The sequence below is a fragment of the Halorubrum sp. 48-1-W genome (assembly GCF_003287355.1).
Taxonomy (GTDB): Archaea; Halobacteriota; Halobacteria; order Halobacteriales; family Haloferacaceae; genus Halorubrum.
The window spans coordinates 1-173,635 of the sequence record NZ_QMIM01000010.1 but is presented as its reverse complement, the minus strand read 5'-3'; the positions used below and the strand labels follow the sequence as shown (position 1 = coordinate 173,635).

Here is a 173,635-nt window from a genome sequence, read left to right as displayed (position 1 = left end):
CACTTCCTTTGATTTGACGGCCTATCCCGCCGCCTTACATCGATTCACCAGAGCCGTTGAGTTCGAAGTACGTCTGTTCGGTTGCCGTCTCGCCACCGGCCAGATCCGGAACGATCCCGAGGGCGTCGAACAGCAGTTCCATGAGGAAGCCGGTGAACGCCATCGTCACGAAGAAGACGCCGAGGATGTACAGCATGACCTTCCAGCCGTAGTACTTCCGGTAGACGTTCAATACGGGGATCGTGATGAGGTCGGCGTAGACGAACGCGATGACGCCCGCGAAGCTGACACCACCGCCCCACAGCGCGACGGCAAACGGGACGTTACCCATGCTGCCGACGAAACTGAGGACGGCGACGGTGACTCCCATGATAGCGTTCTCGGCCGTTACGAGCAGGCCGTCACCCTGGATGAACAAGGTGTTCCAGACCCACTGGGGGACGAAGACGATGACGAACCCGGAGATGAGAAACCCCGCAATGACGTCTTTCCAGATCATCGACCACTCCTTGCGGTACTGGTTCCCGAGCTTATACCAGCCACCCCACGACAGTAGCTCCTCGCGCCACCCGCCGCGACTCGACGCCTCCTGGCGGTAGGTCTCCATACAGCCCTCCGAACAGAATTTGAGCGTCTCACCGCCATCGGTCGTGAGCGTGTACTCGTCTTTTCCCTCCATCCCGCAGGTGGGGTCTTCGGTGACGCCCGATGCGTGATCGCGCTCGTTGAGCGTTTCCCGAACTTCGCTAAACAGGTTCTCGGGGAGCGTCAGGTGAACGATGACGGCCATAACGGCGATAAGAATGAGGCCACCGAGCAACTCCGCGAGAAGGAATTCCCACCCTAACAGGATCAGTATCATCAGCCCGAGTTCGACGATGAGGTTCGTCGATGCGAACATGAACGCGAGGAAGTTCACCGCGTGGGCACCCTTCTTGAACAAGCCTTTCCCGATGGCGACGGCCCCGAAACTACAGCCACTACTCGCTGCTCCGAACACAGTCGCCTTGGTAAGCCCCGTTAGATCGCCTTCACCCAGCTCCTGTGCCATCCGTTCCTTCGAGACGTAGACCTGGACGAGACTCGTGATCGTGAGGCCCATGATGATCGCCCACGCCGCTGTCCAGAGGAACCCGACCCCGATGCGGAGGGATTCGAGGATACCATCAACTATCGTCGCCTGCATAGTTAGATCATCGTAGGCATCAGCTATTGCAATTGTTCTTAGAGAACCCCGATTTCGAGCTATCAAAACCATGGAAACAAAAGTACTGTCCGGGTCACGATCTCGAAAACAGAGTGGAAACCGGTCTCATTACGAGCAGATTGATGTGCCCACTGTCGTGATTTATTCCGTTTGTAGATACGATTCGAAACCGGCTACATCGAACGGCTACGAGCCACAATACGAAGACGGAAAGGCACCACGTCACGGCTTCGATCCGTTGCTGAACCGCTATCTTCGCATGATCCAGTCCGGTGAGTCGGCGTGATAGCGTGAAGTCTACCAGAATGAGAGTGGATTCGAACGCAGAACTGGTGTCGATCCGAGATATCGAAAGTATTTGCGGGATAGATCACAGGAAGGGAAGGCACAATCGCATTGAATAGGGAACCCGTATTGAGTACTGGAGACGGATCTTACGGAGGAAACCATGCCTGACAAACCAGACGATACACGACTCGTCACGATCGTTCTCGTTATCATCGGCGCGTTCGTCCTCTTCCCGATGTTCTTCATGGGCTTCGGGATGATGGGAGTCGGCCCGATGATGGGTGGTACGTGGGGTGGCCATATGTGGGGCGACGGAACGATGCCTGGCTGGATGTTCGTCGTCGGCATCGTGATACAGCTCCTGTTCCTCGCCGCCCTCCTCGGTGGTGGATACCTCATCTATCGCGCGATTACGGGGGATGCGAGTAACTCGGACCACGCGCTCGAAGAACTCCGGATCGCCTACGCCCGCGGAGAGTTGACCGACGAGGAATACGAACAGCGACGCGAAACACTCGACCGAGATACCTGATCACGACCGGACAACGTTGAAGAATGGCTGGCTTCTCCGATCACCGTCAACAGTCGACCCGCCCGCGACTTCCAGCATGGCTTGACCGATACACGACGCTGGGATTATACGGACTCCTTGTCGGGACGGGATTCTGTCTGATCGCGTTCCTCACGAATCCCGTTCCCGATCCCTCGTTTCCGTGGGCGACGCTTCCCGAGTCACTGCGGCTGCCGATCGTACAGCCCCGAATCGATCACTGGCCGGTGACCTACACCATTGGCATCTGGCTGTGGGTCTTTTGCTTTCCCGCGCTCTTCCTCGCTGGATATCGGCGATACGGCGACGGGAATCGTGGGGCAGCGGTGTGGCTCGTCGGGTTGCCGACCGTCACGATGCTGGGCTGGACTACGTACTGCCGGTTCTTCTGGCCGAAACTCCACCCACCCACCTGGAACGCCCCGGCCTACACGTTCGTTTGCTGGCTGTACTGCTCCTCGTACAACGCGCTCTGGAGTAATCTCGGCTATCTGATCGCGTTCGTCGGCGTCGTCGCGACGATTCTAGCTGTACGACGCCGACACGGAGCTGGATACGTCCTGGTCGGGTTCGGTCTCTTCGCACTTCCCCTCGGATTGCCAGCTGTCTATGCGGGTTCCCGTTGGGCGAAGTGAGTGGCGAGCGTACGTACGGTAGGAGAAAGAGAGAATCAGATACATTCGCTCAGTCCCGAAGTCGTGCTCCTAACTGCCCGACGTTACGTTTTAGGAACGTTAGCGAGTATCCGTCCGACTGAAATCGAGTTCTCAAGTCCTCAGAGGTCATCTAGTTCTACTCGGTCTGATACGGGCGGATCGTCCGATACTCGTCACTGGAGTCCGTGCTCGACGGGAGACAGTTTCGGCAACGCTTCTGAGGAGCGTACGATCGGTTCCTGAGCGGCCATGGCTGCCTATACCCATCCAATTCATCGATCACACCCGTTATTGAGTTCTGTTTCTTACTAACACACAACATGCTCGATTCACCGTTGGTCGATACTCGAGACTCGGTTCAGGTTACAGGACCATGTGTGAGCCGGCGCTCTATCCTCACGCGAATTGGAGCCGTGGCTGGAACCGCAGTTACCGTCTCACTTGCCGGCTGCTCGTCGTCAGGGGCCGACCACGCGTCGTACTGGTCGGAGAGCCGCCAACTGGACATCGACTACGATGCCGTACTGACGGCCGCCCGTGACACCGGATATACGGTCGACGAACCGTACTACGTTGGCACGAAGGACGCCCGTGGGGTACACCCCGCCGGAGTCGCCGATTTCGATGACCGATTCGGGCCGGAGTATCGGGTGTTCGGGTTCACGTTCTTCCCCGCCGAGTACGTCTTCGTGGAGGTCTGGCTCACCGATGAGACACCGACGGTCACACTTATCGACGACCGCGGCTTCGACGAGTTCCCCGTCGAATCGGTACCACCCGAAGCGTGGTTGATCGACCGCCTCACGCTCGCGTTCGACATCTCCGAGACGACTGCACGTGATCACGTAGCCGATCTCCGTGAACAGGTCGCAGAGGGAACATCGAACCCGTCGATCGATGTGGATGCGTCCGTCTCCTTCCCCCGCGTCTACGAGGCCATCGAGACCGAACGAACGGATGCGTCCGGCTCGGAAACTGGCGGCGACGGCTGGTACAAAGAAACCTCGTATCGGGACGGCACTCGATACGCCACCGTCGACATCATCGTCCAGAGTGCGGAGATCAAGCACGAAGACGGCGACCGAACGTACACGATCGAACTCGATCGGCTCGGTGGGTTGTATGTGACGATCGGACTCCCAGTCGGTGAAGAGATCCCCGAAGACGAATACCGGCAGGTCCTCAGAGATATGTTCGAGGACGTTGGGCTTCCGACCGAAGTCGTTGACGACCTTACGTTCGAGTACGCTGGCTCGATCTGGTGAGTTACTGGTTCTGGTTCACCCTCTCCCGATATCATCCGCCCCAGGAATCGCTCCACGAGCGAGCGAGTCGCGGCCGTAGTACGCAATGAGGGCGACGACAACGAGTAACTGTACCGCCAACTGGACTATCACGACCGTCCCGACTGCGGTTTCGTCGATCACGCCATCGACGACGATCAGATCCGGCGCGAGCGGCAACAATATATCCGCGGTGTTCGCCATTGCGTGTAGCACCATCACGATCAACACGCTGCCAGTCCCGTTGTACGCCCACGCGAGGACGACCGACAAGAGGACGATACCGACGAACCACCCGATCTGGTTGACAAAGGTGAATCCCGAATGCGGGGTGATCGGAATGAGAAAGTACGGAAGATGCCAGCCGGCCCAGACGACGCCAATGATTAGACTCGCCGTCAGCGCACTGTAACGCTCGTTCAGATAGGGCTGGGCGAACCCTCGCCATCCTGGTTCTTCGTTCAAACCCCCGCTGACCGTCAGTCCGAAGATGAACACGATAGCGATCAGAACAGGCGACTGTGTGGGTTGCTCGAGATCAACTGGCCCACCGATCGCTGCGAGGACGACCGCCGTGACGCCGATGATGGCGATCGGGATCCCGAATGCTGCGACCCACCACGACAAGCCGACCCGCCAGCGGACGATTTGACGGGCCCACGCTCGAACGTCGTCGCCCCGCAGCCACGTCACCACCGCGGCGCTTACAGGGGGGCCGAAACTCCCGATGTAGATGAGAATCCATGGAATCCAACTCTCTTGCATAAACGCGGCCGGGGCCGTAATGATCCACGTGTAGGCATACGCACCGACAAAAAATGCTGTAACTGGATGCGTATCTATCCAGAGGATCCGACTGTCTGCCATACACAAACACCAAGGAGAAAAATGATAACTCTATGGGAGATACTACGCCAAGTCGGATAGCCCCGCACGGTCTTAGACGACGAATATCGGTGTTACCTGAACACCGCCGCCATCACACACCGAAGTTACTTTCGTGATCCAACTGGTTTTACGCGTAATGGCTACCTATGAAGCGTTTGACCGGGACGTAGAGGTGAACGGTCGAACGGTACTGACGATCGTCGAGGAAGCGATGGGGAGATTTTCCGACGCGTACCAAAAACGAGCAGTAGAGGCGCTCGCTGTGGAAGGGATTACTGACCCCGATCCCGAGGAGTGGTATCCGCAACAAACCTGGTTGAACGCCTTCGAGACGATCGCTGACGAATTACAGCCGCACGTCCTCGATCGGCTCGGCGAGCAAATTCCAGCAGTCGCCCAGTGGCCGAACGATTTCGATACAGTTCCCGAGGGTCTCCAGTCGATCGACGAAGCCTACCGACGCAACCATCGAGGTGGGGAGATCGGCTCCTATCAGTTCGAACGGACGGCTGACCGAGAAGGAGAACTCACGTGTCACACCCCGTATCCCTGCCCGTTCGACCGGGGACTCGTTCGCGGCGTCGCCAAGAAATACGCGTCCGTCGACGCGTTCGTCTTCATCGAGGAGACGGGAGAAACGTGCCGTCGTGAGGGAGACGATACCTGTGTGTACACCGTGTACTGGTGATCATCGGTCGTAGGATTCGAGCGCGTCCCGGAGTTCTCCAACCGTAAAATCCGAGGCCAGCGCGACGATCTCCTGGAGATCTTCGTACGTCTCTCGGAGTTCTTCGATCCGTTCGGTCTCGGCTCCGCTATCGTCAGGTAGCTGTGCTTCGGCGCGCTGGATCGTCCGGAGTGTCGTCTGTAGCTCCCGTTGAACGTACTGTTGGAACACGTCCTGGAGGATGAACCAGATCTCACGCTCGGCCGTGTATTGTACGCGTCGGCCACCGCCCTCCGAGGACCGACGGCGGATAAGTCCGATCCGTGCCAACGTGCGGGTGACGTTGCTGATCGTCGATTTCGCATAGCCGGTTTCGTCGACGAGTTCCGGGATCGAACGCGGTTCTTCGGAGAAGTACAGTACGCCGTAGATTCGACCTGCGCTCCGACTCAGCCCGTAGACTTCTGCCGATTGCTCCATCGACTCGATGACGCGTTCGCGGGCGACGGCGCGAGGTTCCTCACTCATGGCTACCTATTATCCACACGACGTGATAGCGAGTGGGTTGAATCATATCCCTACCGTGGATTTCGTAAGTATTAAATCGTTTGATTCGTTTGTTCGGAGTAGACCGAACAAATCGAACAACACGATTGTGAGGTGAGAATACCTATGGCAAGCGCCTTCCCACATCAGCCCCCCGTCGACCACGCGCCGCGTGAACGGACGAACGTCGTGGTCGATCGGAACGAACCAACCGACGTACTACAGATCCTTTCCTCCGAAACGGCCCAGGAGATCCTCGTCACACTCAAATCGGAGCCGCGAACGGCATCGGATATCGCCGAATCAGTCGATCAATCGGTACAGACCGTCTCCTACCACCTCAAACGACTGTGCGAGGCGGAGCTAATCACGCCGATCGAGACGTGGTACTCGAAAAAAGGCCGTGAAATGACGGTATACGCACTCGCCACCGAACGACTCGTGGTGAAATTTCACGACGACACGGACTGACCGGTCGTAGTGGTTCCACCGATCGAACCACTTCTATGGCCCCGACTGCCGGGAGCGTCAGGAGGTCGCCGTCGACGGGACGAGGGCCGAAACCGACGGCGGGGAGGTCTACGTCCAGGCGGCAGTCGATCGTGACACGCTCGAAGTGTTACGCCTTCGCCGCTCTCGACCGTGACACGCTCCGACCGTGACACGTTCCGACCGTGACACGCCCCGACCGTGACACGCCCCGACCGTGACACGCCCCGACCGTGACACGCTTAACGGGTCTATGGAGTCCTTCTTGAGTTAGCCTTCCGTCGCATCGACGATGAGTTCCTGTAGCTCGGTTTTCGTCAGTGGCTCGATCGATACTCGATCCCCGGATTCGGTGTAGTATACTGCTGTGCGAACGGGTCGGTCGGGATACAGTTCGGCAACGACGTGATAGTAGACACTCAGCTGTTTCCGATACTCCGGTTCCGCGTGTCGACCCCTATCGGTTTTGAAGTCGATGACGTCGACGCCGTCCGGAGCAATATGGAGCAGGTCGATGACACCGGAGAGCGTAACCCGGCCTCGTTCCGTTTCGATCGGCAGGTAGGCGTCCTCCTCGGGGAAGAGTTCTCCCGGAAGCGAATCGATCATCGACTTCACGTTCTCCTCGTCCGCGTTTCTGGGCTCGACGTCCTCCCCGAGACAATAGCGCTCGGCGAACGAATGTAGCTGGGTACCGAACTCCATCCCTTCACCGCCCTCGACCCCCTCGTAGACGGTCTCGTCCATTATCGAGTGTGGTGAGTAGCTTTGGGGACCGACCCGTTCGGGCAAGCGAACGTCTAATACCGTCCGTGTATCCGGTGAAGCGTCGAACGTCGGGACGTCCGGATCTCCCTGCTCTACCTCGACCGGGAGCTCTCCGAGGAACCTGTTTGGGGTTCCACCGGCAGTAAACAGCACGTGGCTTTCGGCCCGAGTGATCGCCACGTAGAGGAGCCGTCGCTCCTCGTCGTAGTCTCGTGGCAGACACGTGCTGAGGACGTCGGCTTTCCAGTTATCGTAGATATACGCCTGCCCGTGGACGTCGTCGTACGTCGTACAGTGACGGAGCCCGATCGAATCGGAATACATCACTGTGCTGTTTCTCCCGCCCGATGGCGGGAAGCGACCGTCGTTCATGTTCGCGATGAAGACGATGGGGTGTTCGAGCCCCTTCGTGGCGTGTATCGTCCGAACGGTGACCGAATCGTCCCCCGCGCTCGTGTTGACTTCGTGTGTACTCCCGTGTTCGATACCCCGAGCGATGAACCGAATGAGGTCGCCGGTCGTGAGCGTCGTCGTCTCCCGAATCGACCCGATAGTGTGGAGCAACACGTCGGCACGGGGGCCAGTGAAGCCGTACCGTTCGAACACGCGCCTGACGACACCACCGAGAGAGTCGACGGACCCCAGCGAGACACGGAACTTCAGCATGTCGTCGGGATACGACCCGGTTTCGAGGATATGCTTGATCTCGTCGAGCGTGTACCCGGCCCGTTCGAGGATCGGTGCCCAACCACGGTCTCCATCGTATTCGAGAACACGAAGCCACGCGAGGAGCAGTTTGGCCTGATCGGTACGGAAGAGTTCGATACCGCCCTCGTAGGCCATCGGCAGGCCGTGGTCGTCCGCCACCTGCTGAAGTTCCCGACCGAAATCCCGCGTTCGTGTGAGAACTGCGATGTCGCGGTACGCGGGTGACCGACGGGTACCGTCCTCGTCCTCGACGAGATACTCCGGGTTCCCGACGACGTCGTCGATCGCCGTCAACAGGGCTTCGTGTTCCTCTTCGTGCTGGATGGCTCGAATCGTGGAGCCATCGTTGTCGGCGTTCGATTCGAGGTGGACGATACGGTCGCGGACGGCTTCGACGTCGACGGAGTCGTACTTCGCTGCAGGGACGGTCAGACTCTCCTCGGAGAAATCCAGTATGGTCTGTGTGGACCGGTAGTTCTCTTCGAGTTCGATCGTCGAGACCGAGGACGTATCGTACGTCACTCGCGTGTGGTCGCCGTTCAGTTCGGACGCGAACCGTGAGAAACGGCTGCGGAACTCCAGGATGTTCTCGACGGCAGCGTACTGGAACGAGTAGATGCTCTGTTTCCAGTCCCCGACGACACAGATGTTGTTCGTGTCCGCCAGGAGCAAAGCGAGTTTGAATTGGACCTCGCTGGAGTCCTGAAACTCGTCCACCATCACGTACTCGAAGCACAGTTCGCTGCGTAGTTGGTGGTCTTCACACAGCAGCACGAACGCGAACAGCTGGAGGAAGCTGAAATTCAGGTAATTACGCGAGAGCGTAAAGCGGAGGTACTCGAAGTATACGTCGTGGACGAACGCTTTGAGGTTCCCTCGGTCTTCTTCGAATGCGCGTGAGGCGACGTCGTCCGGGACCCGCTTCCCGTCACCTCTGATGTCCGCTTTCGTGGGGGCATCCGGAAGATAGCAGCTGTTCTTCCCGTATCGGTAGAGTTTCGATCGTAACCGGGACTGCTTTCTCCCCCCGTTCCGGGGCTCGTTCATCCGGTCGAACTGGCGTTTGAACGCGGCGTAGTCGCCATCGAGATGTGACTCCCCGTCGCGATACCAGCCGTCAGCAGTTGGGAACACCCCCTTTGCCGCGAGCTGACCGATGAGGTCGAGTAGTTCGCTCGGGTCGACTATCGTCCGCAGGAAGTCACTGTACTCCGGGTGATCGTCGGTAAACTGCTCGAAGAACTCCTGAAACAGCGCCTCCTCGACGACGTCGTCCTCGATGATACGCGTCGAACTCGGGATGTGGTCGTCGATACCCAACAGTTTGGGAGCGTCGAAGCCGTAGTCCTGGAGAATATCTCTACCGAGGCTGTGGAAGGTCTGGATCGGTGCGTCGGCGAGTTCCGCCGTTCCGTAGTCACAGTGAGCGACGATGCGGTCTTTCATCTCTCTCGCCGCGTTCCGCGTAAACGTGATGAGCAGGACGTCCTCCGGTGAGGCGTCCGTCGTCTCGAGGATATGCGCGTAGCGACGCGTGACAGCGAAGGTTTTCCCCGTCCCGGCACCGGCGTCTACGACATACGTGCCATCGATGCTGGTGATGAGCCGCCGTTGTTTCTCGTTCGGTGTCGGTGCTGCCTGGGACCCCGATCGGGACTCCGGACGTGTGTCCGTCATCGGTCACCCTCCAGCAGCAGGTCCCGGTGGTTGACACGACGGTAGTTCGGCTCGTCTACCAGGTCCGCGATGGGGAACCGCTCTTCACCCGCGCGGCGAGTATGTATCTCCGAGAGTCGTTCCGAGACGAACGCCTCGAAGGCGTCGAGGTCGTCCTCGAAGTAGTTGCGATCCCTGATGCGGACGAATTCTCGCATCACCTGCTTGCACCCTTTCTCGACGTATTTGTAGTCTCCAACGACGTCCGCCATGGTGCTCGTGAACGCGGTTCCAAACGCTGAATCGATGAGTTCGTCGGTATCCCGTGTGTCGGGAAACGTCGTCGTCTCGAACACTGCCAGGTAGTCCTCGTACGACGACTTCGAGAGCGTCTTTCGGCACGCGTTCGACCCCTCATCACGGAGTTTTCGGTAGACGTCTTCGCTACGGATGTAGGCGAGATAGGTGGTCGGGTAGTAGTCGACCGTGGTGATCGTGTCAGCTACGTCCGCCTCCCCACGTACGATGTCGTCGACGTTCTCCAGGAAATGGACGAACACGAACTCGAGGCGCTCGTCCGGCTGCCGTGAACGCTGGTGAGTCAGATAGAGCTTCGCCTGGAAATCTGGTGTCGTGGAGATGTCGTCGAGAGTCGAGTCCCTCACCACCGTCATCGCGGATCGCTTCGAGCCGCTCTTGTAATCGACCAGTCGAGTGGGAGACGCGACAAGGTCTATCTTCCCTTTCACACCGATGGCCTCGTTCTCGAACCACCGTTCCGTTACGTCACTCCCGACGGGTTTTCCGAAGTGTTCGGCGAACGTGTTCTCCCCCCGTCTTCTGCTCTCGACAGCGACCGTCTCCGGTGCGTGTTCGTCGAGAAACTCGACGACGTTCCGAACGCCGGCTCGATATCGGGTTCGATGGACGTCCCCGTCTATCCCGCGGATGAACGGCTCCATCTCTCCGAGCATGACGTCCACGATCTCGTCGACGTCGTCAGTCGAGACACGCTCCGGGTGGTGGACGTAGAACTCAGCGAAATCGTGGAAGAGGTTCCCTTCGCGAAAGTAGTCCCTGTCGGGTGAGTCGACGATCCGGTCGAAAAAGTAGTCTCGCGGTGAATTGACGTACGTGCTGAGACTGGACTGGCTGATGGTATCGAGTTCAGTCGTAGCCACGGAGACCGGATCGGCCTCGAACGGCGTTTCCGAGGACGGCTTCGGCGAGGTGTACCGTTCCGTAGAGCGGTCGCTGAATCGAGAGAACGATCCCTCGAGGAGTTCCTCGAAATAGAGACACGGAGCGACGGGGCTGCCACCGACACTGTCTCGAACGAGATACCACTGGGACGTTCCGTTCTGTACCAGTAGCTGAAACTGTGCGAGGTGGCGGTCGAATTCGGTTTGACGGTCCACCCACGGTCGTCGGAGCGGCGTTCTCGTCCAGTCGTCGTCGAGTCCGAGATAGAACACGAGCGGCCGGTCGACGTGCGTCGCGGATTTGGCATCGGCGAGAAGGACACCCTCGTTCTCGCGGTCGATCGGCACCTCGTAGGACTGTAGGTAGAACTCTAGGTCGTCGACCCGCGACTCCGTAATCGTCCGTGAAGCGAGACCGAGCGTTCGTAATTCGTCGTGGAACGCACCCAACCCGTCACTCTCAAGCGTTGACACGTACTCCGAGAGCGCGGTTTCGAACGACCACTCGCCGGCTGTTACGTTGTGACACCACTCGATCAGCCAGTCCGCTCCGGCGACATCGAGCCTGTGGAGACGTTTCTCGTCGTGGTCGACGTCTACGCACAGCCCGACGTGCTGGAGTACCGGCCGGATATCGGAGACGCGGACGTCACTCCCGCGGAACGCGACACGAAGCAGTCGCAGAAACGCCCGATGGTTCGGATCATCGAGAAAACCCGGCCCACCGTAGAACGGAACGTCGGCGGCCTCGAGTGCGGATTCGACGAGGATCGAGAACTCACTGTCCGCATCGAGTACGACGGCAACGTCGTCGGCAGTCCCCTCGGTGACCGCTCCGTGGAGACCGTCGATGATGTCCGCAGCGGTATCGAATACCCGGAACGGTGGCATCTCGAACGTCCGGTCAGTGAACCGGTCGACGGTATCGTACGCCGATGGCAGGATGGACCGTTCGAGCTCCGTCAGTAGCGGATAGCCGACGACGGCGAGGTTCGTCGATTCGTCGACGGTGTAGTCGGTGAGGTGGCGGGAGGTGGTATCGAGATGGCGGACACGCTCGACGGCGCGCTCGACACCCGGAGTGTCGAACTGGTCGAACGAGAGGATGGCGTCCGGGCGGGCGGTGTACTCCCAGCAGTGGAGTATCTCCTCGCCGAGATAGGCCGCCTGTTTCCACGAGAGGTCGGTCTCGTGGAGTAACTCCAGAAAGATCGTTCGCTCTTCGACCTGTTCCCGGCGTCCGGCGGCCACCCTCCGTGGAGTCGTCGCAAAGTTCCCCAGGTGGGGACGGTCTAACTGTCGGTTCAGCGCACTGGCGAGGGGAGCGTCCGGCACCAGAACCAGGTCGTACTCCCTGACGTCCTCATAAAGCGACGGGAGGGACTTCGCCCGTTGAATCGGCATGATACCACACAACTACGCTGTAACGGGTAAGTGTTTACCAGGTACCGCGTCACCGTCGACGACGGCCCTCCCCGTCCACACTGCCGACACATCGCTCACTCGACGGTCCCGCGTCCGCCGGGGAGGCCCCTGCGGGCGTGGAGCGCGCCGAGGACGACGGCAACCGCGAGGACGCCCGTCCCGCCAGCGACGAACGCGGCGTCGAAGCCGACGCGCTCGACCGTGACACCGAGCGCGCCGCTACCGGTAGACTCGAAGAGCAGGGCGATCCCACTGAAGACGGCGTACGCGCTGGCGCGGTTGTCCGCGGGAAGCGAGTCGAGCAGGAACGTATCGGTAGCGGGGAACATCGCGTGAATCACGAAACCGATCGCGACGGTGGCGGCGACGATCGTCACGGCGGATTCGGCGGCGACGAGCCCGAGGAGCGCGCCGGCGAAGGAGACGAGGATCCCGAGGAGGTACGGGATCTGCGGGAGCCGGTCGGCGAGCTGGCCGCCGAACCAGAACGCGGGCAGGCCGGCCGCGAAGACGACGGTGAGGAGGGAGTTCGCGAACCCGGTCGAGAGCCCTTTCGTTCCCGTGAGATACGTGACGTAGAAGTTGAACACGCCCTGCCAGACGAACCCGGGGACAGCCACGACGACGATCACGAGGAGGATGACCCGCCAGTGGGAGAGTGCCGACCGGAAGTCGCGGTCGGCGCCCGCGCCCTCCGGGAGGGGCTCCCGTCGCAGTACGACGAACAGGACGGTGGTGACCGCGAGCGCCGCGACCGCGAGCAGGCGGAAGACGTCGCCCCAGCCGGCGACGAGGAGGACGCCGACCACGACCCCCGGAGCGATCACGGCCGCGAGCTGGCTCGCTGCCCCGTGGATACCGATGGCTCGCCCGCGCCCGCTCGGGAAGAGTTCGGCGACGAGCGGCACCGCCGCCACGAAGTACGCCCCGGAGGCGAGCCCGATGAAGAGCGCGCCGACCTGGAGCGTCCGGATGGTGTCGGCGCTACCGGTGACGGTGGCGGCGGCAGCGAGCGCGAGCCCGGATCCCAACACGACGTAGTGTCTCGGGACCCGCGTGAGGAGGTAGCCGACCGGGATCCGTGGGAGCGCCGACCCCACCCACACCAGCGTCGTGACGGAGCCGACGACCGCGGGGCTCGCGCCGAACTCCGAGCCGATCGTCGGGACGAGCGGCGCGAACGCGACGCGTCCGAGGTTTACGAGGAAGACGAGCCCACAGAGGGTGCCGAACGTCCGTCGGGTCATGTCCCTCGAGACCGGCGGTTCTCGGGGGTGAACGGGCCGGGTAGCGTCGGCGGAACGGCCTCCCGACCGTCACACGCCACAGACGTCGAAGAGGTCGTCCAACGTCTCGATCTCCCAGGTGGGCCAGACGTTGAGTTCCCAGTTGCGGCGGTGTGGCCGGCGGATGAACGCGGAGTCGACGCCGGCGTTTTCCGCGGCCTTCACGTCGGACTCGTTGTCGCCGACGAAGAGCGCCGAGTCGGCGTCCAGATCGCCGAGCGCACGCTCGAGGTAGTGCGGGTTCGGCTTCCGGAGCTGGAGGCTGTGGATCGTGGGCTCCCGGCCGTACGCCGCGCCGAACCCCTCGAAGCCGTCGAAATGCTTGACGAGGAAGTCGACGGTCGCCTGCTGGTTTGAGGAGACGATCCCCATCTTCACGTCGAGTTCCTCGAGCGTGTCGAGGTCGTCGTAAGGGGTCTTCCGGCCCGCGCGGGCCTCCTGTTGTTGGGCTCTCGAGACCACGTCGTCGCGCGTCCGCCAGAACGACCCCGGATCGAGGTCGTACGTCTGACAGACGGTCCCTACGCTGCCGGGGGTCGCGCCGATCGTCATCCGCTCTACGTCGTCGGGGTCGGGGTCGTCGACACCACACTCCTCGAACGCGTCCCGGGTCGCTTCCTGGAGCACGTCGAAGCGCGTGCGGCCGACGAGAACACCGTCGTTGTCGAAGACGACGGTATCGTATCTCATAACGTCAGTCCTCGCCCGATGCTTAAAAACGTTTCACCACGGCTACGAGCGTCGATCGGGCGGCGGCAACGGTCTCCCACCCCGGCTGGGATCGCGACAGCCGGAGTGTGACCCCCGACGACGGACGATCCCCAGCGAAGGACGATCCCCAGCGAAGGACGATCCCCAGCGAAGGACGATCCCCGACGACGGTGGCCTTTTCAATACGTCCCGAGACGGGACGACCACCGTCCATGATAACGATCGATATCGAGGGAACGACGTTCACGGCGGAGCTTCACGAGGACCGGGCGCCCGAGTCGGTCGCGGCGGTCCGCGAGTTCCTGCCGCTGGAATCGGAGCTCATGCACGTGCGCTGGAGCGGCATCGCCACCTGGATCGAGATCGACGAGATAGACCTCCCGGAGATCCCGCGAGAGAACCACACGGTCTACCCGTCGCGTGGCGACCTGCTTTTGTATCCGGGATACCGGAACGAACAGGAGATCCTCCTTCCCTGCGGGCCGACGTGTTTCAAGAGTCCCGCGGGCGAACTCGCCGGCAACCACTTCGCGACGGTCGACGCGACCGCGGAGGAGCTCCGGGAGATCGAACGGGCGACGCTCCGCGACGGCGTCCACGACGTCGAGATCAGGCTGGCCGACTCGTAGCGGGGGCCACGACGCCGGAGCCACGTTCCGTACCCGTCGGAACGATGGCCGACGATCGACCCCGACCCGAAGACACCCCCGATTTTTGTGCCCTCGTGGGGGACGCCCGGGTATGCGTGTCAGCGTCATCGGTGGGAGTTCGGTTCCGCCCGAGACGGCGGCGGTCGCAGAAGAGCTGGGGACCGAACTCGCCGAGCGCGGCCACACCGTCGTCTGCGGCGGCCTCGGCGGCGTGATGGAATCGGTCTGTCGGGGCGCCCGCGAAGCGGGCGGCGAGACGATCGGGATCCTCCCGACCGACCGGCGCGCGGACGCGAACCCGTTCGTCACGACGGCGATCGCCACCGGTCTGGGGCACGCTCGCAACGCCCTCGTCGTGATGAACGGCGACGCAGTGATCGCGGTGAACGGCGGTCCCGGGACCCTCTCGGAGATCGGACTCGCGCTCGCCCACGGACGAGCGGTCGCGGGACTCGACACGCACGACGTCGAAGGGGTCGAGGCGATCGATTCGCCGACGGCCGCGGTCGACTACGTGGAGGGCCGAGTCGCCGACGGACCGGGATGAAACGGAGGGTTCAGCGACCGTCGACGGGGAACCCGTTCCACGACCGGCCGATGACGGAGTACCCGGCGACGGCGAAGTAGAACCCCACGAACGCGCCGGCGATCGTCCCCAGGACCGGGACGACGTTGAGGACGCCGGCGACGACGCTACCGATCAGGAACACGACGAGGGCCGTCCCCCACGCGAGCGCGTACGCCCGGGAGGTCCAGATCGGTTTCAGCGTCCCGACGTCGAAGCCCGCACCGACCGAGCGCGTCCGGGCGAAGTTCGCCAGCGCAGCCGGGAGCAGGTACGCGACGAGCAGTGCGAGAGCGAACCACACCATCCCCCCGACGAGGACGCCGAGCACGCCGAGGCCGGCTACGATCCCCTCGCCGTCACCTGCGCCGATCCCCGCGATGCCGACGAGGACCCCGACGCCGCCGACGAGCAGCGGGACGAAGCCGTAGACGAGCCCGATCACTGCTGCCTTGACTCCCGTGACGGTCAGTTCCCCGAGGTCGTCGAACGTCGGCGGCACCTCGTCGCCGTCGGCGGTTCGGTCGAGCACCCGGACGAAGTATCCCGCGAGGACGAACAGCGGAACGAGGAGGAAGCCGAAGATCGTGAGGAGGCCCCCGATGAGGACGGTCTTCACGACGTCGTCGCTCTCGGCGGGGTACCGGACGGCCGTCTCGATCTCGCCGATCAGTCCGTCGCGCTCGCCGCCGATCGCGGCTCCGCGCTCGTCCGAAACGTCGAGGTCACGTTTTTCTGTTGTCATGAAGTCTCCCAAGAGTGGACGCGGTGTGAGTATATAGATATAGCTGGTCCGACAGTGATCGCCTACCGACCGCGAGTAGCGTCGCTCCGACCGAGGACGAACGCTACGACGCTCGTGACGTACGGGCGCGTTCCCGGAACGGCCGTCCGTGCCAACGAGATGCCGATCCCGGCCAGCGTGCCGACGCCGGCAACGATCCCGCACCGCGAGAGCCATCGCGGCTCGTCGGCGTCGCGTCCCCCGGGATCGATGTCCACGATCCTTGGGGCTTGCTATCTATCACCTAACGATTATCCGTACGGGCCGTTCATATCGAATATGTTCCGTCGTGAGACCCTCCGAGTGGGAGCATCGCTCGGCGTGATCGGTGTCGCAGGGTGCCTCGACCGGGGCGACGGGCCGGAGTTTACCGAGGGGTTCGAAGACGGCCTCGATGCGTGGGAGTCCGCGTCAGCGATCGGCCCGGAAGTCGACATCGAGGACTTCGAGTGGGAAGTCGACGTGTCGGAGACGGAAGCAGTCGAGGGGGAACGCTCGCTCCGCGTGTGGAACGAGGGCGACTACGACGACGGGGTGACGTGGGTCTCCCGTCCGATCCCGGTCGAATCCGGACGGGCGTACGAGATCGAGGCGACGGGGCAGTTCTGGAGCGAATCGGAGTCCTTCAACACGATCCGCCACGCGGTTATGCGGCTCGGCCCCGACCCCGCCGAGGTCGAGGACGATTTCCCCCAGCTGGGCGTCAACTCCACCGACTTCGACGAGACGCCGATCGGCGGGCTACGCGAGCCGCTGTGGCTCGCCGACGGCTGGCGGGAGTACTCGTTCGAGTGGACGACGCCGGAACTGTCGACGGACACGCTGCATTTCGCCGTCGGAACCGCGGTCATCTGGGAGGCCGACGCCACACACTACATCGACGATCTGACGGTTTCTATCGAACCGCGGTGAGCGATTCGTGAACCCCTCCGGGTATCCCGGTTCCTGGTCCCGTTCGCCGTCCGGGCCGTCCCTGCCGTCGTTGTGTCCTCGGTAGCGTCCCCCTCGTCGGCGTGTTGCGTCGTCGACCGATGGCGAGTTCCCATCGGGTAGGACGTGGGTTCAAGTGTCGTGGCCGGGTGGACACGGTATGAACCGTCGCCGTTTGCTCGCGACCGCGGGCGCCGTGTCGCTGGCCGGTTGTACGGGGTTGTTCGGCGACGACGAGAGCAGTCGTCTCGATCTCACCGTACGGAACGACCGTGCCGACGCGATCACGGTCCAGGTCGACGTCGTCGATGACGAGGGCACGACGTACGGGGACGAGTCCGATCGGATCGACGGTGGCGTGGCCCGCGCCTTCGAGGTCGTCGTCGGTCCAGAGGGACGACACGAGGTGACCGTTTCGGGGGACGACTTCCGCGGGCAACTCGCGTGGAACGCGACCACGTGCCGGCTGTTCGACGGGCGGGTCGGTGTGACGGCGGACCTCGTCGAAGTCGCCGGCGAGTGCGTCGATCAGCGGTAGACGGCTGGCGAGACGGTCCAGTCCGTGGTCGTCACCAGGTGTCGTGGAACGTGTCGAACTCGATCTGGTCGAGGGGTCGTTCGCCGATCGCGGCCTCGTACTCGCCGGGCGTCAGCATGGGCTTGTGGAACCGGGGGCCGTCGTCGGTCGTGATCCGCGGACAGCCGGTGTTGACGAACGCGTCCATGTCGAAGTTCCGCAGGCGGTCGGGGGTGACCTCGTCCATCGTGATGAGGTAGGCGTTCTCGTTGTTCTCGACGATCTCCTGTGCCGTTTCCCAGCGGCCCTGACCGATCTTCGTACAGAAGATGACGCCCCACTTCTCGGCGCCCATCGCCTTGTGAACCGAGGCGTACCGCTGTTTCAGGAACTGGTCGTGTTCGGCGATCGACACGGCGTTGTTGACGGGGTCGGCGATGACGACGGTCTTCTCGGGGTGTTCCATCGCCAGTCCGACCGGGTGGAACTTCCCGCCGCCGACGTACAGCACTTGATCCGCCGGGATGTCCGCGGAGGCGTAGTTACAGCCGAGCACCTGTCCCTCCTTCGTGAGCCGATCGTCGCCCCGGCGGGTGTGGACCTCGTAGCCGCGCGCTTCGAGCCAATCGGTCATCTCCTCGAAACGGTTCATGTGCTGGGCAGTCGTCACCAGCCCGACGTCGGGGTCCTCCTCGGGGTCGGGAAGCTCCGCGAGCGACTCCTCCATGATCGGGAAGGGGTCGACGTTCGAGAAGAGCGGCACGTAGACGATGCTGTCGGACTCCTTCATCGGGGTGTGTCCGAAGTGGACGAACACGTCGGTCCGGCGCATCAGATAGGTGTCGAGGTCACACGCGCCGTAACACGGCTGGCCCGACAGCATGAACGTCACGTCGTCGGGGGCGACCTCGCGGAGGTCGTCGGCGACCTTCGGGCCGCGCCGCTTGAGCCCCTCCGGGAACTGGAGGCCGACCTTGCTCGCGTTCCGCTCCTCGATGGCCTCGACGATCCGGTCGAGTTCGTAGTCCCACTCTCGGTCGTGTTTCAACGACATCCCCGTCTTGGTGAGGTCGCCCTCCGTAGACCCGCTCATGTCGATCGGATCGTGGGGCTGGACGGTTAAACCGCGCGTTCGACGGTCGAGGGGTCGGGACCGGATTCGTCCGGTCCGCTACTCGATGTCGCTGCCGCGGAACAGCGTCAGCTCCTCGGCCTCGTAGATGTTGATGAGTTCGTTCACGATCTCGTCGTACTCCTCGTCGTCCAGCCGGAGCGCGTCGAGTCGCTCGACGGTCGACTCGTCGAGGTGTATCTGTGGCATGGGCGAAGCTTCGTCGTCGGGGCTCAAAAACACACGGGCGGTTTCGCGGACGTCGAGAGGGTTCCGTGGACGTCGAGAGGGTTCCGTGGAGCCGTCCGCCGTTCGGTCACTCCCGGTCGGATCGGGCAGAGATCCGGTCCGCGGGGCGCTGTCGGCGGTCCCGAGCGGCGAGCGCCCGACGGGCCGACCGCTGTACGTCGGCTTCGGTGACCCCGTCGCGCTCGAAGACGACCGTCCCGTTGAGGTCGACGACGCCGTCGGGTTCGGGGACGAGATCGAGCACTTCCGTCGTCGAGAGCGGCCGCGGAGCCTGCCGTTCCGTCCCGATCAGCTCCGGAACGGTATCCGCCCACTCGAAGAGCGGATGGTACTCCGTGCCGATTCGCGCGTCAACCGACGGGAGGGACCGCCACGTGACCGCGTGTTCCGTCTCGGAGATCGACCGAACCCGAACGACACCCTGTGTGCCCCCTCGTTCCGGCGTGACCGCGATCGCGGACGGGTCGCCGGCGAGGCGGACACCCGCGACCGCCCGGACCCGTGCGAGCGCGACGCTCGCAGCGAACGGCGTCGCGGTCGCCAACAGCCCGACGAGCGTGCGGACTCGCTCCACGTCGAGCGCGCCGTCGAGAGCGATCGACCCGAACGAGCCGGCTTCCACCGACGCCGAGGCCGGCGTGACGCCTCCGGCGCGCTCGAACACGGTCGTGGTCGGCACGCGATCGAGGGTCGCGACGTCGACGACGCCGTCGGCGCAGGCGACACGGCTCCCGTCGACGGGAAGCGAACACAGCGACAGCCCGACGTTCGGGTCTCCGAGCCGATCGCGAAACTCCTCACAGGTCGGGCGAACGAGGACCTCCCACGCGCCGACGCCGTCGGGCAGTTCGGGTTCCCCCATGGCCCGCTCGAACGCCCGGGCCCGCTCGTCCGAATCGACGAGCAGTGACACGCGCAGGTCGCCTTTCGTCGGTCGGGACCGGTCGAGGAGGTTCTCGTAGGCGGCGACGTCCAGGGCGGCGGTGCCGGACGGGAGCCGAACGTCGTCCGGTCTCGGCGTCCCCTCGGCCACAGCGAGGGTCCGCGAGACCACAGCCGCGGTCGGCGGGAGTACGGCCCCCGTCGGCGAACCGGACCCGCCGGGTCCGCTCCGGTCGCGGAGGGTCCCACGGTCGTCGGCACCCGCCTCCACCGGCGATCCGCGAACCCGGACGGGCGCGAGCAGGTGTGCGAGGTGGCCGAGCAGTTCCATCCCCGACGGGCCGGGCCGGAGGACCGCGGTCGTCGGCCACTCGGGGAGACACGGCTCGACGGTCCCCGGGTCGACCTCGAGGTACTCCATCAGCCGCTCGGCCATCGGCCGGTCGGCCAGGTTCGGCGGGTAAAACGATAGCTTTCCGCCGATACGCTCGTACTCGTATCGCTCGGAGGGGACGTATCCCTCGGTCCGCGCCAGCGAGTCCAAAAGGAGGGCCGTTCCGAGGAGTTCCGAGACCCGCTCCTCGAGCGCAGGGCCCTCGGTCGGCAGCGGTTCGACGTACCCGGACTCGAGCCGGAGCTCCGGCTCCGCGCCGGGGACGACGGTCGCGCCGAGGTAGTACGCCAGCGTCGTGACGCGATAGACGTCGGCGTACGTGGCCGGCACCGCGATCTCGACGCCCGCGTCCGGCGTCTCGAGGTGGCCGGGGATCGAGAGCGTCTCCCCGCGACCGATCCGGGGCGGATACCCGCGGAGGGTGGGCCAGGAGCGCTCCGGCGACGCCTCGGCGATCGAAGAGCCGAGCACCGACACCGCCCGCATGAGCGCCTCCGGGTCGTCGGGGACGGCCATCGTGGCCTCGGGACGGGTGTGAAGCGACCGTCCGCCGACGGTCACGGTCGTCGGCCCGTCGAACTCGATCTCGACGGCCCCGCCGTCGGCCATCCCGGTCGCCGAGACCTCGACATCGACCGCGCGGACGAACGCCTTCGTCGCGCCGACGACGTCGAAACAGTAGGCGCTACGCGGCAGCGTGAGGTCCTCGCTGAGTTCGGCGACGAACTCGCCGCTCGACTCGCGGACGCTCACCGTCGAGTACTTCGGGATCGAGATCGCCTCGGCTTCGAAACTCACCGCCCGGTCGACGGGGAACGCGAACAGGTCGGTGATCGCGGGCCGTGGGTCCGGCGCTCGGTCGAACCGGAGCGGGAGCCGCTCGCCTTCGATCGTGTCGCGGACGTGGAGCGTCTCGCCCGCGGTCTCGAAGGTCACTCGGTTCCCGTCGTCCGAGCCAGTCATCGGACGAGGAAGTCGTGGGGGGTGTATGACGTTGTCGGTCGCAGAAGGTATTCGTGAACCCGCTGTCCGCGGGCGGGCGGAACGCTTTTTCTCGTCGCCCGGCCAGCAGGGCCATGGACGCGTCGGTCGAGACGGCACTCACGGCGGCGTTCCCCGATCGGCGAGTTGTGAACCTCGTCGGCGTCGGTCCCTCCTGGAACGGTGGCAACGAGACCGTCGGCGTCGACTTCGCCGACGGCGACCGTGTCTACCTCAAGGTCGCGATCGCGGGCAGTGGGGGCCGTATCGCCCGCGAACGGGCGGTTCTGGAGTACGTCTCGGCGCGACGGCCGATCCCGGTTCCCAACGTCATTGCCACCGACCCGGACGCGACCGTCCCCTACCTGGCGACCGCGCCCGCCCCGGGCCGGGCGCTCCACGACGTCCTCCGGGAGGCCGACGACGACCGACGGGAGACGTTGCTCCGGTACGTCGGGGCGACGCTCGCGACGCTCCACGCCGAGCGGTTCGAGAGCCACGGGGAGATCGTCGGACGCGGCGGAACGGTCGGGATCGGGGAGGGCGTCGACGAAGCGGTCCACGACGGCGCTTCCGGGCTCGAGATCGAGACGGCCTCGTGGACCGACACGCTGCTCGGGACGATCGAGCGCACCCGCGAGATCGGTACGACCGATCGGCTCGCCCGCCACTTCGACGCCGTGATCGACTGTGTCGAATCGAACCGCGACCGCCTCGACGGCGCGCCCACTGCCCTGCTCCACGGCGATATCGCCCCGCCGAACGCGTTCCTCGCGGAGGGCGATCGGGTAGTCGGCGGCGCCGACGTTGGCTTCCTCGACTGGGAGCTCGCGCACGTCGGCGACCCCGCCCGCGACCTGGTTCGCGCGCGCGACCAGCTCTGTAACGGCTTCGACTACGAGGGCCCGGAGCGGTTCGGCGGGGCGGTGTACGCGGGATACCGCGAGCGTGCCGGCGGGCTCCCCACCGGGTTCGAGACGCGGCGGCCGATCTATCGGGTGGTTCGGATCCTCGGCCGGTCCGGCTTTCTCGACCAGTGGGCGACGTACCTCGACGAACCGATGGAGGACCTCGTCGAGCGGATCGACGTGGAGCTCGAAACGCGGCTCGAAGCGGTCTGAGGGGCGGTCCCGGCTTCCGCCGATCAGTTTCGGTTCCAGGCGGCGTCGTCCGGGTCGATCGTTCGCTCGCCCCCCGCCAGTCCGTCGATCGCCTCGAGGTCCGCGTCGGACAGCTCGAGGTCGAGCGCGGCGAGGTTCTCCGTGACGTGGTCGCCGGTCGCCTTCGGGATCGGGACCACGTCGCGGGCGAGCGCCCACGCCAGCGCGACGACCGCCGGCGAGGCGTCGTTGCGGTCGGCGACCGTCCCGAGCGTCGGGTCGTCGAGCAGGTCCCCGCGCGCGAGCGGCGAGTAGCCGACGAGGTGGTGGTCGAACTCGGCTGCCAACCTGCGGAGTTCCGGCTGCTGGAACCGCGGATGACACTCCACCTGGTGGGCCACGATCGGCGAGTCGAGGAGTTCCCGAGCCTCCCGGAGCAGACCGGGTGTGAAGTTGGAGACGCCGACGTGGTCGGTCACGCCCTCGGCGCGGAGCTCGTCGAAGACCGGGAGGGTCGCCGCCGGGTCGTACGCCTTCGTGGGCCAGTGGACGTACAGCAGGTCGACGCGCTCGAGCCCCAGCCGGTCGAGGCTCTCGTAGGCCGTCTCCCGGGCGTCCCCGGGCGCGAGGTTCCGCGGGTGGACCTTCGTTGCGACGACGACCTCGTCGCGGTCGACGTCGGCGGCGGCGATCCCCTCGCCGACCGCGGCCTCGTTGTCGTACATCTGTGCGGTGTCGACGTGACGGTAGCCGGCTTCGAGCGCCGTCACGACGGTTTCCGTACACTCCACGGGGTCGTCGAGCCCGGAGGTTCCGAGCCCGAGTCCGAGGTCGATCGGTGGCATATCCACACGTCGCTCCGACGGGTGAAAAGCGCACGCCAGCCGGCAGGCAGGCAGGACGCGGCTGTAGTCTACAGATAATCAAGGCGAGTGCCTCGGGGCTTGACCCCGAGGGTGAAGCCGACACGAATGTTTATTAAGCAATATTTCGCACATATGGATAACGACCACGAAGGATATTGAAGACCTCAATATGAAGTGGTCGTCTGGCAGTTTGGAAATGCGGCACCTCTCGAAATCCGCGTCTTTGGCGTGGTGCGACGGGTGCTGTCGGGCGGGGTGGAGCCGCCGACCCTCACGGACGCACCGAGTGTTCGGGTGTTAATTCCAGCCGACCTATCTCGGGAAGGTCGAGGGGAATTAAATTCGCCTGCGACCACACGACTCATGTCGAGGGGTGCGGTCAAAACGGTGAAGCCTCGGGGCTTGTCCCCGAGGTACTTCACTGCGGGGTACCTCGTCCGGAGTCTCAGATCGATCCGCCCACGTCGATCGCGGCGGCGATCCACGGAAACGACGCGAGGAGCGCGTACGCGAACACGCCGAGGAGGATCACGCCGAGCGCGATGCTCCCCACGGACCGACCGAACATCCGCGCGACGGTCTCCAGCTCGCCCCCGTTCGTGACCCGGAACGTCGGGGTTGCCTCGCCGTCGCCGATGTACGTCCGCGCGTCGCCGAGGTCGGCGTTCGACTCGACCGCGGGGAGCTTCTGTCCGATGACGTGAACCCCGTCCCCGGGGTCGATGCGTTTCTCCGTCCGTTTGATGTCGCCCGTCCGGTCACTGTACTCGGTGTCCAACCCGAGGGTCGCGTCTTCGGGAGCGACCGGGATCGAGCCGGTGTCGTCGGAGACCAGAAACGGGACCGTGTCGTCGCCCGAGTCGACGGTCCGCCACTTCGTCTCGTACTCGCCGTCCTCGTTCTTCTCCCGTTCTTTCCGTTTCTTCGAGTAGCTGTACGCGAGACACTCGGCGTCGTCGTACGGCGACCGGAGGGTCTCGGACAACTGCTCGGCGGTCCCCTCGACCTCGATGGTCCCGTCGGCGAGGTGGGCTTCGCCGATCGGGATCGGGTCGTTCGCCCAGACCGCGAGCGTTCGTCTGACCCCGTTTACTCCCCAGACCACGAGGTAGACGCCGAGGATCCCCCCGATACCGGCGAGCGCCATCCCGACCATCCCGTCGGTTATCGGACCGATCACGGTGGACACGGACGATCACTCTCCACTCAGTCGTTCGTGTCAGATAATATATCTTGTGGACGAGTACCAATGAGAAACGACGAATATCCCGTCAGTCCCGCCCCTCGAGGAATCGCGCGATCCGGTCCGTGGCCTCCTTCAACTCGCGCATCGAGGTCGCGTACGACACCCGGAGGTGGCCCTCCCCGCCCGCACCGAAGACCGAGCCGGGAACGACCGCGACACCCTCCGCCTCCAACAGCTCCTCCGCGAACGCCTCGTCGTCGCCGCCGCACTCCGGGAACGCGTAGAACGCCCCCCCGGGCTCGAACGTGGAGAGCCCCATTCCGTTGAACCGCGAGACGACGAGCTGGCGTCGTCGGTTGTACTCGTCGACCATCTCGCGGACCTCGTCGTCACAGCTCCGGAGCGCCTCCAGGCCGGCTACCTGAGCCGTCGTCGGCGCCGAGAGCATCGTGTACTGGTGGATCCGGTTCATCGAATCGATCGCGTCGGCCGGGCCGAGCGCGTACCCGAGCCGGAGCCCCGTCATCGCGTACGCCTTCGAGAAGCCGTTGACGACGACGGTGCGCTCGCGCATCCCCGGCTGGGTCGCGATCGACGCGTGGTCGGCCCCGTAGGTGAGCGCCGAGTAGATCTCGTCGGCGACGACGCGCAGGTCGTGCTCGCGGCAGAACGCCGCCACCTCCGCGAGCTCCGCCTCCGTCATGGTCGCCCCGGTGGGGTTGTTCGGGTAACAGAGCACGAGCAGGTCCGCCTCGTCTGCGCCGGCTGTCGCCAGTCGCTCGGGCGTGAGCGCGAAGTCGTCCGCAGCGAAGGTCGGCACCGACAGCGGCTCGCCGCCGGCGAGCTCGACGCCCGGGGCGTACGAGATGTAGGTCGGCTCGTGGATCGCCACCACGTCGCCGGGGTCGACGAGCGTCCGGAACGCTAGGTCGACCGCCTCGCTCGCGCCCGTCGTCACGAGGACCTCCTCGCCGGGGTCGTACGACTGGTCGTACCCCTCGTGGTGGGCTGTGATCGCCTTGCGGAGCTCCGCGGTCCCGCGGTTGGCGGTGTAGGAGGTTCGCCCGCGTTCGAGCCCGCCGATGGCGGCGTTGCGCGCGGCCCACGGCGCGGAGAAGTCGGGCTCGCCGACACCGAGCGAGATGACGTCGTCGCGCGCCTCCGCCAGCTCGAAGAACTTCCGGATCCCCGACTCGGGGAGTTCGCGGGCTCGGTCGGCCGTTCTCATGGCGAAACGGAGAGCCGGTCGTCGTCGTCGCCGTCGGCGAACCGGACCCCGCCGTCCTTGTACGTCTCCATGATGTAGTGGGTGACCGTCTGGGTGACCTCCGGCATCGGCGCGACCTGCTCGGAGATGAACCGCGAGACGTCCTGCATCGACCCGCCGAGCACCTCGACGGCGAAGTCGTAGTTGCCGGAGACGAGGTGTAACGCGTCGACCGCGGGGAACTTCGCGATCCGGTCCGCGACCTGCTCGTAGCCGGTCTCGCGGTCGAGCTCTACGTTGATCTCGACGAGCGCGCGGATCTTCCCGTCGGTCGTGCGGTCCCAGTCGACGACCGCTTGATAGCCGTGAACCACGCCGTCAGCCTCCAGCGAGGCGATGGCTTCCTCGACGGCCGCTACGTCGAGGCCCGTCTGGGCCGCGATATCCTCGATGTCCTCGCGAGCGTTCCGTGCCAACACGTCGAGTACCTCGCGCTCGGCTTCCATACCGACACGTGACGGGGTGGCGGTTTGAATATGACGACGTGTGTGACTCCCCGGGAGGACGGAGCACGCCGACGGTGCTCCACGGAGACAAGTGGTATACCCCTTGGAAGCGAAGGCCACACACGTATCAGCGACGCGCTCCGTTCCTGACGGGCGTCAGGCAACGGGCCGAGGAACCGTGACGGGACGAGTATTCGGAGGTCCGCACACTGGGCGACGTCCGAGTTTCGTCTGACGACGTCCGAGTTTCGTCTGACGACGTCCGATCATGGCCATCACACACTCACTCGCTCGAAACGTGACGACGAACGCAACGCTTGGGTGGGTCTTCGTGGGTAGCGTGGCCCTGATCGCCGCCGTTAGCCTCCTCATGGCACCGCTGATCGGGGGGGTACTCGCACTGATCGCTGCCGGAATCCTCGCGGTTCCGGCGGTGTGGCGACGGGACTGGCGGGTGATGCTTCCGTGGCCGCTCGGGTCGGTCGTCGTCCTCGGGGTGACCGCGCGGACGCTCGGCGTCGTCCCGGAGATCTCCGGATACGTCGCCATCTCGTCCGTCGCGCTCGCGGCCGTCGTCGAGCTCGACTCGTTCACCGGCGTGGAGATGAGTCGCCGCTTCGCAGTGCTGTTCGCCGTTATGACGACCATCGCCTTCCAGTCGTGGTGGACGGTCGCCGGCTACTATTCGGACCAGTTAGTCGGCACTTCGTTCATCGGCTCACAGGCCGAACTCCAGTGGGACCTCGTCGCCGTTGTGGCTGTCAGCCTCGGTATGGGTCAGCTCTTCATGTGGTACTTCGACCGTATCGAACACGTCGGTTCACGTCATCGGCCGGTCGTCCCGGAGGAAGTGTCGTGACCGTCTCCGAGACTATCGGCCTCTCGGAGCGGAGAGAACGCCTGCTGACCCGACTGCTACAGTTGGTGCTGGTGGGTATCTGCCTCGCCGGACTCGTCACGCTACGCCTCGGGATGGCCGTCGGCGGCGCGTTCAGTCTGGGACTCACGTTGATCCCGGCAGTGATCCGCCGGGAGTACGAGTACACGATGAGTCCCGCGCTGGTCCTGTGGATCACCATCGCCGTCTGTCTCCACAGTGTCGGGGCGCTCGGCCCGTACACGTGGTTCTCCTGGTTCGACAGCGTGACGCACACCGTCTCAGCGATCGTCGTCGCTGGGCTGGGATACGCGACCTTCTACGGGTTCGAGCAGCACTCGGAGGAACTTCACGTCCCGACCACCGTCCGGCCCGTGTTCATCGTCGTGTTCGTCCTCGCCGTCTCCGTCGTCTGGGAACTACTCGAGTTCACGTCGGGACAGCTATCGCAGGCACTCGGTATCAACGCACCGCTGGTCGTCTATGGTGTCGACGACATCGTCACGGACATGGTGTTCAACACGGTCGGCGGGCTGATCGTGGCCGTCGGTGGCTCCGGATACTTCGTCCCGCTTGCGGGGTTCTTCCGGCGCCGGTTCGACTCTCGGAACCCCTGAGTCAACGACAGAGGCGGGGAGACCTGCTCGTAGAGAACTACCCGGATTCGCCGATTCCGCTCGCTCTCACTCCCCCTCGTGGTCGATCGGCGCGCCACACTCGGGACAGGCATCGTCGGCGCGCGAGACGGCGAGGTCACACGCCGGACAGAACCGGCGGTCGCAGGCGGGGTCACCCATGCCCGACCCGAGGCGATCCGGCGGGAAAACCCCGGCACGTCCCGCCGCGAACCCTAACGCCTTTTGAACCCGTGATCGGCGTAGAGGTGTGAGCAACGCCGACAGCCAGTCGCAGTTCTGGGCGCTCTACCTCACCCGGTTCGCCGAAGGGTTCGGCTTCATCACGCTGTTGACGCTCCTGCCGACGTACATCAACACGCTCGACCCGCAGGCGACGACCGTGCTCGGCGTGACGGTCTCGGCCGGGTTCGTCATCGGGATGTACACGACCGGGTTCACGCTGGCACAGACCGTCGCCGTGGTGCCGCTCGCGTGGGCGGGCGACCGGTTCGACAAACGGCGGGTCCTCCTCGTCGTCCTCGCGGTCGGCGCTGTGGTGTACGCGCTGTTTCCGGTCGTCGACTCCTCGGCGTCGTTCGTCCTGATCCGCGCGCTTCAGGGGATCGCGGTCACGGGCGCGTCGCTGATGACGCTCTCGATCGTCGGGCAGATCGCCGACGTGGGCACCCGCGCCGACAAGATCGGGAAGGCGAACGCGGCCTCGTTTTCGGCCTCCATCGTCGGGTCGCTGTCGGCGGGCGCGATCTACGACGCCGTCGGCTTCGGCCCCATCTTCACCGTGATCACCGTCCTCATGGTACTCGCGTGGGTGATAGTGTGGGGCGTCCTCGACGCCGACCCGACCCGCATCGAGGGGTTCCCGTTCGCCGACCTCGCCGTCAACCGAAAGATCGTCTCGATCACGGCGTTCCGCGCACAGTACGCGTTCGCCGTGACAATGGTCCGGACGTGGGTCCCGATCTACGCCGGAACCGCGATGGCCTCCGGCGGGCTCGCGGTGGGCGCGACCGCGGTCGCGGTCACCGTGACGATCGAGAAGGCGACGAACATGGTGGGCCAGCTCTTCACCGGCCGGCTCTCGGACGGGTACGGTCGCTCGCTCTTCGTCTTCGCCGGCGGGGGGGCCTACGGGCTGGTCGCGGTCTGTATCCCCCTCGCGCCGGCTCTCGGCGCGGCCGTCGGCGCCGACGTGACGCTCCCGCTGCTCGGCGAGTTACCGCCCGCGTACCTCCCGCTGGTCGTCTTCTCGGGCCTGCTCGGCGTCGTCGACTCCTTCAGAGAGCCCGCGAGCATGGCGCTCTTCGCGGACGAAGGGACCGACGAGGGCGGCGTCGCCTCCAGTTTCGGCATCCGGGAACTCGTCTGGCGGCCCGGCTCCGTCGCCGGCCCCCTGATCGCGGGGTGGCTGATGGTCGAGGTGAGCATGGCCTCGGTGTTCCTCGTCGGCGGCGCGTTCGCGGTCACGGGCGTCCTCGCGTTCCTCGCGATCCTCGTCCACGACCACGGGCGGGCCGCGCTGACGACGTGGTGAGGTCACGACACGAACGTCCCGATCCCGACGTCGGGGTTCGGGGGTCGTTGACGGTCTCCGGCGATCCTTTCTGAGACTGGAAGGTTCAAACCCGGGAGGCCGGTGTGTCGAGTAGGTGACTCGCTGCGTGCGCTACGTCTTCGTTCCGAAACGGGTGATCACGGACCTCCAGGGTGACGGTCGCGGAAAGGCGCTCGCAGCCGTCGCGTTCGGCTGGTTCCTCTCGATCAGCACCCGGATGATCTACCCGGCGTTGCTCCCGTCCATCCGGTCGACCTACGGGCTCACGCTCACGACGGCCGGCCTCCTCTTGACCGTGTTGTGGGTCGCCTACGGGGTCGGACAGCTCCCGGGTGGGATGCTCGCCGACTGGGCGGGCGAGCGGTCGTTACTCGTCGGGAGCTCCCTTCTCGCAGTCGCGATGCTCGCGCTCGTCGTCGTCGCCGAGTCACAGGTGGTGCTCTTCGCCGGAACCGCGCTCTTCGGGCTCGCCACGGCGACGTACGGCGTCTCCCGGTTCACCGTCCTCAAGGACATCTACCCGGACCGGCTCGGCACGGCGACGGGGGTGACGATGGCCGCGGGCGACGTGGGCAACGCGGTGATGCCGCCGACCGCGGGGCTGCTCGCGGGCGCGGTGGCCTGGCAGTACGGGTTCGGGTTCGTGATCCCGTTCTTCGTCGTCGCGGCGGTCGCGTTGTGGCTCACGGTCCCGTCCGCCACCGGAACCGTCCCGCTCCGAGAGGCGTTCTCGGTCAGCGACCTCGCGCCGCTGTTCCGTCGGCCGGTCGTCCGTCACTCGCTCGTCCTGCTCGTCCTGTGGGCAACGGTGGTCCAGGCGTTCATCGGCTTCTACCCGACGTATCTGATCGACGTGAAGGGGATCCCGTCGACGACGGCGACCCTCCTGTTCGGGTTCTTCTTCGCACTCGGTAGCCTGATCAAGCCGGTCGCGGGGCGGGCGTACGACCGCGTCGGCGTGCGGTCTCCGCTGGCGGTCATGATGGGTGTGACCGCCCTGACGCTCGCCGTGATCCCGTTCGCGAACGGACTCCCGTCGTTCGTCGCGCTCACGGTGCTCGCGAGCGCCATCCTCGGTTACGAGACCGTCGTCATCTCCAACCTGACCGACCGGCTCCCGGACGGATCTCGGGGGACGAATCTCGGCGCGTTGCGCACCATATACGTCATGATCGGGGCGTTGAGTCCCGTGGCCTTCGGCTGGATCGCCGACCGCGGCTACTTCGACGAGGGGTTCATCGGCATCGCAGTGATGAGCCTCCTCGTCGTGGCGTTCGTTCTGGCGTACGTCGACTACTGACGCTTCGAGAGCGCCGCCCGGTAGTGGTAGCCGTCGTCGCCGCGGGCGACGTCGGTAACCGTCCACCCCGTCCCGACCGCGGCCTCCCGCAACCGGTCGGGGCTGAACAGCCGGAGCTGGAGGACGGGATCGCGCTCGCCCTCGTACTCGAAGAACATCACGCGGTGGGCGAGTCCGGGCGTGGGGTCCTCACGGTAGCCGAGGATCTCGGCCGTGGCGGGATGCTCCGGATCGTAACAGTCGACGACGGCCGTCCCGTCGGCGCGGGTCACGAACGCCAGGTCGTCGAGGAACGCCGAGAGCCCCCGCATCGACCCGACGAGCCCGAGGTGGGTCCCGTTCAGCAGGGCGGAGCCGAACCGGTCGCGCTCGAAGTCGGCCCGCAACTCGAACATGTCGCCCGCGCGTGCGTCCGCGACGCCGCGTTCGCGCATCGTCTCCACGAGCGCGGGGCTGGGCTCGACCGCGACCGTCTCGAACCGCTCCTGGAAGTACAGCGCGTGGCGGCCGGTCCCCGCACCCAGATCGAGAAGTGGCCCCTGGAGGTGGGAGACGAGCCAGGCGTTCGTCCCCACCGATGGGTCGAACGGCGCGAAGTAGAACGACTCGATCGGGTGTTCCGTCGTCTCCGCGCCGTCCGAGTGGAGGAGGGGTTCGGTCCGCTCACCGCGGTGGTGATCGCGGATCGCCCGGCCGAAGGCGTCGGGAACGGCGGAGGACGGGTCCGGATCCGAGCCGGAATCGACGTCGCTCATGTCGCAGGGCACGATCCGACTCCGCAAAAAACCCCGTTGAGGGTCGGTACCGCGGGGCGAGCGACGGCTCCGTTCGACTCCACAAACCGGGTGTGCCCGACGATCGTGGCGCCTGGAACACCTTCCAGGGATCCGACGTCCCGCGAGATCGCGTCGCCGTGAGCGGGCCACGCGATCTCCACCAGGTGGGAGACCGTCCATCACGGCGCATCGACCGTCGTCGACCGCACCCTTTTTGTTTTAGGTCTCCCTAAACACAGTCCATGCCAACAGGAGCTCAGTCCCGCAACGAACCCCGTCGCGGGTCCGAACGCGAACCCGAACCGGCCCGAACGCCCGACGTGAACGTCTGTGAGTGTAGCCCCGGGCGGTCGGTGTTCATCGAATCCGGGAACACGGACGGATGGATCGCCGTCGACGCTCTCGTCGACGTCCTCCGATGACCGACCCCGACGCCGCCCCCGAGAGTGACGCCGCCCCCGAGAGTGACGCCGCCCCCGAGAGTGACGCCGCTCCCGAGGCCAACCAGTCGCCGGACGCGGGGGCGGATCCGACACTCATCCGTTCGGGGCGGAACTTCGAACGTGAGTACCGTCTCGACGCGAGCGAGGCGGGGTCGTTCCTGATAGAGATCGGGGAGAAACTCAGGGACGGCGACGAGCTCCGGCTCGCGACCGACGAGTGGGAACTCCCCTTCGCGTTCGGCGAGCCAGTCGAACTCGAGATCGACTTCGAGGGGACGGGGGAGCCGAGCTTGGAGATAGAAGTGGAGATACCCGGACGAACCGACGACAGCGCGCCGGACGTTCGATAAGGTCGGATCGGCGGGTTGCGTCGGGCCGTCGAGTCGCCTCCGTCGGTCGGGTCAGTTCGCCGCGGACTCGACGACGAGGCTGTCGTCCTCGAGGTAGTGTTCGATGTGGTGGGCGTGCTCTTCTATCGTTTCCAGCTGTTCGCGGAGCATCTCGCCGGTGGCGTAGTCGCCGAGCCCGTCCACGAGTTCGATGTGCTGCCGGTAGCTCTCGATGACGTCGCCCATTATCTCCAGGTCGTTCGCGAGGGAGGTACGGACGTCGTAGACGTCCTCGTCTTCCGGCTCCACCGTCGCGTTCTCCGCGAGGGTGGTCATGCTGGCGTGCGGGACGCCGCCGAGCGCCTGGAGTCGTTCGGCCAGCTCGTCGGCGGCCGCCTCGACGTCCTCGTACACCTCCTGGAGGAAGACGTGGACGTCGAGGAACTCCGCACCCTCGACGTTCCAGTGGTGTTTGTGGAGCTGGTGGTAGAGGACGTACGCGTCCGCGAGGTCCGCGTTCAGCGCCTCGATTATCTGTTCGGCCTTCTCGGTTTCGAGCCTGAGGGCGTTCTCCTCGACGGTGCCGGCACGCTGCCGTATCTCTTTTTGCGTACTCATAGCGTCTCCATCTACGACCTCCACCTACTTATATCCAATCGACATGAAACACGTTTTACGGGACCTAAAACTCGATAAACATCGATTTCACCGCACGAATATCGGTCACTCGTGCGGAAATGTACTGATCAGAACATAACTGTCCGTCCGTCTTCAGCTCCGTCCGTCTTCAGCTCCGTCCGTCTTCAGCTCCGTCCGTCTTCGGAGCGTCTCGACCCGCGTCCAGAGCGCGAAAAAAAGCGGTACGACGGTGAGCACGACCGCTCCCGCGGCCGCGACCTGGAGCACGGTGGTCGTGAACCACGGGAGGCCGTCGCGGTACGGGAGCGACGTGTGGGTGACCCCGCCGATCACCGGAACGAAGTAGTCCATCAGCAAGTCGAGGGTGTACCACGCGGTCGCGACCGCGACCGCCCGCACCGGGAAGTCGGTCATTCGGTGGATCGCGAACGCCTGGACCACCATCCCGAGGTGGCTCACGAACAGGAACGCGTACAGCGCGGGTCCCGTGTTAGCGAGGAACGCGGGGTAGAAGACGACGAGCACGTACGGGGTCCACAGCCCGAGTTTGACGTTCCCGAAGAACGCGAGCACTGCGAGAGTGTCGTTTGACCGTCCGACCGCCCACGACGCGAACGCGAGCGCGATGAAGAGCGTCGCACCCGGGCTGTCGGGGACGAACGGCCACATCTCGACGGGGACCAGCCCGAACTGGAACCGGTAGTACCAGAAGCCGAAGGCGGTCCCGAGGAGATTTATCGCGACGATACCCCAGACGAACCGGTAGGCGACGTCCTCCAGCGCTGTGGGTAGCGGCGCGACCCAGCGGGACAACCGGCCGTCCTCCGGGGATCCGCGCTCGGGCGGGTCGCGACCGAGCGAGCCGACGATGTCCATGACCGTGGCTCGGTTCGCGGGGTCAAAGCCGTGGCGGTAGCGAGCGGACGCCCTGTCGGGGAGGGCGCTCGTCCGGGACGAAAAGGGCTATGGGGGCCGGGCCGGAACCCTGGGGCATGCGCCCGCGAACGTTGCTCGCGTTGCTCCTCGTCGTCCCCCTCGCCGACGCGTTGTTCCTCGTCTTCGTCGCGACGCGACTCGGGTGGGCGATGACGGTCGGGCTCGTCGTGTTGACGGCGATCCTCGGGATGTTGCTTTTGCGCGCCGAGGGACGCGCGACCCTCATGCGGGTCCAGCGGAAACTCGCTCGCGGGGAGCCGCCGACCGACGAACTGCTCGACGGCGGGCTCCTCATCGCCGCTGGGGCGTTCCTGCTCACGCCCGGACTGGTCACCGACGCGCTCGGGTTCCTCCTCGCGTTGCCGCTCACGAGGATCCCGATCCGCATAGCGGTCAAGCGGTACGTCGTCGTGCCGTACATCGACCGCGAGACCGGCGGCTTCGCCACGGGGAACGTGTACATCGGCGGCTTCCCTGGCGAGAACGCCGCCGGAGGCGACGGCGGCTTCCCGGGAGACGCCGAGGGCTTCCCCGGCGGCTTTCCGGGTTCGTCCGGGGACGACGGGGACGACCCCTCGGGCGGCGTCGGTGCCTCGGGCGCGGGTGGACGCGGGTCCGCCGACGACCCCGAGGACGTCGTCGACGTGGAGTACACGGTCGAGGACGACGACCCGGAACGCGAGGAGCGCTCCGGGTGAGTCCGGATCCCGTTCGGGTCCCGCGATCCGATCGTAAACCGCCCGACGGCGGCACGCTACTGAAAGGAAACCCTTAAAATCCTACCCACGAAACCACCTGATGCGCTCACCTGGGCCAATAGCTCAGTCAGGTTGAGCGCTCGGCTGATAACCGGGAGGTCCACGGTTCAAATCCGTGTTGGCCCACCTACAGCGTCCACGGTCTCTGGCCGTGGCGTGTTAGGGGCTGTACGCCTCCCCAGCCACCTAACTTCGTTCCTACAGATCTTGAGAGAAAGGTCTATTTCGTGCTGAGTTCAGCCGTAGCCATCACGCAGTTCCCCGCTATCCTTGAATCAGGTTTAGTTGATGATGTGGCTCTGTTGAAATCCTTTGGAACTGATAGGAAACGTTTGCTAAATACAGGGCGCGTATCTCACACAGGTGTTCTGTGAAAGCCACCTGGTCGGATCGGCCACTACTTCGATCAATACAGTCCCTACCCTTAGACCTGTATAATACTTGATCTGATGTTTTCGACGGTCTCGTCGTCCAGTTCGAGTTCGGGGTGTGAACTGTTCGCGTGTTCTTCGGCTTGAGCCATGACCTCTTGTTCAGTCTCAGCTTCAATGGTCGCGCTACATCCGTCTACGGGGCACTCAAGTCTTTGCATAGTCCAACCGCAAGGTATGTGTTACCGCGTTATTGGTATTCACCCTCTAATGGAATATACGCACGTGCTACCGGCCCGACTCCACAACCCCCAATGACAATCGGCGTGCTCGCGACAGGGCGGTACGTTCAACGAATGGGTGGTTCATCCGATTTGCGGGAAGTAAGCGAAGCCGTCGTGCTGACTTCAGCCTCTGTATTCAGCGTAACTGCTGGAATATGTTGCCGATAGAGAGTTTTAACAGAACCGAATTTTTGAATCTATGCGAATCCCGCTTCCTCGAAGGCCTGATTAACGAGTTCAGGCGTCGGCGCGTCGAGATACGGCTCGACCGCCTGGAAGGAGTCCCACCCGCCGACGGTCATGACGACGCGGGGGTTCACCGGTTTCGACGAGGAGCCGCTGGGCGAACCGGCGACGGAGATCGTGGCTCGAGACGTGGCAGAAGTCTTCGTCTCCCGTGTTCTCGGCTGCGCGCTCGGCCGTGCGTTTGACCACGGTCCGGACACCGCTCTCGGAGAGGTCCACGATCGGCTCGCGGCGGCCGACGTCCTCCGTCGAGACGTACCGGTGGATGTCGCCCTCCACGTCGCGGGGGAGGTACGCGTCGCGAGGCTTCCCGCCGTTCCCGGTCGTGTCCTTTCCCTCCGGGACGCGGAGCCGGAAGTGATCCCCGTCCGGGGTACGTTTGACGTGTTTCGGTGCGACCTGTGGGATCTCGAAGGCACGGAGCCCGACGAACCCGCCGAGTTGGATCACCAGGTCGTCGCGGATGCTCCCCGAAGCGCGGCGGAGTTCCTCGAATTCGTCGTCGGTGAGCCAGCACTTGTACTGATCCGGCTTCCCGGTGGACTCTAATCGCATACCACTTTCTCAAAGAAGGTAGCACTTAGTACGGCAGAACCGACGGGGTCACCGGCGTGATCGGGGCGGATTCAGGGGGTTCGTTGACGACTTCTCTATCAAGTCGGCCGTCACCGATGATCGTCGATCCACTCACACCGGGAGTGGAAGTCGTCCGCACCACACTGGTCGACAATCTTTCGCAGAGTGTTCCCACTGATCTCGTGACCTATCGGGACCGTCACATTCCGCACCTCATCCGTCTCCGGGTGGACATATCGCCGCTTCAGATGACTTCCCGTTCGGTCAACTGGCGTGTATCCCATATCTGCCAGTACCGACGCTATCTCCGAACCGCTGAATCGCTGACGAACCACTGTTACGCCGTCTCGTCGGCGTCTTCGAACCACGGCGCGTCGGGAACCCTCACCTCTTCCGACACCGACTCCGGATCCAGGCCCAGTTCCTCCAGATCCTCATCAGTCACGGATTCGCCAGCCTCACCCGTATGAAGAGCGACCGCCTCGTCGAGCATCTCTAGGGCCTCCTCCCGCGTCTTCCCACACGAGGCGACACCAGTCTCTTCATCGATCGCCGACCAGAGTCCCTCCTCTTCTTCGATCAGGTGAATCTCTCGCCCGGTACTCATGTATGTAAATAGATGGCAATTCGGGATAAGCGTTCTGTCGGATACTACCCGGCAAGTGTGCTATAGCGGTTGGAGTGCCCGATTTATATCGTCTCCGATGACAGTGAACGTATGACCACCTATGTCGGAGTCGATTGGGCATCTCGCGGATGGCTCGCAGTCACGATCGACGGCGACGAGTGGACTGTACAAATGCACCCTTCGATACACAGCGTCTGGTTCGAACACGACGACGCCGAGTCGATCCTTATCGATATCCCGATCGGGCTTCCCAAGTCGGAACGACGCGGGTGCGACCGAGGTGCGAAGGAGTTTCTCGGCCCGGCGCGGGCTCGTAGCGTCTTCTGGACGCCGTGCCGTGATGCGGTCGAGAAGAGAACATACGAGGACGCAAAACAGGCGAACATCGATGCTCGCGAGGACAGCCTATCGAGTCAGGCTTGGGGGCTGATCCCTCGGATTCAGGAGGTCGATCGGTTCCTCAGAGATACTGGAGAGGCGCAGGATACGGTATTGGAATCGCATCCAGAGGTGTGCTTCAAAGCGCTTGCGGAGGGAACTCTGTCCTCAAAACACGAAGATGATGGACTCAGCACCCGGCGAGAGCTACTCGGAGATGTCGACAAGAGCGCGAAGGGCGTCTACGACAGATTCGCCGATGAATACATTGAGGGGCAACCAACATGGGCACGGCGCATCGGGAACTCGAACCGCGATGACCTTCTGGACGCGATGGTGCTCGCGCTCACCGGAAAAGTAGGAGACGGTGAATTTGAACGTATTCTCGATCATGCGGAGGCAGATATGGAGTCAATCCCACAGGATAGAGAGGGCCTTCCGATGCAGATCGCTAATGCTGAGTCAGAGTAGGTAGCATTCCACTGACGCCACCTGTGTTCACGGCCCACGACCATCCGGAACCATCCGGAACACTCGGCCATCGGCTTATATACTCACACCGAGACCGACCAAGACGTGATACGCGACGGAGACGTGGTACGCGATGGAGCGGTCTTCGAAGAGAACCACCTTCCAGACCCGATCGTCGAGCGAAACCGGCACATGAACGAGGTGACGGACGCTCTCGAACCCATCCAAGACGGCTTTCGTGCCGAGAACTGCTTTCTGTTCGGGCCCTCCGGCGTCGGGAAGACAACTGTCGCCCGCGCCGCCGTTCGTGAACTCCGTCAGGAGGTCCTCGAGGTGCCGCACGCCTACGTGAACTGCTGGCAGGACTACACGCGGAACGCAGTGCAGATCTCCCGAGATCTCGCTGGCGCCGCGCTCCTCCTCAACGGGGCGCCTCATCGACCGCATCAAGGCCGACCTCCACGGTCCGGGTGTTGTCATCCTCAATGAGGTCGACCAGTTGCGCGAGACGAACGTGCTCTACGACCTCCACGAGATCCGCGGACTCTCGTGGATCGGCATTGCGAACCGCGAGGTCGATCTCTTCGCGGACCTCGACGACCGAATTACCTCCCGAATCAGCGTCGCCTATCGCGTGCGCTTCGACACCTGCAGTGAGGACGCGATCACGGAGATCCTCTCCCGGCGTGCTCGTGAAGGTCTCGGGCCCGGCGCCGTCGACGAGGACGTGCTCGCGCGGATCGCACGCCTCTCCGAAGGAGACGCTCGGCAGGCGATCGCGGCGCTTCGGGTCGGGGCGCGCATGGCCAGCCGAGAGGGGCTCTCAGCGATCCCGGCGCGACTCGTCGAGGACGCCGTCGCCGACGCCGAGCGTGAGGTTCGCCAGAAGACTATCTCGAAGCTGAACACACATCAGCGCGTTCTCTATGAAGTCCTCGAGGAGGAGGACGTACTCATCCAGAAGGAGCTCTACGCGCGGTATCGGGAGGCGCACGACGACCCCGTAACACTGCGGTATCTCCGTAAGAGCCACCTGCCGAAGCTAGAGCACTACAACCTCATCGATATCGAGCAACACGGTGGATCGAAGCGGTACAGTCTTGTCGGGGTTGATGGTTCGGAACCGCAGCCCGAACAGGTCTAACCCTGGGAAGTCAGTGATTGGTATAACACTCGGCTCAAATCTTCCTTACAGCGGAGATTGTCGCGACGAGAGTGAACAGTCCACCGAGTACGAGCGCTATTATCGGGGCGTTGGACGTCTTGTTCTTCAAAAACGCGTCCCCCGGCTGATCTGGGGGTACATATGCGATCGTCTGTGTCCCTTGTTCGTACTGTTCAATGGCTGATTCGGCTTCTGACCGGGTATCATAGCTCTGTTCAATATCTGCTGGATATATTTTCGTCCCAGTATATCCGGTTCCATTGTATGTGTACTCAAACTCGACGACCGGTTCGTAATTCGCGCCCGGGCTTGCGGACGTTCCGCTGTCTGTTTCAATGCTGAGTTCCGTGATGGTCGCATCCACTTCGACCGAATCTCGAACTGCCTCAGTCTGCTGAACATAGTCGTACCCCCCGTAGCTGATGATTGCAATTCCAATAACGATGTACAGCAATGCACCCCCTAAGCTATCAGGGCCATTCACGCTCAAGCCCGAATCGTCGGCCATACTAACAGACACCTCGAAGTCGATTGATCTTCCCTGACAGCCAACCATCTCTGGGGAGTTCAGTTAACTGAGACTGGGCGCATCGCCTGAGTGTTCGGTGGTACTCTTGGAGGGCAGAATACATCGGCAAACGCTCCATTGGCTGACCACTAAAATCTGTATATATCCACGATCTGTGATCTACCATCGTCCGAGTATTTCCACGGAACTACTCATCCGGAACCACATCCGGAACATTCAGAACTCGGAGACAGCGGTCGATTTGCGACCATCCGGAACCATTCGGAACTCCACGGGTCAGGCTAAACCGCGCGTCGGGGCGACCCCGACGTATGCCGACGACCCACGGCGCGACCGGCACCGCGCGCGACGACCGACCGATGACGACTGAGAGACCAACCATGAGCGACGCACACACCCAGCCGACGACCGAGACGAACCGCGACGAGACCGCCTGCGACGGCCCCACCTGGTACGATCTGCTCGGCTTCCAGCGCGACCTCCTCCTGGTCGCTGTCGAAGTCGAGGGCGAGGAACTCCCGAAGGGCCTGACGCTGAAGCGCCGACTCGACGACCGGTACTCCGACCCGATCAACCACGGCCGGCTCTACACCAACCTGAGCGAACTCGAGGAGGAGGGTCTGATCGAGAAGGAAGACTTCGACGGCCGCACCAACGCCTACCGCGTCACGGACCGCGGCCGCGAGCTACTCCCCGGGCATCGCGACGTAATAACGGACTCATTAGCCAAGCTCGAGATTTTCGTGTTCGAGAACGTCGTGCTCGACGGTTAGAGGCGAAAGCCGATGATACACTGACAGGAACACTCGCGTGGGTCGGGTCACTAGTGTCGCGGTGGACCACTGGCTACGGTGTTCGATTATTACCGGTGGTACTGCTCATGTTGACGCTGTTTCTCGGTTTTGCGGGTGTGTATTCCACAACTGAAATGTCTCTCCAAGAAAGTTTGTACTACAGCGCGGTCACGTTTACGACCTCCCCACCAACTTCTCCAGAGCCAGGCGTAATGCGAGTCGTCGCCGGAATCGAGACGTTTCTCGGCACTACGGCGATCATCTTCTTAGGTTACGTACTAGGAAACCGGGAGCGAGTTTGAGGATGGAACTGTGTACAACTCGGTCCTCGGCACGCAATGCCGTTATAAGTCGATTCTCTATCAGGGTGGGAGATGACGGTCGTAGATGTTCCGACGGTGACCCACGGCTTCGACACGGAGGAGGTCTTTCGATCGATCCCACGTGATGATCGCTCGGTAGTCGCCGGCGCGAAGCTTGTAGTACGGGTAGTTCGTGAGGGATTCGAGTCGGTGATCCGTCCATTCGGTCGCTTCGTCGACCTTGTTCATCACCCGGTCGGCAACCTGTGGATCGAGTCCTTCGAGATGCTCGATCGCCTGCTCGGTGTACTCGACCTCCGTCATTCGTCGCTGTCGAGTCCGAGACGTTCCCGCACTTCGTCCGCGTCGTAGGTCTCACCGCGTTCCGCCTGTTCGCGGCTCTTCTCCAAATCCTCCAGCGTCTCCTCCGAAAGCGTTGCTGGGGGGTTCACCCAGTTTCGAAGCGCGTCACGGACCGCCTCGGATTTGCTCGAATACCCGCGGCGTTCCCACTCCTCTTCGATCTGGGTGAGGAGTTTCTCGGGAACTCGAACGTTGATCTTCTCCATCCGATCGTCACCGGGATCCGTGTCGATGCTCATATTCTGTGATACAGCGGTGATACACAAAAGGATTCGGGACAGTTGGAACCCATCCGGAACCGATCGGAACACTGGGGGTTCCGTCTATGTCCCGTCGCCGTCTCGGGGTCAGACGTGCTCCGTGATGAGGAGGTGTTCGAGGACGATCACCTTCCCGACCCGATCGTCGGCCGGAATCGCCACATGAACGAGGTGACGGACGCCCTCGCGCGGATCGCACGCCTCTCCGAAGGATACGCGCGCCGGGCGATCACGGCGCTCCGGGTCGCCGTGCGTATGGCCAGCCAGGAGGGGCTCGCCACGATCCTCGGGCGTCTCGTCGAGGACACGGACGGCCTGCCGAACGCGGAAGAGTGGCTTACGACCGAGATCTAGTGTGAAGGCACACTAAATTTATGAGCAGTGGTCCCATACCCTCGCCTATGAGCCGCGAACGCATCGATTCCGAGAGCAAGGTCTCGGGAAACCAGGCGAACATTCCCGCCCATATCCGACGGGAGCTGGAGATCGACGACGGTGACAGACTCCGCTGGCAGATCGAGGACGACGGCACGCTCCGCGTGCGGGTCGTCCAACAGCGCAGCGGGACGTTCAGCGACTTCGACGGGTACGACGGCCGTCGGGAGACGAACGTCGAGCGCGAGCACGACGCGTGGGGCGTCGATCCCGAGTAGATGCCGCGCGCACTCGTTGACACGACCGTTCTCTTCGCGGCGGCGTATCGCCGCGACAGCGCACACGATGACGCCCTCCCGATCCTCCGAGGGATCGACACCGCCGACCTGCCGGAGGCGGTGATCCTCGATTACGTGCTCGCGGAAACGCTCAACGGCCTGACGGCGCACGCGGGCCACGACGCCGCCGTCGACTTTCTCGACCGGGTGGAGGAGAACACGCGGCTTCACGTCGACTCCCTAACCGCGGACGCGTTCGCGACGGCGAAGGGCCTCTTCCGGCAACACGAGCGCTTCTCGTTCGTTGACGCCTGTATCGTCGCGTACATGCAACTGGAGGGACTCGGCTACCTCTACGCGTTCGACGACGACTTCGACGCTACCGAGGACGTCTACCGCCTCGACGTCGCAACCGATCCGTATCAACCGGAGTGACCGAGACGCGGCCAGGGTCAGCGAGTCGCACGGGAGCACTCACCGCACGAGTACTCCGACGGCGTCGCGAAGGATCGCCTCGACGGCCATCGTAAGGGTAGCCGCCCAGGTGTCGACGTCGTAGGTCTCGCCGAGGATCTTGATCACGGAGGGCGTTGTTCCGGTGTAGTCGTCGACCGTCTCGGGTTCCCTCGATGTCGTCTCTTCCACGAGGTTCTCGTGGCTGGCGTTCTGGAGGAGCTTGTTGATCGTCTCCGCGAACTCCTGGTACGCGCCTTGGAGGAAGCCGAACTTCTCGCTCTGCTTGTCGTACGCGTACTTCTCGGCGACCTCGTGGACGCCGCGCTCGGCCGTGGACAGGTTCTTGTCGGGATTCGGGATCCACATGTCGAGCAGTTCGACGTCCCGGTTGCCTCTGCTGTACTGTCTGAGGGTGTTGTCGATGTTTGTGGACTTGCCGATCTTGATGTCCATGATCTTCAGGCCCGAATACTCCAAGTGAGAAATCCTGATCGCGTAGACGACTTCATTCATGGACAGGTTTTGCGTGAGTAGTCTCTTGAGGTTTCCTGAGAATTTGAGTAGAGATGCGGCTTCACCTGTTCGACTCCTTGTACACTCGGAATTCGGCGTATCCAGAAATGTCCCTCGTAGAATAGTCCTGAAAAGGATATGTTATATAAGAACACATTTCAAAGAGATGGTTCAACAAGAGACCTCCAGGAGTTGAGGAAGCGGAATAAAGAGATCGACCCGATCACGTTTGAAAACCTCTGTAAGAGCGTCGTCGAGGAAGTCGAGGACCCAGACGGAATCGAGACTACACGGAGAAGCAAGGACCACGGGATCGATATACTGGGATACGTTGGTAACGAGTTCTATACTGGTGAATTTCGGATCCAAGTAAAACAGTACAATAGAGAAATCTCTTCGGGAGCGGTTCGTGAATTAGCAGGATCACTTCAGGGCGAAGGAGTCGGGTTCGGAATACTGATCACTACCTCATCGTTTACCAAAGATGCTACCGAGAAGGTCAGTGACACCGAGTTTTCGACGATTAAGCACACGCTCGGGCACGCACTGCGTGGGCCGAGCGTGGTACCGCGAATTTCGTGAGATCGTTCTGATGTGTGCGGTCTACAACATCAAACGAGCCGTGAAATAGTGAAATCAGACGCCGTCTGGCGATTCACCAGAGCCCAATTAGGGGATGTAGATATCGTAGTTAGAGAGATGAATGATCGCCTGAATTCACACGAACTCGGATAGGTTAGTTCCCTCGCCCTCACCTCGTGAAAACGTCCGAGTAACCTCTCCATCAAATTCCTCAACGTCCTCAACAAGTACTTTTGCCTCCGCACCACTACTGATCCGGCGCTGAACCATTCCCTCATATAGATCGCGGAATCTCTCAACAGATATATCAAGATCGAGGACATCTAGAATTAATTCGTCAATTGTCGTTTGTGCGTCGGAATCACCCTCAATAAGTCGGTCCTTCGCTTCAGCGAGTCGTTCCTGTATATCCGGATCTAGTTTACTCACATCTAATACGGGCACTGAAGACACTTCGTAAGTCATGAGTTGTAAGGCACCACCCCCCTCGGCTCGTCCCCACGTTTCTAACAGTGCCTTGTAGATCGTCGAATTAAAAAAGGCAACCATCGCATCGGAGTCAACTGATTGATCAATATTGATACAGTCGATCGCATTCGATGGCATAAGCCGATCCGGGTTTGCGATCGTGTACACCCGTTCGTTGAAGAACTTAGGATGAAGTATCTCTGGGGGTTCCAGAGTACCCAAATCAAACCACACGTCTCGGTTCTCACAGGTTGGCCCAGTGTTGTGTTCCTCACGCTCGCCCCACTCAATATACGCCAGCGCACCCGAGTAGCCGTCTCGTTTAAGCGCATTTTTTATTCTAGTTACTAGATCGGAGTCATCTGCGAGGCCAGCAGTCTCACGCTCTATTTGTTGGACATAATCATGGATATCGAAAAAGTACTTCTGAGTATCTTCAAACCGGACAACGCGTGAATCCACATCACGGATGCTCTTGATCGCCGGCAACAGGAATCGCCTATCTATATCCCAGTTTTGACGGTCCTCTTCGCTCACAAAGAAGAAATCAACTGCACCAGACATCTCTCCGCGTTTTATATCGCCGATATCGTCCAGTGGAACGAGGGCTGGGTGTTCAAGCAGTTCAATAAACTCACTTGGGGCACGGATGTATGGAAGAAGTTTACCCGGTCCGATATCCATCAAATACGATTGATCAACAGCAGTTACGCGGTAAGCCGGCCGGTCACGAATTTCCATGTATGCGCCTTTAGCGGTCTGATAATCAACCGCAACTGTATCAATAATATCATCGGCGTCCATTGACTCTCGAATCCGAATGAACGGAATTGTCGTGTTTTCACGTTCATGCTGATCTTCACACCGTTCAATCATCAGCAGGACGGTATCAACTAGTGCATCCTCAAAGGCCCGTGATGTGAATCCGACGACACCCTCAATTTTGTAATGATCAAATAGGAACTGCTGGAGGGATTCACCGTAGCGTGTGGTCAACCATTTGTTCGGAACGATGAACGCGAGACGCCCACCTAGTTGAAGAAATTGAGTCGCATGTGTGATGAAATACACATAAGCATCAGACTGCGCACTGATCGATTTGGAGCCATCAAGATATGTGGTGTATCCTTCTTTACCGAAAGCTCTGAGATGTGTCCGAAAGTGTTCCTTATTCGGATGTAACTCACCCTGCGGAATATACGGTGGATTACCAACAACAGCATCAAACCTCCCGAGTTCCCCAGACTCCTCAGAACCATCAATTCGGGTGTCAAGAAGACGATCTGTTTCGGGATCAATATTAAAGAAACTATCGTGGAAGACGTGAAGCCGATCCGTTGTTTCTTGAATGTTCTGCGATGAGAGATTTAGTGCTGTCAGATGGAGTGGGAAACGATTGATATCTACTGCTACTAACCCATCAATAAGTTTTTGATGACATATATTTCCGTATAAATCCTTGATAATGTTATAACTCTCTACAGTAAATGTCCCACTCCCACAGGCAGGATCAAGTACACGAGGACGTGTGTCTGAAGGTTGTCCTATACTTTCGTCCGGCCGGGAGATGGCCCACCGAGAAAGCGTTTCAGCGATTCGGGGATGAGTATAGAACTGTCCAAGTTGACGGCGTTCATCAGCTGGGATAAGTTGTTCATAAATTTCGCCCAACAAGTCCTCGTCGAGTTTCGTGATCCGCTCTGACTCGATATTGGCGACGAAATCTTCTAGCATCCTCAATGTTTTTTGATTATCGGGGAACGCGGCAAACAGATCGGATTGATCTTCGAAAACAGGACGGTAGTCTATTTCATCGACGATGGCGTTGAACTGTTGACGCAGGTGACGGGAGAGGTTCTTTGTTGTCGTATGCTCAGTAAGCGGATCGAGGGGGAAACCACTCTCAGTCTCAATAGGAGTCACCATCTCACCGGAATCAGGCTCGTACTCAGCACGAGTTTTTTCTCGAACAACTTCGTAGAACAGTATCCTGTTAGTAAGAAGGTACGCGTACTGCTTCGCGGCTATTTCAAATTGTTCGCTCTCAACAAGTGATTGATAATCGTTTTCTCTAATCCAGTCATCGAAAGCTTGTGAGAACTGCTCGTTTTGTCCGTGTTTTTTCGTTGCTAAAGCCTTGTATGTAGGCCAAACAGAGGAGTGAAAGCTTCGTAGAATACCGACAATCCGATCGCGCTCCTGTTGTGACGGGAGATCTCCTTGTTTGTGTACATGCTCTACTGCGGAGAGGAGTTCATCAACAAAATCCGATATTTGCTTCTGGCGGAGGTCAAAATACAGGAACTCAATGTTAGAAACGTCGATTTCGCCATCATAGTAATAGAAGAAAAAGTCCTTAGAATTACACGTAGCGAAGAATTTGGTACTGAGGTCTTCTGCGTAATCTCGCGCTTGTCGAATAACTTCCCGATCACGTGGGAATACATCGTCACGCTTGACCTCAATAACTAAATCACCATTTAGTGGACTAGGAACATAGATATCAGCAAACCCACTATCAACTGTTTTCTCGGCAACAGGCTCTTCAAAAAGCGTCTCAAATTCACGAATATGGTCCTGTAATCTGGTGAACAGGACGCTACGAAATTCTGCCTCCTGAGCGATATCTTCAGTTGACATACTGGTGCGCTATAGAAGGACTAGTATCAAACCCTCGGGGGTACGTGTGAAATTCCGATTCCTGGGGGACGGGATCCTCCGTCATGATACATACCATGATATGACCTGTACATAACTGCCGTGGAACGTGCTGTTCCATCGTGCTCCGAGCCGGTATCGATGGCGGTGCTCGGATACGGTGTGAAACGGAACGCGACACGTTTCCAACGTGATACCTGTCCGAAAACGACCGGTCCAGAGGTCGTTCGGACGGTATCGACGTCGGTTCGTGCGACGGGAAGCGACACCGTAGCTGTCGATGGGATTCGACATTCGGCTTCGCCTCGCTGGATTATCGTCTCCGAATACTGCTTGGGTACTGGGACAGCTGGTGTCGATCGGATCCGATCAACCGTGAATCGTATTCGCCCTGCTCCCCGTGGATCGTATTCGTCCTGCTACTCACAGGACGAACGAGACGATAGCGAGGACGACGAAGATGATGACGAGCCACTTGGCGATGCTCATGCTCAATCCGGCGACCCCGCTGGCACCTGCGATCCCAGCGACCACTGCCAGGACCAGAAAGAGGATCGCAAGTCCGATGAGGTCTCCTCCGAACTGGAGCGGGATCTGTGTGGTTTGGTCGACGACGGTTCGGGTGAGTTCCATACCGGGCCTCTCGTCGCTACCCCGTTAGTTAGTCGATAAATATTGGGGCACTGGACTGCGCCGTCTCACATTAGGAATGGGTAATCCGGATTTCGGATCCCCATGGCCGAACTCAACCACCCCGCGAGCCTACCGAGTCGATCGGTTTGGAGGTTGTGGATCGAGAGCGGACACCCCTGAGATCAGTGGACAGGGGATTCACGATCCCTAGCTTGGTGGAAACCACGAACCCGGCGGTCATCTCGTGGGTGAACGAGACCGTGGACCGCTACCTCGAACGCTCGCGAGCAGTCGAATGGGGCGAAGTCGCCGATCGGCCCCCGTAACGCCAGTGTGTCCCCTTTCTGACCGGACGAGTGGTGTCCACGGGTGACGAGTGGTGTCCACGGGTGACGAGTGGTGTCCACGGGTGACGAGTGGTGTCCGCGGGCGTCGTGTCGATCCGAACTCGCAGCGATACACCCGATCATCCCTTCCGCGTTTCCACGGACGTCCCGCTGTAGGCGTCACGGGCGAGCGAAACCGCTTGTCGGTTCGGGGACGCGTCCGTTCCGAGTTCATCTAACCAGAATGTATGAGTACCCGCCGGTTCAACTCCGGCCAATGAGGGAGCTGTCGAGCGACGAGATAGACGAGGTGTTGACCCGAAACGGCATTGGCATTCTCGGGTTGACCAGCGACGGTCAGCCGTACACGATCCCCATGTCGTTCGGATACGACGGCGAAAGGATGGCGTTCCCGATGCAGTGGGGGACGGGATACGAAGGACGAAAGGAACGGTACGCCGAGGCCAACGCGAACGCGTCGTTCGCCGTCTACGAGCAGGACCCCGACAGGCCACAGCACTGGCGAAGTATCGTTATGCTCGGGGAGCTGTACGAGGTCGAAGACGAACACGAAGACCGGGCGTTCGCCAGCTTGGCGGCGAACGCCGAGTTCGCGCCGGACCTCGGCGTGTGGGGGGTCCCCTTCGACGAAGTCGAACTTCGGTTGTTCGGACTTGCCGTCGATGAGTGTACTGGCCGAGAGTTCTCCCCTCGACCGTAGCGTGACCTGCGGTCACCGGTTCGGCAGGCCCGGTCACCGGTTCGGCAGGCCCGGTCACCGGTTCGGCAGGCCTAGTCACCGATTCGGCAGGCTGTATCCCACACACGACGACGTATCGGGTCGTACCTTTTGACGGTGTTCGTGGATTTCGGGGACGGCTTCCCCGATGAACACTAACGCACGTCCCGGGCCTCGATCACAACGCGTACTCGTGGTATTCACCCTCACAGGGCGGTCCGCGCTGGCCGAGTATCCGCCGTTCCTGGAGGTCGATGACGAGGCTGGCGTTGGTCTGTCCGTGCTCCACCGTCGGGAGCGATTCGTCGACGTGGCTACAGATGCTCGACGGGCGACCGAAGTGGTCCCGGAGTGCCCCGCGGATCGACGCCGTATCGACTCCGGATCCGTCCGAGTCGCCGGTCCCGGCCGCGTCCGCCGTGAGCAACCGGCGGAGGCGCTCGGCGCGGTAGAGCGTGCTCGGACCGCGCCGCTCGTTGACGCTCTCGACCGCGTCGGTCTCGAAGTGGTTCGAGTGCGTGAGGACGCCCCCGTCCGGATAGATCGGGTTGACGAGTTCGGGAGCCGCCTCGAGGTCGATCAGCTCGCCGTCGGCGTGTCCCACGAGGACGTTCGCGGAGCAGACGCGGTCGGTCTCCAGTATCGGCCGGAGGGCGTCGTCGTACCGCTCGGCGTCGAGCACCTCGCGGAACCGGACGTGGTAGGGTTTCCGGAATTCCTCGGTGCCGTCGCCCCCGGAAATGAGGCCGTTGACCGCGATCCCGATGCCGTGTTCGTTCACGCCGATCTTCCCGCCGACGATGCCCGCCTCCGTCATCGCCAACACGTCGGGTGCGTCCTCCCGACGTAGTTCCATCAGGAAGAGCGTATCGACGATCGGCGCGAGCCAGTCCCAGTTCTGGCCCATGTAGGTCGTCCCGTCGGCGGTCGCCGACGGCATCACCCCGAAGCTCGTACAGCCGTCGACGGTCGGGCTTCGCTCGACTTCCGGAGTCGCGTCGTGTCCGGATCCGGCCTCGGACTCGTCGGCCGCCTCGGTTCGTGCCTTCCACGCCGGATAGATCACCTCCCACCGGACGTTGAGCATCGTCACGTCGGCGAGCGGAACGCCGCTCCCCTCCGCTATGCCGCGCATCTCGGCGGCGTATGCCGGGCTCTCGCGTTCGATGTAGTCGACGTACTCGGCGGCGTGGTCGCGCATCGCGTCGACGTCGACGCCCTCGTGGGCGAACCGCTCGCGATACGTCTCGACGTTGGCGGCCACTTCCTCGGCGAACCGCTCGCCGTGTTCGATCCCGCGTTCGTTGGGTGTGCCTGACAACACCACGCGCTCGAATTCGGCCATGGGTCGAATGCGACCGGAGGGATGATAAAGCTTCGAGTGGCCGGCCGTCGCGGCGATACCGACCCCCACGACTTTGTCCTCGGCGGCCGACGAGCCCGTATGACGACGGAACCCCTCGACCCGGACGACACGTTCGACCTCGGTGACGGACTCGCGGTCTCACGACTCGGGTTCGGTGCGATGCGGCTCACCGGCGAGGACGTCATCGGTACCCCGGCGGACGAGCGGGCGGCGAGGTCGGTCCTCCGACGGGCGGTCGACCTCGGCGTCGACTTCGTCGACACCGCCGACTCCTACGGGCCGGGGGTCAACGAGCGGTTGATCGGCGAGGAACTCGACGCGGGCGACGACGTCGTCGTCGCCTCGAAAGCCGGACTGCTCCGGAACCGCGACGGCGACTGGATCCCCCACGGCGACCCGGACTTCCTCCGAAACCAAGTCCTGTGTAGCCTCGACCGACTCTCGACCGACTCGATCGACCTGTATCAGCTTCATCGCCCCGACCCGGAGGTGCCGTTCGAAGAGTCCGTTCACGCCTTCGCCGAGATGAAGGACGCCGGCCAGATCGACCGCGTCGGCCTCTCGAACGTCTCCGTCGACCAGCTGGAGACCGCACGGGAGGTAGTCGAGATCGCGACGGTCCAGAACCGGTACGACGTGGGCAACCGCGGGGAGGAGGACGTCCTCCGCGCGTGTGAGGGGTACGACATCGGGTTCATCCCGTGGGGCCCGATGTACGCGGTCGAAGAGGGCGGGGTTGCGGAGGTGTTGGAGGCGGTCGCCGACGAACACGACGACACGACGCCCCGACAGGTCGCGCTCGCGTGGTTGCTCGAACGTTCGGACGTGACCCTGCCGATCCCCGGGACGTCGAGCGTCGAGCACCTCGAATCGAACGTCACAGCCTCGCGGTTGGAACTGACCGACGACGACGTGGCGAAACTGGACGGGATCGACCCGCAGAGCTGATCTCGGAAGGGATGACCACCGATACACTCATGGAACTAGCGACATAGATCGTGACATATGAACACGCTTCGAGCGAGTGATCGACATGTCCAGTGAGGGTGACGAGACGGTCAAGACGATCTGCCCGTACTGCGGCGTGGGCTGTGGGATCGGGATCCAGCAGGGCGAGGACCTGGGTGACGTGAACTTCCGGCCGTGGGGCGACGCCCCGGTCAACGAGGGACGGATCTGTATCAAAGGCGGCGCAGCGACGCAGGTGATCGACCACGAGGACCGGCTGACGGAGCCGCTGATCAAAGAAGAGGGCGAGTTCCGCGAGGCGACGTGGGAGGAGGCGTACGACCGGATCGTCTCCGAGATGGAGCGGATCCGGGAGGAGCACGGCCCCGACGGGATGGGCTTTTACGGCTCCTCGAAGACGATGAACGAGGAGAACTACCTCCTCCAGAAGATCGCGCGCCGGTACGGCACCAACAACGTCGACAACTGTACCCGGATGTGCCACGCCTCGACCGTCTGGGCGCTCCGGACCAGCCTCGGAGCGGGCGCGATGACGAACAGTATGGAGGACTTAGAGGAGGCCGCGGACGTCTTCTGGATCCAGGGGGCGAACCCCGGCGAGCAGCACCCGATCGCCAACAGCCAGTACTTCCGGCAGGCGGTCCTGGAGGGCGCGACGGTCATCCAGGTCGACCCCCACGCCAACAAGACCACGCGGTCGTTCGACATCGAGGAGACCGACCGCCACATGCACCTCCAGGTGAACCCCGGCGCGGACATCCCCCTCCTCAACGTCGTCCTCAAGACGGTCCTCGAACGCCACGAGGCGGAGCCCGACGCGGGCTGGATCGACGAGGAGTTCGTCGAGGAGCGGACCGAGGGGTTCGACCACCTCCGGGAGACGCTCGCGGACTTCGACAAGGAGGCAGCCGCGGCGGAGGCGGGCGTCCCGCTCGAGGACATCGAACTCGCGGCCGAGAAGTACGCGATGGCGAACAACGCCGCCATCTTCACCGGGATGGGGATGAGCCAGCACACCTGCGGCGTCGACAACGTCCAGAACGAGATCAACCTCGCGTTGATCACGGGTAACCTCGGTAGGCCCGGGACCGGCGTCAACCCGCTGCGCGGCCAGAACAACGTCCAGGGGACGAGCGACGTGGGAGCGATGCCGAACGTGCTCCCCGGCTACCAGCTCGTCGACGACGACGAGGCCCGCGAATCCGTCGAGGAGGTGTGGGGCTTCGAGGTGCCCGACGAGCCCGGACTCACGAACGTGGAGATCTCCCACGAGGCCGGCAAATCGGTCCACGGGCTCTACGTGATGGGCGAGAACCCGCTGATGAGCGAGCCCGACGGCAACCGGGTCGAAGAGCGGCTGAACTCGCTCGAGTTCATGGTCGCACAGGACATCTTCATGACCGAGACCGCCGAGCTCGCCGACGTCGTCCTCCCGGCGACGACGTGGGCCGAACGCGGGGGGACGGTGACGAACACGGACCGACGCGTCCAGCGGATGCGCGGCGTCGAGAAGGTCCACGAGAACACGAAACACGACCTCGAGATCCTGATGGAGGTCGGGAGCCGCCTCTTCGGCGAGGACGCGTTCCGCTTCGAGGACGTCGAGGCGGTCTTCGAGGAACTCCGTCAGGTGTGTCCGATCTACCACGGGATGACCTACGACGGGCTCGGCGAGGAGGGGCTCCACTGGCCCTGTTACGAGGAGGGCGACGAGGGCGACCAGTTCCTCTACGAGGACTCCTTCGACACCGAGAGCGGGCTCGGACAGATCGAGGGCGTCCGCCATCAGCCACCCGCGGAGGTGCCCGACGAGGAGTACCCGCTCATCCTCACCACCGCGCGGCTGGAGGAACACTACAACACGGGCACGATGAGCCGGCGCTCGCCCACGCTCTTGAAACAACACCCCGAGAACTTCGTCGACGTCCACCCGAACGACGCGGAGCGGTACGGGATCGAGGACGGCGACACGGTCACGCTCCGGTCACGGCGCGGCGAGATCGAGGTGAGAGCGCAGGTAACCGAGGATATCAAGGAGGGCGTCGTCTGGACGACGCCACACTTCGCGGCCGCCTCCGCGAACCGGCTCACGAACGACGTGCTCGACGACCGCGCGAAGATCCCCGAGTACAAGGCCGCCGCCGCCGACATCGCGGTGGCCGTCTCCGACGGCGGCGAGCCGGCGGACGACGACCCCGAACCCGCCGACGACTGACCCGTTTCCCGCGGTTTCGGGAGGGTCCGTTCTTCGGCTGTGCCGGACGGTCCGCCCCTTCACGCGGCCGAAAAACCTCCAACGCTCTCGACCCGTCCCCGTGAGAAACACCTCCAACGCTCTCGACCCGTCCCCGTGAGAAACACCTCCAACGCTCTTGACCCGTCCCCGTGAAGGGCAGGTATGGTGACGACAGACCCCGACGATGGAGCGCCCGAATCCGACCTCGCCATCGCGCGTGCGACCGACACCCGTCCCATCGAGGCGGTCGCTGGCGACCTCGGCTTGACGTCGGACGACATCGACCTGCGGGGTGCGGGTGTCGCGAAACTCACACTGGACGCGGTCCGGTCGGCGACCGCGGACGGGGCCGACGGCACGACCGTCCTCGTGACGGGGATGACGCCGACGCCGAAGGGCGAGGGGAAGACGGTGACGACGGTCGGACTCGGGCAGGCGCTCGCGGCGTCCGGCGAGTCGACGACGGTTGCGCTCCGTGAGCCCTCGCTCGGGCCGGTCTTCGGGATCAAGGGCGGCGCGGCCGGCGGCGGCTACTCGCAGGTGTTGCCGATGGAGGCGATCAACCTCCACTTCACCGGGGACATCCACGCGTTGACGGCCGCACACGACCTGATCTCCGCCGTGCTCGACAACCACCTCCATCAGGGAAACGACCTCGACGTCGACGTGCGACGGGTCGACTGGCCGCGGGCGCTCGATATCAACGACCGCGCGCTCCGCGAGACGGTCGTGGGACTCGGCGGCCCAACGCGCGGCGTCCCCCGTCAAGACGAGTTCGTGATCACCGCAGCCTCCGAGTTGATGGCGGTGCTCGGGCTCGCGACGGACCTGGCGGACCTCAAGACACGGATCGGGCGGATCGTCCTCGCGGAGGACGCCGACGGCGAGCCCGTGACTCCGGCCGACCTCGGCGTCGCCGGTGCGGTCACGGCGCTCCTTCGCGACGCGTTCCGTCCCAACCTCGTTCAGACGGTCGAGGGCGTCCCGGCGCTCGTCCACGGCGGCCCGTTCGCGAACATCGCCCACGGCACGAACACCCTCGTCGCCGACCGCGTCGGCGCGTCGCTCTCGGAGTACCTCGTCACGGAGGCGGGATTCGGCGCGGACCTCGGCGCGGAGAAGTTCGCCCACATCGTCGCCCGCGAGGGGATCGTTCCCGACGTCGCGGTCGTCGTCGCGACGGTCCGCGGAACGAAACGCCACGGGCTGGAGATGTGGCCGGCCGACTTCGACGCGCTCGCCGAGCCGGACGCCGAGGCGGTCCGTGCCGGGGTGGACAACGTCCGCCGTCACGTCGAGATCGTCGAGTCGTTCGGGGTTCCGGCGGTCGTCGCGATCAACGTGTTCCCCGACGACACGGAGGCGGAGCTCGCCGTCCTCGAGGAGGCGCTCGCCGACCGTGGGATCGACGTCGCCCGCTCGACCGCCTACGGCGAGGGCAGTGAGGGGGCGATCGAGTTGGCCGAGCGGGTCCGGGACCTCGCGGGGACCGGGGAGTTCGCGCCGCTGTACGACGTCGACGAGCCGGTCCGCGAGAAGATCTCGACGGTCGCCCGTGACGTGTACGGCGCGGACGGCGTGGAGTACGTCGACGGCGCGAGCGACGACGTCGACCGCCTCGAGGCGTGGGGGTACGGCGACCTCCCGGTGTGTCTCTCGAAGACGCCCTACTCCTTCTCGGACGACGCCTCGTTGACGGGCGTCCCCGAGGGGTGGACGCTCACGGTCCGGGAGGTGACTCCCTCGGCGGGTGCCGGGTTCCTCGTGGTCAAGACGGCGGACGTGATGACGATGCCGGGACTGCCCGCGGAGCCGGCCGCCGAACGGATCGACGTCGACGCCGACGGCGACGTCACCGGACTGTTCTGACGGCTAGTCGAGTTCTCGTTTCTCCTTCGAGACGACTTCCACGTCCGAAACGCGCGTGTCCGGATAGCCGCCATCGGCGTCCTTCTCCACAGCCTTCACCATGTCCCAGACGACGTTGAGTCCGGTCGTGACGCCCTCGAGCGCCTCCATCTCGCAACCGGTCTTGCCCGTCGTCTCCACGGCGACGGTCAGCTCGACGCGGTCGTCGTCGACGACGAACTCGGTGTCGGCGTTCGTGATCGGGATCTGATGGCACATCGGGATCGTCTCCCAGGTGTGTTTCACCGCCCCGATCGCGCCGATCCGCGCGGTCGCGAGCACGTCACCCTTCGCGATCCCGTCGGCGCGGATCGCCTCGACCGTGGACGGCGTGAGCCGGATCTCCCCGCGGGCGACCGCCCGTCGGGCCGTGTCGGGTTTTCCGCCCACGTCCACCATCTGGACGTCGCCGTCGGCGGTCGTGTGGGTCAGTTCGTCGTCGGGATCACTCATCGTACAGCGCGTGCGGGAGCCGGTCGATTAAATCCGTCGCCACGAGCCCGTGTCCGTTCTCCTCCGCGACTGCGTCGCCGGCGAGCCCGTTGACGTACGCGCCCACGGCGGCGGCCTCGAAGGGGCCGGTCCTGGCTGCGAGCGCGCCGACCGTCCCCGCGAGCACGTCGCCCGTCCCGCCGACGGTCATCCCGGGGTTGCCGGTTCTGTTCTGCCGAACCGTCCCGCCGTCGTCGCTCGCGATCACGTCGTACCGGCCCTTCACGAGGAGTGTGTGGCCGACCTCCGCAGCGAACTCCCGGACCAGTTCCGCGCGCTCGTCCGGGTCGGCCGCGGTCTCGCCGCCCATACCGCGGAGCTCACCCTGGTGTGGCGTACAGATCAGCTCCGCGTCGGTGTCGACCTCGGGGACGATCCGGAGCGCGTCGGCGTCGACCACCGCCCGCCCGGAGAATTCGGCGAGGAACCGCCGAACCAGCTCCATCGACGCCGCCGCGTCGCCGAGCCCGGGACCGATCACGACGACGTCCTGGTCGGCAGCGAGTTCCACGATCCGGTCGAGGTGATCCGGAGCGAGGAACTCACCCGGGAGCCCCCGGACGATGAGGTCCGCCGAGTACCCCTGTACCTCGTCGGCGATCGGTACCGGACATGCGACCCTGACGAGGTCTGCGCCGGCCCGGAGCGCGGCCCGCGCGGAGAGCGCCGGCGCGCCGGTGTAGGGACCGCCGCCGACGACGAGGACTTCCCCGTTCTCGCCCTTGTGCGAGTCCGGGTCCCGGCCCAATCCGCGGAGGTCGCCGGGGCCGGTGTACCGCTCCGCCGCGGCCGGGATCCCGATGTCGGCGACGGTCACCTCGACGTCGAGCCGGCCCAGCCCGGGCTTCGTGTCGTGGAAGGTCACGACCCGGTCGGCCTCGACGGCGACCGCCCCCTCCCCGCCGGTCGGCTCGCCCGTGTCGGCGTCGACCCCCGACGGAACGTCGACGGCGATCACGGTCGGGTCGGTCCCGTCCCGCGCCCCTCCCGCCGACGAGAGCGCGTTTATCGACTCGGCCGCGGTCCGCACCGGCTCGCGTAACGCGCCGGCGACGCCGGTGCCGAGCATCGCGTCGACGACGACGTCCGGCGACCCGAAGTCGATCTCGGCGGAGTCGCCGACCGTCTCGGTCGGGATCTCGGCCGTCCGGAGCGCCTCCCAGTTCTCGCGGGCGATCGCGGTCCCGATCGACTCCGGTCGCCCGAGCAGGTGGACCGTCACGTCGCGGTCGGCGAGGAAGCGGACTGCGACGAACGCGTCCCCGCCGTTGTTCCCGCGGCCGCACACGAGCGCGACCTCGTCGTCGGGCTCGCTCGCGGACCGGACTTCCCGGGCGACAGCGTTGCCCGAGGACTCCATCAGCTGTTTCCGCGGGACGCCGAGGGCCGCCGCGTTCGCGTCGACGGCTGCCATCCGATCGCTCGAGAGCATACCGGCGATCCGTGGGTGACGGGCATAACGGTGGTGGCTCCCCGCGTGCGGTGACTTGGGACCTGACGGTCCATAACGATTAATCTCGCCTCGGTTCAACGCCCACCCGGACGGGTTCGAGGCCGAGTTCACGGACAAGCCCCACCCTCAAAACGCCGAAGGCCTTTAGGGTGGGGTAGTTGACTCGCGTGTATGTCATCGACCGATCGTCTACAGCGGTACGTCGCCGCCGAGTACGGCTCCTGTACGGACGAGGAGCTCTCCGAACGGCTCGCGGAACTGGAGGAGCTGAACGAGGGTATCGACGGGTCCGACCTCGAGAGCGACGTCGAACTCCTGTCGGCGCTCGGGAACGAGACGCGGTACGAGATCGTTCGGATGCTCCACACGGCCGACGACGAGCTGTGCGTCTGCGAGCTCTCGCCGCTTTTGGACGTGAGCGAAAGCGCGATCAGCCACGCCCTCTCGAAGCTCACCGACGCCGGGCTCGTCACGCGCCGGAAAGCGGGGAAGTGGCGGATGTATCGCGCCACGCCGCGGGCGAACGCCGTCCTCGCCGCGCTCGACGGCTCGCGGTCGCCCTGAACGAGAAACGCCGGGTCAGAGCAGGCCGACGAAGACGGTGTTGAACGACACGCCGATCGCGATCCCGATCGTCACGACGGTCGTCGCGTAGATCGCGAGCAATCGCCGTTCGAACAGCTTGTTCAGGAGGATCAGGTTCGGGATGCTGATCCCCGCACCGCCGACGACGAACGCGATCACCGTGCCGATCGGGATCCCCGCCTCGGTGAGCGAGTGGGCGATCGGCAACATCCCGCTGATGCTCACGTAGATCGGCGCGCCGGCGAGCGCGGCCAGTGGCGTCGCGAGCGGATTCTCCGGCCCCGCGATCCGCTGGAGGAACTCCGCGGGCACGGCCCCGTGGATCAGCGCGCCGATCGCGATCCCGATCGCGATGTAGGGAAGCGTGTCGCGGAAGAAGGAGAGGGCGCCCCTCCCGGCCGCGGTCACGCGTTCCTTGTGGGTCCGGTTCGTCGCGTCCGTCGCGCACTCACAACAGCCGGACTCAGCGCCGGTCGTCGACGAGGCACCCGGCGCGGGCGCGCCGCCGTCGGTCTCGATCTCGCGGCCCCCGGCCGTGATCCGCACGTCCTTGACGTAGCCGTCGAGGTCGAGCATCCCGATGACCAGCCCCGCGACGATCGCCGCGAGTAGCGCGGTCGTCACGTACGCGACGGTGACGGCGGTCCCGAACAGTCCAAAGAGCAGGAACACGGCGATCCAGTTGACGATCGGCGAGGCGATCAGGAACGAAAACGCCATACCCGTCGGCGCGCCGGCACCCAGCAGACCGGCCAGGACGGGAACGGTGGAACACGAGCAGAACGGCGTCACGGCGCCGAGTCCCGCTGCGAGGACGTTCCCGCTCCCGTGGTCGCGCGATCGAAGCATCTCCTCGACGCGCTCGGGCGGGAGGTACTCCTGTGCGAGGCCGACGAGGAACGACGCGCCGATGAAAAGCGGCGTGAGGACCATCGCGAGGTGGAGGAAGTAGTCCCACGAATCGAGCAATGCCGATTCGGTTCCCGCTGGGATCATCGATCCTCTCCCAGCGCAGCGGCCAGATCGAGCAGTTGGAGGCTCGCCGTGTCCGCGATCCGATAGTACGTCCACTTCCCGTCCTTACGAGTGTTGACGATACCCGCGTCGCGAAGCTTCCGGAGGTGGGACGCGACCGTCGACTGCGGCGCGTCCAGCACGGCCTCCAGTTCGCAGGCACAGAGCTCGCCCTCCCGGAGCGCGTGAACGATCGCGAGCCGCTTTCGGTTGGCCAGCGCCTTGAACGACGACAGCTCCGCCTCGATGGCCGCGTCCTCGGCGCGTCGCGTCGCCGGGAACGGACCGTCACAGCAGGTTCCCTCCTCCGTCCGTCGGAGCGTTCCGCTGGCGGATTCCGAGCCCGCACGGCTTGCCGCGTTCGGGTCGTTCGACATCGCCGGTCAGTCCTCCGTGCGATCGGCACTCCCGTTCGGCGCATCCTCCGCGGGTTCGTCGGCGTCTACCTCCTCGATCTGTATGTCACAGCAACTCTCCTCGTCGTTCGACTCGCCGCCGAGCAATCGGTTGAGTATCGACATACATATCGATATAACCCGATATGACTTAACTCGTTTGGTCGATCGCTCAATCGTCTTTCCGAATTCGAGTAGAGAAACACGTTCGAACGAGAGCGGATCGATGAGAGCGACAGATCTGAACGAAGACGCGCGTCCGACATCCAGCGAGATCGTTCCCAGGGCTCGTCTTTTCGGGCGTTTATCCACCTCATTCTCCGGATCACTACAGCGTGGATCCGGGGACCTCGTCGTTATCGTAGTTCGTTTACACGGACACGTCTACGAACTCGAGCGGATGTCGAACGATACGTCGGAACGGATGACCGGGCATGACACCAAACGAACCGTAAAAAGTAGATGTGTATTGGCGGGCCGCCGGGCGAAGAGAGCAGGTGCCAGCGTGACGGGAGTGCTCCCGCTGGTCCGCGCGATCTCCTTCCAGGGGACGTTCGGCTGGGCCGGCTACGAGACGGGACGGGTCGAGAGCACACGGACCGTCGAACGATGCGGCCTCCTCACACGTGGACGACGACTCGAGTACTCGATCGGTAAGCAGCACCCTTGTATCGACTCGATACGCCTCGAAACGGGCCCATCCTCCGGAGCTGTGGTGTTTCGGACGGACCCACAATTTGGTATCGCAATATATGGTTTATGTGGCGCAGATCGAACAGAGATCATGACATCTGTTGACACGAACCGAACCGACTCCGGAACGGTTAGGGGGCAAGCCGAGACAGGGGGAGACATGACGCGTTCCGACTGGGGCGACTGGCTGCCGCACGCGGTGGCGGAGGCCGACCCCGAGACGGTGTCGCTGTGGTATCTCGGCTGTAACGGGTTCGCGATCAAGGGTCGCGACGGGACCGTCCTCTGGATCGACCCGTACGTGGGCACCGGCGACCCGCCGCGGACGGTGCGGATGATCCCGGTCCCGTTCGACCCCGACGACGTCGACGTCGGGGACGCGGTGCTCGCGACCCACGAACACACCGACCACGTCCACGGGCCCTCACAGGCCCCGATCCTCGCGAACACGGGGTGTGAGTTCGTCGCGCCCGACGACTCGCTGGCCGTCGCCCGCGAGGACGAGCGGTGGACCGAGGAGTGGGCCGTCGACGGCGAGCAGTTCACCGAGGTGACCGAGGGCGACGAACTCCGGATCGGGGAGTTCACGGTCCACGTCGTCGAGACGCACGACCCGGACGCGACCCATCCGGTCGGCTACGTGATCGAGCACCCGACGGGGACCGTGCTCCACGCCGGTGACAGCAAACCCTCGCCGTCGTTCCCGGAACTCGCCGGGGAGTACGACGTCGATCTCGGGATCCTGGCGTTCGGTTCGGTGGGAACGATCCCCGACAAGGAGAGCGGTGAGCCGGTTCGAACCAAGTGGTATAGCGACGAGAACGAGATCGTCGAGGCCGCGAGCGCGCTGGAGCTCGATCGACTCGTCCCCACCCACTGGGACATGTGGAAGGGGCTGACGGCGGACCCGACGGCGCTTCACGAACACGCCCGAAGCTTCGAGTATCCCGAACGGCTGGAGATCGTCGAGATCGGCGACCGGATCGAGCTGTAGCCCGTCGTCTCGCCGGACATTCGGCGCGGAAGTCAGTTATCACCCCTGAGAGGTTGCCCATGGAATTTAAGCCTTTGCTTACGGAGGGTAGCGTATGAACGAACGGACGGCCGAAGCGACGACCGTGGAGGAGGACGGCATCCGGGTCGAGAAGTCCTTCACCGACGACGCGTTCCCGGTACCCGCGGTAACCTTCGATCTCTCTTCCCACCGCGACGACGCGGTTCGAGTTCGGATAGTCGACCGGATTCCGGACGTGTTCCCGATGGATCGGGTGGGATTCCACCCCGACTACGAGAGCGAGAACTGGACGGCGTACAAGGACCACCGGGTGGAGTTCGAACGGGTCCTCGAGCCCGGCGAATCCGTCGAGACGGTCTTCGGGATCCGCGACGACGACCCCGACCTAGATGGATTCCTCGCAACGCCGATCATCGAACACGTCCCCGTCGGCGAGGAGATCGGGGACGTGCTCGGGACCGGCGAGACCGATGCGGTTCGGGAAGTCCTCTCCGGGGACCGCGAGACGCTCCCGGGCATGGAGGAGGAACCCCTCGACGAGCAGGCGGTCGAGCCCGAAGACGGGGCCGAACCAGACGCAGTGGTACCCGAACCCCGGACGGTCGCCGACGGGACGACTGCGGCGGTTACCCCACACGAGACGACCGAAGACGAGGGGACCGACGCCGAAGACGACGAGGCCGAAGCGGAAGAGACCGAAGACGACGAGGCTGAAGCGGAAGAGACCGAAGACGACGAGGCTGAAGCGGAAGAGACCGAAGCGGAAGCGGCCGAAGACGACGATGGAGCGGAGACGACGTCCGCACCCGAAGGAGAAGGCGTCACCACGAGCGCGACAGCTGGCGGGATCGCGGCAGGGCTGGCCGAAGAGATCCGATCCGGGGAGGTCGACGAGGACGACATGGAACTCCTCCGTGCGGAACTCGATCTCGGCGTCCCGCGAAGCGTCGACGTCCGGATCAGTCGACTCCAGTCGAGCGTGTCGGACATCGAGGCGTACGCCGACGCGCTCGCCGAGTTCATCGACGACGAGGGGACCGCCCGCGAAGTCCTCGACGGGCTCGACGCCCGCGTGGACGAGGTGGAGGCCACGGTCGATTCCCTCGATACCCGACTCACGGCCGGCGAACGGGCACACGGCGAGCTCGCGGACGACGTCGAATCGATCGAGGACGACGTCACGACGGTACGCGAGGACGTCGACTCCGCGGAGACGACGGTCGCGGGCCTCGAGGAGACCGTTTCGGCGGTTGAAGCGACCGCTCACGGGCTCGAAGCGACCGTACAGGACGTCGCCGGGGACGTGGCCTCGCTCGAGGCCGACCTCGCCGGACTCGACGACGCGCTCGACGACGTCGGCGACGACGTCGAAACGCTCTACGAGGAGGTCGACGACGCCGCTGCCGGCGTCGAACGGGCCGACGAGCGGATCGACGACGTGGAGGAACGGTTCGGCCGCTTCGAGGAGGAGTTCGACGACCTGTGGGACGACCTCGCGGAGGTCGACTCGCGGCTGACCGACGTCGAGGGACGGCTCGGGGACGACCTCGAGGACGTCGAAGCCGAGCTGGAAGCGATCGACGACCACCTGGAGGAGCTCGAAGCGTTCCGAAAGCGGCTCAACGAGGCGTTCGGCCCGTAGCCGTTCGAAAGCGCAACCCGTTTTAGCCGCGGCGACCCACTCCGGGTAATGACCGACCCGCTCCCGGTCGCCGTTCCACGAAAGGGTCGTCCGCTGGAGGCCGTTCTCGAGCGGATCGCCGACGCCGGGCGAACCGACGAACTCGACGAGCTCGCCGACCGCGTGAGCAACACGCTCCGCTACGAGAAGGCGGTGACGAAGGGGTCCGTCGAGGCGGAGGAGGGACCGTACAACCGGCTCGCGGAGTACTCCGACCCGTCGAAACCGGAGAACCCGGAGTTCACCCTGCTCCGCGACGATCGCGAGGGGAAGCCGCGCCGGATCGTCTTCGACGCGGCGACTGTCACCGTCGGCAACGTCGACCTGAAGCTCGTCGGCCGCGAGGAGCCGTTCCGGGCGCTCCGGACCCACGAGTTCGCGCTCGGGTTCGACTCGGCGGACCTCGTGTTGGAGGAGGTGGTCGGGATCCGGGAGACCGGCCTCGCCGGACTGGCCGACGTCAACGACCGGATCGACCCGGTGGACACGGACGTCCGCGTGGTGAGCGGGCTCGGCGACACGGTGTACCACACGCTGATGGGGCGACCGGACGCGCTCGCGCCCGGCGAGGAGTTGGATCGCGAGTTCCTCGCGGGCTACGAGGGTCCGCTCTGCATCTCGCCGCGATACGAGCGTCTCGTCACCGCGGTGTTGGGGACGGATACGCTCCGTGGCGTCGAATTCGTCTATCCGGACTCCGAGGTCCCCGAGGAGGCGGCGATCGCCGAGACGGGTCTCGGCGTCTATCTCACCGTTACCGGATCGACCGCGCGGGACCACGGACTCGTCCTCGGCGAGCACCTCTTCCCGAGCGAGACGGTCGTGATGCGGAACACCGCGGAGCGGGACCCCGGCCTCGACCGGGCGCTCGCGGTTTTCGACGGCCTGGAGACCGGCTCGGAGATCACCGTCTAACGACGGGACGCATACGAGGTACGGGAGAGGAACGAATAGGCCGACGTCAGTCGGTCCGGAGGTGGTCCTCGACCAGCCCACTGGCGGTCTCGAAGACGGCGTCCGCTCGCTCGGGGTTCCGAGCTTCGGCAGTCACCCGGATCCGTGGCTCCGTTCCGCTCGCACGCACGAGGAACCAGGCGTCCCCGAGTTCGACCCGGACCCCGTCGAGGGTGTTCACGTCGTCGTAGTCGGCCCGGACGGCGGTTGCGACCCGCTCCATGACCGCCGCCTTCTCGGAGACCTCGAAGGTCGTCCGACGGATGGGGTACCGATCGATGCTGTCGACCTGCGCTGCCAGCGGGCCCGCATCGGCGACGAGTTCGACCAGTTTCGCTGCCGCCAGCGGCCCGTCCGGACAGAGCGTGTCCTCGGGGAAGATCCACGCCCCGCTCGGCTCGCCACCGAAGACGACGTCGCCTTCCCTGGCCCGTTCGGCGACGAAGACGTCGCCGACGCGCGTCAGGACGACCTCCGCACCGACGTCCTCGAGCGCGTCCGCCACGAGGAGGCTGGTGTCGACGGGGACCGCGACCCGGTCGCCCTGCTCGATAGCCTCCCGGGCGAAAAGCGCCAACAGGACGTCGCCGGGCACGAACTCCCCGTCGCCGGTGACGGCCATCATACGGTCGGCGTCGCCGTCGTGAGCGATCCCGAGGTCGGCGTCGGTCGCCGCGACCGTCGCAGCGAGCGTCGAACAGTTCTCGGCTGTCGGCTCACTGGGTCGTCCCGGGAACCGTCCGTCCGGCTGGGCGTTGAGCGTCTCGATCGAGCAACCGATCGCCTGGAGCGCCTCGACGCTCACGCCGCCCGCTCCGTTGCCGAGGTCGACCACGACCGATGGGGGATCCGACACCTCGACGGCCCCGGCGATCGCCTCGACGTGGCTCGTTCGTGCGTCCGTCCACGACGACCGCTCGCCGAGGGCGTCCCACGACTGTCTATCGAAATCGCCCGTCCGGATCCGCCCCACGAGACGGTCCTGACCGGATCGGTCGTACGCTTGCCCGGAGGGCTGCCACAGCTTGAGGCCGTTGTCCCGTGGCGGGTTGTGCGAAGCGGTCACCACGACCCCGGCGTCGGCGTCCCGTTCGGCGATCCCGCGGGCGACCGTCGGCGTCGCTTCGACCCCGACGTCGACCACGTCGGTCCCACACTCGGTCAATCCCGCCGACAGCGCGTCGACGAGGGTCGAGCCGCTGGTTCGCGCGTCCCGTCCGACGACGACCCGGTCGGCCTCGCTCGCCAGCGCACGCCCGACCGTGAGCGCGAGGTCGGCGTCGACGTCCGCGCCGACACGTCCCCTGATGCCGCTCGTCCCGAAGTACTCTCGCTCCGTCATCGTCCTCTCATCCGGGAGCGACCCGTATATATCCCGGAGGAGGAACCCCACGACCCCCATCCTCGACATCGTCCACCGAAGTCGCTATCGACCGATCCGCGACTCCCCCGAAACTCGAACCAGCAAAAAATATCGCAACATACGGTATACGAGATCGGTGTCGGACGGCACCACCCCCTCCGATACTCCAGAGAGCGGGTCGGACAGCCGTCCGACCCGGGGAACACGTGGAGCGGTATCCCGTCGCTACCGGCGTCCCGAAGCCCCCGACCGCGAGGGTGGGACACGGATGAGAGGTCACTCACGGGCGCGTATTGGACGGCGAATGTGTTCGTCTTCCCGACCGAGAGAACGGACTGACGGCCGTTGTGAGCGCGTGTCAACCCGACATCCCTCCGAGGCTGGTGGAAGCCGTTCGTTCCGGGAGCGACGCCGAAGCCGTGTCGGTCACGCCTCGATATCGGACCGGTCGTGATATCGCGTCGTTCCCGTCGTTCCAGTATTACGAGAGATCCACGGGGCGACACACACGTGGAGTTGAGGATCGAATCGGTCCCGATCGGGCCGATCCTTGCGGCATATACTAATCCAAACCTTTGGGCCTACGTCAGGTGCTCGAAGATCGACACAAATGGACCTATTGTAGTAATATACCGATATATAGTCCCAGTAAACTCCGTAAGAGTAGGTACAAGTTCTGGTATAAGTGACCTTATCCCGAAATATGGGGTACTTTGAAGTCGGACGGGTGAGAGGTGGCCGGTAGGGATGAGTCAAGACCGCCGTTCGGTGAAGACGTACGTCCCCGCCGAACAGAAGTCGACGTGGCAACGACACGCCGACGAACTCGGGATGTCACAGAGCGAGTTCGTCAGAACGATGGTACAGGCCGGGAGGCGCGGGTTCTCGCTCTCGACCGAGAGTAACCGCGAGCAACCCGATCCTGAGGGGTCGAACCCCGGGGGTAACGACCTCGAAAGGCGGATCGAATCAGCGATCGCGGACGGCCACCGCTCGTGGGACGACCTCGTCGAGGCGGTGTTCGACGGGTTCGAGGAGAGCCTCGAGGAAGCGCTCGACTCGCTCCAGGAACGCGACCGCGTCCGGTACAGCGGACGCGAGGGAGGGTACACGCTCGTCGATGAGTAGCGGCCCGCACACGGTCGAGGATCCCGACGACCCGATCGAATACTTCATCGAGGACCTGACCTATCACGGGAAGTCGGATCGGACGAGGGAATCGTACGAACGGGTCCTCAGGCGATTCGAGGGGGTCCTCGACGAGGGGACGACCCCAGCAACCGCGACTCATCGTGACTGTATGGCGTTCGTCCACTCGTTGCGGGGTGACGTCGCCGACAGCACGGTCGCGACCTACGCGGCGTACCTCCACCGGTTTTACGGCTACATGACCGAGGTCGGCGCGTTCGAGGGGAATCCCATGACGCTCGTGATGGAGGAGATGGACGAGACCGTCGACAAGGACCCCGCCCGGAGGGACGTCCCGATCCCCCGAATGCGTTCGTTCGTGGCGGGGATCACCCACCCGCTCCACCGCGCGGTCGTCTGTACGTTGTTGAAGACGGGAATTCGGGTCGGGGAGCTCTGTAACCTCGACCTCCGCGATCTGTCGGTGACGGACCCGGAACTCGAATCGGCGTACGAACTGGGGACGCGCCCGGCGCTCGCCGAGCGGCCGAACTCGCTGTACGTGACGCCGGACGCGACCGTGGGCGAGGAGTTGAACGGCGAGGCGCGAACCGCTTCCAACAAGCGGAAGCGGGAGACCGTCATCCCCGTCGACGGGGAGCTCCGAACGACGCTGAAGCGGTGGCTCGCGATACGGCCGGACACGACGTCGCCCGCGCTCTTCGTGAACACGACGGACGGGTGGGGAGAGCGACTCGATCCGCAGGCCGTCCGCCACATCGTCGAGCGGTACGCCCGCGACGCGGGCTGGTATCGAACCGGTGGCGGCGCGGGCGAGAACGTCACCCCGCACTACTTCAGACACTTCTTCACGACACACCTCCGTGACAGGACGGGCGACCGCGGCGTCGTCAAGTACCTCCGAGGGGACGTCGCCGACGACGTCATCGACACCTACACCCACAACTGGGGGGACCAGGTGCGGGAGACCTACGAGGCGAACGTGTACCGGCTGTTACGGTAGCCGGAAACGGTCCACTTGGACGTATCCGCTCGATTTCGTCGGACTTCGTCCGTCAAAATTCGTCTCGTACCGAGCATATAAATTGTATGTCGCTATATCAATAGTGGCGCCGTCTCGTTTCCTCATCGAATGTAACGACCCCCCCGGATTCCGGAGGCGAGTACCGTCTGTCGTCGTTTCCGTCGGGTCGTTCCCGCTCCGATCGCTATTTGACGAGCGTCGTCGGAACGTCGGTTTGACGGACGACGGCCTCGGCAACGCTCCCGAGCAGGAGCCGTGAGAGACCCTCGCGACCGTGGGTCCCCATCACGACGTGATCGAACCCCTCCTCCCGGACGTACTCGACCAGCCGTCGGTCCGCCTCACCCAAGAGATACGTCACGGCGACCGGGCGGTCGTCCGCGACGTCGCGGATCGTATCGAACACTCGCCGGGCAGTCTCGTCACCGATCCCGTCCAGCTCCGTCGGATCCGCGCCGTACACCTCCTCCGCGTCGGACGGGAGCATGTCCAGTTCGGGGTACGCGACGTGGACGACCGTCACCCGGGCGTCCGCGAAGAGTTCGAGCGCGTACTCGAGCGATTTGCGGCCCAACGGCGAGTCGTCCATCGCGACGAGGAGTTCCATACCGACACCTTCCGGACGGACCCGTATAGTTCTCACCCGACCCTCCGGCCGACGATCGGGTCCCTATTTAATACTGTTCGACCGAAACGTCGATTGGTGATGTGTGGCCGGTACACGCTGTTCACGCCCGTCGAGGAACTCGAGTCGCGCTTCGGCGTGACGTTCGGGGAGGGTTTCGAGCCCAGCTACAACTGCGCACCCGGCGAGGACCTCCCGGTCGTGACGGCGGAGGACCCGGATCGGGCGACCCAGATGACGTGGGGACTGACCCCGTCGTGGGCCGAGGAACCGTTCGAGTTGATCAACGCACGTGCGGAGACGATCCGAGGCAAGCGGAGCTTCGCGGACGCCTACGAGTCCCGACGGTGTCTCGTTCCCGCCGACGGGTTCTACGAGTGGGTCGACGCCGGTGACGGGTCCGGGAAGCGACCCTACCGTGTCGCCTTCGAGGACGACCGTCCGTTCGCGATGGCCGGCCTGTACGAACGGTGGACCCCTCCGAAGCCCGAGACGACCCAAACCGATCTCGGCGCGTTCGGCCGCGGGACGGACGCGAACGAGCGAGAGAACGGGGACGGCGATCGGACCCGCGAGACGTTCGCCGTCGTGACGACCGAGCCGAACGACCTGGTCGCCGACCTCCACCATCGGATGGCGGTGATCCTCGCGCCGGACGAGGAGGAGCGTTGGCTCCACGGCGATCCGGAGGAGGCGGCGGCGATGATGGACCCGTACCCGGCCGCGGGTATGGAGGCGTATCCGGTCTCGACGCGCGTGAACGCCGCCGGAACCGACGGTGCGGACCTGATCGAGCCGATCGGCGTCGAGTGAGGACGTGGGCGGTGTGACGTCGGCGCCACCGACGGCGGTCAGCGGGGAGACCGACGGCGGTCAGCGGGGATACGGGCCGCGATCGGGGTGAAGACGACCGCCGGCGAGATGGCTGTCGGCGAGGCCGGGTGCGTCGGATCCGAGGGACAAACGGGCGTTTGTTCCTTGCGAGCCTTTACCGCGGTCGCGGCGCGTCTCACCCACATGGACACGAGACGACTGCTGCTCGTCGTGACGGTCGCGGGGCTCGTGGCGCTCGCGGGCTGTTCCGGTGCCGGGACGGGAGGTGCCGGAGGGGGTGCGGACGCCGGCGACGACGCGCCCGAAACGGCGTCCCCCGAGGGCGACGGAGCCGGCGCGTCGAACGGGGACGACGGCGCGACCGAGAGCTCCGACATCGCAACCGAGGACGGCGAGACGGTCACCGCGGTGGCGGAGCGCCGACTGATCCGCACCGGCGACCTCCGGGTCACCGTCGATTCCTTCGCGGAAGCGGACGCCGAGGCGCGAACGGTCGCCGAGGAGTACGGCGGGTTCGTGAGCGAATCGACCCGCGAGACCCACGAGCGGGGCGACGAAGAGTTTACCGGGGGCACACTCACGCTTCGCGTGCCGAGCGAGGAGTTCGACGCCGTGATGGCCGACCTCGAGGCGCTCGGGGACGTCGAGCGGTCGACGACGGAGAGCCGGGACGTCACGGACCGGATCGCCGACCTCGAGGCACGCTTGGAGAACAAGCGAGCCGAACGCGACCGACTCAGGGAACTCTACGAGGGCGCCGACACGACGGAGGACGTGCTGGCGGTCCAGCGGGAACTCGCCGACGTACAGGAGGAGATCGAACGGATGGAGGCCGAACGGGCCGCCCTGGAGGAGCGGGTCGCCCTGTCGACGATCCGGGTCGAACTCCGCGAGGAGCCGCCCGAACCGTCGGCCGTGTCGACGGCGTGGTACGACACCGGCGTGGCGACCGCGTTCCTCGAATCCGTCCGAGGGCTCGGAACGCTCCTTCGGGCCGTCGTCGTCGGTACCGCTTACGCTTTGCCGTATCTCCTCACAGCCGGCGTTCCGCTTCTCGGCGTCGGGTTCGCGATCCGCCGCCGGGTCAGGCGGTCGATGGCGACGTCGGAGCCGGAGGACTGATCCGCCTATGGTCCCGGGGACACGTGGACCTCGATCCCGTCAGGATCGGTGACGGCGAATCCACCCGCGGCGGTCGACTCCGAGACGTCCCCCTCGGGGAGCCGCTCCCGGAGCTCACGACGGCCCTCGTCGTCCGGCACGACGACCTCGAACCAGTCGAGTCCGGGTCCGTCCCCAGCGGGTCCCGTCCGGCGGTTCCAGGTGTTCGCGCCGACGTGGTGGTGGTAGCCGTCCACAGCGACGAACCGCGCGTCGGGGTAGCTCGCCCGCAGGTTGAAACCGAACATCGCTATATAGAACCGCTCGAACGCCTCGAGCGAGGCGACCTCGAGGTGGACGTGACCGACGTCGGTGTCGGCCGGCGCCCGGTCCGCTCCCGTCGAGACCTCAGCGACGCCCTCGAGGTCCAGCGGTTCGGTCACGATGTGGACCCGGCCGTCGTCGGCCTCCGTCCACGTCTCGCGGGGACGGTCACGGTACACTTCCACGCCGTTTCCCTCCGGATCGGCGAGGTACAGCGCCTCGCTCACGTGGTGATCGGACGCGCCGTCCAGTTCCCACCGCTCCCGGATCCGTTCCAGGGCGTCGCCGAGCGCAGTGCGGGACGGGACCCGGAACGCGACGTGGAACAGTCCGGCGTCCGCCCGCCCCCGCTCGGGGGCGTCGGGATCGGCGGTCAGTTCGAGCAGCGGCGTCCCGCCCGCGCCGAGCGTCGCGGTCGTCTCGGTCCGGGCAAGCACCGAGAGCCCGATCACGTCCCGGTAGAAGGCGGTCACCGATTCGAGGTCGCCGACACGGAGCGCGACCCGTCCGACGCGCGTACCGGCGGGGAGCGTCCGGTCGACTGCGATCGGAGAGCCCATGCCCGACGGATGTCGGGCGGACGGATGGGGGTGTCGGTCGGAACGGGTCCCGATCGGGCCGGCCACCCGTCGATCGGTCAGGGTGCGACGACGTCGACGACGGTCTCGTCGTCCACGACGACGTTGTACGCGACCTCGTCGTCGTTCCAGAGCACGAGCCCGTTCTCGACGAAGAGGACCGCGCCGTAGTCGGCCTCGCGAAGCCCGTCGTTGAGGACCGTCTCGCGCGTACAGACGAGGTAGTGGTCCACCGACTGGGAGCCGTCGCCGACGCGATACACCGCGTTGGCCCCGTCGCTGAGGTCGTGGCTGAGCTTCACCGCGAGGAGGTTCACGCGGTCGGTGACGTGTTCCTCGGAGTCGGCCATCCGCGCACAGCGGTCGTCGCTCGCGCGGACGTCGACTCGGCGGGTCCCGTCAGTCCGGAGGATCGAGTAGGCGAACTGGACGTCGACGTTGTGGAACTCGCCCGGTTCGTCGGTCGGCCCACGGTCCGCCGCCTCGTCGAGCCGACGCTGGAACGGCGGGACCGCGAGGTCCCCGCGAACGTCGAAGGACCAACCCAGATCGCTCGGGACCGCGTCTGCCCAGAGCCGGAGGGTCGGCGAGTAGACGTCGACGCCGCTCCCGGGCGTCGTAACCGCCCGCTCGAGTTCACGGAGCCCGATCGCGGTCTCGCGGTCCGCGGGCGCGAGCGCGACGACGCTCCCGTCCCCGGCGAGGACGTCGATCCCGGACTCGAGGACGGTGACCGGGTCGGAAAGCTCCGAGAGGACGTTGCCGAAGAGCACCAGGTCGAACGGCTCCTCGAGAATGGCGTCGCGATCCGGGGAGTCGTCCTCGGCGTCCTCGCTCTCGGAGTTCTCGCCCTCCTCGTCCTCGAGCCCGAACAGCGACTCGGCGGTCGTCCGGTGGACCGTCGACCGGAAGTTCGGTCCGGTCTCCTCGAGCAGTCGGTCGAGCACGTCCGCATTGGCGCTGGGTTCCACCGCGTGGTACTCCACGACCGCGTCATCCGGGAGGTAGTCGTGGAGGCCGAGCGCCGGCCCGCCGACGCCCGCGCCGACGTCGAGGACGCGAAGCGTCCGATCCAGCAGGCCGTTCTCCGCGAGGTCGTCGAGGACGTAGCCGATCACTGCGTAGTAGTCGGGGAGGTGGTACACCGCGTAGCCGAGCGCGACGATCCGGTCGTACCGGACGTCGTTGCCGTAGAGGTAGTCCGCCTTCAGCCGGCGGATCGTCTCGCGGAGCTCGTCACCGGAGTCGCCGACGTGCCAGTTCGCGCCGAACTCGGAGACGAGGAGGTCCTCCAAGGCAAACGCGTATGCCTCGGGGAGCGCGTCCGGGGCCCACCCCGGCGGGCGGATCGGGTCGTCGTCGACGGGGACGAAGCTACCGTCCTCGCGCTCGCGAAGTCGGAGGTCGAACGCCTCCTCGCGGAGCGTCTCGCGAACGACCGCGGGATGTGGCGTTCCCTCGATGTACTCGGTGATCTCCTCGGGGTCGATGGGGCGGACCTGACGCAGGTAGTTGGCGGTGTCGCGGACCGCGGTTCTGTCGATCATGGGTGGGTGTCGGTCGGTTCCGGGACGGCGCGTCAGTCGTGTCGCTCGCGCGGATCGCGCTCGCCCCGGGCGCACTCGTAGAGTTCCGCGAACCGTTCGGCGTCGGCGTCGGCGATCTCGCGGGCAGCCCGGGCGACGTCGTCCGCGCCGTCGAAGGCGCGCTGGATCTCGGCGTACACCCCGGGTGCGCCCTCGGTGACCGTGTCGGCCACGTCGGCGAGCGCCGCGGAGACCGGCGTGTGGAACTCCTCGCGAACCTCCTCGCCGGCGAGTCGCCACGCGAGCACCGCGGCGTGTGCGCCCGACTGGACCGTCTCCATGGCGCGGTCGTGTTCGGCAGTGGTCGTCTCGAATACCTCGTTGCCGCCGGTCTCGATCGCTGCGGAAACCGCCTCGATCGTCGGCCCCGGCTCGTCGACGACGACGGCGACGTTGCCGGGGACCCGCGGCGGCGCGAAGAGCGGGTGGTAGCTCGCGCGCTCGAGCTCGGGCGCGTGCTCGCGCATCGCCGCGATCGCCGCCGTCATCTCGCCGGAGACGTCGAAGATACCCTCATCGGCCCGCGATGCGTACGCCGCGACCGCGTCGGGAACCGCCGACATCGGGACCGCGAGACAGACGACGTCGTGTGTCGTCTCCGCGTCGACCGGGACCGACGTCGCGTCCCGGGAGTCCACGGCGTCGGCCGCCACGTCGGCGTCGCGGTCGGTGAAGGTCACGCTCGCGTCGACGGGCGAGCGCTCGGCTGTGAGGGTGTCCGCCACCCAGCGGCCGATCTCTCCCGCGCCGACGACCAGTAGGTCCATCCGTCGTCCGATGGATGGTGCCGCGAGGGGTAAAAAGGCTCGACTCGAGGCGTCCGGTCCGGTGGGCGTCGGCGAGCGTCGCGATCGGTCAGTCGCCGCCGACGGACGGGGAGGTTCCGACCCGCGGCGCGACCACGCGGACGGCCGGGAGAAGCGCCAGCGCGATGGCGAGTTCGAGCCCGCCGACGGCGAGGAAGGCGGCCCGGTAGCCGAACGTCCCCGTCACACCGCCGCCGACGAGAAAGCCCGTCAGGAACCCGAGCGACCCGAACACGTTGAACGCCCCCATCGCCGCCCCGCGGGCAGTCGGGTCGACGAGGTCGGTGACGAGCGCCATCGTCGCCGGGGCCATGAGCGCGCCGCAGACGCCGACGAGCACCATCGATCCCGCCGCGACCGCGTATATCGGCGCGAGGCCGACGCCGATCGTGACGACGCCGTAGGCGATCGATCCGAACACGACCGGAACGAACCGACCGATCCGGTCCGAGAGCGACCCGAAGGGGGACTGTAAGAGCGCGAACGGGACGAAAAACAGCGCGAGCGTCGCTCCCGCCCCGGTCGCCGAGAGCCCGAAGGTGGCCGGATCCTGGAAGTAGTACACGCCGACCAGCGCGAAGAAGCCGGCGGTCAAGCGATCCACGAAGCCGAACGCGAAGGGAACGAGGAGGCCCGGGGTCCCGCGGACGCGTGCGATCACGCCCGCCATCGTGGGAGCGGGTTCCCCCGAGCCGTCCGGCCCGCGGTCGTCGACGGTCGTCGCGAGCAGTCCCGCGCCCGCGAGCACGACCGCGCCGGCGTAGACGGGGTAGAAGGGCCCGACGTCGGCGAGGGCGCCGCCGACGACGGAGCCGACCGCCGCGCCGAGCCCGATCGCGAGGCCGGCGGCGCCCATGTTCCGGCCGTTTCCGCCGCCGAGATCCATCAGGGTCGTGATCGCGAGCGAGAACGCGCCGATGGTGAGCGACCCGCCGACGACACGGACGAGGAGGACCGTCGAAAAGCCGAGGCCGAGCCCCGGGACCACGGCGAGCGCGACGTAGGAGGCGGCCCCGCCGAGCGCCCCGGCCACTATCAGCGGCACGCGTCGACCGAGCGCGTCGCTCGCGACTCCCCAGACGACGGCGAACGTCACGAACGCCGTGAACTCGGCGACGAGGAACCACATCCCCGCGTCGATGCCGGCGGGCGCGCCGAGTTCGACCACGAGGGCGGGGACGCCGGGGTAGAGGAGGACCTGCGAGATCAACACCGCGAGCACGACCGCGCCGAGCCGGCGACGGTCCCCGCGGTCGTCGCTCGTCATTAGGGGATAAAACGCGTCGAACGGCCAAAAGACCGACGTTCGGGACCGCCCTATCGACCGTCCCGGTACCGGCCGTTCACAACGCCGACTCGATGGCGTCGATTATCGACCCCGACTCGTAGCCGTCGACCGCCTCGCCGTCCACGAAGATCGTCGGCGTTCCGCCCACGCCCATCGATTCGCCCTCGTCGCGGTCGTTCTGTGAAGCCTCCTCGTACGCCGTGAACTGGGCGTCGGCGAGGACCGTACACGGGTCCGCGCCCGCCGTCTCCGCGGCTGAGCCGACTGCCTCGCCGCTGTACTCGCCCTGCGACTCGTAGACGGCCGAGGAGAACGCGAAGTACGCCTCGTCGCCGTCCCGATCGCCGACGCCGCGGGCCGCGCTGGCGACGGGGACCGCCCAGTCCTCGTTCACGGGGATCGGGAAGTCCCAGTGTTCGTAGCGGATCTCGCCCGGCTCGATGAACTCCTCGCGGACGGCCGGGAAGTGCTCGAGCTTGTAGGTCGCACAGTGCGGACAGGTGAAGTCCTCGAAGGCTCGGACGACCACGTCCGCGTCCGGGTCGCCGAGGGTCGGCCGGTACTCGAGGTCCGGGTCGGTCGGCTCCGAGAGGTCACAGTCGTACTCGCCCGTGTCGAGCGTTGCCTCGCCGTCGCTCCCACCGCCCCCGCCGAGACACCCCGTCACGCCGACGACGCCGCCCGCCGTGATGCCGGAGAGCATCGCCCGCCGCGTGTGTTCCATGCCGGCGGCTCGGGGTGGAACGCACTTAACCGCTCCGAGAGCCTCGAACCGGACGTGACACGACCGTCGACGTACGAGCACTCCCGATACCTGGAGGCCAAACGAACCGTCGACGACCGCGCGCTCCACCGTCCGACGCTCGACCGGTTGCGGGAGGCGCTCGCGGACCGCGACGAGCCCCTCCGCGTCGTCGAGGTCGGTTGCGGGACCGGGTCGATGCTCCGGCGACTCCTCGCGTGGGGAGTCCTTCCCGACGAGGTCGTCTACCGCGGGTACGACCTCCGGGAGGGGGCGATAGGCCGGGCGGTCGAGGAACTGGGAGCGTGGACCGACGGGACGGGGTACGCCGACGAGGCGGGATACGCCGTCGAGGAGGTCCGTGACCAAGGAAGGGTTCGCGACGACCTCGACGCGACGCGGACGGTTCGCCTCCACGCTCCCGACGGGACGTCCGTGACCGCGACGTTCGCTGTAGCGGACGCAGTCGAGGTCGCCCGTCGGACCGAGGCCGAGTACGACCTGCTCGTCGGCTGTGCGTTCCTCGACGTCGTCGACCTCGACCGGGCGCTCGACCCGCTCCTCGGGTTCGTCCCGGGCGGCCTCGCGTACTTCCCGATCACCTTCGACGGCGAGACGTTCCTCGCCCCGTCGCTCGACGGGAACGGAACCGTCGACGATGCGACCGAACGGGCCGTCCTCGACGTCTACCACGCGACGATGGACGCGCCGGACCGTCCGGGCGGGAGCAGGACGGGTAGCGAACTGTTCGAGGCGTTGCCCGCCGCCGGGGGCGGGGTCGTCGCCGGCGGCGGCTCGGACTGGCTCGTGACGCCGCCGTATCCGGACGACGAGACGTACTTCCTCCATCACCTCGTCGACGGGATCGAAGGGGCGGTCCGCGAGGTCCTCGTGGATGGTGGAGGCGTGGACGGCTCGTCGGGAGTTACCGTCGAGGAGTCCGCCCCCTGGCTCTCGCCGGAGACGGTCTCGGAGTGGGCCGACGTTCGACACCGCGCGGTCACGGACGGACGGCTGACCTTCGGCGCGCACAACCTGGACGTGCTCGCGCGCGTCGGGTCGGGCGACTCGACCGGATCGGGTGGCCGCTATACGTAGTCCGGCAGCGAGGATCCCCGAGCGGTGAGATAGTATCGTTCACCGTAGCGAATGAGGATACCTTCCTCCGTTATGGGTATTCGAACGAAAACGTGTATGTACATCTTAACTATACGTGTAGGGGTTGAGACCGAATCATGGCGCATAGCCCGGAACACGTCGAAGAGTTCGTTTGCGAGGACTGCCAAGTGATCCATGCGGGGACGCCGGTTCAGAGTTCGTCCGGCGAGCATGCGTTCGAACCACCGGAATCCTGCGGCGCGTGTGGCAGGACGGAGATCGTTCCGATCGAAAATTGGGTCCTCCAGTAGGAATACCCGACCTCGACTGCCGGGTATCTCGGTTCTCCGTCGCCGATCGGTTCCCCTCACCAGTGAGTCCGTTCGGAGGGCAACCTGCTCACGTCCAGTGATCGGCTGGTTCACCCTCGATTTCCACGACCGACCCGAGACCGCCCGTCGAGCCTCCGTTCCGCACCGAGGCTCGGCCCCGAACGCTTTTGCCGGCGTGAGTCGACGCTCGGGTATGAGCGACTGGGACCTCGACTTACGCGACGCCGAAGAGCAGATGGACGAGGCGTTCGCCGACGCCGGCGACGTCGTCCTCGGCGTCCTCGACGGGACGACCGACCCGGAGACGTGGATCCGCAGCGTCGATTACGGCAACACGCTCGTGTTGTCCGTCGAGGGCGACCTCAACCAGCTCGCAGCCGGCTTCGCCCGCGAGATCAAGGACATGGGTGGCGATCTGATGCACTTCAGGGGGTTCCTGATCGTCTCGCCGCCCGGAACGAGCATCGACACGGACCGGCTGAAGTGAACGGGGCGCGGCGGAACGCGTGATGAACTACGGGGCGCGGGAGAACGCGTCGCTACGACGCGTGCGAGGGAACGCGCCGCTACGACGCGTCCGCGAGCCGAGAGAGCGTCTCGCGAGCGTTCTCGACGGCCGTCTCTTTCTTCGCCGGGTACGCCTCGACTTTCGCCCGGACGGTGATCCCGGGACCGAGCCGAACCTCGCCGCGGAACGCCGCCTGTTTGTCCAGCCGCATGAAGAGCGCACAGTTGTCGTCGACGCGTTGGTCGAGCTCGGCGAGCACGCGGTCGAGCTCGGCGAGCTCGGCGATCCGGTCGAGCACGTGGCGCATCCCGTCGGCGCGCTCGATCCGCGCGGAGAGGACGACGATCCTGTCGCCGTGGTGGCCCACGTTCTCGACGCGGTCGAGCTCGGCGTCATCGGGCAAAAGCGAGCGGAGCGCCTGTTCGACGCGCTTCTCGTCCTCGGTCGCGTACGAGAACGCGCGGAGGTCGACGTAGTGGAACGGGACTGCGGGCACGGGCGAAAAACGGGTTACTCCTCGCTCTCGACGGCTTCGAGCGAGTCCTCGGGGACGCCCGTCTCCTGACCGTCCTCGAAGCTCACGGTGTAGGTCGCGTCGCCGAACATCGTCTCCATCACCTGCGTGATCTTCCCGGTCTCGCCGTCGTACTCGCTGTGTTTGTCGTGGAGGACGACCTCGTCTTCCTTCTCGAAGCTCATGGCTCCCGGTTCCGCCGGGACGCTTAAAAGCGCGCGGATCCGTCACGGAGTGCGGTTCCGAGCACGACTCTCACGACAACAGGTACAGCGTGGCCGCGAGCGTCACCGCGAGGACGAGGCCGACGGCGAGGAAGACGAGCACGCTGTCGATCACGAAGGCGGCCGCGACGCCGAGTGCGATCGCGAGAAACGAGACGAGAAGCGCCGGCACGCCGCCCCGTTCCACCGCCCGTTCGATCGCCGTAACGAGCCGGGTCGGCCACGGCTGTGGCGGAGTTTGTTCGGGCGGTTTCGAGAGGCGCTCGTCGACGACTACCTCGTCGGGAGCCACCTCGGGCGGCGGATCGATACGCACGTCGACGTACGCCGTGTTCGAACCGTACCCCGTGACGACCTTCAGCTTCCCGCGGACGGGTTCGTCGACCCGGACAGCCGAGACGTGGACGTGTTTGACCGCCTCGTCCTCGACGTAGTGGTTCCCGTCGGCGATCGACGCCACCCGGTCGAGGTCGTCGTCGAGGTGGAGGTGGACGTGCGTCGATCGGCCGCGGTTCGCGAGCTCTATCGAAAAGGAGGCGGTCGTGGTGAACCGGTCCGGGGCGCTGATCGAGTGGACTTCGTCCCCGTTCAGTTCGACGGCGAGAGTCGGCACGTGTGGTGCCTCACGCCGCGGTCAAAAAAAGATACAGCATGATTCGGACCGGATCGGCCCGATGCGAACGCATTAACTCCTCGCGTTCGTAGCCCTCGGCGACCATGTACGACGATGTCCTGTTGCCGTTCGACGGGAGCGACGGAGCCGTCGACGTTCTCGGGCACGCCGCCGACCTCGCCCGCTTCGTGGACGCGACGGTCCACGTCCTGTTCGTCGCGGACACCACCCGCGACAGCGTCACCGTCATCGAGGGAGAGACCGTCGACGTGCTCGAACGACGGGGCGAACGCGTCGTCTCGGAGGCGACGGCGGCGCTCGAAGCGAGGGGCGTCGATCACGACGCCACGGTCCGACAGGGGAACCCCGCGCCGACGATAGTCGACCACGCCGAACGGGGGGGACACGACCTGATCGTGATGCCGACGCGCGGTCGACGGGGACTCTCCCGACACCTCCTCGGGAGCGTCTCGGAGAAAGTCGTTCGGCACTCGTCCGTCCCGGTTCTCACGGCACGAACCCGGCCCGACGAGCGTCTCGCGTTCCCGTACGAAGGGATCGTGGTCCCGACCGACGGGAGCGTCGGCGGGGACGCCGGGGTCGAACACGGCCTCTCGCTCGCTGTGACTCTCGACGCGACGGTCCACGCGCTGGCCGTCGTCGACGACGCCGACCCGCTGGGCGGGGTCTTCGGCACCGCCACGGGCGAGGACGCGGCGACGGCCGCCGCGAACGCCGCCCTCGACGACCTCGTCGCCGCGGCGGAGGAGTACGGGATCGAACGCGTCGAGCGTCACGTCGACCACGGCGACCCCGTCGAGGCGATCCGGGAGCGAGTCTCCGCGGACGGCGCGGACGCGGTCGTGATGGGTGCGACCGGTGGACACGGTGACGACCGGGTGCTGCTCGGGAGCGTCGCGGAACGGACCGTCAGGACCACGCCGGTGCCGGTGTTCACGATCCGGGATCGAAGGTAGCACGGGAGAACGGGCGATGACGTCGACGTCGCCGGCGACCGACTGGGACGGCTCGAAAAACGGTTCGGAGGGCCGGTTACGCGACAGCCTCCTCCTCGCGCATGTCCGGCGGGAGGAGGTTCGGGATCCCGTCCTCGATCGGGTAGACCTCGCCGCACTCGGTGCACGTGAGCGTTCCCTCGAGGACCTCCCCGTCGCCTTCCTCGTCGACGTCGAGTTCGAGGTCGGCCTTGTCGAGCGGACAACAGATCACGTCCATCAGGGATTCTTTCATGCCGACCGGTTGGCGTGGACCGTTCAAAAAGGATGCGGGTCGGCCGGGTTTCGGACCCGGGGACCGGTCCCGCCGTCGACGACAACGCCTTTGTGTTGCGGTCGCCCGGAACGCGTATGGGGATCCCCGAGGAACGGATCGAGCGGCTGTTCGGGCTCGCCCGGGAGGCGGTCGTCGACGACGAGTACGACCGCGCACGGGAGTACGTGCGGCTGGCGCGACGGATCGCCGAACGGAACCGCTGTGGCGTCCCCCGCGAGTTCGAGCGGAAGACCTGTGACGACTGCGACGTGTACCTCCGGCCAGGGAAGACGAGTCGGGTCCGGCTCGGCCCCGGCCGCGTGGTCGTCCGCTGTCGCGAGTGCGGCGGGACCGGACGATACCCTTACGCCGAGTGAAGACGGGCGGCTCCGACGACCCCGCGGGATCGGCGACGTCGATCGCGAACGGGATCAGCGACGTCGACCGGCGGGTCTCTCGCCGGCCGTGAGCGCCTCGAGGACCGCCACCGTGCCGTCCATGTACGTCGCCTCGAGGACGACGTCGGCCGCCGCGGTCGCAGTCCGGTCGGCGTTGGCGACGGCGTAGGCCGTTCCGGCGGTCTCGAACGTCGACACGTCGTTCTCGCTGTCGCCGACCGTGACGAACGCCGTGGGGTCGATCCCGAGCGAGTCCGCGATCCGCGCGAGCCCCTCACCCTTGTTCACGTCCGGCGACTTGACGTGGAACGCGTAGCCGGTGTCGACGACCTCCACGTCGCCGTCAGCCGCGGCGACCTCGCGCAACAGCGCCTCGTCGGCGTCGGGCGCGACCGCCACCTCAGTCTCGCGCCACCGGTTCACCGTCCCGTCCCCTCCCCACCCCAGGTCGCCACCGCGCTCGAGGAACGCCTCGATCACGGCGCGTGGGGCCGTCGGATCCCCGAGGACGGTCGTCTCGTCGTCGACGTGGACGACCCCGCCGTTCTCGGCGACGACGCGTGCGGGGTGGCCCAGAAAGCCCGCGAGCGCCACCGGGTACGGGAACGCCTTTCCGGTCGCGAGCACTACGGGGGCCTCCCAATCGGGCAACAGCTCGAAGACGCGGGGATCGAGCCGACCGTCGGGCGTCGTCAGCGTCCCGTCGATGTCCAACGCGAGGGGCGGAACCATGTGTCCGGGTCCGGGCGCCGGCGGCAACTGTCTTTTGTTCAGCCGTGAGTCGACCGATCGAACAGTTCGCGGTAGACGAGCGTCGGGAACCGCGGGACGAGCCGGCTCGGCGGTCGTCCCTTGCCGTCGCTCCGTCGCACGGTCACCCGGTCGAGCAGGCCGGCGTCCGCGAGCTCGTAGAGCACGCGACGTACCGTCGACGACGACAGGTCGACGCGCCGTCGGGAGGCGATCGTCTCCGTCGCGGCGCTCACCGAAGATCGCTCCGACTCGGGCAACGTGACGAGTTCGTAGAGGAGCCGTCGCCGGCTCTCCGAGAGCGAGAGGACGCGCCCCAACGCGACGCACGGCTTTGGAACCTCGTCTATCCCCGCGTCGACGTCCTCGGGTCGGATCGTCGAGACGCCCGCCTGCTCGGCGTGTATCGCCGAACCCGCGATCGCGGCGAGCGCGTCGTGGGCGTCGCCGCCAGCCCACTCGCCGATCTCCCGGACCTGGTCGTGAGTGAGCGCCTCGCGGCCGAGCCCTGTCGAACACCGGCTCGTCAGCAGTTCGACGAGCACGTGCCGACGGTACCGCGAGAACGCCACCGACTCGTCGGGGTTCCACTCGATCTCCTCCGGGGGCTCGCGGCCGAGACACACCGGAACGAGGTGTCCGCTCACGTCGGTGAGCCACTCGACGACGGTCGTCGCGCTCGGCGTCTCCGGCTCGTTGGTGTGGTCGACCGCGACCACGACGTCCGGCCCGCGACGGACCGCGTCCCGGAGCGACTCCGCGAGGTCGTCGGTCCCGATGCCGTGGTCGGGAACCGCCTCGTCGCTGACGGTCGCGAGCACGTCGTGATACAGTCGGAACCGGGTCGAGGCCCGTCTGGCGTCGACGTAGACGAACCCGGGGAGCGTCGGCTCGACCGCCCGGGTCGACGTCTGTATCGCCCGCGGCGGGCCGCTGTGGGTCGCGAGACGGGCGAACAACGCGGAGACGACGGCGGACTTGCCGCTACCCTTCGGCCCGTGAACGTAGGTGCTCGGCGGGAGCACACCGGAGAAGGCCGGACTGAACACGTCGAGCAGGCGTTCGAGCGCTGGCCCGCGCCCGATCGGCGTCTCGAGGTGGAACACCGGGGAAACGGCGTCGAAGTCGACGAAGACGCCCGCCCCGGTGTCGTACCCAAGCCGCCGCTCGATCCGGTCGTCGATGTTCACGCTATCTCCTCCTGGATACGCGAATAAAACCGGCACGAACCGTCGCCGGGACTGGCCGTACCGTCGCCGGGACGGGCCGAACCGTCGCCGGGACTGGCCGTACCGTCGCCGGGACGGGCCGTACCGTCGTCGGGACGGGGCGTCTCCCCTGTCTCCCCTACCAGTGGTCCGGCTTGTATCGGTTGATGAGAACCGTGGAGACGACGAAGACGCTCGCGCTCACGAGGCCGGCTATCGCGCCGGCGACGATACGGACGCCGAGTGCCCCCTCGGCCGTCCAGGCGATGAGGAGCGCCACGACGGCCGCGACCACGAGCATGTTTCGCCCGTCGCGTCTCTCGAGTCCCAGCGTGTTCATGCCGACCGCTGGCCCCGCTTCGGGTTAAATCCACCCCGACCACACGCACCGGGCCGACCACACACTTAACTCGGCTGCCCGCCTCCCCGCGAGCATGTCCGAAGGGTCGTTCCACGACTCGGTGATCGCGGCCGACAAGTGGAGCAAGGCGCTCGCGCTGGTCGTCGCGATCATCGCCTTCCTGGCGGTTCGGGAGGTCGTCGTCGACGTCCAAGTCGCCTCGATCGTCGCGGCGACTGCCGGGATCGGGGTTCGGCTGTACGTTCCGTATCACGCCAGCGTTCGAGTTCCGGAGCCGGAGCGGACGCCGTTGGCCGAGCATCCGACCGCCGGAAGCTATCACCACGGTGCGGCCGGGCTCGCGCTGGTCGCCGCCTCGCTGGCGGTGACCGGCGTGTTCGGTCTCGGTCACGGATTCATCACCGCGGTTGGTGTCGGTGTCATGTCCGGAGGTGTCGCGTACATCGTACTTTCGTCGGCGCTTCCGACCGCGTGATTCGGCGGGGCTTCGAGACCACGTGAAAAACCGGCCGTGAACGCTGCGTTCAGACGGCTCCGGGGACCCACACCGCGGACCCCAGGATGCCGGCGATCGAGAGTATCGCGATGAACGTGTGCGTGATCGCGATCGAGGCGGCCGGCGGGTCGACGTGCGTGTCACCGTGCGCGTAGAAGACGCGCTGGAACGCCTCGCCGACGACCGCACCGAGCACGCCGAAGATCCCGGCGATGATCAGCGCCACGATCGGGCTGTATCCCGTCCCGGCCGTAGCGAGGTACGCGGTCGCGGCCGGTAGCGTCATGTGGTGGGTGACCGGGATCCGCTCGACGCCGAGGTTCAAGAACAGCAACGTCGCCGCGCTGATCCCGAACCCGAGGAACGGGCTACCGGTCTGGATCGCGGCGTACGCGGCGGCCAGTCCCGCGGTCAACCCGATCGCCACGACGTGTGACCACTTGTACATGTTCGGCAGCCACGGCTCGACCGCGAGCCGGTCCTCGCTCTCCTTTCCGCCGTCACCCGGCACCTCGCCGGCCTCCCGCGTCTCGCCGCGCTCGAACGGGCCCATGTCCATGAACCCGGCCGCCTTGTCGCTGACGGTGCCGATCACGGAGTAGCCGAACACCGCCCGGTGGAGCAGGGCGCTGGCGACGACGGTGAACGCGATCGGGTCCGTCGGGATCGCGAGGTTCCGAAGGAGCTGTTCGAGCAAGATCCCGAACACGCCGAAGGCCGCCCCGACGGCGAGGATGTCCGGCTTGCTCCCGAGCGCGAAGCCGATGTCCTTCGCGTTGTGGTAGTCGAACCCGGACTCCATCAGACCGTTCTTGGCGGCGTACGCCGACGCGGCCGCACCCCCAGCGAAGGAGATGTGCGGACCGAAGACGGGACCGAAGCCGACGCCGACGCCGACGCCGCTGGCTGCGTCGCCGCCCCAGACGCCGGCGATGACGAGGAAGCCGGTGAAGATGAACGCGGGGAGCGCGCCGAGGGCCGCACCGAACGCACCGCCCGCCGCCGCGCCGAGCCAGATGGTCGGGTCGAGCAGGACGTCGAGGACCGCGTCGATCGAGCCCGCGTTCCAGCCGCTGGCCTGCGCGACGACCCCCATCACGACTGCGGCGTTCATCTACTCGTCCCCCTCGTCGTCCTTCGCCCAGTCGAGGGACTTCTCGACGGCGTCGCCCCAGCGGTCGTACAGCTTGTCGACCGCGGCCTGGTCTTTCTCGGGTGTGAACTCGCGGTCGATCTGCCAGTTGTCGCGGAGCTCGTCGACGGTGTCCCAGTAGCCGACGGCGAGGCCGGCGGCGTACGCGGAGCCGAGCGCGGTCGTCTCGTCGACCTCGGGGCGAGCGATCTCCGTCTGGAGGATGTCGGACTGGAGCTGACAGAGGAAGTTGTTCTTGACCGCGCCGCCGTCGACGCGGAGGCTCGTCGTCTCCACGCCGGAGTCAGCCTCCATCGCCTCCGCCACGTCACGGGTCTGGTAGGCGATAGACTCGAGCGTCGCCCGGACGATGTGCTCCTTGCTCGTACCGCGAGTCATGCCGACGATGGTGCCGCGGGCGCGACCGTCCCAGTGGGGCGCACCGAGCCCCGTGAACGCCGGGACCATGTAGACGCCGTCCGTCGAGTCGACGGACCGTGCGAGCTCCGCGGTCTGGGCGGCGTTGTTGATCAGGTCGACGTCCTCGAGCCACTCGATCGCGGCACCGGTGATGAAGATCGCCCCCTCCAGCGCGTACTGGACGGGCTCGCCGGACATCTGGAAACCGATCGTCGTCAAGAGCCCGTGGTCGGACTCGACGGCGTCGGTTCCCGTGTTCATCAGGTAGAACGACCCGGTTCCGTAGGTGTTCTTCGCGTCGCCCTCGTCGAAGCAGGTCTGGCCGAACAGCGCGGCCTGCTGGTCGCCGAGCGCGCCGGCGACCGGGATCTCCTCGCCGAGGAAGCCGTCGGCGTCCGTGTGTCCGTAGTAGTCCTCGTCCGAGGAGGGACGGACCTCCGGGACCATCTCCTTCGGCACGCCGAACTCCTCTAAGAGCTCGTCGTCCCACTCCAGGTCCCGGATGTTGTACAGCATCGTCCGGGACGCGTTCGTCACGTCCGTGATGTGGTTGCCCGTGAGGTTGTAGATGAGCCACGTGTCGATCGTGCCCATCACGAGCTCGCCGTCGCGGGCACGGTCGCGGAGGTCCCCACCACGTGAGCTCTGCATCTTGAGGGGCTCGGCGTTGTCGAGGATCCACTCGGTCTTGGTCGCGGAGAAGTACGCGTCACACTCCAGTCCAGTCTTCTCGCGGATATCTTCGACTTTACCCGCTTCTTGGATCTCCTCGACGCGGTCCGTCGTCCGGCGGTCCTGCCAGACGAGCGCGTTGTGGACCGGCCTGCCGGAGTCTTTGTCCCACACGATCGTGGTCTCGCGCTGGTTCGTGATCCCGATCGCCTCGAGCTGGCTCGGCTCCAGGCCGGCGCTCGCGAGCCCGTCCTCGACGACCTGCTGAGTGTTCTCCCAGATCTCGATCGGGTCGTGTTCGACCCACCCCGGGTTGGGGTAGATCTGTTCGTGCTGTTCGTAGGCGTTCGCGACGACCTGCCCGCCGTGGTCGAACACCATGAAGCGGGTACCGGTCGTCCCCTGGTCTATCGCACCGACGTACTGTGTCATGTTTTGGATCCCTCCTGCGGCGCTGGTCCGGCCGAAACGACGACGCCACCGTCCGTAAACCCGGTCCGACCCGGGCGCGAACTCGTCATCATCCCCGCCCCGTCCGCGTCGCGTCCGGGCCGCGGACCGGCCCGCAAACCGGGAACGTGGGATCGCTGTCGTCGCCGCCACGGCATATCTTCACGGAAGCTACCGCGCCGTTCGTGAACATAATGTACTACCATAATAATCTTCCTGTTAAAATCCGGGAATCAGTTCGCATGAAAAAGGGTAGTATATAAAACTATCGCAGGATCCGGCGGGAACCGTATATGAATATCCCTGATAGTTATGATCTGTCCCTCCCAGGAGATAAAGTAAAGTGTACCCGGTCCAAGCGCTATGACATGGACGATCAAGTGGACGTCGTCGTCGTCGGTGGGGGGTCGACCGGCTGCGGCGTCATACGGGACCTCGCGCGCCGGGGGCTCGACGCGGTCCTCGTCGAGAAGGGGAACCTCACGCACGGGACGACCGGGCGGATGCACGGGCTCCTCCACAGCGGCGGGCGATACGCCGTCTCCGACCAGAAGAGCGCGCGCGAGTGTATCGAGGAGAACCGGGTGCTACGCGACATCGCCGGCCACTGCGTCGAGGAGACGGGCGGGATGTTCGTCAAGCGTCCCGAGGACTCCGAGGAGTACTTCCAGGAGAAACTCGAGGGGTGTCGCGCGTGCGACATCCCGGCGGAGGTGATCGACGGCGAGGAGGCCCGTCAGCGAGAGCCGTACCTCGCGCGCGACGTCGAGAAGGCCATCGTCGTCCCCGACGGGGCGGTCGACCCCTTCCGGCTCTGTGTCGCCAACGCCGTCGACGCCCGGGAACACGGCGCTCGCGTCGAGACCCACGCGGCGGTGACGGACGTGCTCGTCGAAGACGGCGAGGTGGTCGGCGTCGAGATCGAACACGACAGCGGCCCGGGCAAACGCGTCCACCGCGAGCCGGGGACGACCGAAGAGATCTACGCGCGCTACGTCGTCAACGCGACCGGGGCGTGGGCCGGCCAGATCGGCGAGATGGCCGGTGTCGACGTGGAGGTCCGCCCCTCGAAGGGCGTGATGACCGTGATGAACACCCGGCAGGTCGACACTGTTATCAACCGGTGTCGACCCAAGGGCGACGCCGACATCGTCGTCCCCCACGAGACCGCCTGTATCCTCGGGACGACCGACGAGGAGGTCGACGACCCCGAGGACTACCCCGAGGAGGAGTGGGAGGTCGATCTGATGATCGAGACGCTCTCGGAGCTGGTTCCCGCATTGAAGGACGCCCGGACGCTCCGCTCGTTCTGGGGCGTGCGTCCGTTGTACGAGCCGCCCGGAACCGGCACCGACGACCCCACGGACATCACCCGCGACTACTTCCTGCTCGACCACGCCGTGCGCGACGACCTCCCCGGCATGACGAGCATCGTCGGCGGGAAGCTCACGACCTACCGGATGATGGCCGAGTCGATCACCGACCACGTCTGTGAGAAGCTCGACCACGACGCCGACTGCGACACCGCCGACGTGCCGCTTCCCGGCTCCGAGGACTTCAGCGTCCTGCGCGACTACATGGAGGAGTTCGGGATCCGGTCCCCGATCGGCCGCCGGTCCGCCCAGCGGCTCGGCTCCCGGACCGACGACGTGCTCTCCGGGACCGACCCGAACCCCGTCGTCTGCGAGTGCGAGGGCGTCACCCGCGCGGAGGTCCGGAACGCGATCGACGAGGCGGGCTCGGACCTGAACGCGGTCCGGATCCGAACCCGTGCCTCGATGGGCAACTGCCAGGGCGGCTTCTGTACCCACCGGATCGCGTCGGAGTTGGCACGGGAGTATCCCGGGCCGGTGGTCCGCGACGCGGAGGACGAACTCTATCAGGAGCGCTGGAAGGGCCAGCGACACGCGCTGTGGGGCCGGCAGCTCTCGCAGGCGATGTTGAACCACCTGCTCCACGCCACCACGATGAACCGCGACGGCGACCCGGCGACGACCGACGCCGACGTCGACTTCGGCGCGTTCGATGCGGGCCCCGATCCGGCGACCGAACCCGCCAGCGGATCCGGATCGGACGACTCGCCGGCCGGTGCCACGGCGACGGACGGCGGGCTCGACGCGACCGGGGATCCGGGTGCGACCGCGGGTCCCGACGCGACCGACGGAGGGACCGATGGCGATCGATAGCGAGGTCCTCGTCGTCGGCGGCGGGCTCGCGGGGATAACGGCCGCGATCGCGGCTGCACGCGAGGGGGCGGACGTCCGACTCGTCTCGCACAAGGCGAGCACGCTTCGGCAGGCCTCCGGACTGATCGACGCGCTCGGGTACCTCCCCGCGACCCAGCCGGCGAAGCCGCTACGGGAGGGGCCGCCGACCGCGGGTCGGAACCTCGACCCCGACGAGTGGCCCGACCCCGAGGGGCCGCTCTCCGACCCCTTCGAGGCGATCGATCGGCTCCCGGAGGACCACCCGTACCGGCTCGTCGGCGCGGACGCGCTCCGGGAGGGCCTGGACCTGTTCGACGACCTCGTCGGCGACGCGTACCTGGGCGGGCACACGGACCGGAACGCGCTGGTTCCGACGTTCGGCGGGAGCGTGAAGCCGACGGCACGGTATCCCGAAGCGGCTGCGGCCGCGGTCGCGAGCGACGACCGACCGGCGCTGATCGTGGGGTTCCGCTCGCTCACCGAGTACGACGCGCGGGCGTTCGCGGACCGGTTGCGGGCAGCGGGCGTCCCGTTCGACGTCGCGGGCGTGGAGGTGGAGTTCGCCGAAGCGTTCCGGGCGGACGCCAAGACGACCCGGTTCGCGAAGGCGCTCGACCGCGACGAGGCGATCGACGGGACGCCGGCCCGCGAGGCGCTCGCGAAGGCGGTCGGCCCGCACCTCCACGACGTCGTCGACGACGAGGGCGGCGTCGACCGCGTCGAGCGGGTCGGCTTCCCCGCGTTCCTCGGCGACGACCGCTCGGCGGAGGTCAGATCCGACCTCGCGGACCGGCTCGGCGCGGACGTCTTCGAGGTCCCGATGGGCCCGCCGAGCCTGCCGGGACTGCGGCTCGAGGACCTGCTGTACGACGCGCTCGACGACGCCGGGGTCCGCTTCGAGACGGGGACGCCGGCGGTCGGGTACGAAACCGACGGCGACGGCCGGATCGATCACCTCGTGATGGACCGGAAGGGGTCGAAAGTGCCGTACGGCGCGGAGGCCGTGGTGCTCGCGACCGGCGGGCTGGTCGGGAAGGGGCTCGACTCGGACCGCGGGGGCGTCCGTGAACCGGTCCTCGACCTCCACGTACCCCAGCCGTCGGACCGCTACGAGTGGTTCGTCGACGACGCGTTCGGCGAACAGCCGTACGCGCGGTTCGGGGTACGGCCGGACGACCGGCTCCGCCCGCTCGACGCTGTGGGGGAGATAGCGTACGACAACGTCCGTGTCGCCGGCGGCGTCGTCGGCGGCGCGGACGTGGCACGGGAGAAATCGGCGAGCGGCGTCTCGCTCGCGACCGGCCTCGTGGCCGGTCGGGAGGCTGCACGGGAGGTTCAGCAATGACACGACACACAGGAGACGACGGCGACGAGGCGAGTGGAAGCGACGGTACCGAACGACACGGTGACGCAAGGGACGAACGACACGGTGATACGGCGGACGAACGACACAGTGATACGGCGGACGAACGACACAGTGATACGGCGGACGGAACCCGCTCACGGCCGGGCGTTCCCGACCTCGGCCGCGACGAACGGCCGGCGATATTCGTGCCGGACGACGACGAACCCGAGGCCGAGGCTACCGGAAGCGGGGACGGGGGGGCGAGCGACCCGCGGACCGCGACCGACGGGGGCGTCGAGAGCGCGACCGGCGGTAGCGACTCGACCGACCTCGACCCCGACGCCTACGACCCCATCGACGTGTTCCCCGAGGGTGACCTCGACTTACGCGACGGGGCCGACTCCTGTTACAAGTGTACGTCTTGTGATACGTCGTGTCCGGTCGCGGAGGTCGACGACGAGTTCCCGGGACCGAAGTTCCAGGGGCCCGAGCAGTGGCGGCTCAAGCGAAAGGACGACCACGACATCGACGAGTCGATCACCTCGTGTTCGAACTGCATGCGGTGTGACGACGCGTGTCCCTCCTCGGTACCGCTCTCGCAGATGCACAACGAGGCGCGCGGCCAGTTCGTGGAAGCGCAGATGGAGAAGCTCTCGGTGGAGTACGTCCGCAACCGGATCCTCGCGAACTACCGGACCTCGGCACAGCTGGCGAGCATGGTTCCGCGGCTCTCTTCGTTCGCGATGAACTTCGGGCCCGCCCGCTGGGCGATGGACAAGGTGCTCGGGATCCCCAGAGAACGGGAGTTCCCCGAGTTCGCGACGCAGACGTTCCGCGAGTGGTGGCGCGACCGCGGCGGGGCACAGGTGGAGAACCCGGACAAGCGCGTGGCGTACTTCCACGGCTGTTACTCCAACTACAACACGCCGGAGGTCGGGAAGGCGATGGTGCGGGTCTACGAGCACTTCGGCTACGAGGTGATGGTTCCCCCGCAGAAGTGCTCGGGGACGCCGATGTTCGCGAACGGGATGTTGAAGGACGCGCGCCGCCACGCCGAGACCAACGTCGAGAACCTCGTCGCCGCGATCGGCGACGGCGCGGACGTGATCGCGTCGTGTACCTCCTGTTCGATGTCGCTCCGCCAGGAGTACCCCGAACTGTTCGACATCCACGGGATCGAGGACCTCTCCGAGCACACCTTCGAGGCACTGGAGTACCTGCGGATCCACGAGGACCTGGACGGCGCGCTCGCCGAGAGCGGCGGTCCCGACGACGAACGCGAGTTCGCGTACCACGCGCCGTGTCACGCCCGCAACCAGGGGCTCGCCCGCCAGGCCGTCGAGACGTTCCGCGACGTCGACGGGGTGAAGCTGGAGGACGTCGGCGACTCGTGTTCGGGGATATCGGGCACGTACGGCTGGAAGAGCGAGAAGTACGACAAGTCGATGCAGATCGGCGAGGAGATGTTCGAGCACATGGAGCACGCTGAGGGCGACGTGGGGATGACGGAGTGTCCCACCTGTGCGATGCAGATGGAACACGGCACCGGCTACGAGATCGAGCACCCGCTCCAGTTGCTCGAAGAGACCGTCGTCGCCTGACGGACGTCGTCCGAACCGGTCGTCGAAGGTCCCCCGTCGGCCCTGTCGTCCACCGATTTTCGGTATTGATACCGGGCGACCAACGTTTATGACTCGAAGCGTAGTAGCGCGGATACGGTGACGTTGGGACAGCTCCTCGACCGTTTCGGGGGCACGGATCGATCGATCGTCGTCGTCAACCGGACCGATCCCGAGCCGGTTCGGAACATGCTCGTCGATACGTTCGACGACGCCGTCCACGTGTCCGAGCGGTTCCTCCGAAACGACGGTGGCGAAGCCGCGAACGCGCCGGTCGACGACGTGTTCGTCGATCCGACCGTGCTTCGTGAGAACGACGCGGTTTCGTTCGACGGCGACCGCGCCGACGACGCCGAGAACCTCGTGTTGCTCCTCGACGGCGAGGAGGTCGTCGCCGGCTCGACGCTCGAGGAGCTCGGCGAGACCCTGCTGTTCGTGAACACGGACCTGTACACCACGGGGGCGCGCGGGCTCGACGACCTCCGGTTGCCGCCGGTGATAACCGGGCTCGACGACACGGTCTTCACCCTGCGGGGGTATCCCGAGTCGAACCGACAGAAACTGCTCTTGGTCACCATCTCGCGGTTCATCGAGCGTGCCGCGCTGACGGCCGGCGACGGGACCCTCTACTCGTCGTTCCAGCGGCTCTCCCGGCTCGAGGACGAACTCGGGACGCGTCGCGTCTACGAGCGCGTCGCCGACGGCGGGGTGGACGCGCACCTCTACGGCGTCCCCGACGACCCGCCGGGGGACCTCGAGGCGACGATCCACGCGGGACGAACCACGGACTTCACCGACAGCTGGTTCGTCGTCTTCGAACCGACCGACGGTCCGAAGGTCGTCGACGCGGGGTCCGATCTGGAACGCGGCGCGAACGGCGGCATCGGCCTGCTCGCGGTGGAGACGGAGCCGCGGCTCTGGCGCGGCGTCTGGACGTTCGATCCGGACCGACTGCGGGCCATCCGTCGGTACATCAGGCGGAACCTGTCGACGACGGGCGGTTGACAGACGGACCCGGTCCCTCTCGAACGAACGGTTCGAGGGGAGTGTCCAACCCGTGAGTTCATTACCCCCGGGCGGTGACGGGCGGCCATGTTCGCGGACCGTTCCGACCTGCTCGCCGACGCCGACCCGGTTCGTGGGTACGGTATCGCCGTGACCCCGGGACGGGACGGGCCGCTCGTGTTCGTGGCCGGGTACGGGGAGCCGAACCGGCTGTACGCCCGTGACCACGGGGAGAACGGCCGGAGCGATCGGGACGACGGGGACGGCGGAAGGGAGTATCGCTTCGCCGACACAGCCTGTGGGATCGTCGCCGACGGCGACAGACACGCGATGGGCGTGTGTGCGGCCGACGTCGACGCCGACGGCTGTGAGGAGATCTACGTCCACAACTGCGCCAACAGCGTCGGCGTCGCCGGCGACTCGGACCTCCTCTTGGACCGGCTGGAGGCGGACCGGTACCGCTGGACGGACACGTTCGCGCTCCCCGTCAACGCCGACCGGCTCAACTTCCGCGCGGGCCGGTCGGTCGCCGCGCTCGACCGGTTCGGCACCGGCCGGTACGGCGTCGCCGTCGCCAGCTACGGCGCACCGCTGGCCTTCTACGAACTGGGCGACGACGGCGAGGCATCCGACATGGCAGACGCGGTCGGGCTCGACGTCGAGGACGGCTGTCGCTCGCTGCTTCCCGGCCCGCTCCGATCGCCCGGAACCGACCTGTTCGTCGGCGTCGAACGGGGGGCGAACCGGCTGTTCCGCAACCGGCGGGGTCACTTCGAGCCGGTCGACGGCGGCCCGGCACTCGCGGACCCCGAGGGCGACGCCCGGGGGGTCGCGCTGGTCGACGAGGACGGGACGTTCGCGCTCGCGGTCGGCAACTGGGAGGGTCGGAGCCGGCTGCTCAGGCCCGACGCGTCGGGGGAGTACCGCGACGCCGCCCCGCCGGAACTGTGTGCTGCCGAGAGCGTCCGATCGGTCGTCGCCGCCGACTTCGACAACGACGGGCGACAGGAGCTGTTCTGTAACGGGTTCGGCGAGGCGAGCCGGCTGTTCGAGCGGGTCGATCCGACCGGCGGGAACGCCGACGAGCCCGGGCCGCGCTGGGCCCCCGGCGACGTCGGGACTGCCGCCGAACCGACGGGGTTCGGGACGGGGGCGGTCGCGGCCGACCTCGACGGGGACGGCGTCCTCGAGCTCGTCGTCGTTCACGGCGAGGTGGCCGCCCAGCCGATCTCGGTGTTCGCCGTCCCTGGCGCGGCCGAGAACGGGTGGATCCGCGTCCGTCCGACGACGCCGCAGGGCGCGCCGGCCCGGGGTGCGACCGTGAGGCTCCACGTCGACGGCGGGATCCAACGGCGGGTGATCGACGCCGGCGGCGGCTACCTCTGTCAGACCGAGCCGGTCGCACACTTCGGGCTGGGCGGGGCCGACCCGGAGCGCGTCGTCGTGCGCTGGCCCGACGGCCGCGAGCGGACGATCCGCGACCCGGAACCGAACGTCGAGATCGACGTGGCCCACCCGACCGGAGCCGACGAGTGAGGCGGCTCCGTCGTCCCGCCTCACGACACGCCCGCGATCCCGACCGGCCAGAACTGCCGGGCTTGCCGGGTTCAAGTGTGTACAGCCCGAGGGAGGTCGTATGGTGGACCCGACATCGGACCTCGGCGAGGACGACGATGCGTCCGCGCCGCGGTGTGAGAACTGCGGGGAACCGGCGTTCGGCGTCGGCCGACGGACGGTGACGCGGGTGGAGAACGGGACGGTCGAACGACGCCACTTCTGTGGGGAGGCGTGTCGCGAGGGAGGGAATCGATAGCCGGGAGCGAACAGCGGGTGCGCGGGAGGCTTTTTACTGATGGGGTGGGTACGCTCACGTATGATATCACTCGACGAGGCCGTGACCGCTCGGTTGGAGTCACACGGGGAGCGATTCGAGGTGCTCATCGACCCGGACGCCGCGCTGGCGATGAAACGTGGGGAGTTCGAGGGCGAGTTGGAGGACGTGATCGCCGCCGAGGACGTCTTCGAGAACGCCTCACGTGGCGACCGGCCCGCCGAGGAGGACTTAGAGACCGTCTTCGGGACGACGGATCCCCTGGAGATCATCCCGCAGGTGGTCGACAGAGGAGAGATCCAGATCACTGCCGAGCAGCGCGAGGAGATGCAAGAACGGAAGCACAGAGGGCTCGTCACCACCATCACGCGCAACGCCGTCAACCCACAGATGGACGACTCGCCGCACCCGCCCGAGCGGATCGAGCGCGCGTTGGAGGAGGCGGGTTTCCAGATCGACCCGATGGAACCCGTCGAAAACCAGGTCGACGACGCGCTCGAGGCGCTACGTCCGGTCATCCCGATCCGGTTCGAGGAGGTGACGATGGCGGTTCAACTCCCCCCGGAGTACGCGGGCTCGGGCCAGGCACAGGTCAGGGAGTTCGGCGACCTCGAGCGCGAGGAGTGGCAGAACGACGGCTCGTGGGTCGGCGTGCTCACCTTCCCCGCCGGGTTACAGAACGACCTCTACGAGCTCGTCAACGAAGTGACCTCCGGGGAGGGCGACGCCCGCGTGATCAAGGACAAGGACGAACTGCGGACCCGGTGAGGGAGTCGGTGGCGGCGGCCCCTCGCCGTGGGGCGTCTACTCCAGCAGAACCGTGAACCCCCACCGACCCGACGAGAGCGATTCGGCGTCGGAGGACACGACCGCGACGGTCGTCTCGAACCGGAACTCCCCGACCGGGAGACAGCCGTCCGCCTCGGGGGTCGCGTAGAGGTCGACGACGCGGCTACTCGACGCGCCGGCGTCGACCTCGAACGTCCGGTACTCCTCGGTGACGGCGATACCCTCCGTGAGCCGCCAGCAGTCGGGCTCGGCGGGGTACCAGTCCGCGGGCGGGAGGAGGAGCAGTAGTCCGGAGTCGTCCGTGACGTACTCGAAGTGGACCGCTCGCCCCTCGCCGATCCGGACCCGATCGTCGCCCGTGTTGGTCAGCGTCGTCCGGAGCCGTGGCGGGGACTCGGACGTGGCGGCCTCGCGGACGACGTCGACCGTCGGGTCGATCGGGAGCTCGAGGTCCCCGTCGACGGAGACGACGGTGACCCCGGGACCACCGGTCCCCGGCGGGCGGGTGCCGCCGGAGTCGGTTCCGTTCCCGTCCGGGGGCCCGTCGCCGTCGCCGTCGTCGCGGTTGGACGCGGTGGGTGCGGGGACGGCACAGCCGGCGAGACCGGCGAGGGACGCGGGCCCACAGACGCCCCACAGATAGCCTCGTCTCGTAGGTGACATACGACACACAGGTTTCGAGAGCAAATACGTTGTTCGGGCGGTCGACGACTGCTTCCGGCCTCGCCGATCTCTACCGCATCCGGGAGGTTGATGGGCCGCCACCGCGCCGGATCGGTCATGCATCAGCGAGCCTCGGAGTTCGCGGAGCGCGCACACGATCGGTACGGCGTCGACGTCGAGGTCTTGGAGTTCGACGCGAGCACGAAGACCGCGGCCGCCGCCGCGGAGGCGGTCGGCTGTGAGACGGCGGCGATCGCCTCGACCATCGTCGTCGAGCTGTCCGACAGCGACCGTGATAGCGACGCCGGGGCGCGACGCGTCTCCGGCAATCGGGCTTCGCCGGACGACCTCGTCGCCGCGATCACGAGCGGGGCGAACCGGCTCGATTTGGACGCCGTCGCCGAGCACTTCGGCGCGTCGTCGGCCGTCATGGGCGATCCCGAACGGATCCGCGAGGTGATCGGCTGGAGCATCGGCGGCGTCCCGCCGATCTGTCACGACGAGACGGTTCCGACGGTGATGGACCCGGCGCTCGAGGCGTTCGAGACGGTGTACGGCGCCGCGGGAACGCCGAGCGCGGTGTTCCCGATCGCGCCCGACCGCCTGGCCGACCTGGCGGACGCGACGGTCGTTGACCTGACCGAACCCTGACGGGAGCGTCCCCATCGATCCTGTCGTTTATCGCAGTAGCACGTCGATGGGTAGCATGGCACGAGACCTGCCACCGATGGATCCGGAGCTGTCGGCCACCCTCGAGGAGATCCCCGACGAGTTCCTCCTCGCGAACGTCGTCGACTTCGACGACCTGCCCGCCACGCGCGAGCGAATGACGGAGTTGCTGGAGACGATGCTCGCCGAGATGCCCGATCGTCCCGACGTGGAGTCCGAGGACCTAACGGTTCCCGGGCCGACCGCGGAGCGGGACCTCCCGCTCCGGATCTATCGTCCGGTCGACGCCGGGACCGATACCGACGACCCCCTTCCGTGTCTCTACTGGATCCACGGCGGCGGCATGGTACTGGGAGACCTCGACCAGGACGACCCCACGTGTGAACGGCTCGCCGACGAGGTCGGTTGCGTCGTGGTCTCGGTCGACTACCGACTCGCACCCGAACACCCCTATCCAGCCCCGGTCGACGACTGCTTCGCCGGGCTGGAGTGGGTCACGGCGAACGCCGCGGACCTCGGGGTGGACCCCTCCCGGGTCGCGATCGGCGGGCAGAGCGCCGGCGGGGGGCTGTCGGCGGCTGTGGCGCTCCGCGCGCGAGACGGGGACGGACCCGAGCTGTGTCACCAGCACCTGATCTACCCGATGTTGGACGACCGGAACGACACCGAGTCGAGCCGACAGGTCACCGACGTCGGGATCTGGGACCGCGGGATGAACCTCCGCGCCTGGGAGGCGTATCTCGGCGAGTTGAGCGGCGCGGACGACCTCCCGCCGTACGCCGCGCCCGGGCGGGTCGACGACCTCTCGGGACTGCCGCCGACGTACCTCGACATCGGGACCCACGACGTCTTCCGGGACGAGACGCGCGCGTACGCCGAGCGACTGCTCGGCAACGGCGTCGAAACGGAGTTCCACCTCTGGCCCGGCGCATACCACGCCTACGAGACGTTCGCCCCCGAGGCCCGACTCTCCAGAGAGACGTGGGAGGCGCGCGCGAACGCCCTCGATCGAGCGTTCGACGCGGAGTGACGAGCGTTCCCGTCGGCCGTTGTTAACTCGACGGCCCGTATCCGAACCAAATTATTAAACACGGCTTGTGAAATAATAAGATATTTGTATTAACCGCTCCGATCGGTGAGTATGGACGACACACGCAGGTCCGTGTTACGGCGAAGCGCCGGCCTCCTCGGCGTCGGCACCGTCGGATCCCTCGCCGGCTGTGCCGGTGTGGACGGCGGAGCGGGCACCGACGACGGAGCGGGTGGGAGTGGAGGGGCCGAGGGGCTCGACTCCGGCTACGCGATGTTCTTCCCCCTCTACGACTGGGCGAGCCGGATCGCCGGCGACCACGCGACGTTCACGAACCCGGTGGACGTGGGACAACTGGGACACGGGTGGGAGCCGAGCGGGAACCTCACTGCGGAGGTCGCCTCCAGCGACGCGTTCGTGTACTTCGACAGCCCGGAGTTCACCTGGGCGCAGGACCTCGCGTCGACGCTGGAGTCGGACTACGATGACGTGGCCGTCATCGACGGACTGGGCGGGCTCGACGAGGCGTTGCTCGCGTGGGACCACGGCCAGGAGTCGCACGAGGAGGAAGGACACGACGACGGAGACGACCACGACGAGGAAGAACACGACGACGAGGAAGAACACGACCACGGGGACGAGATCGACCCGCACGTCTGGCTCGATCCGGTCCTCGCGAGGGAGGTAGTCGACACGATCGCGAGCGGGCTAGGCGACGTCGACCCGGACAACGCCGACGACTACGCGGAAAACGCCGAGGCGTACAAGTCGGAGCTCGACGAGGTCGACGAGGCGTTCTCCACGCTGGTCGACGACGCCGATCGGGACGTCGTCGTGCTCGCCGGTCACGACTCCTTCCAGTACCTCTCGGAGCGCTACGGCATCGAGATCCACTCGCCCGTCGGCGTATCGCCGCAGAACGAGCCGAGCGGGAGCGACATCTCCGACACGATCGAGGTCGTCGACGGGAACGGGATCGACGTGGTGTTGTACGACCGCTTCGAGTCGTCGAACCTCGCGGAGACGATCGTCGAGAACAGCGACGCGAGCGAGACGATGGCGGTGACGCCCGTCGGGGGGTCGACCCGGGAGTGGAACGAGGCGGGCTACGGCTACCGTGAACAGATGCTCGAGGTCAACGTCCCCGCCTTCGGACGCGCGCTCGGCGTCGAGTGACGTCCATCGAGCAGTTCGCCGGAGCGAATGGAAGAGCTAAACCTTCGGGGGACCGATCGTCGCCACAGGACGTGGATCCAGTCATCGAACTCGAGGACGTGACGTTCGCGTACGGTGACACCGTCGCCGTGAGAGACGTCTCGATCACCGTCGAGGCGGGCGACTTCCTCGGACTCGTCGGCCCGAACGGCTCCGGGAAGACCACCCTCCTCCACCTCATGTTGGGGCTTCACACCCCCGACGAGGGGACCGTGAGGCTGTTCGACCGGCCGATAGCGGCGGTCGACGACGGGAGCCGGATCGGATACGTCTCCCAGCAGGCGACGAACCGCGGCGGGGCGATGCCGGTCACCGTCCGCGAGTGCGTCACGATGGGGCGGTTCGCCCACGTCGGACACGGCCGGCTCGGGGAGGCCGACCGGACGGCGGTCGAGAACGCGATGGAGACGGTCGGCATCGTGGACCTCGCGGACCGGCTGATGAACGAGCTCTCGGGCGGCCAGCGCCAGCGCGCGTACATCGCCCGGGCGCTCGCGAGCGAGGCGGACCTGCTCGCGCTCGACGAGCCGACCGTCGGCGTCGACGCCGAGTCCCGGGACGCCTTCTACGCGCTCTTGGACCGGCTCAACGACGACGGGATCACGATCGTGTTGATCGAACACGACATCGGCGTCGTCACCGACCGCGCCGACCACGTCGCGTGTATCAACACCGAGCTGTACCACCACGGGGACACCGAGTCGTTCGTCGAGAGCGACGCCCTGGCGGACGCCTACGGCGCGACCGGACAGGTCGTCCACCACCACCACCCATGAGCGGGGAGGAACCGACCACGGCGACCGGGGACGCGACGGGGACGACGGGCGGCCGCCGTCGGACCGTCGAGCTCGCGGGTGTGGCCGTCACGGCCCTCCTCGCCGCCGTGATGATCGGGTTCGTGGTCGTCTACTGGGCACAGGACCTGCCGGTCGCGAGCGACCTCTACGCCGGGTTCCGTTCGGTCGGGCGCGGGATGGACGCCGCGTTCGGGACCAACGTGTTCAGACACCCGTTCATGTGGCAGTCGATGGCGACCGGCGTGCTGATCGGCGTCGTCGCCCCGCTCGTCGGGACCTTCTTAGTCCACCGCGAGATGGCGCTGATCGGCGAGACGCTCGCACACACGGCGTTCGCGGGGGTCGCGCTCGGCTTCCTCGTGAACGCGGTCACCGGGTGGGACGGCCCGCTGCTCCTCGTCGCGTTGGTCGTCGGGATCGTCGGCGCGCTCGGCGTCCAGTGGCTCACGGAGCGGACCGACGCCTACGGCGACGTACCCATCGCGATCATGCTCTCCGGGAGTTTCGCGATCGGGACGCTGATCGTCAGTTACGGACGCGGGCTCACCGGAATCGCCATCGAAGGCTACCTCTTCGGTAGCCTCGGCGTGGTGACCGTCGAGGGCGCGCGGCTGATGGCCGGGCTCTCCGTCGTCGTCGTCTCTGCGGTCGCGGTCACGTACAAACAGCTCCTCTTCATCACCTTCGACGAGCAGGCCGCGCGGGTCGCCCGGTTGAACGTGACGGGATACAACACGCTGCTCGTGGTGTTGACCGCCGTGGTCGTCGTCGGCGCGATGCAGGTGCTCGGCGTCATCCTCGTGGCGGCGATGCTCGTCGTTCCCGTCGCCGCAGCCTCGCAGGTCGCCCGGAGCTTCCGGGAGACGACGTACCTGTCGGTGATATTCGGCCAGCTGTCGGTGATCGGCGGGTTCGCGGTCGCGATCGGCGGGGAACTGCCCTCCGGCGGGTCGATCGTGGTCGTCGCGATCGCGATCTACCTCCTCGCTGTCGCCGTCTCCGGCTTCTCCGTTCGGGCGATCACCACTCACGGGTGAACGACGCCCGCGGGCGCGACCCTCGCGGAAACGACGTTCGAGGGCTCGACGCCCGAGGGAACGACGTCCACGGACGAAGGGCGATTCTCTCCTCGTTCGTGCGCGCGACGAGCACGGTTTCCACAGACCCTTATGTCCCGACCGCGAGTGGTCGGTATGGGAGACACCGAAACCTACACCGTCACCGGCCCCGACGGCGAGGAGGAGTCGTTCGAACTGCCCGCCGGCCTCGTCGACGTGCTGAGCGAACAGGGCGAGCCGTCGACGCGGGTCGTCACGGACGTGATCGTTCAGGCGATGGCCCAGCAGGCACACGTCATCGCCCACCACAGCGAGGGCGGCGTCCCCGACGACATCGCCGAGATGAACGAGACCGCGGAGGAGCTCTTCGAGGAGCGGTTCGGCCAGTCGCTCCAGGACGCGCTCGGGCACTCGCACTAGTCGGCTCGGGCGCTCGCGCGGAGCCGTTCGGACGCGAGACACGGTCGTTCGACGCCGGGGCAAACCGCTTAAACCGACTCGAGACGTAGTATCGACCATGAGTGACACGACGGGTTCACCGGTGTTGATCTTCGACGGTGACTGCCCGTACTGCTCGATCGCGGCGGTCGCGCTCCGTCGACTCGACGACGTCGAGGCGGTGCCGTGGGAGGCGGACCCCGTCGGTCCGTTCCTCGACGCGCAGTTCGGCGCACGGCCGTTCGCGATGGTGCTCGTCGACCCCGGCGAACGGCGCGTGTACGCGGGACGGTCCGATGCCGAGGAGCTCGCCGAGCGAGCTGGAACGCCCGGGATCGTCGGGGGGCTCGTCCGCGACAACTACGACCGGATCGCCGGCGCCGTCGGTGTCCTGTCCGGCCGCGACCGCGACCCCGCCGACTTCCACGACGCCTACGACCTCACCGAGGAGGCTGTCGAACTGGTCGGGACGTTACGACCGGCGGCGAGCGAACCGCCGGAGCCGACGGCGTGAGCCGTGTCGGGGACCGACGGGTCGACGGCAGGTGATCCGGGGGCTGGCGTGGGGGGTGGCACCTACACGCTCCTCGTCGAACTCCCGACGGCGACCACGCTGTCCGTCGGCGCGCTCGGAGAGCATCTGTTCCCCGCCGGCGCGTACGCCTACACGGGGAGCGCACTCGGTCCCGGCGGGTTCTCGCGGGTCCGTCGTCACCGGCGGACTGCGCACAGCGACCACGACGTGCGCCACTGGCACGTCGACTACCTGCTCGGCGAGACGACTGCCCGGATCGACCGCGTCGTCCACGCGCCCGGCGTCGACGCGGAGTGTGCAGTGGCCCGGCGGCTCCCGGCGGGACCGGTCGACGGGTTCGGCGCGTCAGACTGCGGCTGTTCGAGCCACCTCTCGACGGCCGGAACTCTCGACGGGTTGATCGAACGCGTGGTCCGCGCGTACGACGCCGAGGCGACGGCCGTTACCGTCGATCCCGAGGGCTGAGACACCGCTTGACATCCTCCCCGCGCTAAAGCGCGAGGCTTTCTCCTCGATTCTCCGTAAGTCGGTCGCCGTCGGGACGGTCCAGTCCCCTCCCCTAGCTTGGGCCGTCGGTGAGCGCCTCCTCGCGGAGTTCCGCCCCGCGCTCGGAGGAGACGGTGAGGTCGGGGACGTGGGTGGGCTCGCGGTCGTCGTCGATCGCGACGAAGACCATGTACGACTCCGTCGTGAGCTCTTGCGTACCCCGACGGGGGTCCTCACGGAACACGCGCGTCCGGACGTCGATGCTCGTTCGGCCGGCACCGTACACGTAGCCTTTGACGAGTGCGGTGTCGCCGACCGGGATCGGGCGACGGAAGTTCACCTCGTCCATGTGGGCGGTGACGGCGGTCTCGCCGGAGAACCGCATCGCGCACATCGCGCCGACTTCGTCCATCCACTTGAGGACGTTCCCGCCGTGGGCCGTTTCGAGGTTGTTCGCGTGGTTGGGCTGGACCATCCAGCGGTTCTCGAGGTACGTGTCCATCAGGTCGGGCATGTACTCGCCATCGCGGTGCTGTGTGAAACGTCCGGCGGTCGGCCCGTCGACACAGTCGAGGGTCCGCGCGGGGTCACGCGGATCGGTGTACCCGACTCGCGATCACGGACCCTCGCGCTCCCCGTCGCCGAACCGGATCGAGTCCGGGGGCCGTCCCGCCTCGTCTATGACCTCGCCGGAGACGACGATCGGACACTCCACGCGGACGGCGAGCGCCAGCGCGTCCGAGGGCCGAGCGTCGAAGACGAACCGCTCCGGCTCGCCGGACTCGTACCGCTCGGCGTCCACCTTCGCGTAGAACGTCCCGTCGGTGAGGTCGTCGATGCGTACCCGGTCTATCGCGCCGCCGAACTCGGTGAGGATCTCGACGAGGAGGTCGTGGGTCAGCGGCCGGTCGAAGGGCTCCCCCTCGAGGACGGTCCCGATAGACCGCGCCTGGTCGCCGCTGACGAAGATGGGGACGTACTCCTCGCGGACGCTCAGTATCACCGCCGGGACGTCGCCGCCGGGTGCCGAGCCGGCTCCGACTCCGACCACCTCGGCTTCGTGTTCCATACCGATAGATGGACGTACCCGCATGAATAGCTGTCCCCGAGCCGGCAGTTCTCAGGCAGCGTATCCGCTCCGCCGGTACCAGTAGAGCCAGCCGATCGAGAACACGAGCGCGGCGCCGAGGAAGAAGACGACGCCGGGCTCAGAGAGCGCCGCCGCGAGGTCGGCGAGGAGCTCCTCGCCGACGGCCTCCACCGCGTCGACGAACCCTTCGTCCGCCTCCGCGTCCACCTCCGGTTCCGTCGTGGACTCGTCCTGGTCCTCGGTGGCGATGCCGACGTCGCTGCCGTCACCGCCGCCACCGTTGCTCCCGGCGTCGTCGCCGCCCGCGGCTCCACCGGTCGCAGTGGCGTTCGGAGTCGCCGTCGCTGCGAGGCGGTGGACGGCGACCGCGGCGACCGCGAGGAGCGCGTAGCCGCCGAGCAGCCGCGTCAGGGCCGATTTGATCCCTGACGACTGTTCCTCGTCGCCCGCGAACAACACGAGCGGCTCGTCGGCGGGCGCGTACACGTTCATCTCGCGACCCTTCTCCGAGTAGGTCGTGTCGATGACGTCGACGACGTCCGCGTCGGAGAGGTTCGAGAGGTGGTACTGGACGTTCTGGAGGGACGTGTCGAGTTCGTCGGCGAGTTCGGAGGTCGTCGCCGGCCTCTCGTGAAGCTCCGAGAGGACGTTTCGGGCGGTCTCGGAGCCGAGCGCCGAGAGTAGCTCGTCGGCTTCCTCGTCGTCGACGCCGACGACGCGCGGTTCCCGGTCGTCGGGCACTGGGTCCGGCAGGGAGGGCAACAGCCGCGACATACGCGGGTATGCGCGGGGTGTGAATACAAATCTGTTGGGACCGGTCGGCCGATCCGACGCGTCGAAGGGGGGTCGTGACCGCTCGATACCGACTCACATGCCCTAAACGCCGGGACGCAGTACGTCGGGGTGATGACAGAGACGCCCGAGGGACCCGCCGACGCCGCGTCGGCCCCCTCCGAGAGCGCCACCGGTACCCCCGGCGACCGCGAGTCCGGGTCGGTGACGGTCGTCGGCACCGCACACGTCTCGGAGCGCTCCGTCGAGGAGGTCGAGGAGGCGATCGCACGCGAGCGGCCCGACGTCGTCGCGGTCGAACTCGACGAGGGGCGCTACCGACAGCTGCAGGGGGAGACCCCCGACGACCTCGACGCGAGCGACCTGCTTACGGGGAACACGGTCTTCCAGTTCCTCGCCTACTGGATGCTCTCGTACGTCCAGACACAGCTCGGCGAGCGGTTCGACATCGAGCCGGGCGCGGACATGAAAGCCGCCGTCGACGTGGCCGAGCGCCTCGGTATCGACGTCGCCCTGGTCGACCGCGACATCCAGACCACGATCCAGCGGTTCTGGGCGCGGATGACCCTCGTCGAGAAGCTCCGGATGGTCGGCGGGCTCGCGTTCGGGGTCACGGACTCCCGTGTCGTCGGGGTCGTCGCCGGGATCCTGATCGGGGTGATCGCCGGGCCCGCGATCGGCCTCTTCGGCGGATCCTTCGGCGTCACCGAGCCGGTCCTGACGGGCGTGACTGCGGGGATGCTGTCGGCGGTCCTGGTCGCGCTCCTCGTCGACCAGCTCGGGAAGGCCGCCCTCTCGCCGGACGCCCGGCTGTACGCCGCAATCACGGTCGGGCCGCTCGCGGGGGTCGCGGTGGCGGTCTCGGGCGTCGCCGACGGACTCGTGACGACCTATCTCGGCGGGCTCACGGTCCGCGCGATCGGCAGCCTCGGGCTCGGGCTCGCGCTCGGACTGTCGGTCGGCGTCTTCGGCGCGACCCTCCTCGGCCTGTTCGGACGGTTAGGGACGGGAGACGACGCCGAGTACGGCGGGATCGACGACATCGACGTCGAGGAGCTCACGGACACTGACGTGGTGACGATGATGATGGAGGAGTTCCGACAGTTCTCGCCGGGCGGCGCCGAGGCGCTCATCGACGAGCGCGACGCCTTCATCGCCCACCGGCTCGTCGCCCTCCGGGAGGCCGGTCGCGACGTGGTGGCCGTCGTCGGCGCGGGCCACAGGGAGGGGATAGAAGGCTACCTCGCGGCGCCCGAAACGCTGCCGCCGATGGCGGACCTCGTCGGCGAGGAGTCCGGACGGGGGCTCCCCTGGAAGAAGGCGGTCGGCTACGCGATCACGGTCGGGTTCGTCGGCTTCTTCCTCCTGCTCGCGATGGCCGGCGTCCGCAACGGCTTTTTGCTCCGGCTGTTCGGCGCGTGGTTCCTTATCAACGCCGCCTTCGCGTTCGGGTTCGCGAAGCTCGCCGGCGCGCGATGGTCCTCCGCCGGCGTCGGCGGCGCGGTCGCGTGGATGACGTCGATCAACCCACTGCTCGCGCCCGGCTGGTTCACCGGTTACGTCGAGTTGCGCCACCTGACGGTGAACGTCGGCGACATCGGCACGCTCAACGAGCTGTTGGCCGACGAGACGCGCCCGCCCGGAGAGCTCGTCAGGGCGATGCTCGACGTTCCGCTGTTCAAGCTCATCGTGGTGGTCGCGATGACGAACGTCGGTAGCATCGTCGCGAGCTTCCTCTTCGCCGTCTACGTCCTGCCCGCGATGTTCGGCGACATCGGCGGCGTCGAGGAGGTCTCACGGCTGATGATCCGGGGCGCGCGAAACAGCGCCGAGCTACTCCGCGGGCTAGTGGCTCCCTGACGCGTACACATACACATGGCAACGAACTTCACCGGTCGCCGGATCGGCGGCCTCTACTTCAGCGGCACCGAACTCAGAGACCTCCTCGTCGCGTGGCTCGCGCTCGGCGTGGCGTTCACGCTGTTCTTCGCCGGCGGGTCCGCCGGCATCGATCGGATCGTCGCTGCCGGCGTGGTGTTGCCGCTCCTCGTCGGCCTCCTGACGGCGGGCGTCGCGTTCCTCCTCCACGAGATCGCCCACAAGGTCGTCGCCGTCCGCTACGACCAGGTGGCGGAGTTCCGCGCGGACAACGGGATGTTGTTTCTCGCGGTGGCGAGCGCCCTACTCGGGTTCATCTTCGCCGCGCCGGGGGCGGTCCACCACCGCGGACGGCTCACCCCGAGCGAACACGGCCGGATCGCGCTCGCGGGCCCCGTCGTCAACCTGCTTCTCATGGTCGCCTTCGTGCCAGTGTTGTACGCCGGTATCCTCTTCGGCAGCGAGGTCCTTGCGCTGATCGGCGAGCGAGGGGTCGCGATCAACGTCTTCCTCGCAGCGTTCAACCTGGTCCCGTACGGGCCGCTCGACGGGAAGACGGTGATGAACTGGAGCCGGGGCGTCTGGGCGGCCTCGTTCGTCCCGTCGGTCCTCCTCGCGGTGCTTCTCGTGTTCGTGCTCGGCCTCGGCTTCGGCGGGCCGTTCTGAGGGGGACGGGGGTTCCCCCGCTTCGCGGAGGCAAACGGTGTCCTTTTGCTCCGGCGCGCCACGTCACGGGTATGAACGAGGACGGTGACGCCGACGAAGGCCACGACGGCGACGAAGGCCACGACGGCGACGAACTCACGTACGCCGACGCGGGCGTCGACATCGAGGCGAGCGAGGCGGCGACCGCCGCGCTGATCGGGATGGTCGGCGAGGGGGAGGGCGACTACGCCGGCTTGCTCGACATCGGCGACCGCTACCTCGCGCTGGCGACCGACGGCGTCGGGACGAAGCTACTCGTCGCGGAGGCGCTCTCCGACTACTCGACGGTCGGGATCGACTGCATCGCGATGAACGTGAACGACCTCGTCGCCGCCGGCGTCCGTCCGGTTGCGTTCGTCGACTACCTCGCGGTCGACGAGCCGAACGAGACGTTCGCGGAGCAGGTCGGCGAGGGGCTCGCCGTGGGCGCGGAGCGGGCCGACATCGAACTCGTCGGCGGCGAGACCGCGGTGATGCCCGAGGTGGTCCGTGGGCTCGACCTCGCGGGGACCTGTGCCGGGCTCGCGGTGAAGGACGCGGTCTTCGACGGGCGGGCCGAGCCGGGCGACGCGCTCGTCGGCTGGGCGTCCTCGGGGATCCACTCCAACGGGCTGACGCTCGCGCGCGAGGCGGTCACCCGCGAGCACGCGTACGACGACCCCTGTCCCTTCGAGGGGTACGAGGTACTCGGCGAGGCGCTCTTGGAGCCCACCCGGATCTACACCGACCTCCTCGACCCGATGCGCGACCACGGGGTCCGGGGCGCAGCCCACGTCACCGGCGGCGGCTGGACGAACCTGACCCGCCTGGGCGCACACCGCTACGTCGTCGAGGACCCCTTCGACGTCCAGCCAGTCTTCGAGTTCGTCCGATCCGAGGGGAACGTCCCCGACGAGGAGATGTACCGAACGTTCAACATGGGGACCGGGTTCGTCGCCGTGCTCGAATCCGACGCCGCAGAGTCGCTGGCTGTGGCGACCGACGGGCGCGTGGTCGGGCGGGTGGCGGAGGGCGACGGCGAGGACGGGTCCGTCTCGATCCGCGGGCTGGAGCTGTAAGGGCGTTCGGCCCCTCAGCGGGTCTGTACAGTTACGCCGGCGGTCGTGATCGCCTGTCAGTCGGCGTCGCTGTCGTCCTCGTCGCCTCCACCCCGCGCAGTCTCGACGCGGGCTGCCGCCGACTCCAGCGCCTCCGCGAGCGTTCGCGCCTGCGCCGGGGAGAGTTCGATCTCGTCGGCGTGTGCCGGGAGGTCGTCGATCGCCGTGTCGTCGAGTTCGACTTGGAGGTCCACGTGCTCGGGGTCCTCCCGCAGTGCGGTGACGTTCACGACGCCGGGAGCGTCCGCCGCGAAGTCGTGTCCCCTCGAGCGCGCGTCGACGAAGTCGAGGGTCGTGTACGCGTTCACGCGGAGCAGTCGCCTGCTCATGTCGTCCCCCTCGTGGTCGGGTCCCGCATGTCAGTCGTCCGCCGGCGTGGGCGGGGCGTCCTCGAGCGCGTCGTCCTCGGCGTAGGGGTACCAGGTTCGTTTCGTGTTGTGCATCATCGGGTCCTCGTAGTCGGTCTCTTCGGGCTCGACGAGCGCGTCGAGTTCCTCGTCGTCGTGGCGCGCGACGAACGCGCGGAACGACTCACCCGCCTCGCGCTCGTCGGCGAAGTTCTCGAGCAGGTTGGCGATCGCACCGGGGACCTCGTCGACGGGCACGCGCTGGGTGACCCAGCGGGCGAACCCGGGATCCTCACCGAGCCCGCCGCCGAGCCCCACGTCGAGCGCCTCCACCGGCTCGCCGTCCTTCCGGGTCTTCATCCCGCGCAGGCTCACGTCCGCGATCTGCGGCTGCGCACAGGAGGCGGTACACCCCGAGAGGTGGACGTGGAACTCCTCGACGTCCTCGGGGAGTTCGGCGTTCGCCTTGAGCCAGCGGGCGAACCGGACCTGCCGGTTCTTCGTCTCGACGATGGAGAGCGAGCAGAACTCGGTGCCGGTACACGCGACCGAGCCGCGCATGAACGGCGAGGGCGACGGCGAGTAGTGCTCGAGCATCGGCTCGTCGAGGAACTCACCGAGGGCGTCGTCGGGAACGTCGGTGACGATGACGTTCTGCCGCTGGGAGAGCCGCACCTCCCCGGAGCCGTACGCCTCGGCGAGATCGGCGAGGTCGAGGACGTCGGCAGCGCCCATTCGGCCGACGAGCACGTTCAGGCCGACGAAGTTGGCCCCGTCCTTCTGGTCGTGGACGCCGACGAGGTCGTTGCGCTCGCCCTCCCCCGCGTTGTAGGTGTACTCCTCGCGGACGTCGCGGCCGGCGGTCTCGAGTTCGAAGTCGACGTACTCCGCCTGGAGCGTCTCGCGGACCCGCTCGGGACCCCACTCGTCGACGAGGAACTTGATCCGGGCGTTGTAGCGGTCCTCGCGGTCGCCGTTGTCGCGGAAGAGCGCGGAGAGCCCTCCGGCGACGTCGGGCACCCGTTCGGGTGGGACCCAGACGTCAATGTCGCGGGCGAACCGCGGCTCGTTGCGGGCGAGCCCGCCGCCGACGCGGACGTTGAAGCCGACGGAATCCCCCGCCTCGTCGCCGTCATCGTCGATCTCCTTGTAGGCGGGCTCGAACGCGAGGTCGTTGATGTCGCCCTGTCCGGAGCCGTCCGCGGAGCCGGTCACCGACACCTTCCACTTGCGCGGGAGGTTCGCGTGGTCGTCGTTCCCCGTGAACGTCTCGTTGAGCTCGCGGATGACGGGCCAGGCGTCGATCACTTCTTGCCCGTCCTTGCCCGCGACGGGGTTCCCGACGATGTTCCGCCAGGAGTCCCCGCAGGCCTGCTGGGTCGAGAGCCCGTTCTCCTCGAGCTTCTCGAAGATGGCCGGCACGTCCGACAGCTCGATCCAGTGGAGCTGAATCGACTGGCGGGTGGTGAAGTCGGCGTAGGCGTCGCCGAAGATCGGGTTCGTCCCCGGCCCGCGGGCGTACTCGTCGGCGATCTCGCCGACCACCCGGAGCTGACCCGGCTCGAGCACGCCGTTCGGGGTACCGATCCGCATCATGAAGTACCCCTCCTGCCCGTTCCGCTGGTGGTACAACCCCCACCACTTGAAGCGCTCGAACCACGCGTCCCGCTCGTCGTCGGGGATCGAGTCGAACCCCGCCTCGGCGAACTCGAAGAGGTGGTCCCGGATCTCGTTCCCGTAGACCTCGGACTTCCAGTTTTCGACGTCCGTTGGCATCGTATCCCGACGGAGGCCCCCCGGCCACATAGGGGACCCCGTGGAGTCAACGTTGCCCGGTGCCCCCTCGAAGCGGTGAATTCTGCCGAGTTATTCACGGCGTTCCCGACGAATGTGGGACCGGTCGAATTCGACGAACTCGCCGGCCCGAACCCGGCCGACCGGGATCCACCCCGTGATCCCGGTCTCCCCGCATTCGATACACCGCCCGTACACCCTGACCTCCACTCGCGACCCGTCGACGCCGACCGCCTGGAAGGTCTCGACGACGAGGTCGGCCAGGTCACAGCCGCAGAAACCGGGCGCGTCGAGCCGCCAGAGCTCGCTCACGCGGACCTCGCGGTGGTCGTCGACCGATATCCATGCGCCGTCATCGAGCACGCGCAGGCGGGTCGTCACACCCGTCGTTGGACCGGCGCGACCCAGTGGATGTCGGTGCTCGCAAGCCGGGTCGACGTCGGGGACGCCCCGTACCGGAACGATCGCCCGACGTGACCCGATCGGTCGGCGAGCGTACGTCACGGATACCGGACGTCGGTTCCGGTACCCGGGAGTAGTGGTTCGATTTACTCGTGTGGCGTCCCTTATGATCGGCGCGACGGTAGGACGGGTCGATGACCGAGACGACACCCGAAGCCGCGATCGACCGTCACAGCGGCGGCGACGAGGATCGACCGCATCGCCAGCACGCGTCCGCCGACGTCGCGCCCGAACTGTTCGAGTCGGATCGGAACGACGGATCGGCTCGGAGCCACGAACGAACCCGGAGTCACCCATGACTGGGACGGGCGAGTCACGGTCGGTGATCGCCGAGAACGAACGGGAGAACGGGTCGACGGCCGAGGGAACCGCCAACGAGGACGAAGGGACGGACACCACGCCGAGTGAGGCCGCGACGGAGGAGAGCGACCACCTCGCTGACCTGAAGGACGGCGCCGGCTGTACGGAGATCTGGGAACACCTCTCGGAGAACCGCGAGGAGTGACGCCACGGCGACCGAAACGGGAGGCCCGATGACGCCCGAAACGCCGTCTACGACAGGTGGGCGGCGATGTCGGCCTCGGTGATGATCCCGACCGTCTCCCCGCCGTCGGTGACCATCACTGCCTTGTAGTGGTCAAGCAGGTTGCGGATCTCGTCGACGGTCGCGGTCGGCGCGACCGTGGGGAACGACTCGCTCATTACCTCGCTGACCGGGTGGTCCCCGACGTTCTCGCCCGCGTGGACCACGTCTCCCTGGCTGATCGAGCCGACGGGGACGCCGTTCTGGAGGACCGGGAGCTGGGAGTACGCCTCCCGCTCCATCAGCTCGACCGCGTCGCTCACGGCGTCGTCCGGGGCGACGCTGATCACGGTCTCGTTCATCAGGTCGGTCGCACGCACGACCTCCCCTTCGGCCTCCTGGAGGGCGTTCACGATCCGCCGTAGCGTCGAGAGTCGCGGGTCGACGTCGCCCCCCTCGATACGGGCGATGAGCGGCTGTGAGACGCCTGCGGCGTCCGCGAGGGTGCTCTGCGTCAACTCGAGCGACGTCCGTCGTTCGCGCAGGTCCTGTGGCGTCGGAAGCTCCATACGGCTAATAACCTCTGGTTATTAGAAAAGCTTTCGCCGGGCGGGTCGGTCAGCGGGCGTCGCCGTCCGCCTCCTCGTCCTCGTCGGCCTCGGTCTCGATCACCTCGATGACTTCGAGCGGGACGTCCCGAAGCGCGCTGCCGACCTCGCTTTTCGCGATCCGTTCCGCGTGCTCCTCGCTGTCGGCGTTGAAGACGTCGATCTCCAAGAGGAGCCCGACGAGCGCCGTGTTCGCGGCCAGGAAGGCCGCGTCGAACGGCTCCCCGCAGGCGGGACAGCCGGTGACGCCGGGTTCGACCTCGACGTACTGTTTGTCCGTCTCGTTGAGTCGCTTTCCGGCCTCGCTGACCGCGACGCCGATGGCGTCGTCGGTCTCCTCGACGTCACGAACCAACCAGGCAGCTTCCATCGCGACCGCGTAATTGCTCATACGCGTTTCAGGGGCTGGAGGGTTTCGTCTCTTGTGGTTCGTCCGTGCTCGTCCGCCCGGGCGGGCGAAGGTGCGTCGGAGGCCGATCGCGAACCGCGTCGGTCGCCGGCCGCGTCGTCGTCGTTGAGCTACAGTTGGTCGACGATCGCCGCGGTGACCGCCTCCGTCGTCGCGTCCCCGCCGAGGTCGCCGGTGCGGGGGCCGTCGGACAGCACCGACTCGACCGCGGTCCGGACCCGGCCGCCCTCCTCGGCGTAGCCGAGGTACTCGAGGAGCATGGCCGCGGACAGGACCGCAGCCGTCGGGTTCGCGATCCCCTCGCCGGCGATGTCGGGCGCGGTGCCGTGGACCGGCTCGAACAGGGCGTTGTCGTGGCCGACGTTCGCGGAGGGAAGCAGGCCGAGCCCGCCGACGAGCCCGGCGGCCAGATCGGAGAGCACGTCGCCCGCGAGGTTCGGACAAACGACCACGCCGTACCCGCTCGGGTCGAGCGGGAGCTTCGTCGCGAACGCGTCCATCAGCTCCTCATCGGCGTCGACGCCGCGTTCCTCGGCGACGTCGAGTACTTCCCGTCGAAAGCGTCCGTCCGTCTCGCGCATCACGTTCGACTTGTGCGCCACCGTGAACCCGTCGCGGTGGTCCGGTCCGCGGCCGTCCGCGACGAACTCGCAGGCGAACTCGGCGAGCTCGCGCGATGCCGAGGAGGTGACGACGCGCGTCAGCGTGGAGAGGTCCTCGGAGAGCCGGTCCTCGTGGCCGGCGTAGACGCCCTCGGTGTTCTCTCGGAGGAAGACTACGTCCGTCTCCGGACGCAACGCGTCGACGCCGGGGTACGCCCTCGCGGGGCGGACGTTCACGAAGGAGTCGACCGCGTCCCGCAGGGGCAAGATCACGTCCGCGGCGGTCTCGCCCGCCGCACCGAACAGCGTCGCGTCCGCGCCCGCGACCAGTTCGTACGTCTCCGCCGGGAGCGCCTCGCCGGTGGCCTCCTTCACGGCGTCGCCGGCGTCCGCCTCGGCGAACTCGAAGCCGAGGTCGAACGATCCGAGCACCTCCACGGCTGACGGAACGACTTCCTGGCCGATACCGTCGCCCTCGATGACGACGATCTCCTCGGCCATTCAGTCGTCCCCCACGGCTCCCTCGCTCGCGGCGTCGTCGGCCGGCACGTGGTCGTCGGGAACGTACGGCAACGAGCGTGCCGTCGCCTTCACGGCGTCACCGTTCGCGCCCATCAGCGCCGTCGTGTCCCAGACCCCCTCGACGAGCGCCTTTCGCTGGGCTTCGCTGACGTCGGCGTCGACCGTCTCGTCGCCGTACGTCACCGTTTCGGCCTCGACGTCGATGTCGATCTCGGCGTCTGGGTTCTCCTCGACGAAGTCCTGTAACGCCTCGATGGACTCGGTGTCGGCGGTGACCGTCGGGATCCCCAACGCGAGGCAGTTGCCCGCGAAGATCTCCGCGAACGACTCGCCGACGACCGCGTCGATCCCCCAGCGCATCAGCGCCTGCGGGGCGTGCTCGCGCGAGGACCCACAGCCGAAGTTGGCGTTGGCCACGAGGACGTTCGCCCCTTTGTACTTCTCCTCGTTGAACGGGTGGTCCTTCTCGTTGTCCTCGTCGTCGAACCGCTGGTCGAAGAAGGCGAACTGCCCGAGGCCGTCGAAGGTGACGACCTTCATGAACCGCGCCGGGATGATCTGGTCGGTATCGATGTCGTTCCCGCGAACCGGGATCCCGGTCCCGGACACGTGTGTCACCCGCGCTGCGGGCGCCTCGCCGTCCGCGAAGCCGTCGTGGTCGATGTCGGCGTCGCTCACGCGACGGTCACCTCCTTCAGTTCGCGGACGTCGGTGACCTCCCCGGTCACCGCCGCGGCCGCGACCATGATCGGACTCATCAGCACGGTCCGCCCGTCCTTCGACCCCTGTCTGCCGACGAAGTTCCGGTTCGAGGAGGAGGCGCTCGCCTCGTCCCCCTCCAGCTGGTCGTCGTTCATTCCGAGACACATCGAACAGCCGGGGTCACGCCAGTCGAACCCGGCATCCGTGAACACCTCGTCGAGCCCCTCGGCCTCCGCGGCCCGCTGGACGCGCTGGCTACCGGGGACGACCATCGCGCGGACGTCCTCGTCGACCGTTCGACCCTTGACGAACGCCGCAGCCTCCCGCAGGTCCTTCAGACGAGCGTTCGTACACGACCCGAGGAAGGCCACGTCGATCTCGTAGCCCTCCATCGTGTCGCCGGGCTCGACGCGCATGTGCTCCTGCGCTCGCCGGGCGGTGTCCGCCTTGTCGGCGGGCAGGTCGTCCGGGTGTGGGATCTCCTCGGTGATGCCGATCCCCTGGCCGGGCGTCGTGCCCCAGGTGACGACCGGCTCGATCTCGGAGCCGTCGATGGTGACGACGTCGTCGTACTCGGCGTCGTCGTCGGAGGCGATCGACTCCCAGTAGGGCTTCAGCTCCTCGAACTTCTCGGGGTCGTCGGCGAAGGCGTCCGTCCCCTCCAGCCACTCGTAGGTCGTCTCGTCCGGGTTGACGTAGCCCGCACGCGCGCCGCCCTCGATGGACATGTTACAGATGGACATCCGTCCCTCCATGCCGAGGTTCTCGATCGCCTCGCCGGCGTACTCGTACACGTACCCGACGCCGCCGTCGGTCCCGAGCTTCCGGATGATGGTGAGGATGACGTCCTTCGCGGTGACGCCCTCGCCGAGCTCGCCCGTGACCTCGATCTTTCGGACCTTCTGTTTCTCCATGGCGACGCAGCCGGTGGCCAGCACGTCACGGATCTGTGAGGTACCGATCCCGAACGCCAACGCCCCGAACGCGCCGTGCGTCGAGGTGTGTGAGTCGCCACAGACGATCGTCATGCCGGGCTGGGTGAGCCCCTGTTCCGGACCGATGACGTGGACGATCCCCTGGTTGCCGGAGTCGGGATCGGAGAACTCGATCCCGGAGCCCCGGACGTTCTCCTCGAGTTCAGCCATCATGTTCTCGGCGGCCTCGTCCGCGTACGGTCGGTCGCGGTTCCCGGTCGGGACGATGTGATCCACCGTCGCGTGCGTGCGTTTCGGGAAGGCGACTTCGCGGTCGCGCTCCTTCAGCATACCGAACGCCTGCGGGCTCGTCACCTCATGAACGAGGTGGAGGCCGACGAACAGCTGGTCCTGACCGGTCGGCAGCGCCGTCACCTTGTGCCGGTCCCACACCTTGTCGTACAGCGTCCCCTCTCCCATCAGGCCTTCACCTCGGCCGTCTCATCCTCGTCTTCCTCCTCCTGCCAGGCGAACAGGCCGCGCAGCTCCTCGCCGACTTCCTCGATCTCGTGGTTCTTCTCGGCGGTCCGGAGCTGGGTGTAGGAGGGCCGTCCGGCCTGGTTCTCCGCGATCCACTCGCGGGCGAACTGGCCGTTCTGGACCTTCTCTAAGATCTCCTCCATGTTCTCGCGGGCGTGCTCGTCGACGACGACGTCGCCCTGCGTGAGCCCGCCGTACTCGGCCGTGTCGGAGACCGAATCCCACATGCCGCCGAGCCCGTCCTCGTACATCAGGTCGACGATGAGCTTCAGCTCGTTGAGACACTCGAAGTACGCCATCTCCGGGGAGTAACCGGCGTCGACGAGCGTCTCGTAGCCCTGCTTCACGAGCGAGGTGACGCCGCCACAGAGCACCGCCTGCTCGCCGAACAGGTCCGTCTCCGTCTCCTCGCGGAACGTCGTCTCGACGACGCCCGCGCGGGTACAGCCGATCGCGGCCGCGTACGCGAGCCCCTCGTCGTGAGCCTCGCCCGTGGCGTCCTGATAGATCGCCAACAGGCCCGGCGTCCCCTCGTCGTTCTCGTAGTTCCGGCGCACGAGGTGGCCCGGCGACTTCGGCGCGACCATCGTCACGTCGACGTCCTCGGGCGGCTGGATCTGGTTGTAGTGGATGTTGAACCCGTGCGCGAACTGGAGCGTGTCACCCGCCTCCAGGTTCGGCTCGATCGCGTTCTCGTAGACGTCTGGCTGGACGGTGTCGGGCACGAGCACGCTCACGATGTCGGCCTCCGCGACCGCGTCCGCGGGGGTCTCCACGCGGAGCCCGTCGCCTTCGGCAGCCTCACGCGAGGAACTGTCCTCGCGGAGGCCGACGACCACGTCGACCCCGCTGTCGGCGAGGTTCTGTGCGTGCGCGTGGCCCTGCGAGCCGTAGCCGAGGACGGCAACCGTCTTCTGGATGATCGCCTCGCTGTCGGCGTCGTCGTCGTAGTATACTGTCGAATCGAACGTCTGAGTGTCGTCTTCCGTCATTGTGTGTTACTGGGTGGGTGTGGTCGGTTCGCCGGCCGTTCCGGGTTTCTCTCCTGGCGCGGTGGGGATGTTCCCCCGTGCGAGCGCGGTCTGACCGGTACGGGCGATCTCGATGATCCCGAACTGGTCGAACGCGTCGATCGCGTCGTCGATCTTCGACTCGTCGCCGGTGAGCTGCACCGTGATCGTCTCCGGCCCGGCGTCGAGCGCCTCGCCGTCGTACATCTCCGCGATCGCGTGGACTTTGTCCGGCTCCTCGCCGTGGACCTTCAACAGGACGAGTTCGGACGTGACGGCGCTGCCGGAGACTTCGCCCACGGAGATGACAGGTTTCAGCTTCGCCATCTGTTTTTCGATCTGGTCGATCCCCGGGTCGGTCTCCTCGACCACCATCGTGATCCGCGAGTGACCCTCGACCGTCGTCGGCCCGACCGTCAGGCTCTCGATGTTGAACTGTCGCCGGGAGACGAGCCCGGAGACGCGCGCGAGCACGCCGGGTTCGTCCTCGACTAGCGCGGAGATGACCGCGCGCCGCGAGTCGTGCTCCGCCTCCACGACGGGGTCGATCCGGTGGCCCTCGAGGTTGCGGCGGCCCTCGGGCTGTGGACGCTCGTCAGGGGCCGGCCCCGGCATCCTGCCACTGCTCACACCGCTCGTCCGTTCCTGGTCGCTCATAGCTGATCCTCCGCCAGCGCGAACCGGCCGTTCGCTCCGCCGCTCGGCACCATCGGCAACACGTTCTCCTCGGGGTCGACGTGGAAGTCGATCACCGCGGGACCGTCGTACGCGAGCGCCTCCTCGACTGCCGGGGCGACCTCGTCGTAGCCGTCGACGCGGATCCCGAGCGCGCCGAACGCCTCCGCGAGCTTGTCGAACTCCGGCATCCAGTTGTAGTCGGACGCCATGTGTCGCCCCTCGAAGAACGCGTCCTGCCACTGCCGGACCATCCCGATGTACTCGTTGTTGAGCACCGCGAACGTGATGTCGAGGTTCTCCCGGACCGCGACGGACAGCTCCTGCATCGTCATCAAGAAGGAGCCGTCGCCGTCGAAACACACCACATCGCGGTCGGGTTCCCCCATCGTGTCCGCGGCGACGCGCGCGCCGATCGCGGCCGGGACGCCGTACCCCATCGTGCCCAGTCCGTGCGAGGAGACCCACGTTCGGGGCTCCGTGTACGTCCAGAACTGGGAGGCCCACATCTGGTGTTGGCCGACGCCGGTCGTCACGATGGTGTCGTCGTCGGTCGCCTCGTCGAACGCCTCGACGACGAACTGCGGCTTGAGCGGCTCGTCCTCGGGCGTCGCGTACGTCATCGGGTACGTCTCCTTCCACTCTCGACACTGCTCGCGCCACTCGTCCGCCTCGGGCGCCCCGTGGATCGCCTCGAACAGCTGGTCGAGGACGGTCCCGGCGTCGCCGACCAACGGGTAGTCAGCGTACACGTTCTTCGAGATCTCGGCCGGGTCGATGTCGACGTGGACGACCTCGGCCTCCGGCGCGAACGTGTCGATCCCACCCGTCAACCGGTCGTCGAACCGGGTGCCGACCGCGATCAGACAGTCGGTGTGGGTGATCGCCATGTTGGCGTAGCCGGTGCCGTGCATGCCCGCCCACGACAGCGACAGCTCGTCGTCCTCCGGGAACGATCCGATCCCCGGCATGGTCGTCGTCACGGGGATCTCGTAGGTGCGCGCGAACTCCCGTGCGGCCTCGCTGGCCTCCGCTTTGATAACGCCGCCGCCGAACAGACAGAGCGGCCGGTCGGCGTCCTCGATCGCGCGGGCGGCCGCCTCGACCGCGTCCTCGCGAGCGTACGGGTCGGGGTCGGTCCCCGCGGGCGCCTCCGCCGCCTTCGGCGTCTCCTCCGTGTCGTCGAGGGTGACGTCCTTGGGGAGGTCGACGAGCGTCGGGCCGGGCCGGCCGACCGTCGAGAGCGCGAACGCCTCGCCGACCACGTCGCCGACGGAGTCCGCGTCACCCGCGAAGTAGTTGTGTTTCGTTATCGGGCGGGTGACCCCGACCGTGTCGGTCTCCTGGAACGCGTCGTTGCCGACGAACTCCGTCGGCACCTGGCCGGTGAGCGCCAGCATCGCGTCGCTGTCCATGTCCGCGTCGGCGATGCCGGTGACGAGGTTCGTCGCGCCCGGGCCTGACGTGGCCAGACAGAGTCCGGGTTCGCCGGAGACGACGCCGTACGCGTCGGCCGCGTGGGCCGCGCCCTGCTCGTGAGCCATCGTCAGGTGGCGGATCGACGAGCCGTACAGCGCGTCGTAGACGGGCATGATCGCCCCGCCCTGAACGCCGAAGGCGGTCTTCGCGCCGGCGGCTTCGAGGGCGGCGACGACCGACTCCGCACCGGTCGACACCTCGGTCAGTTCGCCGTCTGGTCGGTTCTCCTCGCCGGCCGGCTCCGCAGTGTCCGGGCCGTCCGCGTCGGCCGGACCGGACGCCGGCTCGGCGTCGGGGTCGTCCTCTCGTTGGTGTGCTGCTGAATCGCTCATCGTGTGTGGTGTGTGGGTATCTCTCGGGTTCGAGCGTCGATCGGTACGGACGCGGGGCGCGTCGCCGGGCTACCGTCGAAGGTCGACGGTTCGTCGGCGGTGCGTCCGCGTCCGTCGGTACGTCGGATCGGTGAGGAAGTGGTGTTGTAGGGGATCAGACCCCTACGATGGCTACAGCGACGGCTCCCGACCGGATCCGCCCCGCGCGGGTGGACGATAACCGTCGCATTCGATCCGAACCCACGTGACCCGCCTATAAATTCCTGTCGACGCGCGCGATCGACGCGCCGACCCGTCGACGCGACCCGGGCGTCCGGCGTGGATCCGTCAGGCGTGGACCCGTCAGGCGTGGGCCCGTCGATCGACGGGCCACCGCCGGCCGACGGGCCACCGCCGACCGACAGCTCGCCGCCAGTGCCGTGTCCGGTGGATCGGGTCGGTCCCGTCGGCCCGGGCGAGGCGTTCGGCAGTCGCTGGCGGATCTCAACGACGACGGGGGAGGCCATCAGATCCGGACCTCCTCGCGTTCGATGCCGGCCTCGCGGGCGAACCGCTCGACGTCGCCCGCGGTCACCTGCCGCTTGCCGGAGCCGTACTCCTTTACGCGCTTCGTGATCTCGCGGACCTCCCCGTCGGTGGGGTCGAATCCGGCCTCGACCAGGTGTTTGCGCACGCTGTGGGTGCCCGTGTGTTTGCCGAGCACGAACTCGCGTTCCGCACCGACCATCTCGGGTGTCATCACGCCCGTCTCGAACGTGTCCGCGTTCTCGATCACGCCCGCAGCGTGGATGCCCGATTCGTGGGCGAACGCGTTCCGTCCGGTGATTGGCTTGTTCGCCGGCACCGGGATGTCCGAGGCGTCCTCGACGATCCGGGCCAGCTTCGTGATCTGGGTCGTGTCGATGCCGGTGTCGACGCCGTACACCGACTCGACCGCCATCACGACCTCCTCGTAGGCCGCGTTGCCGGCGCGCTCGCCGATCCCGTTGACCGACACCTGCGCCTGCTCCGCGCCGTTCTCGAAGCCCATGACCGCGTTCGCCGCGGCCATCCCGAAGTCGTCGTGGGTGTGGACGTCGACGCGGGCCTCCGTCGCCTCGACGACCGCCTTCACCGTCTTTCCGAAGCTCGTCGGCATCGCGACGCCGCACGTGTCCGGGATGTTGATCCAGTCGGTGCCGGCCTCGCCCACCGCCTCGACGATCTCCGTCAGGTAGTCGGGGTCGGTCCGCGTGGCGTCCATCGGGGAGAACATGCACTCGACGCCGGCGTCTTTCACCTGCTCGACGGCGTCGATCGCGCGTTCCTTCGCCTCCCTGCGGGTCGCGTGCATGGAGTCCTCGAGTTGGACGTCGCTCGTCGAGACGAACACGTGGACCATCTCGACGCCGGAGTCGAGGGCCGCCTCGATGTCGCCCTCGACGACGCGGGCGAGCCCACAGACGGTCGTGTCCGTCGCAGCGGCGATGTCGCTCACGGCCTCGAACTCTGCCTCGGAGTTCACCGGGAACCCGGCCTCGATGACGTGGGTCCCCATGTCGTCCAGCGTCGCCGCTATCTTGCGTTTCTCGTCGTAGCTGAACGAAGTACGTGGTGACTGTTCTCCGTCTCGTAACGTCGTGTCGAAGATCCGTACAGGACCGATTTCGATGTTAGAAGCTATCGTGCCCTGGAAGAACTCGATCCGCCGGGGTGTCCGACGAAGCCTCCGTGATGTCTGTCATCGACTGACAGCAGAACGTTTGTCTACTTAAGGATTACGTCCCGGATCGGATCCGATCGTTCGATCACTCACTAGCGCGCTCGCGACGAGGAGCGTGAATATCGCACGGAGAGACGGTAGCTACCGGATGATCGAGCGGAGAACGAAATCGAGAGAACTTGAAATCGAGTTACATTCCCATGTCGGCCGCAGCCGCCGGCACGGGGAGGTCGTGAACCCCGACGCCGAGCAGTTCGGCGGCGTGATCGAGCGCCATGTCGAACCCGTAGTACCGCTCCAGTTCGTCGCCGTCCGGCCCCGTCCGGACCTTGAGCATGGCGTATCCCTCGCGGTTCTGTGCGACGGTCGCCGTCCCCCCGTCCGCGGTGAACGTGAGCAGTCGCTCGGCGTCCGTCTCCTCGTAGCGGGCCGTGATGCCGTCGGTCTCGGCGGTCGTCGCTGGGTCCGGTTCGGTGTGATCCGACTCCGTGGTGTCCGTCATACGCGACGTTGATTCCGAATCCAGTCGTATCTGTCGGTCCGGATCAGTCGGTCGCTGGAGCGTGCTCGTAGTATCGGTCGTGTGATCGAGGATACGTCGTTGTTGGCGCGGTGAAGGCGACTTCGGAGACCACCTCCAAAGCCCCAGCCGCGAGGCGGGCGCACGCTCGTTGCGGTCCTCGGTCGCTCGCTGTGCTCGCTCCCTGCGGTCCTTACGTCACCTGCGCCCGCCTCGCGGCTACCCCTTTGAATCCCGCCCCGCCCCGCACCGCCCCGCACCTCACACCTCCCCAGCCTCGTCGACCGGCCTCCGCGTCGCTCCGGCCGGTCGACTCCCTCGTACGGGCTCCTCGTGCCCCTCCGGGGCACTCGGAGGCGCACGCCACCGCACTACAAGTGATGGTTGCTTCGGCTGTACTGACCGACTGGGAACGGAAACGGTCGATTCTTGACTGTTTCAACGAAGCCGTCCGGACCGTTTCGGTTCGGATCGCCTCGACACGCTGCGTTGATCCCCCCCTCACCGCGGGTCCCACCCGTGGAACGACGACCCCGACTCCAACTCGAGGTCGAACGCGCGGATGAGCCCGCCGAGCGCGGCGTACCCCTGCGCGGTGGCGGCGATCCCGACCAGCTCCGCGTCGTCGTACAGCGCCGCGATCGACTCGTGGGTGACGGCGTCGACGTCACCCTCGACGACCGCCCGGACGTACTCCACGAGCGTCCGCTCGTCGCCGTCGAGCGCGCTCAGGTCGCCGGTCCCGATCCCGGCGACGACCGCGTCGTCGATGCCGACGTCGCGCGCAATGTTGACGTGCTGGTGCCACTCGTAGCGGTTGTCTATCGTGGCCGCCGTCGTGAGGATGGTGAGCTCCCGCTCGCGGTCCGAGAGCCCGCTGTCGTGCCACAGCGAGCGCAAGAACGCCCGCATCCCCGCGAGCACCGCCGGGTTGTTGCCGAGCGAGCGGTACACGTTGAGCGGCTTCCCCTGGAGAACCGACTCCAGTAGCTGCTCGTGTTCGTCCGGGACGTCCGACGCCTCGACGTACGGAACGCGTGCCATGCTCCCGGAGCGGACCCGCGACGGGTTAGCTGTACGTGATTCGGCCGCGTTGGCCGCGACTCGACGGGAGTCGACGCCGACGACGTGGCGAACGCCCGCCACCGATGGGAAGCTTAACGGGCGGGACACCCCAAGCGTCGGTAATGGCTACGGAGGTGTCGCGTCGGCGGGCGTGGGTGATCGCCGCGCGACCGCAGACGCTTCCCGCGGCGGCCGCTCCGGTGATCGTCGGCGTCGGGCTCGCGATCGGGGCCGGCGTGTTCGCCCCGCTCCCGGCGCTCGCGGCGTTCGTCGGCGCGGCGCTGATCCAGATCGGGACCAACTTCGCGAACGACTACTACGACGCGATCCAGGGCGCGGACACCGACGACCGCGAGGGGTTCACCCGCGTCGTCGCGAGCGGCCTCATCGAGCCGCCGGAGGTCAAACGCGCGATGTGGCTGACGTTCACAGCCGCGATCGGCGTCGGCACGTACCTCGTCTACGTCGGCGGCGTCCCGATCCTCGTCGTCGGGCTCGCGTCCGTCGCTGCGGGGATCGCCTACACCGGCGGCCCCTACCCGCTGGGATACCACGGGCTCGGCGACGTCTTCGTCTTCGTCTTCTTCGGGCTGATCGCCGTCACAGGGACCTACTACGTCCAGACAGCGGCGTTGCTCGGCGGGGCGTTCCCGCTGTGGGTCCCCGCGGGAACCGTCACCCTCCCGGCCGTCGTCGCCAGCCTGCCAGTGGCCGCGCTCTCGACGAACATCCTCGTCGTCAACAACGTCCGGGACCTGGAGGAGGACGCCGAGACGGGCAAGCGGACCCTCGCCGTCCGGTTCGGCTACCGGTTCTCGCGGGTCCAGTACGTCGGCCTGCTCGCGCTCGCGTACGCGACACCGTTCTGGTTCTACGCGAACGGGACGGGTCTCGCCGTCCTCCTCCCGCTCTCGACGATCCCGCTCGCGGTCGGCGTCGCCCGAACCGTCCTCACCGAGACGTCCGGGGAGGCGCTCAACCCGGCGCTGGAGTCGACGGGGAAACTGCTCGCAGCGTACGCCGTCGCCTTCGCCGTCGGCCTCGCGGTCTGATGCGGCTCCGTCCGTTCTCGCTGGCGCTCGCGAGCCCCCTGCGGACAGCCCGGGCGGAACTGACCGAACGGGCGGGCTTCCTCGTCGGGATCGGGGATGACGGAGGCGACGACGCCGCGCCCGGTGTAGACGGATCGTCCGCCGCCGGGCTCGAGACGGCGCCCGCGACCGGGATCGGCGAGGCGACGCCGCTTCCAGGCTGGACCGAGTCGCCGTCGGCGTGTGAGCGCGCTCTCCGCGAAGCGGCTGCGGAGCCCGGCGGTCCGAGGACTGCCCTCGCCGGTCTCGACGCCGGGGAGACCCCCGCCGCCCGCCACGGGCTCGCGCTCGCGCTCGACGACGCGGCCGCCCGTGAGGTCGGGGAGTCGCTGGCCTCCCGCCTCGCCGACCGGTCCGGGCTCCCGGCACCGGCCGACTCGGTGCCGGTGAACGCCACGATCGGGGACGGCACCCCGGAGGCGACGGCGACCGCCTCGGAGCGCGCGGTCGCGGACGGCTACCGCTGTCTGAAGGTGAAGGCGGGCGCGCGCCCGCTGGACCGGGACCTCGACCGGCTCCGGGCGGTTCGGCGAGCGGTCGGCCCGGCGGTGGACCTCCGCGTCGACGCGAACGGCGCGTGGGACCGCTCCAGCGCGCGTCGGGCGCTCGAGCGCCTGAAACCGCTCGACCCAGCGTACGTCGAACAGCCGCTTCCGGCGACTGACCTCGCCGGGGCTACCGCTCTCCGTGCGGAGAGCGACGTGCCGATCGCGGTCGACGAGTCGCTCACAGAACACTCGATAGCGGAGGTGCTGGCGGCCGACGCGACCGACGTGGTCGTTATCAAGCCGATGGCACTCGGCGGCCCCGACCGTGCGCTCGACGCGGCGGTCCGGGCCCGCGAGGCGGACGTCGAGCCGGTTCTCACGACGACGATCGATCCCGTGGTGGCACGGACCGCGGCCGTCCACGTCGCGAGCGCGGTCCCCGACGTCCTCCCCTGCGGGCTCGCGACCGGCGGATTGCTGGACGAGGACCTCGCGCCGGATCCGTGCCCGGTCGTCGACGGTCGGATGGAGGTGCCCGACGGTCCGGGGATCGCGGGCGACGCGTTCGACGGGGTGGTCTGAGCGGAGGTCGTCGGACGTCTGAGTGAGGGTCGTCGGACGCCTAGTGGAACCCGCGGCCCACGTCGTCCTCGTCGATCAGGTCCTCGAGCTCCGCCGAGAGCAGTTCCTCCGCCTCCTCGAAGGTGTCGCCGAGCTCGTCGAGCTCGTCCGGCCGTCCGTCGAACGCGTAGTCCATGGGGCCGAACGCGGGCGAGTCGATCGCCTCCATCACGTCCTCGAAAAGGTGCTCGGGTTTCGTGGGCGCCTCGGCGTGGACCTTCAGCGTCTCCTCCAACCGGGTGGCCACGTCCGTCGCCTCGCCTTCGTCCTCCGGCGGCGTCCGCAGGGCGAACCGCCCCGGCGAACCCTCGTCGGGTAACAGCGGGTCGAGCTCGTCGTCGACCTTCCGGGCGACCCGGGTGCCCACCCCCCGGAGGTCGCGCGGGTTCTTCGCGTACGTCTTCAGGTGGTAGACGCCGACGCTCGGGTGTCCGAAGTAGAGGTCCTCGCCGAGCCCCCCGCGTCGGGAGCCGGCGACGGCGCGCCAGCCGTCCGGGTCGGTCGAGTCGCTCGCGACGTCCGCGAGAACGTCCTGCCAGTCGCGTACGCGCATGTCGACGGTACCTTACGACGGAGCCCGCATGAGCGTGTCGGTCGCGGCGACCGCCGGCCCGCCTCAGCGCTCGTAGACGGGCTTTCGTTGCTCACGGGAATAGGAGTACGACTCCCACGCGATCAGAAGCGAGCCGCCTATCAGGAAGAGGTACGCGAGCGGTGCGTCGGCCCCGGCGATCAGGTCGACCGACCCCCAGAGCACGAAGACGCCGTACAGGGCGATCCGGAAGCGGGCCGTGTCGTATCCTTCCCGGAACGTCCCCCAGACCACGACCGCTGAAATGTAGAGGCTGACGAGCGCGTCGCCGACGGCCGCCGTTCCCGCGGTCTCGATCCGGAGGTACGCGCTCACCACGGACAGCACAGCCAGCAGGACGACGAACCCGACGACGAGTGGTCGCCCGTATCGGTCGGACAGCGAATCGCTCATGTCCGCCCTCACGCGGCGAGGAGTAAGGAACCCTCGGGTTCGATCCCCCGAACAGCGCCGATCGGTCCACCCGAACAGCGCCGATCGATCCCCCACACCGACAGCGTTTTTCGCCGTCGCCGAGGAGGGTTGCCGTGAACGTTCGGGGACCGATCGTCTCCGTCGGGGAGACGCGGACGGTGTCGACGTCGTACGGCGAGCGCGAACTCCGCGAGGTCCGGGTCCGGCCGGAGCGCGGCGCCGGCGACCCGGTCGACGTGACCCTGTGGGGCGACTGGGCCGAGACCGGCGAGCACGCCGAACCCGGCATGGAACTGCTCGTCGTCGACGCCGAGCGGGACGACTACGGCGGGGAGACGGGATACGCGACGACCGGCGACTCGTGGGTCGTCCTCGAGCCGGACTTCCTCGTCGACGTGACCGGGATCCGGTCGTGGGTCCAGTGCCCGCGGATGTACTACCTCAACAAGCTCTCCGGGATCCCACTCAACTACCCCGTGGTCAAGGGGACGGTCGTCCACGAGGTGTTCGGCGACCTGCTCCGCGGGATGGACCTCGAGGCGTCCGTGACCGACCGCGTCGAGGAAGCGGGGCTCGAACTCGGCCTGCTCGGCTACGAGACCGCGGAGGTCGAAGACGAGGTCCGACGCAACGCCGCCGCCATCGAGGGCTGGCTCGCACAGGGCACGCTGACCGACGAGGACACCTGGCGGTCGGAGTTCACGCTCCTCTCGCCGCGGTTCGGGCTAAAAGGGCGCGCCGACGCGCTGCGACGCGGGACCCCCGTAGAGCTGAAGACGGGCAAGAACACGAACCGGGAGCCGCGGTTCCAGGACAAGGTCCAGGCAGCCTGTTACGCGCTCATGCTCGCCGAGCGCGGCGTCGACCCCGACATCGGGACCCTGTTGTACACCAAGAACACCGCCCTCGACCGCAACGAGGCGTCGGGCGACCTCGCGCCGGCCAAGGAGTTCACCGTCGGCGACGGCCTGTTGAAGTTCGTCGTACGCGAGCGCAACGCGCTCGCGGCGATGGAGTGGCGCGCACTCAACGACCCCGGCGAGCGCCCGACGGTGCCCACCGGCTACGAGGCGGACGCGACCTGTGCCTACTGTTTCGAGCAGGACACCTGTATGGTCGTCTCCGGCCGTCTCGACCAGGAGTCGAAGGCGGGGCAGGTCGGGTCGCCCGTCCCGCAGGAGGAGCGGGACTACTTCGACCGGTTCTACGTCGCCATCGAGGAGGAGCGCCGCGAGACACACGCCGAGTACCGGAAGCTCTGGGATCAGACCCCCGAGGAGCGCGCCGACGACGACCGGGCGCTGATCGACCTCGAACCCCTCTCGCGGACCGAGATCGACGACGGCCGCTGGGAGCTTCGCGCCCGCAAGCCGGGCGACGCGGTCTCGAAGCTCCGCGAGGGCGACGTGGCGCTCGCGAGCGACGGCGACCCCGTCACCGGCCACGCCGAGCTCGGACGGATCCGGGAGTTGGGCGAGGAGGTCGTCGTCGAGACCGACGAGCCGGTCGACCTCCGACGGCTCGACGTCTACCCCTCCGAGATATCGGTGGACCGCATGCTCACCGCCCTCCACGACGCGGTGCTCAAGGGCGACGAGCGACGGAAGGACGTGATCTTCGGCAGACGCGAACCGGCGTTCGTTACTGCCGACGACCCCCCGACCTACATCGACAACAACACAGCCCAGAACGAGGCGGTCGGGCTCGCGGTCGACGCCGAGGACTGCGCGCTGATCCACGGCCCGCCGGGGACGGGCAAGACGTACACCATCGCGCGGACGATCCGCGCGCTCGTCGCCGACGGCAACCGCGTGTTGCTCTCGGCGTTCACGAACCGCGCCGTCGACAACGCCCTGGAGGCGCTCCGCGACCAGGGGTTCGACGATGTGCTACGCGTGGGGTCGGAGACCGGGGTCCGCGCCGACATGCAGGACGTGCGGCTGATCGAGCGCGGCGATCCCAACGAGAAGGCTGTAGAGCTGCGTGACGCGCCCGTCGTGGCGGCCACGACCGCGGCCTGCGGCTCCCGAATCATGCGCGAGTGCGAGTTCGACGTGGCGCTCGTCGACGAGGCCTCACAGCTCACGGAGCCGAGCACCCACGCCGCGATCACGCTCGCGGACCGGTTCGTGCTCGTGGGCGACCACGAGCAGCTTCCCCCGGTCGTGAGAGCGGAAAACGACCTGGCGACCTCGCTCTTCCAGCGGCTCATCGAGCGGTATCCCGACGCGAGCGTGATGCTCGACCGGCAGTACCGGATGAGCCAGCGGATCCAGGCGTTCGCCTCCGCCGAGTTCTACGACGGGGCGCTACGTCCCGCGACCCCCGGCGTGGCCGGCCAGCGGCTAGACGACCTCGGTGTCGACTCCGACGCGCTCGCGCCCGAACTGACCGGCGGGGTGGGGTTCGTCGACCCGGCAGGCGAGCGCGACGGCAACCGTAACGTCCGGGAGGCGGAGCGCGTCGCGGGGATCGTCGACGCCTACCTCGCTGCCGGCGTCGACCCGGACGACGTGGGCGTGATCGCGCCGTTCCGCGCGCAGGTGGCGGAGATCGGTCGCCGAACGGACGTGACCGTCGACACCGTCGACCGGTTCCAGGGCTCCTCGAAGGAGGTGGTCGTGGTCTCGTTCGTCGCGACCGGCGACCTCGACGGGCCGATCTTCGAGGACCACCGCCGGGTGAACGTCGCGCTCACCCGCGCGAAGAAACAGCTAACGCTGGTCGGCGACGCCGAGGCGCTCGCCTCGGACCCCTTCTACGGGCGGATGCTCGAGTGGGCGCGTCGGTGATCGACCGCCGGAGGGACGGTAGACACGACCGTCACAGCACCACAGCGAGCGCGTCCATCGTCTCGTCCACGCGTTCGACGCGCGCGGCGTGGCCCATGTGCCCGACGCGCAACACGTCGTCGGCGAGGTCGCCGAGGCCGGTCGCGACGAGCACGTCGTGCTCCTCGTGGAGTCGGTGTTGGAGTTCCTCGGCCCGCCCGGGAACGTCGAAGGCAGTCACGGTGGGCGACGCGCGCTCGGGGTCGGAAAACGGCTCCAGCCCGAGCTCCGCGCCGCGCTCGCGACAGCGCGCTGCGGCCGCCTCGTGGCGCGCGTAGACGTCGCCGAGCCCCTCGTCGAGGAGGAGCGAGAGCGCCTCCGACAGGGCGACGACGTTCGTCGTGAGGTGGGTGTACGGAAACCCCTCGTCGGTGTCGCGCCACGGGAGGAAGTTCGTGTACAGCGAGTGCGGGTCGCGCGCCTCCATCGCCGTCCACGCGCGGTCGCTGATCGCGGCGGTGGTGAGCCCCGGCGGCGCGCTGAAACACTTCTGGGAGGCCCCCAGACAGACGTCGATCCGCTCCGTCGGGACGGGCGTCCCGCCGAGCGAGGAGACGGCGTCGACGACCGTGAGTACCTCCCGGTCGGTCGCCTCGAGCCGGTCGAGCGCGGCGTCGATGTCGTTCAGCGTCCCCGTGGGCGTCTCACAGTGGACCATCGTCGCGAGGTCGAAGTCTGCGTCGTCGGCCGCGAGCACGGTCTCGAGGTCCTCGAGCGGGAGCGGCTCGTCGTAGGGAGCGTTGACCACGGTCGCCTCGCCGCCGTACGACTCGACGAAGTCGGCGAAGCCGTCGCCGTAGAGCCCGTTCGACAGGCACACCACCTCGGTTCCGGGCTCGACGAGGGAGGCGACTGCGGCCTCCAGGCCCAGGATCCCCTCGCCGCCGGGGACGACGACGTCGTGTGAGTCGACCCCGTCGACCCCGTACACCGTCGACAGCCGGTCGACCAGGTCGTCGTAGATCCTCAAAAAGGCGGGGTCGACGTCGGGGTTGATCAGCTCACGGCTCATCGCGTCGCGGACGGGTTCTGGGACCGCGGTCGGCCCCGGCGTCATGAGCATACGTCGTCACTCGTGGGCGACTTCATAAACGCCCCGGCGGGACGGGACGAGGGTGTGGCGACCGGATCGTATCGCTCCCACGGCGTGGGTCCCGCCGAAAGCCAAAAGCCGGTCGCCGACCGAGTACGCCCATGAACGAGCCCGGTACCGAGGGCGTGCTGTTGGACCAGGAGACGCTCCACGATCGGCTCGAGGACGCCCCCGACTGGCTCGCGGAGCACTACCGCACGTTCCGCGAGTCGATGCTCGGCGAGCGCGACGGGTCGCCGTTCCCCTGCTACTTCGGGATCGAGGTCGAACGCGAGGGCGACTTGTTGTACACAGCGTGCGAGTCCACGAGCGACCCCGCTGTACTCCTCCGGTTCCGCGACGTCCTCCTCGAGTACCTCGAGAGCTATGCGGACCACGCGGACCGCGCGCCACTGGCGGTCTTCTTCGCGCCCTTCGGGGAGGACGCCACGGAGGCCGACTACCACGAGGCGCTCTGGCACGTCCTCGAGTTCCTCCACGTCCACGACCCCGAGCCGTGGCCCGATTCGATTCCGACCGACCCCGACGACCCCCACTGGGAGTTCTGTTTCGGCTGTGAGCCGCTGTTTCCCACCTCGCGCGCCCCCTTCTACGACGACCGGATGAGCCGCTACTCGCCGGTCGGCCTGGAGGTCACCTTCCAGCCGCGCGCGGTCTTCGAGGGGATCACGGCGGACACCGAGGCCGGCGAGCGCGCCCGCGACGCGATCCGTTCACGGATGGAGGCGTACGACGGGGTCTGTCCGCACGCCGACCTCGGCGACTGGGGCGTCGAGGGCGACCGCGAGTGGACGCAGTACCTCTTCCGCGAGGACGACGCGGAGAGCCCCGCGGAGTGCCCGCTCGACCCGACCCGCGAGCACCCGAAGGCACCCGCCGAACTGCTCGAACGCGGCGCGTGGCGGCGCTTCGCCGGCTCGAACACGGACTCGGACGGCGCGGAGGGATCGCCGGCGACCGTTCTGGGGGTCGGCGATGACTGACCGCGTCGGCTCCGGGGAGGCGCACTCGCTCCCCGACGACACCGTCCTGCTCCTCGTCGACTTCCAGACCGGCTTCGACGAACCCGGGTGGGGCGAGCGCAACAACCCCGACGCGGAGGCGGTCACAGCCGACCTGCTCTCGCGCTGGCGCGCCGCCGACCGCCCGATAGCGCACGTCCGCCACGCCTCGACCGAGCCCGAATCGCCGCTCCGGCGCGACGCGCCGGGGTTCGCCTGGAAGGCCGAGACCGCGCCCGCCGACGGCGAGGTGACCTTCGAGAAGTCGGTCAACGGCGCGTTCCTCGGGACCGACCTCGACGACTGGCTACGCGATCGCGGCCACGACACGCTCGTCGTCTGCGGGCTCACCACCGACCACTGCGTCTCGACCACCGTCCGGATGGCTGAGAACCGCGGCTACGACGTGTACCTCGTCGCCGACGCGACCGCGACCCACGAGCGCGAGGCCCCCGACGGGGAGCGGATCGACCCCGAGACGTCCCACCAGGTCGCGCTCGCGCACCTGAACGGGGAGTTCGCGCGAGTGGTCGACGCCGCCGACATCGAGTGACCACAGCCGACCCTGGTGACCTCGGTCGACGTCGGATGACCGCGGCCGACGTCGTCCGGCCGTTCCCCGGCCTCGAAGGACCCGGCCCTCAAAGGACCCGGCCCTCAAAGGTGCTGTAACCCCCGCTCCAGGTCGGCGATCAGGTCGTCCGCGCTCTCCGTGCCGATCGGTGCCCGGATCAGCGAATCCGTGATTCCGGACGCCAGCCGCTCCTCCTCCGGCACGTACGAGGCCGACATGCTCGCCGGATGTTCGATCAGCGACTCGACGCTCCCCAGGCTGACGGCTAGGGTGAAGAGATCGAGCGACTCGACGAACGCCCGCGCCTCTGCAGCCTCGCCGTCGACCTCGAAGGAGACGACGCCGCCGAAGCCGTCCATCTGACGGACGGCGAGGTCGTGTTGGGGGTGGCTCTCGAGACCCGGGTAGTGGACCGCGGTGACCGCCGGGTGGTCCGAGAGGAACTCGGCGACGCGCGTCGCGTTCGTCTCGTGTTGACGCATCCGGAGCGGGAGGGTCTTGCTCCCGCGGAGGACCAGGTAACAGTCGAAGGGGGACAGCATCGCGCCGAGGGCGTACTCCTGGACGAACCGGATCCGCTCGGCGAGGGCGTCGTCGTCCGTCACGACCGCGCCGCCTATCGAGTCGGTGTGCCCGTTGAGGTACTTCGTCGTGCTGTAGACGGACACGTCGGCGCCCAGAGAGAGCGGCCGTTGGAAGTACGGCGTCGCGAAGGTGTTGTCCACGGCCAGCAGGGCGCCGTGCCGGTCGGCGATCCCGGCGATGGCCTCGACGTCGCACAGCTTCAACAGCGGATTCGTCGGCGACTCCATCCAGCACAGCGCCGTCTCGGCGGTGACCGCGTCGGCGACGACGTCCGCGTCGGTCGCGTCGACGTACTCGACGGTCACGTCGAAGTGCTCGGCCAGGTACTCGTCGAAGAGCACCTTCGTTCCGCCGTAGATGCCGTCGAACGCCACGACGTGGTCGCCCGATTCGAGTACGGTCAGACACGTCGTCGCGATGGCGGCCATGCCGGAGGCGAACGTCATCGCGTGGTCCGCACCGCTCAGCGTCGCGACGCGACGGTCGAGGGCTGTGCGGGTCGGGTTCCCAAGTCGGGAGTACTTGTATCCGTGGCTCGGGGCGCCGGCCTCGTCCATCGCGAACGTCGACGACAGGTGGACGGGCGAGACGAGGTCGCCGGTACCGCCCGGCCCGAGGTCCGGTTCCTCGCCCGCGTGGATCGCTTCCGTCTCGAAGTCGTGATCCGCACGCTCCGCGGGGTGGTCCATACGTTCACACCGTGGAGGGGGGTCATATAGCTTCTCCGGCGACGACGGGATCTCGGGCGGGCGACCCGCACGTTTTTCCGCTCGCCGCCCGAGGGTTCGATATGCAACGCGGCCGGCGGAAACCGGACTGGTTGAAGTCGCGTCCCCCTTCCGGGAGCCGGTTCACGGAGATCAAGGAGACGCTCCGCGATCGGGACCTCCACACCGTCTGTGAGGAGGCCAACTGTCCGAACATGGGCGAGTGTTGGTCGGGCCGGAACGGGCCGGGCACGGCGACGTTCATGCTCATGGGACATCGCTGCTCGCGGGGGTGTAACTTCTGTGACGTCGAGACCGGCGGGATGGAGCCGCTGGACCCCGAGGAACCCGAGAACGTCGCGGACGCGGTCGCGGAGATCGGCCTCGAGTACGTCGTCCTCACGTCGGTCGACCGCGACGACCTCGCGGACGGCGGCTCCGCCCACTTCGCGGAGACGATCCGCGCGATCAAACGGCGTGACCCGGGCATACTCGTCGAGACGCTGATCCCCGACTTCGGCGGCGACCCGGACGCGGTCGACCGGATCGTCGACGCCGGCCCCGACGTGATAGCCCACAACGTCGAGACTGTCGAGCGGCTCCAGTGGCCGGTGCGCGACCGCCGGGCGAACTACGAGCAGTCGCTGTCGGTCCTCGACCGGGTCGACCGTGAGTCCGATATCCACACCAAGACGAGCCTCATGCTCGGCGTCGGCGAGTACCACCACGAGGTGTACCGGACGCTCGGCGACCTCCGGGAGGTCGGCGTCGACGTCGTCACCTTCGGGCAGTACCTCCAGCCGTCGCGGTCGCACCTCGACGTCTTCGAGTACGTCCACCCGGACGTCTTCGAGACGTGGCGCGAGGTGGCCGAGACGGAGTTCGACTTCCTCTACAGTGCGTCCGGGCCGATGGTCCGGTCGTCGTACAAGGCCGGCGAGCTGTTCATCGACGCGCTCGTGCGCGAGGGGCGGTCCGCCGAGGACGCCAGACGGCGGGCGCGGGCGGCCGGCGGAGACTGACGGGAGGAGTTGAACGGAACGGGTGTCGGCGGGAGGAGGTCGCCGTCGTCGCGGTCGACGATGGGACCGTTCCCGAGACGAGAGACGTTTCGCGACCGTCAGCTGTGAGCGACGTTCTCGGTTCCGACGTCCGTCGAAACAGCGAATTATTTACCTCTCCATATCGGAGCCAGCGATAGTGAGACGTACACATGGGAACGACTGATCCGTCGATCGTCGACGCAGTGCGGACCCGACCGGGGATCCTCCTCGTCGCTCTGGTCGGCGGGCTGCTCCTCGTCGATCTCGCGGCGAAGCTCGCGGGAGTCACGGTCGGTCCGATCGGCGGGGCCCTTTCCGCGGACCGGCTCGGCTCGAACCTCTGGAACGGGCTCGTGATCGGGCTCGTGATCGGGCTCGCCGGGATCGGACTCTCGATGACGTACAGTATCCTCTCGTTCGCGAACTTCTCGCACGGAGACCTCGTCAGCACGGGGGCGTTCACCGGTTGGGGGGTCGCCTTCCTGATCGCCGGCTTCGGCGACGTGCCGGTCCGCGCGCTGGTGACCGTTCGGGACGCCGGGGACGTGAGCGCCGGTGACATCGGCGCACATATCCTCACGGCGCCGGTGGCGATACTGATCGGTCTCGTCGTCGCCTTCACGGTCACCGCAGTCGTCGCGCTGGCGCTCGATCGTGCCTTCTACAAGCCGATGCGGGACCGCGACGGGATCTCGATCCTCATCGCGTCGATCGGCGCCGCGCTGGTCGTCAGGTACGTCATCCAGTTCGTCTACGGCTCCGACCGACGGGGCGTTACGGCGAGCGTCGACGCGTCGAACCTCGCGTTCGGCCCGCTCGGCCTCTCGATCAACGCCCACGAGTTGACCATCGTCGTCGCGGCCGTCGGGCTCATGCTGGCGATGCACTTCATGCTCCAGCACACGAAGCTCGGCACCGCGATGCGGGCGATGGCGGACAACAAGGACCTCGCGTTGATCACCGGCATTCCGGCCGAGCGCGTCGTCACCGCCACGTGGATCATCGGCGGCGGGCTCGCGGGGGCCTCCGGCTACCTCTACGTGTTGCTCCGGGGGACGATCCAGTTCGACTTCGGCTGGCTGCTCCTCCTCCTCATCTTCGCTGCCGTGATCCTCGGCGGCATCGGGTCGGTGTACGGCGCGATCGCCGGTGGGGTCGTCATCGGGGTCGTGTTCACGACCTCGACGATCTGGATCCCCTCGGACTTCAACGAGGCCGCCGCATTCGCCGTGATGATCACCATGCTCCTGTTGCGTCCAGAGGGCCTGTTCGGAGGTGTGACGACCGCATGAGCGACGACTCGTCCCGTCCGAAAGACACGGAGGCACCCGAGAGCGCGACGACCGCCCTGTTCGAGGCCGCGCGCCGCAGCGACCTCGGGCTTATCCTCGGGACGCTGCTACTCGTCTACCTCGTCGCGGCCCTCCTCACCTTCACTGACGGACTCAACAGCGTCGTCGGCCTGATGCGAACCCTGACGTTCCTCGGGCTGGTGTACGCCCTCTCAGCGCTCGCGCTGAACCTCCAGTGGGGATACGCCGGACTGTTCAACATCGGCGTGGCCGGGTTCATGGCGCTCGGCGTCTACACGATGGGAATCGTCGTCCGATCGCCGGACCCGGCGTTCGGTCCGCCCGGATTCGGGCTCCCGTTGCCGGTCGGCATCGTCGCCGGCATGCTGGTCGCCGCGTTGGTCGGCCTGATCGCGGCGCTCCCGGCACTCCGGCTCAAGGCCGACTACCTCGCGATCGTCACCCTCGGCATCTCGGAGATCGTCCGGCTATTCCTCCAGTCCAGCGCGTTCGACGCGTTCCTCCGGGACACGCTCGGCGTCGGAACCGGCGGCGGCAGCGGGATGGGGATGCCACGGAACCCGGTCCGCGAGCTCTTCCTCGTCGACGGTCAACGCGGTACCCCGACGGCACTCGGCGACCTCGTCTTCGGTGTGTTCGGTGCCGGGGGGCTCGGCATCTCCAACTCGATCCTCATCGACTTGGGGTACATCGTCGTCCTCGCCGGCTTCGTGATCGGGTTCTTCGTGCTTCTCGAACGGCTCGGTCGCTCCCCGTTCGGTCGGACCCTCAAGGCGATCCGCGAGGACGAACTCGTCGCGGATTCGCTCGGGAAGGACGTGAACCTGATCAAGATCAAGGTGTTCGTTATCGGCTGTGCGCTGATGGGGCTGGCGGGGATCCTCTGGTTCGGCAGCCAGGGCAACGTCTCGCCGACGCCGCAGTTCATGCCTCTCTTGACCTTCTACGTGTTCATCGCCGTCATCATCGGCGGGTCGGGGTCGAACGCCGGCGCGGTTCTCGGTGGGATCGTCTTCGCGACGGTGCTGTTCGAGGGGCCGCGACGCGCCGGGGCGACGGTGCGCGACGTCATCGACGCCGAGACGCCGGCCTCGTTCGCCGACGCGGTGGCCACGCTCGACCCGACGGCGTTCCTCGCGTTCGCGACCGACAACATCGCGCCGCTCCAGTTCGTCCTCCTCGGGCTGATACTCGTGTTCATCATCCACCGACGACCCGACGGCATTCTCGGCGACCGGATCGAGACGGCCGCGGCCGTCGACCTCTCCGAACGTCCCAGCGAGGGTGAGGTCGATGAGTAGCGACGTCCCGGACGCGTCCGACGTCGCCGAGGCGGCGGACGCGGCGACGCCCGGCGACGAACCGGAGGCGAACGACAGCGAGGTCGAAAAGGCGGCCAAGCACACGCCGTCAGGCGTTCCGCTCCGCGTCGAGGGGCTCGTCAAGCGGTTCGGCGGCGTCACCGCCGTCGACGGGGCCACCTTCGAGGTCGAACAGGGGTCGTTGACCGGCCTGATCGGTCCGAACGGCGCCGGAAAATCGACGACGTTCGACTGTATCACCGGCGTCCACGAGCCGACGGCGGGAAACGTGTACTTCAAAAGCGAAGACGTCACGGGACTGAAGCCGTACCAAATGGCGCGCAAGGGCCTCGTCCGGACCTTCCAGATCGCCCGCGAGCTGGAGGAGATGACCGTGCTGGAGAACCTGATGCTCGCCCCGAAGGGACAGATCGGCGAGTCGGCGATCCGATCGGTCACGCCGGGTCTCCGGGGCGAGGTGGTCGAACAGGAGAAGGCCATCCGCGAGCGTGCCTGGGAGACGCTCGACTTCTTCGAGATCGACCACCTCGCGAACGAACATGCGGGGAACCTCTCCGGCGGGCAACGGAAGCTCCTCGAGATGGCCCGCGCGCTCATGACCGACCCCGAGATGGTCCTGCTCGACGAGCCGCTGGCGGGCGTCAACCCGACGTTAGAGGAGAAGTTGCTCGATCGGATCCACCGGCTTCGCGCGGACGGGTACACGTTCCTCCTCGTCGAACACGACATGGACGTCATCATGAACAACTGCGAGCACGTCATCGTCATGCATCAGGGAACCGTCCTCGCCGAAGGGACCGGCGAAGAGATACGGAACGACGAACGCGTCATCGAGGCGTACCTGGGGGAGGACATATGAGCGCCGAGGACGCCGGCGAGACGTCGAGTGCCCCCGACGACGCGACACCCGCCGACGGCGACGAAGGGGTCGCGGGAACGTCACACACGCTCGAGGGCGACGCCATCCTCCGGCTTCGCGACCTCGACGCCGGGTACGGCGACCTGCAGATCCTCTCCGATGTCGACCTCGACGTCGGAGAGGGGGAGTACGTCACCGTCGTCGGTCCCAACGGTGCGGGGAAGTCGACGGTAATGAAGACGGTCTTCGGGCTCACGACGTACATGGACGGGGTCGTCGAGTTCGAGGGCCAGCCGATCCAGGGGCTCGCACCCGAGCAGATAATCCGCGAGGGGATCGGGTTCGTCCCCCAGACCGACAACGTGTTCCCCGGCCTGAGCGTGCGCGAGAACCTCGAGATGGGCGCGTACATCCTCGAAAGCGTCCCGGAGGACCGGATCGAGGAGGTCTACGACCGCTTCCCGATCCTCCGGAGGCGGAACGATCAGAAGGCGGGGACGCTCTCCGGCGGCCAGCGCCAGATGGTCGCGATGGGGCGGGCGCTCATGCTCGATCCGGACCTGCTGTTGCTCGACGAGCCGTCGGCGGGGCTCGCGCCCGACCTCGTCGCCGACATGTTCGATCGGATCGACCGGATCAACGAGGGCGGGACCGCGGTCCTGATGGTCGAACAGAACGCGAAGGAGGCGCTACGCCGCTGTGACCGCGGTTACGTGCTCGTTAACGGCGAGAACCGCTACACCGACCGCGGCGACGTACTGCTTACGGACGAAGACGTGCGGAAGGACTTCCTCGGCGGGTAGCTCGGTCGCCTGCGCGTTCGCTCCCGATCAGTTCGGTCGGCGAAACGATCGAACGGAACCTCGGCGACGGACCGTCCGCCGCTGCGAACCGGCTACTCGTTCAGGACGCTCGACCACTGGCTGGTGTACGTCGACTGTGCCGGCTCGAAGGAGACGCGCTCCGTGACCTCTCCGCCGTTCTCCTCGAAGGCAGCCGCGTACTCCTCCTCGAGCGACTGGCCGTAGGCGTCGTTGAGGTACAGCGTCCCGGAGGACTCCGCACCCACCCGATCGCCGCTCGCGAGCTGGGCCATCGCCGGGCCCTGTAGCAGGTCCGACGGGGCGGTCCGGAAGACGTAGTCGTCGTCGTCCAACTCGGTCACGTCCGGACTCGTCGAGGACGGGGAGATGCCGACGACGCCGTTCGGGATGAACACCTGGTCGGCCACCTGGAGGTTCACGTTCGAGGCGGCGGGGCCGACGACGGCGCCGAAGCCAGCGTCGACGAGTGCGTTCGCGCCCGAGATACCCGCCTGCGGGTCGGTCTGTGTGTCTTCGACGCGGGTGTCGACCGTGACGTTGAGCCCGGCGTCGTTGACCTGGGTCGCTGCGAGTAGCGCGCCGTCGCGGATCGGACCGCCGAGCGGACCGAGGTCACCGGTCTCGGGCATCAACACGCCGATGCGTGCCTCGAACTCGTCGACGCCGACCGGGTCTTCGGCCGTCGCGTCCTGGTCCTCGTCAGAGAGTTCGTTACCGAACTCCAGCGTGTCGAGCGTCTCGATCTCGCCGTCCTGGAAGTCCCGCACGTCGTACGCGGCGGTGGCGATGTCCCCGTTGACGTCGAAGTCGACGCTCGAGGACGCCCCGACGTAGTGGACGGGGTCACCGCCAGCGACGGTCTCGACCGCCTCGGGGAGGTCCTCCGGGCCGAACTCGTCGCCACCGGGGTTCGCGACGGTCCGGATCCGGTCGCGGATCGCCGATCCGTCGTTCTCGCCCGCCGCGGTCGCGGCGAGGATCTCGACCGCCATCGCGTCGTAAGCCTGCGCGTTGAACACGGCCGGGGAGGTGTCGTACTCCTCCTCGTACAGGTCGGCGAAGAAGTCCGCACCCGGACCACCCGCCGACGGCGCGGTCCCGATGACGTTGTTCATGTCGTTGTCGACCTCGCCGGGGAGGTCGGTATCGATCAGGCCGTCCGGCACGATTATGTCGAGATCGGGCACATCGTCGGCGAACTCGGAGTAGAAGTCGCGGAACAGCTGGATGCCGGACTCCGGGAACCCCACGACCATCACGGCGTCGGGCGCACCGTCGCCGTCGCTTCCGTCGCCGTCGCCGTCGCCACCCTCGGTGGAGCAGCCGGCGAGCGTCGCGATTCCGGCCGCACCAGCGCCTTTGAGAACGTCACGCCGCTGTATTTTCCGTCTCATTCTGTGACTCACTACCGTACGGGCCTTTATAAGAGTATCCTCGCGGATGAGTACGACGGCAACCGCTTCGTTCGGGAGCGAGACGGTATCGGGTACCGTCCGACGGTCGAGGTCGGCGCGGTCAGTACCCCTGTGCGTTGCCGTCCTTGCGTGGCTCCGTCGCTGCCGAGAGGACGCCGTCGCGGTTCCGGGCGACCTGTGCGCCGCCGAACTGTACCGGCGAGAGCGTCCTCACGTGGTGGTCCTTCCGGACGAGCTTGGCGGCAGTGCCGTCGTCGAAGTGGGGTTCGAGCGCAAGCTCGCCGCTCTCGCGGTACCGCCACCGCGGCTCGTCGAGCGCGCGCTGGAGCGGCATCCCGTAGTCGACCAGGTTCGAGATCACCTGAACGTGCCCCTGTGGCTGCATGTACCCGCCCATCACGCCGAAGGCCGCCCAGTCGTCCTCGTCGAGGCGGACGATCCCGGGGATGAGCGTGTGGAAGGGGCGCTTGCCGGGTTCGAGGCTGTTCGGGTGATCCGGGTCGAGCGAGAACGACGCGCCGCGGTTCTGGAGGGCGATCCCGGTGTCGCCTGCGACGAGCCCGGAGCCGAACCCGGCGAACCGCGAGTTGATGTACGAGACCACGTTGCCCTCCTCGTCGGCCACGGTAAGGAGCACGGTGTCGGCGTCCTCGGCGTTCGCGTCGGGCACCCCGAAGCTCACGTCGTGGTTCGCCGTCTCGCCGACCTCTACAGCGCGCTTCGCAGACCAGCCTTTGGACCCGAGCGGCGGGTGGTCCTCGTACTCGGGATCGGTGATGTAGCGGTGACCGTCGTGGAAGGCGACCTTGAGCGCCTCCGAGAAGTAGTGGACGCGCTCGGCGGAGTCGTAGTCGTACTCGCCCGCGCCCAGCTCCTCGGCGACGTTGAGCGCCTCGAGCGCGATGAGTCCCTGGTTGTTGGGCGGGAGCTCGTACACCTCCGCGCCGTTGTAGGTCGTCGAGACCGGCTCCGGCCACTCGACCTCGAAGTCCGCGAGGTCGTCGACGGTCATGAACCCGCCGTGTGACTGGACCTCCGTCGCGATCGCCTCCGCGATCTCGCCATCGTAGACGACGTCGGCGCCCTCCTCTGCGATCCGCTCCATCGACTCGCCGAGCTTCGGGAGGGTCACCTCCTGGCCCACCGCCGGCGACTCCCCGCCGAAGAGGAAGGCCTCGCGGGCGTTCCCGTCGGTGAACAGCTCCTCGGCCCCCTCCCAGTAGGAAGCGATGACCTCGGAGACCGGGTAGCCCTCGGTCGCGTACCGGATCGCCGGCGCGAGCACGTCGGCGAGGGTCAACCGGCCGAGCTCCTGGACGGTCGCCTCCCACCCCCGCGCCGTGCCGGGGACGGTGACCGTGTGCGGGCCGTAGAAGGGCATCCCGGCCTCCTCGGTGTCGTCGACCGCGTAACCGCCGTCGTCGGGGTAGTACGCGCCGACGTCGTCGGTCTCCCGGAGGGAGGCCTGTACGTTCTCGATCGTGGCGTCGGCCGGCGCGCCGCCGCAGGCGCGCATCGCGCCCACGTCGCCGTCGGCGGTCCGGTACAGCGCGAACACGTCGCCGCCCAGCCCGGTCGAGGTCGGCTCCACGACGTTGAGCGCCGCGGCGGTCGCCACCGCGGCGTCGAAGGCGTTGCCCCCGTTCCGTAGGGTCTCTACTCCCGCCTCGCTCGCGAGCGGCTGGCTCGTCGCGACGACGCCACGCTGGCCGTAGACGGTCGATCGACGCGAAGTGAACCGGTCGAGGTCTGGTTCCATACGAGCAGTTGGCGGAGGACTGGGTTAAATAACTAGCCGAACTGTTCCGGGCGAACCCGACCGGATAGTTTCGGAGTGACCGTTATACCGACGGCCGTCACAGAGGATCGTATGACGTTCTCGATCTGCGTCCAGGAGGAGTCCGACGCCGGTACGGTGTACGGCGTGGCAGTGACGACCGACGCGCCCGCGGTGGGCGCGCTCGCCCCGTACGTCAGCAGTCGCGGTGCCGTCAGCACCCAGGCGTTCGTCAACGTGCGGCTGGGTCGCCGCGGCATCGCGCTCCTCGAGGACGTCCCGCTGGAGCAGGCGCTTTCGGGCGTCCTCGAGCGGGACGATCACAGCGAACTCCGCCAGCTTCACGGCGTCGCCGACGGCGACGTCTTCGCGTACACCGGCGACGAGACCGACTCGTGGTCGGGCGACGAGACGTATCCCGAGGCGGGCGTCACCGTCGCCGGCAACATGCTCGCCGGCCCCGAGGCGCTCCCCGCCGCTGCCGACGCGTTCCTCGCGACCGAGCCCGCCGACGCCGTCGACGCCGGGCTCGTTCCCCGCCTGATCGACGCGCTCGCGGCCGGCGTCGAGGTCGGCGGCGACAAGCGCGGACACAGCTCCGCTGCGGTGTGTGTGTCCGCGCCGAAGACGACCGCGTACCACGACCTCCGCGTCGACCACGCCGACGACCCCATCGCCGAGATCCGTCGGGTGTACGAGACAGCATACGACGCCAGCGACGGCTTCAGCGAGGACTCGAAGGAGCGGATCTTCGACTAGTCCCGCCGTGGCGTCGCGGCCGTGGTGTTCCGCCGCCGCGGCGTCGTGGTGTCCTCCCCCGCGTCGCGGTCGTGGTGTCCAGCCGCGACGTCCGTCTTCCGCGAGGGGCAGATATATGCTTCGTCGCCCCCGTCCGTTCACTCGATCCGTCCATGACGACGTCCGAGTACCTGGAACGGCCGCACGCGGAGGGGTACCTCTCCGTCGACCACAAGGAACTGTACTTTCGCCGGTTCGGCGACGGCGACGACGTCATGCTCGCGCTCCACGGGGGCCCCGGCATGCCCCACGACTACCTCCTCCCGCTCTCGCGACACGGGTCGGACGAGTTGAGCGTCGTGCTGTACGACCAGTTCGGCGTCGGACGGTCGAGTGGGCCCGCCCCCGGCGACTTCGACGGGTACACCGTGGAGGCGTACCGCGAGGAGGTCGAAGCCGTCCGCCGCGAGCTCGAGCCCGACCGGTTCGTCGTGTACGGCCAGTCGTGGGGCGGGATGCTCGCGCTCGAGTACGCGCTCGAGTACGGCGAGCACCTGTCCGGGCTGGTGCTGGCCAACACGCTCGCGGACACCGCGTCCGCGTACCGGTCGATGCGGAGCCGCGCCGAGGACCTCCCGTCGGAACGGCTCGACGTGGTCGAGGAACACGAGGCGAGGCGTGCCTACGACGCGCCCGCGTACCTCGACGCGCTCGACGACGTCTACCGTGCCCACGTCTGTCGGCTCGAGGAGTACCCGCGTGCGGTCGAACACACCCTGGAGAACGTCAACACCGACGTGTACGGGCTGATGTGGGGGCCGAACGAGTACGTCCTGACGGAGACGGCCCGGCTCCGCGGCTGGGACGTGCGTGACGAACTCGGGACGATCGACGTACCGACGCTCGTGCTCACCGGGACACACGACGAGATCGACCCGGAGATCGCTGTGGGGATCGACGACCGGCTCCCCGACTCGCGGTTGGTCGAGTTCGACTCGAGCAGCCACATGCCGTTCTGGGAGCAACCGGAGGAACACTACGGGACGGTCGAGACGTACCTCACGGAACGGCTCGAGTGAGGTGCGTTTATATCGGGCGTCATGCTCCGTGTTCGTATGGACCATCCGGACGACCCTGAGACGGAGTACGGCTTCCTGGCCGAGACGTTGACCGACGCGAACGCCGAGGCGTTCGTCCACGTCGCCGACCGGTTCGACGACGACCTCAGGTACCTCACGCGGTTCTCGGGGCCCGATCGACCGTACGCGTTCGCGTACCACGACGGCGACGCCCTGCTCTTCCCGCCGTCCCTCTTCGACGAACAGGCGGAGCGGGAGTTCCCGGGGGCGACCGTCGTGGGGTACGGCGACCGGTCGGACCCCGACCCGGTCGACGCCGTGCTCGCGGTTCTCGAGGACCGCGAGGTCGAGAGGCCGGTCGCGGTTCCGCCCGCGATCCGCCACGACGCGTACGTCCGACTCTCGAAGGCGGGGTACGAGGTCGTCACGACGAGTGCGGTCGAAAGCGCGCGCGAGCGCAAGACCGAACCGGAGCAACGGTGCCTGGAATCGGTCGAGCGCGCGGCACAACGCGGGCTGGCACGCGCCGAGGCCGTCCTCGCCGAGGCCACCGTCGACGGCGACGTGACACGCTGGAACGGGGACGTGTTGACGACCGAAGTCCTCCGTCGCGAGATCAACGCCGAACTCTCCCGGCAGGGCGTGGACCCGTCCGGGTACTCCGTCATCGGCGCGGGGTCGACGTGTGCCGACCTCCACTTCACGGGAACCGACGAGATACGCCCGGGAGAGTCGGTCCTGATAGACCTCTCGCCGCGGGGTCCACACGGGTACTACGGGGACGTCACGCGGACGTTCACGGTGGGCTCGCCCGACCCGTGGGTCGAGACCGCCTACGACGCGGTCCTCGACGCCAGGGAGGCGGCGATGTCCGTCCTCGACTCGGGGGCCGGCGTCCGCGCGGCTGCGGTTCACGAGGCCGCCTCGGACGTGCTCTCGGACGCCGGATACGGCGTCGGTGACGTCTCGACAGGCTTCTATCACGGCGTCGGCCACGGGATCGGGGTCAGCCTCCACGAGGGACCGGGACTGACCGACGAGCGCGAGCTACGGCCCGGTCACGTGGTGACGGTCGAACCGGGCGTGTACGACCCCGACCGGGGCGGCGTCCGCCTCGAGGACCTCGTCGTGGTCACCCGTGACGGGTTCGAGAACCTCGTCGACTACCCGCTCTCGCTGACGCCGCGAGCCGCCGACTCGTCCTAACTGTCGTCCGCCCCGATCCGCTGAGGCCGTCCGGGCGCCGACGGGTCGAGTCGGTGACAGCGCACGGCGTGATCGCTCGCGTGTCGGTGTTCGGTCGGCGTCCGCCGTTCACACGGCGAGGGGAACGCCTCGGAGACGATCGACCCGGCCTCCTCCTCGTCCCCCTCCACGAGCGCGGTCGCCGCGGACTCGATCGCGTCCCGTTTCCCCTCGGGGAGGTCCGCCGGCGATCCGGGGTAGGCGTCCGCGATCACTTCGTTCGCGACCGCCTCCGTCGTCGCGCGACCGCTCGTCGCCTCGAGGTGCGTCTCGATGTTCTCGACGTCGATTTCCCCCGAGAGCAGTTGGTTCCGGAACCGGAAGGCGAACCGGAACGCCTCCTCGGTGCCGGGCCAATCCTCGGGCGGGATGACGACCGGACATCGCGTGTGGAACCGACACCCACTGGGCGGGTCCATCGGCGACGGCACCACGCCCCGAAGCGTGATCCGGTCGGACCGCTCCTCCGGGTCGATCCGCGGCACCGACGAGAGGAGCGACTGCGTGTAGGGGTGCTGTGGGCTCTCGAACAGTTCGTCCACCGGCGCGGACTCGACGATCTCGCCCAAGTACATTACCAGGACCCGGTCGGCGATGTACCGAACCACGCTGAGGTCGTGGGTGATGAACAGGATCGACAGCCCGAACTCTTCCTGGAACGTGCTGAGGAGGTTGAGTATCTGTGCCTGGACCGAGACGTCCAGGGCGCTCACCGGCTCGTCGGCGATCAGGACCCGCGGTTCCAACGCCAGCGCCCGGGCGATCCCGATCCGCTGTTGTTGGCCCCCGCTGAACTGGTGCGGGTACCGCTCCAAGTAGTCGGGGGAGAGCCCCACCCGGTCGAGCAACGACCGCACGCGCTCCGTCCGGTCCGCGTCGTCCTCGCCGATACCGTGGACCTCTAACGGGGCCTTGATGATGTCACCGACGGTCTGGCGCGGGTTCAACGACGCGAGCGGGTCCTGGAAGATCATCTGGATCTCCTTGCGGTACGGGAGCATCTCCTTGTCGGAGAGGCCGCCGATCTCGGTCCCGTCCAGCCGGACCTCCCCGCCCGTCGGGTCGTGGAGGTTGAGGAGCGTTTTCCCGAGCGTGCTCTTCCCACAGCCGGACTCGCCGACGACCGCGACCGTCTCCTGTCGGCCGAGTTCGAAGTCGACGCCGTCGACGGCCTTCACCTTCGAGGCGGGACCGAGGAGCCGGTCGATCATCCCGTCCGACTGGTCGAAGTACTTCTTCAGTCCGGCCGCTTCGAGCAGTGGGCCGTCGTTCGAGTCTCGGTCCGTTCTCCCCGTTCCGACGTCCGTCGTATCGGTTTCACTCATTCTCGATCACCTCGCCGTCCACCGGCTCACGGCGGATACACGCCGCCTCGTGGCCCTCGCTACCGACGCGTCTGAACGCGGGGTCGACCTCGAAACACTCCTCTTTGGCCTCCGGACACCGCGGCGCGAAGTGGCACGCGTACGGGATGTCGATCGGTTCGGGGACGGTCCCCGGGATGGGTTTCAGCTCGTCTACCGCCGTCTCGACCTGCGGAGTGCTCGCGAGAAGCGCCTGCGTGTACGGGTGCTGTGGGTTCTCGAACAGATCCCGAGCGGTCGCCCGTTCGACCATCTCCCCGGCGTACATGACGTTCACCCTGTCACACGTCTCGGCGACGACCGCCAGGTCGTGCGTGATGAGCAGGATGGAGGTATCGAACACCTCGAGGATGTCGTGTAACTCCTCGAGGATCTGCGCCTGGATCGTCACGTCGAGCGCCGTCGTCGGCTCGTCGGCGATCAAGAGATCGGGCTCACACGAGAGCGCGATCGCGATCATCGCGCGCTGGCGCATCCCGCCGCTGAACTCGTGAGGGTAATCCGTCGCGCGGCTCTCAGGATGCGGTATCTGAACGGACTCGAGCATCTCGATCGCCCGGCGCCACGACTCGCTCGCCTTCGAAGCGCCGATTATCTTTCGTTTCATCTCTGCCGAAAGCGAGACCGATTCCCCGACGTCCTGATGGAGCCGGACGGTCTCCGCGATCTGTTCCCCGACGGTGATCGTCGGGTTGAGGCTGTTCATCGGGTCCTGGAACACCATCGAGATCTCGTTGCCGCGGATCGCCGTCATCTCCGCTTCGGACTTCTCGAGCAGCGGTTCGCCCTTGAACAGTAGCTCGTCCGCGGTGACCTCGCCTGGGTCCTCCACGAGCCGCATCACGCTCTGTGCGAGGACGCTCTTTCCGCTCCCGCTCTCGCCGACGAGCCCGACGATCTCGCCGTTGTCGATGTGTAAGTCGACGCCGTTGACGGCGGTGACCGTCCCGCGCTGTGTCTCGAACTCCGTCCGTAGGTTCCGTATCTCCAGCATCGTCATTTCTCCGAGACCTCCGATTGCTTGACGTCGAAGGCGTCCCGGAGGCTATCGCCGAACATGTTGAACGCCAACACGACGACCATGATCGCCAGGCCGGGGAAGACGCTGATCCACCACGCCTGGTTGATGTACTGCCGCCCCTCCGCGAGCAACAGCCCCCAGGTCGGCGTCGTGGGTTTGACCCCGAGACCGAGGAAGGAGAGCGCCGCCTCTGCGATGATCGCGAGCGGGATCATGAGCGTCATCTGGACGATGATCGGCGCGACGGCGTTGGGGAGGATCTCCTTGGTCATGATCCGCCGGTCGCTCGTCCCGATCGCCCGGGCGGCGAGGACGTACTCCTCCTCACGTATCGACAGCACTTCCCCCCGAACCAGTCGGGCGAAGTCGTCGATGAAGGCGACCCCGATCGCGATCACCACATTGGTCACGCCGAGCCCGCCGAGGAACGCGATCAGCCCCGCAGCGAGGATGATCGAGGGGAACGCCCACTGGAAGTCGACGTACCGCATCAGCAACTCGTCGATCAGGCCGCCGTAATAGCCGGCTATCAACCCGATCGCCGTCCCCACGGTGAACGCGAACGCCACGGTCGTCAGCGCGACCAGAAGCGAGATCCGCGCCCCGAAGACGATCCGGGTGAACAGGTCGTGACCGAACGAGTCCGTCCCGAGCACGTGCCACACGCGGTCCATCTCGCCGTCGCCGTCGACGTCGCTCTCGGAGTAGCTGTTCGGCCCCTGGTTTATCCCGAACGTGTCGTCCTGTTCGTACGGCGCGATCATCGGCGCGAAGATCGCCGTGAAGACGAACAGGAGCACCATCGTCGCGCCGAAGATCGCCTTCTTGTCGGAGAGGAGCTGGTCGCGTATCCGGCGATACACGCCCCTGTTCTCGGTCGAGTCGACCGGCGATTCGTCACGATACCGACGAGCGATCCGTTCCCGCTCGTCGGGGTCGAGCGCGCCCGAGTCCGACCGGCCGGACGTGGTGTGGTCGTTGCTCATGACGCCTCATCTCCGTAGCGGATCCGCGGATCGAGGAACGTGTATATGATGTCGACTGTGAGGTTCATGAATACCATGATCGCCGCGACGAGGAGGATCACCGACTGAGTGACCGGATAGTTGCGGTCGAGGATCGCGTCGACGAGGAGCCGACCGATCCCCTGAATACCGAAGACGAGCTCGACGGTGACGCTCCCGACGAGCACGAGCGCGATCTGGATCCCGGCGACGGTAACCACCGGGATGAGCGCGTTCTGCATCGCGTGTTTGTACAACCTCGTGGTTCGACCGACGCCCTTCGCCTTCGCCGTCTTCATGTACTCCGCATCGAGCACTTCGAGCAGAGACGAGCGGGTCATCCGCATCACGACGGCCGCGTACGGAACGCCGACGGAGATCCCGGGGAGGAGGATCCGACGGAACCACTCGACGATCCCGTCCTCCTGTAACGGGGCGTATCCGACGATCGGGAGGACACCCCACCAGACGCCGAAGACGAGCGCCAATAGGATGCCGATGAAGAACGCCGGCATCGAGAGGCCGAGGAAGGCAGCGACGGTCGCGACGTAGTCTGACCGCTGTCCCTTCCGGGTCGCGCTGATTATTCCGGTCGGGAGCGCGATCCCGAGCCCGACGACGACCCCGATCAGCGCTATCGAGAGCGTCCGCGGGACGGCGCTCGCCATCATCACGCTGATCTGTTCGCCTGAGGTGAGGCTCTGTCCGAGGTCCAGCGTTATCAGGTCGAGCATCCACTCGGCGTACTGGACGTAGAGAGGCTGGTCCAGGCCCAGTTCCGCACGCATCCGGTTTACCGCCTCCTCGGTGGCCTCGGCACCCAACATCGTCCGAACGGGCCCGCCGGGGATGGCCCGCAGGCCGAAGAACACCACGGTCGCCACCAGCCAAACGACGAACAGCGCGTTGAGGACGCGTTTGGCGATGTACTTCTTCATTTAGCGGTCACGGAGCGTCCTATTCATCCAACCACACCGGTTCGAACTTCCGGACGAACGCGGGGATGTGGACGAAGCCCTTCACCTCGTCACGGATCCCACAGACGTCCTCCTGGTGACCGATGAACCCGGAGGCAGCCTCACGGATGAGGATGTCCTCGATCTCCCAGAGCGTTTCACGGCGCTCCTCCTGGTCGATCTGACGGCGCTGTTCGCCGAGGAGGTCGTGGACCTCTTGGTTGCGGTACTGTGCCCAGTTCCAGACGCCGTCCTCGTCGGGTAGCCGGAAGAAGTTCCAGATCGACTCCTCGGGGTCGGGCTTGTCGACGCTCCCGCTGAGCAGGATGTCGAAGTCGCCGTCGAAGTCGAACCGCTCCCAGAACGTCGCGGAGGTCACCTGATCGACTTCGGAATCCAGACCGACCGCGTTCAACTGCTGGTTCAGGACCCGCGAGGCGCGCAGGTTCTCCGGGTTCGCGAGGATGCTGATGGTGGTGTCCATCGCGCCGCCCTCCTCCAACAGCTCCTGTGCTTCCTCGGGTGCGTAGGCCTGGTCGTCCGGTTTCTCGTCGGGCTCTCGCCAGATCCACTCGGGGCTGGGCGAGAAGACGCCGGGGTTCGCGACGCCGTAGTTGAAGTACGCGGACTCGACGAACGCCTCGTTGTCGATGGCCTTCGCGATGCCGAGTCGCGTCTCGACGGCGTCGAACGGCTCGCGAGCGTGGTTGAAGATCACGCCGGCCCACGTGTTCCCGATCGTACTGCTGACACCGGCATCCGGACTGTCCTCAACCTCGTTGATGTTCCCCAACGGGAGGAGGTTCGTGAACTGGATGTCGCCGGACTGGAGGGTGTTCACGACGGTTCCGGGCTCGGGGATCAGACTGACGTCGACGCCGTCGAGGTACGGGAGCGAGTTGCCGTCCTCGTCCTCCCTGAAGTAGTCGTCGAACCCGTCGAGGATTATCTCCGATCCCGTGTCGTGGCTCTCGACCTGGAACGGCCCGGTGCCGACGGGTTCGAGGTTGTACTCTTCGGCACCCATCTCCTCGAACGCGGTCCGGTTCACGATCGTCGCCGCACGCCCCGGACCTGCGGTGAGGAGCGCGAGCGCGGACGCGAGCGGCGCCTCCCAATTCAACGCGACCGTGTAGTCGTCGACGACCTCGACCGCTCCGTCCTCGACTGCGATGAGTTCGTTCTCCAGGTTGTGGGGTGCCTCCCGCTCGATGTTCCGTTCGATCGTGTACTTGACGTCCTCGGCCGTGAAGTGGTCCCCGTTGTGGAACGACACGTCGTCACGGAGGTCGAAAACCATCCTCGTTCCGTCGTCCTCGACGGTCCAGTCCGTCGCCAGGTCGGGAACGATCTCCAGGTTCTCGTTGGCCATGACGAGCCCGTTGAAGATGTTGACCGAGAGCTGGAAGTAGATCCCCGTACTGATGTATGCCGGGTCGAGGTTGCTGATGTCGCCGGTCCACCACGCCGCTTTGAGGCGACCGCCGTACCGGTCCGAGCCGTCGTCGCCGCTCCCGTCGTCGCCGCTCCCGTCGTCGTCGCTCCCGTCGTCGTCGCTCCCGTCGTCGCCGCTCCCGTCGCCGCCACCGCCTCCGGAACAGCCGGCGAGCGCACCCATCCCCGCCGCGCCGAACACCTTCACTGCGGTTCGACGATCGACTTTGGGACCTTCGAGGTCCGCAGGGCTGACGTCGACGTCGGAGATCGATGGACTCGTTGTATTCTTATCTGACATAATTTCTCGTGGCAAACGTCACCATGCGCGTTCGTTGGGTCATTACTAATTTATACCTTCCGTTTATGGTAACTATATTTATCAATATAGAACGGGGAACTACTCGCAGTCATGCGATTATAGAATCACAGAAGTATACGAATTCTGTTATTTTTACATGTTATTTATATTCTATTGCCCGAAACTATTCGGTCCCATCGCTCCATCGTGCGACCGTGTAATGGATCGACACCGCCGGACGGGCGATATCCTCGCAGCGAGGAGCAGGTTATCCCTTCGCTACGGGGAACAAGTTATTCCTTCCCGCGCGCATCCTCCGGACATGCGCGAAGTGACGCTCCGGATCCGCCACAACGGCACCCCCGAATGCGTAGCCAGTGCCCGGTATCCGGAGGTGACTCTCCGGTCCGTCTCCTCCATGACCGGCCGGAGCGCGGAGCGGAAACGGATCATCGAACTCCGGGGACCGGGCGACGATATCGAGGGCTTCCTCGACGTGTTCCGCGAGGCGGACTCGGTTCTCGAAGCCGAGCCGCTCTCGCCGCTCGACGTCTATCCCGTGTACGTGGCGCTCGTCGTCGACGCCGACCGCTGGGACAGCATCGCCGAGCGGCTCTCGGACCTGGGGATCCACTATCGGACTGGGACCACGATCAACGCGGGGATCGAGCGGTGGACGCTGTATCTGGACCCCGACGACGACCTCGCTGGCGTGATCCGGTCGCTGGAGGAGGGAGGTAACGACGTCGAACTCGCCCGCAACGTCGAACTGTCGGAGATCGAACGCCCGCCGGGACTCGATTCCACCGGCTACCTCGAGGACCTCACGCGCCGTCAGCGCGAAGTCCTCACGACCGCGATAGGGATCGGGTACTACGAACACGGCGGCGACGTCGGCCTCGAGGCGATCGCCGACGAACTCGACCTCGGCACCACCACCGTCTGGGAACACCTCTCCCGTGCGGAGGCGAAGGTGATGGCCGGGGTCGTCGACCGACTCGACGTCTGAATCTGGCCGGAGTCGTCGACCGACTCGACGTCTGAACCTGGCCGGGGTCGTCGACCGACTCGACGTCTGGACCCGGTCGACGGCCCCCATACACCGATCGACGCGTTCCGTCGCCACGATCGGCACTTTTCGCCGCTATGTCATTCGTTAATACATAACAAATTTCGTTACATATTTATAGAATCGCAACCATACCATCGGATGGGTTCGAGGTGGTTGACATGGCTCTCCCACGACCAGCCAGCAAGTGGACCGGAGGCATGGACCTGCCAAGCAGACTCTTCGAGCGCGCCGGCAGTAACGACTACGAACTGTACGAGCAGGACGACGAGTTCGTCCTCACGGTCGAGCTCCCAGGGTTCGATCCCGAGGAACTCACCGTCTCGTGGGACGACGGCATGTTGAACATCGCCGGCGAACATGAAGACGAGTTCCGCGACACCCGCCGGACGTACCACCGTCGGTTCCGGTTCCCCAAGACGGTAGCCGAAGACGACATCGAAGCCGGGTACGAGAACGGCGTCCTCACCGTACGGCTCCCGATCGTGTACGACGCTGTGGTGAGCGGCACCGAGATCGAGATCGAGAGCTGACGGGGGCACTCCCCGTCCGACCTGCCGCGTTCTCCTCTTCGGCGTTCGACGCGACCGGGATTCACCCCGTTCGCTGACCGGAACGGACACCGATATACGGGAGGCCGCCGTCCCCACCGACGTGTCCAGGTACCGAGACGTCCTCCTGTTCTTCGTGCTCGCCACCCTGTGGGGCGGCTCGTTCGTCGCCATCGAGGTCGGGCTGGCGTACTACCCGCCCGTGTTGTACGGGGCCTACCGGTTCGACATCGCGGCGCTGGTCCTCGTCACGTACGTCCTCCTGACGGATCGGAACCCGTTTCCACGGACGCGCGGCGACCTCGCCGCGATCGGGCTCAGCGGCGGGTTCAACGTGGCCGCCAACAACTCGCTGCTCTTCACCGGGCAACAGTACACGACGAGCGGGATCGCCGCGATCACCTACAGCCTCGTCCCGATCGTCACCGCGGCCGTCGCGGCGATGTGGATCGGTGAATCGAGCCTCGATCTACGGGGAAGCGTCGGCGTCGTGCTCGCGTTCGTCGGCGTCGGGCTCGTCGCCCAGCCCGACCCGGCGAACCTGACCGGGGGGGTGACGCTCGGGGTGGCGCTCATCTTCGTCGGCGTGATCGCCGTCTCGTTCAGTAGCGTCGGGCTTCGGGTCGTACAGACGACGTTCTCGAGCGTCGCGCTCACCGGCTGGGCGATGCTGTTCGGCGGGCTCCTGATGCACGGGCTCAGCCTCGGACTCGGCGAGGGACAGCGGCTCCCCGCGACGGAGCTCCCGGCGCTCGTCGCGTTGGGCTTCCTCGGTGTGCTCTCCTCGGCCGTGGCGTACACGATCTACTTCACGCTCCTCGACCGGCTCGGCGCGTTCGAGATCAACCTCGTCTCCTACGCCGTCCCCGTGGTCGCGACGGTCGCCGGGGCGGTCCTCCTCGCGGAGCCGGTGACGGCGACAACCGTCGTCGGGTTCGTCGTCATCATCGCCGGCTTCGGGCTGGTCAAACGCCACGCGATCGCCGAGGAGGTGCCGAGGCTCGTCTCGCGGGTCGGCGGGTTCTTCTGACCGAGGACGTCCCTACCGCTCCTCGAGCGACGCGACGTCCGCGAGGATCTCCGCGGCGTGGTCCTCCGGGGAGACGCCCTCGTACGCGAGCGCGATCGTCCCCTCGTCGTCGACCACGTACGTGTTCCGGAAGACGCCGTCGAAGACGTTCCCGAACATCTCCTTTTCACCGTAGGAGTCGTACGCGCTCGCGACCTCGCCGTCCGGATCCGAGAGGAGGTCGAAGGGAAGACCGTAGTCGGCCGCGAAGTCCGCGAGGTCGGCGACGGGGTCGTCGCTGATCCCGAGTACCCGCACGCCGGCGTCCTCGAAGGCGTCCCACTCGTCGCGGAAGCTACACGCCTCGGTGGTACAACCGGGCGTGTCCGCCCGCGGGTAGAAGTAGACGACCGTGTAGGTTGCGTCGGTCCCGGCGAGGGGGACGGGCTCGCCGTGCTGGTTCTCGAGCGTGAACGTCGGGGCGTCGTCGCCGGGGTCGAGCATACCGTCCGTCGAGCCGGTGTCGGCTTATCGGCACCGATCCGGTCCGATCCGACGACGAGATGCCGAGTTGCGTCACGGCGACCGGTCCGCCCCCGTCCGACGACCGACCGGTCCCGCAACCTCTTTGCGGGCCCTCGACGAACCTGACGGTATGAGTCACGGACCCCTCGACGACGACGCGGTCGAGAGCTACCGGGAGGCCGGCGCGGTGCTGGTCGAGGCGATGAACGAGGCCAGAGGGATGGTCGAACCGGGCCGAAGCCAACTCGAGGTCGCCGAGTGGGTGGAGGACTTCGTGCGCGAGGAGGGGGCGGGGCTCGCGTTCCCCGTCAACCTCAGCGTCGACCCCGAGGCGTCCCACGCGACCCCGTCCCGCGACGACGACACCGAGTTCCGCGAGGAGATGGTGTGTCTCGACGTCGGCGTCCACGTCGACGGCTACATCGCCGACGCGGCCGTGACCGTCGACCACACCGGCAACACGGAACTGGTCGAGGCGGCCGAGATGGCGCTGGAGGCCGCGATCGACGAGGCGGGCCCGGGCGTCGAGGTCGGCGTCGTCGGCGAGGCCATCGAGGACGTGATCCGCGGGTACGGCTACACGCCGGTGCTCAACCTCTCGGGACACGGCGTCGAGCGGTACGACGCCCACACCGGGCCGAACGTCCCGAACCGCGGGGTCGACCGCTCCGTCGAGCTCGAACCCGGACAGGCGGTCGCCATCGAGCCGTTCGCGACCGACGGCCGCGGCAAGGTCGGCGAGGGAACCGACGAGGAGATCTACGAGCTGGAACGCGAACGGAGCGTCCGCGACCGGCGGGCGCGACGGGTGCTGGAGGAGATCGCCGAGTTCGACGGCCTCCCCTTCGCCGCCCGGTGGCTCTCGGACGATCGGTCGGAAATGGCGCTCCGACGGCTCAAGCAGGCGAACGTGATCAAGGGGTACCCGGTGTTGAAGGAGGCCGACGACGCGCTCGTGAGCCAGGCGGAACACACGCTCCTGGTCACCGAGGACGGCGTCGAGGTGACGACCGCGGGCATCCACGACTTCGACGGATAGCTACCGAGTCAGAGATACGGGAGGCGTTCCGATGAAAAGGTGGGAGGGAACCCGACGTGAAGCCGGTGGGTCGCTACACCGTCGCGGGAGCCAACCGGTCGACGAGCCCGTCGAAGTCGTCGTCGAAGCTGAGCACCGCGTCGATACCGTGGCCCTCTACGAGGGCGACGGTCATCGCGTCGGTGAAACTGAGGCCATGGTCGGCGTACTGCTCGAAGCGTTCGACCGCTTCGCCGAAGACCGGACGTGACGCGTGCAGGATGTCGATGGCGTCCGGAAAGGGGTCGACGCCACGAACGCGTCGACCGAGTTCGATCGCGTCCGCCATCCGACCGGTACGGCGGTACGTGAGCGTCACCGATTCGTCGTAGACGTAGTCACTCGTCATCACGTGGCCGTAGTCGGCGGATCGGAGAACCTCGGTGAGCGCTTCGGTCGCGACGTCGTGCCGACTCGCGTCGAGGTCGTGATGCGCGTAGAACACCCCGGTATCAACGAAGACGCTCATCCGTATAGGATCTCGTCGATCTCGTCCTCATCGGTCTCGACACCCGAGGAGATCGTGCCCGAATCGAACCGGTCGATCTCGTCCGCGGACAGTGCCTCCGTGCCGTCACGGAAGCTATCGATGAATTCCGTTCGCGACTCGATGGCGGAGTCGACGAGGCGTCCCAGGATCTCCTGCTGGGTGGCCTTCCGTCCCGTCCTAAGCTTGATTTCAGCCTGTAACTCCTCGAGCTTCGACTTCGTTTCCTCGTCCATCCGTACGGCGGTTGCCATATTCGTAGTTGAGTATTTAACAGAGTTAATGTTTCGATTAGATGGGTCGTCGGTGCCGGATCGATCGGGGTCGACACGGATCCGTCCTCGGGGAGCCGACGGAACTCCTACACGATCTTCATCATCCGCGTCTCGAACTTTCCGACGCGCACGCGAACCCAGCCCGATAGTTCGTCGTCGAGGTCCGGGTCGTCGGTGTCGACCCGGAGCACGCGCACGTCGTCGAGTTTCGCCCGGGAGGCGACGACCGTCACGTCGCACTCGCGGATCACCGCGGGCGAGAGCTGTGGGTTCCCGCGCCCGAAGACGAACCCCTGCCCGCCGATGGGCGAGACGACGATCACGTTCTCCTCGCCGAGCGCGTCCAGGATCTCGGACTCCGTCGCGTCGCGGACGACCACCTCGCCGTCGCGCCAGACGTCGACCCCGATGGGCGAGGGCTCGAACCCGAGCTCGGCTTTGATCGCCCCGACGGTCGACCCCGGCCCGAGCACGTAGGTGACCCCCTCCCCCTCGCGCGCCCGGATGTCGTCGGCGACGCCCTCCGCGAGCGACTCGACGGTGCCGCTCGCGGTCTGTTTCGACGACTGGAGGTCCTCGGCGACGGGGACGTGTGCCACCCCGCGGAGTTCGGGGTGAACCTCTCCCTCGCGATAGGCGTCCTCGTCGATGTCCATCACCTCGCGGCGTTCGGTCCGCGAGAACGTCGCTGTAACCTCCGCGGCGTCCTCCGGCGAGACCGCGAACACCGACGAGTACACCTTCACGCCCGCCGGGACGCCGAGCATCGGCGTGTCCGTCCCCTCGAGCGCCGTGGTCACGTCGGCCGCGGTGCCGTCCCCGCCGACGAACAACACGAGGTCGACGCCCGCCTCGAGGAAGGCGGCCACCGCACGGCGGGTGTGTTCGGCGGTCGTCTCTGGCGCGTCGTCGAGCGAGCCGTCGGTCGGCCCCGACGTCACCGACCGGTCCCCGTCGAACGGGTCGACGACCCGGGCGGGCGAAAAGCCCGCCTCGCGGACCACGGACTCGCCCATGGGGTCCGCGACCGTCGAGACCGTCGTCTCGGGCGCGACCGCGGCGAGCCGCTCCATCGCCCGCCCCGCCCGGTCGGGCGCGCGCGGTTCCGCGCCGCGCTCGCGCGCCTCCTCCACTTTCCCGTCGGTTCCCTTCAGCCCGACGCGACCGCCCATTCCGGCGATCGGGTTCATCACGACGCCGACGTGCATACCCGACGTTACGGCGGCGCGCACTTAACGGGTCGTCGACCGCGGGCGGCTTGCCGGGCGGTCGGGTCGTGTCCGGTCGTCGAAGATCAAGCTTTAAGCCGGGACCCGGACAACCTCCGTCCATGATACTGTCCGCCGTTCAGCCCGAGCCGCTCCCGATCGAGGCGACCGCGCTTGCCGTCCTCGCCATCAGCCTGATCGTCACCGCCGTCTGGGTCGCCTACCTCGCACGCTGACCCGGATTCTCGACACCGTTTCCTCACGTCCGCTCCGGTCTCACTCGACCAGTTCCGCGCGGTCCCGAAGCCACGCCGCGGCCCGCTCGGCCTCGGCTGGGTCGTCGGCGGTTATCTTCACCCGCACGTTCTCGCCGGGGTACGATCCGACGCGCACGTCGAAGCGCTCTCTGAGTTCCGAGAACCGGTCGATGAGGGTACTCTCGGGCTCGTCGACGGCGACGACGACGGCGTGGGTCGGGACGCCGTCGAACTCCGTCTCGACCCGCTCGAACATCGCTTTCATCTCCGCAGGGACCCCCGGCAGTACGTAGACGGACTCGACGACAGCGCCGGGTGCGACGCCCGCTTCGTTGGCGAGCGGCCGACAGCCGGCGGGGAGGTGTGTCGTCCCCGCGATGAGGTCCTCGGCGCTGTACCCCCGCTCTTCGAGCCACGCGGCCGCCTCCTCGTTCTCGACGACCTCCCGACCGAAGGCGGCGGCGACCGCCTCCATCGTCACGTCGTCGTGGGTCGGGCCGAGCCCGCCGGTGACGACCACGGCGTCATACTCCGCGTGGTACTCGTTGACGATTCGGGCGATCTCTCCGACCTCGTCCGGGACGACGGTCACCCGCCGAACCGGGACCCCCCGGTCCGCGAGTCGGCCGCAGAGCCAGGTCGCGTTCGTGTTCTCCGTGTCACCGACGAGGAGTTCGTCCCCGACGGTGACGATCGCGGCGTTCATGTCCGATCCCACGCGGTGGCGATTCAAAAGGTCGCCGGGGAGCAGTGGCCGGATCGACGGGGGATCACAGGAAGCCGTCGTCGTCCTCGTCGTCGTACACGCCCAGTCCCATCTCGCTACGGCGCTCGCGGAGCTCCTCGAGCTGGCGTTTGAACCGGAGCGTCCCCACGATCGCGACGAGGATCGCGATCGCGAGGATCCCGCCGAACACGACGAGGTCGGTCTCGCGGTACGCCTGGACGACGATCGACCCCGTGACCTCTTCCCAGACGATCCGGTCGCGATCGCCGACCGTCTCGACCTCGTAGCTCCGCGGCGAAACGTGGCCGACGATCGGGAAGTCGGTGCTGAACCCGGGCGGGAGCGTCACGGCGTAGGAGCCCTCGACGTACGCCAGCGACGTGAACCGACGGGGGGAGCCGTCCCCCGAGAACGCGACCTTCCCGCCGTCCATGTCGTCGGCGAGGCGGACCCACGTCTCGTCCGTCGTCCGATCGACCTCACCGCCGCGGGCACGGAACTCGCTTCCGGTCACCACCTCACCGTCCGGGTACTGGTACCGGAACGCCTCGAACTCCAGCGGCTGGTCGCCGGTGTACGGGGTCTGCCGGTACAGGCGGAGCTCGTCGCGGCCGGAGACGTCGTAGACGACCGTGTACGTCGCGTCCGTCGAGAGGTCGAAGGCCGCGTCACGGTCGGTGTCGAAGTCGTACTCGCGCGGTGGCTCGGCGTCGAGCGTCTCGTTCGTGACCTCGCCGCCGCCGGTCACGTAGCCGAGACAGCCGGCGCTCGCGGCGAGCAACGCGACCAGCGTCACGGCGAGGGCGAAGCGTCGGTTCACGCTCGAGCCACCTCAGACGACACACCGCATCTCCGCCGGGAGATACGAGCCGATGGCGGCCAGCAGTCCCGGCGGGTCGGTTCCCTCGGCACAGACGACGCTCTGTTCTAAGAGCCCCAACCGCTCGACGGTGACGATGTCCTGCGCGTGGCCCGCCCGGTTCACCGTCGCGCGGACCTCCCCCCGGGTCGCGGAGTTGACGTTCAGCCGTCCCGGTCCCCGCTGCCAGTCGTAGAGCCGGTCCCGCTCGGCGTCGGCGAGCCGGTTCGGATCGGCGTCCGGGTCGCCAGGACCGCCGCCGTAGACGAACCGCATCGGGAGGTGCTGGACGAGGCCGAACCGCTCGACGACCTGCTCCGGAGAGCCGACGCCGAGGCCGAGTTCGTCGGCGGGGACGCGAACGTCCTCGCCGGCGTCGAGGACGAACCCGTCGGCGTCCCACGACTCGAGGGTACCGACGTACGTCTCGCCGGCGATGAGCCCCCCGTCGTGGGCGACGACCTCCCCCCACGTCTCCGCGAGGACGTTGCGGGCGACGGTGGCGTCCTCGCCGGTCACGTCCACCTGGACGAACCCGTCGTCGCGGACGCCGACCGTCCAGTCGACGGCGAGTTCGCCCACGTCGTTGCCCACGAGCGAGTTCATCCCGTCGAGCGCGCGGTCGCGAGCGCCGCCCTCGACGTAGCACTTGGTCGCGAGGACGACCATCAGCCGGTCACATCCGCGTTGAGTTCGTCCCGGAGCTCCTCGAGACGCATCGACATCGCCTCGCGGAGCCGGTCGTTCTCCATCGCGTCGAGCGGCGACCCACACTCGGGACACTCGAAGCCGAAGTCCATCGCCTCGCCGAACTCGAAGCGGAGCGAACACACCTCACAGAGGTAGAACTCGTGGGTTCGCTCGTACTCCTCGCGCTCCTCCAAGGCGTCGAGGAGCCGGTACATCTCCTCCTGGAGGTTCTCCGGGATGTTGTCGTAGTGGAACGTCCAGAGGTACGTCAGCCAGCCGGAGTCCTCGTCGCGGACCCGCCGGTAGGTGGCGAGGTCGTTCTCGTAGAGGATGAACAGTGCGCGGCGGACGTCGTTGAGCTCCAACCCGAGCTCCTCGGCCAACTCTTCGTCGGTCACCTCGCCGTCCGGGGGCGCGGCCGCGACCGGCATCCCCGTCGGTCCCACGAGTTCGTGGAGGTACTTCTGGATGACGGGGTCGTTCAACAGGTCCTCAAAAGCCATTACGGAATTATGGCGGCGGAGCGGGGTTAAAAGCTCCGAAAGGGACCACGACCTCGGTCCCGATCTCAGCCCGCTCCGCCAGAGCTATACGCCGCCCAAGTCACGGGGTTCGCGTATGAACTCCGGTCGGATCGAACGGGCGTCCGCGATCGAACGGGCGTCCACAGTCGTCGGCGCGCTCGCGCTCGCGGTCGTCCCGGTCGTCATCGCGGCGGTCCCGATCGTCCCGCTCGCGTGGCTCCTCGACGTCGGCGGCGTCCTCGTCGGACTGGACGTCGGCGGGGTCGTCGTCGGCCTCTTCACAGCCGTCGTTGTCGGGCCCGCGGTCTCGGCCGTGCTCGGGCCGGTCCTTGTCGATCGGCGGATCGATCGGCTCCCCCCTGCCGACCTCGACGACCGCCCCGCGGCGTTCGTCGACTCGCGCGTCGACGCGATAGCGGAGGCGGTCGGGATCGATCCCCCGCCGGTCACGGCCGTCCGGGCCGAGGCGGCCAACGTCGCCGTCGCAGACGGCTACCGGGGGCCGCGGCTCGTCGTCTCCACGCGGCTCCTCTCGTTGCCGGCGGGGGACCGCGACGCCGCGTTGCGTCACGCGTTGGTCCGACTACGCACGCGGGAGGCGGGGTTCACGACCGCGGCTCTGCCCGGCCTCGTCGTCGTCGAGACGGTGACGCTCGTGGCGACCCTGCTCGTCGGCAGGCGGACCGACCGGAACCCCGCCGACCGTCGAGTCAACCGGATCCACGGGTACGAGCCCGACCGCGAACGGATCCCGGCACCCGCGTACGCCGTCGTCGGCCTGCTCGTCTGGATCGTCACGCTCCCGGCGTGGGTCCCGGCGGTCGTCGGCGACCGCCTGTTCGTCGCCGGTCGCCGGCGCGCCGGCGACGTCGCGGTGGCTCGCGTCGGCGAGGCGGAACGCGCCGGGCTCGCGAACGCGGTCGCGTTCGCAGGCGAGGCCGCCGGCGCAGGGGACTGGCCGCCGCTCTTCGACCGGCTCTCGCTCGTCTCGATGGCCGACGACGAGACCGGCCGGGTGCGCGGGACGAGCCGACAGGAGGCGCGGATACGGCTCGCGAGACTGCGGTCGAAACGGACGCTCTAGGGGGCTCGGGAGGTCCCGACTCGTCGATGGCGACAGTAGTCGATCCTCACGGCTCCGCCGGGACGGACAACCGAACGGTCGTTCCACGTCCCTCGCGGGTGGACAGGGAGAGGTCGCCGCCCAACGCGTTCACGACCCAGTACATCATCCAGATCCCGAGCCGGTCAGCGTGCTTCAGCGAGGTCTCACCTCCCTTGAGCACGTACGTCTCATCGTCCGGGATACCGGGCCCGTCGTCGACGATCTCGATCTCGATCCACTGTGACACCGGACGATCGACCCGGATCTCGACCGACGGGTGCGGGTCGTCGTTGTGTTTGATCGCGTTATCGATCCCCTCCTCGATCGCCGTCAACAGTCCGGTTGCGGTCACCTCGAGCGGGTCGTCTGCGGTAACGGACAGGTCGATCCTCGCCTCCGGATACCGTCCCTCGAACGAACTCACGAGCTCAGAGAGCCGGTCGCACAACGCGATCGGGGGACCCGAGGGATCGGTCACGGACAGCGTGTGGTCGGTCTTCCGTACCGCCTCCGCGATCCGCATGAGGTCGTCCGCCGTCTCGGAGATCACCTCGAGCGGCTTCCGATACTCGTCGCCGAGCTCCTCGCGGAGGAGCTCCGCGTACCCGTCGATGAGGTTCATCTTGTTCCGGAGGTTGTGGTCGAGCACCCGGTTCATCACCTCCAGTCTCCGCTCGCGGATCTTCCGGTCGGTGATGTCAGTCTGGAACCCGACGTAGTTCGTGACGGTCCCGTCCTCGCCACGGATCGGCGCGACCGTAAGCCGGTTCCAGAACTTCCGGCCGTTCGCCCGGTAGTTCAGGACGTCCACGGAAACCGGTTCCTCGGCGTCTATCGCCTCCCGGATCGTCGCCCGCGTCTCATCGTCGGTCTCCTCGCCCTGGAGGAACCGGCAGTCCTCGCCGAGCATCTCCGGTCCGTACCCCGTCAGCCGTTCGAACTCGGCGTTCATGTAAACCAGCGGATCGTCCCCCGATCCCGGCTCCGCGAGCGTGATCCCGACCGGCGCCTCGTCTATCGCCCGATCCTTCAATTCGAGTTCCTCGACGGTCTCCGTGAGGAGGCGTTCGCGCTCCGCGAGCCGTCGAGAGGCCTCCCGCCGTTCGACCAGGTTCGTGATTCGGGTCGCCAGTTCGGCGCGTTTCACCGGGAGGTCGATGACGTCGTCTACGCGGTCCCACGCGTTCTCCACGTATCGGTCGCTCCGTTCTTCGGGTATCAACAGGACGAACGGGAGGAAGGCCGGCTCCGCGCGCTCCCGTCTCGACTCGATCGCGTCCGCCGCCCGTCGGAATCCGTCCACGTCGAGGAGACAGCAGTCGTAGACCGACTCGAGCGCCGTCACGTCCGTCGCCGTCTCGATCCGGTACCGGCCGGACAGCGCCGCTTCGAGTAGCTCGCGGTCCCGACCCGGCCGTACGAACAACAGCAGAGTGGACGAGTCCCCTGATTCGGAGGTGCCGTGGCTCGCTCCCGCCTCGACGTCCTCGGAACCCGATCCCATGTCCAATAAAAGGAGCGTCCACATCCACTAAGCATTATCCATTTATATAACCGCCCGCCGAAGGGTCTACGGGATGTCACCACCACTGCCCGAGCGACTCTCAACGGGCGTCGCTGGCCTCGACGAGGTCCTCGCCGGCGGGCTCGTTCCGGAGCGGAGTTACATGATCAGCGGGCGGGCGGGGAGCGGAAAGACGATCCTCGGCTTTCACTTCCTCGCCGAGGGCGTCGAACACGACGAGACGGCCCTCTTCATCAATCTCGAGGAGGACCTCGACGACCTGACGGCGAACGCCACTGCCCTCGGGTTCGACACGGACTCGATCGACTTCCTCGATCTGAGCCCGAGCGCGGCCGTCTTCACCGACGGGCAGTCCTACGAGGTGTTCGCTCCCTCGGAGGTCGAACGGGAGACACTCACGGAGCGGATCGTCGAGGGTGTCACGGCGGTCGACCCGGACCGCGTCGTCGTCGACCCCCTGACGCAGTTGCGGTTCCTGACCGACGACGACTACCAGTTCCGCAAACAGGTCGTCGGATTCATGCGGTTCCTCAAGGAGCGGAACGCGACCGTGCTGTTCACCGTCCAGGACACGTCGTCGATGCCGACCGACGACCTCGAGTTCATCACCGACGGGACGGTCGTGTTGGAAACCGAGCTGTACGGCAAGTCGATTCGGGTGCCGAAGTTCCGCGGGTCCTCCACGCAAGGCGGCGATCACGCCTACCGCATCACCGACAGTGGGATCGAGGTCTATCCGGCCCTCCAGCCGGGCGAGCACGTGGGCGAGTACGACCTCGAGACGGTCTCCTCGGGGATCCCCGAGATCGACGAGCTGCTCGCGGGCGGGATCGAACGTGGGACCGTCAACATCATCAGCGGTCCGACCGGCGCCGGAAAGACGACGCTGTCGACGCAGTTCATGAAGGCGGCCGCCGAGCGGGGGGAGCGCTCGGTCATCTACCTCTTCGAGGAGACGAAAGGGACGTTCCTCACCCGGTCGCGGGCGGTCGACATCCCCGTCGACCGGATGATCGAGAAGGGAACCCTCCAGGTGAACGAGGTGGAGGCGTTGGAACGGTCGCCCCAAGAGTTCGCTCGGATGGTTCGCGAGGAGGTCGAAGGGCGGAACGCCGACATCGTGATGATCGACGGGATCGCGGGGTACCGCCTCACGCTCCGGGGGGAGGACGACACGATGCTCCAGCAGATGCACGCGCTCGGACGCTACCTCAAGAACATGGGTGCCACTGCCATCTTCATCGACGAGACGCGGAACGTCACCGGCGAGTTCCAGGCGACGATGGAGAACGTCAGCTACCTCGCGGACAACATCGTCTTCTTGCGCCACCTGGAGGTACACGGGGAGATGCGGAAGGCGATCGGCGTATTAAAGAAGCGAACCAGCGACTTCGAGCGGACGATCCGCGAGTTCCGGATCACGGAAGACGGGATCACGGTCGGCGAGCCGATGTCGAACCTGCGCGGGATCCTGGGTGGAACGCCGGAGGTCGTCGACCGGCAGTAGGGACGGTGTGACTCCAAAGACGAGTGCTGACTGTCGGAGCCTCGTCGCCCGTTTCGGTCCTGGGTCCGCTCACCGCTCGGAGTGGCCGTCGTCTTCTTCGTCCACGTCTTCGCCCGCACCCTCCGCGTCGACCACGGTCTTTCCGGTCGCTTCGGGCACCACGCGGCGGTCGGCGTCGACCCACTCGCGGTCGAGCTCGTTGCCCTCGAAGAACCGGTCCAGGAAGACGGCGAGGCCGGCGACCTCCGAGTGTGGCTGGTTGGTCACGCCCACGTTGAAGTCGGCCCGCTCGTAGAGCGCCCACGGGACCTTCTCGCCGCCGACGACGACGAGGAGGTCCCGCACGTCGCCGGGTTCCCCGTCACTGCGGACCGCCGTTCGGACCGCCCCCTCGACGTCCTGGATCCGCTCGCCGTACATCGTGAGGTGGACGACGACCCCCCTCCAGTTCCGGACGATCGCCCGCTGGTCCTCCCGGAGCTCGACGCCGAACGGGCCGCCGAACCGGTCCGTGACGCCTCGAACCGTCTCGGCCGACTGGCCCGCGTTGTCCGGAAATATCACCCGGTCCGCGCCGAGCGCTCGCGCGGTCAGGCCCACGTGCGTCGTCATGCGGTCGTCCCGTCCGGGTCGGTGACCGTATCGGAGGACGACGACCTCTCCCGTCCCGGATGTCTCCTCGCCCGTCCCGTTCGTCTCGTTCATACGTCCACCTGCGATGGGAGGGTGTGAGGGACTTTCGATGCCGATTTCCCGACTTTCCGACACCTCCGTCTCCCCAAACCGATCCATCGATGTGGATCGATACGCTCGCCGGGTCACCGAGGTGACCACGTAACTGAAAGATTCATTTGGGAGGCGGCCGCGGATCCGGTATGACGAGCGTCAAGGAGTTCCGCGTCGTCGAGCCCGCGACCCCCGACGACCTCGGTCGTGGTCGGTTCGCGTTCACCGACGCCTATTCCGTGTTCGACTGGGGACGGATGCCGGACGCGATCCCGCGGAAGGGTGCGAGCCTCTGTGTGATGGGCGCGTTCAACTTCGAACGGCTGGCCGACGCTGGGGTCCCCACGCACTACCGTGGCGTCGTCGACCCCGTCACCGTCGAGTCGGGGGACGACCCCGAGGACGCGGTCGTCCCCCTCGCGGAGGCCGGCGCGCCGCCGACGGAGATGGCGATCGAGTTGACCCAGGTCCCGGACCTCTCGTACCGCGGCCCCGAGGCGGGGTACGACTACGACGTCTTCCACGCTGACGGCGGGGAGAACTACCTCGTCCCCCTGGAGGTCGTGTTCCGCAACACGGTCCCCGTGGGGTCCAGCCTCCGAAGCCGGCGCGACCCGTCCGACTTCGGTCTCCCCTTCGAGGAGTGGCCGGCGGAGTCGGTCGACCTCCCCGACCCGGTCGTGGAGTTCTCGACGAAGTACGAGGAGCAGGACCGGTATCTCTCCCGTGCGGAGGCCGACCGGATCGCCGGTCAGGCCGACGTCGACGCGCTCGCAGACCTCGCCCGCGACGTGAACCGGGTCGTCACCGACCGCGCGGAGGCGGCCGGGTTCGTCCACGAGGACGGCAAGATCGAGTGTCTCTACGTCGACGGCGAGCTCCGCGTCGCCGACGTGGTCGGCACCTTCGACGAGAACCGCTTTTCGTACGACGGCCAGCAGGTCTCGAAGGAGGTCGTCCGCCAGTGGTACAAACGCGCCGACCCCGAGTGGGTCACAGCGGTCGGCGAGGCGAAGGCGGCGGTCGCCGACCGCGACACCGCCGACTGGCGCGAGCTGTGCGAGGCGGAACCGATCGACCTCCCCGGGGACGTCCTCGAGGCGGTCTCGGCGATGTACGCCGCCGGCGCGAACGCCTACACCGGGAGCGAGTGGTTCGACGCGCCCCCCGTCGACGAGGCGGTCGCGACCGTCCGGTCGCTGGACGGGTAGGGAGTCGCTCGCCTGGAGGGTCGAAACACGAACAACGACCGGCAAGGATTCCGCAGTGTTCAGGTCGATCGAACTGAATGCCGTCGATCACCGTGCCAACAACTGGTACGTTCCGTCTCTATTGAAATCTGCTACAAGTGATATGTTTTGGCTCGGTCGTAGTTAATACAGGGAAATCACGGATCGCTCAATACAGATGAAGGAACGAACGATCGCGGTGGCGCGCCTCCGAGCGCCCTCCGGGCGCGAGGAGCCCGCGAGGGAGTCGGCCGGCCGGAGCGAAGCGGAGGCCGGGCGACGAGGCTGGGGAGGTGTGAGGTGCGGTGCTGTGCGGGGCGGGGCGGGATTCAAAGGGGCAGTCACGAGGCGGGCGCAGGCGACGTAAGCACCGCAGGGAGCGAGCAACGCGAGCGACTGAGGAGCACAACGAGCGTGCGCCCGCCTCGTGACTGGGGCTTTGGACGCGTTCACCGAAATCGCGCTCGCTACCCTGTAGAACCGAGCGACTGGGGCTTTGGACGTGTTCACCCTGCCAGCAACGATCCCGTTCTACTTACCCCGATCTCGATCGAAACGACCGTACCATTAGCAGTCTTCAGCGACCAGCTGTTTCAACGATAACGTGTTTGATGAATAGGATTTCAACAGCGCCCACGTTCCCCGAACGGAACGCCGTGGCCCTGCGTTCCTACCGGCGGGGACGGTCAGTCGTCCACGGGTTCGGAACCGGCGTCCGCCTCGGCCCCCCGGTCGCCCACGACCCTCAGCCCGTGGCCGACGGCGTAGCCGACGCCGCCGACCGCGACCGCCCCGGCGAGCGCGAGCGCGAGCGGCTCCACGAGAGCGAGGGCGGTTCCGACGGTCCCCCCGCTCCCCGGCCCGACCGTGATCCCGCCGCCGGCGACGAGGCGTATCTCGGGCCCGGAGCGACCGAGAAGGGCCCCCGCGACCGGCCCGTACGCGAGGAGGGCGCTCGGGAGCAGTCCGCCGCCGACCCGCGCGAAGCCCGCGACGCCGACCGCGGCGACGGCCACGCAGGCGACCGCGACGGGCGTCGGAGCGAGCGGCGCGGCGGGGGCGACGGCGTCGACCGCGAGGAACGCGAGCGCGAACCCGGTCGCGCTCCAGACGGCCGCCCGCTCGAAGCCCGCCTCGCCGAGGAGGAGCCGCGAAAGTCGTGTCATTCGGGTCGCGTCGCACCCCGCCCTTCGCGGTCGGGAGTGAGGTTCCCGTGTTCGTCGATCTCGCCAGCGACGATGCGCGTCGAGGAGATCCGCTCGCCGTCGACGGCGGGGACGTGGTCGACGACGACGACCTCCAGGGGGTCGTACCCGCGGGAGTCCCGGATCTCGTTGATCCGCTCTCCACCGTCCTTCGTCTCGGGCGAGACGATCAGCGCGTCGAACTGCGGCTCGACGGCGATCCCGGTCGGCTCCTCGAGCCGTCTGACCGTGAACTCCCGGTCGTACTCCTCGGCGAGGGGGGCGAGTTCGGCCTCGAGGTCGCGCTTCCGTCCCTCGTAGGGACGGACGTACCGCTCGACGTGTCTCGTCTTCGGGGCGAGCTCGTCGGACGTCAGGCCGACGGTCACGTCACCCAGCTCGAACGCCCGTTCGAACAGCTTCCGGTGGCCGTCGTGGACGGGGTCGAACGTGCCGCCGAGCGCGACGTTCATGTCGGTGGGTTGCGCGGGCAGAACTTAAATCATCCCGAACCGACGGCGCCGTCGTCGGATCGGCCGCCGACCGGCTCGGTGGCTCGGTGGCTCGGCGGCTCGGTGACTCGATGGCTCGGTGGCTCGGTTACCGGTCGGCTGTGTCGTCGTGGGACGGGTCGTCCCCGTCGTCCCCGTCCGTCCCCTCGTCCGCGCCGGCGACGGAGATCTGGACCGGTTCGTCGTCGCCCTCGGTCGACTCCCCGCCCAGTCGCCGGTCGAGGTTGAACACGGCGTTGAGTTCGGCCTGGACGTCCCCGACGACGCCACGGACCAGTTCGCTCGGCGCGATCGCCTCGTACTCGTACGGGTTGTTGCCCGCGCCGTCGGCCTCGCGTTTCCCACGCGAGACGGTTCCCTCGTCGTGAAGCTCCGCGAGCGCTTCCCGGACGGTGCTCGGGTAGAGGCCGGTCCCGTCGGCGACCTCGTCGCTGGTGCTTTGTGGGTTCTCGCGGAGATACACGTAGATCCGCGCGCGCGTCTCGGTGTCGAGCAGCCACGCCAGCAGGTCCACGACGTTGTCGTCGAACCCCTTGACCGCCTTGTCGGCTCCCTCGCCGAGCCGCTCGCGCGTCCGTCGAAGCTCCTCTTTGGTCCGTTCCGTGGGCGATCCGTCGTCCCCGGCGTCGCCGATGTCCCCCTCGGCGTCGCCGACGGCGTCTCCGCGTTCGGCGTCGTCGTCCGTGGTCATGTCCGAGACTTCGCTCCGTGCGCGGAAAAGGGTTTCTCGTCGCTTTCGTTCCGACGGAACCGGTCAGGCGTCGTTCAACACGAGGTCCGCACACAGGGCGTCGAGGCCGCCCTCCTCGTGGATCCGCCGCTGTCGGTCGGTCCCGCTCTCGGCGTCGTACACGTCCCGGATCCCCGTCACTCCCAGGCGGTCGCACTCCTCGTCGACGACCTCGCCGAGGGTCACCGTCCCCTCGCCGTCGCGCGTGACGAACGACGCGTCGTGGCCGTGTCGGATCGCGCGCCACTTGTTCTCGTCCAACAGCTCGCGTCGGAGGGTCGGGTCGGACTCCCGATACTCGCCGTCGTCGTACCGCTCCGCGAGGTCGACGACGAGCGCGTGGACGAACTCGACGAACGCGAGCGTCCGTTCGGGGTCGCGCTGGGCGTCCGGCGCGCGCACCTCGACGGTGCCGTGGCCGGTGTGCGGACGGACGTCGAACCAGAGTTCGCCGCGGTCCTCGATGGAGCCCTGCTCGACCATCCGACGCTCGAACCGGTCGAACGCCTCGAACCCGGAGAACGCCGAGGGTACTCCCGTGTTCGGGAGGTTCTCGAATATCTTTGCCCGTGCGGACGCCAACCCGGTGTCGTAGCCGTTCCAGAACGGCGAGTTCGCCGACAGCGCGAGCAACACCGGGCAGTACCAGCGGAGGCGATTCGCGATCCACACCGCCTTGTCCGCGTCGTCGACGCCGACGTGGACGTGGAGGCCGGCGGTCGTGTTCCGGTGTTGGGGGTACTGGATCCGGTCGAGCTGGGAGCGGTACCGCGGCTTCTCCGCGTGGTCCAGCTCGCGCCACTTCGCTGCCGGGTGTAACCCCGCCGCCGCGATCCGGTAGCCGTCCGCGGCGGCGTGATCGACCAGCGCCTCCCGGACCGTCGAGAGCGCCGACCCGGCGTCGGCCGGGTCCTCGATCAGTTCCGTCTGCGCCTCGATCGTACACTTGAACAGCTCGTGGTCGAACCCGTTCGGGACGGTAGCAGGGGGCTTACGGCCGTACACGAGGTCGTCGATCCCGGACGTCGGCCGACCGTCGGCGTCCACGATGTAGAACTCCTCCTCGATGCCGAGCGTCCCCATTCGGTCGAACGCGTCCCGCGAACCGAGTTCCATCACGCCTCCGTTCCGACCGTACAGTCTTATAAGGAGCGGAAGGCGGCACTGTCGTCCCCGATCGGTCCGGTGGGACTGGTTTTCGAGGCGGGACGGGTTTTTGACGAAACGTGTGGCAGACGAAACGTGTGTCACCGGACCGACCGACGAGCCGACAGCTCGACGACGAACGAACGGTGAAAACCGATCCGGCGATGGTAGTGCGGTTCACGGCGACCGCCCCCGGACGGCCTGGAACCCCCGGTGCCGACCCAGTCCTGCAGCCTCGACCACCCGACGACCGCGACTACTCGGCGACCGCGACTACTCGACGACCTCGATCGCGCCGTGCATCCCGTTGGACTCGTGTGGCGTACAGTAGTACAGCTGGATCCCGGCGTCGTCGAATGACTGCTCGAAGGTCTCGCTCTCGTCGTCGACCGCGTCGCCGCTGTCGAAGTCCGACGCGGAACCCTCCGCGGAGGCGACGTTGTGTGCGCCGCCCTCGCCTGTCCACTCCCAGACGACGGTCGTTCCGGCGTCGATCCGGATCGCGGCGGGATCGAACGCGAACCCGACGTCGCCGGCACCCACGTCTACGGCGACCTCGTCCTCGCCGGTGTAATCGAGGAGCGCTCCGTCGTAGAGCCGCGCCTCGTTCTCGGTGAGGTAGTCGTCGATCTCGCTCGGCACGTCGTCGATCGTCTCGGCACCGTCCCCGCCGTCGCCACTGTCACCGCCGCCCGAACAGCCCGCGAGCACGCCAGTGGTCAACGCTGTACCGGTTCCGACGACGTACCGGCGTCTAGACAGTTTTCGTGTCATCGATCGATCGTAGGGTCTACAGACATACAAACCCCTTGATCGCTTTCGGTTGATGGCAACGCTCCGAGTCGGACTATCCGTTCTCACACGAATCAACGTGACAGATCGACTGACAACGGATCGATGGCCCGAAGACCGACAGGCGATCGTGATCGAAACGGACGCTTAAGCGCCGCCGCGTCCTCGGTGACCCCATGCGGGAGGACGACCTGGCGACGCGGATCGTCGATCACTACGAAGCCACCCACGACGACCCCGAGATCCGCCTGGAGGAGCCGTACGACGCGGAGGGTCGACGCGGGGTCGCCGACGTCTACGTTCGGCTTCGCTCCCCGGAGCGGGTCGACCACGTCATCGAACTCAAATCCGATGCCGCCGTGCGCCGCGCCACCGGCGCGAACGAGGTCCTCAGGCAGTACCGCCGGATGGAGCGCTACTTCCACGCTGACGATGCTCATCGGCTCCGCCCGAAACTGGGTCGGGTCGGCCCGGGCGCGCGCTACTGTCTGTTCTTCGCGCCGACGCCGACGTGCGTCTACCACGTCGCGACCCACCGGACGCTGTACGGTTCCGTCGACGGGGCCGGAACCGTCGGCGACGTGCCGACCGCGCGGATCGTCGGCTTCCTCACCGGCCTCGACGGCGACCCCGCCGACCTGGGATACCTCTCGGTCAACGGCGAGGCCCAGTTCGGTTCGCCCGCGTTCCTCGAATCGGTTCCGGACGGGTCACGGCTCGAAGCGAGCCTGCGGGCCGTCGACGACGACCTCGTCGCCTACGGGGACGAGTGAGCCGTCACGGCGCTCGCGACTTCCGATGACCGCCGGTTAGAGGCCGAGCTCCCGGCCGAGTACGACGTGTTGGATCTCGCTCGTCCCCTCGCCGATCTCCATGAGCTTCGCGTCGCGGTAGAACCGTTGGGGGGCGAAGTCGGTGGTGTAGCCGTAGCCGCCGAGCGTCTGGACGGCCTCCTCCGCGACCTCGCGGGCAGTCTCGCTGGCGTCGAGCTTCGCGAGCGCCGACGCGCGGGTGACCGGCTCGCCCGCGTCGTATCTCGTCGCCGCCTTGTGGGTCAACAGCCGCGCGCGCTCGATCTGGCGGTACATGTGGACGACCTTGTCGCGGATCGCGTCGAACTCCGCGATCGGCTTGCCGAACTGCTCGCGCTCGCCGGCGTACTGCTTGGCGGCCTCGTAGGCCCCCTGTGCGAGCCCGACCGACAGCGCGGCGATGGAGATCCGGCCGCCGTCGAGCGTCGCCATCGTCTGCTCCCAGCCGTCGCCCTCCTCGCCGAGCAGGCGATCGGTCGGGAGACGGAGGTCGTCGAACCGGATCTCACAGGTCGGCGAGCAGTTGAGTCCCATCTTCTCCCAGACGGTCGTGACCTCGAAGCCGACGTCGTCGGGATCGACGATGAACGTCGAGATCCCGTCGTAGCCGGCGTCGGGGTCGGTGACCGCCTTCACCAGGACGCTGTTCGCGACGTTGGCGTTCGTGATGAACTGTTTCGTCCCGTTCAGGACGTACTCATCTGCGTCGGGGTCGTACTCGGCTGTCGTCTCCATGCCGGAGGCGTCGGACCCGCTCCCCGGCTCCGTCAGCGCCCACGCACCGATCCCGTCGCCCTCCGCGAGCGGCCGGAGCCACGCCTCCTTCTGTGCGTCGGTGCCGAACGCCTCGATCGGCTTCGCGCCGAGGGAGGTGTGGGCGGCGTACGAGAGGCCGATCCCGCCGGAGACCCTGCCGAGCTCCTCGGTCACCAGCGCGTACATGAGCTGGTCGCCGCCGAGCCCGCCGTACGCCTCGCTCACCGGGACCCCCATTACGTCGAGGTCGGCCAGCGCCGTGAAGGTCTCCTCGGGAAACCGGTGTTCGTCCTCGATCTCCTGGGCGATCGGGCGGATCTCGGACTCACAGAAGTCCCTGACGGTGTCCCGTATCATCCGGTGTTCCGCGGGGGGCTCGAACTCCATGGACCGAGGTTTTCCCGCTGTGAGCATAAACGACACGACGGTCTCGATCGATCGGTTCGGAACGGAGGGGAGGGTCCTGACACGGATCGCTCGCGATCCTTTATCAGTCGCGGACGCGTGGACCGGTACGTATGGAGTTCCGTCGACTCGTCAGGGGGACCGCGAGCTGGCCCGAGCTGGAGGGGGTCGTCCGCGAGTTGGCGGACCGGTACGACCGCGATCAGGTGCGCGTCGAATTCCTCGACGCCGACAACTGGCTGTCGATCCCGTTCGTGATCGACGACGACCTCTTCGTGAAGGTGATCACGCGCCAGAACACGCTCGTCCACACGCTCTTCACCACCGGCCGGAACCTCGGGGCCTTCTCGGCCGGCACCGAGGGCTTCTTCGAGCGCCACGAGACGCCCTACGAGATGGCCCGCCACGAGCTGGAGGCCACCCGAAAGGTCCGGGAGATCGGCGTGAACGCGCCGGAGCCGATCGAGGCGTTCGAGGTGGACGGGTTCGGCGTCCTCGTGTTGGAGTACCTCCCCGAGTTCCGCACGCTCGACGCGATAGACCACGAGCGGGAGCGCGCGCTCGCGCCTGAGCTTTTCGGGACGCTGCGGCGTATCCACGACGCCGGGCTCGCACACGGGGACGTACGCGCGGAGAACGTCCTGGTCCTCGACGGGGAGATCTACGTGATCGACGCGACGAACGTGAGCGAGGACGGCCGGGCGGACGCCCGGTCGTACGACCTCGCGAGCGCGCTCGCCGCGTTGGAGCCGCTCATTGGCGCGTCGGCCGCGATCGACGCGGCGCTTACGAGCTACGACCCCGGAGAGCTACTCGCAGCCAGCCGGTTCCTCGATTTCGTCGCGATCCGCCCGGACCACGACTTCGACACCGCCGAACTCAAAGGCGAGATCGAAAAGCGCGCGACTGCCGACCGGGAGACCAGCGGGGATCCCCGGGCCGAAGCGGACTCCGGGACGGGGATCCCCTCGGAGGCCGATCGCTCGACGTAGCCGTCGAGCCGCGTCGACCGACGTAGACGACCCCGTGTGATCGACGCGGACGACCCGATGTGACCGGCGCGGATCACTCCCCGAGGGACTCCCGTATCGCGTCGGCGACGCCCTCGAGTGGCGGACGCTGTAGTCGACCGGTGGCGACGACCCGCTCGCGCGGGCGACCGACCGGCCGGGGGACCCGCTCGGTCTCGACGAGCCCGGCGTCGATCAGGCGACGCTTGATCCGGGTGAACGTGGAGGGGCTCCCAAGCCCGGCGTCCTCACAGGCGCGTCGGAGGGTACGGTCGTGTACCCCGTGGCGCGCCCCGACGGCGTACGCGCGGGTTCGCGGGCCGACCGGGTGGTCCGCGGACAGGGCCGGGCCCGGATCGAGCAACCGGATCACGTCGCCGGCGACCGCCCCGGAGGATCGCTCCCGGAACGCATCGTACACGCGGCGACGGCTCGGCGTCCGGAGCCGATACGGGTCGGCGTTCGTGACGACCGCCGCGTACCGGTCCCGAAGCCGCGGGTCGTCCCCGACGCGGTACCATCGTACCGCGTCACTGGCCGCCTCGACGAGGACACACCCCGTCGCGTCGCCGGCAAGGATGACGTTCGGCTGCGGCTCCGCCAGCGCCAGGGGTTCGACCGCCTCCGCGGCTGTAAGCCCAGCGAGGCGGGCCGCGTCGCGAAACCCGTTCGTGACCGACTCGAACGCCGTGGGGGTCGCGAGCACGGTGAGCGTGGGCAGGTCCGCCGGGGCTGAGACCGCGTCGGGATCGCGGTCGGCAACGACCCGAAGCGCCCGGAGGTCGGGATCGACGAGGTCCGGGGCAGTCTCGCGATACGCCTCGACGACCGCCGACAGCAAGGCCGGATCCGGGTCGACGAGCAGCGGGTCCGCGAACGATCCGATCGAGAGGGAGCCCTCGGCGGTCGGGATCGACGGACCGAGGGACATGGTCCACCCTTCGCGGCGATCGGATTAAACGCGACGGTGGCGGGCCATCGACCCGCACCGACCCCGAGGGAGGGTGAAGACGTCCCGGATCGGTCACTCAGGGTCGAACTCGAAGCCCAGTGTCGAACCCACCTCCCGCGAACCGGCGGCATGGACGAACGCGACGTGCGGCTGGTGAAGGCGATCTCGGACCTCGGGACCAGTCCGGAGGCGTTCTTCACGGTGGGCGAAACCGACTTCGTCGTCATCGCCCAGCTCTCGTCGTCGGACACCGTCGAACGGCTCATCAGCGAGTTCGAGGCGATAGACGGCGTCGAACGCACCAACTCGACGTCACGATCGGGACCCTCCGCGACGAGTCACGCGCGCCGGCGACGTACGAACTCGACACGCTGATCGAGGAGCTGACGGAGTAGCGCCGTCCGAACTGCGTCATGCGAACGGGGAACGCGAACGTTCCACCCGACCACCACGGGGGAACAGAAAACACAGAACTATCTTCAGGACGGCACCGGTTCCGGTGACCCGTTAACAACGAGTATTTCTAGCGGATACGTGAATGCCTCGAAAATGACAGTAAAGATAGGCCACTACAGCCTCAAAACAACGACTCCAACTCTCCGTCACTATTCATGAGATCCGAGAAGCGATCCCTACTTTCGTCTGTGATCTCACCGATGTTCTCTTGGGCTTCGATCGCGACTTGCTGGAGCTCTTTCACCCGCGGGACGTTTGTTACGCCTCCGAGTAACACGAGTGCTGCGACCGTTCCTTCCCCACGTCGTGGATAGTCACCACCACGGACCTCCATCGATCCGGTCTGTTCTTCGAGCCACTTGCGACCGTGTTCGATCCCCTTCCGGTTGAGATACTCTGACGGTCCAGCGACAATAAGCAACGCCCGCTCAGTACCGTTCACCTCACAGGGCAACGTGAGCCGACCGAGCGTCGCCTTTCTGACGAGGCTTGTGATCCGGTTGGTAGCCTCCGTACTGTCGATCCCAGCATCCGCGTTATCACGAAGCCGCGAGAGCAACCCCTTCCGCTCCGGTTCGTCCACCGCCACATCCGCGTAGCCCAGCGAGGAGATCCCGCCACCCTTGAGCGTGTTAATGATCTCCGAGGAGTCGACCACACTCTCGGCGACATCGCTTCCTTCGGCCACCTCGCCCGCACTGAAGAGCACGCCAAACCGTTGGACTAGTTCTTCATTGATCGCGTCGAACCCTTCTCCAACAGACTCGCCCGAGGTACGCCAGGCGTCGTTATCGAACAGCATGAGGTTGTCCACCTCATCGACGAACGTTTTGAGCGAGCGTGCGGCATTCAAGGTGTAGATCCCACCTTCGTCACTGCCAGGCAGAATGCCCAGCCCATACACGGGTTCAGTGTAGATCCGCTTGAGGTTCTTAGCGATCACGGGCGCCCCGCCCGAACCCGTCCCACCCCCGAGCCCCGCGATCACGAGGAACGCGTCGATCTCGTGAACCGGCACTGAGTCGAGCGCCCCCTGGATCTCGTCGATGTCCTCCTCGGCGATCTCCGCGCCCAGTTCGTTATCCGCACCCACACCGTGGCCCTTCACGCGCGACTGCCCGATCAGGATCCGACGGTCTTCCGAGAGCTGGTCGAGTCCCTGAAGGTCTGCTTTCGCCGTGTTGACGGCGATGGCTCCATGAACGACATCCGCCCCCGTTCGCGCGTCGTAAGTCAAAAATTCGTCGACAACCTTCCCGCCTGCCTGTCCGATCCCGATCAATGCGAGTTTCATGTGAACACACTTCGTGAACATACGCGGGAAAGGTGCTTAAAGCTTGGAATATTGAAACAAACGGAGATACGTGGCGTCTCTGGAGTGAGAGTAGGTCCACGCGACCCATTCGCGGGTTTGAAGCGATATCTACAGAATCACTCAGTATGAAGGATAGTACAGTGGATTCCTATTCTTCAGATACCGTATCGACTGAAACAGCTGGTCGATGAGAACTGCTAGTAGTACGGTTGTTTCGTAAGAGATCGGCTTGATCGGAACGAGATCGTTGCTAGCGGGATGAACACCTCCAAAGCCCCAGTCGCTCGGTTCTACAGAGTAGCGAGGACGATTTCGGTGAACACCTCCAAAGCCCCAGTCGCGAGGCGGGCGCACGCTCGTTGTCGTTCGAAAGGCGCGCATGCGCGCCTTTCGTGAATGACGAGACGCCAAAGGCGTCTCGAACCACGCTCCTCGTCACTCGCTTCGCTCGTTTCTGCGGTGCTTACGTCGTCATCAGAACACAGTGCGTTCTGATTGGCTCACGAGAGCTCTGCTCTCGTGAACGCCTGCGCCCGC

At 66.7% G+C, this 173,635-nt stretch carries 175 protein-coding genes, 1 tRNA gene and 9 pseudogenes; 86 read left to right on the top strand and 99 right to left on the bottom strand.

Translation table 11 applies throughout. The annotated features are described in order from the left end of the window. Nucleotides 1-55 precede the first annotated feature (55 nt). Nucleotides 56-1,186, bottom strand: a pseudogene (locus tag DQW50_RS05655) (permease); the annotation flags it as partial. A 469-nt stretch (nucleotides 1,187-1,655) separates the two neighbouring features. Between DQW50_RS05655 and DQW50_RS05650 the strand changes: the two are divergent. Continuing rightward, nucleotides 1,656-2,027 carry an SHOCT domain-containing protein gene (locus tag DQW50_RS05650; RefSeq protein WP_112078312.1) on the top strand — a complete coding sequence of 124 codons (372 nt, stop codon included), beginning with the start codon at nucleotides 1,656-1,658 and terminating at the stop codon, nucleotides 2,025-2,027. Between the two features lie 23 nt (nucleotides 2,028-2,050). After that, nucleotides 2,051-2,680 carry a hypothetical protein gene (locus DQW50_RS05645; protein WP_112078311.1) on the top strand — a complete coding sequence of 210 codons (630 nt, stop codon included), beginning with the start codon at nucleotides 2,051-2,053 and terminating at the stop codon, nucleotides 2,678-2,680. 147 nt (nucleotides 2,681-2,827) lie between these two features. Here the strand turns inward: DQW50_RS05645 and DQW50_RS05640 are convergent. Further along, nucleotides 2,828-2,962, bottom strand: a pseudogene (locus DQW50_RS05640) (universal stress protein); the annotation flags it as partial. A 152-nt stretch (nucleotides 2,963-3,114) separates the two neighbouring features. Here DQW50_RS05640 and DQW50_RS05635 point away from each other — a divergent pair. Then, nucleotides 3,115-3,966 carry a hypothetical protein gene (locus DQW50_RS05635; RefSeq protein ID WP_112078309.1) on the top strand — a complete coding sequence of 284 codons (852 nt, stop codon included), beginning with the start codon at nucleotides 3,115-3,117 and terminating at the stop codon, nucleotides 3,964-3,966. A gap of 15 nt (nucleotides 3,967-3,981) precedes the next feature. On the opposite strand, the gene DQW50_RS05630 is transcribed toward DQW50_RS05635, so the two are convergent. Further along, on the bottom strand, nucleotides 3,982-4,851 hold the full coding sequence (locus DQW50_RS05630; RefSeq protein WP_198664619.1) for a CPBP family intramembrane glutamic endopeptidase: 870 nt from the start codon (nucleotides 4,849-4,851) through the stop codon (nucleotides 3,982-3,984). Between the two features lie 157 nt (nucleotides 4,852-5,008). Here DQW50_RS05630 and DQW50_RS05625 point away from each other — a divergent pair, with 157 nt between their 5' ends. Next, complete coding sequence (locus DQW50_RS05625; RefSeq protein WP_112078308.1) at nucleotides 5,009-5,560, top strand: hypothetical protein; 552 nt, start codon at nucleotides 5,009-5,011, stop codon at nucleotides 5,558-5,560. Here DQW50_RS05625 and DQW50_RS05620 read toward each other — a convergent pair whose 3' ends face one another. Continuing rightward, nucleotides 5,561-6,067, bottom strand: a complete 507-nt coding sequence (locus DQW50_RS05620) for a GbsR/MarR family transcriptional regulator (RefSeq protein WP_112078307.1) — start codon at nucleotides 6,065-6,067, stop codon at nucleotides 5,561-5,563. Between the two features lie 144 nt (nucleotides 6,068-6,211). Here DQW50_RS05620 and DQW50_RS05615 point away from each other — a divergent pair, with 144 nt between their 5' ends. Beyond that, nucleotides 6,212-6,556 (top strand): transcriptional regulator, encoded by a 345-nt coding sequence (locus tag DQW50_RS05615; RefSeq protein WP_112078306.1) that lies wholly within the window; start codon nucleotides 6,212-6,214, stop codon nucleotides 6,554-6,556. 288 nt (nucleotides 6,557-6,844) lie between these two features. On the opposite strand, the gene DQW50_RS05610 is transcribed toward DQW50_RS05615, so the two are convergent. From DQW50_RS05610 to DQW50_RS05595, 4 genes are all read right to left on the bottom strand, one after another. Next, the gene (locus DQW50_RS05610) at nucleotides 6,845-9,727 is read right to left on the bottom strand and encodes an exodeoxyribonuclease V subunit beta (protein ID WP_112078305.1); all 2,883 of its coding nucleotides are present in this window, start codon (nucleotides 9,725-9,727) and stop codon (nucleotides 6,845-6,847) included. Further along, nucleotides 9,724-12,312 (bottom strand): PD-(D/E)XK nuclease family protein, encoded by a 2,589-nt coding sequence (locus DQW50_RS05605; protein ID WP_112078304.1) that lies wholly within the window; start codon nucleotides 12,310-12,312, stop codon nucleotides 9,724-9,726. The genes DQW50_RS05610 and DQW50_RS05605 overlap by 4 nt, the downstream gene beginning before the upstream one ends. Before the next feature lie 95 nt (nucleotides 12,313-12,407). Beyond that, nucleotides 12,408-13,580, bottom strand: a complete 1,173-nt coding sequence (locus tag DQW50_RS05600; RefSeq protein ID WP_112078303.1) for an MFS transporter — start codon at nucleotides 13,578-13,580, stop codon at nucleotides 12,408-12,410. Nucleotides 13,581-13,649: 69 nt separating this feature from the next. Then, a complete protein-coding gene (locus DQW50_RS05595; protein ID WP_112078302.1) occupies nucleotides 13,650-14,309 on the bottom strand; it encodes an HAD family hydrolase in 660 nt (219 codons plus the stop codon). A gap of 233 nt (nucleotides 14,310-14,542) precedes the next feature. Here DQW50_RS05595 and DQW50_RS05590 point away from each other — a divergent pair, with 233 nt between their 5' ends. Together DQW50_RS05590 and DQW50_RS05585 are read left to right on the top strand one after the other, a co-directional pair. After that, nucleotides 14,543-14,959 (top strand): DUF3830 family protein, encoded by a 417-nt coding sequence (locus DQW50_RS05590; protein WP_112078301.1) that lies wholly within the window; start codon nucleotides 14,543-14,545, stop codon nucleotides 14,957-14,959. A gap of 112 nt (nucleotides 14,960-15,071) precedes the next feature. Next, nucleotides 15,072-15,527 (top strand): TIGR00725 family protein, encoded by a 456-nt coding sequence (locus DQW50_RS05585; RefSeq protein ID WP_112078300.1) that lies wholly within the window; start codon nucleotides 15,072-15,074, stop codon nucleotides 15,525-15,527. Nucleotides 15,528-15,537: 10 nt separating this feature from the next. On the opposite strand, the gene DQW50_RS05580 is transcribed toward DQW50_RS05585, so the two are convergent. Together DQW50_RS05580 and DQW50_RS05575 are read right to left on the bottom strand one after the other, a co-directional pair. Then, complete coding sequence (locus DQW50_RS05580; protein WP_112078299.1) at nucleotides 15,538-16,290, bottom strand: DUF4013 domain-containing protein; 753 nt, start codon at nucleotides 16,288-16,290, stop codon at nucleotides 15,538-15,540. Between the two features lie 62 nt (nucleotides 16,291-16,352). Beyond that, nucleotides 16,353-16,547 carry a hypothetical protein gene (locus DQW50_RS05575; RefSeq protein ID WP_112078298.1) on the bottom strand — a complete coding sequence of 65 codons (195 nt, stop codon included), beginning with the start codon at nucleotides 16,545-16,547 and terminating at the stop codon, nucleotides 16,353-16,355. A gap of 61 nt (nucleotides 16,548-16,608) precedes the next feature. On the opposite strand from DQW50_RS05575, the gene DQW50_RS05570 reads away from it, so the two are divergent. Further along, nucleotides 16,609-17,241 carry a hypothetical protein gene (locus DQW50_RS05570; RefSeq protein ID WP_112078297.1) on the top strand — a complete coding sequence of 211 codons (633 nt, stop codon included), beginning with the start codon at nucleotides 16,609-16,611 and terminating at the stop codon, nucleotides 17,239-17,241. Nucleotides 17,242-17,419: 178 nt separating this feature from the next. Further along, on the top strand, nucleotides 17,420-17,797 hold the full coding sequence (locus DQW50_RS05565; protein WP_112078296.1) for a hypothetical protein: 378 nt from the start codon (nucleotides 17,420-17,422) through the stop codon (nucleotides 17,795-17,797). Nucleotides 17,798-17,828: 31 nt separating this feature from the next. On the opposite strand, the gene dph2 is transcribed toward DQW50_RS05565, so the two are convergent. The 3 genes from dph2 to DQW50_RS05555 all read right to left on the bottom strand — a co-directional run bounded on the left by dph2 (nucleotide 17,829) and on the right by DQW50_RS05555 (nucleotide 21,375). Then, nucleotides 17,829-18,869 (bottom strand): diphthamide biosynthesis enzyme Dph2, encoded by a 1,041-nt coding sequence (gene dph2 / locus DQW50_RS05560; protein ID WP_112078295.1) that lies wholly within the window; start codon nucleotides 18,867-18,869, stop codon nucleotides 17,829-17,831. 78 nt (nucleotides 18,870-18,947) lie between these two features. Then, nucleotides 18,948-19,097, bottom strand: coding sequence for a hypothetical protein (locus DQW50_RS18120; protein ID WP_198664618.1), 150 nt, complete (start codon nucleotides 19,095-19,097; stop codon nucleotides 18,948-18,950). A gap of 106 nt (nucleotides 19,098-19,203) precedes the next feature. Next, complete coding sequence (locus DQW50_RS05555; RefSeq protein ID WP_112078294.1) at nucleotides 19,204-21,375, bottom strand: hypothetical protein; 2,172 nt, start codon at nucleotides 21,373-21,375, stop codon at nucleotides 19,204-19,206. Nucleotides 21,376-21,488: 113 nt separating this feature from the next. Between DQW50_RS05555 and DQW50_RS05550 the strand changes: the two genes are divergently transcribed. Continuing rightward, a complete protein-coding gene (locus tag DQW50_RS05550; RefSeq protein ID WP_112078293.1) occupies nucleotides 21,489-22,514 on the top strand; it encodes a phosphotransferase family protein in 1,026 nt (341 codons plus the stop codon). A 23-nt stretch (nucleotides 22,515-22,537) separates the two neighbouring features. On the opposite strand, the gene DQW50_RS05545 is transcribed toward DQW50_RS05550, so the two are convergent. The 4 genes from DQW50_RS05545 to DQW50_RS05530 form a co-directional block, all read right to left on the bottom strand. Continuing rightward, on the bottom strand, nucleotides 22,538-23,338 hold the full coding sequence (locus DQW50_RS05545) for an aldo/keto reductase (RefSeq protein WP_112078292.1): 801 nt from the start codon (nucleotides 23,336-23,338) through the stop codon (nucleotides 22,538-22,540). A gap of 466 nt (nucleotides 23,339-23,804) precedes the next feature. Continuing rightward, nucleotides 23,805-24,548 (bottom strand): GIDE domain-containing protein, encoded by a 744-nt coding sequence (locus DQW50_RS05540; RefSeq protein WP_127341311.1) that lies wholly within the window; start codon nucleotides 24,546-24,548, stop codon nucleotides 23,805-23,807. An 82-nt stretch (nucleotides 24,549-24,630) separates the two neighbouring features. After that, complete coding sequence (locus tag DQW50_RS05535) at nucleotides 24,631-25,773, bottom strand: pyridoxal phosphate-dependent aminotransferase (RefSeq protein ID WP_112078290.1); 1,143 nt, start codon at nucleotides 25,771-25,773, stop codon at nucleotides 24,631-24,633. Then, entirely contained in the window at nucleotides 25,770-26,258 is a 489-nt protein-coding gene (locus tag DQW50_RS05530) for an Lrp/AsnC family transcriptional regulator (protein ID WP_112078289.1), read from the bottom strand. Before DQW50_RS05530 ends, DQW50_RS05535 begins: the two co-directional genes overlap by 4 nt. A 268-nt stretch (nucleotides 26,259-26,526) precedes the next feature. Here DQW50_RS05530 and DQW50_RS05525 point away from each other — a divergent pair, with 268 nt between their 5' ends. From DQW50_RS05525 to DQW50_RS05510, 4 genes are all read left to right on the top strand, one after another. After that, nucleotides 26,527-27,117, top strand: coding sequence for a hypothetical protein (locus DQW50_RS05525; protein ID WP_112078288.1), 591 nt, complete (start codon nucleotides 26,527-26,529; stop codon nucleotides 27,115-27,117). Beyond that, nucleotides 27,114-27,752, top strand: coding sequence for a hypothetical protein (locus tag DQW50_RS05520; protein WP_112078287.1), 639 nt, complete (start codon nucleotides 27,114-27,116; stop codon nucleotides 27,750-27,752). Before DQW50_RS05525 ends, DQW50_RS05520 begins: the two co-directional genes overlap by 4 nt. A gap of 268 nt (nucleotides 27,753-28,020) precedes the next feature. Further along, nucleotides 28,021-29,304 carry an MFS transporter gene (locus tag DQW50_RS05515; protein WP_112078286.1) on the top strand — a complete coding sequence of 428 codons (1,284 nt, stop codon included), beginning with the start codon at nucleotides 28,021-28,023 and terminating at the stop codon, nucleotides 29,302-29,304. Between the two features lie 127 nt (nucleotides 29,305-29,431). After that, the gene (locus DQW50_RS05510) at nucleotides 29,432-30,625 is read left to right on the top strand and encodes a nitrate/nitrite transporter (RefSeq protein WP_112078326.1); all 1,194 of its coding nucleotides are present in this window, start codon (nucleotides 29,432-29,434) and stop codon (nucleotides 30,623-30,625) included. On the opposite strand, the gene DQW50_RS05505 is transcribed toward DQW50_RS05510, so the two are convergent. Continuing rightward, nucleotides 30,619-31,380 (bottom strand): bifunctional 2-polyprenyl-6-hydroxyphenol methylase/3-demethylubiquinol 3-O-methyltransferase UbiG, encoded by a 762-nt coding sequence (locus DQW50_RS05505; protein ID WP_112078285.1) that lies wholly within the window; start codon nucleotides 31,378-31,380, stop codon nucleotides 30,619-30,621. The genes DQW50_RS05510 and DQW50_RS05505 overlap by 7 nt on opposite strands. A gap of 263 nt (nucleotides 31,381-31,643) precedes the next feature. Between DQW50_RS05505 and DQW50_RS05500 the strand changes: the two genes are divergently transcribed. Next, nucleotides 31,644-31,823 (top strand): hypothetical protein, encoded by a 180-nt coding sequence (locus tag DQW50_RS05500; RefSeq protein ID WP_112078284.1) that lies wholly within the window; start codon nucleotides 31,644-31,646, stop codon nucleotides 31,821-31,823. After that, complete coding sequence (locus DQW50_RS05495) at nucleotides 31,820-32,194, top strand: amphi-Trp domain-containing protein (protein ID WP_112078283.1); 375 nt, start codon at nucleotides 31,820-31,822, stop codon at nucleotides 32,192-32,194. Before DQW50_RS05500 ends, DQW50_RS05495 begins: the two co-directional genes overlap by 4 nt. Nucleotides 32,195-32,245: 51 nt before the next feature. On the opposite strand, the gene dpsA is transcribed toward DQW50_RS05495, so the two are convergent. Both dpsA and DQW50_RS05485 read right to left on the bottom strand, forming a co-directional pair. Beyond that, the gene (gene dpsA / locus DQW50_RS05490) at nucleotides 32,246-32,791 is read right to left on the bottom strand and encodes a DNA starvation/stationary phase protection protein DpsA (protein WP_112078282.1); all 546 of its coding nucleotides are present in this window, start codon (nucleotides 32,789-32,791) and stop codon (nucleotides 32,246-32,248) included. A gap of 153 nt (nucleotides 32,792-32,944) precedes the next feature. After that, the gene (locus tag DQW50_RS05485; RefSeq protein WP_112078281.1) at nucleotides 32,945-33,688 is read right to left on the bottom strand and encodes a DUF1405 domain-containing protein; all 744 of its coding nucleotides are present in this window, start codon (nucleotides 33,686-33,688) and stop codon (nucleotides 32,945-32,947) included. A 116-nt stretch (nucleotides 33,689-33,804) separates the two neighbouring features. Between DQW50_RS05485 and DQW50_RS05480 the strand changes: the two genes are divergently transcribed. Both DQW50_RS05480 and DQW50_RS05475 read left to right on the top strand, forming a co-directional pair. Beyond that, nucleotides 33,805-34,446, top strand: a complete 642-nt coding sequence (locus DQW50_RS05480; RefSeq protein WP_112078280.1) for an FxsA family protein — start codon at nucleotides 33,805-33,807, stop codon at nucleotides 34,444-34,446. A gap of 112 nt (nucleotides 34,447-34,558) precedes the next feature. Then, nucleotides 34,559-34,632, top strand: a tRNA-Ile gene (locus tag DQW50_RS05475). A gap of 298 nt (nucleotides 34,633-34,930) precedes the next feature. Here the strand turns inward: DQW50_RS05475 and DQW50_RS18600 are convergent. From DQW50_RS18600 to DQW50_RS05455, 4 genes and pseudogenes are all read right to left on the bottom strand, one after another. After that, nucleotides 34,931-35,098 (bottom strand): DUF1059 domain-containing protein, encoded by a 168-nt coding sequence (locus tag DQW50_RS18600; RefSeq protein WP_112078279.1) that lies wholly within the window; start codon nucleotides 35,096-35,098, stop codon nucleotides 34,931-34,933. A gap of 260 nt (nucleotides 35,099-35,358) precedes the next feature. Further along, a pseudogene (locus DQW50_RS05465) lies at nucleotides 35,359-35,962 on the bottom strand (site-specific integrase). 110 nt (nucleotides 35,963-36,072) lie between these two features. Further along, nucleotides 36,073-36,318: a type II toxin-antitoxin system HicA family toxin gene (locus tag DQW50_RS05460; protein ID WP_112078278.1), complete on the bottom strand. Its 246-nt coding sequence runs from the start codon at nucleotides 36,316-36,318 to the stop codon at nucleotides 36,073-36,075. A gap of 2 nt (nucleotides 36,319-36,320) precedes the next feature. After that, nucleotides 36,321-36,590 (bottom strand): type II toxin-antitoxin system HicB family antitoxin, encoded by a 270-nt coding sequence (locus DQW50_RS05455; protein WP_112078277.1) that lies wholly within the window; start codon nucleotides 36,588-36,590, stop codon nucleotides 36,321-36,323. A 111-nt stretch (nucleotides 36,591-36,701) separates the two neighbouring features. Between DQW50_RS05455 and DQW50_RS05450 the strand changes: the two genes are divergently transcribed. Further along, nucleotides 36,702-37,460, top strand: coding sequence for a DUF429 domain-containing protein (locus DQW50_RS05450; RefSeq protein WP_112078276.1), 759 nt, complete (start codon nucleotides 36,702-36,704; stop codon nucleotides 37,458-37,460). 192 nt (nucleotides 37,461-37,652) lie between these two features. Next, a pseudogene (locus DQW50_RS05445) lies at nucleotides 37,653-38,604 on the top strand (Cdc6/Cdc18 family protein). Between the two features lie 34 nt (nucleotides 38,605-38,638). On the opposite strand, the gene DQW50_RS05440 reads toward DQW50_RS05445, so the two are convergent. Continuing rightward, nucleotides 38,639-39,133: a DUF3592 domain-containing protein gene (locus DQW50_RS05440; RefSeq protein WP_112078325.1), complete on the bottom strand. Its 495-nt coding sequence runs from the start codon at nucleotides 39,131-39,133 to the stop codon at nucleotides 38,639-38,641. A gap of 332 nt (nucleotides 39,134-39,465) precedes the next feature. On the opposite strand from DQW50_RS05440, the gene DQW50_RS05435 reads away from it, so the two are divergent. Beyond that, nucleotides 39,466-39,927, top strand: a complete 462-nt coding sequence (locus DQW50_RS05435) for a PadR family transcriptional regulator (RefSeq protein ID WP_241964348.1) — start codon at nucleotides 39,466-39,468, stop codon at nucleotides 39,925-39,927. 383 nt (nucleotides 39,928-40,310) lie between these two features. Here DQW50_RS05435 and DQW50_RS05425 read toward each other — a convergent pair whose 3' ends face one another. Together DQW50_RS05425 and DQW50_RS05420 are read right to left on the bottom strand one after the other, a co-directional pair. Further along, nucleotides 40,311-40,574: a type II toxin-antitoxin system RelE/ParE family toxin gene (locus DQW50_RS05425; RefSeq protein WP_112078275.1), complete on the bottom strand. Its 264-nt coding sequence runs from the start codon at nucleotides 40,572-40,574 to the stop codon at nucleotides 40,311-40,313. Beyond that, complete coding sequence (locus tag DQW50_RS05420) at nucleotides 40,571-40,852, bottom strand: ribbon-helix-helix domain-containing protein (protein WP_112078274.1); 282 nt, start codon at nucleotides 40,850-40,852, stop codon at nucleotides 40,571-40,573. Before DQW50_RS05420 ends, DQW50_RS05425 begins: the two co-directional genes overlap by 4 nt. A 114-nt stretch (nucleotides 40,853-40,966) precedes the next feature. On the opposite strand from DQW50_RS05420, the gene DQW50_RS18415 reads away from it, so the two are divergent. From DQW50_RS18415 to DQW50_RS05405, 3 genes are read left to right on the top strand one after another with little or no spacing between them, the layout of a single operon-like run. Then, on the top strand, nucleotides 40,967-41,227 hold the full coding sequence (locus tag DQW50_RS18415) for a hypothetical protein (protein ID WP_241964347.1): 261 nt from the start codon (nucleotides 40,967-40,969) through the stop codon (nucleotides 41,225-41,227). Between the two features lie 47 nt (nucleotides 41,228-41,274). Next, nucleotides 41,275-41,526, top strand: coding sequence for an AbrB/MazE/SpoVT family DNA-binding domain-containing protein (locus tag DQW50_RS05410; protein ID WP_112078273.1), 252 nt, complete (start codon nucleotides 41,275-41,277; stop codon nucleotides 41,524-41,526). Then, complete coding sequence (locus DQW50_RS05405) at nucleotides 41,527-41,961, top strand: PIN domain-containing protein (protein WP_112078272.1); 435 nt, start codon at nucleotides 41,527-41,529, stop codon at nucleotides 41,959-41,961. It begins immediately after the preceding gene. A gap of 39 nt (nucleotides 41,962-42,000) precedes the next feature. Here the strand turns inward: DQW50_RS05405 and DQW50_RS05400 are convergent, their stop codons facing one another. Then, nucleotides 42,001-42,495: a GIY-YIG nuclease family protein gene (locus DQW50_RS05400; protein ID WP_241964346.1), complete on the bottom strand. Its 495-nt coding sequence runs from the start codon at nucleotides 42,493-42,495 to the stop codon at nucleotides 42,001-42,003. Between the two features lie 138 nt (nucleotides 42,496-42,633). On the opposite strand from DQW50_RS05400, the pseudogene DQW50_RS05395 reads away from it, so the two are divergent. Further along, nucleotides 42,634-42,951, top strand: a pseudogene (locus DQW50_RS05395) (restriction endonuclease); the annotation flags it as partial. Nucleotides 42,952-42,999: 48 nt separating this feature from the next. Continuing rightward, nucleotides 43,000-43,126, top strand: a pseudogene (locus tag DQW50_RS18410) (IS5/IS1182 family transposase); the annotation flags it as partial. 86 nt (nucleotides 43,127-43,212) lie between these two features. Here DQW50_RS18410 and DQW50_RS05390 read toward each other — a convergent pair. Both DQW50_RS05390 and DQW50_RS05385 read right to left on the bottom strand, forming a co-directional pair. Then, nucleotides 43,213-46,185: an N-6 DNA methylase gene (locus DQW50_RS05390; protein ID WP_112078270.1), complete on the bottom strand. Its 2,973-nt coding sequence runs from the start codon at nucleotides 46,183-46,185 to the stop codon at nucleotides 43,213-43,215. 441 nt (nucleotides 46,186-46,626) lie between these two features. Next, a complete protein-coding gene (locus DQW50_RS05385) occupies nucleotides 46,627-46,836 on the bottom strand; it encodes a DUF1328 domain-containing protein (protein WP_112078269.1) in 210 nt (69 codons plus the stop codon). Between the two features lie 603 nt (nucleotides 46,837-47,439). Between DQW50_RS05385 and DQW50_RS05380 the strand changes: the two genes are divergently transcribed. Continuing rightward, nucleotides 47,440-47,883 (top strand): pyridoxamine 5'-phosphate oxidase family protein, encoded by a 444-nt coding sequence (locus tag DQW50_RS05380; RefSeq protein ID WP_112078268.1) that lies wholly within the window; start codon nucleotides 47,440-47,442, stop codon nucleotides 47,881-47,883. Between the two features lie 196 nt (nucleotides 47,884-48,079). Here DQW50_RS05380 and DQW50_RS05375 read toward each other — a convergent pair whose 3' ends face one another. Next, a complete protein-coding gene (locus DQW50_RS05375; protein ID WP_112078267.1) occupies nucleotides 48,080-49,246 on the bottom strand; it encodes a C45 family peptidase in 1,167 nt (388 codons plus the stop codon). A gap of 99 nt (nucleotides 49,247-49,345) precedes the next feature. Between DQW50_RS05375 and DQW50_RS05370 the strand changes: the two genes are divergently transcribed. The 3 genes from DQW50_RS05370 (at nucleotide 49,346) to DQW50_RS05360 (ending at nucleotide 54,341) form a co-directional block, all read left to right on the top strand. After that, complete coding sequence (locus tag DQW50_RS05370; protein WP_112078266.1) at nucleotides 49,346-50,215, top strand: aldo/keto reductase; 870 nt, start codon at nucleotides 49,346-49,348, stop codon at nucleotides 50,213-50,215. An 85-nt stretch (nucleotides 50,216-50,300) separates the two neighbouring features. Further along, entirely contained in the window at nucleotides 50,301-52,451 is a 2,151-nt protein-coding gene (gene fdhF, locus DQW50_RS05365; protein ID WP_112078265.1) for a formate dehydrogenase subunit alpha, read from the top strand. A 183-nt stretch (nucleotides 52,452-52,634) separates the two neighbouring features. After that, a complete protein-coding gene (locus DQW50_RS05360) occupies nucleotides 52,635-54,341 on the top strand; it encodes a formate--tetrahydrofolate ligase (RefSeq protein WP_112078264.1) in 1,707 nt (568 codons plus the stop codon). Between the two features lie 3 nt (nucleotides 54,342-54,344). On the opposite strand, the gene moaC is transcribed toward DQW50_RS05360, so the two are convergent. Then, the gene (moaC, locus tag DQW50_RS05355; protein WP_112078263.1) at nucleotides 54,345-54,833 is read right to left on the bottom strand and encodes a cyclic pyranopterin monophosphate synthase MoaC; all 489 of its coding nucleotides are present in this window, start codon (nucleotides 54,831-54,833) and stop codon (nucleotides 54,345-54,347) included. Beyond that, nucleotides 54,826-56,304: an NAD(P)H-hydrate dehydratase gene (locus DQW50_RS05350; protein WP_112078262.1), complete on the bottom strand. Its 1,479-nt coding sequence runs from the start codon at nucleotides 56,302-56,304 to the stop codon at nucleotides 54,826-54,828. The genes moaC and DQW50_RS05350 overlap by 8 nt, the downstream gene beginning before the upstream one ends. Before the next feature lie 192 nt (nucleotides 56,305-56,496). On the opposite strand from DQW50_RS05350, the gene DQW50_RS05340 reads away from it, so the two are divergent. Continuing rightward, a complete protein-coding gene (locus DQW50_RS05340; protein WP_112078261.1) occupies nucleotides 56,497-56,889 on the top strand; it encodes a metalloregulator ArsR/SmtB family transcription factor in 393 nt (130 codons plus the stop codon). A 15-nt stretch (nucleotides 56,890-56,904) separates the two neighbouring features. On the opposite strand, the gene DQW50_RS05335 is transcribed toward DQW50_RS05340, so the two are convergent. The 3 genes from DQW50_RS05335 to DQW50_RS17810 are packed head-to-tail and all read right to left on the bottom strand — an operon-like array spanning nucleotide 56,905 to nucleotide 58,445. Continuing rightward, nucleotides 56,905-57,906 (bottom strand): permease, encoded by a 1,002-nt coding sequence (locus tag DQW50_RS05335; RefSeq protein WP_112078260.1) that lies wholly within the window; start codon nucleotides 57,904-57,906, stop codon nucleotides 56,905-56,907. Further along, nucleotides 57,903-58,301 carry a metalloregulator ArsR/SmtB family transcription factor gene (locus tag DQW50_RS05330; protein ID WP_112078259.1) on the bottom strand — a complete coding sequence of 133 codons (399 nt, stop codon included), beginning with the start codon at nucleotides 58,299-58,301 and terminating at the stop codon, nucleotides 57,903-57,905. The genes DQW50_RS05335 and DQW50_RS05330 overlap by 4 nt, the downstream gene beginning before the upstream one ends. Nucleotides 58,302-58,307: 6 nt before the next feature. Beyond that, nucleotides 58,308-58,445, bottom strand: coding sequence for a hypothetical protein (locus tag DQW50_RS17810; protein ID WP_157964846.1), 138 nt, complete (start codon nucleotides 58,443-58,445; stop codon nucleotides 58,308-58,310). A gap of 727 nt (nucleotides 58,446-59,172) precedes the next feature. Here DQW50_RS17810 and DQW50_RS05325 point away from each other — a divergent pair. The 3 genes from DQW50_RS05325 (at nucleotide 59,173) to DQW50_RS05315 (ending at nucleotide 62,623) form a co-directional block, all read left to right on the top strand. Further along, nucleotides 59,173-60,006, top strand: coding sequence for an MBL fold metallo-hydrolase (locus DQW50_RS05325; protein WP_112078258.1), 834 nt, complete (start codon nucleotides 59,173-59,175; stop codon nucleotides 60,004-60,006). 94 nt (nucleotides 60,007-60,100) lie between these two features. After that, the gene (locus DQW50_RS05320) at nucleotides 60,101-61,669 is read left to right on the top strand and encodes a hypothetical protein (protein WP_112078257.1); all 1,569 of its coding nucleotides are present in this window, start codon (nucleotides 60,101-60,103) and stop codon (nucleotides 61,667-61,669) included. A 48-nt stretch (nucleotides 61,670-61,717) separates the two neighbouring features. Further along, a complete protein-coding gene (locus tag DQW50_RS05315) occupies nucleotides 61,718-62,623 on the top strand; it encodes a hypothetical protein (protein WP_112078256.1) in 906 nt (301 codons plus the stop codon). A gap of 46 nt (nucleotides 62,624-62,669) precedes the next feature. On the opposite strand, the gene glmM is transcribed toward DQW50_RS05315, so the two are convergent. Next, nucleotides 62,670-64,004, bottom strand: a complete 1,335-nt coding sequence (gene glmM, locus DQW50_RS05310) for a phosphoglucosamine mutase (protein ID WP_112078323.1) — start codon at nucleotides 64,002-64,004, stop codon at nucleotides 62,670-62,672. Nucleotides 64,005-64,772: 768 nt separating this feature from the next. On the opposite strand from glmM, the gene DQW50_RS05305 reads away from it, so the two are divergent. Both DQW50_RS05305 and DQW50_RS05300 read left to right on the top strand, forming a co-directional pair. After that, on the top strand, nucleotides 64,773-65,153 hold the full coding sequence (locus tag DQW50_RS05305) for a DUF5805 domain-containing protein (RefSeq protein WP_112078255.1): 381 nt from the start codon (nucleotides 64,773-64,775) through the stop codon (nucleotides 65,151-65,153). Next, nucleotides 65,146-66,177, top strand: a complete 1,032-nt coding sequence (locus DQW50_RS05300; RefSeq protein WP_112078254.1) for a tyrosine-type recombinase/integrase — start codon at nucleotides 65,146-65,148, stop codon at nucleotides 66,175-66,177. The genes DQW50_RS05305 and DQW50_RS05300 overlap by 8 nt, the downstream gene beginning before the upstream one ends. 205 nt (nucleotides 66,178-66,382) lie before the next feature. Here the strand turns inward: DQW50_RS05300 and DQW50_RS05295 are convergent, their stop codons facing one another. Continuing rightward, nucleotides 66,383-66,805 (bottom strand): universal stress protein, encoded by a 423-nt coding sequence (locus tag DQW50_RS05295; RefSeq protein WP_112078253.1) that lies wholly within the window; start codon nucleotides 66,803-66,805, stop codon nucleotides 66,383-66,385. A gap of 99 nt (nucleotides 66,806-66,904) precedes the next feature. Between DQW50_RS05295 and DQW50_RS05290 the strand changes: the two genes are divergently transcribed. After that, nucleotides 66,905-67,636 carry an SOS response-associated peptidase gene (locus tag DQW50_RS05290; RefSeq protein ID WP_112078252.1) on the top strand — a complete coding sequence of 244 codons (732 nt, stop codon included), beginning with the start codon at nucleotides 66,905-66,907 and terminating at the stop codon, nucleotides 67,634-67,636. Nucleotides 67,637-67,840: 204 nt separating this feature from the next. Next, complete coding sequence (locus DQW50_RS05285) at nucleotides 67,841-68,779, top strand: DUF4349 domain-containing protein (protein ID WP_112078251.1); 939 nt, start codon at nucleotides 67,841-67,843, stop codon at nucleotides 68,777-68,779. Nucleotides 68,780-68,784: 5 nt separating this feature from the next. Here the strand turns inward: DQW50_RS05285 and DQW50_RS05280 are convergent, their stop codons facing one another. The 5 genes from DQW50_RS05280 to DQW50_RS05260 form a co-directional block, all read right to left on the bottom strand. After that, nucleotides 68,785-69,642 (bottom strand): VOC family protein, encoded by an 858-nt coding sequence (locus DQW50_RS05280; RefSeq protein WP_112078250.1) that lies wholly within the window; start codon nucleotides 69,640-69,642, stop codon nucleotides 68,785-68,787. A 77-nt stretch (nucleotides 69,643-69,719) separates the two neighbouring features. Then, nucleotides 69,720-71,207 carry a small ribosomal subunit Rsm22 family protein gene (locus tag DQW50_RS05275; RefSeq protein ID WP_112078249.1) on the bottom strand — a complete coding sequence of 496 codons (1,488 nt, stop codon included), beginning with the start codon at nucleotides 71,205-71,207 and terminating at the stop codon, nucleotides 69,720-69,722. A gap of 32 nt (nucleotides 71,208-71,239) precedes the next feature. Further along, nucleotides 71,240-72,013 carry an NAD(P)-binding domain-containing protein gene (locus DQW50_RS05270; RefSeq protein ID WP_112078248.1) on the bottom strand — a complete coding sequence of 258 codons (774 nt, stop codon included), beginning with the start codon at nucleotides 72,011-72,013 and terminating at the stop codon, nucleotides 71,240-71,242. Between the two features lie 88 nt (nucleotides 72,014-72,101). Continuing rightward, entirely contained in the window at nucleotides 72,102-73,319 is a 1,218-nt protein-coding gene (locus DQW50_RS05265) for an MFS transporter (protein ID WP_112078247.1), read from the bottom strand. A 76-nt stretch (nucleotides 73,320-73,395) separates the two neighbouring features. Then, a complete protein-coding gene (locus DQW50_RS05260) occupies nucleotides 73,396-74,064 on the bottom strand; it encodes a DsbA family protein (RefSeq protein WP_112078246.1) in 669 nt (222 codons plus the stop codon). A gap of 54 nt (nucleotides 74,065-74,118) precedes the next feature. Here DQW50_RS05260 and DQW50_RS05255 point away from each other — a divergent pair, with 54 nt between their 5' ends. Then, nucleotides 74,119-75,180, top strand: coding sequence for a hypothetical protein (locus DQW50_RS05255; RefSeq protein ID WP_112078245.1), 1,062 nt, complete (start codon nucleotides 74,119-74,121; stop codon nucleotides 75,178-75,180). Nucleotides 75,181-75,705: 525 nt separating this feature from the next. Beyond that, a pseudogene (locus DQW50_RS05250) lies at nucleotides 75,706-75,993 on the top strand (DUF5779 family protein); the annotation flags it as partial. An 85-nt stretch (nucleotides 75,994-76,078) separates the two neighbouring features. On the opposite strand, the gene DQW50_RS05245 reads toward DQW50_RS05250, so the two are convergent. The 3 genes from DQW50_RS05245 to DQW50_RS05235 all read right to left on the bottom strand — a co-directional run bounded on the left by DQW50_RS05245 (nucleotide 76,079) and on the right by DQW50_RS05235 (nucleotide 77,371). Next, complete coding sequence (locus DQW50_RS05245; RefSeq protein ID WP_112078243.1) at nucleotides 76,079-76,516, bottom strand: RNA-binding protein; 438 nt, start codon at nucleotides 76,514-76,516, stop codon at nucleotides 76,079-76,081. 14 nt (nucleotides 76,517-76,530) lie between these two features. Further along, nucleotides 76,531-76,719 (bottom strand): DUF1918 domain-containing protein, encoded by a 189-nt coding sequence (locus DQW50_RS05240; RefSeq protein ID WP_112078242.1) that lies wholly within the window; start codon nucleotides 76,717-76,719, stop codon nucleotides 76,531-76,533. A 70-nt stretch (nucleotides 76,720-76,789) separates the two neighbouring features. Next, nucleotides 76,790-77,371, bottom strand: a complete 582-nt coding sequence (locus DQW50_RS05235) for a hypothetical protein (protein ID WP_112078241.1) — start codon at nucleotides 77,369-77,371, stop codon at nucleotides 76,790-76,792. Nucleotides 77,372-77,475: 104 nt separating this feature from the next. Here DQW50_RS05235 and DQW50_RS05230 point away from each other — a divergent pair, with 104 nt between their 5' ends. Continuing rightward, nucleotides 77,476-78,348 (top strand): universal stress protein, encoded by an 873-nt coding sequence (locus tag DQW50_RS05230; RefSeq protein WP_112078240.1) that lies wholly within the window; start codon nucleotides 77,476-77,478, stop codon nucleotides 78,346-78,348. A gap of 76 nt (nucleotides 78,349-78,424) precedes the next feature. On the opposite strand, the gene DQW50_RS05225 is transcribed toward DQW50_RS05230, so the two are convergent. After that, nucleotides 78,425-78,622, bottom strand: a complete 198-nt coding sequence (locus tag DQW50_RS05225; RefSeq protein ID WP_198664616.1) for a methytransferase partner Trm112 — start codon at nucleotides 78,620-78,622, stop codon at nucleotides 78,425-78,427. Nucleotides 78,623-78,738: 116 nt separating this feature from the next. On the opposite strand from DQW50_RS05225, the gene DQW50_RS05220 reads away from it, so the two are divergent. Then, nucleotides 78,739-79,020 carry a ribonuclease P protein component 4 gene (locus DQW50_RS05220; protein ID WP_112078321.1) on the top strand — a complete coding sequence of 94 codons (282 nt, stop codon included), beginning with the start codon at nucleotides 78,739-78,741 and terminating at the stop codon, nucleotides 79,018-79,020. A gap of 54 nt (nucleotides 79,021-79,074) precedes the next feature. On the opposite strand, the gene DQW50_RS05215 is transcribed toward DQW50_RS05220, so the two are convergent. The 3 genes from DQW50_RS05215 to DQW50_RS05205 all read right to left on the bottom strand — a co-directional run bounded on the left by DQW50_RS05215 (nucleotide 79,075) and on the right by DQW50_RS05205 (nucleotide 81,339). Further along, nucleotides 79,075-79,773 carry an HAD-IIB family hydrolase gene (locus DQW50_RS05215; protein WP_112078239.1) on the bottom strand — a complete coding sequence of 233 codons (699 nt, stop codon included), beginning with the start codon at nucleotides 79,771-79,773 and terminating at the stop codon, nucleotides 79,075-79,077. A gap of 38 nt (nucleotides 79,774-79,811) precedes the next feature. After that, the gene (locus tag DQW50_RS05210) at nucleotides 79,812-80,981 is read right to left on the bottom strand and encodes a Cdc6/Cdc18 family protein (RefSeq protein WP_112078238.1); all 1,170 of its coding nucleotides are present in this window, start codon (nucleotides 80,979-80,981) and stop codon (nucleotides 79,812-79,814) included. A 157-nt stretch (nucleotides 80,982-81,138) separates the two neighbouring features. Further along, complete coding sequence (locus tag DQW50_RS05205) at nucleotides 81,139-81,339, bottom strand: hypothetical protein (protein WP_112078237.1); 201 nt, start codon at nucleotides 81,337-81,339, stop codon at nucleotides 81,139-81,141. 94 nt (nucleotides 81,340-81,433) lie between these two features. Between DQW50_RS05205 and DQW50_RS05200 the strand changes: the two genes are divergently transcribed. Beyond that, the gene (locus DQW50_RS05200) at nucleotides 81,434-81,835 is read left to right on the top strand and encodes a hypothetical protein (protein WP_112078236.1); all 402 of its coding nucleotides are present in this window, start codon (nucleotides 81,434-81,436) and stop codon (nucleotides 81,833-81,835) included. A 49-nt stretch (nucleotides 81,836-81,884) separates the two neighbouring features. On the opposite strand, the gene DQW50_RS05195 is transcribed toward DQW50_RS05200, so the two are convergent. Together DQW50_RS05195 and glpK are read right to left on the bottom strand one after the other, a co-directional pair. Then, a complete protein-coding gene (locus DQW50_RS05195) occupies nucleotides 81,885-82,970 on the bottom strand; it encodes a hypothetical protein (RefSeq protein ID WP_198664615.1) in 1,086 nt (361 codons plus the stop codon). Beyond that, nucleotides 82,971-84,512, bottom strand: coding sequence for a glycerol kinase GlpK (glpK, locus tag DQW50_RS05190; protein WP_112078235.1), 1,542 nt, complete (start codon nucleotides 84,510-84,512; stop codon nucleotides 82,971-82,973). It abuts the gene before it with no gap. Between the two features lie 386 nt (nucleotides 84,513-84,898). On the opposite strand from glpK, the gene glpA reads away from it, so the two are divergent. From glpA to DQW50_RS05160, 7 genes are all read left to right on the top strand, one after another. Continuing rightward, nucleotides 84,899-86,716: an anaerobic glycerol-3-phosphate dehydrogenase subunit GlpA gene (gene glpA, locus DQW50_RS05185; RefSeq protein ID WP_112078234.1), complete on the top strand. Its 1,818-nt coding sequence runs from the start codon at nucleotides 84,899-84,901 to the stop codon at nucleotides 86,714-86,716. Continuing rightward, complete coding sequence (gene glpB, locus DQW50_RS05180; RefSeq protein ID WP_112078319.1) at nucleotides 86,703-88,082, top strand: glycerol-3-phosphate dehydrogenase subunit GlpB; 1,380 nt, start codon at nucleotides 86,703-86,705, stop codon at nucleotides 88,080-88,082. Before glpA ends, glpB begins: the two co-directional genes overlap by 14 nt. Next, nucleotides 88,079-89,683, top strand: coding sequence for an anaerobic glycerol-3-phosphate dehydrogenase subunit C (locus tag DQW50_RS05175; protein ID WP_112078233.1), 1,605 nt, complete (start codon nucleotides 88,079-88,081; stop codon nucleotides 89,681-89,683). Before glpB ends, DQW50_RS05175 begins: the two co-directional genes overlap by 4 nt. A 117-nt stretch (nucleotides 89,684-89,800) precedes the next feature. Continuing rightward, complete coding sequence (locus DQW50_RS05170; RefSeq protein WP_112078232.1) at nucleotides 89,801-90,706, top strand: hypothetical protein; 906 nt, start codon at nucleotides 89,801-89,803, stop codon at nucleotides 90,704-90,706. Nucleotides 90,707-90,793: 87 nt separating this feature from the next. Continuing rightward, nucleotides 90,794-92,242: a CRTAC1 family protein gene (locus DQW50_RS05165; protein ID WP_112078231.1), complete on the top strand. Its 1,449-nt coding sequence runs from the start codon at nucleotides 90,794-90,796 to the stop codon at nucleotides 92,240-92,242. A gap of 100 nt (nucleotides 92,243-92,342) precedes the next feature. Beyond that, complete coding sequence (locus DQW50_RS18110) at nucleotides 92,343-92,519, top strand: hypothetical protein (RefSeq protein ID WP_198664614.1); 177 nt, start codon at nucleotides 92,343-92,345, stop codon at nucleotides 92,517-92,519. 60 nt (nucleotides 92,520-92,579) lie between these two features. Then, nucleotides 92,580-93,305: a ribosome assembly factor SBDS gene (locus DQW50_RS05160; RefSeq protein WP_112078230.1), complete on the top strand. Its 726-nt coding sequence runs from the start codon at nucleotides 92,580-92,582 to the stop codon at nucleotides 93,303-93,305. Nucleotides 93,306-93,341: 36 nt separating this feature from the next. On the opposite strand, the gene DQW50_RS05155 is transcribed toward DQW50_RS05160, so the two are convergent. After that, a complete protein-coding gene (locus tag DQW50_RS05155; RefSeq protein WP_112078229.1) occupies nucleotides 93,342-93,989 on the bottom strand; it encodes a hypothetical protein in 648 nt (215 codons plus the stop codon). 117 nt (nucleotides 93,990-94,106) lie between these two features. Between DQW50_RS05155 and DQW50_RS05150 the strand changes: the two genes are divergently transcribed. The 8 genes from DQW50_RS05150 (at nucleotide 94,107) to DQW50_RS05115 (ending at nucleotide 100,196) form a co-directional block, all read left to right on the top strand. Then, complete coding sequence (locus tag DQW50_RS05150) at nucleotides 94,107-94,640, top strand: YbaK/EbsC family protein (RefSeq protein WP_112078228.1); 534 nt, start codon at nucleotides 94,107-94,109, stop codon at nucleotides 94,638-94,640. Nucleotides 94,641-94,695: 55 nt separating this feature from the next. Beyond that, nucleotides 94,696-95,688, top strand: a complete 993-nt coding sequence (locus DQW50_RS05145) for an alpha/beta hydrolase (protein ID WP_112078227.1) — start codon at nucleotides 94,696-94,698, stop codon at nucleotides 95,686-95,688. A 111-nt stretch (nucleotides 95,689-95,799) separates the two neighbouring features. Continuing rightward, on the top strand, nucleotides 95,800-96,864 hold the full coding sequence (locus DQW50_RS05140; protein ID WP_112078226.1) for a metal ABC transporter solute-binding protein, Zn/Mn family: 1,065 nt from the start codon (nucleotides 95,800-95,802) through the stop codon (nucleotides 96,862-96,864). Between the two features lie 71 nt (nucleotides 96,865-96,935). Further along, entirely contained in the window at nucleotides 96,936-97,679 is a 744-nt protein-coding gene (locus tag DQW50_RS05135; protein WP_112078225.1) for a metal ABC transporter ATP-binding protein, read from the top strand. After that, the gene (locus tag DQW50_RS05130) at nucleotides 97,676-98,737 is read left to right on the top strand and encodes a metal ABC transporter permease (protein WP_112078224.1); all 1,062 of its coding nucleotides are present in this window, start codon (nucleotides 97,676-97,678) and stop codon (nucleotides 98,735-98,737) included. The genes DQW50_RS05135 and DQW50_RS05130 overlap by 4 nt, the downstream gene beginning before the upstream one ends. Before the next feature lie 156 nt (nucleotides 98,738-98,893). Further along, nucleotides 98,894-99,178, top strand: a complete 285-nt coding sequence (locus tag DQW50_RS05125) for a hypothetical protein (protein ID WP_112078223.1) — start codon at nucleotides 98,894-98,896, stop codon at nucleotides 99,176-99,178. A 97-nt stretch (nucleotides 99,179-99,275) separates the two neighbouring features. After that, the gene (locus tag DQW50_RS05120; protein ID WP_112078222.1) at nucleotides 99,276-99,710 is read left to right on the top strand and encodes a DUF393 domain-containing protein; all 435 of its coding nucleotides are present in this window, start codon (nucleotides 99,276-99,278) and stop codon (nucleotides 99,708-99,710) included. A 3-nt stretch (nucleotides 99,711-99,713) separates the two neighbouring features. Further along, nucleotides 99,714-100,196 (top strand): DUF123 domain-containing protein, encoded by a 483-nt coding sequence (locus DQW50_RS05115; RefSeq protein ID WP_241964344.1) that lies wholly within the window; start codon nucleotides 99,714-99,716, stop codon nucleotides 100,194-100,196. Between the two features lie 94 nt (nucleotides 100,197-100,290). Here DQW50_RS05115 and DQW50_RS05110 read toward each other — a convergent pair whose 3' ends face one another. The 3 genes from DQW50_RS05110 to DQW50_RS05100 all read right to left on the bottom strand — a co-directional run bounded on the left by DQW50_RS05110 (nucleotide 100,291) and on the right by DQW50_RS05100 (nucleotide 102,081). Beyond that, complete coding sequence (locus DQW50_RS05110) at nucleotides 100,291-100,731, bottom strand: acyl-CoA thioesterase (RefSeq protein WP_112078220.1); 441 nt, start codon at nucleotides 100,729-100,731, stop codon at nucleotides 100,291-100,293. 102 nt (nucleotides 100,732-100,833) lie between these two features. Further along, nucleotides 100,834-101,286, bottom strand: coding sequence for a bifunctional nuclease family protein (locus tag DQW50_RS05105; protein ID WP_112078219.1), 453 nt, complete (start codon nucleotides 101,284-101,286; stop codon nucleotides 100,834-100,836). A gap of 51 nt (nucleotides 101,287-101,337) precedes the next feature. Then, entirely contained in the window at nucleotides 101,338-102,081 is a 744-nt protein-coding gene (locus tag DQW50_RS05100; protein WP_112078218.1) for a helix-turn-helix domain-containing protein, read from the bottom strand. Between the two features lie 132 nt (nucleotides 102,082-102,213). On the opposite strand from DQW50_RS05100, the gene DQW50_RS05095 reads away from it, so the two are divergent. The 3 genes from DQW50_RS05095 to purM all read left to right on the top strand — a co-directional run bounded on the left by DQW50_RS05095 (nucleotide 102,214) and on the right by purM (nucleotide 105,740). Next, nucleotides 102,214-103,959 (top strand): TraB/GumN family protein, encoded by a 1,746-nt coding sequence (locus tag DQW50_RS05095; RefSeq protein ID WP_112078217.1) that lies wholly within the window; start codon nucleotides 102,214-102,216, stop codon nucleotides 103,957-103,959. A 15-nt stretch (nucleotides 103,960-103,974) separates the two neighbouring features. Beyond that, nucleotides 103,975-104,643, top strand: coding sequence for a metalloprotease (locus DQW50_RS05090; protein WP_112078216.1), 669 nt, complete (start codon nucleotides 103,975-103,977; stop codon nucleotides 104,641-104,643). 71 nt (nucleotides 104,644-104,714) lie between these two features. Next, nucleotides 104,715-105,740, top strand: a complete 1,026-nt coding sequence (gene purM, locus DQW50_RS05085) for a phosphoribosylformylglycinamidine cyclo-ligase (RefSeq protein ID WP_112078215.1) — start codon at nucleotides 104,715-104,717, stop codon at nucleotides 105,738-105,740. Nucleotides 105,741-105,796: 56 nt separating this feature from the next. Here the strand turns inward: purM and DQW50_RS05080 are convergent, their stop codons facing one another. The 3 genes from DQW50_RS05080 to DQW50_RS05070 form a co-directional block, all read right to left on the bottom strand. Next, nucleotides 105,797-106,108 (bottom strand): DUF6360 family protein, encoded by a 312-nt coding sequence (locus tag DQW50_RS05080; protein ID WP_112078214.1) that lies wholly within the window; start codon nucleotides 106,106-106,108, stop codon nucleotides 105,797-105,799. Between the two features lie 30 nt (nucleotides 106,109-106,138). Further along, nucleotides 106,139-107,902: a nitrite/sulfite reductase gene (locus DQW50_RS05075; protein WP_112078213.1), complete on the bottom strand. Its 1,764-nt coding sequence runs from the start codon at nucleotides 107,900-107,902 to the stop codon at nucleotides 106,139-106,141. 90 nt (nucleotides 107,903-107,992) lie between these two features. Beyond that, nucleotides 107,993-108,301 carry a hypothetical protein gene (locus DQW50_RS05070; protein WP_198664613.1) on the bottom strand — a complete coding sequence of 103 codons (309 nt, stop codon included), beginning with the start codon at nucleotides 108,299-108,301 and terminating at the stop codon, nucleotides 107,993-107,995. Between the two features lie 215 nt (nucleotides 108,302-108,516). Between DQW50_RS05070 and DQW50_RS18105 the strand changes: the two genes are divergently transcribed. Together DQW50_RS18105 and DQW50_RS05065 are read left to right on the top strand one after the other, a co-directional pair. Then, nucleotides 108,517-108,681 (top strand): hypothetical protein, encoded by a 165-nt coding sequence (locus DQW50_RS18105; RefSeq protein WP_198664612.1) that lies wholly within the window; start codon nucleotides 108,517-108,519, stop codon nucleotides 108,679-108,681. Next, complete coding sequence (locus DQW50_RS05065; protein WP_112078212.1) at nucleotides 108,678-108,887, top strand: hypothetical protein; 210 nt, start codon at nucleotides 108,678-108,680, stop codon at nucleotides 108,885-108,887. The genes DQW50_RS18105 and DQW50_RS05065 overlap by 4 nt, the downstream gene beginning before the upstream one ends. 47 nt (nucleotides 108,888-108,934) lie before the next feature. Here the strand turns inward: DQW50_RS05065 and DQW50_RS05060 are convergent, their stop codons facing one another. The 11 genes from DQW50_RS05060 to DQW50_RS05010 all read right to left on the bottom strand — a co-directional run bounded on the left by DQW50_RS05060 (nucleotide 108,935) and on the right by DQW50_RS05010 (nucleotide 119,964). After that, the gene (locus DQW50_RS05060; protein WP_112078211.1) at nucleotides 108,935-109,474 is read right to left on the bottom strand and encodes a CBS domain-containing protein; all 540 of its coding nucleotides are present in this window, start codon (nucleotides 109,472-109,474) and stop codon (nucleotides 108,935-108,937) included. 49 nt (nucleotides 109,475-109,523) lie between these two features. Beyond that, nucleotides 109,524-109,904 carry a DUF555 domain-containing protein gene (locus tag DQW50_RS05055; protein ID WP_112078210.1) on the bottom strand — a complete coding sequence of 127 codons (381 nt, stop codon included), beginning with the start codon at nucleotides 109,902-109,904 and terminating at the stop codon, nucleotides 109,524-109,526. A 128-nt stretch (nucleotides 109,905-110,032) separates the two neighbouring features. Then, nucleotides 110,033-111,025 (bottom strand): isocitrate/isopropylmalate family dehydrogenase, encoded by a 993-nt coding sequence (locus tag DQW50_RS05050; protein WP_112078209.1) that lies wholly within the window; start codon nucleotides 111,023-111,025, stop codon nucleotides 110,033-110,035. Then, complete coding sequence (leuD, locus tag DQW50_RS05045; protein WP_394338570.1) at nucleotides 111,026-111,724, bottom strand: 3-isopropylmalate dehydratase small subunit; 699 nt, start codon at nucleotides 111,722-111,724, stop codon at nucleotides 111,026-111,028. It lies immediately after the preceding gene. Beyond that, nucleotides 111,721-113,142: a 3-isopropylmalate dehydratase large subunit gene (gene leuC, locus DQW50_RS05040; RefSeq protein WP_112078208.1), complete on the bottom strand. Its 1,422-nt coding sequence runs from the start codon at nucleotides 113,140-113,142 to the stop codon at nucleotides 111,721-111,723. Before leuC ends, leuD begins: the two co-directional genes overlap by 4 nt. Then, entirely contained in the window at nucleotides 113,142-114,194 is a 1,053-nt protein-coding gene (gene ilvC, locus DQW50_RS05035) for a ketol-acid reductoisomerase (protein WP_112078207.1), read from the bottom strand. Before ilvC ends, leuC begins: the two co-directional genes overlap by 1 nt. Nucleotides 114,195-114,200: 6 nt before the next feature. Beyond that, the gene (gene ilvN / locus DQW50_RS05030; protein WP_112078206.1) at nucleotides 114,201-114,869 is read right to left on the bottom strand and encodes an acetolactate synthase small subunit; all 669 of its coding nucleotides are present in this window, start codon (nucleotides 114,867-114,869) and stop codon (nucleotides 114,201-114,203) included. Continuing rightward, nucleotides 114,866-116,698, bottom strand: a complete 1,833-nt coding sequence (gene ilvB, locus DQW50_RS05025; RefSeq protein WP_112078205.1) for a biosynthetic-type acetolactate synthase large subunit — start codon at nucleotides 116,696-116,698, stop codon at nucleotides 114,866-114,868. The genes ilvN and ilvB overlap by 4 nt, the downstream gene beginning before the upstream one ends. Nucleotides 116,699-117,203: 505 nt before the next feature. Beyond that, nucleotides 117,204-118,361, bottom strand: coding sequence for a LeuA family protein (locus DQW50_RS05020; protein WP_198664620.1), 1,158 nt, complete (start codon nucleotides 118,359-118,361; stop codon nucleotides 117,204-117,206). 229 nt (nucleotides 118,362-118,590) lie between these two features. Continuing rightward, nucleotides 118,591-118,902: a hypothetical protein gene (locus DQW50_RS05015; RefSeq protein WP_112078203.1), complete on the bottom strand. Its 312-nt coding sequence runs from the start codon at nucleotides 118,900-118,902 to the stop codon at nucleotides 118,591-118,593. 519 nt (nucleotides 118,903-119,421) lie between these two features. Next, the gene (locus DQW50_RS05010) at nucleotides 119,422-119,964 is read right to left on the bottom strand and encodes a carboxymuconolactone decarboxylase family protein (RefSeq protein ID WP_112078316.1); all 543 of its coding nucleotides are present in this window, start codon (nucleotides 119,962-119,964) and stop codon (nucleotides 119,422-119,424) included. A 143-nt stretch (nucleotides 119,965-120,107) separates the two neighbouring features. Between DQW50_RS05010 and DQW50_RS05005 the strand changes: the two genes are divergently transcribed. After that, nucleotides 120,108-121,037 (top strand): 1,4-dihydroxy-2-naphthoate polyprenyltransferase, encoded by a 930-nt coding sequence (locus DQW50_RS05005; protein ID WP_112078202.1) that lies wholly within the window; start codon nucleotides 120,108-120,110, stop codon nucleotides 121,035-121,037. Next, a complete protein-coding gene (locus tag DQW50_RS05000) occupies nucleotides 121,037-122,146 on the top strand; it encodes a mandelate racemase/muconate lactonizing enzyme family protein (protein WP_112078201.1) in 1,110 nt (369 codons plus the stop codon). The genes DQW50_RS05005 and DQW50_RS05000 overlap by 1 nt, the downstream gene beginning before the upstream one ends. 40 nt (nucleotides 122,147-122,186) lie before the next feature. Here the strand turns inward: DQW50_RS05000 and DQW50_RS04995 are convergent, their stop codons facing one another. Both DQW50_RS04995 and DQW50_RS04990 read right to left on the bottom strand, forming a co-directional pair. After that, nucleotides 122,187-122,738: a hypothetical protein gene (locus DQW50_RS04995; protein ID WP_112078200.1), complete on the bottom strand. Its 552-nt coding sequence runs from the start codon at nucleotides 122,736-122,738 to the stop codon at nucleotides 122,187-122,189. Between the two features lie 63 nt (nucleotides 122,739-122,801). Further along, entirely contained in the window at nucleotides 122,802-123,170 is a 369-nt protein-coding gene (locus tag DQW50_RS04990) for a hypothetical protein (protein WP_112078199.1), read from the bottom strand. A gap of 134 nt (nucleotides 123,171-123,304) precedes the next feature. On the opposite strand from DQW50_RS04990, the gene DQW50_RS04985 reads away from it, so the two are divergent. Continuing rightward, entirely contained in the window at nucleotides 123,305-125,983 is a 2,679-nt protein-coding gene (locus tag DQW50_RS04985; protein WP_112078198.1) for an AAA domain-containing protein, read from the top strand. Between the two features lie 31 nt (nucleotides 125,984-126,014). Here the strand turns inward: DQW50_RS04985 and DQW50_RS04980 are convergent, their stop codons facing one another. Next, the gene (locus DQW50_RS04980; protein WP_112078197.1) at nucleotides 126,015-127,085 is read right to left on the bottom strand and encodes an alanine--glyoxylate aminotransferase family protein; all 1,071 of its coding nucleotides are present in this window, start codon (nucleotides 127,083-127,085) and stop codon (nucleotides 126,015-126,017) included. Between the two features lie 131 nt (nucleotides 127,086-127,216). On the opposite strand from DQW50_RS04980, the gene DQW50_RS04975 reads away from it, so the two are divergent. Next, complete coding sequence (locus DQW50_RS04975; protein ID WP_112078196.1) at nucleotides 127,217-128,098, top strand: YqcI/YcgG family protein; 882 nt, start codon at nucleotides 127,217-127,219, stop codon at nucleotides 128,096-128,098. Further along, entirely contained in the window at nucleotides 128,091-128,669 is a 579-nt protein-coding gene (locus DQW50_RS04970; protein ID WP_112078195.1) for a cysteine hydrolase family protein, read from the top strand. The genes DQW50_RS04975 and DQW50_RS04970 overlap by 8 nt, the downstream gene beginning before the upstream one ends. Nucleotides 128,670-128,773: 104 nt before the next feature. Here the strand turns inward: DQW50_RS04970 and DQW50_RS04965 are convergent, their stop codons facing one another. After that, nucleotides 128,774-129,964: a PLP-dependent aspartate aminotransferase family protein gene (locus tag DQW50_RS04965; RefSeq protein WP_112078194.1), complete on the bottom strand. Its 1,191-nt coding sequence runs from the start codon at nucleotides 129,962-129,964 to the stop codon at nucleotides 128,774-128,776. Nucleotides 129,965-130,065: 101 nt separating this feature from the next. Here DQW50_RS04965 and lipA point away from each other — a divergent pair, with 101 nt between their 5' ends. The 5 genes from lipA (at nucleotide 130,066) to DQW50_RS04940 (ending at nucleotide 135,322) form a co-directional block, all read left to right on the top strand. Continuing rightward, nucleotides 130,066-131,004, top strand: coding sequence for a lipoyl synthase (gene lipA, locus DQW50_RS04960; protein ID WP_112078193.1), 939 nt, complete (start codon nucleotides 130,066-130,068; stop codon nucleotides 131,002-131,004). A 191-nt stretch (nucleotides 131,005-131,195) separates the two neighbouring features. After that, complete coding sequence (locus tag DQW50_RS04955) at nucleotides 131,196-132,317, top strand: branched-chain amino acid ABC transporter permease (protein ID WP_112078192.1); 1,122 nt, start codon at nucleotides 131,196-131,198, stop codon at nucleotides 132,315-132,317. After that, complete coding sequence (locus DQW50_RS04950; protein WP_112078191.1) at nucleotides 132,314-133,639, top strand: branched-chain amino acid ABC transporter permease; 1,326 nt, start codon at nucleotides 132,314-132,316, stop codon at nucleotides 133,637-133,639. Before DQW50_RS04955 ends, DQW50_RS04950 begins: the two co-directional genes overlap by 4 nt. Beyond that, nucleotides 133,632-134,519, top strand: a complete 888-nt coding sequence (locus DQW50_RS04945; RefSeq protein ID WP_112078190.1) for an ABC transporter ATP-binding protein — start codon at nucleotides 133,632-133,634, stop codon at nucleotides 134,517-134,519. Before DQW50_RS04950 ends, DQW50_RS04945 begins: the two co-directional genes overlap by 8 nt. Continuing rightward, the gene (locus tag DQW50_RS04940) at nucleotides 134,516-135,322 is read left to right on the top strand and encodes an ABC transporter ATP-binding protein (RefSeq protein ID WP_198664611.1); all 807 of its coding nucleotides are present in this window, start codon (nucleotides 134,516-134,518) and stop codon (nucleotides 135,320-135,322) included. The genes DQW50_RS04945 and DQW50_RS04940 overlap by 4 nt, the downstream gene beginning before the upstream one ends. 92 nt (nucleotides 135,323-135,414) lie before the next feature. Here the strand turns inward: DQW50_RS04940 and DQW50_RS04935 are convergent, their stop codons facing one another. Next, nucleotides 135,415-136,737 carry an ABC transporter substrate-binding protein gene (locus DQW50_RS04935; RefSeq protein ID WP_112078189.1) on the bottom strand — a complete coding sequence of 441 codons (1,323 nt, stop codon included), beginning with the start codon at nucleotides 136,735-136,737 and terminating at the stop codon, nucleotides 135,415-135,417. Nucleotides 136,738-136,858: 121 nt separating this feature from the next. Continuing rightward, nucleotides 136,859-138,517, bottom strand: coding sequence for a gamma-glutamyltransferase (gene ggt, locus DQW50_RS04930; RefSeq protein WP_112078188.1), 1,659 nt, complete (start codon nucleotides 138,515-138,517; stop codon nucleotides 136,859-136,861). Between the two features lie 111 nt (nucleotides 138,518-138,628). On the opposite strand from ggt, the gene DQW50_RS04925 reads away from it, so the two are divergent. The 3 genes from DQW50_RS04925 to DQW50_RS04915 all read left to right on the top strand — a co-directional run bounded on the left by DQW50_RS04925 (nucleotide 138,629) and on the right by DQW50_RS04915 (nucleotide 141,558). Continuing rightward, nucleotides 138,629-139,294 carry a DUF1028 domain-containing protein gene (locus DQW50_RS04925; RefSeq protein WP_112078187.1) on the top strand — a complete coding sequence of 222 codons (666 nt, stop codon included), beginning with the start codon at nucleotides 138,629-138,631 and terminating at the stop codon, nucleotides 139,292-139,294. A 152-nt stretch (nucleotides 139,295-139,446) separates the two neighbouring features. After that, nucleotides 139,447-140,352, top strand: a complete 906-nt coding sequence (locus tag DQW50_RS04920; protein ID WP_112078186.1) for a proline iminopeptidase-family hydrolase — start codon at nucleotides 139,447-139,449, stop codon at nucleotides 140,350-140,352. Nucleotides 140,353-140,388: 36 nt separating this feature from the next. Further along, a complete protein-coding gene (locus DQW50_RS04915; RefSeq protein ID WP_112078185.1) occupies nucleotides 140,389-141,558 on the top strand; it encodes a Xaa-Pro peptidase family protein in 1,170 nt (389 codons plus the stop codon). On the opposite strand, the gene DQW50_RS18405 is transcribed toward DQW50_RS04915, so the two are convergent. From DQW50_RS18405 to DQW50_RS04890, 5 genes are read right to left on the bottom strand one after another with little or no spacing between them, the layout of a single operon-like run. Further along, nucleotides 141,555-142,922, bottom strand: a complete 1,368-nt coding sequence (locus DQW50_RS18405; RefSeq protein ID WP_112078184.1) for an ABC transporter ATP-binding protein — start codon at nucleotides 142,920-142,922, stop codon at nucleotides 141,555-141,557. The genes DQW50_RS04915 and DQW50_RS18405 overlap by 4 nt on opposite strands. Beyond that, nucleotides 142,915-143,955, bottom strand: a complete 1,041-nt coding sequence (locus tag DQW50_RS18400; protein WP_241964340.1) for an ABC transporter ATP-binding protein — start codon at nucleotides 143,953-143,955, stop codon at nucleotides 142,915-142,917. Before DQW50_RS18400 ends, DQW50_RS18405 begins: the two co-directional genes overlap by 8 nt. Before the next feature lie 2 nt (nucleotides 143,956-143,957). Beyond that, complete coding sequence (locus DQW50_RS04900; RefSeq protein WP_112078182.1) at nucleotides 143,958-144,968, bottom strand: ABC transporter permease; 1,011 nt, start codon at nucleotides 144,966-144,968, stop codon at nucleotides 143,958-143,960. Continuing rightward, nucleotides 144,965-145,924 carry an ABC transporter permease gene (locus DQW50_RS04895; protein WP_112078181.1) on the bottom strand — a complete coding sequence of 320 codons (960 nt, stop codon included), beginning with the start codon at nucleotides 145,922-145,924 and terminating at the stop codon, nucleotides 144,965-144,967. The genes DQW50_RS04900 and DQW50_RS04895 overlap by 4 nt, the downstream gene beginning before the upstream one ends. 19 nt (nucleotides 145,925-145,943) lie before the next feature. After that, nucleotides 145,944-147,677: an ABC transporter substrate-binding protein gene (locus DQW50_RS04890; RefSeq protein ID WP_112078180.1), complete on the bottom strand. Its 1,734-nt coding sequence runs from the start codon at nucleotides 147,675-147,677 to the stop codon at nucleotides 145,944-145,946. A gap of 322 nt (nucleotides 147,678-147,999) precedes the next feature. Here DQW50_RS04890 and DQW50_RS04885 point away from each other — a divergent pair, with 322 nt between their 5' ends. The 3 genes from DQW50_RS04885 (at nucleotide 148,000) to DQW50_RS04875 (ending at nucleotide 150,327) form a co-directional block, all read left to right on the top strand. Further along, entirely contained in the window at nucleotides 148,000-148,686 is a 687-nt protein-coding gene (locus DQW50_RS04885) for a helix-turn-helix domain-containing protein (RefSeq protein ID WP_112078179.1), read from the top strand. A gap of 221 nt (nucleotides 148,687-148,907) precedes the next feature. Continuing rightward, nucleotides 148,908-149,279, top strand: a complete 372-nt coding sequence (locus DQW50_RS04880) for an Hsp20/alpha crystallin family protein (protein WP_112078178.1) — start codon at nucleotides 148,908-148,910, stop codon at nucleotides 149,277-149,279. A gap of 121 nt (nucleotides 149,280-149,400) precedes the next feature. Beyond that, nucleotides 149,401-150,327: a DMT family transporter gene (locus DQW50_RS04875; RefSeq protein WP_112078177.1), complete on the top strand. Its 927-nt coding sequence runs from the start codon at nucleotides 149,401-149,403 to the stop codon at nucleotides 150,325-150,327. 12 nt (nucleotides 150,328-150,339) lie between these two features. On the opposite strand, the gene DQW50_RS04870 is transcribed toward DQW50_RS04875, so the two are convergent. Beyond that, nucleotides 150,340-150,810, bottom strand: a complete 471-nt coding sequence (locus DQW50_RS04870) for a peroxiredoxin (RefSeq protein ID WP_112078176.1) — start codon at nucleotides 150,808-150,810, stop codon at nucleotides 150,340-150,342. Nucleotides 150,811-150,961: 151 nt separating this feature from the next. Between DQW50_RS04870 and map the strand changes: the two genes are divergently transcribed. After that, nucleotides 150,962-151,870 carry a type II methionyl aminopeptidase gene (gene map, locus DQW50_RS04865; protein ID WP_112078175.1) on the top strand — a complete coding sequence of 303 codons (909 nt, stop codon included), beginning with the start codon at nucleotides 150,962-150,964 and terminating at the stop codon, nucleotides 151,868-151,870. A 73-nt stretch (nucleotides 151,871-151,943) separates the two neighbouring features. Here the strand turns inward: map and DQW50_RS04860 are convergent, their stop codons facing one another. From DQW50_RS04860 to DQW50_RS04830, 7 genes are all read right to left on the bottom strand, one after another. Beyond that, on the bottom strand, nucleotides 151,944-152,378 hold the full coding sequence (locus DQW50_RS04860; protein WP_112078174.1) for a type II toxin-antitoxin system VapC family toxin: 435 nt from the start codon (nucleotides 152,376-152,378) through the stop codon (nucleotides 151,944-151,946). After that, nucleotides 152,375-152,650 (bottom strand): hypothetical protein, encoded by a 276-nt coding sequence (locus DQW50_RS04855; protein ID WP_112078173.1) that lies wholly within the window; start codon nucleotides 152,648-152,650, stop codon nucleotides 152,375-152,377. The genes DQW50_RS04860 and DQW50_RS04855 overlap by 4 nt, the downstream gene beginning before the upstream one ends. A 107-nt stretch (nucleotides 152,651-152,757) precedes the next feature. Beyond that, complete coding sequence (locus DQW50_RS04850; RefSeq protein WP_112078172.1) at nucleotides 152,758-153,879, bottom strand: ATP-NAD kinase family protein; 1,122 nt, start codon at nucleotides 153,877-153,879, stop codon at nucleotides 152,758-152,760. Between the two features lie 276 nt (nucleotides 153,880-154,155). Continuing rightward, complete coding sequence (locus DQW50_RS04845) at nucleotides 154,156-154,842, bottom strand: molybdopterin-binding protein (protein WP_112078171.1); 687 nt, start codon at nucleotides 154,840-154,842, stop codon at nucleotides 154,156-154,158. Between the two features lie 64 nt (nucleotides 154,843-154,906). After that, nucleotides 154,907-155,683 (bottom strand): DUF5803 family protein, encoded by a 777-nt coding sequence (locus tag DQW50_RS04840; protein WP_112078170.1) that lies wholly within the window; start codon nucleotides 155,681-155,683, stop codon nucleotides 154,907-154,909. Between the two features lie 12 nt (nucleotides 155,684-155,695). Next, on the bottom strand, nucleotides 155,696-156,391 hold the full coding sequence (locus DQW50_RS04835) for a DUF2110 family protein (protein WP_112078169.1): 696 nt from the start codon (nucleotides 156,389-156,391) through the stop codon (nucleotides 155,696-155,698). Further along, entirely contained in the window at nucleotides 156,391-156,915 is a 525-nt protein-coding gene (locus tag DQW50_RS04830; protein WP_112078168.1) for a transcription factor, read from the bottom strand. The genes DQW50_RS04835 and DQW50_RS04830 overlap by 1 nt, the downstream gene beginning before the upstream one ends. Nucleotides 156,916-157,030: 115 nt before the next feature. Between DQW50_RS04830 and DQW50_RS04825 the strand changes: the two genes are divergently transcribed. Then, nucleotides 157,031-158,020, top strand: a complete 990-nt coding sequence (locus DQW50_RS04825; RefSeq protein ID WP_112078167.1) for a hypothetical protein — start codon at nucleotides 157,031-157,033, stop codon at nucleotides 158,018-158,020. A gap of 46 nt (nucleotides 158,021-158,066) precedes the next feature. On the opposite strand, the gene DQW50_RS04820 is transcribed toward DQW50_RS04825, so the two are convergent. Continuing rightward, complete coding sequence (locus tag DQW50_RS04820) at nucleotides 158,067-159,545, bottom strand: PAS domain-containing protein (RefSeq protein ID WP_112078166.1); 1,479 nt, start codon at nucleotides 159,543-159,545, stop codon at nucleotides 158,067-158,069. A gap of 73 nt (nucleotides 159,546-159,618) precedes the next feature. Between DQW50_RS04820 and DQW50_RS04815 the strand changes: the two genes are divergently transcribed. Beyond that, nucleotides 159,619-161,073: an ATPase domain-containing protein gene (locus DQW50_RS04815; RefSeq protein WP_112078165.1), complete on the top strand. Its 1,455-nt coding sequence runs from the start codon at nucleotides 159,619-159,621 to the stop codon at nucleotides 161,071-161,073. Between the two features lie 69 nt (nucleotides 161,074-161,142). Here DQW50_RS04815 and DQW50_RS04810 read toward each other — a convergent pair whose 3' ends face one another. Then, a complete protein-coding gene (locus tag DQW50_RS04810; RefSeq protein ID WP_112078164.1) occupies nucleotides 161,143-161,778 on the bottom strand; it encodes a tRNA (cytidine(56)-2'-O)-methyltransferase in 636 nt (211 codons plus the stop codon). 170 nt (nucleotides 161,779-161,948) lie between these two features. On the opposite strand from DQW50_RS04810, the gene DQW50_RS04805 reads away from it, so the two are divergent. After that, nucleotides 161,949-163,010 (top strand): phosphoribosylaminoimidazolesuccinocarboxamide synthase, encoded by a 1,062-nt coding sequence (locus DQW50_RS04805; protein WP_112078163.1) that lies wholly within the window; start codon nucleotides 161,949-161,951, stop codon nucleotides 163,008-163,010. 704 nt (nucleotides 163,011-163,714) lie between these two features. Here the strand turns inward: DQW50_RS04805 and DQW50_RS04800 are convergent. The 5 genes from DQW50_RS04800 to DQW50_RS04775 all read right to left on the bottom strand — a co-directional run bounded on the left by DQW50_RS04800 (nucleotide 163,715) and on the right by DQW50_RS04775 (nucleotide 167,374). Beyond that, nucleotides 163,715-164,194 carry a hypothetical protein gene (locus tag DQW50_RS04800; protein WP_112078162.1) on the bottom strand — a complete coding sequence of 160 codons (480 nt, stop codon included), beginning with the start codon at nucleotides 164,192-164,194 and terminating at the stop codon, nucleotides 163,715-163,717. Then, the gene (locus DQW50_RS04795) at nucleotides 164,191-164,685 is read right to left on the bottom strand and encodes a phosphopantetheine adenylyltransferase (protein WP_112078161.1); all 495 of its coding nucleotides are present in this window, start codon (nucleotides 164,683-164,685) and stop codon (nucleotides 164,191-164,193) included. The genes DQW50_RS04800 and DQW50_RS04795 overlap by 4 nt, the downstream gene beginning before the upstream one ends. Before the next feature lie 127 nt (nucleotides 164,686-164,812). Next, entirely contained in the window at nucleotides 164,813-165,415 is a 603-nt protein-coding gene (locus DQW50_RS04785; RefSeq protein ID WP_241964339.1) for a winged helix-turn-helix domain-containing protein, read from the bottom strand. Between the two features lie 63 nt (nucleotides 165,416-165,478). Beyond that, complete coding sequence (locus tag DQW50_RS04780) at nucleotides 165,479-166,570, bottom strand: glutamate--cysteine ligase (protein WP_112078160.1); 1,092 nt, start codon at nucleotides 166,568-166,570, stop codon at nucleotides 165,479-165,481. A gap of 303 nt (nucleotides 166,571-166,873) precedes the next feature. Continuing rightward, entirely contained in the window at nucleotides 166,874-167,374 is a 501-nt protein-coding gene (locus DQW50_RS04775) for a halocyanin domain-containing protein (protein ID WP_112078159.1), read from the bottom strand. Nucleotides 167,375-167,568: 194 nt separating this feature from the next. Between DQW50_RS04775 and DQW50_RS04770 the strand changes: the two genes are divergently transcribed. Next, complete coding sequence (locus DQW50_RS04770; protein ID WP_112078158.1) at nucleotides 167,569-168,165, top strand: hypothetical protein; 597 nt, start codon at nucleotides 167,569-167,571, stop codon at nucleotides 168,163-168,165. A gap of 36 nt (nucleotides 168,166-168,201) precedes the next feature. On the opposite strand, the gene DQW50_RS04765 is transcribed toward DQW50_RS04770, so the two are convergent. Continuing rightward, nucleotides 168,202-169,347, bottom strand: coding sequence for an acyl-CoA dehydrogenase family protein (locus DQW50_RS04765; protein ID WP_112078157.1), 1,146 nt, complete (start codon nucleotides 169,345-169,347; stop codon nucleotides 168,202-168,204). A gap of 131 nt (nucleotides 169,348-169,478) precedes the next feature. Between DQW50_RS04765 and DQW50_RS04760 the strand changes: the two are divergent. Continuing rightward, a pseudogene (locus DQW50_RS04760) lies at nucleotides 169,479-170,270 on the top strand (RIO1 family regulatory kinase/ATPase); the annotation flags it as partial. Nucleotides 170,271-170,430: 160 nt separating this feature from the next. Here the strand turns inward: DQW50_RS04760 and DQW50_RS04755 are convergent. Further along, nucleotides 170,431-171,306, bottom strand: coding sequence for a DUF5821 family protein (locus DQW50_RS04755; RefSeq protein WP_112078155.1), 876 nt, complete (start codon nucleotides 171,304-171,306; stop codon nucleotides 170,431-170,433). A 207-nt stretch (nucleotides 171,307-171,513) separates the two neighbouring features. On the opposite strand from DQW50_RS04755, the pseudogene DQW50_RS04750 reads away from it, so the two are divergent. After that, nucleotides 171,514-171,722: pseudogene (locus tag DQW50_RS04750) on the top strand (Lrp/AsnC ligand binding domain-containing protein); the annotation flags it as partial. A gap of 182 nt (nucleotides 171,723-171,904) precedes the next feature. Here DQW50_RS04750 and DQW50_RS04745 read toward each other — a convergent pair. Further along, nucleotides 171,905-173,077 carry a tubulin/FtsZ family protein gene (locus DQW50_RS04745; protein WP_112078313.1) on the bottom strand — a complete coding sequence of 391 codons (1,173 nt, stop codon included), beginning with the start codon at nucleotides 173,075-173,077 and terminating at the stop codon, nucleotides 171,905-171,907. Nucleotides 173,078-173,635 lie beyond the last annotated feature (558 nt).

Excerpts from the sequence above, each read along its gene's own strand:
- DQW50_RS05650 (WP_112078312.1), top strand. The coding sequence starts at position 1,656 with ATGCCTGACAAACCAGACGATACACGACTCGTCACGATCGTTCTCGTT.
- DQW50_RS05645 (WP_112078311.1), top strand. The coding sequence starts at position 2,051 with ATGGCTGGCTTCTCCGATCACCGTCAACAGTCGACCCGCCCGCGACTT.
- DQW50_RS05630 (WP_198664619.1), bottom strand. The coding sequence starts at position 4,851 with ATGGCAGACAGTCGGATCCTCTGGATAGATACGCATCCAGTTACAGCA.
- DQW50_RS05625 (WP_112078308.1), top strand. The coding sequence starts at position 5,009 with ATGGCTACCTATGAAGCGTTTGACCGGGACGTAGAGGTGAACGGTCGA.
- DQW50_RS05620 (WP_112078307.1), bottom strand. The coding sequence starts at position 6,067 with ATGAGTGAGGAACCTCGCGCCGTCGCCCGCGAACGCGTCATCGAGTCG.
- DQW50_RS05615 (WP_112078306.1), top strand. The coding sequence starts at position 6,212 with ATGGCAAGCGCCTTCCCACATCAGCCCCCCGTCGACCACGCGCCGCGT.
- DQW50_RS05610 (WP_112078305.1), bottom strand. The coding sequence starts at position 9,727 with ATGACGGACACACGTCCGGAGTCCCGATCGGGGTCCCAGGCAGCACCG.
- DQW50_RS05605 (WP_112078304.1), bottom strand. The coding sequence starts at position 12,312 with ATGCCGATTCAACGGGCGAAGTCCCTCCCGTCGCTTTATGAGGACGTC.
- DQW50_RS05600 (WP_112078303.1), bottom strand. The coding sequence starts at position 13,580 with ATGACCCGACGGACGTTCGGCACCCTCTGTGGGCTCGTCTTCCTCGTA.
- DQW50_RS05595 (WP_112078302.1), bottom strand. The coding sequence starts at position 14,309 with ATGAGATACGATACCGTCGTCTTCGACAACGACGGTGTTCTCGTCGGC.
- DQW50_RS05590 (WP_112078301.1), top strand. The coding sequence starts at position 14,543 with ATGATAACGATCGATATCGAGGGAACGACGTTCACGGCGGAGCTTCAC.
- DQW50_RS05585 (WP_112078300.1), top strand. The coding sequence starts at position 15,072 with ATGCGTGTCAGCGTCATCGGTGGGAGTTCGGTTCCGCCCGAGACGGCG.
- DQW50_RS05580 (WP_112078299.1), bottom strand. The coding sequence starts at position 16,290 with ATGACAACAGAAAAACGTGACCTCGACGTTTCGGACGAGCGCGGAGCC.
- DQW50_RS05570 (WP_112078297.1), top strand. The coding sequence starts at position 16,609 with ATGTTCCGTCGTGAGACCCTCCGAGTGGGAGCATCGCTCGGCGTGATC.
- DQW50_RS05565 (WP_112078296.1), top strand. The coding sequence starts at position 17,420 with ATGAACCGTCGCCGTTTGCTCGCGACCGCGGGCGCCGTGTCGCTGGCC.
- dph2 (WP_112078295.1), bottom strand. The coding sequence starts at position 18,869 with ATGAGCGGGTCTACGGAGGGCGACCTCACCAAGACGGGGATGTCGTTG.
- DQW50_RS18120 (WP_198664618.1), bottom strand. The coding sequence starts at position 19,097 with ATGCCACAGATACACCTCGACGAGTCGACCGTCGAGCGACTCGACGCG.
- DQW50_RS05555 (WP_112078294.1), bottom strand. The coding sequence starts at position 21,375 with ATGACTGGCTCGGACGACGGGAACCGAGTGACCTTCGAGACCGCGGGC.
- DQW50_RS05550 (WP_112078293.1), top strand. The coding sequence starts at position 21,489 with ATGGACGCGTCGGTCGAGACGGCACTCACGGCGGCGTTCCCCGATCGG.
- DQW50_RS05545 (WP_112078292.1), bottom strand. The coding sequence starts at position 23,338 with ATGCCACCGATCGACCTCGGACTCGGGCTCGGAACCTCCGGGCTCGAC.
- DQW50_RS05535 (WP_112078290.1), bottom strand. The coding sequence starts at position 25,773 with ATGAGAACGGCCGACCGAGCCCGCGAACTCCCCGAGTCGGGGATCCGG.
- DQW50_RS05530 (WP_112078289.1), bottom strand. The coding sequence starts at position 26,258 with ATGGAAGCCGAGCGCGAGGTACTCGACGTGTTGGCACGGAACGCTCGC.
- DQW50_RS05525 (WP_112078288.1), top strand. The coding sequence starts at position 26,527 with ATGGCCATCACACACTCACTCGCTCGAAACGTGACGACGAACGCAACG.
- DQW50_RS05505 (WP_112078285.1), bottom strand. The coding sequence starts at position 31,380 with ATGAGCGACGTCGATTCCGGCTCGGATCCGGACCCGTCCTCCGCCGTT.
- DQW50_RS05500 (WP_112078284.1), top strand. The coding sequence starts at position 31,644 with ATGCCAACAGGAGCTCAGTCCCGCAACGAACCCCGTCGCGGGTCCGAA.
- DQW50_RS05495 (WP_112078283.1), top strand. The coding sequence starts at position 31,820 with ATGACCGACCCCGACGCCGCCCCCGAGAGTGACGCCGCCCCCGAGAGT.
- dpsA (WP_112078282.1), bottom strand. The coding sequence starts at position 32,791 with ATGAGTACGCAAAAAGAGATACGGCAGCGTGCCGGCACCGTCGAGGAG.
- DQW50_RS05485 (WP_112078281.1), bottom strand. The coding sequence starts at position 33,688 with ATGGACATCGTCGGCTCGCTCGGTCGCGACCCGCCCGAGCGCGGATCC.
- DQW50_RS05480 (WP_112078280.1), top strand. The coding sequence starts at position 33,805 with ATGCGCCCGCGAACGTTGCTCGCGTTGCTCCTCGTCGTCCCCCTCGCC.
- DQW50_RS18600 (WP_112078279.1), bottom strand. The coding sequence starts at position 35,098 with ATGCAAAGACTTGAGTGCCCCGTAGACGGATGTAGCGCGACCATTGAA.
- DQW50_RS05455 (WP_112078277.1), bottom strand. The coding sequence starts at position 36,590 with ATGAGTACCGGGCGAGAGATTCACCTGATCGAAGAAGAGGAGGGACTC.
- DQW50_RS05450 (WP_112078276.1), top strand. The coding sequence starts at position 36,702 with ATGACCACCTATGTCGGAGTCGATTGGGCATCTCGCGGATGGCTCGCA.
- DQW50_RS05440 (WP_112078325.1), bottom strand. The coding sequence starts at position 39,133 with ATGGCCGACGATTCGGGCTTGAGCGTGAATGGCCCTGATAGCTTAGGG.
- DQW50_RS05435 (WP_241964348.1), top strand. The coding sequence starts at position 39,466 with ATGCCGACGACCCACGGCGCGACCGGCACCGCGCGCGACGACCGACCG.
- DQW50_RS05425 (WP_112078275.1), bottom strand. The coding sequence starts at position 40,574 with ATGACGGAGGTCGAGTACACCGAGCAGGCGATCGAGCATCTCGAAGGA.
- DQW50_RS05420 (WP_112078274.1), bottom strand. The coding sequence starts at position 40,852 with ATGAGCATCGACACGGATCCCGGTGACGATCGGATGGAGAAGATCAAC.
- DQW50_RS05410 (WP_112078273.1), top strand. The coding sequence starts at position 41,275 with ATGAGCCGCGAACGCATCGATTCCGAGAGCAAGGTCTCGGGAAACCAG.
- DQW50_RS05405 (WP_112078272.1), top strand. The coding sequence starts at position 41,527 with ATGCCGCGCGCACTCGTTGACACGACCGTTCTCTTCGCGGCGGCGTAT.
- DQW50_RS05400 (WP_241964346.1), bottom strand. The coding sequence starts at position 42,495 with ATGAATGAAGTCGTCTACGCGATCAGGATTTCTCACTTGGAGTATTCG.
- DQW50_RS05390 (WP_112078270.1), bottom strand. The coding sequence starts at position 46,185 with ATGTCAACTGAAGATATCGCTCAGGAGGCAGAATTTCGTAGCGTCCTG.
- DQW50_RS05385 (WP_112078269.1), bottom strand. The coding sequence starts at position 46,836 with ATGGAACTCACCCGAACCGTCGTCGACCAAACCACACAGATCCCGCTC.
- DQW50_RS05380 (WP_112078268.1), top strand. The coding sequence starts at position 47,440 with ATGAGGGAGCTGTCGAGCGACGAGATAGACGAGGTGTTGACCCGAAAC.
- DQW50_RS05375 (WP_112078267.1), bottom strand. The coding sequence starts at position 49,246 with ATGGCCGAATTCGAGCGCGTGGTGTTGTCAGGCACACCCAACGAACGC.
- DQW50_RS05370 (WP_112078266.1), top strand. The coding sequence starts at position 49,346 with ATGACGACGGAACCCCTCGACCCGGACGACACGTTCGACCTCGGTGAC.
- fdhF (WP_112078265.1), top strand. The coding sequence starts at position 50,301 with ATGTCCAGTGAGGGTGACGAGACGGTCAAGACGATCTGCCCGTACTGC.
- DQW50_RS05360 (WP_112078264.1), top strand. The coding sequence starts at position 52,635 with ATGGTGACGACAGACCCCGACGATGGAGCGCCCGAATCCGACCTCGCC.
- moaC (WP_112078263.1), bottom strand. The coding sequence starts at position 54,833 with ATGAGTGATCCCGACGACGAACTGACCCACACGACCGCCGACGGCGAC.
- DQW50_RS05350 (WP_112078262.1), bottom strand. The coding sequence starts at position 56,304 with ATGCTCTCGAGCGATCGGATGGCAGCCGTCGACGCGAACGCGGCGGCC.
- DQW50_RS05340 (WP_112078261.1), top strand. The coding sequence starts at position 56,497 with ATGTCATCGACCGATCGTCTACAGCGGTACGTCGCCGCCGAGTACGGC.
- DQW50_RS05335 (WP_112078260.1), bottom strand. The coding sequence starts at position 57,906 with ATGATCCCAGCGGGAACCGAATCGGCATTGCTCGATTCGTGGGACTAC.
- DQW50_RS05330 (WP_112078259.1), bottom strand. The coding sequence starts at position 58,301 with ATGTCGAACGACCCGAACGCGGCAAGCCGTGCGGGCTCGGAATCCGCC.
- DQW50_RS17810 (WP_157964846.1), bottom strand. The coding sequence starts at position 58,445 with ATGTCGATACTCAACCGATTGCTCGGCGGCGAGTCGAACGACGAGGAG.
- DQW50_RS05325 (WP_112078258.1), top strand. The coding sequence starts at position 59,173 with ATGACGCGTTCCGACTGGGGCGACTGGCTGCCGCACGCGGTGGCGGAG.
- DQW50_RS05320 (WP_112078257.1), top strand. The coding sequence starts at position 60,101 with ATGAACGAACGGACGGCCGAAGCGACGACCGTGGAGGAGGACGGCATC.
- DQW50_RS05315 (WP_112078256.1), top strand. The coding sequence starts at position 61,718 with ATGACCGACCCGCTCCCGGTCGCCGTTCCACGAAAGGGTCGTCCGCTG.
- glmM (WP_112078323.1), bottom strand. The coding sequence starts at position 64,004 with ATGACGGAGCGAGAGTACTTCGGGACGAGCGGCATCAGGGGACGTGTC.
- DQW50_RS05305 (WP_112078255.1), top strand. The coding sequence starts at position 64,773 with ATGAGTCAAGACCGCCGTTCGGTGAAGACGTACGTCCCCGCCGAACAG.
- DQW50_RS05300 (WP_112078254.1), top strand. The coding sequence starts at position 65,146 with ATGAGTAGCGGCCCGCACACGGTCGAGGATCCCGACGACCCGATCGAA.
- DQW50_RS05295 (WP_112078253.1), bottom strand. The coding sequence starts at position 66,805 with ATGGAACTCCTCGTCGCGATGGACGACTCGCCGTTGGGCCGCAAATCG.
- DQW50_RS05290 (WP_112078252.1), top strand. The coding sequence starts at position 66,905 with ATGTGTGGCCGGTACACGCTGTTCACGCCCGTCGAGGAACTCGAGTCG.
- DQW50_RS05285 (WP_112078251.1), top strand. The coding sequence starts at position 67,841 with ATGGACACGAGACGACTGCTGCTCGTCGTGACGGTCGCGGGGCTCGTG.
- DQW50_RS05280 (WP_112078250.1), bottom strand. The coding sequence starts at position 69,642 with ATGGGCTCTCCGATCGCAGTCGACCGGACGCTCCCCGCCGGTACGCGC.
- DQW50_RS05275 (WP_112078249.1), bottom strand. The coding sequence starts at position 71,207 with ATGATCGACAGAACCGCGGTCCGCGACACCGCCAACTACCTGCGTCAG.
- DQW50_RS05270 (WP_112078248.1), bottom strand. The coding sequence starts at position 72,013 with ATGGACCTACTGGTCGTCGGCGCGGGAGAGATCGGCCGCTGGGTGGCG.
- DQW50_RS05265 (WP_112078247.1), bottom strand. The coding sequence starts at position 73,319 with ATGACGAGCGACGACCGCGGGGACCGTCGCCGGCTCGGCGCGGTCGTG.
- DQW50_RS05260 (WP_112078246.1), bottom strand. The coding sequence starts at position 74,064 with ATGGAACACACGCGGCGGGCGATGCTCTCCGGCATCACGGCGGGCGGC.
- DQW50_RS05240 (WP_112078242.1), bottom strand. The coding sequence starts at position 76,719 with ATGAGCTTCGAGAAGGAAGACGAGGTCGTCCTCCACGACAAACACAGC.
- DQW50_RS05230 (WP_112078240.1), top strand. The coding sequence starts at position 77,476 with ATGTACGACGATGTCCTGTTGCCGTTCGACGGGAGCGACGGAGCCGTC.
- DQW50_RS05225 (WP_198664616.1), bottom strand. The coding sequence starts at position 78,622 with ATGAAAGAATCCCTGATGGACGTGATCTGTTGTCCGCTCGACAAGGCC.
- DQW50_RS05220 (WP_112078321.1), top strand. The coding sequence starts at position 78,739 with ATGGGGATCCCCGAGGAACGGATCGAGCGGCTGTTCGGGCTCGCCCGG.
- DQW50_RS05215 (WP_112078239.1), bottom strand. The coding sequence starts at position 79,773 with ATGGTTCCGCCCCTCGCGTTGGACATCGACGGGACGCTGACGACGCCC.
- DQW50_RS05205 (WP_112078237.1), bottom strand. The coding sequence starts at position 81,339 with ATGAACACGCTGGGACTCGAGAGACGCGACGGGCGAAACATGCTCGTG.
- DQW50_RS05200 (WP_112078236.1), top strand. The coding sequence starts at position 81,434 with ATGTCCGAAGGGTCGTTCCACGACTCGGTGATCGCGGCCGACAAGTGG.
- DQW50_RS05195 (WP_198664615.1), bottom strand. The coding sequence starts at position 82,970 with ATGAACGCCGCAGTCGTGATGGGGGTCGTCGCGCAGGCCAGCGGCTGG.
- glpK (WP_112078235.1), bottom strand. The coding sequence starts at position 84,512 with ATGACACAGTACGTCGGTGCGATAGACCAGGGGACGACCGGTACCCGC.
- glpA (WP_112078234.1), top strand. The coding sequence starts at position 84,899 with ATGGACGATCAAGTGGACGTCGTCGTCGTCGGTGGGGGGTCGACCGGC.
- glpB (WP_112078319.1), top strand. The coding sequence starts at position 86,703 with ATGGCGATCGATAGCGAGGTCCTCGTCGTCGGCGGCGGGCTCGCGGGG.
- DQW50_RS05175 (WP_112078233.1), top strand. The coding sequence starts at position 88,079 with ATGACACGACACACAGGAGACGACGGCGACGAGGCGAGTGGAAGCGAC.
- DQW50_RS05165 (WP_112078231.1), top strand. The coding sequence starts at position 90,794 with ATGTTCGCGGACCGTTCCGACCTGCTCGCCGACGCCGACCCGGTTCGT.
- DQW50_RS18110 (WP_198664614.1), top strand. The coding sequence starts at position 92,343 with ATGGTGGACCCGACATCGGACCTCGGCGAGGACGACGATGCGTCCGCG.
- DQW50_RS05160 (WP_112078230.1), top strand. The coding sequence starts at position 92,580 with ATGATATCACTCGACGAGGCCGTGACCGCTCGGTTGGAGTCACACGGG.
- DQW50_RS05155 (WP_112078229.1), bottom strand. The coding sequence starts at position 93,989 with ATGTCACCTACGAGACGAGGCTATCTGTGGGGCGTCTGTGGGCCCGCG.
- DQW50_RS05150 (WP_112078228.1), top strand. The coding sequence starts at position 94,107 with ATGCATCAGCGAGCCTCGGAGTTCGCGGAGCGCGCACACGATCGGTAC.
- DQW50_RS05145 (WP_112078227.1), top strand. The coding sequence starts at position 94,696 with ATGGCACGAGACCTGCCACCGATGGATCCGGAGCTGTCGGCCACCCTC.
- DQW50_RS05140 (WP_112078226.1), top strand. The coding sequence starts at position 95,800 with ATGGACGACACACGCAGGTCCGTGTTACGGCGAAGCGCCGGCCTCCTC.
- DQW50_RS05130 (WP_112078224.1), top strand. The coding sequence starts at position 97,676 with ATGAGCGGGGAGGAACCGACCACGGCGACCGGGGACGCGACGGGGACG.
- DQW50_RS05125 (WP_112078223.1), top strand. The coding sequence starts at position 98,894 with ATGGGAGACACCGAAACCTACACCGTCACCGGCCCCGACGGCGAGGAG.
- DQW50_RS05120 (WP_112078222.1), top strand. The coding sequence starts at position 99,276 with ATGAGTGACACGACGGGTTCACCGGTGTTGATCTTCGACGGTGACTGC.
- DQW50_RS05110 (WP_112078220.1), bottom strand. The coding sequence starts at position 100,731 with ATGCCCGACCTGATGGACACGTACCTCGAGAACCGCTGGATGGTCCAG.
- DQW50_RS05105 (WP_112078219.1), bottom strand. The coding sequence starts at position 101,286 with ATGGAACACGAAGCCGAGGTGGTCGGAGTCGGAGCCGGCTCGGCACCC.
- DQW50_RS05100 (WP_112078218.1), bottom strand. The coding sequence starts at position 102,081 with ATGTCGCGGCTGTTGCCCTCCCTGCCGGACCCAGTGCCCGACGACCGG.
- DQW50_RS05095 (WP_112078217.1), top strand. The coding sequence starts at position 102,214 with ATGACAGAGACGCCCGAGGGACCCGCCGACGCCGCGTCGGCCCCCTCC.
- DQW50_RS05090 (WP_112078216.1), top strand. The coding sequence starts at position 103,975 with ATGGCAACGAACTTCACCGGTCGCCGGATCGGCGGCCTCTACTTCAGC.
- purM (WP_112078215.1), top strand. The coding sequence starts at position 104,715 with ATGAACGAGGACGGTGACGCCGACGAAGGCCACGACGGCGACGAAGGC.
- DQW50_RS05080 (WP_112078214.1), bottom strand. The coding sequence starts at position 106,108 with ATGAGCAGGCGACTGCTCCGCGTGAACGCGTACACGACCCTCGACTTC.
- DQW50_RS05075 (WP_112078213.1), bottom strand. The coding sequence starts at position 107,902 with ATGCCAACGGACGTCGAAAACTGGAAGTCCGAGGTCTACGGGAACGAG.
- DQW50_RS18105 (WP_198664612.1), top strand. The coding sequence starts at position 108,517 with ATGACCGAGACGACACCCGAAGCCGCGATCGACCGTCACAGCGGCGGC.
- DQW50_RS05065 (WP_112078212.1), top strand. The coding sequence starts at position 108,678 with ATGACTGGGACGGGCGAGTCACGGTCGGTGATCGCCGAGAACGAACGG.
- DQW50_RS05060 (WP_112078211.1), bottom strand. The coding sequence starts at position 109,474 with ATGGAGCTTCCGACGCCACAGGACCTGCGCGAACGACGGACGTCGCTC.
- DQW50_RS05055 (WP_112078210.1), bottom strand. The coding sequence starts at position 109,904 with ATGAGCAATTACGCGGTCGCGATGGAAGCTGCCTGGTTGGTTCGTGAC.
- DQW50_RS05050 (WP_112078209.1), bottom strand. The coding sequence starts at position 111,025 with ATGGCCGAGGAGATCGTCGTCATCGAGGGCGACGGTATCGGCCAGGAA.
- leuC (WP_112078208.1), bottom strand. The coding sequence starts at position 113,142 with ATGGGAGAGGGGACGCTGTACGACAAGGTGTGGGACCGGCACAAGGTG.
- ilvC (WP_112078207.1), bottom strand. The coding sequence starts at position 114,194 with ATGACGGAAGACGACACTCAGACGTTCGATTCGACAGTATACTACGAC.
- ilvN (WP_112078206.1), bottom strand. The coding sequence starts at position 114,869 with ATGAGCGACCAGGAACGGACGAGCGGTGTGAGCAGTGGCAGGATGCCG.
- ilvB (WP_112078205.1), bottom strand. The coding sequence starts at position 116,698 with ATGAGCGATTCAGCAGCACACCAACGAGAGGACGACCCCGACGCCGAG.
- DQW50_RS05015 (WP_112078203.1), bottom strand. The coding sequence starts at position 118,902 with ATGACGGACACCACGGAGTCGGATCACACCGAACCGGACCCAGCGACG.
- DQW50_RS05010 (WP_112078316.1), bottom strand. The coding sequence starts at position 119,964 with ATGGCACGCGTTCCGTACGTCGAGGCGTCGGACGTCCCGGACGAACAC.
- DQW50_RS05005 (WP_112078202.1), top strand. The coding sequence starts at position 120,108 with ATGGCTACGGAGGTGTCGCGTCGGCGGGCGTGGGTGATCGCCGCGCGA.
- DQW50_RS05000 (WP_112078201.1), top strand. The coding sequence starts at position 121,037 with ATGCGGCTCCGTCCGTTCTCGCTGGCGCTCGCGAGCCCCCTGCGGACA.
- DQW50_RS04995 (WP_112078200.1), bottom strand. The coding sequence starts at position 122,738 with ATGCGCGTACGCGACTGGCAGGACGTTCTCGCGGACGTCGCGAGCGAC.
- DQW50_RS04990 (WP_112078199.1), bottom strand. The coding sequence starts at position 123,170 with ATGAGCGATTCGCTGTCCGACCGATACGGGCGACCACTCGTCGTCGGG.
- DQW50_RS04980 (WP_112078197.1), bottom strand. The coding sequence starts at position 127,085 with ATGCTCATGACGCCGGGGCCGACCGCGGTCCCAGAACCCGTCCGCGAC.
- DQW50_RS04975 (WP_112078196.1), top strand. The coding sequence starts at position 127,217 with ATGAACGAGCCCGGTACCGAGGGCGTGCTGTTGGACCAGGAGACGCTC.
- DQW50_RS04970 (WP_112078195.1), top strand. The coding sequence starts at position 128,091 with ATGACTGACCGCGTCGGCTCCGGGGAGGCGCACTCGCTCCCCGACGAC.
- DQW50_RS04965 (WP_112078194.1), bottom strand. The coding sequence starts at position 129,964 with ATGGACCACCCCGCGGAGCGTGCGGATCACGACTTCGAGACGGAAGCG.
- lipA (WP_112078193.1), top strand. The coding sequence starts at position 130,066 with ATGCAACGCGGCCGGCGGAAACCGGACTGGTTGAAGTCGCGTCCCCCT.
- DQW50_RS04955 (WP_112078192.1), top strand. The coding sequence starts at position 131,196 with ATGGGAACGACTGATCCGTCGATCGTCGACGCAGTGCGGACCCGACCG.
- DQW50_RS04950 (WP_112078191.1), top strand. The coding sequence starts at position 132,314 with ATGAGCGACGACTCGTCCCGTCCGAAAGACACGGAGGCACCCGAGAGC.
- DQW50_RS04945 (WP_112078190.1), top strand. The coding sequence starts at position 133,632 with ATGAGTAGCGACGTCCCGGACGCGTCCGACGTCGCCGAGGCGGCGGAC.
- DQW50_RS04940 (WP_198664611.1), top strand. The coding sequence starts at position 134,516 with ATGAGCGCCGAGGACGCCGGCGAGACGTCGAGTGCCCCCGACGACGCG.
- DQW50_RS04935 (WP_112078189.1), bottom strand. The coding sequence starts at position 136,737 with ATGAGACGGAAAATACAGCGGCGTGACGTTCTCAAAGGCGCTGGTGCG.
- ggt (WP_112078188.1), bottom strand. The coding sequence starts at position 138,517 with ATGGAACCAGACCTCGACCGGTTCACTTCGCGTCGATCGACCGTCTAC.
- DQW50_RS04925 (WP_112078187.1), top strand. The coding sequence starts at position 138,629 with ATGACGTTCTCGATCTGCGTCCAGGAGGAGTCCGACGCCGGTACGGTG.
- DQW50_RS04920 (WP_112078186.1), top strand. The coding sequence starts at position 139,447 with ATGACGACGTCCGAGTACCTGGAACGGCCGCACGCGGAGGGGTACCTC.
- DQW50_RS04915 (WP_112078185.1), top strand. The coding sequence starts at position 140,389 with ATGGACCATCCGGACGACCCTGAGACGGAGTACGGCTTCCTGGCCGAG.
- DQW50_RS18405 (WP_112078184.1), bottom strand. The coding sequence starts at position 142,922 with ATGAGTGAAACCGATACGACGGACGTCGGAACGGGGAGAACGGACCGA.
- DQW50_RS18400 (WP_241964340.1), bottom strand. The coding sequence starts at position 143,955 with ATGCTGGAGATACGGAACCTACGGACGGAGTTCGAGACACAGCGCGGG.
- DQW50_RS04900 (WP_112078182.1), bottom strand. The coding sequence starts at position 144,968 with ATGAGCAACGACCACACCACGTCCGGCCGGTCGGACTCGGGCGCGCTC.
- DQW50_RS04895 (WP_112078181.1), bottom strand. The coding sequence starts at position 145,924 with ATGAAGAAGTACATCGCCAAACGCGTCCTCAACGCGCTGTTCGTCGTT.
- DQW50_RS04890 (WP_112078180.1), bottom strand. The coding sequence starts at position 147,677 with ATGTCAGATAAGAATACAACGAGTCCATCGATCTCCGACGTCGACGTC.
- DQW50_RS04885 (WP_112078179.1), top strand. The coding sequence starts at position 148,000 with ATGCGCGAAGTGACGCTCCGGATCCGCCACAACGGCACCCCCGAATGC.
- DQW50_RS04880 (WP_112078178.1), top strand. The coding sequence starts at position 148,908 with ATGGCTCTCCCACGACCAGCCAGCAAGTGGACCGGAGGCATGGACCTG.
- DQW50_RS04870 (WP_112078176.1), bottom strand. The coding sequence starts at position 150,810 with ATGCTCGACCCCGGCGACGACGCCCCGACGTTCACGCTCGAGAACCAG.
- map (WP_112078175.1), top strand. The coding sequence starts at position 150,962 with ATGAGTCACGGACCCCTCGACGACGACGCGGTCGAGAGCTACCGGGAG.
- DQW50_RS04860 (WP_112078174.1), bottom strand. The coding sequence starts at position 152,378 with ATGAGCGTCTTCGTTGATACCGGGGTGTTCTACGCGCATCACGACCTC.
- DQW50_RS04855 (WP_112078173.1), bottom strand. The coding sequence starts at position 152,650 with ATGGCAACCGCCGTACGGATGGACGAGGAAACGAAGTCGAAGCTCGAG.
- DQW50_RS04850 (WP_112078172.1), bottom strand. The coding sequence starts at position 153,879 with ATGCACGTCGGCGTCGTGATGAACCCGATCGCCGGAATGGGCGGTCGC.
- DQW50_RS04845 (WP_112078171.1), bottom strand. The coding sequence starts at position 154,842 with ATGAACGCCGCGATCGTCACCGTCGGGGACGAACTCCTCGTCGGTGAC.
- DQW50_RS04835 (WP_112078169.1), bottom strand. The coding sequence starts at position 156,391 with ATGGTCGTCCTCGCGACCAAGTGCTACGTCGAGGGCGGCGCTCGCGAC.
- DQW50_RS04830 (WP_112078168.1), bottom strand. The coding sequence starts at position 156,915 with ATGGCTTTTGAGGACCTGTTGAACGACCCCGTCATCCAGAAGTACCTC.
- DQW50_RS04825 (WP_112078167.1), top strand. The coding sequence starts at position 157,031 with ATGAACTCCGGTCGGATCGAACGGGCGTCCGCGATCGAACGGGCGTCC.
- DQW50_RS04820 (WP_112078166.1), bottom strand. The coding sequence starts at position 159,545 with ATGGGATCGGGTTCCGAGGACGTCGAGGCGGGAGCGAGCCACGGCACC.
- DQW50_RS04815 (WP_112078165.1), top strand. The coding sequence starts at position 159,619 with ATGTCACCACCACTGCCCGAGCGACTCTCAACGGGCGTCGCTGGCCTC.
- DQW50_RS04810 (WP_112078164.1), bottom strand. The coding sequence starts at position 161,778 with ATGAACGAGACGAACGGGACGGGCGAGGAGACATCCGGGACGGGAGAG.
- DQW50_RS04805 (WP_112078163.1), top strand. The coding sequence starts at position 161,949 with ATGACGAGCGTCAAGGAGTTCCGCGTCGTCGAGCCCGCGACCCCCGAC.
- DQW50_RS04800 (WP_112078162.1), bottom strand. The coding sequence starts at position 164,194 with ATGACACGACTTTCGCGGCTCCTCCTCGGCGAGGCGGGCTTCGAGCGG.
- DQW50_RS04795 (WP_112078161.1), bottom strand. The coding sequence starts at position 164,685 with ATGAACGTCGCGCTCGGCGGCACGTTCGACCCCGTCCACGACGGCCAC.
- DQW50_RS04785 (WP_241964339.1), bottom strand. The coding sequence starts at position 165,415 with ATGACCACGGACGACGACGCCGAACGCGGAGACGCCGTCGGCGACGCC.
- DQW50_RS04780 (WP_112078160.1), bottom strand. The coding sequence starts at position 166,570 with ATGGAACTCGGTTCGCGGGACGCGTTCGACCGAATGGGGACGCTCGGC.
- DQW50_RS04775 (WP_112078159.1), bottom strand. The coding sequence starts at position 167,374 with ATGACACGAAAACTGTCTAGACGCCGGTACGTCGTCGGAACCGGTACA.
- DQW50_RS04770 (WP_112078158.1), top strand. The coding sequence starts at position 167,569 with ATGCGGGAGGACGACCTGGCGACGCGGATCGTCGATCACTACGAAGCC.
- DQW50_RS04765 (WP_112078157.1), bottom strand. The coding sequence starts at position 169,347 with ATGGAGTTCGAGCCCCCCGCGGAACACCGGATGATACGGGACACCGTC.
- DQW50_RS04755 (WP_112078155.1), bottom strand. The coding sequence starts at position 171,306 with ATGTCCCTCGGTCCGTCGATCCCGACCGCCGAGGGCTCCCTCTCGATC.
- DQW50_RS04745 (WP_112078313.1), bottom strand. The coding sequence starts at position 173,077 with ATGAAACTCGCATTGATCGGGATCGGACAGGCAGGCGGGAAGGTTGTC.